Genomic DNA, 230686 nt, shown 5'->3' on the forward strand with positions numbered 1-230686 from the left:
GTTGCGATATTGTCGGCATCAATATCGTTGAACCGACGGAAACCATCGAGCGCGTTACCGCGCTGGGCCGTCGTTTTCTGAGCCTGACCGCCGACCTGCGTAAAATTGATGTTATCCCTGAGCTTATTGAACGCGCGGTAGCGGAGTTCGGCCACGTTGACGTGCTGGTAAATAATGCGGGGCTGATCCGTCGTGACGACGCGATTAACTTCAGCGAGCAGGACTGGGATGATGTGATGAACCTGAACATCAAGAGCGTCTTCTTTATGTCCCAGACCGTGGCGAAGCAGTTTATTGCCCAGGGTAACGGCGGCAAAATCATTAATATCGCCTCCATGCTCTCTTTCCAGGGCGGCATCCGCGTGCCTTCTTACACCGCCTCGAAAAGCGGCGTCATGGGCATTACTCGCCTGATGGCGAACGAATGGGCGAAGCACAACATCAACGTTAACGCCATCGCGCCGGGTTATATGGCGACGAACAATACCCAGCAGTTGCGTGCTGATGAACAGCGCAGCGCCGAGATTCTCGACCGTATCCCGGCGGGCCGCTGGGGTCTGCCGAGCGATCTGATGGGGCCGGTGGTGTTCCTTGCCTCCAGCGCTTCCGACTACATCAACGGCTACACCGTGGCGGTAGATGGCGGCTGGCTGGCGCGCTAAGCGCGAGCGATGTGTAAAAAAGCCTCCCTGTACGGAGGCTTTTTTATTGCCAGTCTATGAAAGAAACGGCGGGCGGCGCTGCGGCTTTCAGCCGGCATTGAGGGGGAAGGTAAACCCGGGCGAGCGTGTTTCGCCCTTCACTCTGGCCCTTTCTCCACAAAGAGAAAGGGGGCGCGGGCGGCCAAAAGCCTGCTCGCTTTTCTCCTGTCAGGGTGAGGGCGCGTCAACTTGTCGCATGAGCTACTATGCCAACACAGCGCCGCTGCGAGCGCTGCGTAAGCGTGAACAGTGCGAAGCGCTCGCCTCACGCCTCTCCCGGAAAGGCAAAAAAATACCCCGCCGTAAACGGCAGGGCAGGGATACGCTACCAACACGCTTAACGCGCGGCGCGGCGCAAGATACGCTCCGCCTGGCGCTGGAACTCGGCGGCGGTCTCTTCCACCGATTTCTGGCCGTAGTCGATATACTGCAGCGCGGTGCCGAACTGCGAAACGATCTGTGGGTCATCAAAGTAAGGCGAAACCGCAAGCGTCGTCGGCAGCGACTGCGCCAGCTTCAGGCCCGCGACAGACGGATCTTCATCTTTGATAACGCCCTCTTTAGTCAGCTGTTCTACCGCCGCTTTGCTCAGCGGCACGCCGCGTTCAAGGCCAAGCGCCGCCACCCCTTCCTTGCTGTTCAGCAGGAAGTTAATCAACTGCGCGGCTTCTTTCGGGTGTTTAGTCGATTTGCCAATCGACAGCATCTGCGCCGGTTTAAAGAACAGGCCTGCGTCTTTGGCTTCCGGCAGCATCGGGTAGGCGCCGAGCTCCAGCTTCGCCGGCGGCTTCAGGTTGTCGGAGTATTTCGTGATGGTGGAGTTCCACATATAAGTGCCAGCCCACTCGCCCTGGATCCACGGCTTCATCTCATACATGTTGCTCTTGCCAAACGAGGCGTAGTACTTGGTATCCGGCATCACGTGGCTGTCGATTAGCTTTTTGTACATGCCGAAAAACTCAACCCACTGCTCCTTGCTGTAGGCGAATTTTTTGGTTTTCTCGTCAACGGCCGCCAGGTTGTATTTCTGCACCATGTAAGAGTTGAGCAGCGCGAGCACGTCCTGATGCTCCAGCACGACCGGGTAATACTGCTTGCCGAGCTTGCTTTCAAAGGCTTTCCCCGCCGCCATCAGCGCATCCCAGGTTTTCGGGTATTCCACGCCCGCTTTTTTCCAGGTTTCATTGTTGTAATAGAACACGCGGGCGGTAACGGAAATCGGAATGCCGTTGAGCTTGCCGTTAACGGTGGTGGACTGCAGCTCTTTCGCGTCGAACTGGCTTAGGTCGATAATCTCTTTAACCTGGTTGAGATCGTAAAAGCCGTCGCCGTTTTTCGAGAAAATGGGCAACCAGTTCCAGTTAGTCTGCATTACGTCCGGCTCGGTGCCGCCCGCAATCTGAGTGGTGAGGCGCGAGAGGTGCCCGTCCCAGCCGGTATATTCTGGCTTCACGCTGATGTCCGGGTGCTGCTTGTGAAACTCCTCCAGCGCTTTCAGCGTCACCTGGTGACGGCCGTTGCCGCCCCACCAGGACATACGCAGGTCGACGTTTTCCGCCGCCAGAGAAGGGAAAGCGCAGAGGGTGAGGGTAGAGGAAATTGCTGCGCCCAGTAGTAATTTTTTCATTATTGGACTCCTGTCAAAGAGAGATGTTCTGTTCTGTTTTAGCGTCAAAAATATGACATTTATTCATGTCGAACTTAAAGTACACCTTACGATTAAGACCCTTAGCAATCATGGGCTTAGCTTCATCGGAAGGAATGCGGCAGGTGAGTTCGAAGTCCGCCACCTTCAGGTAGACGAAGAACTCATGCCCCATATTCTCTACGCGCACCAGCTCCCCGGCGCCGCACGCTTCGGCGTAAGGCGCGTCGCTGACGCAAACATATTCCGGACGCACGCCGAAGAAGACATCCTGGCCGACGTAACCTGCGAGCTTCTCCTGCTGACGCTCAGTGAGCGCCAGCGTATCGTTGCCTACCGTTACAAACAGGCGTCCTGCTTTTTCCACCACCTTGCCAGGCTTGATGTTCATCTCCGGCGCGCCGATAAAACCCGCCACGAACATGTTTTTCGGAAAGTGATAGAGGTTGTCCGGCGTATCGACCTGCATGATGTGGCCAAGCTTCATCACGCAGATGCGGTCGCCCATGGTCATCGCTTCGGTCTGGTCGTGGGTAACATAAACCGTGGTGGCAGGCTTGCCGCTCTGCTTAAGCTGCTTGTGCAAATCGGAAATACGGATGCGCATCGAGGCGCGCAGCTTGGCGTCGAGGTTGGAGAGCGGCTCGTCAAACAGGAAGACGTCCGGTTTTTTCACGATGGCGCGGCCTACCGCCACGCGCTGCGCCTGGCCGCCGGAGAGCTGACGCGGCAGGCGGTCGAGCAGTTCGTCAAGCTCAAGGATTTTCGCCGCTTCGTCAACCTGGCGGGCGATCTGCTCTTTCGGCAGCTTGCTGAGCTTCAGGCCGAAGGCGAGGTTTTCGCGCACCGTCATGTGCGGATAAAGCGCGTAGTTCTGGAACACCATCGCGATGCCGCGCTCTTTCGGCGCCAGGTTGTTTACCACCTTCTCGCCGATTTTTACTTCGCCGCCGCTGATGGTTTCAAGGCCCGCCAGCATGCGAAGCGTAGTGGATTTAGCGCAGCCCGACGGGCCGACAATCACCATAAACTCGCCGTCCGCGATCTTCAGGTCGATACCATGAACCGCTTTAAAACCGTTGGAATAGACTTTTTCTAACTTATTGAAAATGACCTCAGCCATGATATTCCCTCGTTAACCTTTAATTCCGCTGCTGGCCACGCCCTGCACGAAGTAACGCTGGGCCAGGAAGAAGACGATGATGGACGGCAGAATGGAGATGCTCGCCATTGCCAGAATTTCGTTCCACGGCGCCCCTTCGGTGACGTCGATGGACATTTTGAGCGCCAGCGCGATGGGGTATTTATCCACGCTGTAGACGTAGATCAGCGGCCCGATAAAGTCGTTCATCGACCACATAAACTGGAACAGCGCGACCGAAATCATGGCGGGTTTGAGGATCGGCACAACCACATACCACAGCACCTGGAACGAGTTGCAGCCGTCGATTTGCGCCGCCTCCTCCATGTCGCGCGGTACGCCGCGCAAAAACTGGATCAGCATGAAAACAAAGAAACCCTGGGTGGCGAAAGCCATCGGCAGCCAGAGCGGCAGATAGCTGTTGAGCATGCCCATTTCGCGGAACATCAGATACTGCGGAATCAGCAGCACGGTGCTCGGCAGCAGCATGGTGGCGATAAGCGTGGCGAACCAGAACTTCTTCCACGGGATCTCAAAGCGCGCGAAGCCGTACGCCACAACGGTGGAGGAGATAACGGTCAGCACCACTTTTGGGATCACATACTTAAATGTGTTCAGCATGTAGTGGCCGAAGTTGTACTCGGTGCCGGTTTTCCAGCCGTTAATAAAGCCATCCCAGGTGGCATGGGTCGGCCACAGACCGAGCGTTGTGAAAATCTCATGGTTCGGCTTAAACGACGCTGAAAACATCCAGGCCAGCGGGTAGAGCATCAGCAGGCCGACAAACAGCAAAATCACGTAGCGGATGGCGCGGCTCACTTTTTCGCGTCGCAGGGTGCGCGCCACTTCGCGGTCGGCGTTGCTTATGGCAGGCCGCGGCGAGAGTTGTTCCTGTTGAATATCAGCCATTTTTGCCTCCCTTATCGGCGGAGTAGAAGACCCAGTATTTTGAAGACTTGAAGGCTATGGAGGCGAACAGCGCCACCACCAGAAACAGCACCCACGCCAGCGCCGCGCCGTAACCCATGTCGAAGTACTTGAACGCCGTGTCGTAGATATAGAGCGAGAAGAGATAGGTGTAGTAGGTCGGGCCGCCACCGGTAATGACGTAGGGACCGGTAAACTCCTGGAACGCCTGGGTGGTTTGCATGATGAAGTTGAAGAAAATGACCGGTGTAATCAGCGGCACGGTCACTTTCATAAACATCTGCCATTTCGACGCGCCATCGATCATCGCCGCTTCATACTGCGACTGCGGAACGTTTTGCAGCGCCGCAAGGAAAATCACCATCGCGGAGCCAAACTGCCAGACGCGCAGCAGCGTGACTGACATCAGCGCAAGCGAAGGTTCGCCCAGCCAGTTCACCGGGTCTACGCCAAACACGCCGATAAAACTGTTCAGCAAGCCGTCGATGGCGAACAGCGCACGCCACAGCACGGCGATGGCGACGGAGCTGCCGAGAATCGAGGGAATGTAATACGCGGTGCGGAAAAAACCGATGCCGCGCAGTTTAAAATTGAGCACAAACGCGATGCCCAGCGCGAAGGCGAGCTTCAGCGGGATAGTCAGAAATACATAGGCAAACGTGACGCCCATTGATTTCCAGAACAGATCATCTTCCGTCAGCATATAGCGGTAATTTTCAATACCGTTAAATACCGGCGGGTTCATCAAATCGTACTCGGTAAAGCTGAGTAAGAAAGAAGAAACAAAGGGAAAGGCCGTAAAGACTATCAGCCCTATTATGTAGGGCGATATCCAGGCCAGCCCCAGCAGCTTGTTTTCATTCATACATACCTACCTGGCAATCGAGGGGTTAGAAATCAGATGCGTATCACCGCGACAGCAAAAGCGCCTGTGGGAATCAGGGGACGCATAGGTTTGCTATCTATTTGTATTTATTGCTTTGTTAAGCAAGATGCTGCGGTGTGGCGTACCACCACAAATCCATCATCCCGCATTTATGAACCGACATTTCTTTTTTGTAAAACGGTGTTTTAATTTATTTTATTGCTATTTATTTTGTCGTCATTCGATAAATGGCGGAAATGTGATCGGAGTCGAAACGGCGTTTCGAAAACTTGAAGCAGGCGGGATTTTGCAAAAAAAATGCGAGTACTATATTTGGTAGGTTATCGGATTTATGATTGATTCAAGCTGTTTGTATTCGCAATAATAATGAATCAGCTGATTTTCCAGTGATCGAAACAGGGAATAGTTTCGTTCTTGTTACCTGATTTAATTAGGCTTGTCAAAGGGATGTCCCTCCTGGCTATACATTGTGCGCATAACGATGAAGCTTGATATAAGCGCAATCATTACAGGCAATATAGTTTCATTATTAATAATTTTTACTTGACTATTCATACGCAACTACTTATTCGCTCATTATGTCTTCTATTGAAATCAAAAATGATTCACCGGCTCAACCTGGCGGCCTTTCTTTTCAACGCACCCGGCATGAAGAAATAGATTTACTTTCTATACTGCAAGTGCTTTTCCATTCAGCTAAAACGGTGATTTTCGTTACCGCTGTGTTTGCTGTACTCGGCGCGACGCTGGCTTTGCTCATGCCGCAGAAATGGACCAGCGAGGCGGTAATCTCTACGGCTGAAACGCCACAGCTTATCGAATTGCAACGTATGTTTATTCAGTTGCAGGTGCTGGATGTTGATACACAAATTGATGCCAAATATCTCGAAAGCCTGTTTCTGAAAAAGTTTGATTCCCGAAGCGTGCAGGAAGCTTTTCTGCGCTCTTCGCCATGGGTTCAGGTGCAGTTAAGCAAAGCGCAGGGGGATACGGCAAGCCTGCAGCGCGCCATCGCAAATGTGGCGCAGAGGTTCAAAATGCAGTCTAACGATAACCCTAAAATAGCCTCGCCTTACAACTCCTGGACGCTTAGCTTCACCGCGCCGAAAGCGCAGGATGCACAGCGAGTGCTGTCTGATTACATTAATTACGTTTCGCTTGCGGTACAGAAAGAGGTGATTGCAAACCTGCGCTCAGCCGTAGATTTAAAAAGCCGTGTGGAAGAGAGCCGCCTGGCGCTTGAGCGTAATAATCTCGTCAATCAGCATAATATCGCCATTCAGCGCCTGCACTACTCGCTGGAAGTGGCTAACGCGGCGGGCATTAAAAAACCCGTTTACAGCAATGGCCAGGCGGTAAAAGATGACCCGGATTATTCCATCGCGCTGGGCGCAGACGGGCTGGCGCAAAAGCTTGAGATTGAACGCTCCATTAAAGATGTCTCAGAGCTGAACGCGGCGATTCAGAATCGCGAATATCGCCTGGCGGAGCTGAAAAAGCTCAATGTGGAAGAGACGGATTTTACGCCGGTTAACTTCCAGATGTCCGCTTCCCTGCCGATGAAAAACGACGGTCCTGGTAAATTAATCGTACTGGTGATGGCGACACTCGCAGGTCTGATAGTTGCCTGCGGCATAGTGCTTCTTCGTCACGCCATGGCGCAACGTGTTATGCGTGAACCCGCTATTTTGCCGTAAGCTATAGCGCTTCTTAAAGCCGCCTGTGGGCGGCTTTTTTATTTGTTTATTTCAGGAAATCTTCGCGTACTGGCGTGAACGTATCGAGCAGCGTCCCGGGTTTCAGGCAGACGCAGCCGTGCATGACATACGGTTTTTTATAGAGCGTATCCCCCGCGCTGACACGGTGCGTCTCTTCACCGATGGTGAATTCGAACTCGCCGGAGAGCACATAGGTGAGCTGCTCATGGGGATGGTTGTGCATCGGGCCAACGGCGCCCGCCTCAAAATGCACCTCTACCGCCATCATTTTGCCGTCGTGGGCAAGAATACGGCGCGACACGCCATTGCCAAGATCGTCAAGCCGGGTCTCTTTATGGAAGATAAACATGTAGCCGCCTCTTAATAAATAAAACAATGTTTCAAATAATCTATCTCAGCCTGTTGATAAAAGAAACGGGAGCGGCGCGAAGTGGAAAGCCGATCACATTTAGCGCCGCTGTCTGGTATAAATCCTTTAAAGTGTATTCACGGAGGCGATATGAAAACCATTGGCTTACTGGGCGGCATGAGTTGGGAATCCACCGTACCTTACTATCGGTTGATTAACGAAGGGGTAAAAGCGCGGCTGGGCGGGCTGCATTCAGCGAAAATCGTGCTGCATAGCGTCGATTTTCACGAAATAGAAGCCTGCCAGTCGAGCGGCGAATGGGACCGGGCGGGGGAGATGCTGGCGCAGGCCGCGCTGGGTCTGCAAAAAGCGGGCGCTGAGGGCATAGTGCTGTGCACAAACACCATGCACAAGGTGGCGCACCATATTGAATCCCGCTGCGAATTGCCGTTTTTGCATATCGCTGGCGCCACCGGGCGAGCTATTCATGAAGCAGGTCTGCAAACCGTGGCGCTGCTTGGCACGCGCTATACCATGGAGCAGGATTTCTACAGCGGTCGGCTCGAGAGCGATTATGGCATCCGCTCGTTAACGCCTGACGAAGCGGCAAGAGCACGCATCAACCAGATCATTTTCGACGAGCTTTGCTGCGGCCAGTTCACCCCAGCGTCAAAAGCGTTTTATCAGCAGGAGATAGCAAAGCTGGTGGCGCAAGGGGCGCAGGGCGTGATTTTCGGCTGCACGGAAATTGGCCTGTTGCTAAGTCAGGACGATTGCCCGGTGCCGGTGTTTGATACCGCCGCCATTCACGCCGCTGAGGCGGTGAATTTTATGTTGGGCGAAGCATAATCAGCCCGCCAGCAGCGCTTCAAGCGGCGCGGTGAAGCGGCTCATCTGCTGTTGAAGATGAGCGCTGAAGGCTTCCACCAGCGCCGAGGCGGGGCGGTGCAGGGGGCGGATAAGGCTCACGGTAAAAGGCACCGCCACGCTGAAACGCCGCACTACCACGCCGCTTGCGGCGTAATCCAGCGCGGTAAGCGGGTTTACCACAGAGATGCCTACGCCTGCGCGCACCATCGCGCAGACCGACGCGGCGCTGTGCGTCTCCAGCACCATACGCCGCTTGACCTCATGCTCCTGAAACAGCGAATCCAGCAGCTGACGGTAACTGTCGGTGCGCGAAAGGCTAATGTAATTTTCCCCTTCGAAATCCTGCGGCGTCAGCGCCGCGTTTTTCGCGAGCCGGTGGCCTGCCGGGAGCACGCACACTTCGTTTAAGGTCAGCAGCGTCAGGCGTTCAGTGCCGGCGGGGGTGGTGATGTTTTCCGTTAGCCCCAGATCATGACGCTGGGCGGAGAGCCATTCTTCCAGCAGCGGCGACTCCTGCGGCACGATATTCAGGCTTACCTGCGGATAACGGGCAAGGAACGGCTCCAGCAGCAGCGGTAAAAAAGATTGCGAGAAAACCGGCAGGCAGGCGATGGACAGCTCGCCCTGGCGAAACTCGCGCAGGCTTTCGGCGGCGCTGACAATCCGGTCCAGCCCATACCAGGAACGCTGCACCTCTTCAAACAGCCGCAGCCCTTGCACGGTGGGGTGTAACCGCCCGCGGCTGCGGGTAAACAGCTGCAGGCCAATCAGCTTTTCAAAGCGCGCCAGTTCCCGGCTGACGGTGGGTTGCGAGGTATGCAGCAGGTTAGCCGCCTCGGTCACATTACCGGCGGTCATCACCGCATGAAAAATTTCGATATGACGCAGCGTAACGCCGGGCATGGCTGGCTCCTTTTACCGGGCGGGGAAGGCAATCTGCAATTCCATATCATTTTTGCATAGACTCACGAGAAAACGATATTTTTTCTTCACTCCCGCCTGTGGCGTAATGAGGCAAAGCGAATAAGGAGCCTGCTATGCCACGTCCGTTAAACAATACTGATACCGCCCTGAATGCGGCCAACCTCATTACCCTTCCCGCGCAGTTTGGCTGCCCGGTCTGGGTTTATGACGCGCAGATTATTCGCGATCGCATCGCGCAGCTGCAGCAGTTCGACGTGGTGCGTTTCGCTCAGAAAGCCTGTTCTAATATTCATATCCTGCGCCTGATGCGCGAGCAGGGCGTGAAAGTGGATTCCGTCTCGCTCGGTGAAATCGAGCGCGCGCTGGCGGCGGGATACGATCCGCAGAGCAACCCGGACGATGTAGTCTTTACCGCCGACGTGATAGACGACGCGACGCTTGCGCGCGTAAGCGAACTGCGCGTGCCGGTAAATGCCGGTTCGGTGGATATGCTTGAACAGCTCGGCGCCGTCTCGCCAGGCCATCGCGTCTGGCTGCGCGTCAACCCGGGCTTCGGCCACGGTCACAGCCAGAAAACCAATACCGGCGGCGAAAACAGCAAGCACGGCATCTGGTACAGCGATCTGCCGCAGGCGCTGGCCGTGATGCAACGCTATCAACTGAAGTTAGTAGGTATTCACATGCATATCGGCTCCGGCGTGGACTACGGTCATCTGGAGCAGGTGTGCGGCGCGATGGTGCGCCAGGTGGTGGAGTTCGGCCAGGATCTGGAAGCCATCTCCGCAGGCGGCGGGCTTTCCATCCCGTATCGTTACGGTGAAGAAGCTATCGATACTGCGCACTATTTCGGTCTCTGGAACGGTGCGCGCGAGAAAATCGCCGATCATCTTGGCCACCCGGTAAAGCTTGAAATCGAACCTGGCCGTTTTCTGGTGGCGGAGTCCGGGGTGCTGATCTCGCAGGTGCGCAGCGTCAAGCAGATGGGATCGCGCCATTTTGTGTTGATCGACGCGGGCTTTAACGATCTGATGCGGCCTGCCATGTACGGCAGCTATCATCACATTTCCGCGCTGGCGGCGGACGGGCGGGATCTTAGCAAAAACCCGCTCATCGACACGGTAGTAGCCGGGCCGCTGTGCGAGTCAGGAGACGTGTTTACCCAGCAGGAAGGCGGCAAGGTGGAAACCCGCGCATTGCCGGAAGTGAAGCCTGGCGACTATCTGGTGCTGCACGATACCGGCGCGTATGGCGCATCGATGTCTTCTAACTACAACAGCCGTCCGCTGTTGCCGGAAGTGCTGTTTGATAACGGCGAATCGCGTTTAATTCGCCGTCGTCAGACCATCGAAGAGTTGCTGGCGCTGGAGTTACTCTGAATCTTGCGGGCCGTCATAGTGCGGCCCTTTTGTTACGGAGTCGCGCAGCACCAGTGTGCCGGTAAACGGCGGAATGGGTTCCAGCGGCTCGTCGTTAGCAAGGCGGATAGCCTGGTCGATGGCGGTAGTAATCATGTTGTCGATGGGCAAGTAGACGGTGGAAAGCCCCGGCTCCAGCCATGCGGCGCTGGGGGCGTCGTCAAAACCAAACAGCGAGATATCTTCCGGTATGCGCAGCCCCGCCTGGTGCAGCGCTTTCGACGCGCCAAGCGCCATGTCGTCGTTTCCGGCGAACAGCGCGGTAAATTTCACGCCGCTTTCCAGCAGTTCCTGACAGCGCTCATAGCCGCTTTGCATTTTTGAGTCGCCGTTTTTCACCCGCCGCTCGTCCCAGGCAATCCCATGTTGTTCAAGCGCTTTGCGGTAGCCCTCCAGCCGCGCTTTGCCGGTTGGCGTGTTAATCGGCACTGTAATGCAGCCAATCTCCCGGTGTCCCTGGGCAATCAGATAATCCACCGCCTGAAAGGCGGCGTCCTGCTGTTCGAAGAAAACGCAGCGCTCGCGCGCCTGGCTGACGTCGCGGTTAATCACCACCAGCGGCACGCCGATAGAATGGATGAGCGACATTATCTCTTTTTCGCTCATGTGGCGGGTGTAGAGCACGATGGCGTCGCACTGGCGGTCGGCCAGCATCTGCACCGCTTCCAGCTCGCGGGCGGGCGCGTCGTGCCCGTCGGTGACAATCAGCTGTTTGCCGTGGGTTTCCGTCTGGCGCGACGCCTGTTGCAACAGGCGGCCAAAGTAAAAGCCGTCGAAGGTGGAGAGCACCAGACCAATGCTGTTGCTGGTGCGGTGAGCCAGCGATCGGGCGAGAAAATTGGGCCGATAGCCCAGCTCTTCCATCGCCCGGAACACCTGCTTACGGGTGCTCTCTTTCACCTGCCCGGTGCCGTTCAGCACGCGCGAGACGGTAGCCTTTGAAACGCCCGCACGCAGTGAAACATCCAGCATCGTCGCCATTCATTACTCTCCTGTCACTTATTGCTGTGCAGTTTATCACAGCGCGCCGCTTGTTGAGCGCGGCGGGGCGTGCTTACGCCAATAGCTCCGGCGCGATCACGCTTTCAGAAGGCAATTTTAACGGCAGGTAAATGCCCTGCTAATAAAAAGGGAATGTGGTATGCCAAATTGGCAGTGAAACGTGATTGCGGAATACCAATCTCCCGGAGTGCGAGATCAGTCACAGATAATTACCGCAGCGGGTTCTATGTTTTGGCATACCAAAAAACGGAAGTACGCGGTCTCCGTCCATCATAACAACAGCCCCCAACTGAGGTCATACCCTATGGCACTACAGGAAAAGCTGATCGATTCGCTGGGCAGTTTCGCCACGAAATTCAACAGCTACCGCTACATTATGGCGATCAAAGCCTCGTTCATTACCCTGATGCCGGTCATCATCGTCGGCGCGTTTTCCGTGCTTATCTCCAACATGGTGCTGGACCCGAAAAACGGTCTGGCCAGCTTCCAGGCGCTGTCGTTTCTCGCTGCGCTGAAGCCCATCACCAGCGCGATTAACTACGCCACGCTTAACTTTTTAAATATCGGCGCGGTCTTTTTGATTGGTATCGAGCTTGGCCGCATCAATGGCATCAAAACGCTATTTCCCGGCCTGCTGGCGGTTATCTGTTTCATCTGCGTCACGCCGACCACGCTTGAGATGATGATCGACGGCCAGATGCACGTGGTGAAAGATGTGCTGGCGCGCCAGTTCTCCGATACCCGCAGCCTGTTCCTCGGCATGTTTATCGCCATCCTTTCGGTGGAAATTTACTGCTGGCTGGAGAGCCGCCCGGGGTTGCGCATCAAAATGCCGGACACCGTGCCGCCTAATGTTTCCGCCTCGTTTTCCGCATTGATCCCGGCCATTATCACCACGACCGTTATCGCGACGTTCGGCTTTGTCTTCCATCAGCTGACCGGCATGTACCTTTACGATGCGGTTTATCAGGTGGTGCAGCAGCCGCTGGAGCGCGTGGTGCAAAGCCTGCCCGGGATCCTGCTGTTGATGTTTGTCGCGCAGCTTTTCTGGGTGATCGGCATTCACGGCAATCAGATGATTAAGCCCATTCGCGAACCGCTGCTGCTTGGCGCGATAACCGTCAACATGAGCGCTTTCGAGCAGGGCAAAGAGGTGCCGAACATCATCACCATGCCGTTCTGGGATGTGTATATGAGCATCGGCGGCTCCGGGCTGACCATCGGCCTGCTGATTGCGGTGATGATCGCCACCAAACGTAAAGAGATGAAAGAGATAGCCAAACTCTCGTTCGGCCCGGGCATCTTTAACATCAACGAGCCGGTCATTTTTGGTATGCCGATCATGCTCAACCCCATCCTCGCCATTCCTTTCATTATCACGCCGCTGGTCACCGGCACGATTGGCTATTTCGCCACCGTAACGGGCTTTGCCGGTAAAGCGGTGGTTATGGTGCCCTGGACCACGCCGCCGCTTATCAACGCCTGGCTCTCCACGGCGGGGTCGATGGGCGCGGTAGTGACCCAACTGGTCTGCATTCTGGTTTCAATTCTGATTTACCTGCCGTTTGTGAAAGTGGCTTCTCGTCGCGCCGAGCAGGCGCAGTTGCAGGCCGCCAACCCGGAAATGGCGAAAAACGCGTGAGGACATCATGAGTCAAAAAAGCATTACCATTCCGCAGGATTTCATTCTGGGCGCGGCTTCGTCCGCCTGGCAGACCGAAGGCTGGAGCGGCAAGAAAGAGGGCCAGGATTCGTATATGGATATCTGGTACAAGAATGACCGCCACGTCTGGCACGAGGGCTACGGCCCGGCGCTGGCGACCGACCTCTACAACCGCTACCGGGAAGAGGTGGCGCTAATGAAGCAGGCGGGGCTGACGCATTACCGCACCTCCATTAACTGGTCGCGCTTTTTTACCGATTACGAAAAGGGCGTGGTGGACGAAGAGTACGCCCGCTATTACGACAACTTTATCGACGAGATGCTGGCGGCCGGCATTGAGCCGATGATCTGTCTTGAGCACTATGAGCTGCCAGCTTATCTGTTTGAAAACTACGGCGGCTGGGCGTCGAAGAAGGTGGTTGAGCTGTTTGCGCTGTACGCCGAAAAGGTGTTTGAGCGTTATCACCACAAAGTGTCGCGCTGGTTTACTTTCAACGAACCGATTGTGGTGCAAACGCGGGTATATCTGGACGCGCTGCGCTGGCCGTATGAGCAGAACACCTCCACCTGGATGCAGTGGAATCACCATAAAAACCTCGCCACGGCGAAAGTGGTGAAGCTGTTTCGCGAGAAGGGCTATACCGGCAGCGTGGGGGCTATCCTGAACCCGGAAGTGACCTATCCGCGTTCCAGCGCGCCGCACGATGTGAAAGCGGCGGAAATGTACGATCTCTTTTATAACCGCGTATTTCTCGACCCGATGGTCCACGGCCGCTATCCGCAGGCGCTGGTGGCGCTGCTGGAGCAACATGGCGTGCAGTGGGACTACAGCGCCGACGAGCTGGCGCTCATTCGCGACAACACCGTCGATGAGCTTGGCATCAACCTTTATTACCCGCACCGGGTGAAAGCGCCGTCGCGCGCCTGGAACCCGCAAACGCCGTTCCATCCGGCTTATTACTATGAGCCTTTCGAGCTGCCGGGACGACGGATGAATAAATCCCGCGGCTGGGAAATTTACCCGCGCATTATTTATGACATGGCGATGCGCATCAAAAACGACTACCGCAACATCCCGTGGTTTATCGCTGAAAGCGGCATGGGCATTGAGAACGAAGGGCAGTTTCGCAACGCCGAAGGGGTCATTCAGGATGACTACCGCATTGGTTTTATCAGCGAGCACCTCTACCAGACGCTGCTTGCCCGCGAAGCCGGGGCGAACTGCCAGGGCTACATGCTCTGGGCCTTCACCGACAACGTCTCGCCGATGAACGCGTTCAAAAACCGCTATGGGCTGATTGAAATAGATCTGCAAAACAACCGGGCGAGACGGGCTAAGAAATCGGCGGGCTGGTACCGGGCGCTTCGAGAAACCCGCACGCTGACCCTGAACATTGATGATGACAGGAAATAAGGAGCGACCATGAAACGTATCGTACTGTGCTGTTCCGCAGGCATGTCCACCTCGCTGGTGGTGACCAAAATGGAAAAGGCGGCGGCGGAGCGGGGGCTGGAGTACCGCATCTACGCTATCCCGGAGCAAAACCTGCGCGATGAACTGCAAAGCCACGCCGCCGAAATCCAGGCGGTGCTGCTCGGCCCGCAGGTGCGCTTCAAGCTTGCCGAAAATAAAAAGCTGACCGACGAGCACCACATCCCTATCGACGTTATCGATACGGTAGCCTATGGCACCTTAAACGGCGCGAAAGTTCTCGATCAGGCGCTGAGTCTGGTAATCTAGTGCGCGTTTTTTCCGCATTTAAGGCGGGGAAGCTTCTCAGGCTCAATTCAGTACACAGGTGATATCGTGGATAAGGTGGTTGTTCCGCCCGAAAAAAAGCAGTACCAGGAGATTGGTGAGGACCTCAGGGAGCAGATAATCCAGGGCCACTATCCTGTCGGTTCGAGGCTGCCACCGGAGCGTAATATTGCGGAAAAGTACGGCGTCAGCCGCACCATCGTGCGCGAGGCGCTGTTGATGCTGGAGCTGCAGGGCACGGTGGATATCCGCCAGGGCTCCGGCGTCTACGTTATGCGTATTCCTACGGAAAATGAAACTGAGGAAGAGCGTTTTTTCAACAGCGACATCGGTCCGTTTGAAATGCTCCAGGCGCGCCAGCTGCTGGAAAGCAATATCGCCGCCTTCGCGGCGAAAATGGCCACCAAAGCCGATATCGATAACCTTAAGCGCATTCTGGAGCAGGAGCAGCGCGCCATCGCGATGAGCGACAGCAGCCAGGATAATTACAAGCTGTTTCATCTGGTGCTGGCGGGCGCTTCGCAAAACCAGATGCTGCTCGCCACGGTGGAGAGCATCTGGCGCCATATGGACAGCAGCCCGCTCTGGCAGCAGTTGCACGCCCATCTTGAAAGCCGCAGCTACCGCCTGAAGTGGCTTGGCGAACACCAGACCATTCTTGCCGCTCTGCGCCGTCGCGATGTCATGGGCGCCTGGCAGGCGATGTGGCAGCATCTTGAAAACACCAAAAACAGCCTGCTGGAGCTTTCAGACGCCGATGCGCCCGATTTCGACGGCTATTTGTTTGAATCCGTACCTATTTTTCAGGGCAAAATGCAGTGATTATTCAGCCGCTTTATGACGCGCCGCAGCATGCGGAGCAGGTGACCGACTGGCTCTGGCAGGCTTTCGGCCCCACGCAGCCGCGCGACTTTTTCGCCAGCATCGTTAACCACAGCCAGAAACCCGGCGCGCTGCCGCTGACGTTTATCGCCACCGAGGGCGAAAAGCTGCTGGGCACGGTCGGGTTATGGCGCTGCGATTTAATCAGCCGCCAGGATCTCTTCCCGTGGCTCGCCGCGCTTTATATTGATGAATCGCAGCGCGGCAAGGGGCTGGGGGGAATGTTGCAGGAGACGGTGACAGGATTTGCCCGAAGCCTTGGCTTTACCGAACTTTATCTCTATTCCGCCTGCAAAAATTATTACGAACGTTCAGGCTGGCAATACATCGGCGACGCCCTGGAATATCCCGATAAATCTGTTCACCTCTACCGCTACGGGCTTTGATTCTCCAGCGGCGCGCCGACGGAGTGGCGGCGCACCAGCGTAGGGCTGAAAAGGTGGGTGACTTCCGGCGGCGTGCGGTTATCGGCGAGCGCCAGCGCGAGTTCCGCCGCCTGGGTCGCCATCGTCACGATGGGGTAGCGAATTGTGGTGAGCCTTGGACGAACGTAGCGTGAAACCAGCACGTCATCGAAGCCGATAAGCGAAATCTCTTTCGGCACGTCAATGCCGTTGTCGTTCAGCACCCCCATCGCGCCCGCCGCCATGGAGTCGTTATAGCAGGCCACGGCGGTAAACTGTTTTCCTCGCCCCAGCAGTTCGGTCATCGCCTGTTCGCCGCCGCTCTCATCCGGTTCGCCGAAGCTCACCAGCCTTTCGTTGCAGGGCAAACCGTGCTCTTTCAGGGCGTCGTAATAGCCCTGTAGCCGGTCTTCGGCATCCGAAATAGCGTGGTTGGAGCACAGATAGCCGATGCGGGTGTGGCCTTGTTGAATCAGGTGGCGGGTGGCGAGCCACGCGCCGTAGCGGTCATCCAGCGCCACGCAGCGACGCTCGAAACCTGGCAAAATGCGGTTAATCAGCACCATGCCGGGAATTTGCTTCATCAGCGGCGCCAGTTCTTCATCCGGGATCATCTTGGCGTGCACCACCAGCGCGGCGCAGCGGTGGCGAATGAGTTGCTCTATCGCCTGCCGCTCTTTCAGCTCATTGTGGTAGCCATTGCCGATAAGCAAAAAATTGTTGGTGTTATAGGCGACCTGTTCCACCGCTTTCGCCATGGCGCCGAAAAAGGGATCGGACACATCGCTGACCACCAGGCCCACGGTTTCAGTGGTTTGCTGTGCGAGCGCGCGGGCGTTGGCGTTGGGGTGATAATTCAGCGTTTCCATGGCCTCCAGCACCGCCTGGCGGGAAGCATCGCTGGCTTTTGGCGAGTCGTTAATGACGCGAGACACGGTGGCGACAGAGACTCCAGCAAGCCGCGCAACATCCTTTATAGTCGCCATAAAATACCTTCTGCATGGGTAAACGTTTACACATGGTTAAGTGTTACGGAAAAACCGCGCCACTTCAAGCAACTGGCCATAAACATGGGCGCGTTTTGTGGAGCATATCCAAAAGCGGGGTGTAATTGTTACATCTGACAGCGCTCTGTCATCTGTAACGGAAAAAGGGGGAATAATGTCAAACAAAACCTTTGGTTACACTTTGCGATGGGCTGTTGCGATTGGCCTGTAGCGGCAGAGAAATCGTCGCTGGTAGAGTTGAGATCCCAGAGGTATTGATAGGTGGTGTCAGTTAACTACTGACCACAAGCATTACACCAACCTGCGCGGATGCGCAGGTTTTTTTTTGCCTGTCATTCAGGTTTATCTGCGGGTGCCAATAACCAGCGATATTGCCAGGTAGCGTCAGTTAACTACTGACCACAAGCATTACCCAAGCCTTCGCGGATGCGCAGGTTTTTTTTTGCCTGTCATTCAGGTTTATCTGCGGGTGCCAATAACCAGCGATATTGCCAGGTGGTGTCAGTTAACTGCTGACCACAAGCATTACCCAAGCCTTCGCGGATGCGCAGGTTTTTTTTGCCTGTCATTCAGGTTTATTGCCGGCATGTTTATCTGCGGGTGCCAATAACCAGCGATAGTGCCAGGTAGCGTCAGTTAACTACTGACCACAAGCATTACCCAGGCCTTCGCGGATGCGCAGGTTTTGACGCTCGTTCATGCCCTCTGTAATCCGCCTCGCGTTATTCCGAATTGTGTCACTGTAGCCAATCCCCGCGTCCTTTCCCGGCTTTCAACTGTCGCTCATCCCCGACAACTCGTGTAATCTGCCGCGACTATACTTCATCCTTGATAACTGAAGACAAAGGGAGTTGAGATGCTATTTGGATTTTTCCGCAACCTCTTTCGCATACTGTTCCGCGTACAGCTTCACGGCGATATTCGGGCGCTGAGTCAGCCGCGCGTTTTAATCACGCCCAATCATGTCTCGTTTATGGATGGGATCCTGCTGGCGCTCTTTTTACCGGTGCGTCCTGTATTTGCCGTCTATACCTCTATCAGCAGCCAGTGGTATATGCGCGCGCTGACCTCGTTTATCGATTTCGTGCCGCTGGACCCGACAAAACCGATGTCCATCAAGCAACTGGTGCGCTTAATCGGCCAGGGCAGACCGGTGGTGATTTTCCCGGAGGGACGTATTTCGGTCAGCGGCTCGCTGATGAAAATTTATGACGGGGCCGGGTTCGTCGCCGCGAAATCGGGCGCGACGGTTGTACCGATGCGTATTGAAGGCGCAGAACTCACCTTTACCAGCCGCCTGAAGGGTCTGGTGAAACGTCGCCTCTTCCCGGCTATCGACCTGCATATTCTGCCGCCCACCACCATTGCGATGCCGGATGCGCCGCGCGCGCGCGATCGCCGCCGTCTGGCCGGGGAAATGCTGCACCAGATTATGATGGAAGCGCGGATGGCGGTGCGTCCGCGTGAAACGCTGTTCGAGGCGCTGCTTTCAGCGGCGCACCGCTACGGCGAAGGCAAAAACTGCCTGGAAGATATCAACTTTAAACCGGACAACTACCGCAGCTTGCTGAAAAAGACGCTGTTTGTCGGCCGGATTCTCGATAAATACAGCAAGCCTGGCGAAACTATCGGCCTGATGCTGCCGAACGCCGCCATCAGCGCCGCCGTGATTTTCGGCGCGTCTATGCGCGCGCGCGTTCCGGCGATGATGAACTACACCGCCGGGGTGAAAGGGCTTAACAGCGCCATCACCGCCGCGCAGATCAAAACCATCTTTACCTCCCGTCAGTTTATTGAGAAAGGCAAGCTCGGCCATCTGATTGAGCAAATCACCTCGGTTCGCTGGGTCTTTCTTGAAGATCTGCGCGGCGAAATCACCACGGCCGATAAGCTGTGGATTTTCGGCCACCTGCTGGCGCCCCGCCTGGCGCAGGTCGCGCAGCAGCCGGAAGACGCCGCGATGGTGCTTTTCACCTCAGGCTCGGAAGGCAACCCGAAAGGGGTGGTGCACAGCCATAAAAGCCTGCTCGCAAACGTTGAGCAGATCCGCACCATCGCCGATTTTACCGCCCGCGACCGCTTTATGTCGGCGCTGCCGCTGTTCCACTCTTTTGGCTTAACGGTAGGGCTGTTCACGCCGCTCTTCACCGGCGCGGAAGTCTTTCTTTACCCAAGCCCGCTGCATTACCGCGTGGTGCCGGAGCTGGTCTATGACCGCAACTGCACCGTGCTGTTCGGCACCTCAACGTTCCTCGGCCATTACGCCCGCTTTGCTCATCCTTATGATTTCTACCGCGTTCGCTATGTGGTCGCTGGCGCGGAAAAACTGCAGGAGAGCACAAAGCAAATCTGGCAGGACAAATTCGGCCTGCGCATTCTTGAAGGCTATGGCGTAACGGAATGCGCCCCGGTGGTTTCCATTAACGTGCCGATGGCGGCAAAGCCTGGCACTGTCGGGCGCATTCTTCCTTCTATGGACGCGCGCCTGCTGGCCGTGCCGGGCATTGAGCAGGGCGGGCGTTTACAGCTGAAAGGCCCGAACGTGATGAAGGGCTATCTGCGGGTGGAGAAACCGGGCGTACTGGAGGAGCCGACGGCGGAGAACGCCAACGGCGAGAGCGAGAAAGGCTGGTACGACACCGGCGATATCGTCACCTTTGACGAACAGGGGTACGTGATTATTCAGGGACGCGCCAAACGCTTTGCGAAAATCGCCGGCGAAATGGTTTCGCTGGAAATGGTGGAGCAGCTGGCGCTGGCGGTTTCGCCGGAGAAAATGCACGCCACGGCTATCAAGAGCGATGCCGCCAAGGGCGAAGCGCTGGTGCTGTTTACCACCGACAGCGAACTGACGCGTGAAAAACTCCAGCAGCAGGCGCGAACCCACGGCGTGCCGGAGCTGGCGGTGCCGCGCGATATCCGCTACCTCAAGCAGTTGCCGGTGCTGGGCAGCGGTAAGCCCGATTTTGTTACTCTCAAATCGATGGTCGACCAGGACGAACAGACGCATGCATGATGCCAACCATTCTACGTCGCTCTTTTCCCGCGGCATGCTGGCGGTTATCGCCGCGCAGTTTTTATCCGCCTTTGGCGATAACGCGCTGCTCTTCGCCACGCTGGCGGTGCTGAAAGCGCAGTTTTACCCGGACTGGAGCCAGCCGGTGCTGCAAATGGTATTCGTCGCCGCCTATATCCTTTTCGCGCCGTTTGTCGGTCAGGTGGCGGACAGTTTCGCCAAAGGCCGGGTGATGATGGTGGCGAACAGCCTGAAGCTGCTTGGCGCGGCGGCCATCGGCCTTGGCTTTAATCCGTTCATCGGCTATACGCTGGTGGGGATTGGCGCGGCGGCTTACTCGCCCGCGAAGTATGGCATTCTCGGCGAGCTGACCACCGGCGACCGGTTAGTAAAAGCCAACGGCCTGATGGAGTCGTCCACCATCGCCGCCATCCTTGTCGGCTCGGTGGCGGGCGGGGTATTGGCGGACTGGCACATCGGCGCGGCGCTGGCGGTTTGCGCGCTGGTCTACGCCGGCGCGGTAGTGGCGAACCTGTTTATTCCGAAGCTCGCCCCGGCGCGTCCGGGGCAGTCATGGCGCTTTACGCCGATGACCCGCAGCTTCTTTAACGCCTGCCGGGTGCTGTGGCGAAACGACGAAACGCGATTTTCGCTGGTCGGCACCAGCCTGTTCTGGGGCGCGGGGGTGACGCTGCGTTTCCTGCTGGTGCTGTGGGTGCCGGTGGCGCTCGGCATTACCGATAACGCCACGCCGACCTACCTTAACGCGATGGTGGCGATCGGCATCGTGCTTGGCGCGGGCGCGGCGGCGAAGCTGGTGACGCTTGAAACCGTATCGCGCTGCATGCCGGCGGGCATCCTGATTGGCGTGGCGGTTATCGTGTTCGCGCTCCAGCAGGCGCTGCTGCCTGCTTATCTGCTGCTGATGCTGATTGGCATTTTCGGCGGCTTTTTCGTGGTGCCGCTCAATGCGCTATTGCAGGAGCGCGGCAAGCGCTCGGTAGGCGCAGGGAATGCGATAGCGGTGCAAAACCTTGGTGAAAACACCGCCATGCTGCTGATGCTGGGGCTCTATTCCCTGGCGGTAAAAGCAGGGGCCCCGGTGGTGGGCATTGGCGTCGGCTTCGGCGCTATTTTTGCGCTGGCCATCGCCGGGCTCTGGTTCTGGCGACGCAAGCAGTAATAAAAAAACCCGCTCCGGCGGGTTTTTTTACAGACCAGACCCAGGTTTACGGCGCCGGGTAGGTATAAACCTGATGCACCGCTTCCAGCTCCGCCAGGACCTCTTCGCTTAATTCCAGATGCAGGCTTTCCACATTGGTTCTCAGCTGCTCAAGCGTGGTGGCGCCAAGCAGGGTGCTGGCGACAAACGGTTGGCGACGCACAAAAGCCAGCGCCATTTGCGCCGGATCCAGCCCGTGGCGCTTGGCAACCTCTACATAGGCCGCCACCGCTTTTTGCGACTGCTCGCTGCTGTAGCGCGTAAAGCGGCTGAACAGCGTATTGCGGGCGCCCGCAGGCTTCGCGCCGTTCAGATATTTGCCGGTCAGCGTGCCGAAGGCGAGACAGGAGTAGGCCAGCAGTTCAACGCCTTCAAACTGGCTGACTTCCGCAAGGCCGACTTCGAAGCTGCGGTTAAGCAGGCTGTAGGGGTTCTGGATAGTCACGATACGCGGCAGATCGTGCTTTTCCGCCAGGTGCAGATAGCGCATCACGCCCCAGGCGGTTTCGTTCGAGACGCCGATATAGCGGATTTTCCCGGCGCGCTGGTATTCGGCCAGCGCTTCCAGCGTTTCGAGGATCGTTACGGCAGGCGCACCCTCCGTCCAGCTGTAGCCCAGTTTGCCAAAGCAGTTCGTCGGGCGCTGTGGCCAGTGCACCTGATAAAGGTCGAGATAGTCGGTTTGCAGACGCTTAAGGCTTTCATCCAGAGCAATACGGATATTCTTGCGATCCAGCGCCTGGTTCGGGCGTATGCCGCTGTCATTGTTGCGGCTCGGCCCGCTTACTTTGGAGGCGATGATCAGCTTTTCGCGATTGCCACGCTTTTTCAGCCAGTTGCCGACATAGGTTTCGGTCAGCCCTTGCGTTTCCGGTCGTGGCGGGACGGGGTACATTTCCGCCACGTCAATGAGGTTTATCCCCTGACTTACCGCGTAATCAAGCTGCTCATGCGCATCGGCTTCGCTGTTTTGCTCACCAAAGGTCATGGTGCCCAGTCCCAGTGTACTTATCTCAAGTGAGCTATGAGGGATACGGTGATAATGCATAGCCGGCTTCCTTATTTTTAGACTGCGTCAGGCACTTCCCGACAAAGGAATATAAACATGGCAGAGGGGGACCAAAAGGGGAAGGGGAGGCCGCACAAAAAACGAAAAGGCCAGCGGAAAAACTGGCCTTTTATACGTTAGCGTTCAATGATTTGTGACACCTGGTCGCGGTTGATTTGCTGTTCGTTGCCCTGCGGATCGCGGTAGCTTACCAGACCCGTATCATCGTCCACTTCCGGCTTGCCGTCGGTGAGGATCATACGGCCGTCTTTGGTCGCCATAACGTAGTCGCTGCTGCAGCCGGAAACAGCAAAAGCCAGACCCACAGCGGAAATTACTACAGCCCATTTATTCATCGTTATTCGCCTCATAGGGATATGGAATGGATTAACCTGGTTATTCTAGTAAAAACCAGCGAAGCGCGACGAAAAAGCAGGCAATTCTTAAAGGGAAATAAAAAGCGCTCCCGAAGGAGCGCCTGAGATTAAAGGGGATTTTTCTTGTTACGTATCAAATTAAGGCTTTCAACTGCGATAGAGAAGAACATCGCAAAATAGATATAGCCTTTAGGTACGTGAATATCGAAGCTTTCCAGCATCAGCGTAAAGCCCACCAGAATCAAAAACGAAAGGGCCAACATTTTGACAGAAGGGTGACGCTCGACAAATTCGCCAATCGGGCGCGCTGCGAACATCATCACGCCTACGGCAATCACGACCGCCGCCATCATGATAAACAGATGATCGGAAAGGCCGACTGCGGTTATCACAGAATCCAGGCTGAAGATAATATCGAGCAGCATGATCTGGAAAATCGCGCCGAAGAAAGAGTGGACGTTAGTTTTAAGCCCCTCTTCTTCGCCTTCAATAGATTCATGGATCTCCTTGCTCGCCTTCCAGATAAGGAACAGGCCGCCGAGCAGCAGAATTAAATCGCGCGCGGAGATCTCTTGCCCTAACACGGTAAACAGCGGTTGGGTAAGTTTGATAACCCAGGCGATAGAAGCCAGCAGCGCCAGGCGCATAATCATCGCGCCGGCAAGCCCCAGTTTTCGGGCTTTGCCTTGCTGTGATTTGGGGAGTTTCGCCACAACCAGAGAGAGAAAAATAATATTATCGATCCCAAGCACAATCTCCAGCAGCGTCAGCGTACCGAGCGCCAGCCAGGCATTGGGATCCGTTACCCATGCAAATAACATCTAAAAGTCCTGCTTATAAAGAAAACGCTAATTATATGCATCCAACACCGCAGGGTAAAAATTTAATCTCTTTATAACAAAAAATGTCGCGCCAGCAGCGCGCCGGTGAAGTTCTTCTTCAGGTAAAAGCCGCGCGGCAACGTAAGAATAGGTTCGCCGTTAGCGCCAATCGCTTCCGTCAGGGCTTTGCTGTTCGCGGCTTTGGGACGCAGCTGTAACACTTCGCCGTGGCGAGCGGTGATTCGCTCAACGTGTCCAAGCACGATTAAATCCATTAACTCTTCCCAGTCCTGGCGAAGCTGCGCCTCTTCATGCGCCGAAGGACTCCAGAGCAGCGGCGAACCTACGCGCCTTTCGGCGAGGGGGATCGCGCGTTCGCCTTCCACCGGGATCCACAGCACGCGCTTTAGCTTGTGACGCACATGGCTGGTTTCCCATACCACGCCTGAATTGCCGGTAAGCGGCGCAACGCAGACGAAAGTGGTCTCCAGCGGGCGTCCCTGACGGTCAATGGGAATGGTTTTCAACTCTACGCCGAGCGCGGCGAAATCCTGCTCCGGTTTGCTGCCCGCGCTGGCGCCAAGCCATAACTCCAGCAATATCCCTGTCCAGCCCTTGTCGCGCTTCAAATCGGGTGGAATGGGCAACCCTGCGAGGGCGGCGAGTTCGCCCAGCGTCATGCCTGCCAGCAGGCCAGCCTGCGCGAGCAGCTGCGCTTCATCTGCGGGCGGTTGGCGAAGGGGAGAGAGTGACAACATGGTGCTTTTCCGTTAGGTTAAAAAATGAACAGCAAAAAGAGCGCTTGTGGACAGAGTTTACCGCGCTGTGAGCAACATATGCAGCCTGTTGATTGTAATAGTTATTTTAAATAAAAAAACCAATTCCGGCCTGACAAAAAACGGGTTTTCCCAATCTGGTCACTGACAATGAACAGGATCTTACACCAGGTTATCCACAGAAAAATGGGATAACTGTGAAAAGAAGCCACTACTGGTTCGATTTACAGCCTTGACGCGAACCGTTTTTGCACTTTTTCGCCAGCCTGTGACTAACTTATTGGCACAATCTGTGGATAAAAACGGCTCTGTTCGATCTTTCATCACCGCCAGGATCTTAAGCGTGATGCTCGTCACGTTTTGTAGGCGTAAAGGGTGGATTATTTATTTAATTAACTGAAAACAAAGATTATATTTATAAGGCTGTTTTGAGCCGGGACAGAATTGCCCTGGGTTTTCCCTGGGAAATTAGCTACTTCTACACAGTGATATCCACAGAAAAAGTGAATAAAACGCTGACTTGCGCCTCGTCTCTGTTTATAAGTCGGCATATTTTTGTGAGTTATTCAAGGTTTATTCCTTGAAGTCGCGCCCAACAGAGTGGTTTACCGTCACAAAGGAGTATGAAACAATCGTTACTATCCAGGTTTATTTTGAGGTAGTCCGGTGATCGATGATGATGGCTACCGCCCGAATGTTGGTATCGTGATCTGTAATCGTCAGGGGCAGGTAATGTGGGCCAGGCGTTTTGGCCAACACTCCTGGCAATTTCCGCAAGGTGGCATCAACCCTGGCGAATCGGCGGAACAGGCGATGTATCGCGAGCTTTTCGAAGAGGTAGGTTTACAACGAAAAGATGTCCGCATCCTCGCCACTACCCGCAACTGGTTGCGTTATAAATTACCAAAACGTTTGGTGCGTTGGGACACAAAGCCGGTTTGTATCGGCCAGAAGCAAAAATGGTTTCTTCTGCAGTTGGTGAGCAACGACACCGATATCAATATGCAGACCAGCAGCACACCTGAGTTCGACGGCTGGCGCTGGGTCAGTTACTGGTATCCGGTACGTCAGGTTGTCTCCTTTAAGCGCGATGTCTATCGTCGGGTGATGAAAGAGTTCGCAAGCGTAGTGATGCCCTTGCAGGAAGCGGCGCCGCCGAGAAACGCTTCTCCTGCCTGGCGACGTAAAAGAGGTTAAGCCACGCAAATTATGCTCACCCGGTTGCGAGAAATAGTCGAGAAGGTTGCCAGCGCCCCGCGCCTTAGCGAGGCGCTGAACATCCTGGTTAATGATATCTGTCTTGCGATGGACACCGAGGTGTGCTCGGTTTATTTAGCCGATCACGACAGGCGCTGTTACTACCTGATGGCGACGCGCGGCCTTAAAAAACCGCGCGGCCGCACCGTTGCGCTTGCCTTTGATGAAGGGATTGTCGGCCTGGTGGGACGTCTTGCGGAGCCCATCAACCTGGCGGACGCCCAGAAACATCCCAGCTTCAAATATATTCCTGCCGTTAAAGAAGAGCGTTATCGCGCTTTTCTCGGCGTGCCTATTATTCAGCGTCGTCAGCTGTTAGGCGTGCTGGTGGTGCAGCAACGCGAACTGCGCCAGTATGATGAAAGCGAGGAGTCCTTCCTCGTTACGCTCGCCACGCAAATGGCGGCGATCCTCTCCCAATCTCAGCTTACCGCGCTGTTTGGCCAATATCGCCAGACCCGCATTCGCGCGCTGCCCGCCTCGCCAGGGGTAGCGATAGCACAGGGGTGGATGGACACCACGCTGCCTTTGATGGAGCAGGTCTACGAAGCGTCCACGCTTGATACCTCTCTGGAGCGCGAGCGCCTCACGGCGGCGCTGGAAGAGGCCTCCGCCGAGTTTCGCCGCTACAGCAAACGTTTTGCCGCAGGCGCGCAGAAAGAGACGGCGGCTATTTTCGATCTTTACTCGCATCTTCTCTCCGACGCCCGACTTCGTCGGGAACTTTATAGCGAAATCGACAAAGGCTCGGTCGCGGAGTGGGCGGTTAAAAAGGTCATTGAAAAATTTGCCGAGCAATTCGCCGCCCTGACCGATGGCTATCTTAAAGAGCGGGCCGGTGATTTGCGAACGCTCGGACAGCGCCTGCTGTTTCATCTTGATGACAACATTCAGGGGCCGAACACCTGGCCTGAGCGTTTCGTTCTGGTCGCTGATGAACTCTCCGCCACTACGCTTGCCGAATTGCCGCAGGACAGGCTGGTCGGCGTAGTGGTTCGCGACGGTGCGGCCAACTCGCATGCCGCTATTATGGTGCGCGCGCTTGGCATTCCAACCGTCATGGGCGCCGATATTCAGCCCTCAGTTTTGCATCATCGCATGCTGGTTGTGGATGGCTACCGCGGCGAACTGCTGGTGGACCCGGAACCCGTTCTGCTGCAGGAATATCAGCGGCTGGTCACCGAAGAGAACGAGCTGAGCCGCCTTGCGGAAGGGGATGTCGAACAGCCCGGCGAGCTGAAAAGCGGCGAGCGGGTACAGGTAATGCTCAATGCGGGCCTCAGCCCGGAGCACGAAGAGAAGCTCGGCAGCCGTATCGACGGCATCGGTCTTTACCGCACTGAGATTCCTTTCATGCTGCAAAGCGGTTTTCCCTCCGAGGAAGAACAGGTCGCGCAGTATCAAGGGATGCTGCAGATGTTTAATGACAAACCCGTCACGCTGCGCACGCTTGATGTCGGCGCCGATAAACAATTGCCTTATATGCCGATTAGCGAAGAGAACCCTTGCCTCGGCTGGCGCGGCATTCGCATCACGCTCGATCAGCCAGAGATCTTTTTGATCCAGGTGCGCGCTATGTTGCGAGCCAACGCGGCGACCGGCAATCTCAGCATTCTGCTACCGATGATCACCAGTATTGACGAGGTAGACGAAGCGCGTCGTTTGATCGACCGCGCCGGGCGGGAAGTGGAAGAGATGCTCGGGTACGCCATCCCTAAACCGCGCGTCGGCGTCATGGTGGAAGTGCCGTCCATGATCTTCATGCTGCCGCAGCTGGCGAGCCGCGTAGATTTTATCTCCGTCGGCACCAACGATTTAACCCAATATTTACTGGCGGTGGATCGAAACAACACCCGGGTCGCCAGCCTTTATGACAGCCTGCATCCGGCTATGCTGCGGGCGCTCAATCTGATAGCCGCCGAGGCGCGGCGTAATAACATCGATCTCTGCCTGTGCGGCGAGATGGCGGGTGACCCCATGTGCGTGGCGCTGTTAGTGGGAATGGGATTCCACCATCTGTCGATGAACGGTCGTTCCGTGGCGCGTGTAAAATATCTGCTGCGTCATATTACGCTTGAGGAGGCGCAGAAGCTGGCGCAACGCAGCCTTGAGGCGCAACTGGCGGCCGAAGTGCGCCATCAGGTAGCGGCCTTTATGGAGCGTCGCGGTATGGGCGGCCTGATCCGCGGCGGCCTGTAACCCTTTTACTCTTACACATCTTTTACAACTTCCCACCGTCTCAAGGCGGGCTTTATGCTATGATTCGGCACTTTGGGAGCGCCCGGAATCAGGCGCGCAGCATATTACCGCTGTCCACTTTCAGCGGAATAACAACGACTTGTGGTGACAGATGAAGAGTGGCTATCTGCATTTTCCCGATTTTGATCCGGTAATTTTTTCCATCGGACCGATCTCGTTGCACTGGTACGGCTTGATGTACCTGGTAGGTTTTGTTTTTGCGATGTGGCTCGCTGTCCGTCGCGCCAATCGTCCGGGCAGCGGCTGGACGAAAAACGAAGTAGAGAACCTGCTTTACGCAGGTTTCCTGGGCGTGTTTCTCGGCGGCCGTATTGGTTATGTCCTCTTCTATAACCTGCCTCTGTTCCTCGACGACCCGCTTTATCTTTTCCGCGTCTGGGACGGCGGCATGTCCTTCCACGGCGGCCTTATCGGCGTCATCGTGGTGATGATTATCTTCGCGAAACGCACTAAGCGCACTTTCTTCCAGGTTTCCGATTTTATCGCGCCGCTGATCCCCTTCGGCCTCGGCGCCGGGCGTCTTGGCAACTTTATCAATGGCGAACTGTGGGGCCGGGTCGATCCGGGGTTCCCATTCGCGATGCTTTTTCCCGGCTCCCGCGGCGAGGATATGGCGCTGCTGCCGGCGCACCCGGAATGGCAGTCGCTTTTCGATACTTACGGCGTACTGCCGCGTCATCCGTCCCAGCTTTACGAGCTGGCGCTGGAAGGCGTAGTGCTGTTTATTATTCTGAATCTCTTTATTCGTAAACCTCGCCCGACCGGCGCCGTTTCGGGATTGTTCCTGATTGGCTACGGCGCGTTTCGCATTATCGTGGAGTTCTTCCGCCAGCCTGACGCGCAGTTTACCGGCGAGTGGGTGCAATACATCAGCATGGGGCAGATTCTTTCCATCCCGATGATTATCGCCGGCATTATCATGATGGTCTGGGCTTACCGCCGCCCGCCGCAGCAGCAAATTTCGTGAGACGTAATGAAACAGTATCTTGAATTGATGAATAAGGTGCTCCACGAGGGCACCCCGAAAAACGATCGTACCGGCACCGGCACGCTCTCTATTTTTGGTCACCAGATGCGCTTTAACCTGCAGGAGGGTTTCCCGCTGGTGACGACGAAACGTTGCCATTTGCGCTCCATCATTCATGAGTTGCTCTGGTTCTTAAAAGGCGACACGAACATCGCTTACCTCCACGAAAATAACGTCACTATCTGGGACGAGTGGGCGGATGAGAACGGCGATCTGGGGCCGGTTTATGGCAAACAGTGGCGCGCCTGGGCAACGCCGGATGGTCGTCACGTCGACCAGCTCGCCACTGTGCTGAACCAGCTGAAAAACGATCCGGACTCTCGCCGCATTATCGTTTCCGCCTGGAACGTGGGTGAGCTGGATAAAATGGCGCTGGCGCCCTGCCACGCGTTTTTCCAGTTCTATGTGGCGGACGGCAAGCTCTCCTGCCAGCTCTATCAACGCTCCTGCGACGTGTTCCTCGGCCTGCCGTTTAATATCGCCAGCTACGCTCTGCTGGTGCATATGATGGCGCAGCAGTGCGATCTTGAGCCGGGCGATTTTGTCTGGACCGGCGGCGATACGCACCTGTACAGCAACCATCTGGAGCAGGCGCGTTTGCAGCTTACCCGCGAGCCGCGCCCGCTGCCGAAGCTCATCATTAAGCGCAAGCCGGAATCGCTTTTCGATTACCGCTTTGACGATTTTGAGATAGAAGGTTACGACCCGCATCCCGCTATCAAAGCGCCTGTCGCGATTTAAACAGGCTGCCATAACCGGCGCATTTGCGCGCCGGTTTTTCTTCCTCTCGTTTCATTCTCCCGAGCTGTCTTCCACGTTACATGCAATAACCTGCAACAGGCTGAATTTCTTCCGGGACGCCTTCTGAAAAAGAAAAACGGCGCTCGTGATTTTTTCATCTGCTGGCAGACTGCCGTCATGAACAGAAACGAGCAGGGCTATAGCCTGATTGAAATGATGCTGGTGATAACGATTGTCGTGATAGTGAGCGCAGGCGGCCTTTATGGCTGGCAGCGCTGGCAGGAACAGCAGCGCCTTTGGCAAACGGCAGGTCAGCTAAGGAACTTTCTTGAGCAATTACGCGAAGACGCCAACTGGCATAACCGCGACCATAAACTCTGGCTTAAGCGAGAGGGGCAGACATGGTGCATCGGCAGCGAAGCCGCAGAGGAGAGAAGCTGCCGGGCAGGCATAAAGGGGCTGTTTATACCACGCTGGGCCGAAGTGGAGGCTGTCGAAGTGACGCCTGAGCTGGCTTTTTACGGCCTGCGTAATACCGCCTGGCCGGGCCATATTTTACTGCGCAGCCCGGCGGGGGAGTGGCGCGTCATTATCTCCGTCTGGGGGCGCATACGGCTTTGTCCGGCAGGCGGGAGCCCGTCATGTCAGTAAAAATAAAAGGCTTCTCGCTGCTGGAAACTCTGATCGCGCTCGGCATCAGCAGCGCTCTGCTGCTGGGAGCGGTGCGGATGCTGCCAGCCTTGCACCTTGGCGTTTTGCGCCAGACGCAGCAGGCGGCGATGCAGGAGGAGCTATGGCAACTCGCTTTCGCTCTAGGCAAACAGCTTCAGCGTGCAGGCTATTGCCATGGCGACTGTGCTGGAGAGCCGCTGAAAATTGCCGCCAACGGACAATGCGTCATCCTCCAGTGGGATGCCAACAGCAACGGCAGATGGGAATCCTCTTCCGCTGACCCGGAGCAGACAGGTTACCGCTTGCGGGATAAAAGTCTGGAAACTCAGCGCGGCGCCACTCAGTGTGACGGTAAAGGTTGGGAGAAAATGACCGACCCGCAAAAAATGCGTTTTGATGCGTTCACCGTACAGAAGCAGGCGCGCAGCGGCTTGCCGCCGCTGTTAATTATTCGTTTTGCGGTCACGCCGCCTGACCAGGGCGGTTCGCTGGTCAACATTGAGCATAGCGTTGTCGGGTACAACTTATGACCAGTCAACAGAGAGGCGTCTCGTCGCTTTCGGCTGTTTTGCTGCTGCTATTACTGGGTTCCTTTATGCTGAGCGGCCTGCAACAGCAGCTCAGCGCCCGGTTTGCTTCTGTCGCCAGCGAAAGTCTGGCGCTGAAGCAGTTTTCCACCGCTGTCTCAACGCTCGCCTGGGCGGAAAAACAGCGCTGGGGGCTTAATCAGGAGTGGCAGTGCCAGGCCTTTTCGGCGTATAAGGGGCGCGCTTGCGCGAAGCGGACAGTAAAAGGCGAAGCCATCGTGGCGGCGCAGGCGGCAGTTGATAGCCACTCGCTCACGTTGTGGCGCTGGGCCGAGCCCGTAACCGCTGGAATAAAATACCGTGCTCGCGGCTGGATCGATTTTTGTCCGCTGGAGGCTTCGCAATGTCAGCTTCCCGTCGCGCCGTAAGCCAGGCGGGTTTTAGCCTGCCGGAAGTGCTGGTCGCTATGGTGCTTTTCATCATGGTTACCGTTTCTTTAAGTGGATTTTACCGGTCGTTGGCGATGGGGTTTCAGTCGCAGTGGCAAGCCCGCCAGCTGTGGCGTTTTGCGAGTCAGCAAACAGAAATCGCACCGCCAGCGCTACCGCAGGGATGGAAAGCAACGAGGTTGCAGACATCATCGGCGGGATGTGTCAGCATTTCGGTTATTGTTACCAGCCCAACAGGCAGGCAAGGGCAATTGGCCCGCTTACACTGCCCATCTGGTCAGTAGTCAGGAGATTTTATGTTACGGGTTTATCACTCCAACCGGCTGGATGTGCTGGAAGCGATCATGGAGTTCATTGTTGAACGCCAGCCGCTTGACGATCCCTTCGAGCCAGAAGTCGTACTGGTGCAAAGCACCGGTATGGCGCAGTGGTTGCAGATGACCCTCGCGCAGAAGTTCGGTATTGCCGCCAACATTACCTTTCCTCTGCCGGCAAGCTTTATCTGGGATATGTTTGTGCGCGTGCTGCGCGATATTCCGGAAGAGAGCGCTTTTACCAAACAAAACATGAGCTGGAAGTTAATGACGCTGCTTCCGGCGATGCTGTCGCGCCCCGAGTTTTCGATGCTGCGGCATTACCTCAATGATGACGACGATAAACGCAAGCTCTTCCAGCTCGCTTCCCGCGTGGCGGATCTCTACGATCAGTATCTGGTTTACCGCCCGGAATGGCTGACACGCTGGGAGGCGGGACAGGAGATCGAAGGCCTTGGTGATGCGCAGCAGTGGCAGGCGCCGCTGTGGAAAGCGTTGGTAGAACATACCGCACAGCTGGGCCAGCCGCAGTGGCACCGCGCCAACCTCTATCAGCGCTTTATCGAAACGCTGGAAAACGCCCAGCAATGTCCGCCGGGGCTACCTGCACGCGTCTTTATTTGCGGAATTTCCGCCCTCCCGCCTGTTTATCTGCAGGCGTTGCAGGCGCTTGGCAGACACATCGACGTGCATTTGTTGTTCACTAACCCCTGCCGCTATTACTGGGGCGACATTAAAGATCCGGCATTTCTGGCGAGGCTGATGAGCCGCCAGCGGCAGCGTCACGCACAGAGCGGCACCTCACCGCTCTTTAAGGATAACGAAACCGCCTTTTCGCTCTTCAACGAAGAGGGCGAGCAGGAAGTGGGAAATCCGCTGCTTGCCTCCTGGGGCAAGCTGGGCCGCGACTATACCTATCTGCTTTCGGGCCTGGAGCACTTTGAAGAGCTGGATGTGTTCGTTGACGTCACGCCGGATAATTTGCTGCACAGCCTGCAATACGACCTGCTTGAACTGCGAAACAACGCGTTGGCGGGCGTGACGCTGGAGGAGTTTGAGCGCAGCGAAAATAAACGACCGTTAGATCCCGACGATCGCAGCGTGACCGTGCACGTTTGCCACAGCCCGCAGCGTGAAGTGGAAGTATTGCACGATCAACTGCTGCAGATGCTGGAGGCAGACCCGGAACTTACCCCGCGCGATATTATCGTGATGGTGGCGGATATCGATAGCTACAGCCCGTTCATCCAGGCGGTTTTCGGCAGCGCCAGTAACGAGCGCTGGCTACCCTGGGCTATTTCTGACCGTAAAGCGCGTCAGGCGCACCCGGCGTTGCAGGCTTTCATTACCTTGCTTTCCCTGCCGGACAGCCGCTTTGTTTCTGAAGATGTGCTTGCGCTGCTGGAAGTGCCGGCGCTGGCCGCCCGTTTTTCTATCAATGAAGAAGGTTTGCTATACCTGCGCCAGTGGGTCAATGAGTCGGGCGTGCGCTGGGGCATCGACGATGACAATGTCCGTGAACTGGCGCTGCCGGCAACAGGCCAGCACACGTGGCAATTTGGTCTGACGCGCATGTTGCTTGGCTACGCCATGGAAAGTCACGTCGGCGAATGGCAGGAAGTGTTGCCTTATGATGAGTCCAGCGGGTTGATAGCCGAGCTGGTCGGGCATCTCGCCGAATTGCTGATGCAGCTTAACCTCTGGCGTAAAGGGCTTTCTCAGCCGAGGCCGCTGGCCGAGTGGCTGCCCGTTTGCCGCGATATGCTGGAAAGCTTTTTCGCGCCGGATGAAGAGACGGAAGCCGCGCTGGCGCTTATTGAGCAGCAGTGGCAGGAGATGATAGAGCAGGGCATCGCAGGGCATTACGACGCCAGCGTGCCGCTGAACCTGTTGCGCGATGAACTGGCGCAGCGGCTTGACCAGGAGCGTATCAGCCAGCGTTTTCTGGCCGGGCCCGTTAACTTCTGTACGCTGATGCCAATGCGCTCTATTCCTTTCAAGGTGGTTTGTCTGCTGGGAATGAACGATGGCGTCTATCCTCGCACGCTTTCGCCGCTCGGGTTTGACCTGATGAGCCAGAAGCCGCTGCGCGGCGATCGCAGCCGCCGCGATGATGACCGCTATCTTTTTCTGGAGGCGCTCATTTCAGCGCAGCAGCGTCTTTATATCAGCTATATCGGTCGCTCTATTCAGGACAACAGCGAAAAATACCCTTCGGTACTGGTTCAGGAGCTTATCGACTACCTGGCGCAGAGCCATTATCTGCCCGGTGACGAGGCGCTTAACTGCGACGAGAGCGCCCGGCGGGTCAAAGCGCACCTGACGCGGCTGCATCCTCGCACGCCTTTCGATGCGGAGAATTTCCTGCCCGCCCGCGAGCTGCAAAGCTATGCGCGCGAGTGGCTGCCAGCAGCAAGCGATCAGGGCGAGGCGCACCCGGAATTTATCCAGGCGCTGGAGCCGGAGCCGGTTGAAGAGCTGCCTTTCGAGCAGTTGCAGCGCTTCTGGCGCCATCCGGTAAGGGCTTTTTTCCAGATGCGGCTTAAGGTGAACTTCCGTACTGAAGAGAGTGAACTGCCGGATGCCGAACCCTTCACGCTCGACAGCCTGGGACGTTATCAGCTTAACCAGCAGCTATTGAATACGCTGGTTGAGAAAGAAGACCCCGATTTGCTCTACCGTCGCTACCGGGCTGCAGGCGAATTGCCATACGGCGCGTTTGGCGAACTCTTCTGGGAAAGCCAGCTCATGGAGATGCAGACGCTGGCGGACAGGGTGACCGCCGAGCGCAGCAACAGCGAAAACCTTGAGATCGATCTTACGCTGAACAACGTGCAGCTTACCGGCTGGTTGCAGCATGTGCAGGAGGATGGGCTGCTGCGCTGGCGGCCGTCCCTGTTAAGGGTTGAGCACGGCATGCAACTTTGGCTTGAGCATCTGGTCTACTGTGCGAGCGGCGGTACGGGAACCAGCCGCCTCTATGGACGAAAGGACAGTCAGTGGCGCTTTCCTCCGCTGGCGGCGGAGGAGGCGCGAGGTTATCTCGGCGAGCTGATTGAAGGGTATAAACAGGGAATGAGCAGTCCGCTGGTTCTGCTTTCTCAGAGCGGCGGCGAATGGCTTAAGGCCTGTTACGACCCGGACAGCAATACCATCGCATGGGATGAAGAGACGCAGCAGAAAGCGCGCAACAAGCTATTGCAGGCCTGGGCTGGCAACCAGATGGTGGAAGGCGAAGGGGCGGATATCTGGTACCAGCGCCTCTGGCGCAACCTGGAGCCGGAATATTACGAGGCCATCATTCGTGAAGCGCAGCGCTATCTGCTGCCACTTTTCAGATTCAATCAAAAATAACGTTGCTGTATAAAAATTGCGCAACAGGATCCGTTTCCTTTATCATGCGCATCTTGCTCAGGGCTGATGCAAAAATACAAAACCATCCCGTAACGGGAAAGCTGTCGTTAATGATGAAAAGCTCAGGAGTTTTTGTGATTAAGAGGTTCGTAAATGCCTGATTGCCAGACCTGGTTTAAAGCGCTCTGTTTATCCGTCGCCCTTTGGGCTCCTCTCACTCAGGCAGATACAGGTTGGCAACCCATCAAGGAAACCATCCGTAAAAGCGAAAAAGATAACCGCCAGTATCAGGCCATTCGCCTGGATAACGGTATGGTGGTCTTGCTGGTCTCCGATCCGCAAGCGGTTAAATCTTTGTCGGCGCTCGTGTTGCCCGTAGGCTCGCTGGAAGATCCAGATGCCCATCTCGGCCTTGCCCACTACCTTGAGCATATGACGCTGATGGGTTCGAAAAAGTATCCGCAGCCCGAAAGCCTTGCGGAATACCTCAAAATGCATGGCGGCAGTCACAATGCCAGCACCGCCCCTTATCGCACCGCATTTTATCTGGAAGTGGAAAACGACGCGCTCGATGGGGCAGTGGACAGACTGGCGGATGCGATTGCTGAACCCACGCTTGCGAAAATCTATGCTGAACGCGAGCGTAACGCAGTAAATGCTGAGCTGACGATGGCTCGCGCTCGCGACGGTATGCGCATGGCGCAGGTCAGCGCTGAAACGCTTAATCCGGCCCATCCCGGTTCGCGCTTCTCCGGCGGTAACCTTGAGACGCTGCGTGATAAGCCGGGCAGCCCGTTGCAGCAAGCGCTGGTGGCCTTTCGCGATAAATATTACTCCGCCAATCTGATGAAAGCGGTGATCTACAGTAACCGGCCCTTGCCGGAACTGGCGAAGCTTGCGGCAGAAACTTACGGACGCGTGCCGAACAAAAATATTGAAAAGCCCGCCATAAACGTACCTGTGGTGACCGAGGCGCAGAAGGGCCTCATTATTCATTATGTGCCGGTCATGCCGCGTAAGGTTGTGCGCGTAGAGTTTCGCATTGATAACAATAGCGACCAGTTTCGCAGTAAAACCGATGAGCTTATCGGTTATCTCATTGGCAACCGCAGCCCTGACACCCTCTCCGACTGGCTGCAAAACGAGGGGCTTGCCGAAGGCGTACGCGCCGACTCCGATCCGGTGGTTAACGGCAACAGCGGCGTGCTCGCTATCTCTGTTACTCTCACGGACAAAGGGCTGGCTCAGCGCGACCGGGTTGTCGCCGCTGTCTTCAGCTATTTGAATAAGTTGCGTGAAAAAGGCATCGACAAACGCTATTTCGACGAACTGGCGAACGTGCTTGATCTCGATTTCCGCTATCCCTCAATCACCCGGGATATGGATTATGTGGAGTGGCTGGCGGACACCATGATCCGCGTGCCGGTTGAGCACACGCTGGATGTGGTCAATATTGCTGATCGCTACGATCCGCAGGCGATTAACGCGCGGCTGGCAATGATGACGCCGGAGAACGCCCGCGTCTGGTATATCAGCCCTGACGAACCGCATAACAAAATGGCCTATTTTGTCGATGCGCCTTACCAGGTGGACAAAATTCCTGCCGCCACGCTGAAAAGCTGGCGCGAGCAGGCGGGTAATATTTCCCTTAAATTACCCGAGTTGAACCCGTACATTCCGGATGATTTCACGCTTATCAAGCCGGAGAAAGCTTTCGCTCATCCAGAGTTGCTGGTGAATGAGCCAGGCCTGCGCGTGGTTTACAGCCCAAGCCAGTATTTCAGCAGCGAGCCGAGAGCGGACATCACGATGGTGCTGCGTAATCCCCAGGCGATGGACAGCGCTAAAAATCAGGTGCTGTTCGCGCTTAATGATTATCTGGCTGGGGTGGCGCTGGACGAATTAAGCAATCAGGCGGCGGTCGGCGGCATCAGCTTTTCCACCAACGCCAACAATGGGCTGATGCTTAACGCTAACGGTTACACGCAGCGGTTGCCGCAGCTTTTCCAGGCATTGTTGAACGGTTATTTCTCCTACAGCGCAACGGAAGAACAGCTGGCGCAGGCGAAATCCTGGTATAGCCGAATGCTGGAATCGGCAGATAAAGGCAAAGCCTACGAGCAGGCTATTATGCCCGTGCAGATGGTTTCTCAGGTGCCTTATTTTCAGCGCGAAGCGCGTCGGGCGCTGCTGGATAAGATAACCTTGCAGGAGGTCATGCGTTATCGCGACAACCTCAAAACTCAGGGGCGCCCGGAATTCCTGATGCTTGGCAATATAACGCCGGAGCAGGCCAGCAAGCTCGCCCATGATGTAAAGACATCGCTTGGCGCGAATGGCAACGAGTGGTGCCGTAATAAAGACGTGGTGGTGGACAAAAAGCGGCAGGTTATTTTTAACAAAGCGGGCAGCAGCACTGATTCGGCATTAGCGGCGGTGTTCGTACCGAAAGGGTATAACGAAACCGTCAGCTCCGCTTACAGCGCGCTGCTTGGCCAGATTATTCAGCCATGGTTCTATACCCAACTGCGCACTCAGGAACAGCTAGGATATGCCGTTTTCGCTTTCCCGATGGGCATTGGCCGCCAGTGGGGGCTGGGTTTCCTGCTGCAAAGCAGCGATAAGCAGCCCGCTTTCCTGTGGGAGCGGTATAAAGCCTTCTTCGCCACGGCGGAAGAGCGCCTGCGTAAGCTCGACCCGCAGGAGTTCGCCCAAACGCAGCAGGGCGTTATCAACCAGATGCTCCAGGCTCCCCAGACGCTTTCGGAAGAAGCCTCTCGGGTAAGTAAAGATTTTGACCGGGGGAATATGGCTTTTGATTCACGTGATAAAGTAATCGCGGAAATTAAAACGCTGACGCCGCAAAAACTGGCCGATTTCTTCCATCAGGCTGTGATTGATCCTACCGGCATGGCCGTTTTGTCTCAGGTCTCCGGTATTCATAACGGCAAGGCAGAATACGCCGCGCCGCAAGGCTGGGAAGTGCAGGAGAGCGTCAGCGGTTTGCAACAATCTTTACCCCTGATGAGTGACAAAGAATGACCGATGAACGCGCAGAGTCCCTTGATCCCCTTCGCTTGCCGTTGTTGGGTGAACGGCTGATTGAAGCCTCTGCCGGGACCGGAAAAACCTTTACCATCGCCGCGCTTTATCTGCGGCTCTTGCTGGGGCTGGGCGGCGAGAACGCCCATCCCCGTCCGCTATCTGTTGAAGAGTTGTTGGTCGTTACCTTTACCGAGGCCGCGACGGAAGAACTACGCGGGCGTATCCGCAGCAATATCCACGAGCTGCGTGTCGCCTGCCTGCGCGAACGCACCGACGACCCGCTTTATCAGCGGCTGCTGGATGAAATCCCGGATAAGCGTCACGCGGCGCAAACGCTGCTGCTGGCGGAGCGGCAGATGGACGAAGCGGCTATCTTTACCATTCACGGCTTTTGTCAGCGCATGCTGAGCCTGAATGCTTTTGAGTCCGGTATGCCATTTGAACAGCAGCTGATTGAAGATGAATCTCTGCTGCGCTACCAGGCGTGCGCCGATTTCTGGCGGCGCCACTGTTACCCGCTGCCTAAAGCAGTCGCCCGCGCCATCAGCGAACTGTGGGACGGGCCGGAGTCGCTGCTGCGCGATATCAGCGGCTTTTTGCATGGCGAAGCGCCGCAAATTAAAGCGCCGCCGCAGGATGCGGAAACCCTGGAGGCGCGGCATCAACAAATTATCGACCGTATCGATCAGATTAAAAGCCAGTGGCGTTCGCTTGCGGATGAGATTGGCGCCATGATCGCCGGTTCTGGCGTCGATAAGCGAAGCTTCAGCAGTAAAAACCTGCCTGCCTGGCTCGATAAGGTCAACGCCTGGGCGCAGGAAGAAACGCAGTCTTACCAGTTGCCGGACGCGCTGGGCAAATTCGCCCAGTCCAACCTGATTGAAAAAACGAAAAAGGGCGAGCCGCCTCGCCATCCGCTATTTGAAGCGATCGACGAGCTATTGCTGGAGCCATTAACCATCCGCGACCTGGTAATGGCGCGGGCGATGGCGGAGATCCGCGCGACCGTCGCCCAGGAAAAACGCCGTCGCGGCGAGCTTGGCTTCGACGACATGTTAAGCCGGCTGGATGAAGCGCTGAATCAGTCAGGAGGCGACGCGCTGGCGCTGGCTATCCGTACCCGTTATCCGGCGGCGATGATCGATGAATTTCAGGATACGGACCCGCAACAATACCGTATCTTCCGTCGCATCTGGCTTGGCCAGCCTGATACCGCGCTGCTGCTGATTGGTGACCCGAAACAGGCGATTTACGCGTTTCGCGGCGCAGATATCTTTACTTATATGAAGGCGCGTAGCGAAGTTAGCGCTCACTATACTCTTGATACCAACTGGCGTTCCGCGCCGGGAATGGTGGAAAGCGTTAACCGACTTTTCAGCCTGCTCGATAATCCTTTTCTGTTTCAGGATATTCCTTTCCAGCCGGTAAAATCCGCGCCGCGCAATCAGTCGCTGCGTTTTACTATGCACGGCCAGACCCAGCCTTCCATGAGGTTCTGGTTAATGGAGGGCGAAGGCGCCGGAGTAAGCGATTACCAACAATATATGGCGCAGGTTTGCGCCCACCAGATCCGCGACTGGCTGGCGGCAGGGCTGCGCGGCGAAGCGCTGCTTTGCAAAGGCGATGAAGCAAGGCCGGTGCAGGCTTCCGATATTACCGTGCTGGTGCGCAACCGTATTGAAGCTTCGGTCGTGCGCGAGGCGCTGAATGCGCTGAATATTCCTTCGGTTTATCTCTCGAATCGCGACAGCGTCTTCGCCACTCAGGAGGCGCTGGAACTGCTCTGGCTGCTGCAGGCCGTACTGGCGCCGGAGGTGGAAACCCGCCTGCGCAGCGCAATGGCGGCCAGCATGCTCGGGCTGGACGCGCGGGCCATCGAAGCGCTTAACCGCGATGAAAGCGCCTGGGATGAACTGGTCGAAGAGTTTGACGGCTACCGACAAATCTGGCTTAAGCGCGGCGTAATGCCTATGCTGCGCGTGCTGATGACAAAGCGTCAGGTTGCGGAAAACCTGCTGGCGACGCCAGGTGGCGAGCGGCGGTTAACGGACATTCTGCACCTGAGTGAATTATTGCAGGAGGCTTCCGCGCAAGCGGACAGCGAGTACGCGCTGGTGCGCTGGCTGGCGCAGCATATCGCCGAGCCGGATGCGAACGCCGCCAGCCAGCAACTGCGCCTTGAGAGCGATAAGCATCTGGTGCAGATAGTCACTATCCATAAATCCAAAGGGCTGGAATATCCGCTGGTCTGGCTGCCTTTTATCGCCGACTTCCGCGAACAAAAAATGGGTTTTTACCATGACCGCGAAACCTTTGCGGCAGTGCTGGATTTGAGCAACGACGCGAGCAGCGTGGAGCTTGCCGAGGCGGAGCGGCTGGCGGAGGATTTACGTCTGCTTTATGTCGCCTTAACCCGCTCGGTCTGGCATTGCAGTCTGGGCATTGCGCCTCTTTTTCGCAGCCGCGGAGCGAAGAATGGTGAAACCGATCTGCACCGTAGCGCGCTTGGGCGTCTTATTCAGCGAGGCGAGGCGCTGGATGCGAACGGCCTCAAACGCTGCCTGGAGGCTCTCTGCGATGATGCTATCGCCTTAAACGAGCCGGCAGAGCCGGACAACAGCCCCTGGACGCCGCCGCCCGGCGAAGCGTTGAGCCTCGCTGCGCGTGAGTTGCAGCGTCGTATCGTTGATGAATGGCGCGTCACCAGCTATTCCGGGTTACAGCAGCACGGCCCTACTTTTGCCCAGGATTGGGTACCGAAGCTTGATATCGACGCGGCAGGCGATCGCGAGACGCAAAGCGCGCCGGCGATGACGCCGCACACCTTTCCTCGCGGGGCTTCGCCAGGCACTTTCCTGCACGGCCTGTTTGAAAACCTGGACTTCACCCAGCCTGTGCGGGAGGAGTGGGTCAGCGAGCAGCTTTTGCTGGGTGGTTTTGACGAAAGCTGGCAGCCTGTTATGACGCAGTGGATAGAAAGCGTACTGCGCGCGCCGCTAAATGATAGCGGCGTATCGTTAAATCAGCTCGCTGCGAAGGACAAACAGGTGGAGCTGGAGTTTTATGTGCCGATTAACGCCACGCTCGCCCCGCAGGCGTTGGACGCGCTGATTCGCCGTCACGATCCGCTTTCCGCTGGCTGTCCGCCACTCGATTTCCGTCAGGTTCGCGGCATGCTGAAAGGCTTTATCGACCTGGTGTTTCGCTGGCAGGGGCGTTACTACCTGCTCGATTATAAATCGAACTGGCTTGGCGACAGCCCGGCGGCTTATACCCGCGACGCGATGGCGCAGGCGATGCAGTCGCACCGTTACGATCTGCAATATCAGCTTTATACGCTGGCGCTGCACCGCTATTTGCGCCACCGGCTGGCGGATTATGACTATGAGCGCCATTTTGGCGGCGTAATTTATCTTTTTCTGCGCGGGGTCACGGGTGATGACGCTTCGCAGGGCATTTTCACCACCCGCCCGGCGCTTGAGCTGGTAGAAGGTATGGATGCGTTGTTTGCCGGTGAGCAGGAGGTAGCGTCATGAAGATGCAGGAACTTATTCAACAGGCGGTCCGGCACAAGCTGCTGCGTCCGCTGGATGCGCAGTTCGCCATGATGGTAGCGAGCAATGAAGAGCCCGCGATGATGCTGGCCGCAGCGCTGGTCAGCCGCGACGCAGGTGAAGGGCATGTTTGCCTGCCTGTAAGCCGGCTTTGCGTTGAGCACTGCTTCCCCGGCAGGCAGCAGGAGCCGCTCGCGCAGGCGTTATTCGACGCCGCAGGCAATCCGCAAAACTGGCGCGAGGTGCTGCTGGCTTCAAGAGCGGTCAGCGAAGACGGCGCGCCAACGCCGCTTAAGCTGATTGGCGAACGGCTTTATCTCAACCGCATGTGGCGACATGAACAGGCGGTCGCCGCCTTCTTCCGCCAGCAAAATCTGGTCATCACGACGGATGAGGCGAAGCTAAACCAGGTGCTTAATGAACTTTTTGCGCCAACTGACGAGGTTGACTGGCAGAAAGTCGCGGCGGCGGTGGCGTTAACCCGCCGTATCTCGGTGATATCCGGCGGTCCCGGCACCGGCAAAACCACCACCGTGGCAAAACTGCTGGCGGCGATAGTGCGGCTGGCGGGCGACAAACCTCCACGCATTCGCCTCGCCGCGCCGACCGGCAAAGCGGCAGCGCGCCTGACTGAGTCGCTCGGCGCTGCGCTGCGCCGTCTGCCGCTGGAGAAAACGCAAAAAGAGGCGCTGCCGGACGACGCAAGCACCCTGCATCGCCTGCTGGGCGCGCAGCCTGGCAGCCAGCGGCTGCGTTATCATGAGGGTAATCCGCTGCATCTGGATGTACTGGTGGTGGATGAAGCCTCAATGATCGATTTGCCGATGATGGCGCGCCTTATCGCGGCGCTGCCTTCTCATGCGCGAGTGATCTTCCTGGGCGATCGCGACCAGCTCGCCTCAGTCGAAGCCGGCGCCGTGCTGGGTGACATTTGTCACTACGTCAGCCATGGCTTTACCGCCGCCAGGGCGCAGGAGTTAAGCCGTATTACGGGCTGCCAGATAGCCGCAGGAGAGAGCGAACAGGCCGCCCAACTGCGAGATTGCCTTTGCCTGCTGCAAAAAAGCTATCGCTTCGGCAGCCATTCCGGTATCGGACGGCTGGCTTTTGCGGTCAACGGCAGCGACCACCGGGCGGCGCGCAGCGCCTTTTCCCAAAATTTTGACGATATCGCCAAAAAGCCGCTGCAAAGCGGCGAAGATTACACGCGCATGATTGCCGAGTCGCTGGAGGGCTATCAGCGTTTTCTCGCGTCGTTGCAGGAAGGCGCCGAACCTCAAACGGTTTTGCAGGCATTCGGCGAATTTCAGCTGCTTTGCGCGCTGCGCGAAGGGCCTTTCGGCGTTGCCGGATTAAACGAACGGCTGGAGCAGGCGCTGGCGCAGCGGCGGGTTATTACACGCGCGCCGCTTTCTCGCTGGTATGAAGGCAGGCCGGTAATGATTAGCCGTAACGACAGCGCGCTGGGGTTGTTTAATGGCGATATCGGCATTGCGCTCGACCGGGGGCAGGGGCTGCGCGTCTGGTTCCCTATGCCGGATGGCACCGTGAAGGCCGTGCAGCCGAGCCGTCTTCCGGCGCACGATACCGCCTGGGCGATGACGGTACATAAATCACAGGGGTCGGAGTTTGATCACGCGGCGTTGATCCTGCCCGGTCAGTTTGTGCCGGTCGTGACGCGGGAGCTGGTTTATACCGCCATTACTCGCGCCCGCAGCCGGCTTTCGCTTTATACCGATGACCGGGTATTTGAGCAGGCTATCGCCACCCGTACCGAGCGACGCAGCGGGTTGATGGCGCATTTTCAGGAATAGAAGGCCGCTTACGCGCGGCCTGAGCGCTAGGTAAGGTCCGCCATCAGCACTTTGGAGCGCCGCTGGTAATTGTACATCTGCTTTTTGCTCTCGGGCAGCGAGTCGATGTCCACGGGCGTAAAGCCCCGCTCCTGGAACCAGTGGATGCTGCGGGTGGTGAGCACAAAAAGTTTGCTCAGCCCCATCTGCTTCGCCTGGCTTGCCACGCGCTGCAACAGCGCCTCGCCGCGCGACGAGCTGCGGTAGTCCGGATGCACCGCCACGCAGGCCATTTCACCAATCTTCTCTTCCGGGAAAGGATAGAGCGCGGCGCAGGCGATAGTCAGGTTGTCGCGCTGAATAATCGTGAACTTGTCTATCTCCATCTCTAGCTGTTCGCGGGAGCGGCGTACCAGAATGCCCTGCTGCTCCAGCGGGCGGATCAGCTCCAGAATGCCGCCGATGTCGTTAATCGTGGCGCGACGGATCTGCTCGGCGCTCTCCATCACTATCTGCGTGCCAATCCCTTCGCGTGAGAAAAGCTCCTGCAGCAACGCGCCATCTTCCTGATAGCTGATTAAATGGCTGCGGCGCACGCCGCTGCGGCAGGCTTTCACTGCGCCGCGCAAAAAGCGCACGGTGCCGGAGTGATAGTCTCCAGCCGCTTCCAGCGCTTCCACCCGCGCCTGGGCTTCGTTCGGGAAAAGTTCGGAGACGATAGCGCCGGTTTCGTCCATCACCCCCTGCGAAGAGCAGAAGCCGATCATCTTTTCTGCTTTCAGTTTGATGGCCAGCTGCGTCGCAATCTCTTCCGATGTCAGGTTAAAACTTTCACCGGTAACGGAAACCGCCACCGGCCCCATCAGCACAATCGCGCCGCTGTCGAGCTGACGATGGATCGCCTCTTCATCAATGCGGCGAATACGCCCGCTATGGCAGTAGTCCACGCCGTCATCCACGCCGAGCGGTTGGGCGATAATAAAATTGCCGCTTACCACGTTGATATGCGCGCCCTGCAGCGGCGTATTATTCAGGCTCATGGAGAGGCGCGCAGTAATGTCGAGTTGTAGAAGGCCAGCCGCCTGTTTTACCAGGTCGAGCGTGCGGGCGTCCGTCACGCGGGTATGTTTGTGATAAATCGGTTCGTGATGATGGGCCGCAAGGTTAGCGTCTATTTGCGGGCGAGCGCCATAGACGACCACCAGCCGGATGCCAAGACTATGCAGTAAGCCGATGTCATTGACGATATTAGAGAAATTCTCATGCTCAATGGCTTCGCCGCCAAGCATAATGACAAACGTTTTTCCCCGATGCGCGTTAATATAGGGAACAGAATGACGGAATCCCTGGACCAGCTCGGTTCGACGCTCCTTCACCACGGCTAAACCTCTCAATGCATGATTATTCGTAATTTATGTATTTTTATTCTTTTCCTGCCCGCCATGCAAGCAACAATTTCGCGCAATGCAAGCGCTGAACATCGGGCAAAAGCCGCCCAACGTGATTGTTTACCCTTTTATAGATGACAGCTAAAGCACCATTCGCTAAAGTTTTCCGCCTGTTTTTACGATGTTATGTCAGGGTTTGGTTTTTATTCTGCTCGGGAGAGGCATGTCTGGTTCCAGTAAATCTTTAAGCCGTCGTCAGCTGTTGCAGGGGACGGGCGCCATGTGGTTATTAAGCGTCAGCCAGATTGGTTTCGCCGCGTCAAGCCAGGTGGTGGCGGTGCGCGTCTGGCCCGCCTCCGCTTATACCCGCGTTACGCTCGAATCTAACCGTGTACTGAAGTATCGCCAGTTTGCGCTGAGCAACCCTGAGCGGGTGGTGGTCGATATCGAAGGCGTACACCTCAACTCCGTGCTGAAAGGGCTTGGCAACCACATAAGCGACAACGATCCCTTTATCAAATCCGCGCGCGTCGGGCAGTTCGACCCGAAAACGGTGCGCATGGTATTTGAACTGAAAAAGAACGTTACGCCGCACCTTTTCGCCCTTGCTCCGGTGGCGGAGTTTAAAGAGCGCCTGGTGATAGATCTCTACCCGGCGGACAGCGCCAGCGAGCAGGATCCGCTGCTGGCGTTGCTGGAAGATTACAATAAAGGCGAACTCGACCAAAAAACGCCGCAGGGTGGACCGCAGCCGGGTAAAGCGGGGCGCGACCGACCTATTGTCATCATGATTGACCCCGGGCACGGTGGGGAAGACCCCGGCGCCATCGGTAAATATAAAACGCGTGAAAAAGATGTGGTGCTGCAAATCGCAAGGCGGCTCAAGGCGCTGATTGAAAAAGAGATCAACATGAAAGCCTATATGACGCGCAACGAGGATATCTTTATCCCGCTCAAAGTGCGTGTGGCGAAGGCGCAGAAGCAGCGCGCCGACCTGTTTGTCTCCATTCACGCCGATGCTTTTACCAGCCGGGCGGCGCGCGGCTCGTCCGTTTTTGCGCTCTCGACAAAAGGGGCCACCAGCGCCGCGGCGAAATATCTGGCGCAGACGCAGAATGCCGCCGACCTTGTGGGCGGCGTCAGCAAGAGCGGGGATGTTTATCTCGACCACACCATGTTCGATATGGTGCAGTCGCTGACCATTTCCGACAGCCTGAAGTTTGGCAAAGAGGTATTAAACCGCCTGGGCGGCGTGAATAAGCTGCATAAAAACAGCGTGGATCAGGCGGGCTTTGCGGTGCTGAAGGCGCCCGATATCCCTTCCATTCTGGTGGAAACCGCGTTTATTAGTAACGTGGAAGAAGAGAAAAAGCTGCGCACCGCGGCGTTTCAGCAAGAGGTGGCCGTTTCGATTCTGGCGGGGATTAAAGCCTATTTCGCCGATGGCGGAACGCTGGCAAGGCGCGGTTAACGCGCCTTTTGGCAAATTTCAGGCATAAAAAAACACCCGAAAGGGTGTTCATTTTATTGTTGGTTGCGGGGGCCGGATTTGAACCGACGACCTTCGGGTTATGAGCCCGACGAGCTACCAGGCTGCTCCACCCCGCGTCCGTCATACTTCTTCACATTGTCGCGCACGGCGCGTTATTGGTTGCGGGGGCCGGATTTGAACCGACGACCTTCGGGTTATGAGCCCGACGAGCTACCAGGCTGCTCCACCCCGCGTCCGTGGAAGCGCACTATACTCTGCTGACATCTTGATGCAACCTTTTTTTAAAACAAACCGCTATTCCTCTGCCCTGTTGCTGAAATATCCCGCCATCTGTTTATTTTTTATCCTTATTTGATTCTACTTAAGGCGAATCCGTTTCATTGACCCCGCGTGTTTGCTATCTTCGCCTGCGGAAAGCGGTAACCTGGAGAGAGTAATGAAAGGGCGTCTGGCAAGATATCTGGCGACAGGAGCGATGGTGGCTATCCTCGCGGCCTGTTCCTCTAAACCGACCGATCGCGGTCAACAATATAAAGATGGCAAATTTCATCAGCCGTTCTCGCTGGTAAACCAGCCGGATGCCGTGGGCGCGCCCATCAACGCGGGCGATTTTTCCCAGCAGGTCAGCGAAATTCGTAACGCCTCGCCGCGCTTATACGGCAGTCAGAGCAGCGTTTATAACGCCGTGCAAGAGTGGCTGCGCTCAGGCGGCGACACCCGCACGCTGCGCCAGTTCGGCATTGACGCCTGGCAGATGGAAGGGGCGGATAATTACGGTAACGTGCAGTTCACGGGCTATTACACCCCGGTCGTGCAGGCGCGCTACACCCGTCAGGGCGAATTCCAGTACCCGATTTACCGCATGCCGCCCAAGCGCGGCCGTCTGCCTTCCCGCGCCGAGATTTACGCGGGGGCGCTGAGTGAAAACTACGTGCTGGCTTACAGCAACTCCCTGATGGATAACTTCATTATGGACGTGCAGGGCAGCGGCTATATCGACTTCGGCGATGGTCGTCCGCTCAACTTCTTCGCCTATGCAGGTAAAAACGGCCACGCCTACCGCAGCATCGGCAAGGTGCTTATCGACCGCGGCGAAGTGAAAAAAGAGGATATGTCGATGCAGGCGATCCGCCAGTGGGGCGAAACCCACAGCGAAGCGGAAGTGCGTGAACTGCTGGAGCAAAACCCCTCTTTCGTCTTCTTTAAACCGCAGTCTTACGCGCCGGTAAAAGGGGCGAGCGCGGTGCCGTTGATAGGCCGCGCTTCGGTCGCTTCCGACCGCTCGATTATCCCGGCGGGCACCACGCTGCTTGCAGAAGTGCCGTTGCTGGACAACAACGGCAAGTTCAACGGACAATATGAGCTGCGCCTGATGGTGGCGCTGGATGTCGGCGGCGCTATTAAAGGTCAGCACTTCGATATTTATCAGGGTATCGGCCCCGACGCGGGACACCGCGCGGGATGGTATAATCACTACGGTCGCGTATGGGTGCTGAAATCGGCGCCTGGTGCGGGCAACGTCTTCAGCGGTTAATCCCTGCCTTTCGCGGGCGGTTCAGCCGCCCGCTCATTCGTATTACCCGAGGTTATCATGGCAGTCGTTCTTACTGATGCCTGGCGAAGCCGTTTTGGCGGCACCGCCCGTTTATATGGCGAAACCGCGCTTGAGCTTTTCGCCAACGCCCATTTCTGCGTCGTCGGTATCGGCGGCGTCGGCTCGTGGGCGGCGGAAGCGCTGGCCCGCACCGGCATTGGCGCCATTACGCTTATCGACATGGATGACGTCTGTATTACCAATACCAACCGGCAAATCCATGCGCTGCGCGACAACGTGGGGCTGGCGAAAGCGGAAGTCATGGCGGAGCGTATCCGGCAGATTAACCCGGAATGTCGGGTCACGGTGGTGGATGATTTCATCACGGCCGACAACGTTGCGCAGCACCTGAACCAGGACTTCACCTACGTTATCGACGCCATCGACAGCGTGCGGCCTAAAGCGGCGCTTATCGCATTCTGCCGGCGTAATAAAATTCCGCTGGTAACCACCGGCGGCGCGGGCGGGCAGATTGACCCGACGCAGATTCAGGTGACGGATCTGGCGAAAACCATTCAGGATCCGCTGGCGGCGAAGCTGCGCGAACGGCTGAAAAGCGACTTTGGCGTGGTGAAAAACAGCAAAGGCAAGCTTGGCGTCGACTGCGTTTTTTCCACCGAAGCGCTGGTCTACCCGCAGGCGGACGGCACGGTGTGCGCCATGAAAAGCACGGCCGAAGGGCCGAAGCGGATGGATTGCGCCTCTGGTTTCGGCGCGGCGACGATGGTAACCGCCACGTTTGGCTTTGTGGCGGTCTCGCATGCGCTGAAAAAAATGATGGCGAAAGCGGCGCGCGAGGCGCGGTAATTACCCTGCGCGAGCCGCCTGCTTCACCGCTTCGGCCAGCGCGGTTAACCCCTGATTGCGCGACGCGCTAAGCTGCGCGCGCAGTCCCAGTTCGTCGAAGAGCGCTAGCGGGTCGTGCGCCAGCAACGCTTGCGGCGCTTTCCCTTCTACCGCCACCAGCAGCACCGCCAGCAGACCGCGCACAATGCGCCCTTCGCTGTCGCCGTAAAAGTGCAGCGTCCCGTCTGGCTGGCGGCTGTGGCCAAGCCAGACGCGGTTTTCGCAGCCTGGTATTTCAATCTCTTCGCGCTTTAGATCTTCCGGCAGGGCAGGCAACTGCTTGCCAAGCAGGATGAGCTGACGATATTTGTCTTCCCACTGCGTGAGCGGGCCAAAAGTTTGCCGCAGCGTGTCGGCGGTAATGGAAACGCCGAACGGATGCCCGGCAAGGTAACCTGTTGTCATCTAGTCCACCAGAATAGTCAGTGCGCGGTCTACCGCGGCAATCAGCGCTTCGACATCGCCCTGGGTGTTATAAGGCGCGAACGAGGCGCGCAGCGTGCCGCTGACCCCCAGCGCCGCCAACAAAGGCTGAGCGCAGTGCTGGCCCGCACGCAGCGCGATGCCATATTCAGCAAGCAGCGTCACCATGTCGCTGTGGTGTACGCCTGCAAAATCGAAGGCGAGCAGGCTCGAATCCTGACAGCGGAAAGAACGAAAACCCGGGCGCTTTGACAGCTCCGCTTCAGCAAGCGTGGCAAGCCCGCGGCTGTAGCTTTCCGCTTTCAACAAGTCTATGTCGCCAAGCCACTCCAGCGCCGCGCTCAGGCCAATCACGCCCGCCACGTTAGGCGTGCCCGCCTCAAAACGGTAAGGCACCGGCTGGGTTTTGAAACCGTCGAACGAGACGTGGGTGATCATTTTGCCGCCGCCGAGCCACGGCGACATCGCCTCCAGCAGCTCGCCTTTGCCGTAAAGCACGCCGATGCCGGTCGGCCCGTATAATTTATGGCCGGAAAAGGCGTAAAAATCGATATCCAGCGCCTGAACGTCCGGCGGGCAGTGCACCACGCCTTGAGCGCCATCCACCACGACCACGGCCCCCGCCTGATGCGCAAGCGTGATGGCGCGCGCAAGGTCCGGGCAACCGCCGGTCACGTTCGACATCTGTCCCAGCGCCAGAATACGGGTTCGCTCGTTGAGTAAGTCAGGAAGCTTTGCGAGATTGGGCAGGCGATCGGCGCCGACAGGCAGCTTCACCACCCGCGCGCCGGTTTGTTCCGCCACCATCAGCCAGGGGACGAGATTGGCGTGATGCTCCGCTTCGCTGACGATGATTTCGTCATCCGCTTTCAGCCGCGGGCGTGCATAGCACTGTGCGACGAGGTTCAGCGCTTCGGTCGCGCCTTTGGTCCAGATGATGTTTTTGCTGTCCGGCGCGTTAAGCCACCGCGCCACCGCTTCGCGGGCTGCTTCATAGCGCGCCGTTAAACGCTGCGCTTCGGCGAACTGACTGCGATGCACGTTGCCTGCGCTCAGGCTGTAAAACTGCTGCGTCGCTTCAATCACCACCTGCGGTTTTAAGGCGGTGGCGGCGCTGTCGAGATAGACTCCCGCGTCGGCCAGCGCCGGGAACTGCCCGCGAAAACGGGCGGGATTAAATGCTGTCATAATGCTCCTCGTGATAGCGCTCGATCGTCGCGCATTTATCGCGTCAGGACAAGGGAGTTCATAACCATCGGATTAGTCTGTTTATTCTGGCAAAACGGGGAGGGAGGGTTATGCTGAATAATGTTAGGTGAACATTTAAGCCTGTCAGCAGAAGAAGTTTACATAGCATTAAACTCTACAAGGAGAAGAATATGAAAAAGACAGCCGCTGTAGTATCTGCTTGTATTATGGCCTTCGCTCTGAGTGCTTGTTCTGGCCCTAACTACGTAATGCACACCAACGATGGCCGCTCTATCGTCTCTGACGGCAAACCGAAGACTGACGATGACACCGGTATGATTAAGTATAAAGACGCCAACGGCAACCAGCAGCAGATCAACCGCTCTGACGTGAAAGAGATGGTGGCGCTGGAGAAATAAGCGAGCAGGCAAAAAAAAGCACCGCAATTCGCGGTGCTACATTAATCACTATGGACAGACAGGGTAAATGTACAGGAAGTGAAATAGGGTAGCTTCGCTACCATGGTCTGAATAGCAGACCAAATGCAAACACAACAACACAACATCACAACCGTAAGCCAAAAGTCCCTCAGAACGCTCATCCCGAAAAACTTTTCGTTCCGGCTCAGGAAGTGGCGCCACTATAGGTATTTGCTGGTGCAACCTCAACGGACAATTTATAATGCCTCAGATAAAAAAAACTAATAGGTGACGTCCTGTCATCCTTTTTGTTAATGAGCGTTAACACGAAACCCGACAACCATGTCCAAGCGATTACCCCCGTTGAACGCATTACGCGTTTTTGACGCCGCCGCGCGCCATTTAAGCTTTACCAAAGCCGCTGATGAACTCTTTGTTACCCAGGCGGCGGTCAGCCATCAGATTAAGTCGCTTGAGGATTTCCTGGGGCTGAAGCTTTTTCGGCGGCGCAACCGCTCGCTGCTGCTTACCGAAGAGGGGCAAAGCTACTTTCTCGATATTAAAGAGATTTTCTCTCAGCTTACCGAAGCGACACGCAAGCTACAGGCCCGCAGCGCCAAAGGCGCGCTGACGGTGAGCCTGCTGCCAAGCTTCGCCATACACTGGCTGGTGCCACGGCTTTCCAGCTTTAACTCCGCTTATCCGGGCATTGATGTGCGTATCCAGGCGGTGGACCGCGAAGAAGATAAGCTGGCGGATGATGTCGACGTGGCGATTTTTTACGGTCGCGGCAACTGGCCTGGGCTGAGGGTAGAAAAGCTCTATGCCGAATATTTGCTGCCGGTCTGTTCTCCGCTGCTGCTCACGGGCGATAAACCTTTGAAAACGCCGCAAGATCTGGAAAAGCACACGCTGCTGCACGACGCCTCTCGTCGCGACTGGCAAACTTATACGCGTCAGCTTGGTCTTAACCATATTAACGTGCAGCAAGGGCCAATTTTCAGCCACAGCGCCATGGTGCTGCAGGCGGCTATTCATGGCCAGGGCATTGCGCTTGCTAATAATGTTATGGCGCAATCAGAGATTGAGGCGGGCCGCCTGGTTTGCCCGTTTAACGATGTGCTGGTCAGTAAGAACGCGTTTTATCTGGTTTGTCATGACAGTCAGGCAGAACTGGGTAAAATAGCGGCCTTTCGTCAGTGGATTCTTTCGAAAGCGGCCAGCGAGCAGGAAAAATTTCGTTTTCGCTACGAGCAATAACAACATATCGCGCGCCCCGGCGCGCCTGACTTTTAGGGTTACATTATGACCAGCCGTTTTATGCTGATTTTCGCCGCGGTAAGTGGCTTTATTTTTGTGGCTCTCGGCGCTTTTGGGGCGCATGTTTTAAGCAAATCTTTAGGCGTTGTGGAGATGGGCTGGATCCAGACTGGTCTGGAATACCAGGCGTTCCACACGCTGGCTATCCTTGGTCTTGCGGTCGCGATGCAGCGCCGCATCAGCATCTGGTTTTACTGGAGCAGCGTTTTTCTCGCGCTCGGCACGGTGCTTTTCAGCGGCAGCCTCTATTGTCTGGCGCTTTCGCACCTGCGGCTTTGGGCGTTTGTCACGCCGGTAGGCGGCGTGAGTTTTCTCGCCGGTTGGGTGTTAATGTTAATTGGCGCGGTGCGTCTGAAGCGTAAAGGTTCGGTTCATGAATAAGGTCATTTTGTACTGCCGCCAGGGTTTTGAGAAAGAGTGCGCGGCGGAGATAACCGACAAAGCGGCGCAGCGTGGCGTCTACGGTTTCGCCCGCGTGAAAGAGCAGTCCGGCTATGTGGTGTTTGAGTGCTACCAGCCGCAAGAAGCGGACAAGCTGGGACGCGAATTGCCGTTCAGCTCGCTGATTTTTGCGCGCCAGATGATAGTGGCGGGCGAGTTGTTAACCGATTTGCCGCCGGAAGACCGCGTCACGCCGATTGTCGGCATGCTGCAGGGCGTGGTGGAAAAGGGCGGTGAACTGCGCGTGGAAGTGGCGGATACCAACGAAAGCAAAGAACTGATGAAGTTCTGCCGCAAGTTCACGGTGCCGCTGCGTGCGGCGCTGCGTGAGGCGAAGATCCTCGCGAGCTATGAAACACCGAAGCGACCAGTTGTGCATGTCTTCTTTATTGCGCCAGGCTGTTGTTATACCGGCTATTCGTATTCAGACAACAACTCGCCTTTCTATATGGGCATTCCGCGGCTGAAGTTTCCGGCTGACGCGCCGAGCCGCTCAACGCTCAAGCTGGAAGAGGCGTTTCACGTTTTCATCCCGGCTGATGAGTGGGACGAACGGCTGGCAAACGGGATGTATGCTGTAGACCTCGGTGCCTGTCCGGGCGGCTGGACCTATCAGCTGGTAAAACGCAACATGTGGGTTTCTTCGGTGGATAACGGTCCGATGGCGCAGAGCCTGATGGATACCGGACAAGTCACCTGGCTGCGCGAAGACGGCTTTAAATATCGCCCGAACCGCAACAACATCTCCTGGATGGTGTGCGATATGGTGGAGAAGCCTGCGAAGGTGGCGGCGCTGATGGCGCAGTGGCTGGTCAACGGCTGGTGCCGTGAAACCATTTTCAACCTGAAGCTGCCGATGAAAAAGCGTTATGAAGAGGTTTCGCAGAATATCGCCTTTATTCGCGAGCAGCTGGAAGCAAACGGCATTAACGCTGAAATTCAGGCGCGCCAGCTCTACCATGACCGTGAAGAAGTTACCGTGCATGTCCGCCGCTGGTGGGCCGCGGTGGGCGGGCGTCGCGACGAGCGGTAAGCCGTTAACCTGCAAAAGTGAAATGTGACGATGAGAGGCGGATAAGCGTAGCGTATCCGCCTTTTTTATACGCCCAGCGTGCGAAGCTGCGTATGCAGAAGTGAGAAGACATTACGTTCACCGACGCGTGAGTGCTTTACGTCACTTTTCTCACGCGAACGCGTTCAGGAGACTCGTCGCCCTCTTAACAACCCCGCCTCTCGGCGGATAATCGCCCCTACGGGGAGACCTTATCTTTTTGCCGCTGGCTTCGGGTCAGGCATGTCCCTTGGGCGCGACCCCGCCACCGTAAAAAAGCTGAGGCGATTTTCGTCTCTCCGTCACCGGTCGTTTCTTTATAAAGTTTATAAGCGTCACGCCGCCCCGAATGGCCGTTTATGGCATTCACAATGCGTGCGGCGAGCGGCGTACCGCTGGCCGCTTTATCTGCCCGCCAGTCTCAACTGCTGCAGGTTGCCGTCCAGCTGTAAATCCGTTTTGAGCCGCGCGACATCGCGGCAGATAAAGGCGCTCTCTTTATGCTCCGCCAGCTTCTTGCGCCATTTCTCCGGTGCGTCGTCGAGCTGTGCATAGAGCGAGTCCAGACTGCCGAACTGCATAATCAACTGCGTCGCGCTTTTGGGGCCAATGCCCGCCACGCCTGGAATTTTGCTGCTGCTGATGCCGGCAAGGCCCCAGAAATCAGGCAACTGCTGCGGCGCTACGCCAAACTCTGCGGCGATAAACGGCGCGTCCAGCCAGCGTTTCTGAAAGTAATCGCGAATGCGGATGGTGGGAGAAAGCAGCTGGCAATAGCCTTTGTCGGTAGAGACAATCGTCGCCTGCTGGCCCGCCGCCGCGACTTTTACCGCCAGCGTCGCCGCAAGGTCGTCGGCTTCGTTGCCTTCGCTTACCCAGCAGGGTACGCCGTGACGGGCGAACGCCTCGCGCAGCGCGCCCATTTCCGCCTGCAGCGCTTCCGGCATCGGCGGACGACCGGCTTTATAGTCAGGCAACAGCTGGTGCCGCCAGCCCTGGCTTCGCGCTTCATCATCAAAAACCGCCACCGCATGCGTGGGCTGGCTGTGCAAAATTAACTGGTCAAGCGCGTGCAGGCACGCTTCAACGCAGGGGGAGCCCTGCACCGCATGAATGCGCCGAATCAGGTTGAGTGCGTCGACAATTAATAAATGAGCCACTGTCTTATCCCACTGTAAAAGATGGGCTAACCCTATCATTTCAGCAGGGTGCGGGCCAGAAAAGGGCGCAAATCAGGAAGGCGTCTCGCAAAATTCCGCCCCGGGCGGGGCGGAAAAGCGTGTGGTTTAATCGCAGGCGACGACTTTCATCGCCAGCCCCCCGCGGGAGGTTTCGCGATACTTGGCGTTCATGTCCTTGCCGGTTTCATACATGGTTTCGATAACCTTATCGAGGCAGACGCGCGGTTCGCTGGTGCGGCGCAGCGCCATACGCGCGGCGTTAACCGCTTTCACCGCCGCGATGGCGTTACGCTCGATACAGGGCACCTGCACCTGGCCTGCTACCGGGTCGCAGGTCAGCCCCAGGTTATGTTCCATGCCGATTTCAGCGGCGATGCAAACCTGCGCAGGGCTTGCGCCGAGCAGCTCAGCCAGCCCCGCCGCCGCCATCGAACAGGCGACGCCCACTTCTCCCTGACAACCCACCTCGGCGCCGGAGATCGAGGCGTTCATTTTATAGAGCGAACCGATAGCGCTCGCCACCAGCAGGTAACGGGTGAGAGAGTTAGCGTTTACTTCGCGGATGAACTTGTCGTAGTAAGCCAGCACCGCCGGTACGATGCCGCACGCGCCGTTAGTCGGCGCGGTAACCACGCGTCCACCCGCGGCATTCTCTTCATTAACGGCCAGCGCGAACATGTTTATCCAGTCCACCACGTTCATCGGGTCAACGGTGGTTTTATCATGGCTGACCAGCATACGGCGCAGCGCGGCGGCGCGGCGCGGCACACGCAGTTTCCCGGGCAACACACCTTCGGTGGTAATGCCGCGCTCAATGCCGCCGCGCATTACCTCCCAGACGCTCGTCAGGTGCGCTTCCAGCTCCGCTTTGCTGTGCAGCGCCAGTTCGTTTTGCATCATCAGGCCTGAGAGTGAAAGCCCGGTCTGCTGGCAGTGACGCTGCAGATCCGCCGCGTTGCTATAAGGATAAGGCACTTCAACCGGCGCGGCGCTGGTCTGGCCGAAGTTCGCTTCATCGACAATAAAGCCGCCGCCGATGGAGTAGTAAGTCTGGCTATAGAGCACGCTCTCACCCGCCAGCGCGGTAATGCGCATGCCGTTCTCGTGCAGCGAAAGGTTGTCGGCGTGAAAATTCATGCACTGGTCTATCGGGAATTCGACTTCATGCTGACCGTTCGCCAGCATAAGGCGACCGTGAGTATTCACGTCCTGAATGAAATGTGGGATAGCGTCTATCTCTACCGTGTCCGGCAGGTTGCCCGCCAGCCCCATAATAATGGCGATGTCGGTATGGTGGCCTTTGCCGGTCAGCGAAAGCGAGCCATAAACATCCACCACCACGCGGGTGACGTTGTGCAGTACTCCCTTCGCGATAAGGTCGTCCGTAAACTGTTTGCCCGCTTTCATCGGCCCTACGGTGTGAGAGCTGGAAGGGCCAATGCCAATTTTAAAGATATCGAAAACACTGATCATGATGCGTCCGTGGCTTGCGCAGAGAAGCGAGGTGCGCCGCCGCAGGGGGCGGCGCAGGAGAGCGATTAGCTAAACAGGGAGTAGAAAATAGCGGAGATAGCGATAAGACCCATCACAACCACAAAAACGTTGCTGATATGGCCGCTGTATTTACGCATCGCCGGCACTTTCTGAATGGCGTACATCGGCATCAGGAACAGGATCATCGCGATAACCGGGCCGCCCATTGTTTCAATCATGCCGAGGATGCTCGGGTTCAGGGTGGCGACAATCCAGGTGGTCACCAGCATGAACAGCGCGGTCATGCGGTTCAGCTTGCTGATTTCGATGGTTTTTCCGCGACCGCGCAGCGATTTAATCACCATGCCGTTAAAGCCTTCGCGCGCCCCCAGATAGTGGCCGAGGAAGGATTTGGTGATGGCGATAATTGCGATGATAGGCGCCATCCAGGCGATAACCGGCGCGTTAAAGTGGTTCGCCAGATAAGAAAGGATGGAGATGTTCTGCGCTTTCGCTTCCGCCAGGTTTTCCGGCGTCAGGCTCAGCACGCAGCTGAAGACGAAGAACATTACGGTCAGCACCATCATGATGTGCGCGCGAGCCAGGATGCTGGAGCACTTCTTCTCGGCCCCTTCGGCATACTCTTCACGTTTCGCCACGGCGAACGAGGAGATGATTGGCGAGTGGTTAAAGGAGAAGACCATAACCGGGATCGCCAGCCACAGCGTCATCCACAAACCGTTGCCGGTCGTTGCGCTGCTCAGGGAGAGGGTTTCCAGCGCAGCACCGTTCCACTGCGGGATCAGATACAGCGCCAGCAGCATCAGCGCGGCGACGAATGGGAAAACCAGCACGCTCATCGCCTTAACAATCATCTGCTCGCCGAAACGCACGATGGTCATCATACCGACAATCAGGATAAGCGAAAGGATGGCGCGCGGCGGAGCCGTCATCTGCAACTGGTGCGTCATGAAGCTCTCAACGGTGTTAGTGATAGCCACGCTGTAAACCAGCAGAATCGGGTAGATAGCGAAGAAGTAGAGCAGGGTGATGAGCTTGCCTGCGCCCACGCCGAAATGTTCTTCCACCACTTCCGTAATATCTTCGCCCGGGTTTTTACCGGAGAGCACGAAGCGAGTCAGACCGCGGTGCGCGAAGAAAGTCATGGGAAAAGCGATGATTGCCATAATGATAAGTGGGATCAGGCCGCCTACGCCTGCGTTGATGGGCAGGAAAAGTACGCCTGCGCCAATAGCGGTGCCGTAAAGACCCAGCATCCACATGGTGTCGGTTTTGCGCCAGGCGCTTCGTGCTTCAACCGAAGCAACGGTGCTGGTTTGAGTGGTTTCCATCTGTATCTCCTGAAGAACGCATAAAAAGCCGGTTATTAGTCATATCCAACGAAAAATAGCCTGACTGTAAAATGAAACGCTGTTGATGACGGGTTTTTTATAATTTTTCCCCGTAACTATTGGCGGGCGGAAAGATACATTCATGTTACGAATGCATCAGTGATCCCGATCGCAATTGCAATAATCCACCTTTATTAAGGGTATTTTTTAGGGCATCTGTCTACTTTCACGGCATCAATTGGCATTAACGCACGCAAAGCCTGCCATTTGTGGATGTTGAGGTAAATATAAGGAAATCGAATAGATCATTTTTTGCTGAAAATATGGCGAGTCACAGCGTTTCACCTTGCTGATAGATAAATTCGAATGATTATTGCTGGTGAAAAATGCGTCGCAATCGTTTTCGCCTTGAGGCGGAAAGGAAATAAAAAAGGCGACCATTCGGCCGCCTTATGAAAGGGGGGTTAATCAGGTGCAAATCTCATAACATGGGATATAGGCCGAGCCTGGCAGCTTCATACGATGCTGGGCGACAAAGCCCTGCAGCAGATCGTCCATTCGCTTCATCATGCGCGGGTCGCCGTGAATTTTATACGGCCCGAATTGCTCAATGGCGCGGATGCCCACCTCTTTCACGTTGCCTGCGACAATGCCTGAGAACGCCCGGCGCAGGTCAGCGGCCAGCAGCTCCGTCGGCTGGTCCGGGTAAAGCTTCAGGTTGGCCATGTTGGCGTGCGACGGTTCGAAAGGCACCTGTAAGTCTGGCGCAATGCGAATCGACCAGTTAAAGCTGTAAGCGTCGCCGGTCTCACGACGGTTTTCTTTCACCATCGGCATCGCTTTTTTCATCTGGCGCGCCACTTCGGCAGCATCGTCGATGATTATCCGATAATGCTCGCGCGCCTGATGTCCAAGCGTATTGACGATAAACTCATCCAGCACGCGGAAGTAATCGGCGCTCTCTCTCGGACCGGTGAGAATAAGCGGCAACACCTGTTCGCGGTTGTGCGGGTTCATCAGGATGCCGAGCAGATAAAGCAACTCTTCCGCCGTGCCGACGCCGCCCGGGAAAATCACAATGCCGTGGGCGATACGCACAAAGGCTTCAAGGCGTTTTTCGATATCCGGCATGATGATAAGTTCGTTGACCAGCGGGTTAGGCGGCTCGGCGGCAATAATAGAAGGCTCGGTCATGCCGATAAAGCGCCCGTCCTTATAGCGCTGCTGGGCATGGCCTACCGCCGCGCCTTTCATTGGCGCTTCCATCGCGCCCGGGCCGCAACCGGTGCAGATATTCAGCTCCCGCAACCCAAGCTGCGTGCCGACACGGCGAGCATACAGGTATTCGGTTTCATTAATGGAGTGACCGCCCCAGCAAACCACCATATTCGGCGCTTCGCCAACGTGCAGCGCCCGGGCGTTGCGCAGAATGGAAAAGACCAGGTTGGTGATGTGGATAGAATCTTCCAGATCCAGATGCTGGAAGCGCCCGGCGTTAGAGATTTGACCATTAACGAACAGGATATCGCGCAGCACGGCAAACAGGTTGGCCTGAATGGAACGGATGATGCGCCCGTCCACAAAAGCCTCTTCCGGCGGGTTGATCAGCTCAAGCTTGACCCCGCGTTCGCGACGCAGCACGTTGATATCAAAATTCTCAAAACGTGACAGCAATTCCTTGCTGTTGTCGGTCTGACTCCCCGAATTAAGCACCGCAAGCGAACAATTGCGAAAAAGTTGATAAAGATCGCTGCTGGCGGTGCGTTTGAGCATGTCCACTTCCAGCTGCGACAATAAATCCATTGAGCCAAGAGGGCTAATATGTGTAATCAAGTGAGCTCCTTACGGGGCGAGAATCGCCGCTCCCTCTGATTACAATAGCCCCGGCCTGTTCGGTTTAACAACCCGCCGGGAGAAAATGTCCCGGCGGGCGGCTTCGTTTACTGGCGCACCAGACGGCCCGTGGCGGGGTGAAAAACGGTATTGGCGCGCCAGGGGTTGATATCCAGGCCGCCGCGGCGGGTGTAGCGGGCGTAGACGCTCAGTTTCTCAGGCCCGCAGAAGCGCTGAATGTCATTAAAAATGCGCTCCACGCACTGCTCGTGAAATTCGTTATGGTGACGGAAAGAGACCAGATAGCGCAGCAGCTTTTCGCGGTCGAGCTGCGGGCCGCGGTAGCTAATCTGCACGGAACCCCAGTCCGGCTGATTGGTGATAAGGCAGTTGGATTTAAGCAGGTGGCTGACCAGCGTCTCTTCCACAATCTTTTCGCCCGCCGCGCCCTTCAGGTAGTTGGCATCGAACTCATAGTTATCAATCGAAATATCCTGCTCGTCGATACACTCGCCGTGGAAGTGCGCAACGGGTTCGCCCTCAAGTTCGCTCAGGCGATAAAGCCGTACTTCAACGTCGCCTTCCGCGCAGGCGGTTAAATCGCGCTGTAGCGTTTCCCGCACGTTTTCCCAGGATGAGAAACGCGTCTGATTGAAGCTATTAAGATAAAGCTTGAAGCTTTTTGACTCGACCAGGTTCCGGCTGCGGGCATCCAGGGAGACTTCGCCCACGGCGACCTGCGGCAGGCCGTTTTGGTTAAGCCAGGAGAGTTCATAGAGCGTCCAGATATCTGCGCCGTGGAACGGCAGGCTTTCGGCGCTCAGGCCGAGCGGGTCGCGGTTCAGGCTGCGCGGAACCGGTTGCAGCAGGGCGGCGTCATATTCGTCGCGGTAATCCGTGGTTTTACCCAGCGTCAGGCCGCTCAGCGCCTGGTGGTTTTCGTAAGACATGCGTCACCATCAATAATACGGGTACAATATGACGTTAAGTGTACCGTACCTGGTAGAGAGAGAGAATCTGGTGGATAACGAAGTACAACTGGCGCTCGCCGCTTTTACCGACCTTTATTGTGAAGCCTGGCGGCAAAAAGCGGGCACCGGCCCGCAAAGTGAAGCGCTTTATGGCGTACCGTCGCCCTGTGTTGTCGCCACGCGGGGCGAAACCGTAGAGTGGCAGCCGCAGCGTTTTTCCTCGTCGGCCACGCTGGAAGCGGTAGAGCGGGCGCTGGAGATTCAGATTCAACCAGCGGCGCATGCGTTTTATGCCTCGCAGCTTGCAGGCGACATGCCGGCGCGGTTCAACGATATGACGTTAACCCTGCTGCAGGCCTGGAGCGAAGATGATTTTCAACGCGTTCAGGAAAATTTAATTGGCCATCTGGTTATGCAAAAGCGCCTGAAGCTGTCGCCGACGGTTTTTCTCGCCACGCTGGAAGATGAAATGGAAGTGGTTTCGCTCTGTAATCTCACCGGCGAAGTGGTGCGTGAAAGAGTGGGCACGAAGCAGCGAAGCGTGCTGTCGCCGGGTCTCGCCGCATTTTTGCAAGCGTTGAGGCCTGAGGTGTAAGACAATTTTGCTCCTCAATTTGTAAGAGATGTCTCACAAGTCTGTAAGACATCAGCGTCATATTTCGGGATTTCCTTAAAAGCCAGTATTTACATTTCCTTAATTATTAACGGCTTATAAAGCGATCTCATACTTACGAATGAAACTAAAGTGAAATCATAATCAAACAGTGCCTTGTAAGACTTCGGTGAATAGGCGATTCTATCTGCGTCGACAAGGAGTCGCACAGTGAAGCAGCTGTCAGGATGATGGGGCTTCACAACAGGACACGCCGGAGTGCGTTGCAAGGAAGGCTTCAGGAATGAAGCGAAAGGAGAGCGCAGGAGCGCTAAGGGACACCTCCAGGAAGGAGAATGAGAGCCGATCAGGATGAACGGTGGGTCAGGATGACTAAGGACGATGCGTCAGGGGGGCGCAAAGTAAACGTCAGGATGATGTGCTGCAGGATGCATTAAAAAGGATGACAGGTCGAAAGGCCGCTGGAAAAGTTGTCACGGACGAGCAGGGAGCATTAAGAAGTAGCCGGACTGCTGCGAAACGAACCGGGAGCACTGTTTTTACAGTGCTCCCTTTTTTTTATGCTTTTTTCCTCCGCCCCGCACAATGCTATGCTTCGCCCCCACGCTTTTACCCAGTCGAGGTCTTCATGAAACGCGAAGAACAACTCCGTGAGCAGCTATTGCGCGTTGAAGCAGCGCTCCGCCAGCATCAGCTCTGGCAAAGCACGCCACCGGATGCTGCTGCATTCAGCAGCACGCAGCCTTTTTGTATGGATACGCTGGAGCCTTACGAATGGCTGCAGTGGGTTTTGATCCCGCGTATGCACGCTTTGCTGGATGCGGGCGGCGAACTGCCGGGCGCCTTTGCGGTGGCGCCTTATTATGAGATAGCTCTGGAGGCGCAGCACCCGGGCCGTGAGGCCGTGCTGGCTGAGTTACTGGAGCTTGATGCGCTGTTCACGGGTGACGACGCGTGAGCCTTGAGATTATCTACCAGGACGAGTGGCTGGTGGCGGTGAATAAGCCCTCCGGCTGGCTGGTGCATCGCAGTTGGCTGGATCGCGATGAGAAAGTCGTGGTGATGCAGACGGTGCGCGACCAGATAGGCCAGCACGTTTTTACCGCCCATCGCCTCGACAGACCCACTTCCGGCGTACTGCTGATGGGGCTTTCCAGCGAGACGGGGCGCCTGCTGGCGCAGCAGTTTGAGCAGCACCAAATCCAGAAACGTTATCACGCCATTGTGCGGGGCTGGTTGCAGGCTGAAGGCGAACTGGACTACGCGCTTACCGAAGAGCTGGATAAAATCGGCGATAAATATTCCCGCGCCGATAAAGCGCCGCAACCCGCCGTCACCCACTACCGTGGACTTGCCGTTACCGAAATGCCGGTCGCAGTGGGGCGTTATGCTACGGCGCGCTACAGTCTTGTGGAGATGTTGCCGAAGACCGGACGCAAGCACCAGTTACGTCGTCATATGGCGCATCTTCGCCACCCGATTATTGGCGATTCAAAGCACGGAGACTTGCGCCAGAATCGCGCGGCGGCGGCGCAGTTTGGCTGCGACAGGCTGATGCTGCACGCAAGCGAACTGTCGCTCGCGCATCCGGTTACCGGCGAGCCGTTAACGCTGCGGGCGCGCTTTGACGCCACCTGGATGCAAGCACTGTCACATTTCGGCTGGCGGGGAATTCTCCCGATGAATGAAGACCTTGAGTTTAACGCGCCTGACGTCCAGGATGAGCTAAACGAGCCTGACACTTAAGAGGTACAACGATGGCGAAAGTAGGGATTTTTGTCGGCACCATGTATGGAAACTCGCTGCTGGTGGCGGAAGAGGCGGAGGCTATCCTTAAAGGCCACGGCCATGACGCCGCCGTCTACGAAGACCCGGAACTGGCGGACTGGGAGAACTATCGCAACGCGTATGTTCTTGTCGTCACCTCCACCACCGGGCAGGGCGATCTTCCGGACAGCATCGTGCCGCTGTATGAAGGAATTAAAGATAAAATCGGCTACCAGCCGGAACTACGCTATGGGCTGATTGCGCTCGGCGACAGCACTTACGCTAACTTCTGCGGCGGCGGTAAAAAATTCGACGCGCTGTTGCAGGAGCAGGGCGCGACCCGCACAGGCGAAGTGCTGACTATCGACGCAAGCGAGTACCCGGAGCCGGAAACGCTCTCCAATCCCTGGGTTGAGAACTGGAGCGCCTTGCTCAAGTAACCCTTTGCTGCCCGGTTCGCCGGGCAGTTTTCCCTCTATCACCCTCTCTTATTTCGCCGCCGCTGCGGCGTCAAGCGACACACCTCACACTCCTTCAACCAGCCTTGCCTCTCTCTGCAAATAAGCCACTTTCATTTACGGTTGTGTGAAATATCTCCCATTCGCCTGGGCGAATGCCAAAAATAGACAGTTAATCGTGCCTGTAATGTTAGGGCGCTGCACGATGAGAGCCTGAAAACCCGCCGATATACTCAGACCGTCAGATAAAAAAGCAGCAGCAAAGGGGCGATTTCCCGGCGCCAGAACTGCGACAACCCTTACCCCGTCATTCTGATTACCCTACAGGTTGTGCTGTTCAGAATGAATGTAGCCAACCGCTATGATTCAGGAGTGCAACAATGAATACATTAAGCCAGGCGGCGAGCGTGGCGGAAAAACGCACAAACGCCCGCTATTGGATTGTGGTGATGTTGTTTATCGTCACCTCGTTTAACTACGGTGACCGCGCCACCTTATCCATCGCCGGTTCGGAAATGGCGAAAGAGATCGGGCTTGACCCGGTGGGTATGGGCTACGTCTTCTCCGCGTTCTCCTGGGCCTATGTCATCGGCCAGATCCCGGGCGGCTGGCTGCTCGACCGCTTCGGCTCTAAACGCGTCTACTTCTGGTCTATCTTTATCTGGTCGCTCTTTACTCTGCTGCAGGGCTTCGTCGATATCTTCAGCGGTTTCGGCATTATCGTTGCGCTCTTTACGCTGCGCTTCCTGGTCGGGCTTGCCGAAGCGCCTTCCTTCCCCGGCAACAGCCGCATCGTCGCGGCCTGGTTCCCGGCCCAGGAGAGGGGCACGGCGGTCGCGATTTTTAACTCCGCGCAATACTTCGCGACCGTTATCTTCGCGCCCATCATGGGCTGGCTGACGCACGAGGTGGGCTGGTCGCACGTCTTCTTCTTCATGGGCGGCCTTGGCATCGTTATCAGCTTTATCTGGCTGAAAGTCATTCATGAACCGAACCAGCATCCGGGCGTGAATAAACGTGAGCTGGAATACATCGAGCAGGGCGGCGGCCTGATCAACATGGATCAGAAAAAGGCGCAGACCACAGTGCCGATGCGCCAGAAATGGGGGCAGATTAAACAACTGCTGGGTTCGCGCATGATGATTGGCGTTTATATCGGCCAGTACTGCATCAACGCGTTGACCTACTTTTTCATCACCTGGTTCCCGGTTTACTTAGTGCAGGCGCGCGGCATGTCGATTCTGAAAGCGGGGTTTGTGGCCTCTGTTCCCGCCGTCTGCGGTTTCATCGGCGGCGTGCTGGGCGGCGTGATTTCCGACTGGCTGATGCGCCGCACCGGCTCGCTCAACATCGCCCGTAAAACGCCCATCGTGCTGGGCATGCTGCTCTCCATGACCATGGTTTTTTGTAACTATGTCGATGTGGAATGGATGATTATCGGTTTTATGGCGATGGCTTTCTTCGGCAAAGGCATCGGCGCGCTGGGCTGGGCGGTCATGGCGGACACGGCGCCGAAAGAGATAAGCGGTCTCTCCGGCGGCCTGTTCAACATGTTCGGCAACATCTCCGGCATCGTCACGCCTATCGCCATCGGCTATATCGTCGGTGTCTCCGGCTCCTTTAACGGCGCGCTGATTTACGTTGGCGTCCATGCGCTGGTGGCGGTGCTGAGCTACCTCTTCCTGGTGGGCGATATCAAACGTATCGAACTCAAACCGGTTGCGGAGACGAAATAATGACAACGCAAGCAAGCCCGATTATTACTGACATGAAGGTTATTCCGGTGGCGGGCCGCGACAGCATGCTGCTGAATATCGGCGGCGCGCACAGCGCCTGGTTTACCCGCAACATCGTCGTACTCACCGATAACGCCGGGCATACCGGCGTGGGCGAGGCGCCTGGCGGCGAAACCATTCTGAAAACCTTGCGGGACGCGATCCCTCAGGTGGTAGGGCAGGAGGTCGCGCGCCTGAACAAGGTGGTGCAGAACGTTCATAAAGGGAACCAGGCCGCCGATTTCGATACGTTCGGCAAAGGGGCCTGGACATTTGAACTGCGTGTGAATGCGGTAGCGGCGCTGGAAGCGGCGCTGCTCGATCTCCTCGGCCAGACGCTTGGCGTGCCGGTTTGCGAGCTGCTCGGTCCGGGCAAGCAGCGCGACGCGGTGACCGTGCTGGGTTATCTCTTTTACATTGGCGACAGACGCAAAACCGATCTGCCCTACCTCACGGGCGAGCAGGCAACGCACCCGTGGTATGCGCTGCGTCATCAGGAAGCGCTCAGCAGCGAGGCGGTGGTAAAGCTTGCCGAGGCGGCGCAGGATAAATATGGCTTCAAAGATTTTAAGCTGAAGGGCGGCGTGCTGCCGGGCGAGCAGGAGATTGAGACGGCGCAGGCGTTGAAAAAGCGCTTCCCGGACGCCCGCATTACCGTAGACCCGAACGGCGCCTGGCTGCTGGATGAAGCCATTGCGCTCTGTAAAGGCATGCAGGACGTGCTGACCTACGCCGAAGACCCGTGCGGCGCGGAGCAGGGCTATTCCGGGCGTGAGGTGATGGCGGAGTTTCGCCGCGCCACCGGCCTGCCGGTCGCTACCAATATGATAGCCACCAACTGGCGCGAGATGGGCCACGCCGTCATGCTGAACGCGGTGGATATTCCGCTGGCGGACCCGCACTTCTGGACGCTTTCCGGCGCGGTGCGCGTGGCGCAGCTGTGCGACGACTGGGGATTAACCTGGGGCTGCCACTCCAACAACCATTTTGATATTTCGCTCGCCATGTTTACCCATGTGGGCGCCGCGGCGCCTGGCAACCCTACCGCCATCGACACCCACTGGATCTGGCAGGAAGGCGATGCGCGGCTCACGCGTGAACCGCTGCGTATCGAAGGCGGCAAAATCGCCGTGCCGGATGCGCCGGGGCTTGGCATCGCGCTGGACTGGGACCGCGTGCAGCAGGCGCACGAGGCCTACAAATCATTGCCGGGCGGCGCGCGCAACGACGCGACTGCGATGCAGTATCTGGCGCCTGGCTGGACATTCGACCGCAAGCGACCCGCTTTTGGCCGTCATTGATTGACCGAAGAAAAGGATTGAGATCATGAGTACACAACAGACCCCCATCGTGACTTCCATGCAAGTGATCCCGGTTGCCGGGCACGACAGCATGCTGATGAACCTGAGCGGAGCGCACGCGCCTTTCTTCACCCGTAACATCGTCATTATTAAAGACAACGCGGGAAACACGGGCGTGGGTGAGATCCCAGGCGGCGAAAAAATCCGCCAGACGTTAGAAGATGCTGCGGCGCTTGTGACGGGCAAAACCCTCGGCGAATACAAAAACGTGCTGACGGCTGTTCGCAACCAGTTCGCTGACCGCGACGCGGGCGGGCGCGGCCTGCAAACGTTCGACCTGCGCACCACCATTCACGTGGTCACCGGCATTGAAGCGGCGCTGCTCGATCTGCTCGGCAAACATCTTGGCGTTAACGTCGCCAGCCTGCTTGGCGACGGCCAGCAGCGCGATGAAGTCGAGATGCTCGGCTATCTTTTCTTCGTCGGCAATCGCAACCTCACTAACCTGCCTTACCAGAGCCAGCCGGATGAGCGCTGCGACTGGTACCGCATTCGCCACGAAGAGGCGATGACGCCGGATGCCGTGGTGCGCCTCGCCGAAGCGGCGTATGAAAAATATGGCTTCAACGACTTCAAACTCAAAGGCGGCGTGCTGGCGGGCGAAGAAGAGGCCGAGGCGATTACGGCGCTGGCGAAGCGCTTCCCGCAGGCGCGCGTGACGCTCGACCCGAACGGCGCCTGGTCGCTGGAAGAGGCTATCCGTATCGGCAAGCAGTTGAAGGGCGTGCTGGCTTATGCGGAAGATCCGTGCGGCGCCGAACAGGGTTACTCCGGTCGCGAAGTGATGGCGGAGTTCCGACGCGCCACCGGCCTGCCGACCGCCACTAACATGATAGCCACCGACTGGCGGCAAATGGGGCACACCCTGTCGCTGCAATCTGTCGATATTCCGCTGGCGGACCCCCATTTCTGGACCATGCAAGGCTCGGTGCGCGTGGCGCAAATGTGCCATGAGTTCGGCCTTACCTGGGGCTCGCATTCCAATAACCACTTTGATATTTCGCTCGCCATGTTCACCCATGTGGCTGCCGCCGCGCCGGGCGACATTACCGCCATCGACACCCACTGGATCTGGCAGGAAGGAAACCAGCGCCTGACCAAAGATCCGTTGCAGATCACGGGCGGCAAGGTGCAGGTGCCGAAGACACCGGGCCTTGGCGTTGAACTGGACATGGACCAGGTGATGAAAGCGCACGAGCTTTATCAAAAACATGGCCTTGGCGCGCGCGACGATGCGTTGGCGATGCAGTCGCTGATCCCGGGCTGGACATTCGATAACAAGCGCCCTTGCATGGTGCGTTAAGGTTTTTCAGCAGGTTCGAAGCGGCGCCCTCAGGCGCCGTTTCTTTTTTAAAACGTCGGGATGGTTTTGAAAGCGTTCGCATGACTGAAGCTTTTTGTGCGCATGCTGCCGCCTGAAGGGGAACTTAAACGCTAGCCGAGAATGCGCCGCGCCTCCCGCGCCACGTTATCCATCTCGTCCAGCAATTCCAGAAACTCAGGCTCCAGCGCTTGCGCCGCCACGCCGCTGCGCATCTGCTGCTCAATCAACAGGCAGAGATTCTTCAGACGCGGCACGCCGCTGTAGCCGCAGCTGCCGTGCAGCTTGTGAATAATCTCCAGCAGGCCTTCCGGGTTTTCTCCTACCAGCTGCTCTTCCACGGTATTTCGCACCTGCGGCAAAAACTCAAGCAGCATGTTCAGCATGTCGCGCGCGAGGTCGGTTTTATTGGCTGCCTGGCGCAGCGCCAGCGGCCAGTCAAGCGTCACGTCGTGGCGGACTTCAGGCGTGACGGGGGAAACCGGCGTGGAAAGCGCGCCAGGAACGAGGGGCATCCCCTGCTGATAACGTAAGAGCAGGGAATGCAGCTTCTCTTCTTCAATCGGCTTGGCGAGGTAATCGTTCATGCCGGCCGCGAGCAGTTTTTCTTTCTGCCCGGCCAGCGCATGCGCGGTCACCGCGATAACCGGCGTCTGCTGATGGTGTGGAAGCAGACGGATAAGCTCGCAGGCGCGAATGCCGTCCATCTCCGGCATCTGAATATCCATGAGGATAATGTCGAGCTGCTGTTGCTTCGCGCAGTCCACCGCCTGCTGGCCGCTTTCGCACAGCACCACGCTCTGCACCTGGTCTTCCAGCAGCGCGCCGATAAGCTTGAGGTTGGCCGGGTTGTCGTCCACCGCCATCACCTTCATCGGCAGCCTGCCGCGCGCGTCGGCAAGACGGTGGGGCGCTTGCTGCATCTGGCAATGCTCAATCAGCAGCGGCAGCAAGCGCGCCGAGGTAACGGGTTTGAGCAGGCAAGCCGCCGCCCCCTCTTTCTTCAGCGCTTCGGCATCCACCTGCGCGTGGCAGGGCAGCGCCAGCAGCAGGCAGTCGGTAAGCGTCGCCGCCTTCGCCAGCATGTCATGCTGCATGGAGAGCGGCTCGTGCTGGTTCACCGGCACCGCCAGCAGCAACATGTCGTAATGCTCATCGGGGAGGGTGGCGAACGTGGCGCTGTAGATAACTTTCAGCGGCGTGCCGGCCAGCAGGTCGAGCGTGCTTTGCGCCGCCGCCGCGTTCGCTTCCACATAGGCGAGGCGTTTCCCCGCCAGGCTGTCGGTCGCGTGGCCATCGACCATGGCGTTCGGGTTCAGATCCAGACTGATATGGAACCAGAAGGTCGAGCCGCGGTTCGGCTGGCTGTGGAAGGAGATATCGCCGCCCATTTCGTGAACCAGTTTCTGCGTAATGACCAGCCCAAGCCCGGTGCCGCCGTGGCGGCGCGAAATGCTGGCGTCCGCCTGGCGAAACGCCTGGAAGAGCCGCGACTGGTCGCGTTCCGGAATGCCGATGCCGGTATCGCGGATCTGCACTTCAACCTGCACCTTGTTGTTGCTGATGGAGCGCTTTTCCACAAAGAGATCGATATTGCCGCTTTCAGTAAACTTAATGGCGTTGCCCACGAGATTCGTGATGACCTGCTGAAAGCGCAGCGGGTCGCCTATCACGCTGTCCGGGACATCGTTTTTAATGTTCAGCGTCAGTTCAAGCCCTTTGTCGTGAGCCGAATGCGCCAGCAGCGTCACCACTTCGTCAAGCGTGGTGCGCAGCGGGAAGGGGATGCTCTCCAGCATCAGCTTGCCGGCTTCCAGCTTGGAGAAGTCCAGCACGTCGTTAATGATGGAAAGCAGGTTGTTCGCCGAGCGCTCAATGGTGGTTAAATGGTCGCGCTGGGTCGGGGTCAGCCCCGTTTTCAGCGTCAGGCGAGTAAAGCCGATGACGCCGTTAAGCGGCGTACGCAGCTCGTGAGACATGTTCGCCAGAAATTCCGATTTGATGCGCGCCGCCTCCTGGGCCCGCTTTTTGGCCAGATCCAGCTCAACGTTCTGGATCTCCATCTGCTCCAGCGTTTCCCGCAGGTCGGAGGTCGCCTGATCGATATTGTGCTGCATCTCTTCGTGATAGGCGGCAAGCGACATCGCCATTGAGTTGATGCCGTTTTTCAGCATATCCAGCTCGCCGAGCATAAAACCTTCCACGCGGCTGTCGAGCTGGCCGCGGCGGATGCGGTCGACCGTGTTGACCATATTGCGGATAGGACCGGTTACGTCGCGCATTAGCCGCCAGGCGAAAAGCAGGGCGCAGGCGATGCAGATCATTATCAACATCACCGAGATAAACATCTCTTTATACTGCTGCAAACGGACGGATTTGAGATCCAGCTCCAGCGCCACGTAGCCAAGCATATTGCCTTCCGGCTTGGCGTCGGTCACTTCTGATTCATCCGGCGAATAGCTTTCAGCGATTATCGGCGTGCGCAGGATCATCTGCTCGCCGTCCCGGGCGACGCTCATTCCCCGCGGCAGCGGCTTGCCCGACGGGAGCTGCAATTCATCAGGGCTCAGATGAAAGTTAGAGGTGACAAACAGCCGGTTCTGGTCGTCGTAAATAGAAATGGCGCGCACGATATCGGAGTGGCGACGGTGAAGGACGCTGATGAGCTGGCGGATAGACTCGCGATTTTGCTGGCTCATGCCATATTCGCTCGCCACCGCCAGCGGTTCGATAATGCTCGCGCCTGCGTCTTCCAGCTGACGCTGGAGGTCATGGTAGCGGTGAACCACAAAGAAAATACTGAGCAGCAGGCCAATAAGAACGGTGGGGGCCAGTATGAGGATCATCATGCGTGCCCGCAGGCTGTAGTTGGTCATGGGGTTCCGTTATGGGACAATCAGCGTCAATATGGTTGATTGAGAAAAATCTCGGCGATGGCGCAATTCTACTCTGCAAAGCGACGCGTGACGACGCGTCAGATCATAACCGTTAACGTAACCGATCTCGATCCTTTCGGGCAGGGGGTGGCGCGTCACGAAGGCAAAGCGCTGTTCGTGCCGGGCCTGCTGCCGGGCGAAACGGGCGAAGTGACGCTGACGGAAGAAAAACGGCAGTTCGCCCGCGGCGCGGTGAAAAAACGGCTTTCCGACAGCCCGGAGCGGGTGCCTCCGCGCTGCCCGCATTTTGGCGTGTGCGGTGGCTGCCAGCAGCAGCACGCCAGCGTCAGCCTGCAACAGCAGAGCAAATCCCAGGCGTTAAGCCGCCTGATGAAGCGCGATGTGGACGAGGTGATTGCCGGGCCAGAGTGGGGTTATCGCCGCCGCGCCCGGCTGAGCCTTGCGTTTTCCCCTCGCGACCAGACGTTGCAGATGGGCTTTCGCAAAGCCAGTTCGAATGAGCTGGTGGATATTCACCAGTGCCCCATTCTGGCGCCCCGCCTTGAGGCGTTGCTGGCGCCGCTGCGCGCCTGCCTGAGCGAACTGGAAACTATCCGCAACCCGGGTCATGTCGAACTGGTGCTGGCGGATAACGGGCCGCTGCTGGTGCTTCGTCATCTCGCTCCGCTCAGCGCCGCAGACCGACAAAAACTGGAACGCTTTTCGCATTCCGAAGGCGTTGCGCTGTACCTTGCCGCCCAAAGCGATACCCTTGAACAGGTAAGCGGCGAAGCGCCCTGGTATACCTCGGACCAGCTACGCTTAAGCTTCAGCCCGCGCGATTTTATCCAGGTGAACGACGCGGTAAACCAGCAGATGGTGGCGCGCGCGCTGACGTGGCTTTCGGTTGAGCCCGGCGAGCGGGTGCTCGATCTTTTCTGCGGCATGGGCAATTTCACGCTGCCGCTGGCAAAACGGGCGCAGAGCGTGGTCGGCGTGGAAGGCGTAGCTGCGCTGGTGGCGAAAGGCGACTATAATGCCCGCCTTAACTCGCTGAAAAACGTCACTTTCTTTCACGAGAACCTGGAAGAGGACGTCACCCGTCAGCCCTGGGCGAAAGCGGGGTTTGACAAGGTGCTGCTCGACCCGGCGCGAGCGGGCGCGGCTGGCGTCATGCATCATATTGTGAAATTACTGCCCAAACGTGTGGTCTATGTATCCTGTAACCCCACCACGCTGGCGCGCGACAGCGACGCGCTGCTGGCGGCGGGTTACCAGATCAGACGGCTGGCAATGCTGGATATGTTCCCGCACACTGGCCACCTGGAATCGATGGTGCTGTTTGTTCGAGAGTAATGGCCGCTCGCCTGCGGGCGCGGCGGCTGGTCCCTTAAGGAGAGGACGATGGTTGCGGTAAGAAGTGCGCATCTCAATAAAGCTGGCGAATTCGACCATGAAAAATGGGTGGCGAGCCTTGGCATCGCCAGTCAGCAGTCTTGTGAACGCTTAACCGAGACCTGGCGTTATTGTGAACAGCAAACCAGCGGTCATCCGCAGGCGGAAGCGGTGCTGTGGCGCGGCGTCGAGATGGTCGAAATCCTCTCGATGCTCAGCATGGATATCGATACCCTGCGCGCCGCGCTGCTTTTCCCGCTGGTGGACAGCGGAGTCGTCAGCGAAGAGGTGCTGACGGAAAGCGTGGGCAAACCGGTCGTCACGCTGATTCATGGCGTGCGCGACATGGCGGCCATTCGCCAGTTGAAAGCCACGCATACCGACGCCGTCTCTTCCGAACAGGTCGATAACGTGCGCCGCATGCTGTTGGCGATGGTCGACGACTTCCGCTGCGTGGTCATTAAGCTTGCCGAACGTATTGCGCATCTGCGCGAGGTAAAAGACGCGCCGGAAGATGAACGCGTGCTGGCGGCGAAAGAGTGTACGAACATTTACGCGCCGCTCGCCAACCGCCTCGGCATCGGCCAGCTCAAATGGGAGCTGGAAGATTACTGCTTCCGCTATCTGCACCCGGCGGAGTACAAGCGCATCGCTAAACTGCTGCACGAGCGGCGTATCGATCGCGAGCATTACATCGATGAGTTCGTCGCGCACCTGCGCAAGGCGATGAAAGAAGAGGGCGTGAAGGCGGAAGTCTACGGGCGCCCCAAACATATCTACAGTATCTGGCGCAAGATGCAGAAAAAGCATCTCGCCTTTGACGAGCTGTTTGACGTGCGCGCCGTGCGTATCGTCGCCGAGCGCTTGCAGGATTGCTACGCCGCGCTGGGGATAGTACATACGCATTATCGCCATTTACCCGATGAGTTCGACGACTATGTCGCCAACCCGAAGCCGAACGGCTACCAGTCTATTCACACCGTGGTGCTGGGCCCTGGCGGCAAAACGGTAGAGATTCAAATTCGCACCAAACAGATGCACGAGGACGCCGAGCTTGGCGTGGCGGCGCACTGGAAATATAAAGAGGGCGCCACCAGCGGCGGTCGCACTGGGCATGAAGACCGTATTGCCTGGCTGCGTAAGCTTATCGCCTGGCAGGAAGAGATGTCCGACTCCGGCGAAATGCTCGACGAACTGCGCAGCCAGGTCTTCGACGACCGGGTTTACGTCTTTACGCCCAAAGGCGATGTGGTGGATCTGCCTGCGGGCTCCACGCCGCTCGATTTCGCCTATCACATCCACAGCGATGTGGGGCACCGCTGCATCGGCGCGAAAATAGGCGGACGCATTGTGCCGTTTACCTACCAGCTGCAGATGGGCGACCAGATAGAAATCATCACCCAGAAACAGCCAAACCCGAGCCGCGACTGGTTAAACCCGAACCTTGGTTACGTCACCACCAGCCGCGGGCGCTCGAAGATCCACGCCTGGTTCCGTAAGCAGGACAGGGATAAAAACATTCTCGCCGGACGGCAGATTCTGGATGATGAACTGGCGCATCTGGGCATCAGCCTGAAAGAGGCGGAAAAACACCTGCTGCCGCGCTATAACTTCAATGAAATCGACGAGCTGCTGGCGGCGATTGGCGGCGGCGATATTCGCCTCAACCAGATGGTGAATTTCCTGCAGGCGCAGTTCAACAAGCCGAGTGCGGAAGAGCAGGATGCGGCGGCGCTGCGCCAGCTCACGCAGAAAAGCTATACGCCGCAGGGGCGCAGCAAAGACAACGGCCGCGTGGTGGTAGAGGGAGTCGGCAACCTGATGCACCATATCGCCCGTTGCTGCCAGCCGATTCCGGGCGACGATATTGTCGGCTTTATCACCCAGGGACGCGGCATCTCCATCCACCGCGCCGACTGCGACCAGTTGGCGGAACTGCAATCGCATGCGCCGGAGCGCATTGTCGACGCGGTATGGGGCGAGAGCTATTCCGCGGGCTACTCATTGATTGTGCGCGTAACTGCCAACGACCGCAGCGGCCTGCTGCGCGATATCACCACGATCCTCGCCAACGAGAAGGTGAACGTGCTTGGCGTCACCAGCCGCAGCGACACGCGCCAGCAGCTCGCCACCATCGATATGGAAATTGAGATATACAACCTGCAGGTGCTGGGCCGCGTGCTCGGCAAACTCAACCAGGTGCCGGATGTAATCGACGCCCGGCGGCTGCACGGTTAACCGCGACGGCCAGGGGCGCTGTGGGCGCCCCTGCGCTTTCGTGGGAGGCCGCCTCCCTTGACATCCAAAGCCGCAGAGCGGACCTTACCTCTCTTTTCTCCTTCTCGCAGGAGAAGAAATCCCCGAATTTGCAAGGATTAACCATGAATCAGATCGACCGCCTGCTTGGCATTATGCAGCGCCTGCGTGACCCGCAAAACGGCTGCCCGTGGGACAAAGAACAGACTTTCGCCACCATTGCGCCCTATACGCTGGAAGAGACCTATGAAGTGCTGGACGCTATCGCGCGCGAGGATTTTGACGACCTGCGCGGCGAGCTGGGCGACCTGCTTTTCCAGGTGGTGTTTTACGCCCAGATGGCGCAGGAAGAGGGGCGCTTTAACTTTGACGATATTTGCTGTGCCATCAGCGACAAGCTGGAGCGTCGTCACCCGCACATCTTCGGCGAAGCGAATTTCAGCGACAGCGCACAAGTGCTGGCTAACTGGGAAAAGACCAAGAGCGCCGAACGCGCCGAAAAAGCGCAGCACTCCGCGCTGGACGATATCCCGGAGAGTCTGCCTGCGCTGATGCGCGCGCATAAAATACAGAAACGCTGCTCGGCGGTGGGGTTTGACTGGACCTCTCTTGGCCCTGTTGTGGAAAAGGTGCATGAAGAAATCGATGAGGTGATGCATGAAGCGCAGCAGGCTGTCGTGGATGAGGCGAAGCTTGAGGAAGAGATTGGCGATTTGCTGTTCGCCACGGTGAATCTTTCTCGTCATCTGGGCAGCAAAGCGGAGATCGCGCTGCAAAAAGCGAACCGGAAATTTGAACGCCGTTTTCGCCAGGTTGAGTCAATCATCCACGCGCAGGGCGTGAAAATGGAGCACGCCACGCTCGAGCAAATGGAAGCGGCCTGGCAGGAAGTAAAACGCCAGGAAACTGATCGCTAAGGCTTTTTTCTTATTAAGCGCTTGTTGTGGGAAAACTTAATTAACAAGCGCTTGATTTGCGTCAAAAACATTTCGCGCAAAGCCGCTATTTTCTCACGGCTTGAGATTGGCAAGACCTGGCGCTGAACGCACAGAATGAAAGTTTGTGAGCCCTGTCGTGTTCGGGTATACTACTTTCCCGTCCTGGTTATTCCATCGTCTTTAAACCTAACTTCTCAGGTTCAGCATGACAACGAACTATATTTTTGTGACCGGCGGGGTCGTTTCCTCTCTGGGTAAAGGCATTGCCGCAGCCTCCCTCGCAGCCATTCTCGAAGCCCGTGGCCTCAACGTAACTATCATGAAACTGGATCCGTACATTAACGTCGATCCGGGCACCATGAGCCCTATTCAACACGGGGAAGTGTTCGTTACTGAAGACGGCGCTGAAACCGACCTGGACCTGGGTCACTACGAGCGTTTCATCCGTACCAAGATGACCCGTCGCAACAACTTCACCACGGGTCGTATCTATTCTGACGTATTGCGTAAAGAACGCCGTGGCGATTATCTGGGCGCGACCGTACAGGTTATTCCGCACATCACCAACGCCATTAAAGAACGCATCATTGAAGGCGGCGAAGGCCACGATGTGGTGCTGGTTGAAATCGGCGGCACCGTGGGCGATATCGAATCCCTGCCGTTCCTCGAAGCGATTCGTCAGCTGGCGGTTGATATTGGTCGTGAACACGCGCTGTTTATGCACCTTACGCTGGTGCCTTACATGGCGGCGGCGGGCGAAGTCAAAACCAAGCCGACTCAGCATTCCGTAAAAGAACTGCTCTCTATCGGCATTCAGCCGGACGTGCTGATTTGCCGCTCCGATCGCGCCGTGCCGGCGAACGAACGCGCCAAGATTGCGTTGTTCTGTAACGTACCGGAAAAAGCGGTTATTTCTCTGAAAGATGTCGATTCCATCTATAAAATTCCGGGCCTGTTGAAATCGCAGGGGCTCGACGATTATATTTGTAAACGATTCAGCCTCAGCTGCGCGGAAGCGAACCTGTCAGAATGGGAACAGGTGATTTATGAAGAAGCTAACCCGGCAGGCGAAGTGACGATTGGTATGGTCGGCAAGTACATTGAACTGCCGGACGCCTACAAATCCGTTATTGAAGCGCTGAAACACGGCGGGCTTAAGAACCGCGTGACCGTCAACATTAAGCTTATCGATTCGCAGGATGTGGAAACGCGCGGCGAAGAGGTGCTTAAGGGACTGGACGCTATCCTTATCCCTGGCGGCTTTGGCTATCGCGGCGTGGAAGGCAAAATCGCCACCGCGCGTTACGCTCGCGAGAACAATATTCCTTACCTCGGCATTTGCCTCGGTATGCAGGTTGCGCTGATTGAATATGCCCGTCACGTTGCGGGAATGGACAACGCCAACTCCACTGAATTTGTGCCAGACTGTAAGTATCCAGTCGTTGCGTTGATCACTGAATGGCGCGACGAAAATGGCAACGTTGAGACGCGTACGGAAAAAAGCGATCTCGGTGGGACGATGCGCCTTGGCGCGCAGCAGTGTCAGCTCAGCGACGATAGCCTGGTGCGCCAGCTGTATGGCGAGCCGACCATTGTCGAGCGTCACCGCCACCGTTACGAAGTCAACAATATGTTGTTGAAACAAATTGAAGCAGCAGGTCTGCGAGTTGCGGGCCGTTCCGGCGATGATCAGTTGGTCGAGATCATCGAAGTGCCGAATCACCCGTGGTTTGTCGCTTGTCAGTTCCACCCGGAATTTACTTCCACCCCGCGCGATGGTCATCCGCTGTTCGCAGGCTTTGTGAAAGCCGCGAGCGATTACCAGAAGCGTCAGGCGAAGTAAGCAGAGTTAGAACGGCAACGCGCGAATTTTTCGCGCGTTGTTTGTCTGGAGTTTTAGTTTAACTTGTACTGAGGAAAACCTAATGTCCAAAATCGTTAAAGTCATCGGTCGTGAAATCATCGACTCCCGTGGTAACCCGACTGTTGAAGCCGAAGTTCACCTGGAAGGCGGTTTCGTAGGTATGGCCGCTGCACCGTCAGGTGCTTCTACGGGTTCCCGCGAAGCGCTGGAACTGCGCGATGGCGACAAATCCCGTTTCCTGGGTAAAGGCGTAACCAAAGCTGTTGCTGCGGTAAACGGCCCAATCGCTCAGGCTGTAGTAGGTAAAGACGCTAAAGACCAGGCTGCCATCGACAAAATCATGATCGACCTCGATGGTACTGAAAACAAATCCAACTTCGGTGCAAACGCCATTCTGGCTGTTTCTCTGGCTGCCGCTAAAGCTGCCGCTGCCGCTAAAGGCATGCCGCTGTACGAGCACATTGCTGAGCTGAACGGCACCCCGGGCAAATTCTCTATGCCGGTTCCGATGATGAACATCATCAACGGCGGCGAGCACGCTGACAACAACGTTGATATCCAGGAATTCATGATTCAGCCGGTTGGCGCGAAGACCGTTAAAGAAGCCATCCGTATGGGTTCTGAAGTCTTCCATCACCTGGCGAAAGTTCTGAAAGCCAAAGGCATGAACACCGCTGTTGGCGACGAAGGCGGCTACGCGCCGAACCTGGGTTCTAACGCTGAAGCGCTGGCGGTTATCGCAGAAGCGGTTAAAGCGGCTGGCTATGAGCTGGGCAAAGACATCACTCTGGCGATGGACTGCGCGGCTTCTGAATTCTACAAAGACGGTAAATACGTTCTGGCTGGCGAAGGCAACAAAGCTTTCACCTCTGAAGAATTCACCCACTTCCTGGAAGATCTGACCAAACAGTATCCGATCGTTTCTATCGAAGACGGTCTGGACGAGTCTGACTGGGACGGTTTTGCTTACCAGACCAAAGTGCTGGGCGACAAAATCCAGCTGGTTGGCGACGACCTGTTCGTAACCAACACCAAAATCCTGAAAGAAGGCATCGAGAAAGGCATTGCTAACTCCATCCTGATCAAATTCAACCAGATCGGTTCTCTGACCGAAACGCTGGCTGCTATCAAGATGGCGAAAGATGCAGGCTACACTGCCGTTATCTCTCACCGTTCTGGCGAAACTGAAGACGCGACCATTGCCGACCTGGCAGTAGGTACCGCTGCAGGCCAGATCAAAACCGGCTCCATGAGCCGTTCTGACCGCGTTGCTAAATACAACCAGCTGATTCGTATCGAAGAAGCGCTGGGTGAAAAAGCGCCGTACAACGGTCGTAAAGAGATCAAAGGCCAGGCGTAATGCTGACCCTGTAAAGTAATTGAAACCCGCTTCGGCGGGTTTTTTTATGGGCGCTTTTTGCGCTCATTTGTGCTTCCTCCATACTTAACGGCGAGATGTAACGCTTGATGCTTAAAAGCAATAAATAACAAAGTCCTGTCCATGCTATGAGGAGAGACTATGAAAGCCGCCGTTGTCAGCAAAGACCATTCGGTTGAAATCATCGATAAAACCCTGCGCCCGCTGGAACATGGCGAAGCCTTGCTCGCCATGGAGTGTTGCGGCGTTTGCCACACCGATCTGCATGTAAAAAATGGCGACTTTGGCGATGTCACCGGCAGGACGCTGGGACATGAAGGTATCGGGGTCGTCAAAGCCATCGGCCCGGGCGTCACTTCGCTTAAGCCTGGCGATCGCGCGAGCGTCGCCTGGTTTTTCCAGGGATGCGGGCATTGCGAATATTGTTCCAGCGGCAATGAAACGCTCTGTCGTAATGTGAAAAACGCCGGCTACAGCGTGGATGGCGGTATGGCGGAAGAGTGCATCGTGGTGGCGGATTACGCGGTTAAAGTGCCGGATGGCCTGGATTCCGCCGCAGCCAGCAGCATCACCTGCGCAGGCGTCACGACTTACAAAGCGGTGAAAAGCTCGAATATCCGTCCCGGTCAGTGGATTGTGATTTATGGCCTTGGCGGGCTTGGCAACCTGGCGTTGCAATACGCTAAAAATGTGTTCAATGCGAAAGTCATCGCCGTGGACGTAAATGATATGCAGCTTGAATTTGCTAAAGAGAGCGGCGCTGAGCTGACTATCAACTCCCGTAACGACGACGCGGCTAAAATTATTCAGGAAAAGACAGGCGGGGCGCACGCGGCAGTGGTGACGGCGGTGGCGAAAGCGGCGTTCAACTCAGCGGTGGATGCGGTTCGCGCCGGCGCGCGCATTGTGGCGGTAGGCTTGCCGTCGGAATCGATGAGCCTCAATATTCCTCGCCTGGTGCTGGACGGTATCGAGGTGGTCGGTTCGTTGGTCGGCACGCGTCAGGATCTGGCGGAGGCGTTCCAGTTCGCCGCCGAGGGCAAGGTGGTGCCGAATGTCACCCTGCGTCCTCTGGAAGATATCAACGTTATCTTCCATGAAATGGAAGAAGGGAAGATCAAAGGCCGAATGGTGATTGATTTCAAGCGTAAAACCGCCTTGTAAGCCAGCCTGAGCATCGCTACCGGCGCCTGTGTTCACCGCGCAGGCGCCGCAACACATGACCCCGACCGTAACTTCTGCGATAATTACGGTTTACACCATTTGCAGAGAGTATCATGCAGTACCCGATTAATGAGATGTTCCAGACCCTGCAGGGCGAGGGTTACTTTACCGGCGTTCCCGCCATTTTTATTCGATTGCAGGGATGCCCGGTTGGCTGTGCCTGGTGCGACACCAAACACACGTGGGATAAGCTCGCCGATCGGGAAGTGTCGCTTTACAGCGTGATCGCCAAAACCAAAGAGAGCGATAAATGGGGCGCAGCCAGCAGTGAAGATCTGCTGGCGGTCATTAGCCGCCAGGGGTATACCGCGCGCCATGTCGTTATCACTGGCGGCGAGCCGTGCATTCACGATCTGCTGCCGCTCACTCACATGCTGGAGAAAAACGGCTTTAGCTGCCAGATTGAAACCAGCGGCACGCATGAAGTGCGCTGTACGCCCACCACCTGGGTAACGGTGTCGCCAAAAGTGAATATGCGCGGCGGCTATGAGGTGCTGGACCAGGCGTTGCAGCGCGCCGATGAGGTGAAACACCCGGTGGGGCGCATGCGTGATATAGAAGCGCTGGATGAATTGCTGGCAAGGCTGCATGACGATAAGCAGCGCGTGATTGCGCTCCAGCCTATCAGCCAGAAAGAGGATGCCACCCGTTTGTGCATTGAAACCTGTATCGCCCGCAACTGGCGGCTTTCCATGCAAACGCATAAATACCTGAACATTGCATGAAAAAAGGGGCGTAAGCCCCTTTTTTATTTCTCGCTGACGCCGCGCTTATTCGCCGCGGTATACGCAGCCCGCCGTGCAGGTCTCTTTAATCATTACCGCGCTCAGCAACGGCATCTTCGGCTTCATCTGGTCCCAAATCCATTTCGCCAGCACTTCGCTGGTCGGATTCTCAAGCCCCGGAATATCGTTGAGATAATAGTGATCCAACTGGTCGTAAACAGGCTTGAAGGCCGCCTTCAGTTCGGCAAAATCGATGATCCAACCGGTATGCGGATCCACCTCGCCCGTTACTTCCAGGCGCACCATAAAGGAATGCCCATGCAGACGTCCGCATTTATGGCCTTCCGGTACATGTGGCAGGCGGTGGGCGGCTTCGAACATGAAATCTTTAAACAGGGTGGTAGGCATAACGCAGTCTCAGTCTGGCAAAAAACCGCCGCATAGTACCGGAATTGACCGTTTTTAGCATTAACTAAAACCGTCGTTAACGATAAGCGGCAGGATGGCGTTTCGCTGGTGAAATTAATCCTTTGTAATCAAAAAGATGATTAACCACTTTTGCCGCTTAGCCTTAGTGATAAAAGCGGTTAGTGCTTTTGGTTATTTATTATTTCCATCCCTTCTTTAATTGTTACTATGCCGCCCGTTAACCTTACTTTCTCTTCTGTTTTTACAATAAAAAACAGCTTTGCTACTGGAACATAACGACGCATGACGACGCAGGCCCCACCAAGCGCTTTGCTCCCGCTGAGCCCGGAGCAGCTGGCTCGCCTTCAGACGGCGACCCACGATTTAACGCCCACCCAGCTCGCCTGGCTTTCAGGCTATTTCTGGGGGATCTCCAACCAGCCGGGCGCCACGGCGCAAGCTGCCGCCCCTGTCGCCGAAGCGCCAGCCATTACGCTTATCTCGGCTTCTCAGACCGGCAATGCGCGCCGGGTGGCGGAGGCGCTGCGCGACGATCTGCTCGCGGCGAAGCTGAACGTTAAGCTGGTTAACGCCGGTGACTATAAGTTTAAGCAAATCGCTTCTGAAAAGCTGTTGGTGATCGTCACCTCTACCCAGGGGGAAGGGGAGCCGCCGGAAGAGGCCGTCGCGCTGCACAAATTCCTGTTCTCGAAAAAGGCGCCGAAACTCAATGGCGCCGCTTTCGCCGTTTTTGGTCTGGGCGATACCTCTTATGAGTTCTTCAGCCAGGCGGGGAAAGATTTCGACAGCAAGCTGGCGGAGCTGGGCGCTGAGCGTCTGCTCGACCGCGTGGATGCAGATGTGGAATACCAGGCGGCTGCGCAAGAGTGGCGCGCGCGCGTGGTAGAAGTGCTGAAAGCCCGCGCGCCGGCTGCGCCTGCGCAGGCAAGCATTGCCGCCCAGGGCGCTGTCAACCTGGTAGACTCCACGCCTTACACCAAAGAAGCGCCGCTGACGGCGACGCTTGCCGTTAACCAGAAAATCACCGGCCGCGACTCCGGGAAAGACGTTCGTCATCTGGAGATCGATCTGGGCGATTCCGGCTTGCGCTATCAGCCGGGCGACGCGCTGGGCGTCTGGTATCAGAACGACCCGGCTCTGGTGCAAGAACTGGTGGAGTTGCTGTGGCTGAAAGGCGATGAGCCTGTTGAGGTGGAAGGGAAAACCCTGCCGCTTAGCGAAGCCCTGCAGTGGCACTTTGAGCTGACCGTGAATACCGCCAACATCGTGGAAAACTATGCGACGTTGACCCGCAACGAACAACTGCTGGCGCTGGTGGGCGATAAAGCGAAGCTTCAGCACTATGCCGCTACGGTGCCGATTGTGGATATGGTGCGTTTCGCGCCTGCGCAGCTGGACGCCGATAAACTTCTCGGCCTGCTGCGTCCGCTGACGCCGCGTCTTTACTCCATCGCCTCTTCACAGGCGGAAGTGGAGAGTGAAGTGCACATCACCGTAGGCGTGGTGCGCTACGATATCGAAGGCCGTCCGCGCGCGGGTGGGGCGTCAAGCTTCCTCGCGGACCGTCTGGAGGAAGATGGCGAAGTGCGCGTATTTATCGAGCATAACGACAACTTCCGTCTGCCAGCCAACCCGGATACGCCAGTGATTATGATTGGCCCCGGCACCGGCATCGCGCCGTTCCGCGCCTTTATGCAGCAGCGTGCGGCAGATGGCGCGCAGGGCAAAAACTGGCTCTTCTTCGGCAACCCGCACTTTACTGAAGATTTCCTCTACCAGGTGGAGTGGCAGCGCTACGTTAAAGAGGGCGTGCTGAGCCGCATCGATCTTGCCTGGTCGCGGGATCAAAAAGAAAAAATTTACGTACAAGATAAACTGCGCCAGCAGGGCGCGGAGCTGTGGCGCTGGATTAACGACGGCGCGCACATTTATGTCTGCGGCGACGCGACTCGCATGGCGCGAGATGTCGACCAGGCTTTACTGGAAGTGATTGCCGAACACGGCGCGATGGACGCCGAGGCGGCAGACGAATATTTAAGTGAGCTGCGCGTAGAGCGCCGTTACCAGCGAGACGTCTATTAATGAGCGAAAAACACCCAGGGCCTCTGGTGGTCGAAGGAAAACTTACCGACGCGGAACGCATGAAACGCGAAAGTAACTTCCTGCGCGGCACCATCGCCGAAGATTTAAATGACGGCCTGACCGGCGGCTTTAATGGCGACAACTTCCTGCTGATCCGCTTTCACGGCATGTATCAGCAGGATGACCGCGATATCCGCGCCGAGCGCGCCGAGCAGAAGCTTGAGCCGCGCCACGCGATGATGCTGCGCTGCCGTCTGCCTGGCGGGATCATGACCCCGAAGCAGTGGCTGGCGATTGATAAGTTCGCGGGCGAAAACACTATCTACGGCAGCATTCGCCTGACCAACCGTCAGACGTTCCAGTATCACGGTCTGCTGAAGAAAAACGTCAAGCCGGCGCACCAGATGCTGCACTCTGTCGGGCTGGACGCGCTGGCGACCGCCAACGACATGAACCGCAACGTGCTCTGCACCTCTAACCCGGTGGAATCGCAGCTGCACGCCGAAGCATATGAGTGGGCGAAAAAGCTCTCTGAGCATCTGCTGCCGCGCACCCGCGCTTATGCGGAAATCTGGCTCGACCAGGAGAAAGTGGCGACCACCGATGAAGAGCCGATCCTCGGGCCGACGTACCTGCCGCGTAAGTTCAAAACCACGGTCGTGGTGCCGCCGCAGAACGATGTCGACCTGCACGCTAATGACATGAACTTCGTGGCGATTGCCGAAAACGGCAAGCTGGTGGGCTTCAACCTGCTGGTGGGCGGCGGGCTGTCTATCGAACACGGCAATAAGAAAACCTACGCGCGCACCGCGACGGAGTTTGGCTACATTCCGCTGGAGCATACCCTTGCCGTGGCGGAAGCGGTGGTGACGACCCAGCGCGACTGGGGTAACCGCACCGACCGTAAAAACGCTAAAACCAAATATACGCTGGAGCGTGTCGGGCCGGACGTGTTCAAAGCGGAAGTGGAGCGTCGCGCGGGCATTAAGTTTGAACCGATCCGTCCTTACGAATTTACCGGTCGCGGCGACCGCATCGGCTGGGTAAAAGGCATCGATAATAAATGGCATCTGACGCTGTTTATTGAAAACGGCCGTATCCTGGACTTCCCCGGCCGTCCGCTGAAAACCGGCCTGCTGGAAATTGCGAAGATCCACAAAGGCGATTTCCGCCTCACCGCCAACCAGAACCTTATCGTGGCGGGCGTGCCGGAAAGCGATAAGGCGAAGATTGAACAACTGGCGCGGGCGCATGGCCTGATGGACGCCGTTACGCCGCAGCGTGAAAACTCCATGGCCTGCGTGTCGTTCCCGACCTGCCCGCTGGCGATGGCGGAAGCCGAGCGTTTCCTGCCAACGTTTATCGATAAAGTGGACGCCCTGATGGCGAAGCACGGCGTGGCGGATGAGCATATCGTCCTGCGCGTTACCGGCTGCCCGAACGGCTGTGGCCGCGCGATGCTGGCGGAGCTGGGTCTCGTGGGTAAAGCGCCGGGGCGCTATAACCTGCATCTTGGCGGCAACCGTATCGGCACGCGTATTCCGCGGATGTATCGCGAGAACATCACCGAGCCGGAGATCCTGGAAACGATAGATGAGCTGGTGGGCCGCTGGGCGAAAGAGCGCGAAGCGGGCGAAGGCTTCGGCGACTTCACCGTGCGCACCGGGATAATCCGTCCGGTTCTCGATCCGGCGCGGGATTTCTGGGAATAAGCAGGCCTGGCGGGTGGCGCTGCGCTTACCCGCTTCCCCCGGCTGAAAGCGAACTCAAACAAGCGAGGTCAACATGTCTCAACTCGATCTGCACGCGCTTAATGGTCAGACGAAAGAAGAACGCGCGGCGGCGCTCGCCGAAACCAACGCCCGGCTTGAAACGCTGAGCGCCGAAGAGCGGGTGCGCTGGGCGCTGGAGCATTTGCCCGGCGAGTTTGTGCTCTCTTCAAGCTTCGGCATCCAGGCGGCGGTCTGCCTGCATCTGGTCACGCGCGAGCGCCCGGATATCCCGGTTATCCTCACCGATACGGGCTATCTTTTTCCAGAAACGTACCGCTTTATTGATGAGCTGACGGAAAAGCTCAACCTGAACCTGAAAATCTACCGCGCCGAGCAAAGCCCGGCCTGGCAGGAAGCGCGCTACGGCAAGCTGTGGGAACAGGGCGTGGAAGGGATTGAGAAGTACAACGAGATCAATAAAGTCGAGCCGATGAACCGCGCGCTCAACGCGCTTAATGCGCAAACCTGGTTCGCAGGCCTGCGCCGCGAGCAGTCCGGCAGCCGCGCCAGCCTGCCGGTATTAGGCGTTCAGCGCGGCGTATTTAAAATCCTGCCGATTATCGACTGGGACAACCGCACCGTTTATCAGTACCTGCAAAAGCATGGGCTGAAATATCACCCGCTGTGGGACGAGGGTTATCTTTCCGTCGGCGACACCCACACCACCCGCAAATGGGAGCCGGGCATGGCGGAAGAAGAAACCCGCTTCTTCGGCCTCAAGCGCGAATGTGGATTGCACGAAGGTTAAAAGAGAAAACGCGACGAAATGTCGCGTTTTTTATTTCCCCGCCTTCGCCAGCTCTTTCACCAATGGCAGCATGACGCGCATTACATCACGGCTGCGTTTTTCAATGCGGCCCGGCAGTGCTTCATCAAGGTATTGCTGGTTATCGAGGCGCACGTTATGCCAGCTGTTGCCATCCGGAAACGCTTTGCTTTTCGCGCGCTGCTGGTAGCCATCTTTTTTGCCCAACGACCAGTTTGTCGCTTCAACCGAAAGCACCGGAATACCCGCTTTATCAAACACCTCAGCGTCGTTGCAGCAGCCCGTACCCTGCGGGTAGCGCGGGTTCAGGCCAGGGTTGGTGGCGGCGGGAATGCCATGCTGATGCGCGATAGCCAGCGCACGGTCGCGGGTGAGCTTACGCACGGCGGCGGGGGTGCTCTGACCGCTGTTGAAATAAAGCCGGTCGCCCACGACCAGATTGTCCAGGTTAATCACCAGCAACGTATTTTTCTTCTCTTTTTCGCTCATGCGCTTGAGAACATTTTCCGCGCCAAGCTTGCCCTCTTCTTCACCGCTGGTGGCGATAAAGCGAATGCCGTAGCGCGTGGGCACCGCTTTCAGGCGCTGCGCGAGTTCCAGCAGCACGCCGAGCCCTGCGGCATTGTCATCCACGCCCTGCAGGGTCAGCCCGCCCAGATTGTTATCGACATCGTTATCGCTTTGCGGCGCGTAAGTGTCGAGGTGCGCCATGATGATTATCTGCTGCGGCTCTTTTCCTTCATGCGCGGCGATAACCGTGCTGCCGGTGACGTTATGCCAGTTGGCGTGTTTATTCTCGGTGGTATAGACGTAACGGCTGTGAAAAGCGCGAATATCGCTCTGGTAGCCCCACTGCGCGAACTGCTGGCGCAGGTAATCCGCCGAGAGCATTTCAGCAGGCGAGCCGGTCATCCGGCCGGGAAAATAAGTGGCGATATAGCGAGTCTGTTGATTGGCGGTCTCCCCCAGCACAGGGGCGCGCGCCGCGGCAGGCAGAGTAAAGCATACGCTCAGCGCCAGGCTCAGGGTTAAGCGGCGCACTGCGGAAAGCATAGATAATCCTTAATCGAAAAAGAGCGGAAAAATTTTTCCGCTTAGTATGAAACTGTGACCGGGCTTACACAATTTCATTTCATCCCAAACGCCCGAAAAACCACGTCTTAAGCACTTTTTGGTATTTGTTTTGCCAGCGACTTATTCCTTTGTGGAACTACTCATGCCAATTCGTAATTTCATTCGTTATCAAGCGCCCCCTATAGTCCCCCGTAGTCCCTGTTACTTGCGAGCTTTGCCGTTGTGGATTATCTCCCCCTGTTTGCCGCGTTAAAAAATCGCCCCGTGCTGGTTGTCGGCGGCGGTGAGGTAGCGGCGCGTAAAATCGCTTTATTGACTCGCGCGGGCGCGCAGGTGCGGGTGGTGGCGCGAGCGCTGCACCCGGAACTGGCGGCGCTCGCTGAAGCGAAAGCTATCGACTGGTTCGCGCAGGCGTTTGACGAAGCGCAGCTGGATACGGTTTTTCTGGTCATTGCCGCCACGAACGACAGCGAACTGAATCGCCGGGTTTTTGACGCGGCGAATGCCCGCCAGCGGCTGGTCAACGTGGTGGACGATCAGCCGCTCTGCTCGTTTATCTTTCCCTCTATTGTCGACCGCTCGCCGCTGGTGGTGGCTATCTCCTCCGGCGGCAACGCGCCGGTGCTGGCCCGCTTGTTGCGGGAGAAGATTGAGGCGCTGCTGCCCGCGAATCTCGGGCGCATGGCGGAAGTGGCGGGAAGCTGGCGCGAGAAGATTAAAGCGCGGTTGACCACCACCGATGCGCGTCGTCGCTTCTGGGAACGTGCTTTCCGCGGCCGTTTCGCAAGCCAGATGGCGGCGGGCAATGAGCAGGCGGCGCAGGAGACCCTGGCGCAGACGCTGGCGGAGCCTGAGAGCGAGCAGGGCGAAATTATTCTCGTCGGCGCCGGGCCGGGCGACGCGGGGCTGCTGACGCTTCGCGGATTGCAGGTCATGCAGCAGGCGGATGTGGTGCTGTATGACCACCTGGTCAGCGACGGGGTGCTCGATCTTGTGCGCCGCGATGCCGAGCGTATCTGCGTAGGCAAACGCGCGGGCTCGCATGCCGTCGCGCAGCACGAAACTAACCAAATGCTTATCGATTTCGCGCGGGAAGGGAAAACCGTGGTGCGCCTGAAGGGCGGCGACCCGTTTATCTTCGGGCGCGGCGGCGAGGAGCTTCAGGCGGCGAAGGCCGCGGGGGTGCCTTTTCAGGTGGTGCCTGGCGTCACGGCGGCTTCAGGTGCGACGGCCTACGCCGGCATCCCGCTGACGCACCGTGATTATGCCCAGAGCGCGGTCTTCGTCACCGGACATTATAAGCCCGACAGCGCGCCGTTCGACTGGGCCTTGCTGGCGAAAAGCCGCCAGACGCTCGCCATCTATATGGGCACCATGAAAGCCGCTGAGATAAGCGAACAACTTATTCAACACGGCCGCGACGCCGATACGCCGGTGGCGGTTATCAGCCGCGGCACGCGGGAAGATCAGCAGATCTTCACCGGCACGCTACAACAACTCGATGCGCTTGCGAAACAGGCGCCGATGCCAGCTCTGCTGGTGATTGGGGAAGTGGTGACGCTTCACCCGCAACTGGCCTGGTATCAACAATCCAACCCGGCGGAAGAGTTCCGCTCTTCCGTGGTTAATTTGGCTTAGTCCTGGCGCAACAGGCTAGTTTATTTGCCCTTTTTGTTCCGGGCTGTGCTCGCCATCCTCACGTACTTGTGTACGCTGCGGTTGCTGCGCGCAGGCCGTAATAAAACTGGCTGCAACAATAACGCCTGCTGCACCAGGCCTTATAAGGAAAGGTTATGGACCAAAAACGACTCACTCACCTGCGGCAACTGGAGGCGGAAAGCATCCATATCATTCGTGAAGTGGCTGCAGAATTTTCTAACCCGGTGATGATGTATTCCATCGGTAAAGATTCCAGCGTAATGCTGCACCTGGCGCGTAAAGCTTTTTATCCGGGCACGCTGCCGTTCCCGCTGCTGCACGTCGATACCGGCTGGAAATTCCGTGAGATGTACGAGTTCCGCGACCGTACCGCCAAAGCCTACGGCTGTGAACTGCTGGTGCATAAAAACCCGGAAGGGGTGGCGATGGGCATCAACCCGTTCGTGCACGGCAGCGCCAAACACACCGATATCATGAAAACCGAAGGGTTGAAGCAGGCGCTTAACAAATATGGTTTTGACGCCGCCTTCGGCGGAGCGCGGCGCGACGAGGAAAAATCTCGCGCTAAAGAGCGTATCTACTCCTTCCGCGACCGCTTCCACCGCTGGGACCCGAAAAACCAGCGCCCGGAGCTGTGGCATAACTATAACGGCCAGATCAACAAAGGCGAGAGCATTCGCGTCTTCCCGCTTTCCAACTGGACCGAGCTGGACATCTGGCAGTACATCTATCTGGAAAATATCGAAATCGTTCCGCTTTACCTGGCGGCAGAGCGCCCGGTGCTGGAGCGTGACGGCATGCTGATGATGATCGACGACGATCGCATCGACCTGCAGCCGGGCGAAGAGATCAAGCAGCGGATGGTGCGTTTCCGCACGCTGGGCTGCTGGCCGCTGACCGGCGCGGTGGAATCCGGCGCGCAGACGCTGCCGGAAATCATTGAAGAGATGCTGGTATCGACCACCAGCGAACGACAGGGTCGCGTGATTGACCGCGACCAGGCAGGCTCGATGGAGCTGAAAAAACGCCAGGGTTATTTCTAAGGAGCCGTCATGAACACGACCATCGCACAACAAATCGCTAAAGAGGGCGGCGTGGAGGCGTACCTGCATGCCCAGCAGCACAAAAGCCTGCTGCGCTTTCTGACCTGCGGCAGCGTGGATGACGGGAAAAGCACCCTGATAGGCCGCCTGCTGCACGATACGCGCCAGATTTATGAAGACCAGCTTTCCTCGCTGCATAACGACAGCAAGCGTCACGGCACCCAGGGCGAAAAGCTCGACCTGGCGCTGCTGGTGGACGGCCTGCAGGCGGAGCGCGAGCAGGGCATCACCATTGACGTGGCTTACCGCTACTTCTCCACCGAAAAGCGCAAATTTATTATCGCCGATACCCCCGGGCACGAGCAGTACACCCGCAACATGGCGACCGGCGCCTCCACCTGCGATCTCGCGATTCTGCTGATCGACGCCCGTAAAGGGGTGCTGGACCAGACGCGTCGCCACAGCTTTATCTCTACGCTGCTGGGGATTAAGCACCTGGTGGTCGCGGTGAACAAAATGGACCTGGTGGAGTTCAGCGAAGAGCGTTTCGAGCAGATCAAACAGGATTACCTTAACTTCGCCGCGCAGCTGCCAGGCAACCTGGACATCCGTTTCGTGCCGCTTTCCGCGCTGGAAGGAGACAACGTCGCTCTCTCCAGCCTGAACATGACCTGGTATACCGGCCCGACGCTGCTGGAAGTGCTGGAAACCGTCGAGATAAATCGCGGCGTCGATGCGCAGCCGCTGCGTTTCCCGGTGCAGTATGTTAATCGCCCGAATCTCGATTTTCGCGGCTATGCGGGTACGGTGGCTTCCGGCGCCGTGAAAGTCGGCCAGCGCGTGAAAGTGCTGCCTTCCGGCGTGGAATCCGCCGTTGCCCGTATTGTGACCTTTGATGGCGATTTAGACGAGGCGGGCGCAGGCGAGGCGATTACGCTGGTGCTGAAAGATGAAATCGACATCAGCCGCGGTGACCTGCTGGTGGACGCCGCCCAGAACGTGCCTGCGGTGCAGAGCGCGTCGGTAGACGTGGTATGGATGGCGGAGCAGCCACTGACGCCTGGCCAGAGCTACGACATTAAAATCGCCGGTAAGAAAACCCGCGCCCGTGTCGACAACATTCAGTATCAGGTGGATATCAATAACCTGACCCAGCGCGTAGTGGAAAACCTGCCGCTGAACGGCATCGGGCTGGTAGACCTTACTTTCGACGAGCCGCTGAGTCTGGATAAATATCAGGAGAACCCGGTGACCGGCGGGCTAATTTTCATCGATCGCCTGAGCAACGTTACCGTGGGCGCCGGCATGGTGCGCGAGCCGCAAACCGAGGTCTACCAGGAGCCTTCCGCTTACAGCGCTTTTGAGCTGGAGCTGAACGCGCTGGTGCGTCGCCACTTCCCGCACTGGGGCGCGCGCGACCTGCTGGGAGGCAAATAATGGCGCAGCATGACGAGAACGTCGTCTGGCACGCCCATCCCGTGACCGCCGAACAGCGCGAACACCTCCACGGCCACCGTGGCGTTGTGCTCTGGTTTACCGGGCTTTCGGGCTCGGGTAAATCGACGGTGGCCGGCGCGCTGGAAGAGGCGCTGCACCAGCTTGGCGTCAGCACCTACCTGCTGGATGGCGATAATGTGCGTCACGGGCTGTGCAGCGATTTAGGCTTTAGCGACGCTGACCGTAAGGAGAATATCCGCCGCGTCGGCGAAGTGGCGAACCTGATGGTCGACGCAGGTCTGGTGGTGCTGACGGCCTTTATTTCGCCGCATCGCGCCGAGCGCGCTATGGTGCGCGAGCGCGTAGGGGCGGGGCGGTTCATTGAAGTGTTTGTGGATACGCCGCTTGAGGTGTGCGAAGCGCGCGACCCGAAAGGGCTTTATAAAAAAGCCCGCGCCGGCGAGCTGCGCAATTTTACCGGCATCGACTCGGTTTACGAAGCGCCGGAGAAGCCGGAAATTCACCTCGATGGCCAACAATTAGTAACAAATTTGATTGCGCAATTGTTAGATCTGTTGCGCCGGGACGATATCATCAAATCCTGAGACGGCGCCGGGAAGCCGCTTCCCGGCATGTCAGGTCACAGGATAAGTTATGCGCAACGGCACCAATATCATCATCTCACAGGCTCAGACGCCACCCGCTGAAGAAACGACCTGGTCGTGGCCTGGCGCCGTGCTGGGATTTATCTCGTGGCTCATCGCGCTGGGCCCGCCCTTTCTGGTCTACGGCTCCAACACGCTTTTTTTCTTTCTGTATACCTGGCCTTTCTTTCTGGCGTTAATGCCCGTAGCGGTCGTGGTGGGCATCGCGCTCTATTCTCTGCTTAACGGCAAGCTTCTTTACAGCAGCATTGCAACACTGTTAACGGTGGTCCTGATGTTCGGGCTGCTGTTTTTCTGGCTGATGGGCTAAGACAAGCCTGCGCCTGTCGTTTTATCATGAATATGTTACAAATATGTGCAGTACGCATCGCGCCGCGTTCTGTGGTACATTCTGCCGCTGTTTTGGCAGCGCTGCTGCGCCTGGGGACTGTATCGGGTGTAGAGCCTGGCAGGAAGTTATGGGATGATAAGGCCGTTTTTCAGGGGGCGGAATGGGTAAACTAACGCTGCTGTTGCTGGCTTTACTGGTCTGGCTACAGTATTCGCTGTGGTTCGGCAAAAATGGCGTTCACGATTACTCCCGCGTCGCCGACGACGTCGCCGTACAGCAGGCTACTAACGCCAAACTTAAGGCGCGCAACGATCAGCTTTTCGCCGAAATTGACGATCTCAATGGCGGACAAGAAGCTATCGAAGAGCGCGCACGCAATGAATTAAGCATGACCAAACCTGGCGAAACCTTTTATCGTCTGGTGCCGGACGCCTCAAAGCGTCCTAACGGGTCAGGGCAAAACAATCGCTAACCAGACTCGGGTTAACTCATGGCGCCTTCCTTTGCGGACGTGATAGCCGTGGTGCCGGCTGCCGGAATTGGCAGCCGCATGCAAACGGAATGTCCGAAACAATATCTCACCATTGGTGAAAAAACGATCCTCGAACACGCGCTGGCGCCGCTGCTGGCGCATCCTCGCATCAGCCGGGTGATTATCGCCATCAGTCCTGGCGATGCGCGCTTTATGGCGTTGCCGCTGGCCTCCCATCCCCGCGTTCAGGTGGTGCAGGGCGGCGCGCAGCGGGCCGACTCGGTGCTGGCAGGGCTAAAGCAGGCGGACGACTGCATCTGGGCGTTGGTGCATGACGCTGCCCGCCCCTGTCTGCATCAGGACGATCTTGAGCGTCTGCTCACTCTTACCGAAACCAGCGCTGTCGGCGGCATTCTCGCCGCCCCCGTGCGCGACACCATGAAGCGCGGCGAGCCGGGTAAACCCGCTATCGCCCATACGGTCGACAGAGAAGATCTCTGGCACGCGCTCACGCCCCAGCTTTTTCCTCGCGAACTGCTGCTTGACTGTCTGACGCGCGCGCTCAACGAAGGGGCCACCATTACTGATGAAGCCTCGGCGCTCGAATATTGTGGTTTTCATCCTGAACTGATTGCTGGCCGCGCGGATAATATTAAAGTGACGCGCCCTGAAGACCTGGCGCTGGCGGCGTTTTATCTTACCCGGTTAACCCATATGGAGAATGCATAATGCGCATCGGACATGGTTTTGACGTACACGCTTTTGGCGGCGTTGGGCCGATTATTATTGGCGGCGTTCGTATTCCTTACGAGCAGGGGCTGCTGGCGCATTCCGACGGCGATGTCGCGCTACATGCCTTGACCGATGCGCTGCTGGGCGCGGCGGCGCTGGGCGATATCGGCAAACTCTTCCCGGATACCGACCCGGCCTTTAAAGGCGCGGATAGCCGCGAACTTCTGCGTGAAGCCTGGCGCCGCGTACAGGCCAAAGGTTACGCGCTTGGCAATGTTGACGTCACGATTATCGCCCAGGCGCCGAAAATGGCGCCGCACATCCCGCAGATGCGCGTTTTTATCGCCGAAGACCTGGGCTGCCATATGGAGCAGGTCAACGTGAAGGCTACCACCACCGAGAAGCTCGGCTTTACCGGACGTGGCGAAGGCATCGCCTGCGAGGCGGTGGCGCTGCTGCTTAAGGCTGGCGTATGATCGACGTGCATCAACTGACTTACCAGCATGGCAAGCCTCAGGGCAGCGGCGTGCTTAAAGCCAACCCGGAAGATTTTGTCGTAACGGAAGATTTAGGCTTCGAGCCGGATGGCGAGGGCGAACATCTGCTGGTGCGCATCGTCAAAACTGGCTGCAATACGCGCTTTGTGGCGGACGCGCTGGCTAAGTTCCTTAAAGTGCACGCCAGGGAAGTCAGCTTTGCCGGGCAAAAAGATAAGCACGCCGTCACGGAACAGTGGTTCTGCGTCCGTCTGCCGGGTAAAGAGATGCCTGATCTAAGCGCCTTTTCCCTGGAAGGGTGCCAGGTGCTGGAGTATGCCCGCCACAAGCGCAAGCTGCGTTTAGGGGCGCTGAAAGGCAACCACTTCAGGCTGGTGCTGCGTGAGGTGACGAACCGGGAGGAGATGGAAACCCGGCTGCAGGCGGCGCGTGACGAAGGCGTGCCGAACTATTTCGGCCCGCAGCGTTTTGGCATCGGCGGCAGCAACCTGTTGCAGGCGCAGCGCTGGGGCGAGACGGCTACGCCGCCCCGCGAGCGCAACAAACGCAGTTTTGCTTTGTCTGCGGCGCGCAGCGCGCTGTTTAATCAGATAGTCAGCCAACGTCTGAAAAAACCAGAATTTAATCAAGTTGTTGATGGCGATGCGCTACAATTAGCGGGCCGCGGCAGCTGGTTTGTCGCAGCCGCAGAAGAGCTGCCGGAGCTGCAGGCTCGTGTAGACGCGAAGGCTTTGCTTATCACCGCCGCGCTGCCTGGCAGCGGAGAGTGGGGTACCCAGCGTGAAGCGCTGGCGAACGAACAGCAGGCCATTGCTGAAGAAACAACGTTGCAGACGCTGCTGGCGCGTGAAAAAGTGGAAGCGGCGCGCCGGGCGATGCGGCTCTTTCCCCACGATTTTCGCTGGGAGTGGTGGGACGATATGACTGTCGAACTGTGCTTCTGGCTGCCGGCGGGCAGTTTTGCCACCAGCGTCGTGCGGGAATTAATGAACACAGCGGGTGATTATGCGGATATTGCTGAGTAACGATGACGGGATCCATGCGCCGGGCATTCAGACCCTGGCGAGAGCGCTTCGCGAATTTGCCGAAGTGCAGGTCGTTGCTCCCGATCGTAACCGCAGCGGCGCGTCCAACTCTCTGACGCTGGAATCCTCCCTTCGCACTTTCACCTTTGAAAATGGCGATATCGCCGTGCAGATGGGCACGCCGACCGATTGCGTGTTCCTTGGCGTCAACGCGCTGATGCGTCCTCGTCCTGACGTGGTGGTTTCCGGCATTAACGCCGGGCCTAATCTGGGCGATGACGTCATTTATTCCGGCACCGTCGCCGCTGCGATGGAAGGGCGTCATCTGGGCTTTCCGGCGCTGGCGGTGTCGCTTAACGGCTACCAGCATTACGATACGGCGGCGGCGGTCACCTGTACGATTTTGCGGGCGCTCATGCGTGAACCTTTGCGTACCGGCCGCATACTGAACGTTAATGTGCCGGATCTGCCGCTGGCGGAGATCAAAGGCATCCGCGTCACGCGCTGCGGCAGCCGCCATCCGGCGGATAAAGTTATTCCGCAGGAGGATCCGCGCGGTAATACGCTTTACTGGATAGGCCCTCCGGGCGAAAAATGCGATGCCGGGCCGGATACAGACTTCGCCGCGGTGGAGGAAGGTTATGTCTCCGTCACGCCGCTGCATGTGGATTTAACAGCGCACAGTGCGCATGATGTTGTCTCAACCTGGTTAGACCGCGCCGGAGTGAACGGGCAATGGTAAGCAATCGCGTTCAAACTCTTCTCAATCAATTGCGTGCTCAGGGCATTCGCGACGAGCACGTGCTCGAAGCGCTCGCCCGCGTGCCACGCGAAAAATTTATCGATGAAGCGCTTGAGCACAAAGCCTGGGAGAACGTGGCGCTGCCTATCGGCTCCGGGCAGACCATTTCTCAGCCTTATATGGTGGCGCTAATGACCGAGCTGCTGGAGCTCACGCCCGAATCACGGGTGCTGGAGATAGGCACCGGCTCGGGCTACCAGACGGCGATTCTGGCGCATCTCGTCCACCACGTTTGTTCCGTTGAGCGCATCAAAAGTTTGCAGTGGCACGCTCGTCGTCGCCTGAAGCAGCTTGATTTACACAATATTTCTACCCGTCACGGTGATGGCTGGCAGGGGTGGCAGGCGCGTGCCCCGTTTGACGCTATTATTGTGACGGCCGCGCCGCCGGAGATCCCGCCTGCGTTGATGTCGCAGCTGGATGACGGCGGCATTCTTGTGCTTCCCGTTGGAGATGAGCATCAGCTATTAAAGCGGGTTCGTCGGCGGGGAGATGAATTTATTATCGACACCGTGGAAGCCGTGCGTTTCGTTCCTCTGGTGAAAGGGGATCTGGCGTAATCCAGGAGTTTTTCCTGTTACTTTCAGGCGTTATCCGCGTATGGTGGGCTCATTTTGAGCCTGCCGGACGTGCAGAGCCACGGTCGTCGTAAGTAGTCACTGACAGATAACAATCCTGGGGGATAAATGAGCGCGGGAAGCCCAAAATTCACAGCACGCCGGGTAGCAACAGCAACATTCATTTCACTTTGGCTGGCGGGATGTTCATCCAATGACGCCTCTCAGGCGCCGATAAGTTCTGTAGAGGGAAACAGCGGCGCAGCCGCCAGCAGCACGAGCAGCAGCGGTATGATGATTACGCCGCCACCCAAAATGGGCGCCTCTACTGCCGCACCGGTTTCCGCCCCCGTTTCTGCGCCGCAAATTCAGCCCGCGCAGCCTCCCGTTTCGCAGCCTCCCGTTTCGCAGCCTCGTCAGGTTCAGCCTGTGGTCGAGCAGCCGGTGCAGACCGAAAATGGCCGCATCGTATACAACCGTCAGTATGGGAACATTCCGAAAGGCAGCTATACCGGCGGCAGCACTTATACCGTTAAGCGCGGCGATACGCTCTTTTATATCGCCTGGATTACCGGGAACGATTTCCGTGATTTGGCACAGCGCAATAACATTCCAGCCCCGTATGGCCTGAATGTTGGGCAAACGCTGCAGGTAGGCAATGCTTCCGGTACACCGATCACAGGAGGCAATGCAATTACACAGGCAGATGCAAATGCTCAAGGAATTGTCTCAAAACCTGCACAAAATTCCAGCACGGTGGTTGCGTCGAAACCCACAATTATTTATTCTGAGGACTCAGGTGAACAAAGTGATAACAAAATGTTGCCTGGTAACAGAAATAGCGGTGCTGTCGTAACGGCACCCGTTACCGCGCCAACCGTTAACACTACAGCCGAACCGACAGTCAGCAGTACGTCCACTAGCGCGCCGATAGCAGCATGGCGCTGGCCGACTGAGGGCAATGTTATCGAGAACTTTTCTGCTTCCGAAGGGGGCAATAAAGGGGTCGATATCGCAGGAAGTAAAGGCCAGGCTATCGTCGCTACCGCTGACGGTCGCGTCGTTTACGCCGGTAATGCTCTGCGCGGTTACGGTAATCTTATCATCATAAAACACAACGATGATTACCTGAGTGCCTACGCCCATAACGACACAATGCTGGTCCGGGAACAACAAGAAGTTAAGGCGGGGCAGAAAATCGCTACCATGGGTAGCACCGGAACCAGTTCTACACGCTTGCATTTTGAAATTCGTTACAAGGGGAAATCCGTAAACCCGCTGCGTTATTTGCCGCAGCGATAAATCGGCAAAGCATGCTTCTGTCAGGTGCTTTGCTCAGGGATCACGGGTAGGAGCCACCTTTATGAGTCAGAATACGCTGAAAGTTCATGATTTAAATGAAGACGCGGAATTTGATGAGAACGGAGTAGAGGCTTTTGATGAAAAAGCCTTGATAGAAGAGGAACCCAGTGATAACGACCTGGCAGAAGAGGAGTTGTTGTCGCAGGGTGCCACACAGCGTGTGTTGGATGCGACTCAGCTGTATCTGGGAGAAATCGGTTACTCTCCTCTGCTAACAGCAGAAGAAGAAGTCTACTTCGCACGCCGCGCGCTGCGTGGTGATATCGCCTCACGCCGCCGCATGATCGAAAGTAACCTGCGTCTGGTGGTGAAAATTGCCCGTCGTTACAGCAACCGCGGTCTTGCGCTGCTGGATCTGATCGAAGAAGGCAACCTGGGCCTTATCCGCGCAGTTGAGAAGTTCGATCCGGAGCGCGGTTTCCGTTTTTCAACGTACGCAACCTGGTGGATTCGCCAGACCATCGAACGGGCTATCATGAACCAAACCCGTACGATTCGTCTGCCGATTCATATTGTTAAAGAGCTGAACGTTTATCTGCGTACCGCACGCGAGCTTTCTCACAAGCTGGATCATGAGCCGAGCGCGGAAGAGATTGCAGAGCAGCTGGATAAACCGGTTGATGACGTAAGCCGTATGCTGCGCCTGAACGAGCGCATTACCTCTGTTGATACCCCGCTGGGTGGTGATTCAGAGAAAGCGCTGCTGGATATTCTGGCCGATGAAAAAGAAAACGGTCCGGAAGATACCACGCAGGACGATGACATGAAACAGAGCATCGTTAAGTGGTTGTTCGAACTGAACGCCAAGCAGCGTGAAGTGCTGGCTCGTCGTTTCGGCCTGCTCGGCTATGAAGCGGCAACGCTTGAAGATGTGGGCCGGGAAATCGGTCTGACTCGTGAGCGTGTTCGTCAGATTCAGGTTGAGGGTCTGCGTCGCCTGCGCGAAATCCTGCAGGGGCAAGGGCTGAATATCGAAGCGCTGTTCCGCGAATAAGCTACGAATTGTTGTTTTCAGCCAAAAAGGCCGGTCATTTGACCGGCCTTTTTCTTTTATTTCAGTGGGTTACGGCCTTTGCAAAACAGAGAGGATAAGCCCTATTGCTTGTCCATCATCTTTCCAATTAGCTGTGTAAAAAGCGCTCGCTCATGCGCTTCCAGTTTACCCAGAAACCGTTCATCCACCGCGTTGCCTACAGGGATAATGGCATTCAGCAGAGATTCGCCTTCCGGTGTCAGATAGATAAAACGTCGCCGCTTATCGGCCGGATCGTTTTCACGTCGAACCAGTCCGCGGCTTTCCATACGACTTAGCATTTCCGCCAGCGTCGCTTTAGTGCTGACGGCCGCGTCGGTCAGCGCGACTTGTTCAATGCCCGGCTGCTCCTGAATCGCACGCATTACGGCATACTGCGGCTTGGTCAGTTCCGGCAGTTCTCTCTGCCAGTGCGACGTATGTTGTTGAAAAAGCTGGCGTAGCAGGTGAAAAGCCTCTTCACGAAGATACATGGCGGCTCCTGTTTTATCGTCCATCCCGCCATCATAGCCGCTTACGGCAGCCTTTATAACCTTTATAAAAATAAGCGATTCGTGCGGTTTTGCTCCTGTGGGCTTGTTCATCCCGCTGGCTGGCGATAGGCTTGGTTAAAACGTTCGTATACGAACAATATTGTGAGGTAAGGATGAGATTAATAGTGGGCATGACGGGCGCCACTGGCGCGCCGCTTGGAGTAGCACTGTTAAAAACGCTGCAGAAGATGCCGGAAGTGGAAACGCACCTGGTGATGTCGAAGTGGGCCAAAACCACTATTGAACTGGAAACGCCTTATAACGCCCGGGAAGTCGCAGCGCTGGCGGATGTTATACATAGCCCCGCCGATCAGGCGGCGACGATTTCTTCGGGGTCGTTTCACACTGACGGCATGATTGTTATTCCATGCAGCATGAAAACGCTGGCGGGCATTCGCGCTGGCTACGCCGAAGGGCTGGTTGGGCGCGCCGCCGATGTGGTGTTGAAAGAGGGGCGCAAGCTGGTGCTGGTGCCGCGTGAAATGCCGCTTAGTACTATTCATCTGGAAAATATGCTGGCGCTATCCCGTATGGGCGTGGCAATGGTGCCGCCCATGCCCGCTTTTTATAACCATCCGAAAACCATCGAAGACATTACCCGCCATATTGTCGCGCGCGTGCTGGATCAGTTTGGGCTTAACGATCCGCAGGCACGGCGTTGGGGAGGCCTGCACAGTACAGGCTCAGCGAATTCACATCATGCATAACAGGAGATTCACGCATGGCTTTTGATGATTTGCGCGGCTTTCTGCGCGCGCTGGACGAGCAGAAACAACTGCTGAAAATAAGCGAGGAAGTGCAGGCGGAGCCAGATCTGGCCGCCGCGGCCAACGCGACCGGACGTATTGGCGAAGGCGCGCCGGCGCTCTGGTTCGATAATATCCGTGGTTTTACTGACGCGCGAGTGGTGATGAACACTATCGGCTCCTGGCAGAACCACGCTATTTCGCTTGGTCTTCCGCCCGCTACGCCGGTAAAACAGCAGATTGCGGAATTTATTCGCCGTTGGGATAAATTTCCGGTGACGCCGGAGCGTCGCGACAATCCGCCCTGGGCGGAAAACAGCGTAGACGGCGAAGCCATCAATCTGTTCGACATTTTACCGCTGTTTCGTCTGAACGACGGCGATGGCGGTTTTTACCTCGATAAAGCCTGCGTGGTTTCGCGCGATCCACTCGATCCTGAACATTTCGGCAAGCAGAATGTCGGCATTTACCGGATGGAAGTCAAAGGCAAACGTAAGCTCGGCCTGCAACCTGTGCCGATGCATGATATCGCCCTGCATCTGCACAAAGCCGAAGAGCGCGGCGAAGATTTGCCTGTCGCTATTACGCTTGGCAACGATCCGATTATTACGCTGATGGGCGCCACGCCGCTGAAATACGATCAATCTGAATATGAAATGGCGGGGGCGCTGCGTGAAAGCCCGTATCCGATCGCTACCGCACCGCTGACCGGCTTTGATGTGCCGTGGGGCTCAGAGGTGATCCTGGAAGGGGTGATCGAAGGCCGCAAGCGTGAAATAGAAGGGCCGTTTGGTGAATTTACCGGACACTATTCTGGCGGCCGCAATATGACGGTGGTGCGTATCGATAAGGTTTCATATCGCACGAAGCCGATTTTCGAATCGCTCTATCTGGGCATGCCCTGGACTGAAATCGACTACCTGATGGGGCCCGCCACCTGCGTGCCGCTCTATCAGCAACTGAAAGCAGAGTTCCCGGAAGTGCAGGCGGTTAACGCCATGTATACCCACGGGTTGCTTGCCATTATTTCCACGAAAAAACGCTATGGCGGTTTTGCCCGCGCCGTGGGGCTTCGCGCCATGACCACGCCGCACGGTCTTGGCTATGTGAAGATGGTTATCATGGTCGATGAAGATGTCGATCCGTTCGATCTGCCGCAGGTGATGTGGGCGCTCTCTTCCAAAGTTAACCCGGCAGGGGATCTGGTGCAGTTGCCAAATATGTCCGTGCTGGAGCTTGATCCAGGCTCAAGCCCGGCGGGAATTACCGACAAGCTGATTATCGACGCCACCACACCCGTCGCGCCGGATAACCGCGGGCATTACAGCCAACCGGTGAAAGATCTGCCGGAAACCGCGCAGTGGGTTGAAAAGCTCACCGCTATGCTCGCCAACCGTAAATAAGGAGGGAGAAATGATTTGCCCACGTTGCGCTGATGAACAAATTGAAGTGATGGCGACATCACCTGTAAAAGGCGTCTGGACAGTATTTCAGTGCCAGCATTGTCTTTACACCTGGCGAGATACCGAGCCGCTGCGTCGGACCAGCCGCGAGCATTATCCCGAAGCGTTTCGCATGACGCAGAAAGATATTGATGAGGCGCCAGAGGTACCGACGATACCGCCGCTACTGGCGGAATCAAAGCGGTAAAAAAGCGTTGGCGGATAATCAAAAGGACGGGAGAGGCGCCCTCTACCCGTCTTTTTACTTTCGCCTGCGCGAAATCTGCCGTGCTTAATATGAGATAACTGTAAGGCAGATAAGCGAAGCATTTTTACCATGCTTAAAACTGTCGCAAGGCGGGTAGCGAAGCGCCACCCGCTATTTTTCCAGCGTTACACCAGGTTTTTCAGGCGATAGATCCACTCCAGCGCCTGACGGGGCGTAAGCGAGTCCGGGTCAAGATTTTCCAGCGCTTCCACCGCAGGTGAGGTTTCTTCCGCGGGCGTTAGCAGCGACATCTGCGTGCCGTCTATCTGCGTGGCGGCGGCATTCCCTGTGAGGCTTTCCAGTTCGCGCAGTTTCTGGCGCGCCCGCTTAATCACCTCTTTTGGCACCCCAGCCAGCGCGGCAACCGCGAGACCGTAGCTTTTACTGGCGGCGCCGTCCTGCACGCTGTGCATAAAGGCGATGGTGTCGCCGTGCTCAATCGCGTCCAGATGCACATTCGCCACCCCTTCCATTTTTTCTGGCAATTGGGTGAGTTCGAAATAGTGGGTCGCGAACAGCGTCATCGCCTTAATGCGGTTCGCCAGGCTTTCCGCACAGGCCCAGGCGAGCGAAAGCCCGTCATAGGTGGAGGTGCCGCGGCCTATTTCATCCATCAACACCAGGCTGTGCTCGGTGGCGTTATGCAGAATATTCGCCGTTTCGGTCATCTCCACCATGAAAGTGGAACGTCCGGAGGCGAGATCGTCCGCCGCGCCGACGCGAGTGAAGATGCGGTCAATCGGGCCTATCTCCGCCCGCTGCGCCGGAACGAAACTGCCGATATAGGCCATCAGCACGATCAGCGCAGTCTGGCGCATATAGGTGCTTTTACCGCCCATATTCGGGCCGGTGATGATAAGCATCCGTCTCTGCGGTGAAAGATTCAGCGGGTTAGCGATAAACGGCTCGTTCAAGACGCGTTCCACCACTGGATGACGCCCTTCCACCAGGCGAATGCCAGGTTTATCGGTCAGCGTCGGGCAGGTGTAGTTCAGCGTTTCGGCACGTTCGGCGAGGTTAGCTAATACGTCCAGTTCCGCCAGCGCCGCGGCGCTCTTTTGCAGCGCCGGCAAGTGGGGAAGCAGCAGGTCGAAAAGCTCATCATAAAGCTGCTTCTCCAGCCCCAGCGCTTTGCCTTTTGAGGTAAGTACTTTGTCTTCGTACTCTTTAAGCTCTGGAATGATATAGCGCTCGGCGTTTTTCAGGGTCTGGCGGCGGACATAATGGATAGGCACCAGGTGGCTCTGCCCGCGGCTTACCTGAATGTAATAACCGTGTACGGCGTTGAAGCCGACTTTTAGCGTATCCAGCCCCAGCTTCTCGCGCTCGCGGATTTCCAGCCTGTCGAGGTAATCGGTCGCGCCGTCCGCCAGCGCGCGCCATTCGTCGAGCTCTTCGTTATAACCCGGCGCAATGACACCGCCGTCGCGCACCAGCACGGGCGGCGCCTCAATAATCGCCCGCTCCAGCAGTTCGCGAAGCTCGGTAAACTCGCCCATGTTTTCACGCAGAGTCTGTACGTAACTGGCGTCGCTTTGGGCCAGCATTTCCCGTAGCGCAGGCAACTGCTGGAAGGCGTGCCGCATACGCGCCAGGTCGCGCGGGCGAGCGGTGCGTAGCGCAAGACGCGCGAGAATACGCTCCAGATCGCCAACCTGACGCAATACCGGCTGCACTTCTCCCGCCAGGTCCATTAATGCGCTGATGGCCTGCTGACGATGCGACAGCACGGCTATGTCACGTACCGGCATATGCAGCCAGCGCTTGAGCATACGACTGCCCATTGGCGTTACGGTGCAGTCAAGCACCGAGGCGAGGGTGTTTTCGATGCCCCCCGCCAGGTTTTGGGTTATCTCAAGGTTACGACGCGTGGCGGCATCCATGATGATGCCATCCTGCTGGCGCTCCATAGTGATAGAGCGAATGTGAGGCAGGGAGGTGCGCTGCGTATCTTTCACATACTGAAGCAGGCAGCCCGCCGCGCAGAGACCGCGTACTGCATTCTCCACACCGAAACCCACCAGGTCGCGCGTGCCGAATTGCAGGTTTAACTGCTGGCGCGCCGTTTCGATTTCAAACTCCCACAACGGACGGCGACGCAGGCCGCGGCGGCCTTCAATCAACGCCATTTCCGCAAAATCTTCGGCATACAGCAGTTCTGCCGGGTTGGTGCGCTGTAATTCCGCCGCCATGGTTTCACGGTCTTCCGGCTCCGTTAAGCGAAAGCGACCGGAACTGATATCAAGCGTAGCGTAGCCAAAGCCGCGGCTGTCCTGCCAGATAGCCGCCAGCAGGTTATCCTGACGCTCCTGCAGCAGCGCTTCGTCGCTGATGGTGCCGGGCGTTACGATACGCACCACCTTGCGTTCCACGGGGCCTTTCGTGGTCGCCGGGTCGCCAATCTGTTCGCAAATCGCCACCGACTCGCCAAGGCTCACCAGCTTCGCCAGATAGTTTTCCACCGCGTGATGCGGCACGCCCGCCATGGGAATTGGCTCCCCCGCCGAAGCGCCGCGTTTCGTCAGCGAAATATCCATAAGCTGAGAGGCGCGTTTCGCGTCGTCATAAAACAGCTCGTAGAAATCGCCCATGCGGTAGAACAGCAAGATATCGGGGTGCTGCGCCTTGAGCTTCAGATACTGCTGCATCATAGGGGTATGGTCGGAAAAGTCCTTATCGATAGACTCAGTCATTTGATTTTGCTCATTTCTTGAAGCGAGGTACGGCGTGTGATGCCCTGTAGAAACGGCCATCTTATCATTGATAATCCCCTGCTTTCATCCGCAGAGCGCGCAATCCTGTTTGCCTTAAACGTCGGTGACAGTAGCAGCGTAAAAAGCAACAGGGGAGGGGAGAAGGCGAAGCTTGCGGCTTGTTTCGCAAGCTTTAGCGCGTTTAGCACTTCAGATTCAGGCGAATTGCGAGCGGCGGCGCATTCGTCCCGTATCGTGAGGAAAAGATAAAACCTGCGATATCAATCAGCTTTTTCAGGCTTATCATCCCGCAATAAATAAAGCCGTCTGAAGGACGCTTGCGGCGCTTTCTCGGCTGGCTTGAGATGATCTACCATTAGTGCCACTTGTCTTCGAATGCCATAGGGATATTTCATGCTTAAGCGTCGCTACACCGCCTTATTATCGACACTTGTTCTTCTTTCCGCTTGCAGCAGCAAGCCAAAAACGGAAGCGGCCGCCGCCACAGCCGGCGCGCCTGCTTCCGCACCTTCAGGAGGCTTTCTGCTGCAGCCTCAGCACGACATGCTCATGCCCAGCGGCGATTTCGCGAATAACGCCGCCGCCCAGCAGTTCATCGACAAGATGGTGAGCAAGCATGGTTTTGATCGTCAACAACTGCATGAAATCCTCTCACAGGCGAAACGGCTGGATTACGTGCTTCGCCTGATGAATCAGCAGGCGCCGACTACGCAGCCGCCAACGGGGCCGAACGGCGCATGGCTGCGCTATCGCAGCAAGTTCATCACGCCGGATAACGTGCAAAACGGCGTGGTGTTCTGGAACCAATATCAGGACGCGCTTAATCGCGCCTGGCAGGTTTACGGCGTGCCGCCGGAAATTATCGTTGGCATCATCGGCGTGGAAACCCGCTGGGGACGCGTAATGGGGAAAACCCGCATTCTCGATGCGCTTGCCACGCTTGCTTTTGAATACCCTCGCCGCGCAGATTACTTCGCCAGCGAACTGGAAACCTTCTTGTTAATGGCGCGCGATGAAGGGGACGATCCGCTGGCGCTGAAAGGCTCTTTTGCGGGCGCAATGGGATATGGTCAGTTTATGCCCTCTTCTTACAAAGAGTATGCGGTGGATTTCAATGGCGATGGCCATATCAATCTCTGGGATCCGGTCGATGCCATTGGCAGCGTAGCGAACTACTTTAAAGAACATGGCTGGGTGAAGGGCGATGCGGTGGCCGTACCGGCAAACGGTCAGGCGCCAGGCCTTGAGAATGGCTTTAAAACGAAATACAGCATCAGCCAGCTTGCCGTGGCGGGCTTAACGCCGCAGCAACCGATCGGTAATCATCAGGAGGCCAGCCTGCTGCGTCTGGATATCGGCACGGGTTACCAGTACTGGTACGGGCTGCCGAATTTTTATGCAATCACCCGCTATAACCACAGCACGCATTATGCGATGGCGGTCTGGCAACTGGGCCAGGCGGTTGCGCTGGCTCGCATTCAGTGATCTTCTTCCCGCGTCCCGGCGCGGGATCTCCTTTTTTGCCTGCGCTAACCTTGAATTTAGCCCGAAAAACGCAATGTAATCCTCTGCAACAAAGGGGAAGTGCTATTGTCAAACAGGGGATCTGCTTACAATCGGAGCTGTCATGAATGACCGCGAAATGATGCAATTAAGTCAGCAACTTGGCGAGGCGTTGCGCCAACTCGGCGCAACGGTGACGACGGCTGAATCCTGCACTGGCGGGTGGGTGGCTAAGATGATTACCGATATCGCCGGTAGTTCCGCCTGGTTTGAACGCGGATTTGTTACCTACAGTAATGAAGCCAAGCAGCAGATGATTGGCGTCGACGGCGCCACGCTTGAGGCGCATGGCGCAGTGAGCGAGCCGGTTGTGCGTCAGATGGCGCTGGGGGCGTTGAATGCCGCCGCCGCAACCTGGGCGGTCTCTGTCAGCGGCATTGCAGGGCCGGATGGCGGCAGCACGCAAAAGCCTGTCGGCACCGTCTGGTTCGGCATCGCGAATGACCAGGGTGAGGTGCGAACTTACCTGCAAAATTTTCCTGGCGATCGTGAAGCGGTGCGGCGTCAGGCCACGGTTTTCGCCCTACAGACGCTGTGGCAAAACATTCGACAAAAAGCTTGATACTGTATAGCCATACAGTATAATGGCTGCAACAGAAACAAAGGCAGCGTGGCGCATAGTGCTTCACCCTGCATGACAGGAGTAAAAATGGCTATCGACGAAAACAAGCAAAAGGCGTTAGCGGCAGCACTTGGCCAGATTGAGAAGCAATTCGGCAAAGGCTCCATCATGCGCCTGGGTGAAGACCGCACTATGGATGTGGAAACCATCTCTACCGGTTCACTCTCTCTGGATATTGCGCTGGGTGCCGGTGGTTTGCCGATGGGCCGTATCGTGGAAATCTACGGTCCGGAATCGTCTGGTAAAACCACGCTGACGCTGCAGGTTATCGCCGCGGCACAGCGTGCTGGCAAGACATGCGCCTTTATCGATGCGGAACATGCGCTCGATCCGGTGTATGCGCGTAAGCTGGGCGTAGATATCGACAATCTGCTCTGCTCTCAGCCGGATACCGGCGAGCAGGCGCTGGAAATTTGTGACGCGCTGGCGCGCTCCGGCGCTGTAGACGTGCTCGTTGTCGACTCCGTTGCGGCGCTGACGCCGAAAGCGGAAATCGAAGGCGAAATCGGCGACTCTCACATGGGCCTTGCGGCGCGTATGATGAGCCAGGCGATGCGTAAGCTGGCGGGTAACCTGAAAAACTCTAACACCCTGCTTATCTTCATCAACCAGATCCGTATGAAGATTGGCGTGATGTTCGGTAACCCGGAAACCACCACTGGCGGTAACGCGCTGAAGTTCTACGCTTCCGTTCGTCTGGATATTCGCCGCATAGGTGCGGTGAAAGAGGGCGATGATGTTATCGGCAGCGAAACCCGCGTTAAAGTGGTCAAAAACAAAGTGGCTGCGCCGTTTAAACAAGCTGAATTCCAGATCCTTTACGGTGAAGGCATCAACTTCTACGGCGAGCTGGTTGACCTGGGCGTGAAGCACAAGCTGATTGAAAAAGCGGGTGCATGGTACAGCTACAACGGCGAGAAAATCGGTCAGGGTAAAGCTAACGCGACCAACTTCCTCAAAGAGAACAAACCGATGGCGGAAGAGATTGAGAAAAAGCTGCGCGAGCTGCTGCTCAATAACCACGACGCTATCCCGGCCTTCGCCGCTGAAGACGGTGACAACGCCGAAGAGACAAACGAAGAGTTTTAATGCTATAAGGGCTGCGAATGCAGCCCTTTTTTTGTTTCCCTGATTGCTTATGACTGACGCTACTTCCCGCCGCACTGCCTACGCCCGCCTTCTCGATCGCGCTACGCGCATTCTCGCGATGCGTGACCACAGCGAGCAGGAGTTGCGCCGCAAGCTGACAACGCCTTCGCCAGTTAAACCGCGTCAACAACAGTCCCGCCAGGTCGCCGAAACAGACCCCGAACCTACCGCTGAAGAGATCGATCAGGTCATTGCCTGGTGCTATGAGCACCGCTGGCTTGATGACGAACGCTTCGCCGCGCAGTTTATCGCCAGCCGCAGCCGTAAGGGTTACGGCCCGCAGCGTATTCGCCAGGAGCTACAGCAGAAGGGCATTTCACGTGCGCAGTGTGAATCTGCGCTGGCGGAGTGTGATATCGACTGGGGCACGTTGGCGCGCGAGCAGGCGGAGCGAAAATTCGGTTCGCCTTTACCAAAACAGTACCCGGAAAAAGCCAAAGTGCAGCGTTTTTTGCTATATCGTGGCTACTATATGGAAGACATTCAGGACTTATACCGAAATTTTGCTTCCTGAAGCCATACGGGATTTTACTTCCCTGTGAAGAAAACTTATCTTATTCCCACTTTTTTCCGTTAAGCCCGGTAATGTTTGCGTACTCCGTACGTTAGCCGGGCGACGACATTTCGTTAGCTTGATTTCAGGATAATTATGAGCAAGAGCACCGCTGAGATCCGTCAGGCGTTTCTCGATTTTTTCCATAGTAAAGGCCATCAGGTAGTTGCGAGCAGCTCCCTTGTACCTAACAACGACCCGACTTTGCTGTTTACCAACGCAGGGATGAACCAGTTCAAGGATGTATTCCTTGGTCTCGACAAGCGTAATTATTCCCGCGCCACCACTGCGCAGCGCTGCGTTCGCGCAGGTGGTAAGCACAACGATCTGGAAAATGTCGGTTACACCGCGCGTCACCACACCTTTTTCGAAATGCTGGGTAACTTCAGCTTTGGCGACTACTTCAAACATGACGCCATTCAGTACGCCTGGGAACTGTTGACCGGCGAGCAGTGGTTTAACCTGCCGAAAGAACGTCTGTGGGTGACCGTCTATGAGACGGACGACGAAGCTTACGAAATCTGGGAAAAAGAAGTCGGTATTCCGCGCGAGCGCATTATCCGCATCGGCGATAACAAGGGTGGTCCGTACGCATCCGACAACTTCTGGCAGATGGGCGATACCGGCCCCTGCGGCCCATGCACCGAAATTTTCTACGATCACGGCGATCATATCTGGGGTGGCCCTCCGGGGAGCCCGGAAGAAGATGGCGATCGTTATATCGAGATCTGGAACATCGTATTTATGCAGTTCAACCGCCAGGCTGATGGCACCATGGAACCGCTGCCGAAGCCGTCCGTGGATACCGGCATGGGTCTTGAGCGTATCGCTGCGGTGCTGCAACACGTTAACTCCAACTATGAAATCGACCTCTTCCGCACGCTGATTGAGGCCGTGGCGAAAGTAACTGGCGCAACCGACCTCTCCAATAAATCGCTGCGCGTTATCGCTGACCATATTCGCTCGTGCGCATTCCTTATCGCAGACGGCGTGATCCCCTCTAACGAGAACCGCGGTTATGTGCTGCGCCGCATCATTCGTCGTGCGGTCCGTCATGGCAACATGCTGGGCGCTAAAGACACGTTCTTCTATAAGCTGGTCGCTCCGCTTATCGAAGTTATGGGTCCTGCCGGTGAAGACCTGAAACGCCAGCAGGCGCAGGTTGAACAGGTTCTGAAAACCGAAGAAGAGCAGTTTGCCCGTACGCTTGAGCGCGGCCTGGCGCTGCTGGACGAAGAGCTGGCGAACCTTAAAGGCGATACGCTGGACGGGGAAACCGCCTTCCGCCTGTACGATACCTATGGCTTCCCGGTCGATCTGACTGCAGACGTTTGCCGTGAGCGTAACATCAAAGTGGATGAAAAAGGCTTTGAAGCGGCAATGGAAGAGCAACGCCGTCGCGCACGCGAGTCCAGCGGCTTCGGTGCAGACTACAACGCCATGATCCGCGTTGATTCCGCTTCCGAGTTCAAGGGCTACGACCATACCGAGCTGACTGCAAAAGTCACCGCGCTGTTTGTTGATGGCAAAGCGGTTGAGCAGATTAGCGCGGGCCAGGATGCAGTCGTGGTGCTGGACGAAACGCCTTTCTATGGCGAATCCGGCGGCCAGGTCGGCGATAAAGGCGAGCTGAAAGGCAACGGCTTTGTCTTCACCGTGAGCGATACGCAGAAATATGGTCAGGCTATCGGCCATATCGGCAAACTGGCGCAAGGCGCGCTGAAGGTTGGCGATGGCGTGAAAGCGGAAGTTGACGAGGCGCGCCGCGAGCGCATTCGCCTTAACCACTCCGCTACTCACCTTATGCATGCGGCACTGCGTCAGGTGCTGGGCACCCACGTAGCGCAGAAGGGCTCGCTGGTTAACGATAAAGGCTTGCGCTTCGACTTCTCGCATTTTGAAGCGATGAAGCCGGAAGAGATTCGTGCGGTGGAAGATATCGTCAACGCCCAGATCCGCCGTAATTTGCCAGTCGAGACCAACATCATGGAGCTCGAAGCGGCGAAAGCGAAAGGCGCGATGGCGCTCTTTGGCGAGAAATATGACGAGCGCGTACGCGTGCTCAGCATGGGCGATTTCTCTACTGAGCTGTGCGGCGGCACGCACGCCAGCCGTACTGGCGATATCGGTCTTTTCCGCATTGTATCTGAATCCGGCACTGCTGCAGGCGTTCGCCGTATTGAAGCGGTCACCGGGGAAGGCGCGCTGGCGATGGTACATGCGCAGAATGAGCAACTGCACGACATCGCACAACTGCTGAAAGGCGATAGCCAGAACCTGAATGACAAAGTGCGCGCGATGCTGGACCGCACCCGTCAGCTGGAAAAAGAGCTGCAGCAGTTGAAAGCGCAGCAGGCGGCTCAGGAAAGCGCCTCTCTGACCAGCAAAGCGCAGGAAATTAAAGGCGTTAAACTGCTGGTAAGCGAACTCAGCGGCGTTGAACCGAAAATGCTTCGCACTATGGTTGACGACCTGAAAAATCAGCTGGGCACTGCAGTTATCGTGCTGGCTACCGTGTCTGAAGGTAAGGTTTCTCTTATCGCAGGCGTGTCGAAAGATGTGACGGATCGCGTTAAGGCTGGCGAGCTGGTGGGCATGGTCGCCCAGCAGGTCGGCGGGAAAGGCGGCGGACGTCCTGATATGGCGCAAGCTGGCGGTACCGATGCGCAGGCTCTGCCTGCGGCGCTGGCAAGTGTCGAAAATTGGGTAACAGCTAAGCTGTAATAACAGTGAAGCGTGAGCGGAGCGCCATAACGGATTTGCCGTTATGGCGTTTTCGTCGCTACGCTATCTATAACGATAAAGTCGGGTTGAATTTTTCTGGATCGGCTAAACTTAGGTTTAACAGAATGTAATGCCGTGACTGCTTACACTCCATGTGTTTGTCATCGCTTACTTTTTGGCGTTATATGATGGATAATGCCGGGATACAGAGAGACCCGACTCTTTTAATCTTTCAAGGAGCAAAGAATGCTGATTCTGACTCGTCGAGTTGGTGAGACACTCATGATTGGGGATGAGGTGACCGTGACTGTGCTTGGGGTAAAAGGAAACCAGGTACGTATCGGTGTTAACGCCCCGAAAGAAGTTTCTGTACACCGTGAAGAGATCTACCAGCGTATCCAGGCTGAAAAATCGCAACAGTCCAGTTACTGAGTTATCGCGTCTCGCTGAGAGCTGGCGAGGCGCCCCCTTTTTCTTGCCTTAATTTTCCCTTCTGCCGTCTCTTCGCTATTTCCTTTTCCTTGCCCAGATCCTTCCCGGTACGCTTTTCTATGTTGATAAAACACTCGTTTTGTTGGCAAAGCAGGCGGATTGTTTGTGAAATGTGCAAACGATTAAGGGGTGGGAAAAATTGTTTGACTTATAAGTCTCAGAAAGTAATATGTGCGCCACGCAGCGACGATGAGCAGAAACAAGTTCTTCGAAGCACTCGTAAGAGGCGTGTGGTGAGGTGGCCGAGAGGCTGAAGGCGCTCCCCTGCTAAGGGAGTATGCGGTCAAAAGCTGCATCGGGGGTTCGAATCCCCCCCTCACCGCCATTTTGCATCCGTAGCTCAGCTGGATAGAGTACTCGGCTACGAACCGAGCGGTCGGAGGTTCGAATCCTCCCGGATGCACCATCTTCTTCATACTGTCAGCAAAGACAGTGTGGCATGGCAAGCGGTATAGCCGTAAGCCAGAAGCAAAGCAGTAAATCCCGATGCATCCGTAGCTCAGCTGGATAGAGTACTCGGCTACGAACCGAGCGGTCGGAGGTTCGAATCCTCCCGGATGCACCATACTTCTCCATGTTGTCAGTAAAGACAGTATGGCCTGGTAAGCGGTGATAACCGCGAGCGCCAGGGAGGATAACGCTGCTTCAGCAGCGGCCCGTAAGGGTGAGGCGAAGCCGAATAATCCTCCCGGATGCACCATCTTCTTCATGCTGTCAGCAAAGGCAGTAAGCAAAGCAGTAAATCCCGATGCATCCGTAGCTCAGCTGGATAGAGTACTCGGCTACGAACCGAGCGGTCGGAGGTTCGAATCCTCCCGGATGCACCATACTTCTCCATGTTGTCAGTAAAGACAGTGTGGCCTGGTAAGCGGTGATAACCGCGAGCGCCAGGGAGGATAACGCTGCTTCAGCAGCGGCCCGTAAGGGTGAAACGAAGCCGAATAATCCTCCTGGATGCACCCTTTCCCCAGAGCGTCAGTAAAAGCAGCTGACATGATAAGCGACCTGCCGCAATCATCTACTCCCTCATGTTATTAATAAAACTCCTGTTCTCTTTTCGCGTCCTCTTTCTCAGACAGCTTCTACGCCTTTAAGCCTCCTCCTAAAAAGCGACAATCTTTCCTGTTTACGTTAAAGTAACATCCTTACCTTTAGTGAATGAGGGCATGATGTACGATCGTTACGACGGGCTGATTTTCGATATGGATGGCACCATCCTCGATACCGAACCGACTCACCGTAAAGCCTGGCGCGACGTGCTGGGACGCTACGGCATGCATTACGACGAAGAAGCGCTGGTGATGCTTAACGGTTCGCCGACCTGGCGTATCGCTCAGACTATCATTGAGCTTAATCAAGCCGATCTTGACCCTCACGCGCTGGCGCAGGAAAAAACAGCAGCGGTGCGCTCCATGTTGCTGGATACCGTGCAGCCGCTGCCGCTGGTCGACGTGGTGAAAGCCTGGTATGGCCGCCGTCCGCTTTCTGTCGGCACCGGCAGCGAAAGCGATATCGCGGAAGCCTTGCTCAATCACCTGGGGCTGCGAAAGTATTTCACTGCCGTTGTCGCGGCCGATCATGTTGAAAACCATAAACCCGCCCCCGATACCTTTCTGCTCTGCGCGAAATTAATGGGCGTGGCGCCGGAAAAATGCGTGGTCTTTGAAGACGCCGATTTCGGCCTCCAGGCCGCGCGCCTTGCCGGGATGGATGCGGTGGACGTTCGCTTATTGTGAGCGACGTACTGTCGCTCGCTTCCCTGTTCGCGAGTAGCTTTCTCAGCGCCACGCTTCTGCCGGGCAGTTCAGAAGTGGTACTGGCGGCATTGCTGCTCGCCGAAAAGAGTCAGCCCTGGCTGTTAATTTTAATAGCAACAATCGGTAATAGCCTCGGAGGGCTGACTAACGTTATTCTTGGGCGGCTTTTGCCGCAGCGCGAATCATCGCGCTGGCAGCGAAAAGCGCTCGCCTGGCTGCAACGATTTGGCCCGGCGGCGCTGCTGCTAAGCTGGTTACCTGCAATAGGCGATCTGCTCTGCCTGCTGGCAGGGTGGCTGCGTCTTTCATGGGGACCGGTTATCTTCTTTTTGTGCCTTGGCAAGGCGCTACGCTATCTGGTGGTGGCCGTGGCGGCGTTACAAGGGATAACGTGGTGGCACAATTGAATTGCTTGAGTGACCTTTAATCGTCAACCATTACAATTATGCTTAATAAAAATGATTTCGACAGGCGGGAGGTCAAATTGATCCCGGACGTATCACAGGCGCTGGCCTGGCTGGAAAAACATCCTCAGGCATTGCAAGGCATTCGCCGCGGTCTGGAGCGTGAGACGCTGCGCGTTACGCCCGAAGGCCAGCTGGCGACCACCGGCCATCCGGAAAGCCTGGGCTCAGCGCTAACCCATAAGTGGATCACGACGGACTTCGCCGAAGCCCTTCTTGAATTTATCACGCCGGTTGATGGCGATATCGACCATATGCTAACCGTCATGCGTGACATTCATCGCGCCACGGCGCGGGCGTTGGGCGATGAGCGCATGTGGCCGCTTAGTATGCCTTGCTATGTTAAAGACGGGCAGAACATTGAGCTCGCCCAGTACGGCACCTCTAATATCGGGCGCTTTAAAACGCTGTATCGCGAAGGGTTGAAAAACCGCTACGGCGCGCTGATGCAGACCATTTCCGGGGTGCATTATAACTTCTCGCTGCCGATGGCCTTCTGGCAGGCGAAATGTGGCGTCCAGGATGCGCAAAGCGGCAAAGAAGCGATCTCCGCAGGCTACTTCCGCCTTATTCGCAACTATTACCGTTTTGGCTGGGTGATCCCGTATCTGTTTGGCGCGTCGCCTGCGATTTGTCCTTCGTTTTTGCAAGGTAAACCTACAACGCTGCCGTTCGAAAAGACCGAAAGCGGCATGTACTATCTGCCTTACGCTACCTCACTGCGCCTGAGCGATCTCGGCTATACCAATAAGTCGCAAAGCAATCTCGGAATTACGTTTAACGATTTGCAGACCTATGTGGCAGGATTGAAGCGCGCGATCAAAACCCCTTCCGAGGAGTATGCGCGTATGGGGTTAGTGAAGGATGGCAAGCATCTGCAAATCAACACCAATATTTTGCAGATTGAGAACGAGCTTTATGCGCCAATCCGTCCGAAACGCGTGACCCGCGAAGGCGAATCGCCGTCCGATGCGCTGCTGCGCGGCGGTATCGAATACATTGAAGTGCGTTCGCTCGACATTAATCCTTTCTCGCCGATTGGCGTGGACGAGCAGCAGGTGCGCTTCCTGGATCTCTTTATGGTCTGGTGCGTGCTGGCCGATGCGCCGGAAATGAGCAGCGACGAGTTGCTCTGTACGCGTAAAAACTGGAACCGTGTGATTCTGGAAGGGCGTAAGCCAGGCCTGACGCTCGGAATGGGCTGCGAAACCGCACAGCATCCGCTGAGCGAAGTCGGCAAGGATCTCTTTAAGGATTTGCGACGCGTCGCCGTCACGCTCGATAACATCGCCGGCAATCATGAATACCAGCAGGTCTGCGACCAGCTTGTCGCCTGCTTTGACGACCCGGAATTGACCTATTCGGCGCGTATTTTGCGTTCTATGATTGATAATGGCATCGGCGGCACCGGCCTTGCGCTGGCGGAACAGTACCGCGCCATGCTGCGCGAAGAGCCGCTGGAAGTGCTTTCAGAGGACGATTTCGCGAAAGAGCACGACGCCTCCTGGCAGCGCCAGCGCGAAATTGAAGAAAATGACCGCGAGCCGTTTGAAGCATGGCTGGCGAAGCAGGCTTAAAAAAGAAAAAGGCCACATCACTGTGGCCGAATTTTCATCTCTGTGAACAGGGATGATGATAACAAATGCGCGTCTTTCATATGTTCAGACTCGCCCCGGAACCAAGAGTTCAGTTTAATTTAAAAAAAATCACTTATCGGAGGTGACCAGATGCCGTTATTGGATAGCTTCACTGTCGACCATACCCGTATGGAAGCGCCTGCTGTTCGCGTAGCCAAAACGATGCATACGCCGCACGGGGATACCATTACCGTTTTTGACCTGCGTTTTTGCGTGCCGAACAAGGAAGTCATGCCGGAGAAAGGCATCCATACTCTGGAGCACCTGTTCGCAGGTTTCATGCGCGATCACCTGAACGGCAACGGCGTTGAGATTATCGATATCTCTCCGATGGGCTGCCGCACCGGCTTCTATATGAGCCTTATCGGCGAGCCGGATGAGCAGCGCGTAGCGGATTCCTGGAAAGCCGCGATGGAGGACGTGCTGAAAGTGAAGGATCAGAACCAGATCCCAGAGCTGAATGTGTATCAGTGCGGTACTTATCAGATGCACTCGCTGCAGGAAGCGCAGGACATTGCGCGTCACATTCTGGAGCGTGATGTTCGCGTGAACAGCAACGAAGAGCTGGCGCTGCCAAAAGAAAAGCTGCAGGAACTGCATATCTAGTTCAGCGCCCGCAATGTGAAAAAGGAGACCTTCGCGTCTCCTTTTTTATTTTCAGCAGAATGTTTTGTTACTGATAATCATTTATAAAAAAATAACCATCAGATGATTATCTAAAAACGGAACGGCTAAAAACCAGGCATAACCTGTGAAGCGGGAATTAACATTTTTTCAAGCAAGGTTATTCTTAAGTCGTTATTCTCACCGGAAGTAAAATGGCTTAGCTTTATTTTTCCTCAGAGCCGGCTATTTCTGTTTCGCTTTTTTCAGAAGCCACTTATTCTGTCTGGCCGCCAGGCGCATGGCCTTATCAGCCGCCGCCTGACGAGCCTGAAGTACTGTCAAAGCATCTTATTCTCTGTTCCTGCCGCATAATTTTTTCGCCGGGCGAAAAGTGAAGCGGGGAGCAATAATAATAAGATGCATTACGCCGGAAATACGGATAATCGATGATGAGATGGCTGGCAATAAAAGAGAATACTCCACTATTTACCTCTTCCGCAGGCAGCACCACCTCGGTGGTAAAGCGTTCGCTGATGTTTATGCTTTCCCTGTTAGGCACTTTTTTTCTGATAGCTATTCTGGCGCTGCTGCATATTGCCTGCGACATCAATAACCGCGCCGACGATCAGAGCCGCAACCTGTTGCAAAAAGCGCTGCAAAATCAGGAAGCGACCATGAAAGTTCACACGCAGGATTATGCCGAGTGGGGCGAATCTTATACGCATCTGCATAAGACGCTGGATACCGACTGGGCCTGGCAAAAGCAGAATCTTGGCGCCTCGCTTTTCGAGGACTTTCATTATGAAGCCATTTTTGTCCTCGGCCCGGGCGGCGATACGCGCTACGCCGTGGTTAACGGCAAGCGAGTCCGTCTTACGCTTGAGCAGTGGGCTGGCACGCATCCGCAGGCGGCTTTACGAACGGCGCTTGCTAAGAATCCTGATGAACCTGCCGCGCTCTCGCTTGCCGTTAACGGCCAACCGGCGCTGGTGGCTGCTGCCTGGATAACCACGGGCGGCGATGAGGATGTGCAGCCGCTGCCCGGCCCGCCTTCCATGCTGGTGTTCATAGACCAACTGCGACCGGCTGAGTTACGCGAACTGGGCGAAGAGTACGGCATTCACGAGCTGCATGTGCAGACGGGCTCATCCGGTAAAGCAGACTACCGGCAGGTCGTTTTACCGCTCACATTTTATAACGCACCGATCGCTCTGGCGTGGCGCAGCGAAAACCCTGGCCGCAACCTGCTGCTGGTCGTGCTGCCGTTGCTGCTGTCCATTTTGCTGTTGACCGCGCTGCTGGCCGCCTGGTTGATGCGTAACGCGCTTAATAAAGCCCGGCTAAACGACGAAAACCATTTTCTGCTGGAGCAGAGCCGTCAGGCGCTGGCGGCGAGCGAAAGGCGCTTTCGCGACGTGGTGGAAGCGACCACCGACTGGATCTGGGAGACTGACGACCAGCTGCGTTTTACCTGGATCTCAGAGCGTTTCCCGGTCATTACCGGCCACCGTATTGACGACTGGCTGGGGCGCCCCATAACGCAGTTTATTGAATGCGAGCAGATTGAACTTGCCGACTGGCTCTTGCAACCGGGCCAGACCGCGCACCGTGGGTTGACGCACTGCCGCTATTTTTCCGCGCAGGGCCATCAGCGCTACTGCAACCTGGTGGCAAAACCAACCACCACGGCTGAAGGCGAGCTGAGCTATCGCGGCACCGCCACCGACGTCACGCTGGAGGTGGAAGCGCAGGCAAGGGTGCAATACCTTTCGCGACACGATGAGCTGACTGGCCTGCCGAACCGGGTGCGGATGAAGGAGTTTCTGGAAGGGAAGCTGCAATCTATGCCGACCCGCGACCATCCGCTGGCGATGATTAGCCTCGATCTCGACAAATTTAAGCCGGTTAACGATCTCTTCGGCCATGGGGTAGGGGACGAGGTGCTGCATCAGGTTTCTGAGAGGCTACGCGCCTGCCTGCGGGAGTTCGACCTGGTGGCGCGTCAGGGCGGCGATGAGTTTATCCTTATTATTCCGGATATCGAACAGAAGCAGGATCTCGACCAGCTGTGCGAGCGTATCATCCGCGAAATCCGCCGCCCGCTCTATATTCAGGAGCATGAGATTTTTATCGGCGCCAGCATGGGTATCGCCCTGGCGCCGCAGGATGCGGTAAACGCTACCGATTTGCTGCGCTACTCCGACATCGCCCTGTACAAAGCGAAAAGCGCCGGGCGTAACGGCTGGGTTTTCTACAGCGCCGATATGGAAGAGCAGATTGTTCAGCGGCGCGAAATGGAAAAAAGCCTGCGCGAAGCGCTGAAAGAGGATCAGTTCCGCCTGGTTTATCAGCCGCGTTACGACATGAAAGCGGGCCGCGTGGTGGCGGTAGAAGCGCTGCTGCGCTGGCATCATCCCCTCCACGGCTTGTTGATGCCGGATCAGTTTATTCCGCTGGCGGAAGAGACCGGGATTATCATTTCGCTCAGCGACTGGGTGCTGAACACCGCCTGTCGCGATGCGCAGCATGAACTGCAGGGAATGTCGGTCTCAGTCAACATTTCCGCCGTGGAGTTTCAGACCAGCGGGCTGGTGGGCCGCGTGCGCGACGCGTTGCGGACGTCGAAGCTAGACCCGGCGCGTCTGGAGCTTGAAGTCACCGAAAACGCTACGCTCTGGAACCCGCAGAGCAGCCTTGAGATCATGAACGGCCTGAAGGCGCTGGGGGTGCGGCTGTTAATCGACGACTTCGGCACCGGCTATTCGTCGCTAAGCTATCTACGTAACTTCCCGTTTGACGGCATCAAGCTCGATAAATCTTTCGTGGCGGGTATGCCGCATTCAGAGAACGCGAATAATATCGTTGAGAATATGATTGGGCTTGGCAAAGCGTTTTCGCTCAGCATCACCGCCGAAGGGGTGGAGACGCCAGAGCAACTGGAGCAATTGAAGATGTATCAGTGCGACGAAACGCAGGGTTACCTGATTAGCCGCCCGATGCCGCTTGAGGAACTGAAAGCGCAAATAGAGAAGCGCTAAAAGAAAAACCCGCCCGGCCAGGCCGTAAGCGGGTTTTTTCGTTAGTGAGCGCCGCCGCCCCCTCCGCCTGCGCCAAACGGCGGACGGGCGAACCAGATAAGCCCCAGCAGCACCACAAACATACCGGCAGAGACCCAGAAGATTTCGTTAGCGGAGATAATCAACCCCTGGTTGGTTATCTGCTGGGCGATATACCCGGAAGCCTGCTGCTGCGTCATGCCCATGCCCTGCAGCTGGTCGTACATCTGCTGGGCGTTCGGGTTATAAGGCGTGACCGATTCGGTAAACTGCGCGTGGTGCAGCGACTCGCGGTTCGTCCAGAGCGTCGTGGTAATGGAGGTGCCGATAGAGCCCGCCAGCGTACGCACGAAGTTCGACAGGCTCGACGCCGCCGCCAGCCGCTCCGGCGGCAGGCCGGAAAGGGTGATGGTGGTGAGCGGCATAAAGAAGCAGGCCACCGCAAAACCCTGAATAAACTGCGGCCACGCCGAAGCGCCAAAATCCATGCCCGGCTCAAACGTGTAAGCGCGCCAGTAGAAGCAGACCGCGTACATGATAAAGCTGAAGGTCACAAGCTTACGCATGTCGAGCTTATGGGCGAAGCGGCCGATAATCGGCGAGAGGATGACCGGAATAACCCCCACCGGCGCCGAGGCGAGCCCCGCCCAGGTGGCGGTATAGCCATAGACCTCCTGCAACAGCTGCGGCAACAGCACTATCGAGCCGAAGTAGAGCATATAGGCGAGGCTGATGCAGAGCACGCCGATGGTAAAGTTTCGCGACTTAAACAGCGAAAGGTCGACTATCGGGTGTTCGTCGGTGAGCTCCCAGACAATCAGGAAGCAAATCGACACCACCGCCACGACCGCCAGCACTACCACTTCCGTGGAGTTAAACCAGTCGAGCTCTTTACCGCGGTCGAGCATCATCTGCAAACAGCCAATGCCCGCGACCAGCAGCGCCAGGCCCACGGCGTCGATGCGTCGCTGCTCGGTAGGCGTCTCGCGATCGCGCAGGGTTTGCAGCGTCATCAACACCACGGCGACGCCAATCGGCACGTTGATGAAGAAGATCCAGCCCCAGTGATAGTTATCGCTGATCCAGCCGCCGAGAATCGGCCCGCAGATAGGCGCAACGATAACCGTCATCGACCAGAGCGCCAGCGCAACGGAGCGTTTGGCGGGCGGGTAGTTGCTCAGCAACAGGCTCTGCGAAAGCGGGATCAACGGCCCGGCGACAATCCCCTGGATCACGCGGAAGAAAATCAGCATGGTCAGGCTGCTGGAGACGCCGCACGCCCAGGAGGCGATGGCGAAGGCGATGGTTGACCAGACGAAGAGCTTTACCTCGCCGACCCGTTTGGCAAGCCAGCCGGTTATGGGGATAGAGATAGCGTTCGCCACCCCAAAAGAGGTAATAACCCAGGTGCCCTGGCTCAGCGAAGAGCCAAGGTTACCGGCGATGGTCGGGATAGCCACGTTGGCGATGGTGGAATCCAGCACCTGCATGAAAGTCGCCAGCGACAGGGCGATGGTCATAATGACCAGTTTCGCCCCTTCAAGCGGTTTACGTTGTTGCATACCACCTCCGCGGATTAGCCCGCGTTCGCCTGCACAATGTCGTTGATCAGTTTGTTAACCGGCTCAAGGCTGATTTCACGCGCGTTGCTTTCATACGCGGGCTGCTTGCGGCTCTGGGTGGCGAGGACAGCGCCGTCGCGGTTGGTGGTGTCCACCTTCACCAGCGTGGAAAGGCCGATGCGCAGCGGATGTTGCTCCAGCTGTTTGGCGTCGATTTCCACGCGTACGGGCAGACGCTGTACCACTTTGATCCAGTTGCCGGTGGCGTTCTGCGCAGGCAGCAGCGAGAAGGCGCTGCCGGTGCCCATATCCAGACCGACGACTTTGCCGTTGTAGGTCACTTCGTCGCCGTAGACATCGCTCACCACGGTAGCAGGCTGGCCGATGCGCATATGCGCAAGCTGCGTCTCTTTGAAGTTCGCATCCACCCACAGGTTAGTGGCGGGAACAATCGCCATCAGCGGCGTGCTGGAGCTAATCTGCGCGCCTACCTGAACGGCGCGGCGGGAGACGTAGCCGCTCATCGGGCTGACGATTTTGGTGCGCTGCAGCGCAAGCCAGGCGTTGCGCACTTCGGTCGCCGCCTGCTGCACCGCAGGCTGATCTTCAAGCTTCGTGCCGAGGATCATCGCCTGGTTGGCGTTATATTGCTGCACTGCCACATCAAGCTGCGCCTGCGCGCTCGCTACCGCGTCGCGGGCATGCTGCAACTCTTCACGGCCAATCAGGTTGGCGCTGCCGAGCGGCACGCGACGGTTAAGGTCGCTCTGCGCCTGGGCGAGCTGGGTTTTTTGCAGCTCGATATTGGCCTGGTACTGTTTGCTGTTGATCATCAACTGGCGGGTCTGGCGCACGCTTGAAGCAAGCTGCGTCTGCGCGCGCTCAAAGGCCTGTTGGGCGTCGGTCGGGTCGAGGGTGACCAGCACGTCGCCTTTATTAACAAAATCGGTGTCTTCCACCCAGACTTTGGTCACGCTGCCGGTCACCTGGGACATAATCTGCACCTGGTTGCCCGCCACGTAAGCGTCGTCGGTTTCCTCGTAATGACGCAGCACTAAAAACCAATAGATCCCATATGCCACGGCAATAATAACAAAGAGCAAAGTCAGTAAGAGCAGGGCGCCCTTGCGTTTCCCTTTCTTTTTGACTGGTTGCTGCGGGGTCTGGCTCTCCGCATTTGCGCTCATGTTTCTCTCCACGTTCTTCTTATTTTCTTTTGTTATCGGCTGTGCCGACCGGTTTTAGCCAGACAGGCCAGCAGTATCCTGCTGGCCTGTCGTGTCAGTCTTTTTGAAATAATGCCAAACGCGCTGATGGGAAATTAGCGCACCGCTTCAAGCACGCTTTCGTCTTCATCCATCTGGTCGAGACGAGTCAGCAGCTTACGCGTGATCTGCTCAAGCTGCTCTTTCTCGCTTGCGCTTAACGAAGACCAGAGCTGGTGCAGGCAGTTATGCTGCGGCGGCAGCACCTGGCTTAAAAACTCCTGGCCTTTGGCGGTCAGGTGCAGGTGCAGACAACGGCGGTCGTTGTCGCTTTCGCGGCGTTCAATCCAGCCGCGCTTTTCCAGTTCATCGGCGATGCGGGTGGCGTTGGTGCGGGAGGAACCCAGCGCGCAACTCAGCTCGCTTGGCTGAATGCTGTGGTTTTCCTGCGACTCAAGCGTAATCAACGCCATAAACAACGTCTCGTTAATCCCTTGAGCTTTTAGCATCTTATTGCGATTTTCCAGCAGCTTGCCCTGCATATGCATACACAGGCGGGTGAGCAGAATTTCCTGATAAGGAAAATCCTCGTAGCGGCTGGCGCGGAATTTCAGCATTTGTTCAATGGGCGTAAACGAACTATCCATTTGGGCATAACCTCATTAATTACAGCCGATATAATAACTATTGTGACAAATAAAGCAAACATATTAATCACGGTTATTCATCAGCAAAATCTATAAAAACATCAGGAGCTTCCAGGCAACTCCATAGCCCAGAGCACTCAACAGCGTGGGAAAAATAATGCTGCGAGTCTTGTAGTAACTCACTCCCAAAACCGCAAAGCCAACAAGCGTCGGGAGCAAACGGCGAGTATCGTGAAAGATTTCCGGTACGCTGGAGACCACCAGCAGCGCACAGATAGACGCGATACCAATTGTGTCGAGCAACACGCGGGTCGCTCCACGTTTTGCCGGGGACGCCGCGCTGGCACGCAGGCGCAATGGCAAATAGCGAAAAAGATAGTTAACGCACCCGACCAGCAGGCCGAGCAGCAGCACGTCAGTGCGCATTGTCGGCCTCCTTGCGAAGGTGTTCCACCAGCGCCGTGAGGCAACCGCAGACGATGCCCGCGAGAATCGCGGCGGGAATAGAAAAGAGGGTAACGCCAGACAACGCGCCTGCCAGCGAAGCCGCGACGCTCAGGCTCTGTTTGCGCTGAAAAGAGGCGAGCAAAAAGCTCATAAACAGCGCAGGCAGCATAAAACCGAGCGCCGCCTCAACGGCGGGATACCCCTCCAGCAGCCCGTTGCCGGAGTAAGCGCCAATAAGCGTGCCGAGAACCCAGGAGAACCACGAGCAAAAGGCGATGCCGAGCATCCAGTTTTCTGTCCAGCGGCGGTTATCGCGCACCAGTTTGGCGGTGGCGGCGGCAAACACTTCGTCCGTCAGGCCAAAGGCCCAGACCGCCGTTTTCTTTTTATTTAACGTTTGATGTATACGGGTGCGCAGCGAAGGGCCGTAAAGCACGTGCCGCACATCCATCGCCATGACGGTTAACGCGGCGACCCACAGCGAGCTGCCCGCCGCCAGCATGGCGGTAATCACAAACTGGCTGGCGCCTGCGTAAATAATGCAGGAGAAGAAAAGGCTTTCGAGTGGTGAGAACCCCAGGCGGGTGGCGTTCAGCCCAAAAGCGAACGCAACGGGGAGATAGCTGATAACCACCGGCAGGCTGTCTCTGACCCCTTCCCGCAGCGTCGCTTCGCTGCCGGTGTGGGTCACGCTAAGGGGTGCAGGGCTTTCCATATTAGTTATTGATAAATCACCGGCGTTAAAATCACTCGAATGAATAAGTCTACATAACCTTAACAGACTGTTAGCGCCCTTAACACCCTCAATTGCCCGTGGTGCGCCTTAAGGCGACGATTAATGCAGGTCATCCCCGCTCTGACGGTGATAGCCTAATCCCCATACCACCAGATTTAGTAGGCCCACCGTCGCGCCCGCAAGGCAGACGCCGTTCCACCCGCCGTGCTGCCATGCCCAGGCCGACAGCAGCGAGCCTGCCGCGCCGCCGATGAAATAGCTGGTCATATACCCGGCGGTAAGGCGGTTACGGGCGTCCGGGTAGAGCCGGTAGATAACGCTCTGGTTAGTGATATGCACGCCCTGCACGGTGAGGTCCAGCACCAGAATGCCGACTATCAGCGCGATAACGCTGAACTGGCCGAGCGCCACCGCTGCCCACGAGAGCAGCAGCAGAATAAGACCGATGGTCGTGGTCAGGTGCGCTTTGCCTTTATCGGCAAGCCCGCCTGCCGGACGCGCGCCCAGCGCGCCCGCCGCGCCGGCAAGGCCAAACAGGCCGATGGTCCCTTCAGAGAAGTTAAACGGCGGCGCGGCGAGCAAAAAGGCCATCGAGGTCCAGAGAATGCTGAAGTTAGCAAAGGTGAAACAGCCGAGCAGGGCGCGGGTGCGCAGCAGCTTGTCGCGGGTGAACAGCGAGAAAACGGAAGCCAGCAGCTGCGGGTAATTAAGGTGCGTGTTCTGCTTCACGGCAGGCAGACCGCGCCAGAGGGCGAGGGCCATAATAACCATCAGCGCCGTCGCCACCCAGTAAACGGTGCGCCAGCCGCCAAGGCTTGCAAGCAGCCCCGCCACCGTGCGCGCCAGCAGGATGCCGAGCAGCAGGCCGCTCATGATAGTGCCTACCACTTTGCCGCGTTTTTCCGGGGCGGCAAGGGTGGCGGCAAGCGGCACGAGAATCTGCGCCACGACCGAGAAGAGGCCGGTCAGGGCGGTGCCAAGGATCATCATCGAGAGCGACTGGCTGCTGGCGGTGATAAGCATCCCGGCGGCGGCGAGCAGCGTCATCGACACAATCATCTTGCGGCGCTCGAACATATCGCCGAGCGGTACGAGGAACAGCAACCCGGCGGCGTAACCCAATTGCGCCGCGGTAACGATAAACCCGGCCTGGCCTGCGGTAAGCGAAAAGGCGCGGGCGATGGTATCCAGCAGCGGCTGCGCATAATAGTTGCTGGCGACGGTCAGGCCGGTGGCGACAGACATCAGCGCGATAAGCGCCGGGCTAAGTCCTTGAGATTTTGTAGTCATTGGTCTTTTTGTTGGGGGTAAATGCGTGGGCGATGCGCCCTTGCCATGGGGTAATATCATAACGAAACAACACGATAGCGCCATATTGTTGAGAAGTTGTTACGTGTCGGATTGTGCCTTTTGGCGCAGGCGCAGCGCCATTTGCACCGCGTAACGGCATAAGTGGGATAAGCGCAGCGCTATCCATCAGCAATGGGCAGCAGGAATGTTTATCGCCGCCCTGAAACAAAACACCCGCCATAAAGGCGGGTGTTTTTCAAAAGGCGTAAGCCATTATTTCTGCGCGGCCAGCGCTTCTTTGATCCAGCTGTCGAACTGCTGCTGGTGGGCTTTGATCCAGCCGTCGACGTGACCCTGGATATCCGCCTCTGAAGATTTGCCGCTATGCATCATCGCGTTCTCGGCGTTGATATCGGTAATCGGCAGCTTCATCACCGCGAACAGCTTCGCGGCCGCCGGGTTTTTCTGTGCCCAGGCTTTATTGGCGACGATGTGCATGGTGTTCACCGGGAAACCATAGTTCGCGCCGTTCGGCAGTTTGGTGTCGATATCTTTCTGCTCGCCCGGCAGTGAGGAGAACGGCACCTGCAGCCACACCACATCTTTGCCCGGCTTGAGGACGTCGCTCACCCAGTACGGCGTCCAGGTGTAATAAAGCACCGGCTTGCCTTCTTTGAAGCGGGCGATGGTGTCGGCCATCATCGCTGCGTAGTTGCCGTGGTTCACGGTGACGGTTTTCGCCAGGTCGAACGCTTCATTCTGATGGTTAATCACCGCTTCGCAGCCCCAGCCCGGCGTGCAACCCATCATGTCCGCTTTGCCGTCGCCGTTGCTGTCAAACAGCTTCGCAATCTTCGGGTCTTTCAGCTGCGCGATGTTGGTGATGTGATACTGTTCGGCGGTTTTTTTATCAATAAGGTAACCCTGCGCCGCGCCGGTGACATAAACCCCTTCGCGGTAAAACTTTTTGTCGCCGCCTGCCGCCGTGTACATATCGTCATGCAGCGGCTGCCAGTTCACGGCGGTAAAGGTCGCGTCCCCAGAGGCGATAGAGGTGTAACCCACGTTGTAATCCACTTCGCTCGGCTTGTTAACGGTGTAGCCGAGTTTCTCCAGCGCACGGCTCACAATCAGCGTCTGGAACGACTCTTCAGAGATAGTGCTCTGTATCGGCTGTACGGTAATGCCTTTGCCCGGCAGGTCGGCGGCGAAAGCGGTGGTGCTAACGAGTGTGGAAAAAGCTGTGGCGCAAAGAACAGAATGTCGCATCGTTATTCCTTTTATCGGTATGAATGGCGGCAGCACGAACTGCCTTCAGGAAAGGGACCCGGCGAACGGCGTCGCCGGGCAAACTGCATTAACGGGTGAACGGGCGGGTCAGCAGCCCCAGCGGCCCGGTGGCGTACCAGCGGCGGTTGCCTTTACTGCGCGCATCGCGGCCGACCGCCTGGGTCAGACGGTCCAGGATAATCGCAAGGATAACAATCCCCACGCCGCCCACGGTGGCGAGGCCCATGTCGAGACGGCCGATGCCGCGCAGCACCATCTGACCAAGCCCGCCGACGGCGATCATCGAGGCGATCACCACCATCGAGAGCGCCAGCATCAGCGTCTGGTTAATGCCCGCCATGATGGTTGGCATCGCCAGCGGCAGCTGCACCTTAAACAGCATCTGGCGCGGGCTTGAGCCGAACGATCGCGCCGCTTCGATCAAATCCTCCGGCACCTGGTTGATGCCAAGGATAGTCAGGCGCACCACCGGCGGCAGGGCGAAGATAATCGTCACCACCACGCCCGGCACGTTGCCGATGCCGAACAGCATGACGATCGGCACCAGATAAACAAACGCGGGGGTGGTCTGCATCGCATCCAGCAGCGGGCGAATAATTTTCGACGCTTTCGGGCTGCGGGCGAGCCAGATGCCCAGCGGCAGGCCTATCACCACGCAGAAGAGCAGGGCGGTCAGCACCAGCGCCAGCGTCACCATCGCCTGCGACCAGGCGCCAATCGCGCCGATGAGGACGAGCGAGATAAGCGTTGCCACGCCCATGCCGAGGCTTGAAATCTGCCAGGCGAGCAGCGCGAAGATAATGATCGCCACCGGCGCCGGCATGCCCAGCAGCAGTTGCTGGAAAGCGCTCAGGATATAATCCACCGGCACGCGAATGCCCTGGAACAGCGGGCGAAAGTGCATCACCACCCAGTCGATCCCCTGCGTTACCCAGCTGTCGAGCGGGATCAGCGTCTTGTGGAACGGATCGAGAATATTGAAATGCTCCGGCTGCGGCGCAGGCGCGCTGTTCAGCCAGTCGGCGCTGCCGCTTTCGGGCGCAGGCGTCGGGCTGCCCCACGCGTCGGCGCTGTTAGCGGCGGAGCTGCTCTGCGCCGCGCTGGTCGCGCCGGTATCCCACGGATTGTTTTGATCAGCCATTGTTTGCCCCCTCGCGATCTAAAGCCTGCAGCAGCATCCCCTTGGAGATAATGCCGATGTACTGTTGCGCTTCGCCGACCACCGGCACGGCGCAGGGCGCCATCCCGACTGGCGAGAGCAGTTCGCTAAGCGGCGTTTCGGCGCTCACCGCCGCAGGCGCGTCGAGCAGGGCGTTATCCAGCCCCTGGCCTGCCGCCAGCGCCGCTTTGAGGGAATCAATCGACACGGTGCCGACAAATTTATTGCCGCGTTCAATCACATAGCCAAATTCCCGGTCCTCATCCTGCAATAATTTAATTGCCGAACGCGGGCCGAAACCTGGCGTTTTGCGCAGCAACCCCACCGGGGTGCGGCGGGCAATATCTTTGGCACTGAAGACCTGGCTAATATCCACGCCGCGAAAGAACGTGCGCACGTAATCATTTGCCGGGTTATTCAGAATTTCATCCGGCGTGCCGACCTGCACCACTTCGCCGTTTTGCATAATGGCGATGCGGTCGCCAATACGCATGGCTTCATCAAGATCGTGAGAAATAAAGACAATGGTGCGCTGATGTTTCGCCTGTAATTTAATTAATTCGTCCTGCATTTCATTACGAATTAATGGGTCGAGCGCCGAGAAAGCTTCATCCATTAATAAGATATCGGGATTAATGGCGAGCGCGCGGGCGAGACCGACGCGCTGGCGCATGCCGCCGGAGAGTTCATCCGGATAAGCGTGCGCGTAATTTTCAAGGCCGACCTGGCGCAGCGCGTCCAGCGCTTTTTCCTGGCGCGCTTTCGCCGCCACACCCGCAAGCTCCATGCCAAAGGCGGTATTATCCAGCACCGTCATGTGCGGCATCAGGGCAAATGACTGGAAGACCATCGCAATCTTTTTCTTGCGCACCTCGCGAAGCTCGGCGTCTGAAATTTTGGCGATATCGACGCCATCAATCAGCACCTGCCCACGGGTGGGTTCAATCAGGCGATTGAGAAGGCGAACCAGGGTGGATTTTCCGGAGCCGGACAATCCCATGATCACGAATATCTCGCCTTCTTCAATGGCCAGAGTGGCGTCTTTTACGCCAACAGACAGCCCGGTCTTTTCCAGAATTTCTGCTTTCGATAAACCTTTATCTATATATTTAAAGGCGCGATGAGGATGTTCCCCAAATATTTTATACAGGTTTCTAATTTCTAATTTAATTGCCATGCAATATCAGTGTTCCCGTTATTTTATGCGCTAAACAATTCCTGATGGAAATAATTTCTGGGCCATACCCTAGCATACTCAGATTCTGAGACAACCCTTAATGTGGGATGCTTCCCATCCTATTGTTGTTATGGTTTGCCGTAACGCCCCATGATATAAGGGCTGAGAGAGAACTGCCGGGCAGGATAATTTTTTGGCAATCGTCTTGAAATGCCAACGGAAACCACAATATCGCGCCAAAAAAATGGCGGCGATATTAATACAAAGCGGCCAGGGGATATTAAGAGAGGAATGGCTGTTGCAGGAAATAATCGGCACGGAAATCAGGGGAATTATTTCCGTGCCGCAGCGCCTTAAAAATCCCAGTCTTCGTCGGTGGTTTCCACGGCTTTTCCGATGACGTAGGAAGAGCCGGAGCCGGAGAAAAAGTCATGGTTTTCATCGGCATTAGGCGAAAGCGCGGCGAGAATAGCCGGGTTGACCTCCGCCATTTCCGGCGGGAAGAGCGCGTCGTAACCCAGATTCATCAGCGCTTTGTTGGCGTTGTAGCAGAGGAAAGCGTTAACCTCGTTCGTCCAGCCCACCTCGCCGTAAAGCGCCTCCGTATAGGCCAGCTCGTTGTCGTAGAGATCCATCAGCATATCCAGCGCAAAGCTTTTCAGCGCGTCGCGGCGCGCGGCGTCCACTTTCAACAGCCCCTGCTGGTATTTGTAGCCGATGTAATAGCCATGCACCGCCTCGTCGCGGATGATAAGGCGAATGAGATCGGCGGTGTTGGTAAGTCGCCCGCGGCTCGACCAGTACATCGGCAGATAAAAGCCTGAATAAAAAAGAAAAGACTCCAGAAAAACGCTGGCGATTTTCTTCTTCAGCGGATCTTCGCTGCGGTAGTGCTCAAGGATAATCTGCGCCTTGCGCTGCAGCGGGGCGTTCTCTTCACTCCAGGCGTAGGCGGCGTCCACATCCTTCGTCTGGCACAGCGTGGAGAAGATAGAGCTGTAGGAGCGGGCGTGCACCGCCTCCATAAAGCTGACGTTCGAGAGCACGGCCTCCTCGTGCGGCGTGAGCGCATCCGCCATCAGCGTCGGCGCGCCGACGGTGTTCTGGATGGTGTCGAGCAGCGTCAGGCCGGTAAAGACGCGGATAGTTAACTGCTGCTCCTGCGGCGTTAAGGTCTGCCACGCTGGAATGTCGTTAGAGAGCGGCACCTTCTCCGGCAGCCAGAAGTTGCTGGTCAGGCGGTTCCACACCTCTAAATCTTTCTCATCCTGGATTTTGTTCCAGTTAATGGCGGAAATACGGCTTAAACGGGTCATGTTAATTCCTCACAGGGCGCACGAAACGCAGCCTTCGATTTCGGTTCCTTCCAGCGCCATCTGGCGCAAACGAATGTAGTAAAGCGTCTTGATGCCTTTCTTCCAGGCGTAAATCTGCGCCCTGTTGATATCGCGCGTGGTGGCGGTATCCGGGAAGAAAAGCGTCAGCGACAGCCCCTGGTCGACGTGGCGCGTCGCCTCGGCGTAGGTGTCGATAATTTTCTCCGGGCCAATCTCGTAGGCGTCCTGATAGAGCGCCAGGTTTTCGTTGGTCATAAAGGGCGCCGGGTAGTAAACGCGTCCAGTCTTGCCCTCTTTGCGAATTTCAATCTTCGAGACAATCGGGTGAATGCTCGACGTCGCATGGTTGATGTAAGAGATGGAGCCGGTCGGCGGCACCGCCTGCAGGTTCTGGTTGTAAAGACCAAACTGCATCACCTCGTCGCGCAGTCGTCGCCACATCTCCTGCGTCGGAATGGCGATGCCGGCGCGGTCGAACAGCGCCTGCACTTTGGCGGTTTTCGGCATCCACGTCTGCTCAAGATACTTATCGAAGTACTCGCCGCTGGCGTAGCGCGATTGCTCAAAACCCTCGAAGCGCTGCCCGCGCTCGCGCGCCAGCATCATTGAGGTGTGCAGCGCGTGCCAGGTGATGGTGTAAAAATAGATATTGGTGAAATCGAGCCCTTCCGGCGAGCCGTACGCGATACCTTCCCGCGCCAGATAGCCGTGCAGGTTCATCTGCCCAAGCCCGATGGCGTGCGACTTCGCGTTGCCCGCTTCAATCGACGGCACGCTGCGGATGTGGCTCATATCAGAGACCGCCGTCAGTGCGCGCACCGCCACTTCCACGGTGCGGCCAAAGTCGGGCGAATCCATGGTGTGGGCGATATTCAGGGAGCCGAGGTTGCAGGAAATATCTTTACCCACCTGCGCATAGTCGAGGTTTTCGTCGTACGTCGACGGGCTGTTGACCTGCAAAATCTCCGAGCAGAGGTTGCTCATGTTGATTCGCCCGGCAATCGGGTTGGCGCGGTTGACGGTGTCTTCAAACATGATGTACGGATAACCCGACTCGAACTGGATTTCCGCCAGCGTCTGGAAGAAATCGCGCGCGTTGATCCAGCTTTTACGCACCCGCTCATCCGTCACCAGTTGGTCATACATCTCCGTAACGGCGATATCGCCAAACGCTTTGCCGTAGAGGCGCTCTACGTCATAGGGGGAGAAGAGCGCCATCTGCGCGTTGGCCCTGGCGAGGTGGAACGTGACATCCGGGATGACCACGCCAAGCGAGAGCGTTTTGATACGGATTTTCTCATCGGCGTTTTCGCGCCGGGTATCCAGAAAGCGCAGGATGTCCGGGTGGTGGGCGTTAAGGTAGACCGCCCCCGCCCCCTGACGCGCGCCGAGCTGGTTGGCGTAAGAAAAGGCGTCTTCCAGCATTTTCATCACCGGGATCACGCCTGAAGACTGGTTCTCGATGCGCTTGATAGGCGCGCCCGCTTCCCGCAGGTTGGAAAGCGATAAGGCCACGCCGCCGCCGCGTTTGGAGAGCTGCAGCGCGGCGTTCACCGCGCGGCCTATCGACTCCATATTGTCTTCAATACGCAGCAGAAAGCAGGAGACCAGTTCGCCGCGCTGCATTTTGCCGCAGTTAAGGAAGGTGGGCGTGGCAGGCTGGAAGCGGCCGCTTAACATCTCCTGAAGCAGGCGGCTGGCGAGCGTTTCGTCGCCCTGGCCCAGCGTGAGCGCCACCATGCAGGCGCGGTCTTCGAAATGCTCCAGGTAGCGTTTGCCGTCGAAAGTCTTCAGCGTGTAGCTGGTGTAAAACTTCCACGCGCCGAGGAAGGTCTGGAACCGGAAGCCGCTCTCGTGCGCCTGCGCAAAAAGCGCGTCGACAAAGGCCGGGTTATAACGCTGCAACACCGTTTTGTCGTAATAGCCCTCCGCCAGCAGATAGTCGAGACGCGCCTGAGGGCTGGCGAACGCGACGCTGTTCGGCGCTACATGCTGCGCCATAAACGCCGCCACCGCGTCTTTATCTTTCTCAAACTGAATGCGGCCTGCTTTATCGTAAAGATTCAGCATGGCGTTCAGCGCATGATAGTCCGGCGCGCTCTGCGTTACGCGGGTGATTTCTGTCGTTGCCAAAATTCGCTTACTCCCTTACGCACGTTGTCGATATCGGCCTGCGTGCCCATCAGTTCAAAGCGGTAAAGGTAAGGCACGTGACATTTATGGGCGATGACATCCCCGGCGCGGCAGAAACCCTCGCCGAAGTTACGGTTGCCGGCGGCAATCACGCCTCGTAACAGCGATCGGTTATGTTCATCGTTAAGAAACTGGATAACCTGGCGCGGCACGGCGCCTGCCGTACCGCCGCCCCCGTAGCTGGGAACCACCAGGATGTAAGGCTCGTCTACCTGTAACCGGCTGTGCATATCGCGCGGGATACGCACCGCCGGCAACCCCAGACGCGTGATAAAACGGTGTGTGTTTTCCGACGCGCTGGAGAAGTAGACCAGCGTGCTCATGCGCTGGCCGCAAGACCGCCCGCCGGGCGCAGACGGTTGATCATGTCGGGGCGAAAGCCGCTCCAGCTGGTTTCATCCGTCACCACCACCGGCAACTGACGAAAGCCCTGAGCGCGCAGTTCATCAGCGGCCTGCGGCTGTTCGTCAATGTTGATCAGCTCAAAGCGCAAACCGCGGCTCTCCATGGCTCGTTTGGTCGCGTGGCACTGTACACAGTCATTGCGGGTGTAAATGAGTATACGCATGATTCGTATTTCCCTTGTGAATAGAAACCTGCCGCGCTACTGCGTGGAAGGATAGTGGTCGTTGTTAAAGAAGATACTAGATATAGTTGCTATAACTTTCAACCACGCAATATATGGGATTTTCCAATTGAAGAAAGTGGAATGATCAACGCGATGGCAAACCGCGCTGGCGGGCAAAAAGCCTGTAATAAGGGACTACAGCGGGTATGGTCCGGCGCGTTAAACGGGCTAAAATCGCTTTTTCGGGCAGGCCAGTCTCCTGTAATGGCCTGCAACTATTCACGAAAGTTATCCAGGTGAACAGACCATGAGGCAGGAGAAGGATTCATCCGGGCACGCGCTGCCGCGCTATCAGCAAATCGCCCGTCAGCTCACCCAGGCTATTCTCAGCGGCGAGCTGGCGCCCGGCAGTCGTCTGCCTTCCAGCAGGACCATGGCGCTGGAGATGGGCGTTGCCCGCGCTACTATCGAAAACGCCTATGGCGAGCTGGTGGCGCAGGGGTGGCTGGAGCGGCGCGGGCAGGCGGGCACGTTCGTCAGCCAGACGCTTTCTCCGGCGCAGCCTGGCTTTACTGCCAGCGTCGCGCCGGCTGGCAATGGCGAGCCGCTGCCGTTTCAGATGGGGCTGCCCGCGCTGGACGCGTTTCCCCGTGCGCTCTGGTCACGGCTGATGGGGCGCAGGCTGCGGCTGCAAACCCGTTTCGATCTCGCCGCGCCGCAAAGCGAAGGGGAAACCGCGCTGCGTCAGGCCATCGTCGATTATGTGCGTTTTTCACGCAGCATCGACTGCCAGCCGGAGCAAGTCTTCATCACCGCCGGGTACGGGATGGCGATGACGCTTACCATGCGCGCGTTGGCGCAGCCAGGCGACGGTATCTGGCTGGAAGACCCGGGGTTTCCGTTTATTCGTCCGGTGCTGGCGCAGGCGGGGCTGCGCTTCTGTCCGGTGCCGGTGGATGGCGACGGCATGAATGTTCGTGAAGGGATAAGACAACACCCGGACGCCCGCTTCGTGCTTATCACCCCGGCGCACCAGAGCCCGCTCGGGGTGGCGCTTTCACTCCCTCGTCGCCGCGAACTGCTCGACTGGGCGGCGCTTAACGCACGCTGGATTATTGAAGACGACTATGACAGCGAATTTCGCTACCAGGGCAGGCCGCTGCCGCCGGTGAAAAGCCTCGACGCCCCGCAACGGGTTATTTACGCAGGCTCTTTCAGCAAATCGCTTTTTCCTGCGCTTCGCACCGCCTGGCTGGTGGTGCCGCCCCAGTGCGTGGCGGCGTTTCAGGCGGCGGCAAAACAGCTCCCCTGCACGGTGCCGCCGCTTTACCAGCAGACCATCGCCGATTTTATCCGTGAAGGGCATTTCTGGCGGCATCTCAGGAAAATGCGTCACTGCTATGGGCAACGTCGCCAGTGGCTGGAAAGCGCGCTGGCGGAACAGGGGTTCAGCGTCACGCCGCAGCAGGGCGGCATTCAGCTTGTGGTGCCGGTCGAGCGTGAAGACAGCGAACTGGCGGGCAAGGCGGTCGCCGCCGGGCTGGCGGTGCAGGCGTTGAGCGACTGGCGTATCGCGCACCCAGGCGAGAAAGGATTAATCATGAGCTTTACAAACATCGCAACGCCCGAGCAGGCGAGGAAACAGGCCCGTGCGTTACGCGAGGCCTTAAAATAAAACTCCCCGGCAGGGCCGGGGAGCGAAAGCGATTAACGGCGGCAGGAGGAACCCGCCAGCAGGGCGCCGAGGAACAGGCCGACAGCCGCGCCAATCCCTACGCTTGACCAGGGTTTTTCACGCACGAACGTATCCGCGCAGCTTACGGCATCGCACGCGGCCTGCGACACGCGGTTGCGGCCCTGCATGCGGGCGCGGGTTTCGCGCAACAGCGATTCAGCTTTACGGCGAGCGTTATCCGCTTCGTCTTTGGCATCACTGCCCCAGGACTTCAGGAGTTCCTCAAGGGAATCTGCCAGACGGCTCACATCGTCGTTAATTTCTTGTACGCCTTCTTGGGCATCTGTACGGGTAAATTTGTTAGCCATTTTGAATCCTCCTTTTCAGTCATGTAGTTAACAGTGTAGACCACATTTTTGCCGCTTGAAGCCCGTCACGCCTTGTTCGGGCGTTTATGGACTTTTCCGAAAGCCCTGCTAATGCTGCTTATTGTAAGGTTGCGATGCAGTAAGAAAATGACGAGGAAAAGGTATGTATTTACGACCCGACGAGGTGGCGCGCGTCCTGGAAAAAGCTGGCTTTACAATGGATGTGGTGACGCCCAAAACCTATGGTTACCGCCGCGGTGATAATTATGTGTATGTGAACCGCGAAGCGCGTATGGGCCGCACTGCGCTTATCATTCATCCGACGCTTAAAGAGCGCAGCTCATCGCTTGCGGAACCGGCTTCGGAAATGAAAACCTGCGATCACTATCAGCAGTTTCCTCTGTACCTGGGCGGCGAAGCGCAGGAGCATTACGGTATTCCGCATGGGTTTAGTTCACGCATGGCGCTGGAGCGCTATCTCTCCGGTCTCTTTGGCGACCAGTAAAAAACGCGACAGGCTTTACCCTGTCGCGCTGCTTTTCTTCATCACGCTTGCGCGCTAACCGGCGCAGCGCTCACCCGGAACAGGCGACGGCAAAACTCCAGGAAATAGCCATAGGCTGCGCCCATCAGCATCGACACCACCATATTGGAACTGACGGCGGTGACAATCTGCTGCCAGTCCGCGCCAACAAACAACAGAATGGCGGCGTAAACCGGCGACTGGAATGTCACATAGGCCAGCATATCCGCCAGGCTTCTGACCGTTCGCGCCGGGCTCAGCCGCTGCGCCTGTCGCATCATGACGTCACGATAAATGCCGTACGGAAAAGCGATCACGATATTCACCGGAATGGACACTAAGCGTGAAGAGAGCGATTGCTGGAAGCTCATCCCGGAGATAAAAATTTCAATCATCATCCCCACAATGAAGCAATACACTACCATGGCGACCGTGTCGGCAACGGCGTGACGCAGGCGAGAATGCGGCGAAAACATCTTTATTACTCCTCAGGGAAAGCAGCGTGATAACCCAGCAGAATGGCGGGTGATTAGTATTATGCAAAGGGGTTTGCGTATGATGTCAGGTTATATGACTACATATAAACAGACAATTAGCGGTTTATTTTTATTTAAAGCCGTTTGGTTAACAAAATGCTTTTAACAAATCGTTTTGGCCCTCCGATCGTGATTTTTTGTTGCTAACCTAAATTATTTATTTAAAAACAAGAGTTTAAATTTTTTTATTGTGGTTATTCATCTTTGGGTGAACGCCAGGCGTATCGCTTTACAGAGTGGAATCTGCTGAATGAAACGATTCAGGCGCGCTGTCGTCTTTTAATTTTACAAGTCAGCTTTTTACAGGATTTTGTTCTGTTAAATGGCGTGGGTAATTATTCATTTTTATGACTATTTATGCGGTTTTGCTCGGGCTATTGCTCTGCGCTTCACTCGTGCGCAGACCTATTCACGCTGGTTATTTAATAAGCCCGTTGCAAAAGAGAGTTTAACCAAAGTAACCCCACCGCCCGCGGCGCGGCGCTATGCTGAGCGCCATGTTAAGTACTCAGGATAAAACTATGCTTAGTGTTTACGCTCAGGGACTGGCGGAGCTTGAAGAGGCGCTGATTGCGCTTTGTGGTGAGGGGGAGCCGAAACAGCGCCTGCTGCGCTTCTGGCTGGTGTGGCTAACGGCGACGTCGGCTCAGCAAATTCCCCCGCCTTTACGCCAGATGTTTGTCGATATTAAAACGCACTTCTGCGATGAAGAACGCGGCGCCATCACCCTTCACAGCGAAGCGGCGCTGGCGGAATTACGCAGAAAAATCGTGACGTTTTACCGGGAGTGGGGCGCTTATATGGCGCTGGCATGCCCCCAGGAAAATGCAGGAGAAAAAAGCGAGCTGGCTGAAAAAAACTAACCCCCTCGCCGGAGGGGGCCCACGGCTTAGCAAACGCCAAAGTCGCCTTCTTCGTTGTAAAGCGCAACATCCGCCGCTTTCAGCGTAAATTTCTCGCCGTTTTCGTCATCGGCGCGCACGGCGACAACCTGGTCGCTGTGCACTTCCAGAACTTTAAGCTTCGGGCCGCCGAGACGCGGCTGCACCAGATCGCCTGGCTGGAACATATTCACCTCCTGAATTGTTTAAGTCGTTCAGCAACATTAGCGCAGGCCAGCGCGTGCCGACAAGCGGATTAGTAACGCGCTCGTTATTAGCATGATAAGAAAATGTTGTAGTGGCGAATTTTTCCGTTTGCAACCCGCTAACCTGCAACGTTTACAAAAACGATGCGAGGCGTCCCGCAGTGCTGAATCACGCTGATCAGTAATCAGAATTTGGCTCGGGCCCGGCGCCCGCTTCCGGCAGTACACTTTCGTTACTATAAAGAGTGCGGCGCGCCCCGGCTGCGCAGACAGATAACGTTGTTACAGGAAGCGGCAAACTATGCAAACAGAACAACCAAAATGTCATCCCGTAATGGAAAACCGGACGCCTTCTCTGTTTCAGGGGAATCAACCGTTCTGCGAAACAGAGCAGCAGTGCAGGGTTAACGAGTCGGAAATCTTCGCCCCGCCTTATCAGCCGTTGAGTTTTAAAAGCCTGGCGAAACGGGGTTATGCAGACCGCCGCATGTCAGGCACGCCCGATGAAGACGCGCCTGAAGAGACGGTTTCTTTATTGAACCGTGTGCAGGCGCTTCGCTCGCAGGGGGAGCATTGTAAAAGCTATGCGTTGTTAACAAACGCCGCGGAAGGGAATGACCCTTTCATCCTGACAGAGCTGGCTATCGCCAGCGCTTACTGGGGCGACGTCGATACGCTTAATCATGTGGTTTCGCTTATAAACACCCTGTCGCTGCCTCATCATCAGGAGCGCGAGCAAGCTGTGCGCTTGTCTGCGTTCCTTCTTTCTCAAGGCGACAGCGTAGCGGATTTAAAGCGCATCGCTTTTCTTATGATGAACATTGCAGATAAACACCGCTTGCCCCTTGGCGGTGCCTGCATTGACTGTTTTGAGGAAGGAACCCTGACGCTCTCGGTAACGGTGGAAACCACAGATCCCGACCAGCTTTCTGTGCTTAATAACGAAATGATAAGCGGCTTAATCGCGCATAGTCTGCAAATGAGCCCATGTTTCGGCTACTTTGTGGCGTAGGGGAAACCATGGCAGTTGAACACACCTGTTTTTTCCATCTGGCGCAAGCGGCGCTGGAGAAAAACGGCGAAGCGTGGACGCGAAGCGCCATCAGCCGCGCTTACTATGGGATGTATCACTCCGCAATGCGCGTCACCGGCAATCGGATCCCTGTTAAAACGCTCTCTGGAGAAAGCTTACCCGGAGGCGTTCACCAGCGGCTGTATACCTTCTTATGCAGCGGAGAGGCCGCGCAGGTCAGCGGCTACGATGTGGCAAGCATGCAGGAGATCGGTTTGAAGCTAAAGCAGTATCACGAGCAAAGAATCAAAGCGGATTACCGGCTGTATGAAAAGCTCAACCGGATCACCGCCATTACTGCGCTCAGGGAAGCGGAAAAGGTTGATGATATGGTTAATCAGTTATTAAAGCCGCGCAGGTAAACCATCACCTTCCATTTTTAACCCGCATTCCGGCGGGTTTTCTTTGTGTGCTCAACGTTCAGGGCATTCCTTTCCCCTTGTTTTTACACTATGCCTGGACGTAATACGCTGCGTGGCCGCGCGGCACCAATACGCTGGTAGCGATCCTGTTCGTCGAAATAGCGAGCTGGCCAGATTTCAGCGGCGGGAACGCCGAGCGCGTCGGCGATCGGCTGTTCACCTTTCGGCCACGGGTGCGAGTGAGGGCGTTGGCAAGCGTGGATGAACTCAGACCGTGCGCACGTGAAAGGGCCGCGAGGCGGGTCTTGCGCTTTTTAAGGGCGGAGACGGTATCAGCAGAATTTTTTTAATCCCAAACAGGGATAATCGCATCGTTTTATTCTCTGTATACCCGCGTTAGTAACCGTAAAGTCCTGTATGGCAGGTAGCGATTTGCGCCACAGCAGCTAGACTTAATAAAAATTGATGTTTTTACAAGAACCTGCAAAAAACAATACAGGAGTAACTATGGGATTCTGGAGAGTCATTATTACTATTATTCTGCCGCCGCTGGGCGTGTTGATTGGCAAAGGGTTCGGCTGGGCGTTTATCCTGAACATCATCCTGACGCTGCTGGGCTACATCCCTGGCCTCATTCACGCCTTCTGGGTGCAGACGCGTAATTAAGCCCGCCCAACGCCGCATAACATAAACAGAAAAGCCCGCTTCAGCGGGCTTTTTGTCAGGCAGGGGGCAGACGGCACAGTCTCTTAAGGCGCAATTCGCAACATCATAGCCATTGAAAACGCACGGAGAGCGTCAACAGGAGACCCGCGGCAGCCAGACAGTTAAGGAGAATGACAGTTTTGCTGGAGACGTTCATTTTGCGAACCTGTAACAAATAAAGGTGAATGTAAAAATGCGATAAAAGATAAACGATCAAAAAGTCAGCCAATAACTACCACCAAAGGTAGTTGAAACCGCACAAGATGCAAAAAAATTAGCAGGATAATTAACTGACATCATTAATATTGTAAAAAAGCTAATTTTTACAGCAGGTTATTTCGATTCCTCCCCGCCAGGATGTTTCCCGCTTTTTCTCTCCCGCAGTGATGGCGATCACAGATGTACTATGCTGAAAACGTACCGCTTTACTGTCTTTCCACTGTCTGAAGGACAACGGATTACTTTTGTCACCAGGGAACCCGTCACACGTGAAAAATAAAACCTATCGATCCCCCGCCAGAGAAGACGGCTACGCTGAGCTTGGCGATTACGCCGCGATTGGCGAGGGCCGCTCGGTCGCCTTAATCGCCCCGGATGGCGCCATCGACTGGTGGTGCGTGCCTGACCTGGATTCACCGCCGCTGTTTGACCGTATCCTGGATGCAAACCTGGGCGGTTTTTTTAAGCTGGCGCCGGAAGAGGAGTGGGAGATGTCCCGCAGCTACCGCGACGACAGCAACGTGCTGGAGACGCGCTATACCACTGCCTCCGGCGAAGTGCTGATCACCGAGTCGATTAACAGCACCTTCGCCGGGCGTTTACCGTGGAGCGAGCTGGCGCGTCGGGTTGAAGGAATAAAAGGCGAAGTGCGGCTGCGCCTTGAGATGAAACTCGGCACCCAGGCGGAGAAACTCTCGCCGTGGCTCGACAGGGTGCAAAAGAAGCCTGTTTTTCACGCAGGCGACCTGATGGTGATGCCGCGCTTTTCCGATGAGGTAGTTATCGACCGCAGCGACGATGAAGGCCTTGTCGCTACGCTCACCACGTCGCCCGGATCGCGCGCCGTGGTGGGGCTGGTGGCGACGGAAAAAGAGCCGCTGGCGGTACCGCCCGTCGGGAAAATCGACCAGCGCATCGAGACCAGCCACGCCGCCTGGTGCGACTGGGTCAACAACCTCACCTGGGAAGGGCCGTTTCCAGAACATATTAAGCGCTCTGCGCTGGCGCTGAAGTTTCTCTGGTACGCGCCGACCGGGGCGCTGGCCGCCTCCGCCACCTGTTCGCTGCCGGAAGGCCTCGGTAAGGAAAAAAACTACGACTACCGCTACGCCTGGGTGCGCGACGCCTGCTTAATCATTAAATCGTTCGTTTATCTCGGCGCGCTGGAGGACTGTAAAGCCGCGTTCTCGTGGCTCACCTCCACCATCATCCGCCACGACGCCGAACTGCGCGCCTGCTACACATTGCAGGGCGATTTTGTGCCCGCAGAGCGCTACCCGGAGCTGGAGGGATACCGGGGCTCGAAGCCGGTGCGGGTCGGCAACAACGCCCGCACCCAGCAGCAGCTCAGCATGTATGGCGATCTCCTCGCCACCGCCCGGCTCTTTATTGAGGTCGGCCACGTGCTGGATCTTGCCACATCGCGCCTGCTGGGCCACCTGGCGAACCGCTGCGCGGACTCCTGGCGCCAGCGCGATTCCGGCATCTGGGAACTGCCCGAAGAGCAGCACTACACCCATTCGAAAATGGCCTGCTGGCTGGCGCTTGACCAGGCGGTGGCGCTGGCGGAAGGCGGGCACATCGAGCCGACGTGGAAAGGGCGCTGGGAGCGCGAGCGCGACCGCATCCGCGACTGGGTAGAGGAGCACTGCTGGAGCGAGTCCCGCCAGGCTTACACTTTTTACCCGGGCAGCGAGCGGCTCGACGCGGCCATTACGCTCACGCATTACTATGGCAGCCGGGTCAACCGCAAGCGCATGCTCGCCACGCTGGAGGCGATTTATCAGGAGCTGGGCCACAACAGCCCGATGCTCTACCGCTATTCCGGTGTGGAAGTGGAAGAGAGCACCTTCGTCGCCTGCGCTTTCTGGCGCGTCGAGGCGCTGGCGGAGCTGAAAAAAACCGGGCAGGCGCAGAAAGATATGCAGGAAATCCTGGATACCCTTTGTAACACCGGCAATATCCAGATCTTCAACGAGATGTACGACACCCGCACGCAGAGCTGGCGCGGCAACATGCCGCTTGGGCTGAGCCACCTGGCGTTTATCTGCGCGGCCAATGCGCTTTCAGATAACAACCCCGGCCACCGCGTATAAAAAAAAGAGGCCCGCGGGCCTCTTTTTTTCAGGGTGCGTCAGGTGCCGATGATGCCGCCGTCAGCTTTAGTGATAACCACGGTTGAGGAGCGCGGACGACCCGCCTTATCGCCATCCGGCCAGCTGGAGACCGCCGTCGGGTTCGCCGGGTCGGTGAGATCGTCCCCGCCTTCGCCCGGGTGCTGGATGTTAATAAACAGCGTGCGGTTATCCGGCGTAAAGGCGATGCCGGTGATTTCGCAGCCGCGCGGGCCGGTCAGGAAGCGGCGGTACTCGTTGGTGCCGGGAATGGTCGCTACCATCTGGTTGTTGCCCATCCCTTCGTACGCTTTTTTGTTGATAGTGCTGGAGGAGACGTCGGTCTGGATCCAGAGCACGCCGCGCGGGTCGAAGGAGAGGCCGTCAGGGCTGCCGAACGCCGCGCCTTTCATCGAGCCTTTCGCTTTTTCGTCCTCGCCGTCGGTGCGGCCCGCCATCACCAGAATGTCCCACGTAAAGCGCGGCGCGGCCGGGTCACTGTTCTCTTCCACCCAGTGCATGATGTGGCCGAAGACGTTGTTGGCGCGCGGGTTGGCGGCATCGACCGGCGCTTTGCCCTCTTTGCCGCGGTCGCTGTTGTTGGTCAATGTGCAGTAGACGCTGCCTGCGGCGTGCGGGTCCACGGCTATCCACTCCGGGCGGTCCATCTTCGTGGCGCCCACCACGTCCGCCGCCATGCGGGTTTTGATAAGCAGGTCGCCCTGGTTTACGAAGCCGTTACTGCTGTCGAGGCCGCCCTCGCCGTGCACCAGCGGCAGCCATACGCCGCTGCCGTCGTCGTTAAACTTCGCCACATACAGCGTGCCGGACTCCAGCAGCGACAGGTTTGCTTCGCGGTTCGCCGGGTCATATTTTTTGTCCGACACGAACTTATAAATGTATTCGAACTTCTGGTCGTCGCCCATATAGACCACCACGCGGTTATCCGGCGCGATGGTTACCGCCGCGCCTTCATGCTTGATGCGGCCCAGCGCGGTGTGCTTGCGCGGCGTCGAGTTCGGGTTATACGGGTCTATCTCCACTACCCAGCCGAAGCGGTTCGGCTCGTTCGGCGTTTTGTCGACGCTGAAGCGCTCGTCCACTTCGTTCCAGCGGTATGAGTCGTCGCTGTCGCTGATGCCGTAGCGTTTTTCCAGCGCGTTCATCTCGCCTTTTTTCACAAATATATCGGACCAGTTCTCCTCACAGGTGAGGTAGGTGCCCCACGGCGTGTGGCCGTTGGCGCAGTTCTGCATGGTGCCGAGCACCACTTCGCCTTTGCTGTCGGCGGCGGTTTTCATCAGGTCGTTGTGGCGGGCCGGGCCGCTTAGCTGCATCGGGGTGTTGACGGTAATACGGCGGGCGAACGAGGAGGGGCGCACCACTTCCCACTGCTGGCCGTTTTTCTTCACTTCGATAACCGACACGCCCATGGCGTTCTGGCCTTTGCGCGCTTTGTCGGCGCTCCAGTTCGCTACGCCGTCTTTGAACAGCATGCCGTTGTCGATGTATTCATGGTTCATCGCCAGCAGGCCGTGTTCGGCGCTTTCACCGCCCTGCGGCAGGCTGAACCACGCCATGCCGTCGTGATGCATGCCCGCCTGCGCGGCCTGCTCTTCGGTGGTGTTGCTGCCATCTTTTTTAAACGCAGGCAGGTTGCCTTTAAGGCCCACCGCGTCGCCCCAGCGGTAGAACGGACGCGCGATGTACCCTTCCGGGACGATAACGGTGTCTTCTGAAGAGACCGGAATGCTGGTAAAGCCCAGCGATACTGCTTTCGCGATTTTAGACGGGCTGGCGCCGCTGGCGGCCAGGGCGTTTTCAGACTTCAGCAACAGAGGGAAGGAGACGGCGGCGCCCGCCGCCACGCCGAGCTGTAAAAAGCGGCGGCGGGAAAGAAAGGCGTCGGCAACGTCCGAGAACACCGGGTTGCTGCTGCGGTTGCTGATCTCTTCACTGTGTTCTTTTTTGATTAATGGTCTGCTCATAGTGGCTTCCTGTCATGTGCTGCCAGAGGGGCATTCGAAGAACGCAAGCCAGTGTAGGGATGGATTGTTACACTTTTATAACAAGTGGGGGCTGTGGAGCTAAGGATGAGCTGAAAGCCGTATCGCCTGTTTAAACATTATGAAGCCAGCAAAATAAGGGGTATAAAGACAGACGTGAATATTGACCTTATTTAATGCGATATGATCGTTAAAGGAACAGTGAATTACTTAAGGGAGCAGAGAATGACAGGCAGCAAATTATTCCGTAACGCGTTAATGTTTATATTACCTTTTGCGCTTACCGGTTGCCCTGGTTACGGCGATATTATGGTGCCTTCTGAATCGACCAGCGTGAGTATGAAAGGTGAAAAGGTGTGCTTTTTTGTAGCGAACCCGAAAAATTATCAACCTGTTTTTATCGCTATTAACCCAAGAGAAACGCCGATGAAAGAGCGGGTTTTTTTAGTGATAAGCCCCCGCTAAAAGTCACAGATGGCCAGTTATGTGTGCCTCCCTCTTTTTATAAGTTCGAGAACGGCAGGCAGTATATTGCGGATTATGTCCTGTCGCCGAATGGGCTGGATGGGGGTGACAAGTTTACCAATCGCAGCGTGACGGTAGGTTTTGAAATCGCCAATGGTCGCGCATATTTCATCAAGCTAAATAACAACGAGTATTAACTGCCAGAATCAGGGGGGCCTTATTTTGCCGTTCATGCTTAGAATTGTCTTTTTCAGCGCCACGGATGAAAATTATGTCACTGACTATTAGCCACGTCACGCTTGATGAAATTGTTAGCCTCCATCATCACATCCCGGAATTCACGCTGCCCGTAGATAACGCGGCGCTGCAACAGCGCATTGGTGCTTCTGCTGCCTGCGCGCTGATTGCTTATGTTGGCGAAAAACCAGCAGGTTTTAAGCTCGGCTATGCACTGGATAAAGACACTTTCTATAGCTGGCTCGGCGGCGTGCTGCCGGCGTACCGACGAGACGGGGTCGCGCAGGCATTGCTGGAAGCACAGGAAACGTGGGCGAAAGAGAAAGTTTATAAAAGCATATCGGTAAAGACGCGCAATAGCTTTCCGGCCATGCTGATGATGCTGGTAAAGAATGGGTATCAGGTGGTTGAGCTGGAGAAGAAAGGCGAGGTGGTGGATTACCGGTTGGTGTTGAGGAAGGGATTAAATATCTGACTGCCAACGAGTAGAAGCCAGTGCTAGTATTATATTCTGACTGTCCTGTCAGCAATGTAAGAGTCATGTTAAGATATATACATAAAATTAAATTATTCGAGAGGTGGAAATGGATATTTATATTGGGAATAAGCCTTTTTTAAACTATTTTCTGACAATGGCTATGGCTGAAACCAATAGCCTAATGAATACGGCAATGAGTGTATCAGCTTTTCATCTTGGTGATGCTCTCACGCGCATAAGGTTTCAGGATGAAGTCAAAGACTTTGCGCGGCGACAGATTGCTGCTATTAAAAATAGCGTTAATGATGAAGATTGCCATAGGTATATTAAAAATATTCGTGACGAGAACGACAATTTAAAAATACAGGACCGGATGCTAAGAACCGGAGAGTCTGTAGTTGCTGCATCGGTGAAAATATATCAAGAGAATGGTAAGATAGTTGGTTATATTATTGACGGGATAGGCGTCGTGTTATCCGGGTTGCAAATGGTTGCAGGCGTCGGTGTTTTTGCAAGTTCTCTTCCTGACGGGAACATAATTGGTATCGCTGCCGGTGCAACGTTATTTCTTAATGGTGCTTCATCTGCGGCGGAGAATATTCAAAAATTAGTTGGTGCTGAAAACCCATCCAATATTATAAGGGATGCTTATGAAAATTCAGCGCGATTTCTGGGGTTTGATCGTCGTATAGGGTTACTTGCATATCAACTTGTTGATTTATCTACCTCGTATTATGGCTTATTCAAGCTTACACTTAAGCCCGACGTATGGCGCCTGTATCGTTATACAACACCAGACTTCTATAGAAAAGTGTCAACGATGAATCGCACTGCGCTTGCGATTAAAGGTACCGGTGCCGGTTGGAAAGGGCTGCAAATCGGTAATAATTTGTATGAAATCAAACACAGCAAAAATTAGCTTGTGTTTACTTTAAACCTTTCATGAGTCTGTAAGCTTTCCATGAAAGGTTTAAAGGAATTAAATAATAAATAGCAATTACGCCGAACACAATAACTGGTATATAACTCAGTATCACCGACGCAGGGTAAAAAACAAAAGCAAATAAAAACAAAGCTAATAGCAATAGTATGCAGATGACTCCAGCATAGAATCGCTTGCTCAAATCAACAATAAGTGTAGTAAAAGATTGGTTTTGGTTTTCCTCGCGTGACAGAATCTCTTTCAAGCGTGAAATATTTTTTTCTGTAAAACCGTAGTCGCGAAGATTTTTCTCACTGATTTCTTTTTTCATCTTATCCAATCTCAGGCCTGGCCCTATGTCCTAAAAGAGTTTACCTGCTCAGTGCGACGTTTGAAACACTTTTGTTAGATTCATGTCGTAGCGACTGCGTGAGCGAGGCAGATATCGTACGCATAAGGCTGTACGCCGCTACGTAATATATTATTAGTCATGTCCTGTTAAGGGATGCAGGGCTTCTGTATGAAAGGAAAGAATAAGCATTGGTTAATCAAAAGCCATACTGTTAGCTGTTACCACTCCAGACATTGCGGCAATTATATAAGCAGATAATAAAACTATACTTAGAAGGGCGTTATGCTTGCCTTTTTTATGCTCTGACAGGGGCATGAAGGTGTACTGGACAAAAAGCCCGCCAAGGGCTTTCACTTTGCGGGCTTTAAATAGCTTCATGTGTGGCTCTGTTAAACAACAATCAGACGAAGAAACGTGAAGTAAATTTATAAAGGATTAAAAAATAAGTAATCATCAAATTTCATTGGTATATCTGAACGTATACCAATGGCTTTGTTTAACCTTTATCATCACATCTCGTTCATGTGCATTTATCCATTTCAGCGCAGAGCTTGTCAATTTCATCCTGAATATACTTTCGGCGCTGTTTTAACAGGAAGCGGGTGGGGACGACTCGCTCAATGATTGTTGGTTTTTTATTTACGTACTGAGTTACCAGACGTTTGATTTCCTCTTCTGACCAACCCTCCATCACTGGCGTAGGGTTATACAAGAGGTTGGCCTGTAAGGCTGGAGCGACTTCGTGATCCAGTATGTTGAAAATTTCCTCACGACTTTTACCGGACTCTTTAAGCATCTGCGCTATCCACTTGTAATCGTAGTCCTGTAATTCTCGACCGGTAAAAAGCTCTGACAGTGCGTACCAGACAGGAACGCGGCTGGCCAGTTCTGCCTCAGTAAGGTGCATTAGTTTCTCCCCTGCGGTGATACATACATTGTTCCAAACAGAAGATCTGTCCCTACAGAAGCAAGAATGCCCCCAATTAAAGCCGCAACACCAATACAAACTGGTGCTGTTGCGGCACATACACCTGTGGCTGTAAATAGACCCGTTTTAGTTCCAAGCATTTTTGAGATCCCGGCCAAATAATGGTGCTGCCGGTATTCCTTCGGTGTCATATTGTTCAGTGATTCATACGGACGTTCACTGTTATATTCTGACAACCATTTCCCCGTGATTTCCCGCACTTCGTTCAGCGGGATACTTACACATTGAAGACTAGTCGCGATGTGCCCTCAAGAATGAGGGCCGCCTCGGAGATTGTCAGGCTGATTGCGTCAATTGCCGCTGCAGAACCTGCAGGCTAGTTCCCGCGCCAGCCCATGCAGCAGCCGAACCGACCACATACAGGTTTTGCTTGGCGCGTGAGACGGCTACATTGATAATGTTTGGCGGGCTCGCTGCCCACTGACGCGCCCTTTGCTGGCTAGCTTTCGGCGCACCCAGCAACAGGATGACCGTGTCCGCCTCTCGGCCCTGGAACGTGTGGATCGTGCCTACACGATCACGGCACCACTCATCCAAATTTACGCCGAACGCCCGCAGCAGATCAGTTTCACTGTCGAGACGCCGACGCATGTTCTGCTCTACGATCTTGAATGGTGTGATGATAAATACGTCCGGATTTGTAATACCCGATGCCGCCAGCTCTTTGAGCATTCGTACAACCGCTTCGCCCTCGTCGGGGCACCACTTCGTCTCAGCATCGCCATTGATATCCACCCAGTGAGATCTCCCCAACGCCGAGCCGATAGAGCCAGGTCTTTTAGGCCCGACTGCATGGACCATCTGTCCGGCATAGGCGATGGAGTTAGAGACATCGAACATAGGGTTCTGGCAGCGCCTGTGAACGAGGAGTGGCAGCCCGACCTCTCGATTACCTATGTCCGTGAAGAAAGTGGATTTGAAGCGCGATGCCTGATCTGCAAGGGTCTGCGTAGATGCAGCGGGGGCAGACCATTCGATTTGGTCAATATTGAAGAACTTGCAGATTTCGGCATTCAGTTTCTCGGGAAGCGAAACTACAGGTGGGATCTGCAACGGGTCGCCCACTACAATGGAGCGCTTTGACCGCATGATTGCTCCAACTGCCGCCTGAGGAACAGCCTGGCCCGCTTCATCGACCAGAAGCCAGCCAATACTCTCCGGTGGCAGATCCCCGAACATCGTCCGTACTGAGGCAAACGTCGTGGACACAGTTGGCACCACCATGAAAAGGCTCGACCAAAGATCGGGGAGAAGTCCACAGTGAGCGGGAGATCGGAAGGCGCCAGCCACCATGCCCGACATTAATAGCCCAAGATTGTGTTGCAAGCGGCTGGCCGAAGCATCGATGAACGCTTTATGCACCGCCAAAGCGGCGGCGAACAAATCCTCACGCAGGCGATGAACCTCATCGGGAAGCCATGGCGCCGTAAGGTGGATAGCCGCGTGCTCGCGCTCGAAGAAAATTTCGTCAACGACTCTGTCGCCCATGCGGTTTCGTGCCTGAGCCGCGGTCGCCTTCAATTTCGAGACAGCCTGACATTTGCTGGAAATTTCCTGGTCGAGTTGCTGTAACTGGGACTCAGTCTTGCTCCACTCAGCCCTTGCAAGCTCCAGGGCACCGTCCGTCCCCTGCGCCCGTAAGACTGATTGCTGCAAAGTCGCCGAGAGCTTCTGCAGTGTCGATCTCCACGACTTCCAGGCCGCAGTCGCGAACAAACGGGAGAAGAAACCTGGACGGCAAGCAAGATGGCTGTCGAGCATGATCTTGTCCTGCTCGATCTGCGATTTTGCCTTCTCATGCTCCCGTTGGCAGGATTCAGCAATCTGGTGTGCCTCTTCGATGGCTTCATTCAGGCTCGGACGACGTTGTTTCAACATTTGAAGTTCGTTGGTTGCCTCCTTAAGCGCCCGGATATCACGGCGCATCACTTCGATGCTTGCGATTTCGGTGTCTATGGTCTCCTTGAGTTTAAGGAATGCGGTTCGCGCTTTCCGCCAGGCCGCAGCAGCGTCCGCTTCGTTAGTGCTGGGCCGCTCATTGACGACCACGCTGGGCATCACGCGATCAATGATTGCGCCAGTTCGTTCGTCTTTGATCTCGCGCATGACATTCAGGCCGCGAGCTGCTTTCAGGTAGGTAAGGAAACCGCCGTCCTCATTCCACCAGAAACTCTGCTGGAACGCGCCGCGGTTACTGCTCTTGCCGAGCGCGGCGGCGATCAGTCCCCAGGTTTCGATAGGATCGGAGGGAGTGTCGCCCTCGGCTTCGAAATAGCCGGCGCGTTTGGGGTTCGCAATCAGGTCGCTGATGGACCGGAAGTAGGCAATCTGTTCATGGCGACCATTGGCTTCCTTGAGGGGCAGCTCTTTGCTGACGTTTTCGACCGCTTTGTTATTGGAGGAGGCTACGACGATCTCATGGCCCTTCAAGGATGCATGTAACTTGTAGAAGTGCAGGAAGGCATTGGAACCGAATGCCAGCTTCTCGCCTGTTGTAGAAAAGGCATCCTGCGGTTTGTTGAAGCCGGACATCGCCGTGGCCCGATCGAGAACGCACCCAACGACGATGTCCCGTAAAAGAGTGGTCTTTCCGGTACCCGGTGGCCCATTGACGCCGATGATACCTGGTGCATCAATCAGCTCAGCACGCGCCGCATTCACGGCAGCCTGTTGAAGCAGCACCAATGGATGACCACCTTTCGAAGGCCAACGAGCCTGCGGCATGAGCGACGGTGCGACGAACGGCTCCACTGAGGAAATGGGCGATAGCACGTCGATTTTTTGGTCAGGCCTGCCAATTCCCATGTAGCGCCGCAAACCGGTTCCAGCTTCGCCCGTCTCGAGCAATTTGGCTGCTTCACCGAGATCTTCAAGATAGAAGGAATTCAGTAACGAAGGCTCAGGCGGCGCCTTGGCCTTAAAATGATGAAATACCTTAATCGCGAATGTGGGTGGCTCAACCAAATGCTCGGGTACACCGAACTGCGACACAAGCCATTTATAAGCGTTAAGAACGACATCCAAATCGATCGGTATGGGTTCTCCATCCTTGTTGTGGCGGCGAACCATTCGATCCAGATGCTCGATAATGCGCGGCTCAACATTCGGCCAATTCCCTAAGCTCCCGAGCTTCATATCGAGAGCTGGCTTGAGCGCCCAGGCAAAACTGGAAACGGCGACGCCTTTGTCCTCAAGCACATAACCTTCCTTGTCGATCAAGATCGAGCCGATGGCCGCTTTCTTACCGTCCGGGCGTGAACGCTCCTCGTCCTCGCCAAAGACCTTAACCAGTTCGTCTGTCGCCTTGTCGAGAGCGATGGCGCCGAGGACGACCTCGAAATAAAGCCTATGGTTGGGTTTGCTGCGGGCATTTGGTCCCCATGGAACGCCTCGCTCCAATAGAGCAACCCTGGAGCGGTCGCCGGTTGCCATATCTTCCGGGCGTTTATAGCTTTGAGGCGACAGTGCTTCGATGACTGTCCATGCTGCCAGTATCGCGCGCGCATCATTTGCCTTAACTGACGGAGAGAAAGATGGAAGCGGACCGAGATCGATCTGGTCCTTGCCGAATTGCTGTTGCATTAAAGGATCTGGAGTAGCCTTCGTTCGCAGTTGCACTACCGTTGCAGGCGCATCGCTGGGCACTACTTGGGGAGATTGTGTGGGCGCCGAACCAAGATGACTTGCTGATGGACTAGAGCCTGGCATGGAGGCCACTCTGCGACTGCTAAGTGCTGTTAGGGTTTGTTCGATTTTAGTCGTTAGCGTCCGCGACTTGGAAGTGTTGCGAAAGGCCAGCTCGTTTAACAGACATTCAAGTTCACTAGCGTTGTTGCGCGACCGCTCGAAAATTGCTTCCAGATCGAAAATTGATTTTTGCGCATACTGCCTTTTCATCATTTATCTCTGCTGCCCCGTATCCTCTCAGTGGAGAGATTTTATGCTAATTAGCTTGCCTTCTATAACTGTTAACTTCCGCTCTTGGCACTTATCGGGCTGAAATATAAAGTCTCATTCGGCGCAGTACTAAAGTGGGAATTCGTCACCCCGCTAACCGCATTCCTTTCATACCTCCTTCAATCACATTTCCTTGATCACCTGCCATAACGAAGTCAGCCCACCACTGCATCATCGGATGACGCTATTCAAGGTAATCACTGCGGTTATAGGCACGTCGCATTTCATTCTTTTCCACATGAGCAAGTGCGGCCTCAATAACATCAGGCGGAAAGCCTTGTTCATTAAGGGCCGTACTGGCAATAGATCGCAGTCCATGTGAAACGAGCACCCCACCAAAACCTGCGCGTTTTAGCGATGCGTTAACGGTCTGGTTGTTCATCGGCTGGTTTGGCTTGATGCGGCTGGGAAAGATAAACTCTCGGTTTCCACTCAACGGCTTCATCATCTCCAATATCGCAATTGCTTAATCTGACAATGGAACAGTGTGGTCGCGGTTCATTTTCATGCGTGCTGCAGGGATCTTCCACTCTCGCGCTTCCATGTCTACCTCTTCCCAGCGAGCCTCAGCCGCTTCAGCAGGGCGGGTAATAGTAAGAAGCTGCCACATGAACAGGCATCGTGTTGACTGACTGATGCTCGCTGTTCGCATCATCTGCATTAGTTGAGGCAGTTGATTAGGGCGGATGCTCGGCATGTTCTTTTTCTGAGGCTTCTCGAAGGCTTTACCGATATTAACGCTGGGAACAGCATCAATCAGCCCTGTGTTTTGGGCATAGATCATGACCTCATTAATGCGCTGGCAAAGGCGACGAACGGTTTCCAGCGCTCCTCTGGTCTGAACCGGTTGGACGGTCTGAACCAGTGTATGAGCTTTAATATCTGTAACGCTGACGTCGCCAATTGCAGGAAAGACATCTCTCTCAAGAGAGCGCCAGATATCTTGGCGTAGTCTTCTGTCACACTGGCTTTCTGCAAATTCCACCAAGGTTCAGCAACGAGCTGGAAAGTGTTGGTTTTGGCTTCCAACGAACTGCGAAGTTGTTCTTGCTGATGTTCCTGTGGATCGATTTGTTTCGCCAGGAGAGAGCGTGACTCTGCCCGGTAGTTTCTGGCATCGGCAAGCGTAACTGACGGGTAGGGGCCTATGCTCTTCTTCACTCGTTTCTTGGTGACAGGGCGAATGTAGCGAAACTGCCAGATTTTGCTCCCGCTGGATTTGATCAATAGCTCAAGGTCATCGCCATCATAGAGAACGTAGTCCGCTTCTTTGGGTTTGGCGGATTCGATTTCCTTCACGGATAGAGGTTTAGTTTGTTTTGCCATTGCCGAGGTTCCATAGTTTTAGGCACCTCATAAAGCATTATTGTTTTTGAGGTGCCTAAAAGGTTCGGATTTAATTAGTTCCTTCAGACTTCGCGGGACAAATTGAAGGCACAAAAAAGCCCGCAGGGCTTGCGCCGTGCGGGCTCTTAGGACTTCATCGGATGACTCTGGTAATCACCGATGGAGAATTTTGGTGGAGCTGGCGGGAGTTGAACCCGTGTCCGTTTTAATTTAATTGACTGAAATTTAATGTAAAAATCATCGGCAAATTTTCTGCGGCTCCTTCGCGGCTCCTTTGGCTTCCCACTGCTGTCCGATAAGAACTTAGCTAGCAGGTAGGCTTGTAGATTCGGGCGTCGAAACTACAGATGGTTCCATATCAATTAGTGGCCTACCAGCAATCATACGTTCAATAATTTCATTAGAAGGATAGGGTACACCCAGCTCGGTTGTGTTGGGGTTGGCTCTATGTGTCTCTACAAAAGACGAACCGTTCCATTTTTTAGACAGCTCAATAATGCCTTCAAAAGCAAGACGATCTTGTTTTTGAGATTCAATAATCATATGAAAACCTCTCCTCTCGATCCCTTTGAGAAAACTAGAGAAGCATTCTTTCAACAATTTATCATCTAGATCTCTAAACTTAATTCCCTGAGCCAAAAACTCAAAATAATTAAGGATGTATAGCAAGCCGTTTATCGCATCACGATATTCGTCCGGCACAAGCATATTTTTATATTCTTCTTTATCAGGATTACAACGCCACTCAGACAGTTCTTGTGGCACATAGCGCATACCACGATAAAATTTAGTACTATTACGGAGCTGTTTTTGATACTCAGGACTAGTACGGGTATTAATGACCATATTAAGGGTATGTGAACGGCGAGAGTTTGCAGCAGAAGTAATACATTGTATCCACCACCCCATACCAACGAGCATTCCAGTTACCATAATTGATAGCGACGTTTGGTAAGCAGGATAGTACCTGAGAATCGCATAGCCAGCTAAGATGATGCCGTAGCAAACGCTGCTGAAAATGGGGAGAAACTCTACAGTATCTGGATATCTTTTACTGATGAAGCAAAAGATTGAAGAAACCAAGCTTCCAGCTCCGGAAGCAACAATCAGAAAATCAATAATGTCCATACTGAAAGGGATTGTGCCGGGAAAAACAAAGGTATAAAGCCCTCTCACTAACAACATAATTACAAACAGGGTGCAAGTAATTATAACCATTCTAGACGCCACGTTTTCTTTCTCCCAAAGCAAAAGACCCCCTTGATGGAGGTCTTTTTGCACAACGATTATAGACGGATGGTTAGCCTTCGCCGAAACCTACGCTAAGGATGTGAGCCATGTATGATTCCTCCAGTTTACTATCCACTTGAAAATAAATGAATTTCGATAAGTCCATTGCTTTATGGAGCCAAGCATAACAGGTTATGACACATTTTTTCAAGCATAAGTTGAGTACCTTAAAGGTGAAAACCAATAAAAATAACCTTTAAAAACAGATGCATATGTAATGTCAATATATTTATTTTGCACTTAACTATTGCTATCCACAATTCCCTTTTAATATCAGTCGCTTATGCGTAAAAAAGTTGCGCTTGATATCCTTTTGTACCTTAAAGAGTAGCAGCTATTTTGCAACTTAGGAGGGCATCCTTGCTCTACTATTCATGGGGATAGCTGCTTTACCATCGTATTCCTTCAAGTAAGCGCCGTAGTGCCTAAAAAGCATCTCTGGCCCCTTATGACCCATCTGTCCGGCTAGCCAGAAAAGGTTAGCGCCCTGGCTGATGTGGCGAGTCGCAAAAGTATGTCGAGTCTGATAAGGGTTGCGGTAACGAATACCCGCTTTTCTTAATGTTGGCACCCAAGCTTTTTTGCGTATCGCGTCAGCACTGGCCCACGGCTGATTTGTTTTCGGGTCCTCAAATATCGTCGCGTCTTTCATGAAGGTGAATGTTTTCTGAGAAGCCAGCACTGCCATTGCTTGCTCGTTGAGCTCCACCTTACGAGTTCCGGCCTTGGTCTTAGTGCCTTTTATTACGCCGACTACGCTCGCGTTCTGAACGTGAGCAGTCTTTCCAATAAAGTCGATATCGCACCAGCGCAGCGCGCAAAGCTCCGAGCTACGCAAGCCTGTCTGTATGGCGAACATGAACAGGTTTTCCCACTGCTTATTACCTGCTGAAGATAAAAGGGCGCTAACCTCAGCTGGTGACAGCGGATCGACAATATAATCACTGTCAGCGCTCGATTTATCCCTCTGGTATCGTGAAGCGGTAACCAGCGACACCGGGTTTATTTGCAGCACGCCATCAGTTACTGCTTCATCAAGAGCAGAGCGCAGGAAAGAAAGCTGATTACGAATCGTCTTCAAGGTTGTGGTTCGGCTCTGTATCCAGGCTTTCACCGCTGCTGGCGTAAGTTCGCTGGCCGGAAATGAATGAAGCGAAGCCAGCGCGCTACGGCACTTTTTATAACCTCCAATTGTTGAAGGCGATAATTTTCGTGTTTCGCAAATGACAATATACTCGTCCAGGTACATCTTAACGGTTTTACCAGCAGCAGCATTGCCGAATATTTTCAGTCGAGCTGAGCGCGGGAAGTAATCTCCATATACAAATGTCCCACGCTCAATTTTATTATGAATTTCGCCGAGGGTTCGCTCGGCGTATTTCAGGTTTTTACTATTCACTTCCAGATTAGAGAGTGGCTCTCGGCATTTAACCCCCTTATAGGTGAAAGTAAGATTTATCGTCTCTCCCTGGCCGTGCTTCCTTACGGTCACGCCGCGCGGGAGTTTTGGCAGCTCTGTCTTGCCCATTTAGCAACCTCATTAAGATCAATCCATCTTTCCTTAACGCCTTCCACCTTCAGAACTTGAACGCCTTCACGCCAAACGCCACGTTGCACACGTTTGCTGATGGCATCCGGTGTCTCGCCAGTTTCTTTGCAATAAGTCGAGATCGGAACACAATCGAGGTTCAGCATAATTCCTCCACTAAGACCGGCTGCACCCGGCTATTCCTGGTTAAACACACACGAAGAGCACCCTCCACGGGCACCTTCAACACATACCTCACATCTTGCTGCTGGTTGCCACTGGCTGGTGGTCTTATCAGCCGCGACGCCGCGTTCAATTGCCAGCTGCCGCCGCAGGTCCGCCAGTTCGTTTGCCTGCTCCATCACCCTGGCGTGTAGATCGCCAGCTTCAGCGCGCCACCATGCGATATCTGCTTTAAGTCGGCGTTGCCGCCGCTTTTTCAGCTTGCTTGGCATCATCCCTCCTTACCCGGCGCTGCGTCACGGCGCACCACGAATGAATGTCCTTCGTCACACTCATACCACCCGTTTTCCTGCAAAAAGGCATCGTGGCCGCACATGTCGCACGCCAGTATTCCCCGCACCGGCTGAACTACTGTTCCTGCGGATCTTTTTACGAAAATAATCCAATGAGTCTTGTCCGCTTTGCCGGTACGCTGCCAGATAACAGGCTTCACATCTGTCAGTGCGATAACCTGGCTAACCGGGATCTGCGTTTCGTTCCATTTGAAAATCAGCACGCCGTGTGGTCTTAGTACGCGGAAGGCCTCTCTGAACCCAGCGCGTAGGTCGTCGCGCCAGGTGTCCCGGTTCAGCTTTCCATACTTCTTCCCTTGCCAGCCGTTAGGGCCAACTCGATTAAGATGTGGAGGATCAAAAACGACAACAGGGAAGGTGGCATCTGTGAACGGTAGTGCGCGGAAGTCGCCGATTACGTCCGGATTAATAACGAGGTGGCGACCATCGCATAGCGTATGTTCTTCGGTCCGAATGTCGATGAACACAGCGCGCTCGTCCTGCTTGTCGAACCAGAACATGCGGCTTCCGCAGCACATATCGAGAATGGGGGTGATATCTGTCATGCTGCACCGCCTTTGCGCAGCTCTGCGGCGAACCCATTCGCAGCCCTGGCCGAATAACTCAACGCTGCGTCATTTTTACTGGGTGTGCCGATTAATGCGCGTTGAGTCTCGGCGAACTTCTCCACACCTTTTGCCTGCAGCTCGCGCTGCGATGCCTCAGTGGTGGGACAATGAGCCCTGATAGCGTCTTCCGTTTGCTTACGTGTTAAGAAACCGCTTTTACCGTCATAGCAGACCATCTGGCTATCGAACCATGGCTGAAGGCCTGCGACAGTGATGCTGTCCGGCAGCTCGGCAACAGCTTCGTCAGTAGTGCCTTCAAGCCAGTCGCGCGCGGATTTGATATCTCCCTGAGCAACGCATACCAATGCCGCCTGCGCGCCGAGCATGGTTTTATGAAACATCCATGAGGTGCTGAGCTCTCTTGCTGCCATGTTCATCAGGAAGGTGTTTTCGGCTACCAGTGCGTCGCTGCGCTTTGTTTTCTCACGCAGCACTGCGGCTAAGACTTCGAGCTGTCCGGCCATGCGCTGGACAAGGGATGCTGCATCCAGTTGGCAGTGCTGCTGAGTACCCAGCAGCACCGCCAACTGGTGGCCTGATTTAGCCAGTTCCTTAGTAATTTCGTAATTCACTGCATGTTCCTCCACTTAATATTTCGCGCTGCACCGCGCTGGATTTTGGTTGCAACAACCCAACCCATGCGAGATAGGTTAAATCGCTTCAACGGGATTTATTCAGGCCTCCCGGAGGAGGGGGGGCGGCCACCTGCACAGGCCGCCCGGTAGTTTCTCCACACAACATGTGAGAGCACCTGCACGCGCTTACCTACTATCACTGTGCCCGGCACGGATTAGGTTATGAGCCGTCCCGCCGGTGGTGCGCTCACATGTTGCGTAAAAAATTGGCGGTAGCAGGAAAATCAGGGAAACCTGTACCGCCGAAAGACACCAAACGTCATTCCTCAGGGTTCTGACACCAGGTCGTAGGGAGCCAGAATGCTGAGCCCTGAAAAAGCTGGCAGCTGTATTTGCACGTAACAGGGCGAACTACCAAAACAGGATTTACTACCTACAGTTTTTGCTAGCTTAAATAATTGTTAGTTCCGCTGTATGATCCAGTAGTTGCTTTAACTATAAGGATTTAGTTTCTCCTTCTGCATATAAAGGTTTTCACATGGCTATTAAGAATCGCACCTCTGTCTTTCCGGTTACCGATTGGAAGGCTGGACCTTTACCCGGTTACCAGGCGCTTGCTCTCAAACTCACTTACCTGACTTACTCCGCAGACGGCACTAACACTGAACACCGGTCTCAATTTTTCGCGTTTCCTCCAGAAATGGTTGAAACGTTGATTTCAGAGCTGCAAAGGCATCTTCGGAATTTGCAGAAATCCGATCAAAGTGACTCTCAACAAGAGAAGCACTGAAAACGTCTGGCCTGATCCGATTCTTTAGTAAGGCGCTGAGTTGTAATGGCGCTTTTATGTCTCCCGCCAACATTCCTTAAATTTGTCTCAGCGAATCATCCGGTCATTCATGCGCCACCGGCGGCTACTTCGTGGGCGTCCTGCCTGTTCGCTTTCGATAAATTGAAAATATACTCTAATTGCGAGTAACGCAAGTATTAATTGCGCAATTCGCAATTTCCAAATCCAAAAAAAGGCCGCACTAGCGACCTGTTTTTTTATTGCGTGTTAACCATGCCGTTTGAAGGCTTGCGATTGGCTAATCAAAACCTTGCCATAGATGTAAAAACGATGCTCATTGCTCTTATCTATGCTCCATTCCCGATACTTAGGATTGTCGGAAATTACAAGAAGCTGGTCAGGTATCATTTGGAGTCTTTTGGCGTAAATCTTTCCATCAAACCCGAAAGTGTAGATGCCATCACCGTCAAACTCGTTAACCGAGACATCAACGAAAACCAAGTCGCCAGGCTCAATGGTGGGGGACATGCTATCGCCACGAACATTAATTACTTTAACGTTTCCAGCGGATCTGCCGCCAAACATCGCTAAAGCTTTTTCATGGCTATATTCAATGGCCTGTATGACATCAATCACATCACTTCCTTGTATATAACCAATCCCAGCGCTTGCACTGGCATCAAGAACTTCGACTCTAAACACATCGGTACCCTCTCCGACTGCGGAATCTGTTTTACTGTTTTTACATACAGTAGTCGCATTATCGGTCGAGGTAAAGAGGTCTGCGACATTAACGCCTAAAGCTTGCGCTAAACGGTTAAGTGTCTGTTCTGTAAATTGCTTTTGTTTACCGGTCTCAAGACGAGAGATATTTGCTGCATCCACCTCTACGGCGTCAGCTAATTCAGCAATTTTCATATTCTTCGCCAAGCGAAGCTGTCTTACTCGATTTCCTATGTTCATGCGCACATTACATGTCCTTTTTGCGTGTCATGCAAAGCAACTTGCGCAAGTTGATAACATGCAATAACATGCGTAATACGCAAATACAGGAGGCGTTATGCAATCACCATTAAGAAAGTTGCGTAATTCGCACGGCTATACGTTATCGCATGTAGCTGGCGGTGTTCAGGTTGACCCAGCCACCCTCAGTCGCATCGAACGTTGTGAACAAGTTCCTTCCGTTGAGTTAGCTGAAAGGCTGGTGAAGTTCTACGAAGGGGAAATCGACGAGTTACAGATTCTTTATCCCAGTCGTTACCAGTCAGCCGAACCTGAAGCAGCTAAACCAGGCAACGCCAATTTAGCGGCAAATTAATTAACCAGTAACTACCAAAGGAAAAACAAGATGGTAGACAGCATCAAAGCAGCAATCAGCGCCATGTGTAAAGCGCACCCGGCAGGCCGTCTTGGTATGGCTGCCGATCTTGGCATGTCCATCGACACCTTTCACAACCACATGTACCAGAAGTGCGGCAGTCGCTTCTTTACCCTGGCAGAACTAGAGCGCATGGAAGACCTGTCCGGCGTTTCGATGCTGGCGGAATACGCCGCGGCGCGTGTCGGCAAACTGCTGGTGGATGTACCGAAGCCGGAATCAATCGACAACGTGGACCTGTTTTCACTCGATATGCAGGCGAACGCGGCGAAAGGCCAGCTGGCGCAGGCGCAGATTGAAGCAGCAGGGGATGGGGTGATTGACCGTCACGAACGGAAAAAGCTTTCCGACCTGTTTCGCAAAACCATTCGACACCAGTTTCACGGCTTCATGGGATTTATGGCGCTGTATGGGGTTTCAGACCAGGCAGTAGAAGTGTTTATGAGCACCAGAAAAGGTGACGCCCCGAGTGTGCAGCTCGAGGCGTCGGGCGCGTCTTTTCAATAGTGGAGAAACTACGCATGAACAGTTTAACAACACAGTACCGCAGGTCGCAACTTATTGCGCTGCCGGTACCGGGTGGAGCCGGTCCGGCGCAGTACCGGTATGCAGTGAGAATACCTGGCGGGCGTGAATGTGTCAGCTACCAGTTCGCTGAATGGGTGGTAGGCGATTTCAACAGCCAGGCGGAGGCGTTTCTGTGCAAGAACTCGACAGACGATACCGCGACTGGCGCGGCGTTGAAGTCCACGTCGTTGGTTACGACCGTGAAAAACGAAAGGTTATCTTCCGGCGCGCCGGCTATCCGCACGACTGCATGCAGCCTGTTGAGCGGTTCCGTGAGAAGTTCAGAAGGGTTGATGCATGAGCACTAAGTTAACCGGCTACGTGTGGGATGGCTGCGCAGCGTCGGGCATGAAATTATCCAGCGTCGCTATCATGGCGCGCCTGGCTGACTTCAGCAGCGATGAAGGCGTTTGCTGGCCTTCTATCGAAACTATTGCGCGTCAACTTGGCGCAGGCCCGAGCACTATCAGAACGGCGATCGCGAAGCTGGAGAAAGAGGGCTGGCTTACCCGTACGCAGCGCCGCAACGGCAACCGCAACGCGTCGAACGTGTACCGTCTGAACGTGGCCAGGCTGCAGGCTGCTGCGCTTTCTCATCTGTCAAAATCTGACGCATCAGAATCTGACCCGTCAAAATTTGAGGCATCAAAATCCGGTCTTGCTGGCGGTTTTGACCCGTCAGAATCTGGCGGGGATCCGTCAGTAAATTCAAAACCAGATCCATCAGATAAAAAACCTTCTTGTCCGGGCGCTTCGCTACCGGACCCTGAACAGGAAATTACCGATCAGGCTATCGAGGTTCTGAAACATCTGAACCTGGTAACGGGTGCCCGCTACCAGAACTCTAAATCCTCTCTCGAAAACATCCGCGCCCGGCTGCGCGAAGGCCACACAGTGGCAGACCTCCAGTTGGTTGTCGACTACAAGCAGGAGCAATGGCGCGACACGGAATGGTACGACTACATGCGCCCGCAAACGCTTTTCATCCCGAGCAAGTTCGAAGGCTATCTGCTCAATGCTACGCGCTGGAATGACCGTAAACGCCCGCCACGTGAGCAGTGGGGCCATAGCCGTGAAAGAGACGTAAACGCAGTTAGCCAGGTAGACACAACAATTCCAGCGGGGTTCAGAGGATGAAATTACAGGATCAGGTTCTTTCAACAATCATCTCGCAGCCGGGCATCGCGTTCGCTGACCTGATGAAGGTTTTTGAAGGCGAAGCGAAGACAAACCTCACCACTTCAGTGAGTCGCCTGCACCTTTCCGGAAAGGTTACTCGCCGCTTCGAAGACGGCCGTTATGTGTATACCACAGCCGCTGAAGATGCACCGGGTGCGCTGTGCGCCTCCGACAAAATCCAGATGCTGGAAGCCGAGCTGAAGCGACTGCTGAGCCAGGGTTATTACCGCCGCGCTGGCGATAAGTGCCTTGACCTGATGGCAGCGTCAAAGACAGACCAGCAGCGGGAGCATTACGCAACCCGCCGCCGTCAGTGTCTCGCACTGGTGAGCAGCCATAAAGAGCGCTCCTGGTATCTGGCCGGAAACTACGTAGGAGATGAGAAGTGATGGCACATAACCTCTATTGCCAGGCGCTTGCCGAACTGCGCAGCCGCGGGGCACACGAGCTTAAGGAAGTCGGCGACCAGTGGCGCACGCCTGACAACATCTTCTGGGGCATCAACGCCATGTTCGGCCCGCTGGTGCTGGACCTTTTTTCAGATGGCGAGAATTCAAAATGCGAGGCGTATTACACCGCTGAAGATAACGCGCTGACGCAGGACTGGTCCGCGCGCCTCGCTGAACTCAACGGCGCCGCATATGGCAACCCGCCATACAGCCGCGCTTCGCAGCACGAAGGCGAATACATCACTGGTATGCGCTACATCATGCAGCACGCCTGCGCGATGCGGGAAAAGGGCGGTCGTTACGTATTCCTGATCAAGGCAGCCACCAGCGAGGTGTGGTGGCCGGAGGATGCGGATCACGTTGCCTTTATCCGTGGACGTATCGGTTTCGACCTGCCGAAGTGGTTTATCCCGAAAAATGAAAAGCAGGTACCGACCGGTGCGTTCTTCGCTGGTGCGGTGGTGGTATTCGATAAGACCTGGCGCGGTCCGGCGATGAGCTACATCAGCAGGAACGAGCTGGAAGCACGCGGCGACGCGTTTCTTGCTCAGATTCGACGTGAGGCAGAGCGCATGCTGGCGAGCACGGCGCCACGTGTGGTTGAAAACGTTACGCCGGCAGTTGAAGAAGATCCGCAGCCTGAGGAAAAGGCAGAGCAGGTTGAACCGCCCTCTGAACCTGAATTTCCTCTCAGCTCTGCGGGCATTCTGGCGCAAAGCGGCGTTGAGGTTTGGGCCTGCGCTCAGGCGGCCTTTGGTGCGAAAGAGCAATATGCCTTCCATGAATCCCGCTTCGCGCACAGCTGGGCCGCTGATTCGGTAGAGCAACCATCACTGGTTACGGTGACAACGGATGTGATTAACCGTGCGCTGGGGCTTATCAGAAAGCACAACAACAAAGTGAAGCTCGAGGCCTTTATGGCGCTGAATGATTTCGCCTTTGAAGATGATGCCGCCCGGCACGATACGCAGGAGCGCCTGGCGATTGTCGCTGATGAGGCAGAGCAGGAGTACAGCCTTGCGATTGAAGATTTCCTGCGGGTGGCCGGTTCGATTGAACCCAAAAGCTGGAACAACATCCGGGTGCTGCGCGCCTGCGTTCGGGCCGCAGTAGAGACACGGGAGCAGGTGGCATGACAAATACCCAACGCTTAACGGCTCGCCAGCAGGAGGTGCTGGCGCTGCTCAAAGGGTTTATTAGAGAGCACGGCTACCCGCCGACACAGAAAGAAGTGGCTTCCCTTATGGGGGCCACCTCGCCGAACGCGGCAGGTAACATGCTGCGCTCACTCCAGCAGCGCGGCGCCATCACATTGGTTAAAGGTGTGTCGCGTGGCATCACCATCAACAGCCAGGCAGAAAAACGCCTGGTTAAAGTGAACCTCAACACGATAGCCCGGTTGAAGCTTAACGATGCCGCGATAGCCGAGTTTAATCATCAGTACGAACAGCTGCGCGCTCAGCATCCCTTTACAGCCCGGCACATCAAAACACCGGAGCCGGACAGCGACGGCTTCTATTCAATGGAGCTTTGGTCCGTCATGAACCTGTTTGGGCATCTTTGCTTTAACGGTGCCGACATCCCTTTCGAGTTGAACCTTGAGCTGGAGGGAGAATGAAACTGACTCTGCCTTTTCCGCCCAGCGTTAACAGCTACTGGCGCGCCCCGAGCAAGGGGCCGTTACAGGGCCGACACCTTGTCAGCGCCGACGGGCGCAAATATCAGAGCAAAGCTGCGGCTGCTGTTATTGAGCAGTTGCGGCGCATTCCCAAACCGACCACCAGCCTGGTGGCGGTGGAAGTGGTGCTTTACCCACCTGACCGTAAACGCCGTGATCTGGATAACTACCTTAAAGCGCTTTTCGACGCGCTGACGCTCGCCCACGTATGGGAGGACGACAGCCAGGTGAAAAAGATGTTGGTGGAGTGGGGACCGGTGACCAGCAAAGGGAAGGTGGAAATCACTATCAGTAACTTTGTGGCGGGTGCAGCCGCCTGATAATGGAGAAACGTATGAACCAGACAAACCTAATTCCTGTTTGCCCGACTCATCACGCGGCGTTAGCCAGCCCGGAACTTTCTATGTCCAGCCGTGAGATAGCCTCGCTTGTCAGTTCGCGTCATACCGACGTGTGTACGACTATCGAGCGGTTAATGAAGAAAGGCGTCATCGAGGGGTATACGGCATTGCCGTACACCCATCCGCAGAACGGCCAGGAGTATCACCACTACCAGGTGAATAAGCGTGACAGCTACGTGATTGTTGCGCAGCTTTGCCCGGAGTTTACCGCGCGCCTCGTGGACCGCTGGCAGGAACTTGAGAGCGTCCAGCAGACGATCGTTCCTCAGTCGCTGCCGGAGGCGCTGCGCCTTGCTGCTGACCTTGCTGAGCAGAAAGAGCGACTGGCGCTGAAGCTGGCCGCCGCGGCGCCGAAAGTTGAATTTGTCGATCGCTACTGTACCGCCAGCGGCTCGCTGTCGTTCCGCCAGGTGGCAAAGCTGTTAAAAGCCAAAGAAACGGATTTTCGCCTGTTCCTGATAGACAACGAGATTATGTACCGTCTCGGCGGCGTGCTGACGCCGCGCCACCAGCATATCGATGCCGGACGGTTCGAAGTGAAAACGGGGACCTCCACGACATCCAACCACGCTTTCAGCCAGGCGCGTTTTACCCCGAAGGGCGTTAAGTGGATCGGCGGCCTGTGGGCTGAGCATGTGGCAAAGGGGAATGTAGCGTGAGAGCACTGTTAACACCGGAAATTGCCCGCGGCATGGGGATCGTGCTGCTGCGCCCGGGCGCTGACCTGATGCCTATCTTCACCTCTGGCCGCGTGCTGGTGGAGCTTCCGCCCGCCAGCATGGCGCACCTGGCCACCGGGGCGCTGCCGCCCGCACGGCAGCCGCTGGCGGAAGATACCGCACTGAGTGGCTTTTTCAGTAACGAACACGTGATCCGCGTGGCGGGTGGTATGCCTTCGCTTGAGCGCTGGCTGATGAACAATGAGGGCGGCTGCCAGTACCCGCACAGCGATTACCACCATCACGAACTTAAGACGTTTCGCCATGCGCCCGGCGCGATCCGAGTGTGCTGGCACTGCGATAACGTGCTGAGCGGCCAGCATACGCAACGGCTTGCAGAAATGGCCCGGGTTAATGTGGTAGCCTGGGTTATAGCGATGGCACGCGGCGCGCTGGGGTTCGATGATTCCCATGAGCTTACGCTGCCGGAACTCTGCTGGTGGGCGCTACGCGAGGAAGTAACCCATGCGCTTCCCGACAGCATCACCCGCCGCGCGCTGCGGCTGCCGGCGGAGCCAATTCATTCAGTAACACGCGAAAGCGATATCGTGCCGTCGGTACCGGTCACGGAAATTCTCAGAGCAAAAGCCGGTCGTGCTGGCGCCGCGGCGAAATGCAGGAGCAGTGAAGAAGTGCTGGCGGAGCAGAACGAACAGCCGCAGCTGCTGGCGCTGAAAGTTGACCCTGAGTCGCCGGAAAGCTTCATGCTCCGGCCCAAGCGCAAGCGCTGGGAAAACGAGAAGTACACACGCTGGGTTAAGCAGCAGCCGTGCGCGTGCTGCAACCAGCACGCAGACGACCCCCACCACCTGATCGGCCACGGGCAGGGTGGAATGGGTACCAAAGCCCATGACCTCTTTGTGTTGCCTTTGTGCAGAAAGCATCACGACGAGCTTCACCGGGACCCCGTGGCATTCGAAGAGAAATACGGCTCGCAGCTTGAGCTGATTTTTCGTTTTTTAGACAGGGCGCTGGCAATCGGCGTTCTGGCGTAGTGGAGTGGAGACCACAGCATGAACCTTGAAGCCTTACCGAAATTCTATTCCCCGAAATCCCCGAAACTCAACGATGCGACGCCAGCCACCGGCGGCGACGCGCTGACGATTACCGATGTGATGGCCGCGCAGGGGTTTGTTCAGAGCCAGGCCTCGTTTGGGTTCAGCCTCTTCCTGTCCAAGATGGGTATTCAGGATCCGCAGCCTGCTATTGATGCGCTGTTTAATTACGCGCTGGCGCTGAAGAACCCGGTACTGAATAAGCTGAGCGAGAAAACGCGCCTTGAGGTCATTGGCTGCCTGGTTAGATTCGCTTATGCAGATTACTCCCGTTCGGCAGCCAGCAAGTCCGCATGCCCGCAATGCGAAGGTGAGGGGCAGGTATCTGTTGAAAAGGTTACGCGTAAAGTTACATACCCATGGGGAAAAGCGCCTTATTGGGCAAGCAAATCCCGGGCAGTCAGACCGTCTGACTGGGAGCGCTGGACAGAGGTGAAAAGCATCGAGAGAGTTAAATGCGACTGCTGCAACGGGAAAGGTGAGTTAAGTACCGCATGTCGTGGCTGTAAAGGTAAAGGCACCGTGCTCGATGAGAAACGCACCAGGCTGCTGGGTGTACCGGTGCAGAAGGTATGCGGTCGCTGTAATGGCAATCGCTTTAGCCGCATTCCCACCAGCCTTGCTCGTAGCGTTGTAGAGCAACTGGTGCCGGATCTGACTAAACACCAGTGGTACAGCGGCTATGCAGATGTCATCGATAAACTGGTAACGAAGTGCTGGCAGGAAGAAGCTTACGCAGAGAAGCTTTTGCGCGAAGTCACAAGATAGAGGCATTTTTATAGATTATGGCAACACAATGCTTGCAAAATTCGGAAAACTTGGTTAGGGTTTTCCCAACGATGGGCATTGTGTATCCAGCGTTAATAAACCCGCTTCCGAGCGGGTTTTTTCATTTCTGGAGGGTTTGAAAATGCAGATCTAAACGGGCAGACCGCAGCCGCAAGGCAGAGCAGCAGTCATGATGCTGCCCCGAGTCGCCATCGAGCGAGCCTGTGTAGTGATGGGTTAGGGTCATAGATTAAAACAAGCTCCGGTAAAGCAGCGCGAATGCCAGACGTGTACCGGTTATAAGCGGCGATGAAGCGACAGCACCTCAAGGGCATGAGCGTGACCACTCCGGTGATGTGGCAAAGAATTTACTGAGGCTCGCATACGCGGGCCTTTTTCATACCCGCGCCACGCTCGGCGCAATTCAACCACAGAGCCTTTCAGAGGTGAGCCAGAGTGATGGTCGGTGTGACCGTCTCTGTGGGCTGACCATCCTGAGCGCTGGCTCACCCCCTAAAAGGAAAGTCACTATGTTCGGTTTCGGTAAAAAAGCCCGTAAAGCAGTAAGCGACATCAAAAAGTTCGAAAAGCGCGATCTGGCGCAGGCAGTGGTAAACGCCGCGTACCTGGTAGCGTATGCCGATGGTGAATGTGAAGCCTCAGAGAAGGCGAAGATTGAGCAGGTACTGCGTAACCAGCCTGCGCTGGCGGCGTTCACCTCTGAAATCAACTCCATCAGCGCGACCATCGTCGGCCAGCTCGATACCAATTTCAAGATTGGTCGCCGTGCTGCGCTGCGCGAGATTGAAGACGTTAAGCACGATACCCGCGAAGCAGAAGACGTGCTCGATGTGGCGGTTGCCATTGCTGAAGCTGACGGTGAAGTTGAGCCGGAAGAGCGCAAGGTGCTGGAAGAGATTGCTAACGCGCTGGGCCTGCGTCTGGAAAACCACCTCTGATGAAAAAACTCCGCTTCGCCGCCGCCGGGGTGCTGCTCTTTCTGGTTGTCGCTATCGACTTCACCAGCAAAGTGATGTCTGTCCTGGCGGATGGCGTGCTGGTGGCCGGGGTAGTTCTTCTGCTCCTGCCGATGCTTAAAACAACTAAATAACTCTCTGCAAAAGGCGTCTGCGGGCGCCTTTGACAGCGCGTTATTTATTCCCGGTAAACATCGTGTGAGTTTGGCAGCAGAATTGAGCAAGTCTTATCGCACCGCTATAAGCCCACTCTATAATTCCACCGTCTGGCTGTTTAGTTTAACAATCACAGGGGGCAGGGATGGAAGAGGGCTTTTACTGGGTGCTTTACGCTGGCGAAAAGCTGGTGGCGTATTATTCGCAGGAAGAAACGCGGCACCATGAAACAGGTGAACTGGTTAACGGCGTCTGGCACTTTGCCGGAACCAGCGGCTGGGTAGCGATGAAAGAAGAGGCTTCGGTTCTTGATGGTCCGTTACAGCCACCAGCATGAATAAAGATTTACTCGCTCTGTGAGCGGAGTCACACCTTCGCTTATCCGGGCATCTATATTTTAACCGTGGCGGCAACATCTCCCCGGCATAACTCCGGCGCCACGCCATAATTAGCTTACTTGAGTGAATCCTGATACTCGGCCAGTTCTCTGTGAACTGGCCTTTTTTTATAAACAAAGATGCAACTGCTTACAGTTTCGCAGCAGTTCATTATTGACGTTGATAGTGGGCGGTTAATACTTCCCGTGTCTGGTTAAAATCCCGCGCCGGAGCGCTCTGTGAATAAACCCGACAGCGGTAATCAGGCGCGGACCACTTAAGCCAGATGTGGTTTGCCAAGGCTACCGGCGCGAAATAAAACTGTTGTGTGTGTTGCCAGTCCTCTCCGGACTGGCTTTTTTTGTGCCCCTTTTTGCCTGGCATGCCCGGGCTTTACTTTGGCCGCAGGCAATCAGCAACCAAATGCCTTTTAACCGCGTGCCTCGCGGCCATTCCCCACTTCGCACAGCACTTCCGAACCCTTAACGGAGGTGAGAGAAATGCTACGTATGAATACCCAAAACGGATTCTGGTCTTATTTCTGGTCAGCCATAACAGGATTCTTCGCCATGTTGACTCTTCAGGATGTGCTTTTCGCCCTGGGGGCAATTGTCACCGCGTTATTTACCTGGCTGACGTATCGCTCCAACAACAAGCGCAACCTGGCGGTTATTGAGGAGGAGCGCAAGCGCACCGACATACTCAAAACCGCTTATGCCCGGGGCGATGTAAACAGCATTCCGGAAGCCGCGAAGATAGTTCAGGACATCAACGCGGTAATGCAGCCGCAGGAGAAATAGCATGGCAATGTCTCCCACGCTGAGAAACCGCATTATCGGCGCGATTGCTGGTGGCGGTGGCGCTGTTGCAATCGCCACGGTAATGGTGTCCGGCAAAGACGGTCTGGAAGGGCGTGAGTATCTGCCTTACCGGGATGTCGTTGGCGTTCTCACCGTATGTGACGGACACACCGGCAGCGACATCATTACCGGCAAACGCTACACGGACAAAGAGTGTGATGCGTTGACCCGCGCTGATATGGCGCGAATCGCCAGGCAGGTTGATCCGCATATCAGGGTTAAAACCACCGATACGCAGCGCGCGGCAATTTACTCATTCGCCTATAACGTCGGCGCTACGGCGGCAATCAACTCAACTCTGATGAAGAAGCTTAACGCCCGCGATTATGCCGGGGCATGCAACGAGCTGAAGCGCTGGGTATTCGCTGGTGGCAAAAAGTGGAAAGGTCTAATGAACCGTCGCGACGCGGAATATGAGGTCTGCAACTGGAGTCAGAAATGAAGCTTCGCTATGTGCTTATGCTCTGCGCCTCACTTTGCGCGGTTACCTGCTTGCTCTCCTGGCGTTCCGGCTGGAACGCGCATGCTGACTACATCAACGCGCTTGCGGCCAAAAAGAAAGACAAGGCGGCTAAGGCAGTCCAGTCGGGCGAGAAAAAAGCGGCGCAGGCCACCAGTGAAGGCAAAGTCATTTACAGAACCATAACCCGCGACGTGGTGAAATATGTTCAGAACCCGAATCGTACCCGCTGTGATTTTGATGATGAGTCTGTCCGGCTGCGCCAGCGAGCTATCGACGCTGCCAACTCCATCAGCGGATTTGATGCAGGAGCCGTGCAAGGCAAGTGATGCTGGCAGGAACAGCGACGAAGACCTGCAGGCTGATGTTGAGACGGCAGAATGTCTGCGCCAGCTTCGGCTTGATAAGTATCGCTGGCAGGTCTGGTATAACGCGGTGAAGTAATTGCAGAAAAACAGCCCTTCTGGTGAAACCTCTGTTGAAACACCAGAAGGGGGCCAATGGCCACACATAGTCTAACGTTATAACTATTCGCTATCTTTTGAAGTGTTTCCAGAGGGATAAATTTGTTTTATGTATAAGCATTATCAACGGCTTCAGCTAATTCTCAGATAAGGACTATTAGATAATTCGTTGACTAACAGTAAGGGCCTTATGCACTAACTGAGAATAATGAATTCAAAATTACTGATAAAAAACAGGCAAAAAAAAGCCTCCGGTGCGGAGGCAATTATGAGTCAATCTTTTTTATGTGCTTCTTGCTTTAACAGCGGGGCAACAATAACAGCTCTCTGATAAATTACAAATCAAATGCATCTTTAGTGTTGGCATTCCGTGCTTTTGTTAGTTTACGACTTCTTATTAATTGGCTTGGCTTATAGCTAGCACCGCCAGTTGCGTTTTCAAACGTACCGATGCTGATTATACCGACATATTTTGGCATGGCTCCTGAATTGACTAGACTTAAGATCCTTTAAGTGAAAAGAGAGGTTCATATGACTGACCGTCCAGTTAATGGTGACCATCCTGACTTTAGCCCCATCCCGGACAATGTAGATGACGATAAGCCGGAGCAGTCAGAAACAACCAAAAAAGATGATCCTGGCTCAGCACCAGAATCTGGTGATAAAGAGCCAGAATGAACAGAAGCCGCCTCCGGGCGGTTTTTTGTGAGTATCACAAGGTGCTTTCACAGCAGAGCGCCTGATGATGTTCTCTCCGCTGCACAACAACACGGTTAGCCACGCTGTGAAGCGCCGCTACTCCGGCCCACTGCTCTCCCTGAGCAACGAGACAATCAATTACTCTGGTAAAACGTGATGAGAAAGACGCTTCTCTGCCTGGCGGTGCTGGTGCTTGCTGCCTGCGATATTAATGATGCCGATGTAGCCAGCCGTAACGTAAGCAAGGCCGCTGATAACTTCGAGGCGCAACGGCGCTTTGTTTTTTATAACGGGATTACCGGCGAGTTCATGCTGGAAATTACCGGGCTTTGCTCAAAGGACAGTACCAGCACCGAGCGAACGCTGGGCGTTATCTGCAAGACCGGGCCGGACACGTACAAAAAGCACATACTGGGCCTGTCGGATAACGTGACCTGGTTTATGGAAGACCTGAGTGGCACGAACGCCAGCGTTAATCATTACCGCGTCACCTTCAAGCCGTCGGCGATCATCCCTGATATTGATGTTCGTTAATTGACGTCATTTAAAGCGCATCGCAGCGCACCATTAACGCATAAGGTAAAGCAATGAGCGAAGCAAAACCGCAGGACGGCAGCACCGTTAAGGGCTACCGCACGTTGGGACCGAAAGAAATCGAAGACATGAACGACCTGAAGAAAGTAAGCCGTGAATTCTGTCAGTTGCTGAAAAAGCAGAAGGCCTGGGTACAGGACGAATTGTCTGTGACAGGCAACCATTCAGCTGAAGCGCATGAAGCTGGTCGCTGCATATCTATCGCTCGGACCAAAATGCAGGAAGCCTGCATGTGGGCCTGCCGCGCTGTTGCCCGGCCTGACGCCGAATGCTAAGGGATTACGTAGCTCTTTTAAAAAAAAAGGGCTTGATAGCCAAGCCCTGAATTATCTTTATTCTTCGTCAAAACCTAGCTCATTACGAGCATTGCGAATGTCCCGGCGACCTTGGCGAATTTCGTTAATTACGCGAGGATCACCTTCACGAAATTGCTCTGCACCAATTTCATTGAAACGGTCAATACCTCGCTCAAAACCGTTAATGTGCTCCCTGGCTGCGTCAAGAGCAGAGTCAGCTAACGGGTTGGGTTTTTGCTGTCTTCTGGCCATTATGTTTTGCCTCCGAAATTTTATTGATAATAAAACCAGTGTAATCAATAGGTTGATGCTTTTCTGAACAGATGCACTGTTCCACTGTCCAGCCTTCAACCCCTTTGCCTGTCATCGGCTTAGATACAAACGCAAATATGAGCCTCTCTTCAGGGAAGATGACGACAGCTTTCTTATCAAAGCCCGTCAGATCACATGAAGGAAAGCTCACCCGATAACTAATACCTCTTAACTTAAGTTGTTTCTTTACAATTCCAACCAATGACTTGGGCTTCACATGCTTTTCAGTAAACTTTTTAACTACCTCAAGCTGGTCGAGGTTGGAATCTATTTGCTGCTGTTTAACTTTTAAGAAGCTTACAACATTGTCTTCAGTCATGGCATTTTCCTAATTGAGGAGTGAGCCAAGATCAACTTGGCAATGCATGCTAATAACAATTTTTACTTAACTTATTGAATTTAAATAAAAATCAGCCTTCACTGCCTAACGGCTCGCAGTTTTACTAAGCCGCCTTCTATATATGGGGCATACATGGAGAAAATACTAGTGCCTAAAGCAGTTCCTCGGGCCTGCCGAAAGCGCGGCTGCCCAGGCACTACTACGGACCGCTCGGGTTATTGCAAGGCGCACCGCAATGAAGGCTGGCAGCAGCACCAGCGAGGGCTGAACCGCCACCAGCGCGGCTACGGCAACAAGTGGGAAATCATCCGCGCCCGCATCCTAAAACGTGATCGGCACATCTGCCAGGCGTGCCTTCGCAACGGCAGGCCGCGTCCTGCTGAGACGGTCGACCACATTATTCCGAAAGCTCACGGCGGCACTGACGACTACAGCAACCTCGAAGCGCTGTGCTGGCCATGTCATAAGCGCAAGACCGCAACGGAGAGATACAGATGAAACAGAAGAAAGTGCAGCTGGCTCACATCTATCGGGGGCTGTGCTTCATGGGATATGGCGTCGCGGTCGATGGCATGCTGCTCAGCCAACAACTGAGTACGTCGATAAATACCGAGCCGGGAACTGTGCCAGGCATCACAGCCGTCTTTGAGCTGGACGCCGAGACGAATGAAAATCCGGTCAGAATAAACCTAAGTGAGAATGATTCGTGAATGGACGTATGAAATGATTTCAAATGCAATCATTTCATCTGGAGCGATATCACTTCTCATCGCTGGGGGAGGGCGGGTCGAAAGTTCAGGGTCTTTCCTGCTAAGGACCGCCGCCTAACCCTTTTTCACACCGCCGCAGGTTAGAAAACTTTTTTATGGGTAACCCAATCATCTATTAATAGGAGTTTTCGATTATGCCTGGACCACCGAAAACCCCGACGCATCTGGCTTTGGTGAAGGGGAACCCATCTAAAAGAGCCGTTAACAAAGCAGAGCCAAAGCCCGCTTCTGGGGTACCCCCAGTTCCGAAGCATTTCGACAAGATGGGTAAATACTGGTTCAAGCGGATTGGTGAAGAGCTTGATGCCGTCGGAGTGATGACCACTCTGGACGGTAAAGCGCTTGAACTGCTGATCGAGGCTTACACCGAGTACCGGAATCACTGCGATACGTTAGAGCGGGAAGGGTACACCTATGCCGTCTACAGCGAGGAAGAACCAGACGAAGGGAAGGAGCGGGAAATCAGGATGATCAAGCCGCATCCGGCGGCAGTGATGAAAGCTGATGCGTGGAAGCGCATAAGAGCAATGCTCGCTGAATTTGGCATGACCCCGGCCAGCCGGTCAAAGGTTGGCGCAAAAGGCCCGGCTGAGGCCGACCCTCTGGAAGAATTTCTTAAAAAGCGCAAATGATGAATGGCAACGGTTTCGGAAGGTATTCAGTACGCCGAGCGCGTGCTGTCTGGCGAGATTGTTGCTGGCGAACTGGTGCGCCTGGCGTGCCAGCGATTCCTTAATGACTTAGAGCATGGGCCTGAGCGCGGCATCTACTTCAGCGAGGAACGCGCGCAGCACATACTCGACTTTTATAATTTCATTCCCCATGTGAAAGGGGCTCTGGCAGGCAAGCCGATCAAACTGATGGCTTGGCATGTTTTCATCCTCATCAACATCTTTGGCTTTGTTGTTCCGCTAATCGATGAAATGACAGGGGAGCAGGTGCTTGATGAAGATGGCGATACCGTTATGGTGCGCCGCTTTCGCACGGCTTATGACGAGGTGGCACGTAAAAATGCCAAATCGACGCTTTCTTCTGGTATCGGTCTTTATATGACCGGAGCAGACGGCGAGGGGGGCGCTGAAGTTTACTCAGCAGCAACCACCCGCGACCAGGCTCGCATCGTCTTTGATGACGCCAAAAACATGATCAAGAAAGCGCCCCGCACGCTGGGGCGGCTTTTCGGTCACGTCAAACTAAACATTCACCAGGAAAGAACGGCATCAAAGTTTGAGCCACTTTCCAGTGATGCCAATAACCTCGACGGCCTGAACATTCACTGCGGCATAGTCGATGAGCTACATGCTCACCGCACCCGTGATGTGTGGGACGTTCTGGAAACAGCAACCGGCGCCCGCCTTCAGTCTTTGCTTTTTGCCATCACAACGGCAGGCACTAACAAAGAAGGCATCTGCTTTGAGCAGCGCGACTACGCCATCAAAGTGCTGCGCGGCGTGGTGGAGGACGATACTTACTTTGCACTGATCTACACCCTGGACGAGGGTGATGATCCATTTGACGAGACCAACTGGCCGAAAGCTAACCCTGGTCTTGGCATCTGCAAGCGCTGGGATGACATGCGCCGCCTTGCCAAAAAGGCGAAAGAGCAGGTCGCGGCGCGGCCGAACTTCTTTACCAAGCACCTGAACATCTGGGTCACAGCTGAAAGCGCCTGGATGGACATGGATCGCTGGTCGAAAATGCCGGGAATAGCTTCAGAAGAGGAAAGAAAAGCGTGGCCGCTGTGGGTCGGCGTGGACCTCGCTAACAAAATCGATATCTGCGCCGCAGTAAAGGCCTGGCGCGATCCGAAAGGTGAAACTCACATGCAGCCCCGCTTCTGGATACCTGAAGGTCGCCTGGAAACAGCGCCCGCCCACATTGCTGAGCTTTACAGAAAATGGTCTGACGCTGGCTATCTTGAGCTGACCGACGGTGATGTTATCGATCACGCCCTGATTAAGGCCGACATTGTTAAGTGGGTTCAGGGAGAAAACATCAAAGAAATCGCGTTCGATCCCTGGAGTGCCGTTCAGTTCAGTCTGTCGCTGGCGGAAGAGGGTCTGCCGCTGGTAGAAGTCGCTCAGACAGTGAAAAACCTGTCTGAGTCGATGAAGTCAGTACAGGCAGAAATTTACGGCAACAAGTTCCACCATGACGATAACCCTGTGATGCGGTGGATGATGTCAAACGTCACGGTTAAGCCGGACAAAAACGACAACATCTTCCCGAACAAATCCACGCCCGAAAACAAAATTGACGGACCGGTTGCGCTGTTTACGGCCAAAAGCCGGATGCTGGTTAATGGTGGAAACGATGCCGAAGACCTGAGCGGCTTCTTTGAAAATCCAATAATGATAGGTGTCTGATGAAAGCGAACAAACAGCCCGGCAGGGTGAAAAGCGCCTTGCTCAACTGGCTGGGCGTCCCCATCAGCCTGACTACCGGGACGTTCTGGCAGGAGTGGTACGGCACAAGCAGCAGCGGGAAGGTGGTGACGGCAGATAAGGCTATACAGCTTTCAGCGGTCTGGGCATGCGTCCGGCTGCTGAGTGAGTCGGTATCCACGCTGCCGATTAAGATTTACACCCGGCAAGCAGACGGCTCTCGCAAGCTGGCGCAGAATCACCCTGTTTATCAGGTACTGTGCCGCCGCCCCAACCTCGAAATGACGCCATCCCGGTTCATGCTGATGGTGGTGGCGAGCATTTGCTTACGTGGTAATGCGTTCGTCGAGAAGCTCTTTATCGGCAATAAGTTGGTGTCGCTGGTGCCGCTGCTGCCCCAGAACATGGTGGTGAAGCGGCTGGATACCGGACGGCTGGAGTACACCTATACCGAAGACGGTAAAAAGCGCGTTATCCCTGAAAAAAACCTGATGCACATTCGGGGATTTGGGCTTGATGGTGTGTGCGGCATGATGCCGATGATGGCCGGGCGCGACGTAATTGGCGCGGCGATGGCGGTAGAAGAATCGGCAGCCAAGATTTTTGAAAATGGTCTTCAGAGTTCAGGCTTTTTGTCCTCAGATAAAGCGCTTGATGCCGAGCAGCGGGAGCGTTTACGCGGCTACATGCAGGCATTTACCGGTTCAAGAAATGCCGGGAAGATCATGGTGCTTGAAGGCGGTCTTGAGTACCAGAACGTCACGATGAACCCCGAGGCTGCGCAGATGCTTGAGTCACGCTCCTTCAGTATTGAGGAAATCTGCCGCTGGTTCCGTGTGCCGCCGTTTATGGTCGGGCATACATCAAAGCAAAGCAGCTGGGCGTCGAGCCTCGAGGGAATGAACCTCCAGTTCCTGACGCATACGCTGCGCCCGCTGCTGGTGAATATCGAGCAGGAGATTTCCCGCTGCCTGCTGAACGGCGAGGAAGACATCTTTGCAGAGTTTTCAGTGGAAGGGCTGCTGCGCGCCGACAGCGCTGGCCGCGCGGCGTACTACACCAGTGCGCTGCAGAACGGCTGGATGTCACGTAACGATGTGCGCCGCCTGGAGAACATGCCGCCGATTGAAGGTGGTGATATTTATACCGTGCAGCTCAACCTTACGCCGCTTGAAGATCTGAAGCAGAACAGTCTTGCGGCGCAGGCCGCCGCGCTGCGCCAGATCCACAGCTACGTATTCCCCGATATCCCCTTCGAACAGTCACCGCTGAAACAGGCGGCTTAGGAGCATCCATGACAATCAAAAGCCTTCCGGCGGCGCCGGAGGGGCGACCTTTTGCGCGCGAAAAACCGGACCTGCCGGCAGCGGCAATGGAGCGCTGGAACGGCGGCATCCGTGCCGCCCGTGACGGTGACAACAGCATATCAATCTTTGACGTGATCGGCGCGGACTACTGGGGCGACGGTGTGACCGCCAGCCGCATCGCCGGGGCGCTTCGTTCGCTTAACGGCGCTGACGTCACGGTCAACATCAACAGCCCGGGCGGCGATATGTTCGAAGGCCTGGCGATTTATAACCTGCTGCGCGAGTACGAAGGCAAAGTCACTGTAAAGGTATTGGGGCTGGCGGCGTCGGCCGCATCGATTATCGCAATGGCGGGTGACGACGTGCAGATTGGCCGCGGCGCTTTCCTGATGATCCATAACTGCTGGGTTTACGCGATGGGCAACCGTCACGATCTGGCGCAGATTGCCGCTGACATGGCGCCGTTTGATAAAGCCATGAGCGATATCTATCAGGCGCGCAGCGGTCTCGACGCGGAAACCGTCGACAGGATGATGGACGGTGAAACTTATATCGGCGGCAGCGAAGCCGTGGAAAAGGGCTTTGCTGACAGTCTGCTTTCTGCCGACGAAATCGCTGACGACGATGAAAGCCCCGCCGCGGCGCTGCGTAAACTCGATGCGCTGCTGGCGAAAGCGAATACGCCACGCTCTGAACGGCGAAAACTTCTTAAAGCCTTATCAGGCAGCACGCCGGGCGCTGCTGCCAAACCTGACGGTACGCCGAGCGCTGCCACCATCCATAAAGAAACCATTGACCGTCTGGAAGCCGCGCTGAGCGGATTGACAGCGGCTGCCCAGTAAATACGGAGATGTTATGTCTGAAGTAAACGAGATTCTGAAAAAGGTTAGCGCCAGCATTGAAGAAGCGACCGGCAAATTCAACGCAAAAGCAGAAGAGGCGCTGAAAGAAGCCCAGAAAACCGGCAAATTGTCGGCGGAAACCAAAGAAACCGTCGACAAAATGGCGTCGGAATTCAACGCCCTGAAAGAGGCCGAAAAGACGCTTAAGGCGGCGCTCGGTGAGCTCGAACAGCAGGTCGCCCAAATGCCGCTGGCAAACGCCGCAAAAGTGGTGGAAACCGTCGGCCAGACCGTCATCAACAGCGAAGCACTGAAAGCATTTGCGGCAAGTGTTGAAGGTGGTAAGCGCGTCAGCGTGCCGGTGAACGCTGCGCTGATTTCAACTGACGTGGCAACAGGCGTGGTGGAGCCGCAGCGTCTGCCGGGCATCGACACCGCCCCGAAACAGCGCCTGTTCATTCGCGACCTGATTGCGCCCGGCCGCACCTCCGCACCGGCTATCTTCTGGGTGCAGCAGACCGGATTCACCAATGCGGCGAAAGTCGTGCCGGAAGGTACCGCCAAGCCGTACAGCGATATCCAGTTCGCCACGCAGATCACGCCGGTCACCACCATCGCGCACATGTTCAAAGCGTCCAAGCAAATCCTGGACGACTTCGCGCAGCTGCAGTCCACGATTGACGCAGAAATGCGTTACGGTCTGAAGTACGTGGAAGAACAGGAGATCCTGTTCGGTGATGGTACCGGCGCGCATCTGAAAGGTATCGTGCCGCAGGCTTCCGCTTTCGCCGCTGCTTTCACCGTTGAGCAGCAGAACGGTATTGATGATCTGCGTCTCGCGATGCTTCAGGCGCAGCTTGCTCGCTTCCCGGCTTCAGGCCACGTGCTGCACTTCATCGACTGGGCGAAGATTGAACTCACCAAAGACACTCTGGGACGCTACATCCTGGCGAACCCGGCGGCGCTGACCGGCCCGACACTCTGGGGTCTTCCGGTGGTCGCGACCGAGGCCGCGGCATTCCAGGGCAAGTTCCTGACCGGTGCGTTCAACGCTGCGGCGCAGTTGTTCGACCGTGAAGACGCCAACGTGGTGATCTCCACCGAGAACGCTGACGACTTCGAGAAGAACATGATCTCGATTCGCTGCGAAGAGCGCCTGGCGCTGGCCGTGAAACGTCCGGAAGCGTTTATCTACGGTTCCTTCACCGCGCCTGCTGCTGGCGGCGGTGCGTAAACCTTAATGGCGGCCTGCGGGCCGCTTTTCTTTTTTCCGTTAAGGAGACAGCCATGAAGCTGATCGCTATCAAGCCTATCTACTTTGAAGGCAACGTGCTGACCGAAGGCACGGAGTTCGAGACGCTGGAGCAACACGGTCGTGATCTTGTTGCGCGCGGTTATGCTCAGGAGCCTGGCGAGAAAAAGCCGGATCCGGATAAAGAGCAAAAGCCGAAAGGGAATGGCAAGGCCAAATAAGGAGCGGGCATGCTGACCAAAGAGCAGGTTAAGCGCCACTGCAACATTGAGCAGGATTTCACGGAAGACGATATCTGGATCGATACCAGTATCAAAGCTGCGGCGCGGTACGTCGAAACATGGACCCGCCGGCGGCTTTATGACGCTGTTGACGATCCGGCGTATCTGGCTGACCCTGACCGGTTGCTCTATGGCGCAGATATCGAAATGGCGATGCTCATGCTCATCGGCCATTGGTACTCCAACCGTGAAGCCGTCAACGTGGGTAACGTTACTTCTGCGCTGGCATTCTCCACCGAGGCACTTCTTCAACCTTACCGGGTATACGGCGTATGAGAGCGGGACGACTACGACACCGGGTTACGTTACAAAAGCCAGCATCAGGGCGATTACCTTCCGGGCAGCCTGCCACTGGCTGGGTAGATGTTTTCTCTGTCCGCGCTGAGGTGGCGGACGTGTCCGGGCGAGAGCTGATAGATGGCGGCGCTGAGATAAGCAGCACCACTACACGGATCTGGATGCGTCGCTACCCTGGTATTCAAGTATCAACGGGATGGCGCGCCGTTCACCTGCCGCCAACCGGAAATGGCGAGATATACGACATTAAGTCTGCTATCTCTGCCGAGAAAGGAACTCGCCTGGAATTGCTTTGTGAGAAGGGGGTGAAGCAGTGATCTCAACGAGTCTTGATTTCTCCGGCCTGGCCGACATCGCGAAGGATCTGGAAACACTGAGCAGGGCAGAAAACAACAAGGTCCTGCGGGATGCGACACGGGCGGGCGCCGAAGTCCTGAAAGAAGAGGTGGAAAAGCGCGCACCGGTGCGAACTGGCAAGCTGAAAAAAAATGTGGTGGTAGTGACACAGAAAGGCCGTCGCCGCGGTGAAATCACGTCCGGTGTACATATTCGTGGGGTGAACTCTGCCACTGGTAACAGCGATAACAAAATGAAAGCCAGTAACCCGCGTAACGCCTTTTACTGGCGCTTCGTTGAACTTGGCACTTCGAAAATGCCCGCGCATCCATTCGTAAGACCCGCTTTTGACAACCGTCAGGAAGAAGCAACACGGGTTGCCATGGCGCGAATGAATCACGCCATTGACGAGGTACTGGCGAAATGACTGAAGCCGATATTTATCTACGCCTCATCGCTCTGGCGGGTGGCAAGGTTTTTCCCTATGTTGCGCCGCAGGGCACCGCGGCTCCATGGGTTATCTACCTGCTGCCCTCGTCTTCCAGCGAGGATGTTTTCTGCGGCCCGGCAGAAACGGCGCAAACCATTCAGATTGATGCCTGGGCTACTTCGATTGATGAAGCCCGCGCGCTGCGCGAGCAGGTCAAAGAAGCTCTTTTCGATCTTCATCCTGTCGGGCTGAACGAGCTCAACAACTATGAATCTGATACCGCACTCTATCGGGCCACGCTGGAAGTCCAGATCTGGCAATAACCTCAACTACGCCGCCCCCGGGCGGCTTTTTTATACGCGGAGATCTTATGACTTCGAAGTACGAAAAAACGCAGGGCACGAAAATCAACATTTCGGCAGATCCTGCAACCGAACCAAACCCTACTGGTGCCACCTGGCAATCCATCAACTGCTCCACCAAAGAACTCAGCTATACCGGCGGGCAAAAATCGGATATCGACACAACCACGCTTTGCTCTACTGAACAGGAGATGACGAACGGCCTAGCTGCGCCTGGCGAAATGACGGTTTCCGGAAACTGGTCCGCTGAAGAAGAGGGGCAGAACACTCTGCGCACTGCCTACGACACCGACGCGCTTCATGCATTTCAGGTGATCTTCCCTTCCGGCAACGGTTATGCGTTCCTGGCAGAAGTACGTCAGAACAGTTGGAGTCTGGGCACCGCCGGGGTGGTTACCGCATCGTTTACGCTGCGTATAAAGGGCAAGCCCATCCCGATCGTTCCGGCACCTTCTGCGGGCTAATCACAGCGGCGAAAGCCGCTTTTCCTGACGACAAATCGAGAATAATGAAATGGCAAAGCAGGTTTCACAGAGTACACTTCGCTCGCTGGCGCTGGCGCCGATGGCGGGTTTCCGCACCAAAATCGTTACCGTTCCGGAATGGGAAAACGCCACCGTTAAGCTGCGTGAACCTTCCGCCCAGGCGTGGCTGGAATGGCAGCAGGTGCTTAACCCGAAGCAGGGAGAAGGTGAGCCAGAAGAGCTGACGGCAGCAGAACGCGCACTGCGTAACAAGAGCGCTGATGTGGTGCTGTTTATCGATGTGCTCCTTGAAGAAGACGGTTCACAGGTCTTTACCGAAGAAGATAAAGCGCAGGTTGAACAGTTCTACGGCCCGGTGCATGCCCGCCTTCTTAAGCAGGCGCTGGACCTGACTACCTCGGCGGCCGATGTGGAAAAGCCGTAAGCCAGCCCGGCACGTTCTTCCTGATGACGCTGGCGCTCCGCCTGGGGCGCACGCTTCATGAACTGAAGCGGACCCTGACCGCCAGCGAGCTTCACATGTGGATCGAGTTTGACCGCATCAATCCTATCGGAGACCGGCGCGGCGATATTCAGGCGGCGCAGATTTCTGCAGCAGTGCTTAATTCACAGGGCGCGAAAGTCAGCATGGATGATTTGATTCTTCAGTGGCGCGCTTCAGAACAGGAAGAGGACAGTGCCGGTCTGGAGGGATTCTTTGCCGGACTGGCTGGCTGATCAGCATTAAGTGACATTTCATATCGATAACATTAGGATTAAGTCTGTCGGTTAAAGATAAGGAATGTGTTATGGAATTTTTTCTTGTTGCTGCTGTGTTAGGGATTATTCCCGCTCTGATTGCCCACAGTAAAGGGCGCTCTTTTATTGCGTGGTGGTTGTACGGTTTTCTTTTATTTATCATAGCGTTAGTTCATTCTCTGGTCATTAAAAATGATACTAAAGTAATTGAGCAGAAAATGATTGATGATGGAATGAAGAAATGTCCTTTTTGTGCAGAATTAGTGCGCAAGGAAGCCGTAAAATGTAAGCACTGTGGCAGCGATATCAGCGGTAATAATCATTCAGCAATGAATGAGAAAACCGATGAAGAATATTTAGAGGAGGCAAGGAAAAAAGCCGGGCTCCTTTAAAAATATATTAACCTCTACAAACCTCGCTTCGGCGGGGTTTTTTATTAGGTGAGCTATGGCGACGCTGCGTGAATTGATTATTAAAATCTCCGCAAATTCCCAGTCCTTCCAGTCTGAGATTGCCCGCGCCTCTCGTATGGGGTCGGACTATTACAAAACGATGGAGCAAGGCGGGCGAAAGGCGGCGGCGGCTACGCGAGAGACTCAGCGATCTTTAAGCGAGCTGAATGCGGAACTGGCGTCCGTACGCTCCACGGCGACAGGGATGGCAGGAGCATTTGCCGGAGCGTTTGCCACAAGTCAGCTTATTCACTATGCGGATACATGGAACCAACTGAACGGGCGATTACGCCTGGCTTCATCTTCTGCTGATGATTTTGCTACAGCTCAGCAAACGCTGATGTCCATTAGCCAGCGAACTGGCACTTCGTTTGAGGCTAACGCTAACCTTTATAGCCGTATCGCTCAATCTCTTCGCGATGCAGGATATGCATCCTCTGACGTGGCTAAGGTGACGGAAACTGTTGCAACCTCGCTGAAGCTATCTGGCGCCAGTACCGAAGAAGCGAGTTCGGTAATTACGCAACTTAGCCAGGCGCTGGGGTCCGGTGTGCTCCGCGGTGAGGAGTTTAACGCCATCATGGAGAGCGGCGGCCGGTTAGCGAAGTTTCTTGCGGACGGACTGAATACCTCTATCGGCGGCCTGCGTAATATGGCCAATAATGGTGAGCTTACTACAGATAAAATCGTTCCGCTGCTCACGAATGTTACTCAGTTACGTAAAGAATTTGATTCACTGCCCGCCAGCATCAGCGGTTCAGCGCAAAAGGTTGAAAACGCTTTTATGGCATGGGTAGGCGGCGCAAACCAGGCTGTCGGCGCGTCATCGACACTTTCTGGCGTGCTGGATGGACTGGCGGGCAATATCGATACTGTTGCTAATGTAACGGGTGCTCTGGTAGGCCTTGGTGTTGCTCGTTACTTTGGGAACATGGTCTCCAGCGTGACCACGGCAACCGCTTCTGTTGTGGCAAACACTACCGCAGAGGTGGCACTGGCTGAAGCGCAATTACGTGGCACACAAGTAAGCGTAGCTACAGCCAGACAGACCGTTTATCGTGCTCAGCAGGCGCGAGCCGCTGCTGCAAGCATTGAAGCTCAAATAGTTGCAGAACGGCAGTTAACAGCCGCCCAGGCGCAACTGAATACGGCCATTGCTGCAAGGTCTTCTGCTTCCGAAAGATTAACCGACACGGCTTCTGTAATGTCTCGACTGGGTGGTGGGGTATTAAGTTTACTTGGCGGTTGGCCCGGGGTAATTCTCGCTTCTGGCGCAGCTATGTATGGCCTTTATCAGCATACTGAGCAGGTGCATAAGGAAGCGGTGGGGTTCGCCAATAACCTTGATGAAATTAACTCCCGACTGAAAGAAATGTCGTCGCTAGGGTTGCGTACCACAGCAGCTGATGCCCGGACATCTATTGATGCTCAGAAAAAAGACATTGCAGATCTAGATGGACAGATAGAGAAAGCAAAAAACAGCTTGGCCGGACTTTCTCAGATTCAGCAGAATTACAACGCAAACCCCACCATGACGTGGCTCAACACGTTTATGGATCAGGCCGATATTACTGAAAAGAATATTTCCCTAACTGACCAGTTGAATAAACTTGAGTTTCAGCGAGAGCAGGCTGTATCAAAGCTTCAGCAAACTCAAAAGCTTTTTAATGATGCAAGTGAGCAGGCGACAGAGAAGGCTATTCAGGAAGCAGGTGCTATTGCCACTCTTAAGGGGGCTTATGATCTCCTGAATCGGAGCATGGGAGTAACGCCTACAAACAGACCCGCATCTTATGCCGGACCTGTCGTATCAACTGCGAATGCCACACCCCAGCAAGCGTCCGCTATCGAAAAAGCACGCCGTGAAAACGAGCTTTCCAGTCTGTCTGGTTTGCAAAAGCTTCATCAGCAGCATGTTTATGAGGCTGAGGATTTGAAGCTCACTGGGGCGCTATATACCCAGTACATATACAACAAAGACCAGGCAGCTCAGAAAGATGAGGCATCTGCTCAGGCCAAAAAGGATGAAACGGCAGCAACTAACGCTCAAAACAAAGCGGCGCGGGAGGCTGCCCAAACGGCCGAGCAGTACAGTCGTAAAATTGCTGATCTTAGCGTTGCCACCGAGGTTCAAAAGGTTAGAGCTTCCCAAGGAGAAAAAGCTGCTGAGCTGTATGCTGCCTCTCATGAGAATGGCGTGAAGTGGAGCGAAGAGCAGCGCAAATCGATCGAGGCTGGCGCCGTGGCGCTGGCGCAATGGACACAAAAAGCCGATGAAGCTGTCCGTAAACAGCGTGAAATGGCCGATGCGCTGAAAGACCTCAAGGACGCAGCGCGCCGCTACCAGGATGAGGCAGGCCTCACGGCAGCGACGTCGGGAATGGGAAGCCGCCAGCGCGATCAGTACCGTGAACGTCAGGAAGTTGAGCGTGTTTTTGATAAGTCAGATAAGGGAGCGGAAGCCATTGCCGCCCGCCAGGCCGCACTGGATGCGCTGGCCGCAAAATACCGTGAAACCAGCGCAGCAGAAGCTGACTGGCAGGCGGGCCTGAGTTCTGGCCTGGCTGACTGGGTTGATAACGCCTCCAATTATGCCGGGCAGGCAGCTAATTTTGTCGGCTCTTCCATGACTGGCATGGTGGATACTATTTCAGATGCGCTATCCAACAACAAAGCCAGCTGGTCTGACTGGTCGATGAGCGTTCTGCAGTCCCTGCAAAAAATCCTCCTTAATGCAACGCTGGTAAACGGTATTCAGGCTCTTTCGGGTTCCAGCTTCATGAGCATTTTCGGTGTGGGCTCAGCTGGCGCCGCAGCAAGTGCCGGTGGTTATACGCCATCTGGCGCTTATGCCTCCGCTGCATCAGGTGTTCAGTTCAATGCTAAAGGTGGCGTTTATGCCTCAGAGAATTTAAGCGCCTACAGCAATTCCATTGTCAGCACCCCGACATATTTCGCCTTTGCGAAAGGGGCCGGGCTAATGGGCGAGGCCGGGCCGGAAGCCATAATGCCACTGACGCGAGCGGGGAATGGCTCGCTTGCTGTGCGTGCGGTATTACCTACACAGCAAGGCGGTGGTAATTCTTCACCCGTGATACATCAGACCATCCATGTGTCTGGTAACGGTGATGCAGCGCTTATCCGCGCCATGGAGGAAGCAGCCCGAAAAGGCGCCGAAGAAGGCAGAAAAGGCGCCCGGCAGGACATGCTGAACGACTTTTCTAACCGGGGACAGGGACGCCGCCTGCTTGGTGTCTAACTTCCCGTACCTTATTTTCAATGAGCCGAAAGGCAGGAGAAAATTATGAAAGAAAAAAAGGCCACAAAATAGCAGCCTTTGATGTTCCAATGTTACTTGGTGCGGAAGTTAAGAAATCTTCACTTTGTTTACCAATGTGGAAACGATTTCTTTCTCTTTGGCGATAATTGCTGGGTTAACGTCCGGCGCATTAAATTTGGCGTCCCTAATCAGCTCTAAAACGCCTTCTCTTTTTAAGCCCCCAGCGCCAATAATCGCAGAAATAATATACATCGTTAATTCAGAGCGCACCTGCAGGTGTTTCGCCACTCCTTCCAGTTGCTGAATTCTGGATTCAAAACTTTCAATTCGTTGTTCGTTTGACATGTTAATTCCTTAACCAGAGGTAATCAGCCATCCCTCATTTTCGTGTGCGTCCATGACCTAAACATGGACGGGCTGAATACCTAACATAACCAGGGGTTTAAATAAGCAACATCCTGATATTCGAACAGTAGCGCCAGCGTGCGCGTTATTTTGCAGGAGTATTTATGGCCGACGTGTACGACTGGCCTGATGATATCTGCCCCTCGTCCCTGACCTGGCGGCTTGAAAGCAGTACCCGCACTTTCCGCTCTCCCTTCAATGGCACCTCCCAGACCGTCCGCACGCCCGGCTCCCGCTGGGTGTGTTCGCTGACGTTCAGCAACCAGAGCGACGCGCAGGCCCGGCGCATTGAAGCGCTGCTGGCGGCGCTTGATGGTGAGTACGGGCGCGTCAGGCTGCGCGACGGGGGCAGGGAGGGGCGCAATCCTGCGGGCGCGCCGGTGGTGTCTGACCCGAACCAGTCGGGCGTGCTGCTTTTCTCCCGCGGCTGGGCGGCGTCCAGACTGGTTCTGCGTGCCGGGGATTACATCACGGTGAATGACGAACTGAAAATGGTAACAGCAGATATCACCAGCGCCGCCGACGGCACCGCCACCATTCAGATTGCGCCGATGCTGCGCAACCCGCCGCCGACAAACGCTGTGATAGAGGTGGCTGCGCCGTACGGCATCTTCAAGCTGAAGGATAACAGCCAGGGCAACGCCTCCCGCGTGCCGGGCGTGTTTACCAGCTTTACTCTGGAATTTGAGGAGGCTTTCTGATGCTGTACTCCCCCTTTTCCGGGCAGATGGTGGATTACCTTTCCCGCGACCGCGTGACGGCAGTCATTGCCGCGCAGGTCCAGTTCGAGTCAGGTACCGCTTACGTGCATTCCGGTACCGGCACGCTGGTGCTGGGTGGCTACGTCTATTACGGCGTTGGCGCACTGGGTGCGGTGGATGATGTCCAGGAGTCCGGCACGACAAGCCCCACGCAGCTCAAACTGACGCTTTCCGGGCTCGACCTGTCGCTGTTCGCGAAGACACTGAACGAGCGATGCGTGGGCCGCCAGGCGGAAATCTACCTTGTGGCAATGGACGATTCCGGCGTTGCGCGGGTGGCAGACCTGATTTTCAAGGGCAAAGTATCTTCCACCGGTGCGACCGCTGGCGAAACCAACGCCCTGCAGTACACCGTTTCTAACGTGTTTGAAGACTGGCAGCGCCCTTTCCCGGATCGTTATACAGATGAGTCGCACCAGGCCGCGCAGCCCGGCGATCGGCTGTTCCGCTACGTGGCGCAGATGGCGGAGCGCCCTATTTACTGGGGCAGCAAAAAAGACGCGCCGGGCTTTACCTATTCGTGAGGACACATGAAACACCCGGACTGGCATAACAGATTAACCGCCGTGATGAAGGCCGCTGAGAAGCGGCCTTTTTTATGGGGCGAGCACGACTGCTGCCTGTTCGCGGCAGACTGCGCGCAGGCAATGTGCGGCGAGGATTTCGCCGCTGAGTGGCGCGGCACCTACAGCAATAAAACCGGCGCAAAGAAGGCGATCCTGCGCGGTGGCGGCACGCTTGAAAAGGTGCTGGCGCGTTATCTCGATGAGGTGCCGGTGAAGCTGGCGCAGCGCGGCGATATTGCCGTGGTGGAAAACGCCGGTACCCGTTGCGCCGGTGTGATATACGGCGGCGCCGTATGGGTGCCGGGTGAAAACGGTCTGGTCTGCCTGCGGGTGAAACCGCTGAGCGCGTGGAGGGTTCGCTGATGCCTGCTGCCATTCCGATTGTTGCCACAGTCGCTGCGGGTGTGGCGGCCGTTAATGGCGCCACGGGTATTGCCCTTGCTATCACCATCGCCGCGCAGGTGGCGACCATGGCGCTGACCAAAAAGCCCTCGCTTGATGCTTACCGCGATAACTCCGAACGCAAGCAGGTACTGCGCGCGGCGGCCAGTCCGAAAACGGTGGTTTACGGCCGCACGCTTTCCGCCGGCACACTATTTTTTGCTGAGGAGCAGGCGGGCACCCAGACCGACGGCGAAATGCTGCACCTGGCGATCACGCTGGCCGGGCATCCGCTCAGCAGCACCGGTAAGGTTCTGCTCGGCGATGATGAGATAGGCATTTACGGCGATTACGCCACGTATGAGGTGCACAACGACCGCCAGACGGCAGACCCCTATATGCTGGCGAACTGTGCATCGTGGAAGCCCGACATGATCGGGCGCGGTATCGCCTGGCTGCGACTGTCGCTGAAATTCAACGCAGAGAAATTCCCGTCCGGCATCCCTAACGTGCGCGTGGAGAAGTTCGGTCGTCTGGTTTATGACCCGCGCACCGGGCTGAAGGGTTACAGCAACAATGCTGCGCTGTGCATCCTGGACTATTACCGCACCTACCTGAAAGTGCCGGACAGCGAAATCAACTTCGATCAGTTTCAGGAAGCGGCCAATATCAGCGACGAGCTGGTAAGCCGCGCCGACGGCACTATGGAGCGGCGGTATACGCTGAACGGCGAGTTCGACCTCTCCGAGAATAAGGCAAGCATTCTTGATGCGATGCTGGCCGCCTGCGCCGGCGAACCGACCTATGTCGGCGGAAAACACGGGATACTGGTCGGCGCCTATTATGGTCCCGCCACGGAAGTTATTACTGAAAGCCAGATCGCCGGTGATATCGAAATTATGCCGGAGGTGTCGCAGTCCGAACGTGTGAACACCATCAACGGCACCTTTATCGATCCGCAGCAGAACGACTCCGAAGTGGACTTCCCGGCGGTTTCCGTTTCTGAGTGGGTTGCCGAAGACGGCGTGGAAATCAGCCAGGATCTGAAGCTTCGTTTTGTGACCAGCGAGTTTCAGGCGCAGCGCCTGGCGGATATCAGGCTCAAGCGCACCCGTATTTCCCGCACCATGAACGTGCCACTGAACCTCAGCGGGTACCGCTACCGTCCGGGCATGTACGTAAAGGTGCATTTCCCCTCGCTCGGTATCGTGGACGTGGAAATGCGCGTCACCGACTGGAAATTCGGCGTGCAGAACGGCGTGCAGCTGACGCTGAAGCAGGAAACGGCGGATGTGTGGGGCGACGCCATCGGCAAACCCATCACCCGCCCGGACTTCACCCAGCTTTCACCGGGCGGTGCCGCGCAGCCGCAGAACCTGCGCTATACGGTCGAGGAAATCGGCCAGGTGGTGCAGGGCGTGCTGTCGTGGCAGAACGTCGGGCAGGTTGCCTATAACCAGGTAATTATCCGCCGCGACGGTGTGCCGGTGCTGTCCATTCAGGTGCCTGGTTCGTTCACGCGTCTGACCGGACTGTTGCGGGATACCTATACCGCGCATGTGGTGGCAGTGAGCTATACGGGCGGCCACTCGCCGGAGGCATATCTCGAATTCAGCATCGAGGCGCCCCCGCCACCGAACAAAGTGGACGTGGAGCAGGGCTATTTTGCCATCACGCTGATCCCGCGCCTGGCAGAAATCACTAATGTCTCCACGCAGTTCGATTTCTGGACCAGCGGCGAAACCCGACTCGCTGACGCCTCCACCGCAACCGTTGAGGCAAATGCCAGCCGCGCCGGCATGGGTGCAATGTGGACCAGTAACGAGTTGCAGATCGACCACACCTATTACTGGTACATCCGCACCATAAACGCTTTTGGCGCGTCAGCGTTCGTTGAAGTGGCCGCAGTCTGCACCACGGATACCGGCGATTTACTGGATCAGATAGCGAAGGAAATAAGCGGCTCTGAGGCTTTCCGGAACCTTGAGCGGATAATTGATACCAGCACGGACGCTATTATCGAAAACGCCCTTGCAAACGACGCTGATGTGCAGCGCCGCCGCAAACAGGACGGCAAGGTTTCGGCTGAAATTCTGCGCATTGATACGCTGATCCTGACCAACGATTCTGCCTATGCCGAGAAATTTGAGCAGCTGACGGCGGTAGCAGATGAAAACAGCGCTGCTGTGCAGCAGGTATCCAGCGCCTACGCCGATCTCAACGGCAAGCTTTCTGCACAGTGGGGGGCAAAGGTACAGGTGGACAGCAACGGCCAGGCCTATGTGGCGGGCATGCAGCTCGGGGTTGAAGGGAACGGCGGAAACGTGCAGAGCTATTTCCTGGTCAGCGCCAATACCATGGGCTTCTATAACCCGTACAACGGCAGCATGAAGCTGGCGATGGCGATTAAAAACGGCCAGGTATTCCTGAACGAGGCTCTGATTGACTATGCCTCCATCACGCTCGCAAAAATCGGCAGCTGGTATTCAGCCAACTATGTTCCCCGACAGACCGGAACGATGATGTCTGCCGACGGGTCGTTTGAGGTTAACGGGTCCATTTCAGGCAGCGGGCGCCTGATGATCACCAATAACCTGATCGCCTGTTACGACGGGGCAGGCAATATCAAAATCAAACTGGGGTACCTGAAATGAGTGATTTCGGCCTGCAGGTGTTCTCCTCGTCGGGCAAGGCGATAAACGTTGGTGATGCCGCGCCGCTGCAGTTCGTCCGGCGGATTGACCGCAGCGAGGTAAACCTGAACAGTGGCGCATCCAGCACGTTTGACTTCCGGGGTGCTGTGCCTGCCGGGGTACAACTCGTTGTGTGGACTGACGTCTGCGCCGCCGTCCTCGAGTCTGCAACCGTGATCGGCTACAACGTGCAGCCGATCAACATCGATGTTAATGACCGGGTTGTCACTATCTCCCTGCCGGGATTCGGCACTGGTAACTGGGTATGGCCTGCCAGCAGACAGCCCACGGCGTTCTGGGTGCTGGCGATATACCAGCAGCCGGTGACGAACGATGGCTGGGGCCTTTATGTGGCGCAGGGCGGCGCATTCCCGGCGGTGGTTAACTCCGCGGCCAGTCTGTTTCTGACCCAGACGTACAGCGGCCCCTTTACCGGCACGCTGCAGCTGAACTGTTCCGGGAACGCGATGGTGTTCTGTAACTGCCCGGCGGAAAGCATCGGCCTTTACTTTGACCGCAACTCGCGCCAGCTCATCGGCTACAGCAACTGGGGTGTGGTGGGCGGATTCAGTGTGCAGCTGAACGTCTGCGTTTTCGATATTAAAACCCCGACAATTCCCGACTGGGGGCTGATGATTTACGGCGCCGATGGGGGTGTCAGCTTTACCTCAGCAGAAACGCCGTTGGTGGTGCGCCAGTGGGCCTCGCTTCCCATGTACTACGGCAACTGGAGCGCTTTCAGCGCGCCTGGCAACATGCCCATGATCCAGCCTGCCAGCATGGGCGCGAAAACCACAAACAAGTCCGATACATGGCAGGTCAACCTTGCCATGAATAACAATTCTCTCGGCTATGGCCCCGGTCTGCGTTATCTGCATGTCGGCACAAACATGCTTCCTGATGTGGAGGCTATCCCCTACACAGGTAAAGCGGTACCTGTTATCTGGGGTTCCGATTACTTCTGACCACGCCCTGCCACGCAGGGCTTTTTTATGGAGTGAATATGTCTGCATGGTACAGAAGCGGCACCATTGCTGTTGCCGGGAAAACCGTAACCGGTACTGGCACGAACTGGACCGATAACAAAATGGGTATCGGCCCGGGGCAGGCGCTGCTTATCCCCGGCGCCGGTACCGTTAAGGTTTATGAAATCGCGCGCGTGGACAGCGCCACGCAAATCACCCTCAATGATGACGCTGGAACCGTGGCTGCAGGCCAGGCCTACGCCATCATGAGTTTTTACGGTGACAGCGTGCCGGATTTTGCCCGCCGCCTGTCTGCGCAGCTCAGTTATTACCAGAGCCAGATGGATGGCTGGCAGGAAATCATGACTGGCACGGGTAGCATCACGCTGGAAGCGCCTGACGGTACGCAGGTCACTGTCAGTAGCTTTAAAAAGCTCACTGATGATATGGCGGGCAAAGCCGACAAGGTTGATGGCGCCGTTCCTGTGTCTGAGGGCGGAACCGGGTCCACTACTGCCGCCGGTGCGCTGGCTAATCTTGGCGGTGTGGCGAGTACAGATTCGCGCCTCAAATCTGTAGACGGAAAGTCAGGCGGGAGCATTTCCTCTCCGGTAAGCGTCTCCGGCGGTATTTCAATAGTCACACAGTCGAGCAGCTACGCTGATTTTAACTTTATCTATCCCACCACGCTGAAAAAGATGGCTTACGCCTTCTGTGAAAATTACGGTGACATGGTTTTCGTCACAACCGCCGCGACGGTAGTGGGTACTGAAAAATACTTCTCAATGCGCCAGAACGGTAATTTTAATACCCAGGGAAATATCAGTTGCGTCTCGCTGACCCAGACATCTGATGCAGACAAAAAAGACCAGATAGAAACGATACCGGATGCCAGAGCGAAAACCAGAGAATTGCGTGGAGTGACTTACGTTCTTAAAGAATCAGGCATGCCAGCGGCAGGTGTCATCGCCCAGGAATTAATGCCGGTGCTTCCTGAAGCAATCGGCGCCGTGTTCGATGATTATGACCAGTATGAAGAGGTCGAGGAGCAATACGAGGTCGAAACCACAGGCGAGAACGGCGAGCCAGTCACCGTCACAGAAACGAGGATGGTCACCCGGCTGAAAAAACCTCGCGATGAAAGCAAACGCAGCTATACAGTGGACTACGCAGCGGTCACTGGTCTGGTGCTCCAGACTGCGGTAGAACTCGATCAGGCTGTGCTGGTCATGGAACAGAAGCAGGCAAATATGGAGGCATTCTTGAAGACGCTGGGATACGAACCGGATACAAATTATACAAGCAGTAGCTCCAGCGAAGAAAATCAATAGGCTGCTATAGCTTGATCCTCCTCTCTTTTAAAACTACTGTAAATATAAACAGTGTTTTATCAGGGGAGGATAACAATGCACGCAGCAGTACCAAAACTCAAATTAGAAGAAATTTGCGGCGTTAACCGCAGCTCATGTCTTGTAGAAACGCAATCCGGCTACGCAATCATTCAGCCCGATATGATGCCGAAGGAAGGCGCGCGCGTGTTGGTGGCCGCGCTCGGTCAGTTGCAGTTCGCTGTGGTAATGGGCGGTGTGCTGATAACTGAAGATGGCGAGAGTATTGAAGGCGACGCGCTAGAAGATGTGAATGTTGTGGGAGTGGTGACGTTTTTCGTGAACGGCGCCATCGCGTTTACTGATGAAAATCCGGTGCTGTGATGTTTGCGCTGGTGGACGTGAACAGCTTCTATGCAAGCTGTGAGACAGCGTGGCGCCCGGATCTGAGACATAAGCCGGTAGTGGTTCTGAGCAATAACGACGGCTGTGTTATCGCGCTTTCTGCCGAAGCGAAAGCTATAGGGATTAAGCGGGGCGCACCGTATTTCGAACAGCGTGAGCTGTTTCGCCGGCACGGCGTTGTGGTGTTCAGCAGCAACTACGCTCTTTATGGCGATATGTCGCAACGGGTGATGACGACGCTTGAGGCGATGTGCCCCCGGGTTGAAATTTACAGCATCGACGAGGCCTTCTGCGATCTGATCGGGGTAAGAAACTGTCGAGACCTGGACGAGTTCGGGCGGGAGATACGTGCCACTATTCGTCAGCATACGCTGCTGACTGTCGGCGTAGGAATTGCCCAGACAAAGACACTGGCGAAACTTGCGAACCATGCGGCGAAGAAATGGACCAAAACCGGTGGAGTGGTTGACCTGTCGAACCAGATACGACAGCGAAAGCTGATGGCGCTGGTTCCTGTCGAGAATGTATGGGGCATTGGCCGGCGCATCAGCAAAAAACTTGAAGCGATGGGCATTAAAACTGCTCTTGAGCTGTGCGATACCGATATTCGTTTTATCCGCAAACACTTCAGCGTGGTGCTGGAAAGAACGGTGCGGGAGCTTCGCGGCGAAAGCTGCCTCGGGCTGGAAGAATTCGCGCCAGCCAAACAGGAAATCGTCTGTTCCCGCTCGTTCGGCGAGCGCATCAGCGATTACCAGCGCATGCGCGAGGCGGTCTGTTCGTATGCGGCGCGCGCGGCGGAGAAGCTGCGCAGTGAGCATCAGTATTGCCGCTACATTTCCACCTTCATTAAAACCTCACCGTACGCCGCCGATCCCTTTTACGGGAATAGCGTTGGCCAGCGGCTGCTTACACCCACCCAGGACACCCGCGACATTATCAATGCTGCCGTTCGCTGCCTCGATCACATCTGGCGCGACGGTTTCCGGTACCAGAAAGCTGGGGTGATGCTGGGCGACTTTTTCAGCCAGGGCGTCGCGCAGCTTAATCTGTTCGACGATAACGCACCGAAGCCAAATAGTGCCGCGCTGATGTCAGTAATGGACACGCTGAATATGAAAGACGGAAAGGGCACGCTCTATTTTGCCGGTCAGGGGATTACGCAGTCCTGGCAGATGCGGAGGGAAATGTTGTCGCCGTGCTACACGACGCGCCTTGCTGATGTGCCGATTGCGCGTGCGAATTAAACAGGAAAAAGGCCCGTCACACTACGGCGGGCAACAAATTTCTAAAGACGCTTCAATCATCTCGCCTGCCTGTACGTGTGGCAACTAAGCAAATTCTAAAAACGGGGCGTTCAGGAAGAAATGACAGAGGTTTTACCATCATTTTGCCATCATTTTACCATTGCCAAATCGCAGGCATAAAAAAACCAACCGCAACGGGTTGGTTTTTTTGGGATTTTTTGGTCGGCACGAGAGGATTTGAACCTCCGACCCCTGACACCCCATGACAGAAGGCTGATCCTGTCAAAAATTAATCTGTAGCAATAGTGTTAAATTGGCCTAAAGAAATAGCACCTTTTTCAATAACTTCCAAGTACCTGATTTTTATGCTTGTATTATTGGATAAAGCATCAGTGAGCGCTGTTAATTCACCTTGAGTTATCACGTCAGCTGAAGCTTTGATAGTGAAGACATCCGCATTCGAAACTCTCACAACGTTAATATTTATATCTTGGTTCGTTGGTCCAGTTCTGGTAACGCCTTTCACAAAGAAAGTATCCGTTTTTTCTAAGCGTTCTCTATCTACAGCCTGACGACCATTAAATTTATTAAGCTCCTCGCGCGAGAGTTGCTCATTACCGAGAGTTACTGATTCAACGGTGGGATCAGCTGCGAGTTGCTTAACTAAGGCGCTTTTGCCAGCCTGACCATGATTGATTACTTCCTCACTGGTCGCTGATCTGCCGTTTATTTTGTAATCTAATGTTGCAGTGATTGCTTTATTAATACCATCAGAAGTGGTTTGAGCAATTTCCACCTGCCTATCGGTTGCATGTTTTTCAGTCTCGGCATTTTCAGAAATGTAGTGATATCCACAAGTGCTGGCTGCGCCAACAATTGCAATTACAACCAACATCTTTTGCCAACCAGTCATGCCATTCATAGAATCCCGTAGAAAACTAGTCACCGCGTTTATGATCTTATCAGTAACACCTTCAGCGTCACTTGAACCTTCGCTAATATTGAAAACAATATCAAGCCTTTGCTTATCTTCATTGGTCAATCTTTGAAGATTTTGAGAGCCATACCTTATGGTAGCGAACGCGCGCTGAATTTCCTCATTGAGCATCGACATCCCAAACAGCATGGCTGAAGTTATAGAGGAATGGTAACGCTCACCTTTTACATTGATATCAAGAACAGGCCAGCCTTCAAATTTAACATTTGGGAAGATAAATTCTTTAGTTTCCAGCCCTTCCCAACTTTTAACGTTCTCAAGAAAGCTTAAGAAATCTTCTTCGCTACGAATCAAAAAGTCCGCAGTTGCGTCCATATGCATACCCTTATCAAGTGTTTAGCCAGGCTCAATTCGATGAAAGATAAGCAGTTAAATTTGAGACTGGAAATGAAAAAAAGCCCGCATTAGCGGGCTTTTTCTTAGCATTGGAGCCGCGGCTCCTTTGCGTATCCTTTTTTGTCCCTTCTGCGTCTGGTCGCTGTCCGGGTAAAGTGGCTAACTCTATGTTTTTAAAGCCTCTGTCCTGCCACTGTCCATGTTTATTTGGTGGAGCTGGCGGGAGTTGAACCCGCGTCCGAAATTCCTACATCCTCGGTACTACATGCTTAGTCTGGTCTTTACATTCGCCTGGCAGCTGCGGACAGACACGCCACTACCAGACTAGCCTGATTAGTTTTAACGCTTCAACCCCAGGCAGGGCATCCGCGCGATCTCTTTTGGGTTTGACCTCTCTTGATCCCCGTCCTAAGAGCGGAGGCTAGGGAGAGAGGGCTCTGAGCAGGTTATTAAGCTGCTAAAGCGTAGTTTTCGTCGTTTGCGACTATGTTTTTGCGGTTTTTTTACGAGGCCTACCGCACCTCGGCATGCACCTTGGGTTTCGCGAATCCCGTCGAATCCAGAATCAGCCCCAGAAGTGTAACGCTAAGTATAGCAGAAACCGCAGGCGCCACGCCAGTCCATATCGCTACGACTTTCAGGCGACAAAAAGGCGTTCTTTTGAACCATGACTTGCGCACTTAAAAAACAATCAATTATCTCGGAATTATCTTAATAATAACGCAGCGGCAAAATATATTGTATTTTTGATAACCCTGAAATAACTGGTATTAATTATTTCTACAGTGGTAATCGATATATTTTTACGTTTCTTTAAGTTTCGGTGATTTTATTCAAACGGTGATGATTCCAGAATGAATTAATTAACCCTATATAAATTATTAAGCCTCTCTGAAACAGATAAGCGGAGCGACGATTCAGCGCACGGTTTTTTGCTTTTTATTCGAAAAAAACGCGTCGTAACGTTGATGAAATCTGAAACGTTGATTATACATTTCAATATGTAACTTTTTTACCGTTTCGCTTAAGTAAACTTTAATCATATATAAAACAATAATTTATACATTTTCGTCTCCCGCCAGGAATGACCCGTATGTGTAGTGCCTCTTAAGAGGTACCGCAGGTTCGCTGACGTGATTTTTTCGCGTCATAGTCGCGCGCAGTAATGTTTTTACAGCGAGAGGAAATAAGTAATGGCCGTGCAAAATAGCCTTCCCGGCACCGTAGATGTCCTTAACCAGCAAACAGGGGATGTGGTCATTCATTATTCCCAAAGCGCTGACCGAATTGTAAATTTAACCCAGACCAGCGTAGTAAGAATTAATGCCTCGCCGGAGTCCGTTAATTCTTATGAGCGGCAAGGCAACGACCTGATTGTCCATATGCGGGATGGCACTACCGTTCGATATCAAAACTTTTTCCGCCTGGATGCGGAAGGCTTGCACAGCGAACTTGTCTTCCAGGATGAGCAGGGCGTGCATCACGCGCTGTTTCCTTTCGCAACCGATGCGGGCCCGGCGACTGCCGAGGCTATTGTTCCCACGTTCGCAGATACCACAACGGAGGCGCTGATTGGCTCAGAAGGCGTCTCTACCGCTGCGGTGCTGGGCGGCGTGGCCGCCGTGGCGGGGATTGCGGGCATCGCGATTGCCGCAGGAGGTAGCGGTGGCGGTGGCGGCGACAACGATAACAACACGGGCGGCGGCGACAATGGAACTGGCGGCGGCAATAACGGCGGGACTGGCGGCGACAATGGAACTGGCGGCGGTGATAACGGCGGGACAGGCGGCGACAGCGGAAATGGCGACGGCACCGGCGGCGGCGACAACGGCAACGGCGGCAACGGCGGCAACGGCGGTACCGAAAACCCGCTGCCGACAGACGATCCGCCGCTTCCTTCAACGCTTATCGTTAACCCGATTACTGACGATAACATCATCAACGCTCAGGAACGCACGCAGGATATCGTCGTTTCGGGCCGTACCGAGGCGGATAACGCCGGTCTGACGGTGGTCATCACGCTCGGCGGCGTGACTTACAGCGCCGTGGTCAACAGCGACGGCACCTGGAGCGCAACCCTGCCCGCCGCGGCGTTGCAGGCATTGGCCGATGGCAGCAACCCTCTCACGGTCACGCTGGTAGACGCTAACGGCTTGCCGACCACCCAGACCATCGACCTGACGGTGGACGCCACCGCGCCGACGCTGGAGCTGACCGATTTCACGCCAGCGGGCGTGCTGGATGCCAGCCAGGCCGCCAGCGATAAGCTGGTGCGCGGCTACACCTCGGCGCAGGACGCCGGGCAAACCGTTACGCTGACGCTAAACGATCAAACCTACACCGCGGTAGTCAACGCCGACGGCAGCTGGCAGACTACGATTCCTGCCGCCGCGCTTCAGGGCCTGACCGAAGGCCAGCAGTACACGCTTGGCGTCAGCCTTACCGATGCGGCGGGCAACACCACCACCGCAGAGCAATCCTTCACGGTTAACTTCACCGTACCGGTCGTCACCATTGACCCGGTGGGCGGCGACAACGCGCTGAACAATGCCGATCTGCAACTCTCGCAAATCGTCACTGGCGACACGCAGAATATTCCGGTGGAATCGCTGATTACCCTGACGCTGGGCGCGCGGGTTTACTACGCCCGTGTGCTGGGCGACGGCAGCTGGAGCGCCATTATTCCGGCGGCGGATTTCCAGGCGCTGCAGGATGGCACTGTCACGCTGACCGCCACCGCGCTGCTGCCCAATAACACCACCGTGGATATCACCTCCAGCATCACCATCGACCGCGCCCAGACGGGCATCGCCATCGCCATTCTCTCAACGGACGACAACCTCAACGCGGCGGAGTCGACCCAGCCGCTGGAAGTGCGCGGTCTAACCACCGTAAGCGGTCCGGGCGTTGTCGTGCAGGTGAGCCTGAACGGCAAAGTGTATAACGCGGTGGTCGATAACGCAGGCAACTGGAGCGCCACCATTCCGCCGGAGGATCTGGCGCTGTTGCAGGACGGCCCGCGCGATATTACGGCAACCGTGGTGCTGAATGACCAGAGCGCCCAGGATGTGCGCACGCTGAATGTCGCCATCAACCATCTGCCGCAGCCGGTGGTGAACACGCCGTTTGGCGACGGGCTGCTGAGCGCGGGTGAAATCCAGCAGGATCAGACCATCAGCGGCAACACCGGCGTGACCGGCAGCGGCCAGAGCGTAGCGGTGCAGGTAGGCGGCCAGAATTACACCGCGCCGGTGGATAACGAAGGCAACTGGACGATTATCGTACCCGCAAGCCAGCTGCAAACCCTGCCGCAGGGCGAGGTGCCGGTGACAGTGGTCGTCACGGATAGCGCAGGCAACATCGGCAACACGACGGTTACCGCCACGCTGGACACCACGCCGCCGCTGCTGAGCGTGCTGCCGCTGACCAGCGACGGCAAGCTGAACGCCGAGGAGTTGACCACCACCCAGACCCTGAGCGGCATCAGCACCGAGCCGGGCCAGACGGTGACAGTGACGCTCAACAACCAGACCTACACTGCGGTTGTGGGCGACGATGGCCGCTGGCAGATTGACCTGCCCGCAGAGGCGCTGGTCGTGCTTGGCACCGGCGACTATCCGCTGGTGGCGAGCATCAGCGATGCCGCGGGCAACGTGACCGCCGTCACCCAGACCATTAGCGTGAAAGCCACGCAGCCGGTCGTTAACGTTAACCCGCTCACCGACGACAACGTGCTGGATGGCGCAGAGATCAAAACCGCGCAAACCCTGACCGGCAGCGTAACCGACGCGGCGCCAGGCAGCACCGTTACCGTCTCTTTCGGCGGCTGGTTGCAGAGCGTAACGGTAGACGCCAGCAACAACTGGCGCGTTGACGTGCCGGTGACCGTCTTGCAGGCGCTGAGCGAAGGGGTGAACACGCTCCAGGTGAGCGTGACCGACACCTTCAACCAGTCTGTCACCATTCCTTATCCGGTGACGGTAGACACCACCACCGACGCGGTGGCGATCAGCATTATCTCTGCCGATGATTATCTGAACCGCGTAGAGGCGGGTTCGCCGCTGATTATCCAGGGCACCAGCGCCGGCCTGCCGGTCGGCACCGCGGTGACGGTGACTTTCAATAACGCCACCTATAACGCGACCGTTGACGCCAGTGGCAACTGGCAGACGGAAATCCCGTCCGCAGCCCTGCTGGCTATCACCACCGATGGCGCTTATACCGTGCAGGCGACGGCGCAGCTCCCGGACGGCACGGTTACCGATCTCCACACCCTGAATGTCTTAATCAACAACCTGCCGGAGGCGACTTCAGCGCCGCTCTTCGGCGACGGCGTGCTTAGCGCTGGCGAAGCCGGACAGGATCAGGTCATCACCGGCACAACCGGCAACGCGGGGGCAGGGCAGAGCGTGAGCGTCACGCTGGGCGGCCAGGTTTACCAGGGCACGGTAGACAGCGAAGGCAACTGGAGCGTAACGGTGCCATCGGGCGCGCTGAGCGGCCTGACCGAAGCGCAGTCGCCGGTGCCGGTGCTGGTTTCCGTCACCGATGCGGCAGGCAACGCCGATACGCTGGATACCCAGTTCACCGTTGACGTTACGCCGCCGCAGGTTAGCGTCAGCGCGTTTGCCGGTGACGATTTCCTGAACATCGCCGAAGCGGGGGTTGAGCAGACGCTGACAGGCGTTGCGGCAGGGGCAGAAGTCGGTTCGCCTGTGGTGGTGACTATTAACGGCGCAACCCTGAACGGAACGGTGACGGGCGCAGGCGGTGAATGGACAGTGACGGTGCCAGCGGAAGTGTTGCAGTCGCTGCCGAACGGTCAGGCGGTCTTTAACGTGACCGCGAGCGACGCCGCAGGCAACAGCGCCACCACCACGCATACCATCAGCGTGGCGGCGGATGCGACTCGTCCGCCGCTCCTTACCATTAACCCGGTGACCAACAACAATATCATCGACGCCGCTGAGCGCGACGCGGGCGTGACGCTGACCGGCACCACGCTTAACGTACAGGCGGGCCAGCAGGTTACCGTCACGCTTGGGCCGCTGCTGTCCTGGAGCGGCGTGGTCGACGCCGACGGCAACTGGGCGGTCACTGTTCCGGCGAGCGCGCTGGCGGGGCTTAATAATGGCAGCTATACGCTGGCCGCTTCCGTTACCGACGCGGCGGGCAACCCGGCAACCGACAGCCGTGATTTCACCGTCAACACCGATCTCAGCGCTATCGTTGTCACACCGCTGACCGGCGACGACAGCGTAGGGCTTGGCGATATCGCCAGCGGCCTGACTATCAGCGGCGTGACGGTAAACGTTGAGCCGCAAAGCCAGATTATCGTCACGCTGAACGGCAAACAGTACACCGCCACGGTACAGGAGGGCGGCGCCTGGAGCGTTATCGTGCCGCAGACGGACGCCGCGCTTATCAGCGACGGCACCATCACCCTCAGCGCGTCAACCGTGGATGCGGCAGGCAATGCGGTCTCCACCACCCATGATTTCACGCTGATCACCACCGCGCTGCCGGTTGTCACGTTGAACACGCCGTTTACCGATGGGGTGCTGAGCGCTGCGGAAGCGAACGCAGGCGGTACGCTTGGCGGCTCTACCGGCGTGACAGGGGCAGGCCAGACGGTCACTGTGCTTATCGGTCAGACAGAATACCCGGCGACGGTGGACGCCAGCGGCAACTGGTCGCTGACGCTTGCGCCGCAAGTGCTTCAGGCACTCGGCGACGGCACGCTGCCGCTGACCATCACCGCGACCGACGTCGCAGGCAACCAGAACGTGCTGCAAAGTTCGCTGGTGGTCGATAAAACCGCGCCGGCGCTCACCATCAACGACCTGACCGATGACAACATCGTTAACGGCATTGAAGTGACGCAGCCGCTGCAAATCACCGGCACGGCGACCTATGACCCGGCGAACCCGCAGCAGGTGGTCGTGCAGGTCAACGGCCAGACCTATACCGGGCTGGTGCTGAGCGACAACACCTGGAGCGTCACGCTGCCTGCGGGCGCGCTGAGCGGGGCGATTGACGGGCCGGTCGCGGTGACCGCGACGGTCACCGATTTCGCCGGCAACAGCACGACCGAGACCGTCAGCTTTACGCTCGACGCTTCGCCGCTGAACGCCCCTGTGCTGCAAATCGACCCTGTCACTGGCGACGATTTCCTGAACGCCGCTGAAGTGGGCGTGGCCTTCACCCTTACCGGCACCACCGAGCGGGTGGAAGCCGGGCAGATCGTTCGCGTTACGATCAACGGCCAGACCTACGAAGGCGCGGTGCAGGAAGGCGGGGCGTGGAGCGTAGAAATTCCGGCCTCCGCCACCACCGGCATTCCTGACGGTTCGCTGCCGATAAGCGTGACGGTGACCGACCTTGCCGGCAACCCGATCACCGTCGATCGTCCGGTGAACGTCGTAGCGCAGCCAGGATCGCTGCCGCAACTGACGGTGGATGTTGTCGCGCAGGACGATGTGATCAACGCCGCCGAGCGCGGCGCGGATCTCACCCTCACTGGCACCTCGCAGAACCTCGCGGCCGGTACGCCGGTTACCGTCACCTTCAACGACGTTACCTATAACACCACTACCGACGCAAACGGGCTGTGGAGCGTGCTCATTCCCGCCTCTGCGCTGGCGGGGCTTACCGACGGCGTAACCTACACCATCACCGTCACGGCCACTGACGCGGCGCAGAATCCGGCGGTGACAACCCAGGATGTGCTGGCCGATTTCAGCGGCCCGGCTATCGCTATCACCCCGGGCAACGTCTTTGACGATGGCCTGCTGAACGTGGCCGAATCGGCGGTGGATCAACTGCTGACCGGCACCACCGCGCCGGGCGCGAACGTCGTGCTGCTGGTGGACGGCCAGCCGATTACCACTGCGGTTGTGGCGAACGAAGAGGGCAACTGGACGCTGGTCATCCCGGCGGCGCAGTTGCAGGCGCTATCAGGCGACGGCGTGGTATTAACCGTGCAGGCGACGGATGCCCAGGGCAACGTCAGCACGTCGCCGATAACGGTGAATGTAGGCAACGATGTGCTGCCGACGCTGACCTTTAACCCCATTTCCGGCGACAACGTGGTTAACACCCCTGAAGCGTCCGATGTCTTCCTGATTACGGGCACCTCGACCGGCCTGGCGGTAGGGACCGCCGTCACGCTGACTATCGGCGGCCAGACCTATACCGGAGCGGTGACCGCCGGGAATACCTGGAGCGTGAACGTGGGCGCGGACGGCAGCGCGCTGCTTTCGGCGCTTGGCAGCGGGCAGTTTACCGCGACGGTCTCCGCCGCTGACGCCTACGCTAACCCGGCCACCAGCAGCGTGACGCTGGAACTGGTGCTGGAAACGCCGACGGCCACGCTGCCGGAAACGCTCTTTACGGATGATTTCCTGAACGCCGCCGAAGCGGGGACAGGCCAGACGCTGACCGGCTTGACCGGCCTTGCCGGGCCGGGGCAGACGGTGTCGGTTTCCATTGACGGCGGCGCGCCGATTGTCGGCACGGTCGACAATACCGGCTTCTGGTCAGTGGCGCTGACGCCAGAGGTGCTGGCGGCGCTTGCCGACGGCGACCATTCGCTGACCGTGACCGTCACCGACCGCGCAGGCAACACCGACACCAGCGAGCCGCAGGGCTTTACCAGCTTCGTAACCGCGCTGCCGCAGCCTGCGCTGACGGCGCCGCTCTTTGGCGACGATGTGCTGACCGTGGCGGAAGCGACGGGCGACTATACCTTTACCATCAATACCGGCGTGACGGACCCGAACCGTCCGCTGACCGTGACGGCGACGCTCAACAACGGCGCGCCGGTTACCGCCACCTCAAATGGCGACGGCATCTGGAGCGTCACTATTCCGGCGGCGCAGCTTGCGGCACTGCCGGACGGCGAAATTCCGCTGAATATTGTAGTGACCGACGCCGCAGGCAACAGCGTCAGCCTGCCGGAGAGCTTTACTGCCGTAATCAACAACGTGCCGGATGTCACCGTTAACCCGGTGTTTGGCGACCAGGTGCTGACTAACGCGGAAGCCAGTGCGGCGGCGGGGCAAACTATTACCGGCAATACCGGGGCGACAGGCGCCGGGCAGACTGTCACCGTCACGCTCACGGTGAATGCGATTACCTGGACGGGCACCGCGCAGGCCGGGGCTAACGGCGACTGGGCCGTCACCATACCCTCTGAAGTGCTGGCGTCTCTGCCTTCCGGCACCACACCGACCATTACCGTGACGGCGCAGGATGCGGCAGGTAACAGCGACACCGCTGAGCCCGTCACCTTCGCCGTTGAAACCACGCTGCCGACGCCGACCATTGACCCGCTCTTTGGCGGCGACAATATCCTTAACATCGCGGAAGCGGCGAGCGACACGGTCATTAGCGGAACGACGGGCGTAACAGGGCCAAACCAGTACGTGACTGTCACCCTGAACGTTAACGGCACAACCTATGTGGCGAGCGTGGACGCCAGCGGCGCCTGGCGCGTGCCGCTGCCTGCCGGTTCGCTGCAGGGCCTTGAGAACGGCGCGCAGGTGCCAGTGATTGTGACGGCGCAGGATCAGTACGGCAACAGCACCACCCTTGAGCCCACGCCGTCGTTCCTGGTGGCCTTTACGCCGCCGACCGTGACGCTGGACCCGGCGCTGACGCCAGCGCTGGCGGACGGCTATCTCAACATTGCCGAAGTGGACAGCGCGCTGACGCTTACCGGGGCTTACACCACGCCAGTCAATACGCAAACGCCGGTTATCACCGTCACCATTGGCGGGCGGGATTTCCCGGCAACCGTCGTCAATGGCACCTGGAGCGTAACGCTTGCGCCTGGCGCGCTGGACGGTATCCCGAACGGCCCGCAGAACATTACCGTCAACATAACCGATGCGGCGGCTAATACCGGCGTGAGCATTACGCCTGTCACCGTCGCCCTGGCTGAGCCTGCCATTACGGTCAACGCGCCGTTTGGCGACGGCGAGCTGGACTGGGTGGAAAGCCAGCAGGGGCAGACCATTACCGGCTCCACCACGAGTGTGGATGTGGGCCAGACGGTAACGGTGACGCTCTCCGGCCAGACCTTTACCACCACGGTGCAGCCGGGCGGAACCTGGGCGGTGGCGCTGACCCCGGCGCAGCTCGCCACGCTGCTTAACAGCCCGGAAAGCGGTTCGCTGGTCGCGACCGTTACGGACGCGGCGGGCAACCCGGCCGCCAGCGCGCCGGTCGCCGTCACCTATGATCCTGTGCGTCCTGATTTCAGCGTGAGCATCGACCCCATCACCGGCGACGGCTTCATTAACGCAGGCGAACTTGGCGCCGGGATTATTACGGTTACCGGCAGAAGCACCGGCTTTGAAGGAGGGACGCTGGCGGTATCGCTGAACGGCGCACTGCTGGACAACGTCACGGTTAACGCCGACGGCACCTGGGCTATCGACGTAGCAGCCAGCAGTTTCCCGACGGAGGGCGCTTACACCCTGACCGCGACGGGCATCGATCCTTCTGAGGCGGAAATTACCGGTACGACCGCCGTCACCGTCGATGTTACCGCGCCGCAGGGGTTAGGCATCAACGTGGTGGCGGGGGACGATCTCCTCACTCCCGCAGAAACCGGCGAGCCGCTGGTGATAAGCGGTCAGGTGAACGCGGCTGAAGCGGGCCGTCTGGTTACCGTCAACCTTAACGGCGTGAACTACTACACCACGGTGAACGGCGACGGCACCTGGAGTGCGACGGTGCCGCAGAGCGCGGTGGACGCGCTGGCAAGCGGCAATTACGTGGTGACGGCAACCGTAACCGATGCCGCAGGCAACGTATCAACGGCGGAGCGTCCGCTGACGGTGGATGTGGACGCGCCGCTGCTGACGGTGGATGCGCTTGGCGTTCCGGCGGTGCTGAACACGGTGAACGCCGCGGGCGGCCTGCTGCTCTCTGGTACGGGCGAGCCGGGCGAGACGGTCAACATCGTCCTCGGACCGCTCTCCACCACCGCGACCGTGGATGAGTTCGGCAACTGGACCTACACCTTCCCGCAGCTCGATCTCACGACGCTGACCGACGGCGCGCAGGTCATTCAAATCTCCTCCACCGATGCGGCGGGCAACACCTCCACCAACCGGGTGGCGCTTAACGTGGCGCTCAACCAGGGGCTGGGCGTGCTGGTCGACGATCTGTTCGGCGGCGACGGCATTCTGAACGTGGCCGAGTCGCTGGTGACTCAGGTGCTGACGGGCCGGGTGGATGGCGACTATCGCGGCGCGACGGTTACCGCGTCCATTATCGGCACTGACGTGAATATTCCGCTCGCGCCGGTACTGGCCGGGGACGGCTCTTTCACCATCGACCTGCCGCCGAGCCTCTGGCAGGGGCTGATTGACCAGACGCTGCAACTGAACATCGGCGTAACGGATGCTTTCGGCAATACCAGAAATGAGATTGTCGACTTCAACCTGGCGCTGAGCGACCTGCCGGTGGTGGGCAGTGTGCTGGTCGGCCTCGATAACATTATTAATATCAACGACCTCGCCAGCGGCACGGGCCAGGTGATAAGCGGCACGCTCAGCAATGCGGCTGACGTGACGTCGGTGGTGGTTCACGTCGCGGGCCAGACGCTGAATGCGGTGGTGGACGCGGCGACCGGCGCCTGGACCGCTACGCTGCCGACGACGCTGCTAAACGCGCTGCCGGCGGGCGACACCGCGTTGCAGGTGCAGGTGACGGATACGGCGGGCAACGTGCTGAATACCGGCGCGAGCTTCACGCTTGCCAACGTGGCGCCGACGATCGCGCTCGCCCCGCTGTTTGGCAACGGCGTGCTCAGCGTGCCGGAGCTATTGAATGGCGTGATTAGCGGTACTTCTACCGGCCTGAACGGTCAGAGCCTGACCGTGCGCATCGGTGACACCGAGGCGATCAATGTGGTGGTCGGGCCGGACGGCGCCTGGTCCGCTAACCTCCCGGCGGCGGTGCAGAATGCGCTCCAGGCGCTGGGCAGCGGCAACGTGGCGGTGAGCGTGACGGCGGCGGACGCCTATGGCAACGGGGCAACAGCGGGCACCAGCCTGACGCTCAGCCTGATTGAACCGGTGCTGAACACCGTCTCGGTCTTTACTGACAACCTGCTCAACGCCGCCGACGCGCTGGTCAGCCAGACCATCACCGGCTCCGTGGGCCAGGCGGCGGCAGGCTCGCTTGTCGCAGTGCAGATAGGCAACCAGACCTTCAACGGGACGGTAGGCAGCAATGGGCTCTTCTCGATTCAGGTTTCGCCGTCGCAACTGGCCAACCTGACGGACGGCAGCCTCGCAAGTCTTATCACCATCACTACGCCGGAAGGCAACAGCTCGACCACGGAAGGCCCGCTGGTGAATATCGGCATCGGCACGCTGCCGACGGTGGCTATCACTTCGCTGCTGGGCGGCGCAGATGGCTTCCTGAACGCGGCGGAAGCCGCGGCGGGGCAGGTTATCAGCGGGACAACGAACCTTGCCAGCGGCACGGTACAGGTGCTGGTCAACGGCACTGAACTGCTGGCGCCGGTGGTGAATGGCGTCTGGTCGGTCGCCGTGCCTGCCTCGCTGTTGCAGAACCTGACTAACGGCGCAGTGACCGTCACGGCGCAGGCGGTCGACGCAGTCGGCAACGTGGCGAGCAGCGGCACGCAGGTGGTGAACGCCATTATTCAGAACCTGCCGCAAATCGCGCTCAACCCGGTGTTTGGCGACAACAACCTGAGCCTTGCCGATCTGCTGAATCCGCAGGTGCTGAGCGGTACCGCCACTAACCTCGCGGCGGGAACGCAAATCAACGTGGCGCTGGGGCCGTTAAACCTCACCACGACGGTGGCGGTGGACGGCACCTGGCGCGTGCCGGTCGGCGCCAGCCTGCTCCAGACGCTGACCGATGGTCTGCTGAACGTCTCGGTAACGGCGGTTGACCCGGCGGGCAACCCGGCAAGGGCCACCGGCGGGGTGAGCGTGAATATCGGCGCGCTGCCGACGCTCGCTATCACGTCGCTGTTTGGCGATAACGGGCTGAACGCCAGCGATATTCTCAACGCGCAGGTGATCACCGGCACCAGCACCAACGCAGTCGGCTCGCTGGTGAACGTCTCGCTTGGCGGCAAGAACTACACCGCCACGGTGGGCAGCGACGGCAACTGGCAGGTTACTGTGCCGAAAACGGACCTCAGCGGCCTGCTCGACGGCACGCTGACGGTCAACGCGTCGGTGGTGAACCCGGCGGGCAACAGCTCCACGACCAGCGGGCTGCTGAACGTGATTACCCACTCGCTGCCGTCGATTTCGCTGACCTCGCTGTTTGGTAACGACAAATACCTGAACGTCAGCGAAGCGACCTCAGGCCAGGTACTGAGCGGGAAAATCAGCGGCGCGGCGGACGGCGCTTCCGTGGTAGTGAACCTTGGCGGCGCTAACTACAACGCGACCGTAAACAGCGACGGCACCTGGTCGCTGCCGGTGGCCAGTTCAGTGCTTCAGGGGCTGACCAACGGCGCGCTGAAAGTGGGTGTGACGGTCACCGATAAAGTGGGCAACACCAATACCACCAGCTCCGACGTGACGGTGAAACTGACCACCCCGACGCTGACCTTTAACCCGCTTTCTTCGCTGAACCTGGTTTCGCTGCTGACCAATGGACTGACGCTGCGCGGCGGCTCCACCAACCTCGCGCAGGGCTCGGTGGTGCATCTGTCGCTGCTCAACGGCACGGTCAACACCACGGCTATCACCGATGCTAACGGCAACTGGAGCACCACACTGGGGCTTGGGCTGAACATCCTGCAACTGCTGTCGCTCTCCAGCGTACTGAACATCTACGCCACGGACGTGGCGGGCAACACCGGCTACCTGAATGTCGGGCTTGGCGGCAACATCATCTCCACTACGCCGCCTGCGGGCGTAAGCACGCTCTCGGCAGAGTCGGACGCGGCCGCCTTCTCACTGCTTAGCGCGAGCGATGAAAACAGCAGCCTGGCGGGCGACGACAGCCAGCAGACCGGAAACGAGAACCTGCTTGCCAGCGCCAGTGCGGTGCGCGATGACGTGCAAAGCGCTGCGGTGACGACGGAAAGCGCGACGGTCGCCACAACGGAGGCGGACGGCGCTTACACCATCGGCGGCCTCAGCATCGACCTTGCGGACGGCACGTCGGTAAGCGGCGAGACTGTGCAGGGCAGCGCGGGCAACGACACCATCCACCTCGCCTCGCTGGGCTTTACCCAGATAGACGGCGGCGCGGGCACCGATACCCTGGTGCTGGATGGCGTCAACCTGCTGCTCAACCTGACGGAACTGGCGGGCAAAGTGCAGCACGTTGAGATAGTCGACCTTGGCAAATCGGGCACCAACGGCCTGACGCTGGATGTGCATCAGGCGCTTACGGTTACCGACAAGCCGGAAGACGATCTGGTGGTGAAAGGCAGCGCGGGCGATCAGGTGAACCTGATCAACGGCGCCGGGGATGTCTGGGAGGTGAGCGGGCAGCGGGAAGTGGACGGCGTGCAGTTCGACGTTTACCACAACAGCTCGCAGACCACGACGCTTGGCGATGTGCTTATCCAGCAAGGGATCCACGTTAATCACGTGTAATGCAACAGGGCCTCAGGGAGGAGGCCTTCATCTTTATTTTAACAATATCACCACGACGCCCAGGCGGGCATAACTAAGGTGGAACCATGAAGCAAACCGAAGCGCGCCACAGGCGGCTGGGGCTTTCCGTGTGCCTTGCGGCGGCCCTGATGGGAGTAAACCTGAACGTTTATGGAGAGGAGGCGTTTCAGTGGCAGACAGCGCCAGGCGAACAGCTCCAGGCGCAGCTATCTATAAAGGAGGCGATACTGCGCGCCTTCGCCCGCAACCCGAAAATCGCCCAGGCGGCGGCGCAAATCCGCGTTGGCAAGGCCAACCTTGAAGAAGCCGAAAGCGCCTGGTTTCCACAAATCTCTTTGCAGGGAAACGTCGGGCGCAGCCATCGCACCGACTCGGCAGGCTCGCTCAACAGCAACGCGGCGGGCGGCGTTAACCTCAAACAGCTTCTCTACGATTTTGGCAAAACCGGCGGCAGCATCGATGAGCAGGAAAACCTCACCGAAGCTTACCGCTACGGCCTTTACGACACCCTCAACCAGGTCGGCATGCAAACCCTGCAGGCCTATTTACAGGTAAAACGCTATCAGGCGCTGGCGCAGGCGGCGCAGCGCAACCTTGATTCGCTTCAGAGCGTGCAGGAGATGGCGAACCTGCGCTCGGAGGCGGGCTTAAGCACCCAGTCGGACGTGTTGCAGGCGCAAACCCGCATCGCCGGCATGAACGCAAGCCTTGAGCAATACCGCGCGCAGACCCGCTCCGCACAGGCGGCGCTGAGCGTGCTGACTGGCGTGGTCTCCGACAATCTGCCGGACCTGCCGGAAGATCTCATGCGCCAGAACATTTCGCTGAAATCCCTTCCATACGAGCAGAACAACGCGGTGCGCGCCGCCCAGGCGAAACAGCTCGCCGCCGAGCAGCGCATTCGTCAGGCGCAGGCCCAGCACTGGCCGACGGTCTCCGTGCAGGCGGGACGCACCCGTTACCAGAACGACAACGGCGACTACTGGGACGACGAAGTGCAGCTGGTGTTGGATGCGCCCATTTATCAGGGCGGGGCGGTCAGCGCCCGCGTCGACGCCGCCGAAGGTGACCGCGCCAGCGCCCGCGCCGACGTGGAGGCGAGCAAGCTCGACATTAACCAGCGCGCCGCCACCGCCTGGGCGGATCTCACCGGCGCGCAGCAGCGCCAGCAGGCGGGCGAGCAGCAGCTTAACAGCGCCGAACGGGCGCGGGGCGTTTATCGCGACGAATATCGTCTGAGCAAGCGCAGCCTTAACGACCTGCTGAGCATTGAACAGGATGTGTTTCAGGCCGACACCTCGTCGATTACCGCCCGCTACGATGCGTGGGATGCGGCGGTGCGCTACGCCGGCGCCGTGGACAACCTGCTCGACATGCTCGGCATTGAACGCACCCGGATGACCGGCGATACCCTGCCGACGCTCTGAGCGCTGGCTACACAAGGAGTTTTTGATGTCCCAGACCCCGGATACAGAAAGCTGGACCCGCGCCATGGCGCGCGCGGCGGGCCGTTTCGGCCTTCCCGCCGATGCCCCGGCGGCGCGCCAGCAGATGCGCTGGTTTGAAAATCTGCCGCTGGCCTCGCGGCTTGACCGGCTGGCGGGCCTGATGGGCCTGCAGGTGAAACTCACCGACCTTGATAATATGCGCTGGAACAGCCAGACCCTGCCCGTGATAGTCCAGCTGGAAGCGGGCGGGCTGATGCTGATTGAAGATATCGACGCCGACGGCCTCGCCAGCTACTGGTTGAGCGAAGGGGGCGACCTGGTGCGCGAGGAGCCGCTGGAGGCGCTGCTTACGCGCATTAAGCCGGAAATCGTGCTGCTCGGCATCGCCGCCCGCGGGCGCGATTCCCGTATTGATGACTTTGCCCGCCCCTGGGAGCCGCACTGGTTCTGGCGCCACTTTCGCCATGCCGGGCGCAAGCTTGCGGAAATCTCGCTGGCTTCGGTTATCGGCAACGTGCTGGCGCTGGCGGGCATTCTCTTCTCAATGCAGGTTTATGACCGCGTTATTCCGGCGCAGTCTTTCCCCACGCTGTGGGTGCTCTTTTTCGGCGTGCTGCTGGCGGCGCTGCTGGAGTTTTTTATCCGTCTCGCTCGCACGCATGTTTCCGACATCATGGGCAAGCATATCGACCTTAACGTCTCCTCGCTCTTTTTCGCCCGGGCGCTGGCGATTAAAAACGACGCGCGGCCAAAATCCACCGGATCGTTTATTTCGCAGCTTCGCGAGATAGACCAGGTGCGCGAGTTGCTCACCTCCACCACCGTGGGTGCGGCGATGGATATCCCTTTCGTGCTGCTGTTCCTCGGCATTATGGCGCTGGTGGGCGGGCCGCTGGTGGCGATTCCGCTTATCGCCATTCCGCTTATCGTCATTCCCGGCATTCTGGTGCAGTGGCCGATGGCGAAGCTCGCCAAAGAGGGGATGCGCGAAAGCGCGATTCGCAACGCGGTGCTGGTGGAGTCTATCGAAGGGGTGGAGGACATCAAGGCGCTGCAGGCGGAGCCCTATTTTCAGCGCCAGTGGGAGCACACCCACAGCGTGGGCGCGAACATTGGCATGAAACAGCGCGTCTGGGGCGCTCGCCTGAGCGGCTGGGCCTCCACGGTGCAGCAGATAACCTACGCCGGGATGCTGGTGTTCGGCAGCTATCTGGTGCTCGACGGGCAGATAACCACCGGTACGCTGGTGGCCTGCAGCCTGCTCTCTTCCCGCACCCTTGCGCCGCTAATGCAGCTCACCATGGTTTTCTCTCGCTGGCAGCACGCCAAAACCGCGATGGAAGGGCTTAACGAGCTGCTGAAAAAGCCGCTCGATCGCGATGCGCAAAGAAAAATGGCGCACTGCCCGGTGCTGGCCGGGCACTATCAGTTTCAGGATGTGCAGTACAGCTACGATGCAGAGAAGGGGGATCAGGCGCTCTGGATCCCAAACCTTGAGATCAAACCCGGCGAGCGGGTGGCGATCCTCGGCAAAGTCGGCGCTGGCAAATCAACCCTGCTGAAAGTGCTTTCCGGGCAGGCGCAGGCGAGCAAAGGCAAAGTGATTATCGATGGCGTCGATCTGGCGCATATCGACCCCACCGACGTGCGCCGCCAGGTGGGTTTTTTATCGCAAGAGTCGCGGCTCTTTTTCGGCACGCTGCGTCAGAACCTGATGCTCGGCCACCCGAACGCTACGGAGAGCGAGCTGCTGCAGGCGCTGCGCATCAGCGGTGCGCTCTCGATGGTGCAGAAAGACGCGGCCAGCCTCGACAGGCTTATCAACGAAGGCGGGCGCGGCCTTTCCGGCGGCCAGCGGCAGATGGTGCTGCTAAGCCGCCTGATTGTGCGTAATCCGCAAATTGTCCTGCTGGATGAACCCACGGCCTCGATGGACGAACAGCTGGAGGCGTATGTTATTCGCCAGCTTCATCAGTGGTTGACGGGCCGCACGCTGGTGCTGGTGACGCACCGTCCGGCGCTGCTTTCGCTGGTGGACCGCATTGTGGTGGTGGAGAACGGCAAAGTGGTGGCTGACGGCCCGCGCGACGCCATTCTTAACCAGGCAAAACGCAACAGCAACGTAGCCTCGGTGGCGTAAGGAGGAACGATGAGCCAACTGACCATTCAGGAAGAGCTGGCGCGCCAGAGCCGCTTTTACTCTTCCGTTATCTGGCTGACGCTGCTGGGGCTGGCGCTCTTCGTCGTCTGGGCGTGGTTCGCCACGCTGGACGAGGTGACGGTGGGCTCCGGCAAGGTGACGCCGTCGAGCCGCGCGCAGGTTATCGAGAGCCTGGACGGCGGCATCGTCAACGCACTGCTGGTGCATGAGGGCGATATCGTCGAGCGCGGGCAGATGCTGGCGCGGCTTGACCCGACGCGCTTTCAGTCGAACTTTGGCGAAGCGTCGGCGCGGGTGCGGGCGCTGCGGGCTTCCAGCGAGCGGCTGCGCTCGGAGCTGACCGGCGAGCCGCTGAAATTCAGCGCCGAGTCGATGAAGGAGCCGGAACTGGTGGCGCGTGAGCGTCAGCTTTACGAGTCGCGCCGACGCAATCTCAACGAGACGCTGGCTAACCTGAACAAAACCTATGGCCTGGTGATGGATGAACTGCGCATGACCCAGCCGCTGGTGGCGAAAGGGGCGGCAAGCCAGGTGGAGGTGATCCGCCTGCAGCGCCAGGCGGCGGAGCTGAAAGGAAAGATGGACGATGCCCGCAACGAGTTTGCGGTGCGGGCGCGGGAGGAGCAGGTGAAAACCAACGCCGACCTTGACGCGCAGCTCCAGGTGCTGGCGGGTAAAGAGGATCAGGTAACCCGGGCGACAATTTTCTCCCCGGTGCGCGGGGTGGTGAAAGATATTCAGGTCACGACCGTAGGCGGCGTATTGCAGCCCGGCGGCAAGCTGATGGAGATCGTGCCGCTGGAAGATAAGCTGCTTATCGAAACGCGCATTAACCCGCGGGATATTGCCTACATTCGCCCGGGCCTGCCCGCAACGGTGAAGGTGTCGGCCTATGACTCCTCTATTTACGGCACGCTGGACGGCACCGTGGAGATGGTATCGCCGGACACCATTCAGGATGAGGTTAAGCGCGACCAGTTTTACTACCGGGTTTACATTCGTACTAAAAGCGCGGAGCTGCGCAACCGCAACGGTAAGGCATTCCCGATCCTCCCCGGCATGGTGGCGGATGTGGATATCAAAACCGGGCAGAAAACCGTGCTGGATTACCTGATAAAACCGCTGAACAAAGTGAAAGAAGCATTGCGGGAGCGGTAAGTTTTGCGTCACCCTTCTCCTAAAGGGGAGTGGGACCGCCTACGGTTGGGGCGGGGGTGTGGCGGGCCTTATGGCGAGAGGGCCGGTTTGCTCTGCCAGCGCTCGGGTTTTCTCTTTCACTCCCTTGTGTAGGGGACCGGGGAGGGGCTGGTGGTGTATCTCACTTGCTCAATTTAGGGTCAGGCGGGGCTTGCCTGCGGCTTCCTGCAAGCAGGATTCATCTGCGACACGCCTTATAACACGCCCATAAAAAAACCGGCTTTCGCCGGTTTTTTACTGCCAGAAGCGCAGGCTTACCGCCCGGCGTTTTTCATTATGCGCGCTTTATCCAGCTGCCATTCGCGCTCTTTCAGGTCCGAGCGTTTGTCGTGCTGTTTCTTCCCTTTCGCCACGCCAATCTTCACTTTGCACCAGGCGTTCTTCCAGTAGAGGGAGAGCGCGACGATGGTGTAGCCTTCGCGGTTGATTTGGCCGTACAGGGTATCCAGCTCGCGCTGGTTCAGCAGCAGTTTACGGGTGCGCGTTGGGTCGCAAACCACGTGGGAGGAGGCGACGCTGAGCGGCGTAAAGTTGGCGCCGAACAGGTAGGCTTCGCCATCTCTCATGATGACATAGCTGTCGCCGATGTTCGCTTTGCCAGCGCGCAGGGATTTAACTTCCCACCCCTGAAGGGCGAGACCCGCTTCGTATTCGTCTTCGATGAAATATTCATGGCGGGCGCGCTTATTGAGCGCAATCGTGGCTGAGCCGGGTTTGTGTGCTTTTTTCTTCGTCATAGTGCTGCTCAGTATAGGTAATTCGGTAAAAAAAGGCACCCCATCCGGTGGGGGCGGCAAACGGCTATCTTAGCATGCCTGACGGCGAGTTTTTGTTTAACCGGTGATAAATGTTATTATTTGTAGGTTGTATGACTTACGGGAATCGCTATGCCACAAATTAGTCGTACTGCTCTGGTGCCTTACAGCGCTGCGCAGATGTATCAGTTAGTGAACGACGTGAAATCCTACCCGGAGTTTCTCCCCGGATGCGTGGGAAGTCGCGTGCTGGAAGCCACGCCTGGCCAGATGACGGCGGCGGTGGATGTCTCTAAAGCGGGCATCAGCAAAACGTTCACCACCCGCAATACGCTGACCAGTAACCAGAGCATTCTGATGCAGCTGGTGGACGGCCCATTCAAGAAGCTGATGGGTGGCTGGAAGTTCACCGAGCTGACCGAAAGCGCCTGCCAGATAGAGTTTCATCTCGACTTCGAGTTTACCAATAAGCTCATCGAGCTTGCCTTCGGCCGCGTCTTCAAAGAACTCGCTTCTAACATGGTGCAAGCGTTCACTAACCGCGCCAAAGAGGTTTACCGTGCCGGCTGAGATCCGCGTTGAGGTCGTTTATGCGCTGCCGGAAAAACAGTATCTGCGTAAGCTGACGCTGGAAGAGGGGGCGACCATCGAACAGGCTATTCAGGCTTCCGGCCTGCTGGAGCTGCGAGAGGATATCGATCTCAAAAAGAACAAAGTAGGGATCTACAGCCGCCCGGCGAAGCTAACCGACACGCTGAACGATGGCGATCGGGTGGAGATTTACCGGCCGCTGATTGCGGACCCGAAAGAGCTGCGCCGCAAGCGCGCAGAAAAGTCGGCGCAAAATAAACCTGATTAAGCCTTACGCCGCTGATTAGCGCTTTCCCGACGGGTTCGCCAGTCGCGAGAAAGCCGGGCTGGCACGCCAGGTCGGAAATACGCTTCAGGCTAAAGGTGAGTAAAAGAAAAGGTGCCCTCAGGCACCTTTTTTGTTTTCCGGCGAGAAGGCGCTTAGCGCTGCCCGTCCAGCTTCGGCTTATTGTCGATATTGGTCAGTACGCCGTTGCTGTTGAAGGTCAGCGTCAGGGTCTGCTGAGTGACGGTTTCATGCCCTGGCTGCTGGCGGAAAATGTAGTACCAGGTGTTGCTGCCGAACGGGTCGCTCATCATCGGCGTGCCCAGAGCATAAGCAACCTGCTGTTGCGTCATACCGATACGGACTTTAGAAACGTCGGTTGGGGTCAGATAGTTCCCCTGGTTGATATCGGGGCGGTAAACCACTCGCTCCAGAGTGGAACAGCCTGCGGTCAACATCAGAAGGACCGCTGCGGCAGCAGTCAGCGTTTTACAGCGCATAGTGAGTAGATTCCTTTTCGGGCCCGAGCAGCACGCGGCTCATACATAATTTGCCGATGATAATAAACCTTCCGTCAGTTTAAAACCTTAAGGCGCTTCACTATGACCCTGACGGTGAAAAAAAGTTGAGGTAATTTCGCCGTAAACGCGGTCTGAAGAGACGGTTTGCTCTTTTTTTAAGCGAAACCCGGCAGGTTGCTGCCGGGTTTATGGTTCAGAAAGGGCGTTTTTATCAGAAAGTGATTAGGCCGCCAGCAACTCTTTGGCGTTCGCCAGCGTGTTGCGGGTTACTTCGCTGCCGCCGAGCAGTCGAGCCAGCTCCTGCAGACGCGCGCGTTTGTCGAGCGGCTGCATATGGGTTTCGGTCATGGCGCCATCGGTCTCTTTGCTGACAAAGAAGTGATGGTGGCCACAGCCCGCAACCTGCGGCAGGTGGGTCACGCACATTACCTGCGTCGATTCACCGAGCTGGCGCAGCAGCTTGCCGACGACCGCTGCGGTCGGCCCGCTGATGCCGACATCCACTTCATCGAAAATCAGCGCCGGGGTTTCCATCTTACGCGCCGTGATCACCTGAATGGCCAACGCGATACGGGAAAGCTCACCGCCCGAGGCAACTTTCGCCAGCGGCTGCAGCGGCTGGCCGGGATTGGTGGAGACGCGGAAATCGATGCGATCCGCCCCTTCCGCCGTCAGGTGGTTTTCTTCAAAAGCCACGTCGATAGTCAGCTTGCCGTGCGGCATAGAAAGTGAGTGCATACTTTCGGTAATCAGCCCGCTCAGTTCGCGCGCGTAGGCGACGCGGCTTTCGTGAAGCTGACGCGCCACCTTCATCGCCTGCTGATGATGGTTGTTTACGGCAAGCGTTAACGTCTCCAGACAATCCGCCTGGTCATCCAGCTGTTGCTGCTCATCCAGCAGCTTCTGGTGGAAGGCTGGCAGCTCTTCCGGCGCAATGTGGTGTTTGCGCGCCAGGTTAATCTGACGTGAAATGCGCTGCTCCAGCTCGTACAGACGGTTAGGGTCGAGATCCAGACGGTCGCAGTAATGGCGCAGCTCGTCGCTTGCTTCCGTTATCTGGATCGCCGCTTCTTCCAGCATGTCGAGCACGCCGGAAAGCTTCTCGTCCATACCAATAAGCTCGGTAACCAGATTACGCACGCTGTAAAGCTGGCTTTGCAGATTGGCGTCTTCGCCATCGGCAAGCAAGTGCAACGCCTGCTGGCTGGTGGAAAGCAGCTGGCCGCTGTTGGCGAGGCGTTTATACTCTTCGTCGATCTGCTCGAACTCCCCCGCCTGCGGGTTAAAGTCGTTCAGCTCTTTCAACTGATAATGCAGCAGTTCCGCACGGGCGGCGCGCTCCTGGCTCAGCTGTTGATGCAGCGCTAAATCGCGGCAGCTCTGGTGCCACTGACGATAGGCGGCGGACATCTGCTGCGTCAGCGCCATCTCGCCGGCGTAGCCGTCCAGCAGGGTTTTCTGATGCTCAGGTTTAAGCAGGAGCTGGTGGGCATGCTGGCCGTGAATCTGGATAAGCAGTTGGCCGAGTTCGCGCAGCTGCGACAGCGGCACGGCGGTGCCGTTAATAAAGCCGCGGGAGCGGCCGTCGCTGCTGATCGCACGGCGAAGCAAACACTCACTACCATCTTCCAGCTGGTTCTCTTCCAGCCAGCGCAGCGCGGCAGGCGTATCCTTCAGCGAGAAGCGCGCGCACAAATCGGCGCGGCTGGCGCCCTGACGCACCATGTCCGCTTCCGCACGACCGCCAAGGCACAGCCCGAGCGCGTCAATCGCGATGGATTTCCCTGCGCCGGTTTCGCCGGTGATCGCCGTCATGCCAGACTGAAAATCGATTTCCAGTTCGCGTACGATTGCGAAATTACTGATGGTAAGTTGAGCCAGCATAGCCACCTTCCTGTATAAAACAACAGAGCTGTATTTGCGTACAGTATAAACTGGTTTTATATACAGTAAAGTGGCTCGGGCTCGTTTCAGAATAATTTTTTTGACCAGCCGAGCTTAGAACTTAACGTATTGAAATAGCTGTAGTCTTTTGGATGAATTAAATTCAGGTGGTAGTCGCAACGCCGGATAAAAACATCTTCGCCTTCCTGTATGGGCAAGGCTATCTGGCTGTCGCAGCTGATTTCAAGGTCGCTGCGCATATTGGAAAAGCGCAGGCGGATAGTGCTGCTGCTGTTGATGACCAGCGGGCGCGCAGAGAGCGTATGCGGAAACATTGGCACCAGCGTAATGGCATCCAGCGAGGGCGTGAGGATAGGACCGCCCGCTGAGAGCGAATAGGCGGTTGAACCGGTTGGCGTAGAGATTATCAGGCCGTCGGAGCGCTGGGAGAAGGCAAACTTTTCATCAATGTAGACTTCAAACTCGATCATGTGCGCCACTTTACCCGGGTGCAGCACCACTTCATTAATGGCGGTGCTAATGCGTTTCGGACAGTGTTGCTGGCACACCTGCGCTTCCAGCAAAAACCGTTTTTCGCTGATATAGCGCCCTTCAAGCACGTCCGCCAGCTGCTGCTGAGCGTTGTCCGGGTCTAAGTCGGTAAGAAAACCCAGGTTGCCGCGGTTGATGCCGATAACTTTGATGTCGTAGCGCGCCAGCACGCGGGCCGCGCCTAACATATTGCCGTCGCCGCCCACCACAACCGCAAGGTCCGCCAGCAGCCCGATTTCCGCCAGCGTGCCGGTTTTCACATTATGCAGGTTGAGTTCCTGTGCGATTTGCTGTTCAACGATAACGTCATACCCTTTTTCACAAAGCCAGCGCCAGAGCATCTCATGCGTGGTGAGCGCGGTGGGGTGACGCGGATGTCCGACAATACCTATGCATTTAAAAGGGGTATTCATTATCGTGAAGGTCCTTAGTGACGGAGGGCATGACAATCTGTCGTGTTCCCTTGAAACCGGCAAACTGATCCCCATAATAAGCGAAGTTAGCGATATGAATGCAAAAAAACGCGGAGAATTTCATGAGTAGTAAAGAACAGAAAACGCCTGACGGGCAAGCCCCGGAAGAAATCATCACGGAACAGCATGACGAGGTGGAGACGGTGGAATCCGCTGAAGCGGCTGAGCAGGTGGATCCGCGCGATGAACAGATTGCTAATCTGGAGGCCCAGTTAGCAGAAGTTCAGAATCGCGAGCGCGAGAACGTACTGCGCGCAAAAGCTGAGATGGAAAACCTGCGTCGTCGTACCGAGCAGGACATCGAGAAAGCGCATAAATTCGCGCTGGAGAAGTTCGTGAACGAGCTGCTGCCGGTTATCGACAGCCTCGACCGCGCGCTGGAAGTGGCGGATAAAAACAATACCGATATGGCCGCTATGGTCGAAGGTATTGAGCTGACCATGAAATCCATGCTCGACGTGGTGCGTAAGTTCGGCGTGGAAGTAATTGCCGAAACTAACGTGCCGCTGGATCCGAACGTTCACCAGGCTATCGCCATGGTGGACGCGGAAGGCGTTGCGCCAAACCATGTCGCTGCCGTTATGCAAAAAGGCTATACCCTGAACGGCCGTACCATTCGCGCTGCAATGGTGACGGTGGCGAAGGCATAACCTTCATGCAAAAAAAGGCCAGTCTGCGGACTGGCCTTTTGCATTTCTGCGCTTTACTTCTCTTCCACGCTTTCCCGCAGCGGCTTCACCGGCGTGACGCGCACCTGCTTAATCATGTTTTCCTGCACGTCGAGAATATCGATATCGTACTTTTTGATGCGCACCCGCGTATCGACGGCAGGGATCTCTTCCAGCGCTTCGAGCAGCATGCCGTTCATGGTGCGCGCCTCTTCTTCCGGCAGATGCCAGTTAAAGGCTTTATTGATTTCACGAATATTGGCGCTGCCTTCGATAATCACTGAACCGTCATTTTGCGGCGTAACTTCTTCAGCGAGGGTAGGCGACATTGACGTCGTGAAGTCGCCGACAATCTCTTCAAGAATATCCTCTACCGTCACCAGCCCCTGAATATCGCCATACTCGTCTACGACCAGACCCACTTTCTTTTTGTTGCGCTGGAATTTTACCAGCTGGATGCTGAGCGGCGTGCCGGACGGCACGTAGTAAATTTCATCGGCGGCGCGCAGGATTATCTCTTTGGAAAACGCCTTTTTCTCGTTTCTCAGGCGCCAGGCTTCGCGCACGCGCAGCATGCCGATGGCGTCGTCCAGCGAATCGCGATAAAGCACGATACGCCCGTGAGGCGAGTGGGTGAGCTGGCGGACTATCGACTTCCAGTCGTCGTTGATATCAATGCCGACGATTTCATTGCGCGGCACCATGATGTCGTCCACGCTCACTTTTTCCAGATCCAGCACCGACAGCAGCATGTCCTGATTACGACGCGAGATTTGCGAGCGCGACTCGTTAACGATGGTGCGCAGCTCTTCTTTACTGAGCGCTGCGCTTACCACGTTATCGGTTTTGATGCCGACCATACGCATTAATAAGCGCGTAATGACGTTAAACAGCCAGACCAGCGGCATCATCAGAACCTGCAGCGGGGCAAGCAGGAAGCTGCTTGGAAAGGCTACTTTCTCGGGGTAGAGCGCTGCGATGGTCTTCGGCAGCACTTCGGCGAAAATCAGCACAACGAAAGTGAGCACCCCGGTGGCGATGGCGACGCCGGCGTCGCCATACAGACGCATGCCGACGATGGTCGCCAGCGACGAGGCGAGGATATTTACCAGGTTATTGCCAATAAGCACGAGGCTGATTAAGCGATCCGGTTTACGCAGCAGTTTCTCAACCCGTTTCGCCGCGCGATTGCCCTGTTTGGCAAGGTGGCGCAGGCGGTAACGGTTGAGGGTCATCATGCCGGTTTCAGAACCGGAAAAATAAGCGGAGACCACTACCATCACGATAAGCGTGACAATGAGCGTAGTGGTTGAGATGTGTTCCAAAAGGCCTTCCCTTTAACGGTTTAAAACTCAGCCAGCGAATTGCTGCAACACACGGCTGCCAAAATAGGAGAGCGTCAACAGAGCGGCGCCCGCGACGTTGAACCACACGACCCGGCGACCGCGCCACCCTTCATGATAGTGCCCCCACAGCAGGATGATATAGACAAACCAGGCGAGGATAGACAGCACCGCCTTATCAATATTTTCTACGCTAAACAGATTATGCAGATAGAAAAGACCGGTGCAGAGCGTCAGCGTCAGCAGCACCACGCCGACCTGAGTGATGTGAAACATTTTGCGCTCAATGGTCATCAGCGGCGGCATATCAGCGCTGAACGCGAGCCTTTTATTCTTTAGTTGGTAATCTATCCAGGCCAACTGGAAGGCATAGAGCGCGGCGATAATCAGCGTGGCGTAAGAGAACAACGACAGGCCGATATGCACCATCATGCCTGGCGTGGTTTCCAGATGAGTGATGTACTCATTAGGAACAAAGGTGGCGAACGCCAGGTTTATCAGCGCGAAGGCGTAGACAATCGGCAGCAGCAGCCAGCCGCGGTTTCGCGAGGCGACGATGGTCATCACCGTACAGATCATCAGGCTGACCAGCGAACCAACGTTAAGCAGGCTTAAATTTTGGCCGCCGTCGTGGGTGGAAAAAATCCGCGCCTCAAGCGCCAGCGCATGGCTGATAAGCGCAATGACGGCGGAAAGGATGGCGAGCCGACGCCATGCGCTGTTTTTCCGCAACAGACCGGGAATAATCAGCGCCAGGCTGACGGAGTAGGCTACAAGCGCCAGCAGTGCAAAGACAGGCATATAAGGTTCGTCATTCGAAGACAAAGAAAGAAAAGCAGTATAGCGTTACGTGACGCGCGCTCCAACCGTTGCATCACATGCAGGGCTGCTTCATGTTATACTCCGCCACAATCTGAATCAGTGTCGCTGCGGCGGCCTTAAGCTATCCCTTAGGCAAAAGAGAATGTTTGATAATTTAACTGACCGTTTGTCGCGCACGCTGCGCAATATCAGCGGCCGCGGACGCCTGACTGAAGACAACATCAAAGAGACCCTGCGTGAAGTGCGCATGGCGCTGCTGGAGGCGGATGTCGCGCTGCCGGTCGTGCGCGACTTCATCAACCGCGTTAAAGAAAAAGCGGTGGGCCATGAAGTTAACAAGAGCCTGACCCCGGGTCAGGAATTCGTCAAAATCGTGCGCAGCGAACTCGTTTCGGCGATGGGCGAAGAGAACCAGAGCCTGAACCTGGCCGCGCAGCCGCCCGCCGTGGTGCTGATGGCGGGCCTGCAAGGCGCCGGTAAAACCACAAGCGTCGGCAAGCTCGGCAAGTTCCTGCGCGAAAAGCAGAAGAAAAAGGTGATGGTAGTCTCCGCCGACGTTTATCGCCCGGCGGCGATCAAACAGCTGGAAACCCTGGCGCAGCAGGTGGGCGTGGATTTCTTCCCCTCCGACGTGGCGCAAAAGCCGGTGGATATCGTTAACGCGGCGCTGAAAGAGGCGAAGCTTAAGTTCTATGACGTGCTGCTGGTGGATACCGCCGGTCGTCTGCACGTAGACGAAGCGATGATGGACGAAATCAAGCAGGTTCACGCCGCCATTAAACCGGTAGAGACTCTGTTTGTCGTCGACGCCATGACCGGCCAGGACGCCGCTAACACCGCGAAAGCCTTTAACGAAGCGCTGCCGCTGACCGGCGTGGTGCTGACCAAAGTGGACGGCGACGCCCGCGGCGGCGCGGCGCTCTCCATTCGCCACATCACCGGCAAGCCGATTAAGTTCCTCGGCGTGGGCGAGAAAACCGAAGCGCTGGAGCCGTTCCACCCCGATCGCATCGCCTCGCGTATCCTTGGTATGGGCGACGTGCTGTCGCTTATCGAAGATATCGAAAGCAAAGTAGACCGCGCGCAGGCGGAGAAGCTCGCCAATAAGCTGAAGAAAGGCGACGGTTTTGACCTGAACGACTTCCTTGAGCAGCTCAAGCAGATGAAAAACATGGGCGGCATGGCGAGCCTGATGGGCAAGCTGCCGGGCATGGGACAGATTCCGGATAACGTGAAGTCGCAGATGGATGACAAAGTGCTGGTGCGTATGGAAGCCATCATTAGTTCCATGACGCTCAAAGAGCGCGCCAACCCGGACATCATCAAAGGCTCCCGCAAGCGCCGCATCGCCGCTGGCTGCGGTATGCAGGTGCAGGATGTGAACCGCCTTCTTAAGCAGTTCGACGACATGCAGCGCATGATGAAGAAAATGAAGAAAGGCGGAATGGCGAAAATGATGCGCGGGATGAAAGGCATGATGCCCCCAGGATTCCCGGGGCGCTAACGGCCTGGCTTGTTTGCCATTCTGACGTCGGGGCGTGCTCGCCATCCTCACGTAATGCGTGTACGCTCCGGTGGCTGCGCGCACGCCGTCGCCAGACTGCCTGCACCGCCGACGGCCTTCAGCGCCGTTAAAACACGCGCCACATAAGTAGATTGCTTTTTCCGCAGAAATCAGTAAAATTTTCGGGCTTTTAATATGACGCCGGGCTCCGTTCCTCGATGGGGCCCGGTGTTTTATTCACACAAGAGGATGTTATGGTAACTATTCGTTTAGCACGTCACGGCGCTAAAAAGCGTCCGTTCTACCAGGTTGTCGTTACTGATAGCCGCAATGCACGCAACGGCCGCTTCATTGAGCGCGTTGGTTTCTTCAACCCGATCGCTAACGAGAAAGAAGAAGGCACCCGCCTGAACCTGGATCGTATCGAGCACTGGGTTGGCCAGGGCGCTACCCTTTCCGATCGCGTTGCCGCGCTGATCAAAGAAGCAAAAAAAGCAGCTTAATCTGTCACGGTGGTCATGATGAGCAAGCAAGAGACCGCGAAAGCGCCTGTTGAACCGGTAGTGCTGGGGAAAATGGGTTCTACTTACGGTATCCGTGGTTGGCTCAGAGTGTTTTCCTCCACCGAAGACGCCGAAAGCATTTTTGACTATCAGCCCTGGTTTATCCAGAAGGCGGGTCAGTGGCAGCAAGTCGAGCTGGAAAGCTGGCGGCACCACAATCAGGATCTCATCATCAAGCTGAAAGGCGTTGACGATAGGGATGCCGCGAATCTACTGACCAATTGCGAAATTGTCGTGGATTCCTCGCAGTTGCCGGAGCTTGAAGAGGGTGATTACTACTGGAAAGACCTTATGGGTTGCCAGGTTATCACCACGGAAGGCTACGACCTTGGTAAAGTCGTCGATATGATGGAAACCGGGTCGAATGACGTCCTCGTCATCAAGGCAAACCTGAAAGATGCGTTTGGTATCAAGGAGCGGCTTCTTCCGTTCCTCGATGGGCAGGTTATCAAGAAAGTCGATCTCGCTACTCGTACTATCGAAGTAGATTGGGATCCTGGTTTTTGAACCTCCGGACAATACGGTAATAAGACGGCGCTATGTGGATTGGCATAATTAGCCTGTTTCCTGAGATGTTCCGCGCGATTACCGATTACGGGGTAACTGGCCGGGCAGTAAAAAATGGCCTGCTGAGCATCGACAGCTGGAGTCCTCGCGACTTCACGCATGACCGGCACCGTACCGTGGACGATCGTCCTTACGGCGGCGGACCGGGGATGCTGATGATGGTGCAACCCTTGCGGGACGCCATCCATGCAGCGAAAGCCGCGGCGGGCGAAGGCGCGAAGGTGATTTATCTTTCACCTCAGGGACGCAAGCTTGATCAAGCTGGCGTCAGCGAACTGGCGACAAACGAGAAGTTAATTCTGGTTTGCGGCCGGTACGAAGGGATAGATGAGCGCGTGATCCAGACCGAAATTGACGAAGAATGGTCAATCGGTGATTACGTACTCAGCGGTGGCGAGCTGCCAGCAATGACGCTGATTGACTCGGTCGCCCGTTTTATACCGGGAGTGCTGGGACATGAGGCTTCGGCGACGGAAGATTCCTTTGCCGACGGGTTGCTGGATTGCCCGCACTATACCCGACCTGAAGTGTTGGAAGGGATGGAAGTTCCGGCGGTATTACTGTCGGGCAACCATGCCGAGATACGTCGCTGGCGTCTGAAGCAGTCGCTGGGCCGCACCTGGCTTAGAAGACCTGAACTTCTGGAAAACCTGGCTCTGACTGAAGAGCAAGCAAGGTTGCTGGCGGAGTTCCAGCGGGAACATACGCAACAGCAACATAAACATGATGGGCAAGGCGAAGCGTAATCGCCGCCTCCCAAAACATCAGTTTACCCAGGATAAGAGATTAAATTATGAGCAACATTATTAAGCAACTTGAACAAGAGCAGATGAAGCAGGACGTACCTTCCTTCCGTCCGGGTGATACCGTGGAAGTGAAAGTATGGGTTGTTGAAGGTTCCAAAAAACGTCTGCAGGCATTCGAGGGCGTGGTTATCGCTATTCGTAACCGCGGTCTGCACTCTGCATTCACTGTTCGTAAGATTTCCAACGGCGAAGGCGTTGAGCGTGTCTTCCAGACTCACTCTCCGGTTGTTGACAGCATCGCTGTTAAACGTCGTGGTGCCGTTCGTAAAGCTAAACTGTACTACCTGCGTGAGCGTACCGGTAAGTCTGCTCGTATCAAAGAGCGTCTTAACTAAGATTCGCTTTCGCGACATCCCAGTTAAAAAGGCCTGGCATCTGCCAGGCCTTTTTTATTATCCGTATGCTGTTCATGCTCAGTCTCTTCACGCTTAACCTTTGAGTTATAAATCCGTTACACTAGCGCCCTGTTTTTCGGGAGACGACAGACGCGTGCATTCTCTTTCACCCACAACATCGCTTCGTGCAGCATGGCTGGCCTTATTCGCCATGGCGCTGATTGTTGTTGCGCCGCTTATCTCCGTCACCTTGCAAAAGAATGCCGCTAACAACATGCCTGGCATGATGCATCATGAGGTGCCTGAAATGTCGGGCATGATGATGCACCACGACCTGTCGCAGATGCCATTGCACGCCATGAATAGTGATGGCCCGCTAACATCGCATATTGACCACGCCGAAGCGTGCGGTTACTGCGTACTGCTGACGCATGTGCCGGGGCTTATTCTGCTTGCCATGCTGCTGGTTTTCGGCTGGCTGCGCCAGCGCGTTATCCGGCGTGTCATCAGGGCTGAGCCGCTCTGGCTGTTTACGCCCTGGTCCCGTCCCCATACCCGCGCGCCGCCGCGGCTGCCTGCTTTTTCCTGATCCCTTACGACACTTTTTGCGCCGCTGGTGCGAAAAGGCGAGGCTTCATTTTACCTAAGGAAAAGTATGACAACCTCATCTGCACGCGCGGCCTGGCTTACCCTGCTGCGCCGGTTCCATTTCTATATTGGGCTGTTCATCGGCCCGTTTATCTTTGTCGCCGCGCTTTCGGGCACGCTCTATGTGGCAACCCCGCAACTGGAAAACGCGGTTTACGCTTCCGCTTTATACAGCGATGCGCAGGGAGAGGCGCAGCCGCTTGCCCGGCAGGTGGCTGCGGCTCAAGAGGCTACCGGCGAAACGCTGCGCCTTTATGCTATTCGTCCTGCTTCTGAGCCTGGCGAAACCACGCGCGTAATGTTTGCCGACCCCACGCTCGGTGCTTCCGAAACGCGGGGAATTTTCATCGATCCGGTAACGCTTGCGGTGAAAGGCGACATGACGGTCTACGGCACCAGCGGCATTTTGCCGCTGCGTCAGCGAATTGATTATCTGCATCGTTCGTTACTGCTGGGTGATGCGGGGCGAGTCTACAGCGAGCTTGCCGCATCCTGGATGTGGGTGGCGGCGTCTGGCGGCATCGCCCTGTGGTGGCTGACGCGTCCGAAACGGCCACAGCGTGCTGCAAAAGCAAACGCCTTTGTTAAGACCCGACGCCTGCACATTACGCTCGGCTGGCTTCTGCTGGCGGGGTTGCTGCTCTTCTCAGCGACCGGGCTGACATGGTCGCAGTGGGCAGGCGCAAACGTGGACAAGCTTCGCGCCGCTATGGGCTGGCTGACGCCGCAGGTAAGCACTGCGCTTGCAGCAGGAGAGACGGCGCTCGCCGATCCGCATGCTGAACATCATATGCACCATACTTCTGCGATGATGTCGCCGAAGACAGACGCCTCGCGGATAGATGCGGTGCTGGAAGCGGCGCGTCGTGCGGGAATCGATGCTGCGAAAGTGGAAATCCGGCCGCCTCGCGAAGCGCAGCAGGCGTGGACGGTAACAGAAGTGGATCGCCGCTGGCCAACGCAGGTGGATGCCGTCGCCATCGATGCCGCGCATTTACAGGTGGTGGATGAAGCCCGGTTCGCAGATTTCCCGTTAATGGCGAAGCTCACCCGCTGGGGCGTCGATTTTCATATGGGTGTGCTGTTTGGTTTGCCGAACCAACTGGCGCTAATCGCATTCGGTATCGGGCTGTGTTTCGCCATCGTCATGGGATACCGCCTGTGGTGGCTGCGTCGCCCCGCAGGGGCGCAGGTTAGCCCGGCGGCGACGCTGAGCGAAGCATGGCTTTCGCTTGGCGGCGCGGGCAGAGCAACGACGCTGCTTATTGCGCTGCTGCTCGGTTTTGCGCTGCCGGTGATGGGCGTAAGCCTGCTGTTGTTCTTTATCGTAGATATCGTGCGCTGGCAGGGGCAAAAACGCCGTCTTGCCAGCTCAAACGGCTAATCAATAACGCCCTGTTGCCTGGCAGGGCGTAATTAATTAAGCCGCGACGCGCTCACGCCTTCATCCATCCCTTTTTGCCACTGCTGGCGCAACTGCGGCGCCGTATCTACGTCGTCGCACCCCGTCGGGAAAATTTTCCCGGCGAGGCCCCAGGCATAAAGCAGATCGGGCTGACAGATTTTTTCCTGACCACTGGCATAACCTCGCAGGTAGGCTTGGCGATCGACTTTCTTATCGTTGAAGTTAGCGGCAAGGGTCTCGTCGTTTTTCTTCTGTGCGCCTGCCGTGGCGTCTTCAAAACCAGCCTGATACCAGTCGGTGGCGCCGCGCGCCGGGGCGTGCGTGTAAGGATCGACCTGACAGCCGGTAAGCAATACCAGAAGCAATGCGGGTAAAATACGCAGCACGGGAATGTATCCTTATTTCATATTGTTACTTTCAGCATAGCTTGCCGCTGCGTTTCTCGCCGGATCTTACGGCCCGGCCTCGTACCTGATGATATTCGCCTGGTTGCTGTAATATTATCTTTCCATATTTAGCCAGATATTTTCGTTTATAATCGGCTTGTGTAACGATTAATTTACGAATTACGTGTTGAAATCTTTACTCTGTATGATATGGTGTTTTCACCCGTTAGGGTAACGACTATCGCAACGAGCAAACTAAGGATCGCCATCATGCAAAAAGACGCGCTGAATAACGTACATATCGCCGATGAACAGGTGTTAATCACTCCCGATCAACTGAAAGCCGAATTCCCGCTCTCCGCCGATCAGGAAGCGCAGATAGCCCGGTCTCGTCAGACGATCTCCGATATCATCGCCGGTCGCGATCCGCGTCTGCTGGTGGTTTGTGGACCTTGCTCGATCCACGATCCTGAAGCTGCGATTGATTATGCTCGTCGTTTTAAAGCCCTCTCGGAAGAGGTCAGCGATACGCTTTACCTGGTTATGCGCGTCTATTTTGAAAAACCCCGTACTACCGTGGGCTGGAAAGGGCTGATTAACGATCCGCACATGGATGGCTCGTTTGATGTAGAAGGCGGGCTGAAAATCGCCCGTCGTTTGCTGGTCGAACTGGTAAGCCTCGGTCTGCCGCTGGCGACCGAAGCGCTTGACCCGAATAGCCCGCAATACCTGGGCGACCTGTTTAGCTGGTCGGCGATTGGCGCACGCACTACGGAGTCTCAGACCCACCGTGAAATGGCGTCCGGTCTCTCTATGCCGGTCGGCTTTAAGAACGGCACTGACGGCAGCCTTGCGACAGCCATCAACGCCATGCGCGCCGCCGCTATGCCGCACCGTTTTGTCGGCATTAACCAGGCAGGCCAGGTTTGTCTGCTGCAAACCCAGGGTAACCCGGACGGTCATGTGATTCTGCGCGGCGGCAAAGCGCCTAACTACAGCCCGGCGGATGTCGCTCAGTGCGAAAAAGAGATGGAGCAGGCGGGACTGCGTCCGGCGCTGATGATAGATTGCAGTCATGGCAACTCCAATAAAGACTATCGTCGCCAGCCAGGCGTGGCGGAATCCGCCGTGGCGCAGATTAAAGACGGCAACCGCTCTATTATCGGCCTGATGATTGAAAGTCATCTGCATGAAGGCAATCAGTCTTCTGAGCAGCCGCGCAGCGAGATGAAATACGGCGTATCGGTAACGGATGCCTGTATCAGTTGGGAAACCACCGAAGCGCTGCTACGCGAAATTCATCAGGATCTGGACGGCTCGCTGGCGGCGCGTCTCGTATAAGAGGTTAGTTATGGTGGCTGAATTGACCGCCCTGCGCGATCAAATTGATGAAGTGGACAAGGCGCTGCTGGGGTTACTGGCGCGCCGGCTGGAACTGGTAGCGGAAGTCGGCGAAGTGAAAAGCCGTTATGGGCTGCCGATTTATGTGCCGGAGCGCGAGGCCTCTATGCTCGCCTCGCGTCGTCATGAAGCGGAAGCCCTTGGCGTACCGCCTGACCTTATTGAAGATGTGCTCAGGCGCGTAATGCGCGAGTCATACTCCAGCGAAAATGATAAAGGTTTTAAAACTCTCTGTCCGACGTTGCGCCCGGTGGTAATCGTTGGCGGCGGCGGCCAGATGGGGCGTCTGTTTGAAAAGATGCTGACGCTTTCAGGTTATGAAGTACGCATTCTGGAGCAAGAAGACTGGCCGCGCGCCGAAGCGTTGCTGGCGGATGCCGGCATGGTTATCGTCAGCGTGCCGATTCATGTAACGGAACAGGTTATCGCTAAGCTGCCTGCGCTGCCGGAAGACTGTATTCTGGTCGACCTCGCATCGGTGAAAAATGGCCCGCTGCAGGCGATGCTCGCTTCCCACCAGGGACCGGTGCTCGGCTTGCATCCGATGTTTGGCCCGGACAGCGGCAGCCTCGCTAAACAGGTCGTGGTTTACTGCGATGGCCGTCAGCCGGAAGCGTACCAGTGGTTCCTTGAGCAAATTCAGGTCTGGGGGGCGCGGCTGCATCGCATCAGCGCCGTTGAACATGATCAGAACATGGCGTTCATTCAGGCGCTTCGTCATTTCGCTACGTTTGCTTACGGCCTGCATCTGGCGGAAGAAAATGTACAACTGGAACAATTGCTGTCGCTCTCTTCGCCTATTTACCGGCTGGAGCTGGCGATGGTGGGTCGACTGTTTGCGCAGGATCCGCAGCTATACGCCGATATTATTATGTCGTCGCCCACTAATCTCGCGCTTATCAAGCGTTACTATCAGCGTTTTGGCGAGGCCATCGGCCTGCTAGAACAGGGCGACAAACAGGCCTTTATCGATAGCTTCCGTAAAGTTGAGCACTGGTTCGGTGATTACGCGAAGCGGTTCCAGAGTGAAAGCCGCACGCTGTTGCGCCAGGCCAACGACAGCCGCCAGTAAGCCAAAAGCGACTTATACTCAAAAGCCAGTGAGAAAACTCACTGGCTTTTTTCATGGCGACAAAAGGATGGCTGACATGACAGAACCGAAACCGTTATTTGACTACACCGGCGAGCTGCCGGAGGGTCCAACCTGGGATGCGGAAGAACAGGCGCTTTACTGGACCGATATCAATTCGAAAGAGATCCATCGCTATCATCTGCAAAGCGCAGAGCACCGTGTCTGGAAGTTTCCTGAAGAGGTGGGCTGTTTTGCGCTGCGTGAAAAGGGCGGCTTTATTGTCGCGCTGCGCAACGCCATCTGGCTTACCGATGAACATGGCGCGCTGGCCCATAAAGTTTGTGACAACCCCAGTAACCCGGCGCTGGCGCGCTTTAACGACGGCGGCACCGACCGCGCAGGGCGTTTCTACGCGGGCACTTTCTGGGCCCCGGGCGATTATAACGGCGCGCTGCTGGTGCGGGTGGATCACAATCTTAAGCCCCGTGTCATTCATAGCGACATTCTGGGAGCGAATGGCCTGGCCTTCACGGAAGAGGGAGACTGGATGTATACCTCGGATACGCCAAACGCAGTCATTTATCGCACACCGCTGGATGAGCAGGGCGAGCCGGGCAAGCGCGAAATATTTAAGCGCTTTGCTGAAGGAGAAGGGGGCCCCGACGGCGCCGCAATAGATAAAGAGGGGTGCTACTGGACGGCGCTTTATGACGGCTGGCGTATCGCCCGCTTTTCACCACAGGGTGAACAACTGGCGGAATATCGGCTGCCGGTGCGCTGCCCGACAATGGTCTGCTTTGGCGGCCCGGACATGAAAACGCTGTTTATCACCACTTCCCGTGAAAACATGGAGCCGCAGGAGCTGGCGGAGCGTCCGCTTTCTGGCGCTATTTTTACGCTTGAGGTCGAGGTGGCAGGCATTGAGAAGCCGAAGTTTAAAGAAACGGCTTCTCAAGCGATATAACCGTCGCCAGGCCTGTCAGGCCGGGTCGACCGGCACCACATTCTCGCTCGGATAACAGCCGAGCACCTTCATGGAGCGGGTGATTTCCGCCAGTTCGCGGAGCGCCTGCTGCATGGCGGCTTCTTTCACGTTGGCCTGAATGTCCAGGTAGAACATCTCTTCCCATGGATTACCGTGGATCGGGCGCGACTCCAGACGCGTCATAATCAGGTTATGGTTGCGCAGCACCAGCAACGCTTCAACAAGCGCGCCCGCCTGTTGACCTGTCGCCATCAGCAGGGTCGTTTTCGCCGGAACCTGTTCCGAGACGTTGATCGCCTTGCGGGCCAGTATCACAAAGCGGGTGATATTCTGCGTCTGGTTTGCCAGGTTGCGCTCCAGTACCTGTAAACCGTATAGCGCGCCGCCTGCTTCGCTGCCCAGCGCTGCAACGCGAGGCGATTTAGCTTGTGCGACTTTTTCCATCGCCGCCGCGGTACTTTCGCAATATTCAATTTTCCAGTGCGGATAGCGGTTAATAAACTGGCTGCACTGCTGGAACGGTTGCGGATGGCTGTAAACCGTGTCGATTTGCGCAAGGTCCGTTGAGGTTGCGACCAGCACGCAATGGTCGACCGGTACCGTCATCTCGCCAACAATAGAGAGCGTGGTGTGCTGGAGCAAATCGTAAACATCATTAATGGCTCCCGAGCTGGTGTTCTCCAGCGGCACGACGGCGTAGTCTGCCTGGCCTGTTTCCACCTGATTGAAAATCTCCTGGAATTTGGCGCAGCCGCTTTCGATGAAGTGATCGAAATGGCGGGCGGCGT

Annotated in this window: 212 protein-coding genes, 6 tRNA genes, 1 other RNA gene and 4 pseudogenes (2 of these 223 cut by a window edge); 152 read left to right on the plus strand and 71 right to left on the minus strand. The window is 56.3% G+C overall.

Features of this window, described 5'->3' with window-relative positions:
* A protein-coding gene (gene kduD / locus MT962_RS11600; protein WP_024560351.1) for a 2-dehydro-3-deoxy-D-gluconate 5-dehydrogenase KduD crosses the window boundary here: on the plus strand, positions 1-662 show its 3' portion. The gene continues 100 nt to the left of window position 1, outside the view; 662 of the gene's 762 nt are visible here — the last part of the coding sequence; its start codon lies beyond the left edge, outside the window; its stop codon occupies positions 660-662.
* Positions 663-1038: 376 nt separating this feature from the next.
* Here kduD and MT962_RS11605 read toward each other — a convergent pair whose 3' ends face one another.
* The 4 genes from MT962_RS11605 to MT962_RS11620 are packed head-to-tail and all read right to left on the minus strand — an operon-like array spanning position 1039 to position 5279.
* Positions 1039-2328: an ABC transporter substrate-binding protein gene (locus MT962_RS11605; RefSeq protein WP_024555510.1), complete on the minus strand. Its 1290-nt coding sequence runs from the start codon at positions 2326-2328 to the stop codon at positions 1039-1041.
* Positions 2329-2341: 13 nt separating this feature from the next.
* Positions 2342-3469 carry an ABC transporter ATP-binding protein gene (locus tag MT962_RS11610; RefSeq protein ID WP_247365640.1) on the minus strand — a complete coding sequence of 376 codons (1128 nt, stop codon included), beginning with the start codon at positions 3467-3469 and terminating at the stop codon, positions 2342-2344.
* 12 nt (positions 3470-3481) lie between these two features.
* A complete protein-coding gene (locus MT962_RS11615; protein ID WP_024555508.1) occupies positions 3482-4396 on the minus strand; it encodes a carbohydrate ABC transporter permease in 915 nt (304 codons plus the stop codon).
* Positions 4389-5279: a sugar ABC transporter permease gene (locus tag MT962_RS11620; RefSeq protein WP_024555507.1), complete on the minus strand. Its 891-nt coding sequence runs from the start codon at positions 5277-5279 to the stop codon at positions 4389-4391. The genes MT962_RS11615 and MT962_RS11620 overlap by 8 nt, the downstream gene beginning before the upstream one ends.
* A gap of 599 nt (positions 5280-5878) precedes the next feature.
* Here MT962_RS11620 and wzz(fepE) point away from each other — a divergent pair.
* Positions 5879-6997: an LPS O-antigen length regulator Wzz(fepE) gene (gene wzz(fepE), locus MT962_RS11625; RefSeq protein WP_247365642.1), complete on the plus strand. Its 1119-nt coding sequence runs from the start codon at positions 5879-5881 to the stop codon at positions 6995-6997.
* Between the two features lie 46 nt (positions 6998-7043).
* Here the strand turns inward: wzz(fepE) and MT962_RS11630 are convergent, their stop codons facing one another.
* Entirely contained in the window at positions 7044-7367 is a 324-nt protein-coding gene (locus MT962_RS11630) for a cupin domain-containing protein (RefSeq protein ID WP_024555505.1), read from the minus strand.
* A gap of 150 nt (positions 7368-7517) precedes the next feature.
* Here MT962_RS11630 and MT962_RS11635 point away from each other — a divergent pair, with 150 nt between their 5' ends.
* Positions 7518-8216 (plus strand): aspartate/glutamate racemase, encoded by a 699-nt coding sequence (locus MT962_RS11635; protein WP_247365644.1) that lies wholly within the window; start codon positions 7518-7520, stop codon positions 8214-8216.
* Here the strand turns inward: MT962_RS11635 and MT962_RS11640 are convergent, their stop codons facing one another.
* Positions 8217-9140, minus strand: coding sequence for a LysR family transcriptional regulator (locus MT962_RS11640; RefSeq protein ID WP_024560348.1), 924 nt, complete (start codon positions 9138-9140; stop codon positions 8217-8219).
* Positions 9141-9274: 134 nt separating this feature from the next.
* Here MT962_RS11640 and lysA point away from each other — a divergent pair, with 134 nt between their 5' ends.
* Positions 9275-10537, plus strand: a complete 1263-nt coding sequence (lysA, locus tag MT962_RS11645; protein ID WP_247365645.1) for a diaminopimelate decarboxylase — start codon at positions 9275-9277, stop codon at positions 10535-10537.
* Here the strand turns inward: lysA and MT962_RS11650 are convergent.
* Positions 10529-11557, minus strand: a complete 1029-nt coding sequence (locus MT962_RS11650; RefSeq protein ID WP_247365646.1) for a LacI family DNA-binding transcriptional regulator — start codon at positions 11555-11557, stop codon at positions 10529-10531. The genes lysA and MT962_RS11650 overlap by 9 nt on opposite strands.
* Before the next feature lie 325 nt (positions 11558-11882).
* Here MT962_RS11650 and MT962_RS11655 point away from each other — a divergent pair, with 325 nt between their 5' ends.
* The 5 genes from MT962_RS11655 (at position 11883) to MT962_RS11675 (ending at position 16268) form a co-directional block, all read left to right on the plus strand.
* The gene (locus MT962_RS11655; protein WP_024559251.1) at positions 11883-13220 is read left to right on the plus strand and encodes a PTS transporter subunit EIIC; all 1338 of its coding nucleotides are present in this window, start codon (positions 11883-11885) and stop codon (positions 13218-13220) included.
* Positions 13221-13227: 7 nt separating this feature from the next.
* A complete protein-coding gene (locus MT962_RS11660) occupies positions 13228-14655 on the plus strand; it encodes a glycoside hydrolase family 1 protein (RefSeq protein ID WP_247365647.1) in 1428 nt (475 codons plus the stop codon).
* Positions 14656-14664: 9 nt separating this feature from the next.
* Entirely contained in the window at positions 14665-14982 is a 318-nt protein-coding gene (locus tag MT962_RS11665; protein ID WP_024559249.1) for a PTS sugar transporter subunit IIB, read from the plus strand.
* A gap of 66 nt (positions 14983-15048) precedes the next feature.
* The gene (locus tag MT962_RS11670) at positions 15049-15822 is read left to right on the plus strand and encodes an FCD domain-containing protein (RefSeq protein ID WP_024559248.1); all 774 of its coding nucleotides are present in this window, start codon (positions 15049-15051) and stop codon (positions 15820-15822) included.
* Positions 15819-16268 (plus strand): GNAT family N-acetyltransferase, encoded by a 450-nt coding sequence (locus MT962_RS11675; RefSeq protein WP_188723869.1) that lies wholly within the window; start codon positions 15819-15821, stop codon positions 16266-16268. The genes MT962_RS11670 and MT962_RS11675 overlap by 4 nt, the downstream gene beginning before the upstream one ends.
* Here MT962_RS11675 and galR read toward each other — a convergent pair.
* Positions 16256-17272: an HTH-type transcriptional regulator GalR gene (gene galR, locus MT962_RS11680; protein WP_024559246.1), complete on the minus strand. Its 1017-nt coding sequence runs from the start codon at positions 17270-17272 to the stop codon at positions 16256-16258. The two genes, MT962_RS11675 and galR, sit on opposite strands and share 13 nt — an antisense overlap.
* Positions 17273-18149: 877 nt before the next feature.
* Here galR and aas point away from each other — a divergent pair.
* On the plus strand, positions 18150-20309 hold the full coding sequence (gene aas, locus MT962_RS11685) for a bifunctional acyl-ACP--phospholipid O-acyltransferase/long-chain-fatty-acid--ACP ligase (protein ID WP_247365648.1): 2160 nt from the start codon (positions 18150-18152) through the stop codon (positions 20307-20309).
* Positions 20302-21492 (plus strand): lysophospholipid transporter LplT, encoded by a 1191-nt coding sequence (gene lplT, locus MT962_RS11690; protein WP_024556459.1) that lies wholly within the window; start codon positions 20302-20304, stop codon positions 21490-21492. The genes aas and lplT overlap by 8 nt, the downstream gene beginning before the upstream one ends.
* A gap of 46 nt (positions 21493-21538) precedes the next feature.
* Here lplT and MT962_RS11695 read toward each other — a convergent pair whose 3' ends face one another.
* The 4 genes from MT962_RS11695 to mutH form a co-directional block, all read right to left on the minus strand.
* Entirely contained in the window at positions 21539-22579 is a 1041-nt protein-coding gene (locus tag MT962_RS11695; RefSeq protein ID WP_024556458.1) for an NADP(H)-dependent aldo-keto reductase, read from the minus strand.
* A gap of 137 nt (positions 22580-22716) precedes the next feature.
* Entirely contained in the window at positions 22717-22935 is a 219-nt protein-coding gene (locus MT962_RS11700) for a YgdI/YgdR family lipoprotein (RefSeq protein WP_024556457.1), read from the minus strand.
* Positions 22936-23063: 128 nt separating this feature from the next.
* Positions 23064-23777, minus strand: a complete 714-nt coding sequence (locus tag MT962_RS11705; RefSeq protein ID WP_024556456.1) for a TerC family protein — start codon at positions 23775-23777, stop codon at positions 23064-23066.
* Between the two features lie 71 nt (positions 23778-23848).
* Entirely contained in the window at positions 23849-24535 is a 687-nt protein-coding gene (gene mutH / locus MT962_RS11710) for a DNA mismatch repair endonuclease MutH (RefSeq protein ID WP_247365649.1), read from the minus strand.
* A 684-nt stretch (positions 24536-25219) separates the two neighbouring features.
* Between mutH and rppH the strand changes: the two genes are divergently transcribed.
* From rppH to recD, 12 genes are all read left to right on the plus strand, one after another.
* Complete coding sequence (gene rppH / locus MT962_RS11715; protein WP_024556454.1) at positions 25220-25750, plus strand: RNA pyrophosphohydrolase; 531 nt, start codon at positions 25220-25222, stop codon at positions 25748-25750.
* A gap of 12 nt (positions 25751-25762) precedes the next feature.
* Positions 25763-28009 carry a phosphoenolpyruvate--protein phosphotransferase gene (gene ptsP, locus MT962_RS11720; protein WP_024556453.1) on the plus strand — a complete coding sequence of 749 codons (2247 nt, stop codon included), beginning with the start codon at positions 25763-25765 and terminating at the stop codon, positions 28007-28009.
* Between the two features lie 151 nt (positions 28010-28160).
* Positions 28161-29036, plus strand: a complete 876-nt coding sequence (gene lgt / locus MT962_RS11725; RefSeq protein WP_024556452.1) for a prolipoprotein diacylglyceryl transferase — start codon at positions 28161-28163, stop codon at positions 29034-29036.
* A gap of 6 nt (positions 29037-29042) precedes the next feature.
* Positions 29043-29837, plus strand: a complete 795-nt coding sequence (gene thyA / locus MT962_RS11730) for a thymidylate synthase (RefSeq protein WP_024556451.1) — start codon at positions 29043-29045, stop codon at positions 29835-29837.
* A gap of 177 nt (positions 29838-30014) precedes the next feature.
* Positions 30015-30488, plus strand: coding sequence for a prepilin peptidase-dependent protein (locus MT962_RS11735; protein ID WP_247365650.1), 474 nt, complete (start codon positions 30015-30017; stop codon positions 30486-30488).
* Positions 30479-31039: a prepilin peptidase-dependent protein gene (locus MT962_RS11740; RefSeq protein ID WP_247365651.1), complete on the plus strand. Its 561-nt coding sequence runs from the start codon at positions 30479-30481 to the stop codon at positions 31037-31039. Before MT962_RS11735 ends, MT962_RS11740 begins: the two co-directional genes overlap by 10 nt.
* The gene (locus tag MT962_RS11745) at positions 31036-31464 is read left to right on the plus strand and encodes a DUF2509 family protein (protein ID WP_188723874.1); all 429 of its coding nucleotides are present in this window, start codon (positions 31036-31038) and stop codon (positions 31462-31464) included. The genes MT962_RS11740 and MT962_RS11745 overlap by 4 nt, the downstream gene beginning before the upstream one ends.
* On the plus strand, positions 31440-31769 hold the full coding sequence (locus MT962_RS11750; RefSeq protein ID WP_071788445.1) for a prepilin-type N-terminal cleavage/methylation domain-containing protein: 330 nt from the start codon (positions 31440-31442) through the stop codon (positions 31767-31769). The genes MT962_RS11745 and MT962_RS11750 overlap by 25 nt, the downstream gene beginning before the upstream one ends.
* Before the next feature lie 12 nt (positions 31770-31781).
* Positions 31782-35153, plus strand: a complete 3372-nt coding sequence (gene recC / locus MT962_RS11755) for an exodeoxyribonuclease V subunit gamma (RefSeq protein ID WP_247365652.1) — start codon at positions 31782-31784, stop codon at positions 35151-35153.
* Positions 35154-35306: 153 nt separating this feature from the next.
* The gene (ptrA, locus tag MT962_RS11760) at positions 35307-38195 is read left to right on the plus strand and encodes a pitrilysin (protein WP_247365654.1); all 2889 of its coding nucleotides are present in this window, start codon (positions 35307-35309) and stop codon (positions 38193-38195) included.
* Positions 38192-41734 (plus strand): exodeoxyribonuclease V subunit beta, encoded by a 3543-nt coding sequence (gene recB / locus MT962_RS11765; protein WP_247365656.1) that lies wholly within the window; start codon positions 38192-38194, stop codon positions 41732-41734. The genes ptrA and recB overlap by 4 nt, the downstream gene beginning before the upstream one ends.
* Positions 41731-43566, plus strand: a complete 1836-nt coding sequence (gene recD / locus MT962_RS11770) for an exodeoxyribonuclease V subunit alpha (protein WP_247365658.1) — start codon at positions 41731-41733, stop codon at positions 43564-43566. Before recB ends, recD begins: the two co-directional genes overlap by 4 nt.
* A gap of 26 nt (positions 43567-43592) precedes the next feature.
* Here the strand turns inward: recD and argA are convergent, their stop codons facing one another.
* The gene (gene argA / locus MT962_RS11775) at positions 43593-44924 is read right to left on the minus strand and encodes an amino-acid N-acetyltransferase (RefSeq protein WP_024561575.1); all 1332 of its coding nucleotides are present in this window, start codon (positions 44922-44924) and stop codon (positions 43593-43595) included.
* 232 nt (positions 44925-45156) lie between these two features.
* Between argA and amiC the strand changes: the two genes are divergently transcribed.
* Positions 45157-46404 (plus strand): N-acetylmuramoyl-L-alanine amidase AmiC, encoded by a 1248-nt coding sequence (amiC, locus tag MT962_RS11780; RefSeq protein WP_024561574.1) that lies wholly within the window; start codon positions 45157-45159, stop codon positions 46402-46404.
* Between the two features lie 60 nt (positions 46405-46464).
* Here the strand turns inward: amiC and MT962_RS11785 are convergent.
* A tRNA-Met gene (locus tag MT962_RS11785) sits at positions 46465-46541 on the minus strand.
* Positions 46542-46581: 40 nt separating this feature from the next.
* A tRNA-Met gene (locus MT962_RS11790) sits at positions 46582-46658 on the minus strand.
* A 203-nt stretch (positions 46659-46861) separates the two neighbouring features.
* Here MT962_RS11790 and mltA point away from each other — a divergent pair.
* Positions 46862-47959, plus strand: coding sequence for a murein transglycosylase A (gene mltA, locus MT962_RS11795; RefSeq protein ID WP_024556441.1), 1098 nt, complete (start codon positions 46862-46864; stop codon positions 47957-47959).
* 57 nt (positions 47960-48016) lie between these two features.
* Positions 48017-48826, plus strand: coding sequence for a tRNA cyclic N6-threonylcarbamoyladenosine(37) synthase TcdA (gene tcdA / locus MT962_RS11800; RefSeq protein ID WP_024561573.1), 810 nt, complete (start codon positions 48017-48019; stop codon positions 48824-48826).
* Here the strand turns inward: tcdA and csdE are convergent, their stop codons facing one another.
* Both csdE and csdA read right to left on the minus strand, forming a co-directional pair.
* Positions 48827-49270: a cysteine desulfurase sulfur acceptor subunit CsdE gene (gene csdE, locus MT962_RS11805; protein ID WP_024561572.1), complete on the minus strand. Its 444-nt coding sequence runs from the start codon at positions 49268-49270 to the stop codon at positions 48827-48829. It abuts the gene before it with no gap.
* Entirely contained in the window at positions 49271-50476 is a 1206-nt protein-coding gene (gene csdA, locus MT962_RS11810) for a cysteine desulfurase CsdA (protein ID WP_024561571.1), read from the minus strand.
* Between the two features lie 191 nt (positions 50477-50667).
* Between csdA and MT962_RS11815 the strand changes: the two genes are divergently transcribed.
* From MT962_RS11815 to rlmM, 4 genes are all read left to right on the plus strand, one after another.
* Entirely contained in the window at positions 50668-50895 is a 228-nt protein-coding gene (locus MT962_RS11815; RefSeq protein WP_024556437.1) for a YgdI/YgdR family lipoprotein, read from the plus strand.
* Between the two features lie 342 nt (positions 50896-51237).
* Positions 51238-52155: a glycine cleavage system transcriptional regulator GcvA gene (gene gcvA / locus MT962_RS11820; protein WP_024556436.1), complete on the plus strand. Its 918-nt coding sequence runs from the start codon at positions 51238-51240 to the stop codon at positions 52153-52155.
* A 45-nt stretch (positions 52156-52200) separates the two neighbouring features.
* A complete protein-coding gene (locus tag MT962_RS11825; RefSeq protein WP_024556435.1) occupies positions 52201-52596 on the plus strand; it encodes a DUF423 domain-containing protein in 396 nt (131 codons plus the stop codon).
* Entirely contained in the window at positions 52589-53689 is a 1101-nt protein-coding gene (rlmM, locus tag MT962_RS11830) for a 23S rRNA (cytidine(2498)-2'-O)-methyltransferase RlmM (protein WP_024561570.1), read from the plus strand. The genes MT962_RS11825 and rlmM overlap by 8 nt, the downstream gene beginning before the upstream one ends.
* Before the next feature lie 422 nt (positions 53690-54111).
* Here rlmM and xni read toward each other — a convergent pair whose 3' ends face one another.
* From xni to queF, 5 genes are all read right to left on the minus strand, one after another.
* Positions 54112-54867 (minus strand): flap endonuclease Xni, encoded by a 756-nt coding sequence (gene xni, locus MT962_RS11835; protein ID WP_247365661.1) that lies wholly within the window; start codon positions 54865-54867, stop codon positions 54112-54114.
* A 126-nt stretch (positions 54868-54993) separates the two neighbouring features.
* Positions 54994-56361, minus strand: coding sequence for an L-serine ammonia-lyase (locus tag MT962_RS11840; RefSeq protein WP_024561568.1), 1368 nt, complete (start codon positions 56359-56361; stop codon positions 54994-54996).
* A 65-nt stretch (positions 56362-56426) separates the two neighbouring features.
* Positions 56427-57713 (minus strand): HAAAP family serine/threonine permease, encoded by a 1287-nt coding sequence (locus tag MT962_RS11845; protein WP_024556431.1) that lies wholly within the window; start codon positions 57711-57713, stop codon positions 56427-56429.
* A gap of 468 nt (positions 57714-58181) precedes the next feature.
* Complete coding sequence (gene ppnN, locus MT962_RS11850; protein ID WP_247365663.1) at positions 58182-59546, minus strand: nucleotide 5'-monophosphate nucleosidase PpnN; 1365 nt, start codon at positions 59544-59546, stop codon at positions 58182-58184.
* A gap of 107 nt (positions 59547-59653) precedes the next feature.
* The gene (gene queF, locus MT962_RS11855) at positions 59654-60496 is read right to left on the minus strand and encodes an NADPH-dependent 7-cyano-7-deazaguanine reductase QueF (protein ID WP_024556428.1); all 843 of its coding nucleotides are present in this window, start codon (positions 60494-60496) and stop codon (positions 59654-59656) included.
* A gap of 70 nt (positions 60497-60566) precedes the next feature.
* On the opposite strand from queF, the gene syd reads away from it, so the two are divergent.
* From syd to gudD, 7 genes are all read left to right on the plus strand, one after another.
* Positions 60567-61112 carry a SecY-interacting protein gene (gene syd / locus MT962_RS11860; protein WP_048887900.1) on the plus strand — a complete coding sequence of 182 codons (546 nt, stop codon included), beginning with the start codon at positions 60567-60569 and terminating at the stop codon, positions 61110-61112.
* 646 nt (positions 61113-61758) lie between these two features.
* Positions 61759-62088, plus strand: coding sequence for a YqcC family protein (locus tag MT962_RS11865; RefSeq protein WP_024556426.1), 330 nt, complete (start codon positions 61759-61761; stop codon positions 62086-62088).
* Complete coding sequence (truC, locus tag MT962_RS11870) at positions 62085-62876, plus strand: tRNA pseudouridine(65) synthase TruC (protein WP_024556425.1); 792 nt, start codon at positions 62085-62087, stop codon at positions 62874-62876. Before MT962_RS11865 ends, truC begins: the two co-directional genes overlap by 4 nt.
* Positions 62877-62887: 11 nt before the next feature.
* Positions 62888-63337, plus strand: coding sequence for a flavodoxin (locus tag MT962_RS11875; RefSeq protein WP_024556424.1), 450 nt, complete (start codon positions 62888-62890; stop codon positions 63335-63337).
* A 398-nt stretch (positions 63338-63735) separates the two neighbouring features.
* Entirely contained in the window at positions 63736-65091 is a 1356-nt protein-coding gene (locus MT962_RS11880) for an MFS transporter (protein WP_024556423.1), read from the plus strand.
* Positions 65091-66431, plus strand: a complete 1341-nt coding sequence (locus tag MT962_RS11885) for an enolase C-terminal domain-like protein (protein ID WP_029590981.1) — start codon at positions 65091-65093, stop codon at positions 66429-66431. The genes MT962_RS11880 and MT962_RS11885 overlap by 1 nt, the downstream gene beginning before the upstream one ends.
* 25 nt (positions 66432-66456) lie before the next feature.
* Complete coding sequence (gene gudD, locus MT962_RS11890) at positions 66457-67794, plus strand: glucarate dehydratase (RefSeq protein ID WP_024556421.1); 1338 nt, start codon at positions 66457-66459, stop codon at positions 67792-67794.
* A gap of 131 nt (positions 67795-67925) precedes the next feature.
* Here gudD and barA read toward each other — a convergent pair whose 3' ends face one another.
* Complete coding sequence (barA, locus tag MT962_RS11895; RefSeq protein WP_247365665.1) at positions 67926-70688, minus strand: two-component sensor histidine kinase BarA; 2763 nt, start codon at positions 70686-70688, stop codon at positions 67926-67928.
* Positions 70689-70745: 57 nt separating this feature from the next.
* Here barA and rlmD point away from each other — a divergent pair, with 57 nt between their 5' ends.
* From rlmD to queE, 7 genes are all read left to right on the plus strand, one after another.
* Positions 70746-72044: a 23S rRNA (uracil(1939)-C(5))-methyltransferase RlmD gene (gene rlmD, locus MT962_RS11900; RefSeq protein ID WP_247365667.1), complete on the plus strand. Its 1299-nt coding sequence runs from the start codon at positions 70746-70748 to the stop codon at positions 72042-72044.
* A gap of 48 nt (positions 72045-72092) precedes the next feature.
* Positions 72093-74321, plus strand: coding sequence for a GTP diphosphokinase (relA, locus tag MT962_RS11905; RefSeq protein WP_024556418.1), 2229 nt, complete (start codon positions 72093-72095; stop codon positions 74319-74321).
* A gap of 143 nt (positions 74322-74464) precedes the next feature.
* Positions 74465-75256, plus strand: a complete 792-nt coding sequence (mazG, locus tag MT962_RS11910; RefSeq protein WP_024560154.1) for a nucleoside triphosphate pyrophosphohydrolase — start codon at positions 74465-74467, stop codon at positions 75254-75256.
* Between the two features lie 226 nt (positions 75257-75482).
* Entirely contained in the window at positions 75483-77120 is a 1638-nt protein-coding gene (pyrG, locus tag MT962_RS11915) for a glutamine hydrolyzing CTP synthase (RefSeq protein WP_024556416.1), read from the plus strand.
* A gap of 82 nt (positions 77121-77202) precedes the next feature.
* Positions 77203-78501, plus strand: a complete 1299-nt coding sequence (gene eno / locus MT962_RS11920) for a phosphopyruvate hydratase (protein WP_024556415.1) — start codon at positions 77203-77205, stop codon at positions 78499-78501.
* A 159-nt stretch (positions 78502-78660) separates the two neighbouring features.
* Positions 78661-79683 carry an alcohol dehydrogenase AdhP gene (gene adhP, locus MT962_RS11925; RefSeq protein ID WP_247365669.1) on the plus strand — a complete coding sequence of 341 codons (1023 nt, stop codon included), beginning with the start codon at positions 78661-78663 and terminating at the stop codon, positions 79681-79683.
* A 113-nt stretch (positions 79684-79796) separates the two neighbouring features.
* Entirely contained in the window at positions 79797-80468 is a 672-nt protein-coding gene (queE, locus tag MT962_RS11930) for a 7-carboxy-7-deazaguanine synthase QueE (protein ID WP_247365672.1), read from the plus strand.
* Positions 80469-80513: 45 nt separating this feature from the next.
* Here queE and queD read toward each other — a convergent pair whose 3' ends face one another.
* Positions 80514-80876 carry a 6-carboxytetrahydropterin synthase QueD gene (gene queD / locus MT962_RS11935; protein WP_024557181.1) on the minus strand — a complete coding sequence of 121 codons (363 nt, stop codon included), beginning with the start codon at positions 80874-80876 and terminating at the stop codon, positions 80514-80516.
* 303 nt (positions 80877-81179) lie between these two features.
* Here queD and cysJ point away from each other — a divergent pair, with 303 nt between their 5' ends.
* The 3 genes from cysJ to MT962_RS11950 all read left to right on the plus strand — a co-directional run bounded on the left by cysJ (position 81180) and on the right by MT962_RS11950 (position 85499).
* Positions 81180-82979 (plus strand): NADPH-dependent assimilatory sulfite reductase flavoprotein subunit, encoded by a 1800-nt coding sequence (gene cysJ / locus MT962_RS11940; RefSeq protein WP_247365674.1) that lies wholly within the window; start codon positions 81180-81182, stop codon positions 82977-82979.
* On the plus strand, positions 82979-84691 hold the full coding sequence (cysI, locus tag MT962_RS11945) for an assimilatory sulfite reductase (NADPH) hemoprotein subunit (protein ID WP_024557183.1): 1713 nt from the start codon (positions 82979-82981) through the stop codon (positions 84689-84691). The genes cysJ and cysI overlap by 1 nt, the downstream gene beginning before the upstream one ends.
* 73 nt (positions 84692-84764) lie before the next feature.
* Positions 84765-85499: a phosphoadenylyl-sulfate reductase gene (locus MT962_RS11950; RefSeq protein WP_024560158.1), complete on the plus strand. Its 735-nt coding sequence runs from the start codon at positions 84765-84767 to the stop codon at positions 85497-85499.
* Positions 85500-85529: 30 nt separating this feature from the next.
* Here MT962_RS11950 and MT962_RS11955 read toward each other — a convergent pair whose 3' ends face one another.
* Complete coding sequence (locus tag MT962_RS11955) at positions 85530-86570, minus strand: aminopeptidase (RefSeq protein WP_048887897.1); 1041 nt, start codon at positions 86568-86570, stop codon at positions 85530-85532.
* 243 nt (positions 86571-86813) lie between these two features.
* Here MT962_RS11955 and cysG point away from each other — a divergent pair, with 243 nt between their 5' ends.
* The 13 genes from cysG to rpoS all read left to right on the plus strand — a co-directional run bounded on the left by cysG (position 86814) and on the right by rpoS (position 98167).
* The gene (gene cysG, locus MT962_RS11960; RefSeq protein WP_024560160.1) at positions 86814-88229 is read left to right on the plus strand and encodes a siroheme synthase CysG; all 1416 of its coding nucleotides are present in this window, start codon (positions 86814-86816) and stop codon (positions 88227-88229) included.
* Between the two features lie 155 nt (positions 88230-88384).
* A complete protein-coding gene (gene cysD / locus MT962_RS11965; RefSeq protein ID WP_024557187.1) occupies positions 88385-89293 on the plus strand; it encodes a sulfate adenylyltransferase subunit CysD in 909 nt (302 codons plus the stop codon).
* 9 nt (positions 89294-89302) lie between these two features.
* Complete coding sequence (gene cysN / locus MT962_RS11970) at positions 89303-90730, plus strand: sulfate adenylyltransferase subunit CysN (protein WP_247365676.1); 1428 nt, start codon at positions 89303-89305, stop codon at positions 90728-90730.
* Positions 90730-91335, plus strand: a complete 606-nt coding sequence (cysC, locus tag MT962_RS11975; protein WP_024557189.1) for an adenylyl-sulfate kinase — start codon at positions 90730-90732, stop codon at positions 91333-91335. Before cysN ends, cysC begins: the two co-directional genes overlap by 1 nt.
* Positions 91336-91384: 49 nt before the next feature.
* Positions 91385-91705 carry a DUF3561 family protein gene (locus MT962_RS11980; RefSeq protein WP_024551663.1) on the plus strand — a complete coding sequence of 107 codons (321 nt, stop codon included), beginning with the start codon at positions 91385-91387 and terminating at the stop codon, positions 91703-91705.
* Positions 91706-91886: 181 nt separating this feature from the next.
* Positions 91887-92198, plus strand: a complete 312-nt coding sequence (ftsB, locus tag MT962_RS11985; RefSeq protein ID WP_024551664.1) for a cell division protein FtsB — start codon at positions 91887-91889, stop codon at positions 92196-92198.
* Positions 92199-92216: 18 nt separating this feature from the next.
* On the plus strand, positions 92217-92927 hold the full coding sequence (gene ispD, locus MT962_RS11990) for a 2-C-methyl-D-erythritol 4-phosphate cytidylyltransferase (RefSeq protein WP_048887895.1): 711 nt from the start codon (positions 92217-92219) through the stop codon (positions 92925-92927).
* Entirely contained in the window at positions 92927-93406 is a 480-nt protein-coding gene (gene ispF, locus MT962_RS11995; protein WP_024557191.1) for a 2-C-methyl-D-erythritol 2,4-cyclodiphosphate synthase, read from the plus strand. The genes ispD and ispF overlap by 1 nt, the downstream gene beginning before the upstream one ends.
* The gene (gene truD, locus MT962_RS12000; RefSeq protein ID WP_247365679.1) at positions 93403-94452 is read left to right on the plus strand and encodes a tRNA pseudouridine(13) synthase TruD; all 1050 of its coding nucleotides are present in this window, start codon (positions 93403-93405) and stop codon (positions 94450-94452) included. The genes ispF and truD overlap by 4 nt, the downstream gene beginning before the upstream one ends.
* Positions 94433-95194, plus strand: coding sequence for a 5'/3'-nucleotidase SurE (surE, locus tag MT962_RS12005; RefSeq protein WP_024557193.1), 762 nt, complete (start codon positions 94433-94435; stop codon positions 95192-95194). The genes truD and surE overlap by 20 nt, the downstream gene beginning before the upstream one ends.
* Positions 95188-95814 carry a protein-L-isoaspartate(D-aspartate) O-methyltransferase gene (locus tag MT962_RS12010; protein WP_024557194.1) on the plus strand — a complete coding sequence of 209 codons (627 nt, stop codon included), beginning with the start codon at positions 95188-95190 and terminating at the stop codon, positions 95812-95814. The genes surE and MT962_RS12010 overlap by 7 nt, the downstream gene beginning before the upstream one ends.
* 126 nt (positions 95815-95940) lie before the next feature.
* Positions 95941-97113 (plus strand): murein hydrolase activator NlpD, encoded by a 1173-nt coding sequence (nlpD, locus tag MT962_RS12015; RefSeq protein ID WP_247365681.1) that lies wholly within the window; start codon positions 95941-95943, stop codon positions 97111-97113.
* 61 nt (positions 97114-97174) lie between these two features.
* Positions 97175-98167: an RNA polymerase sigma factor RpoS gene (gene rpoS, locus MT962_RS12020; protein WP_024551671.1), complete on the plus strand. Its 993-nt coding sequence runs from the start codon at positions 97175-97177 to the stop codon at positions 98165-98167.
* Positions 98168-98268: 101 nt separating this feature from the next.
* Here rpoS and MT962_RS12025 read toward each other — a convergent pair whose 3' ends face one another.
* A complete protein-coding gene (locus MT962_RS12025) occupies positions 98269-98679 on the minus strand; it encodes a MarR family transcriptional regulator (protein ID WP_247365682.1) in 411 nt (136 codons plus the stop codon).
* Positions 98680-98852: 173 nt separating this feature from the next.
* Here MT962_RS12025 and MT962_RS12030 point away from each other — a divergent pair, with 173 nt between their 5' ends.
* From MT962_RS12030 to MT962_RS12040, 3 genes are read left to right on the plus strand one after another with little or no spacing between them, the layout of a single operon-like run.
* Positions 98853-99446, plus strand: a complete 594-nt coding sequence (locus tag MT962_RS12030) for a non-oxidative hydroxyarylic acid decarboxylases subunit B (RefSeq protein ID WP_024561651.1) — start codon at positions 98853-98855, stop codon at positions 99444-99446.
* Positions 99447-99460: 14 nt separating this feature from the next.
* Positions 99461-100888, plus strand: a complete 1428-nt coding sequence (locus MT962_RS12035; RefSeq protein WP_188723889.1) for a non-oxidative hydroxyarylic acid decarboxylases subunit C — start codon at positions 99461-99463, stop codon at positions 100886-100888.
* A 10-nt stretch (positions 100889-100898) separates the two neighbouring features.
* Complete coding sequence (locus tag MT962_RS12040) at positions 100899-101135, plus strand: non-oxidative hydroxyarylic acid decarboxylases subunit D (RefSeq protein ID WP_024561653.1); 237 nt, start codon at positions 100899-100901, stop codon at positions 101133-101135.
* Between the two features lie 185 nt (positions 101136-101320).
* Here the strand turns inward: MT962_RS12040 and mutS are convergent, their stop codons facing one another.
* On the minus strand, positions 101321-103888 hold the full coding sequence (gene mutS / locus MT962_RS12045) for a DNA mismatch repair protein MutS (protein ID WP_247365683.1): 2568 nt from the start codon (positions 103886-103888) through the stop codon (positions 101321-101323).
* 414 nt (positions 103889-104302) lie between these two features.
* On the opposite strand from mutS, the gene mltB reads away from it, so the two are divergent.
* The 15 genes from mltB (at position 104303) to MT962_RS12120 (ending at position 118514) form a co-directional block, all read left to right on the plus strand.
* On the plus strand, positions 104303-105394 hold the full coding sequence (mltB, locus tag MT962_RS12050) for a lytic murein transglycosylase B (RefSeq protein ID WP_048887890.1): 1092 nt from the start codon (positions 104303-104305) through the stop codon (positions 105392-105394).
* A gap of 142 nt (positions 105395-105536) precedes the next feature.
* The gene (gene pncC / locus MT962_RS12055; RefSeq protein WP_247365684.1) at positions 105537-106034 is read left to right on the plus strand and encodes a nicotinamide-nucleotide amidase; all 498 of its coding nucleotides are present in this window, start codon (positions 105537-105539) and stop codon (positions 106032-106034) included.
* An 87-nt stretch (positions 106035-106121) separates the two neighbouring features.
* Positions 106122-107183 (plus strand): recombinase RecA, encoded by a 1062-nt coding sequence (gene recA, locus MT962_RS12060; RefSeq protein ID WP_024557203.1) that lies wholly within the window; start codon positions 106122-106124, stop codon positions 107181-107183.
* Between the two features lie 49 nt (positions 107184-107232).
* A complete protein-coding gene (gene recX / locus MT962_RS12065) occupies positions 107233-107757 on the plus strand; it encodes a recombination regulator RecX (protein ID WP_247365685.1) in 525 nt (174 codons plus the stop codon).
* Between the two features lie 135 nt (positions 107758-107892).
* The gene (gene alaS, locus MT962_RS12070; RefSeq protein WP_024557205.1) at positions 107893-110520 is read left to right on the plus strand and encodes an alanine--tRNA ligase; all 2628 of its coding nucleotides are present in this window, start codon (positions 107893-107895) and stop codon (positions 110518-110520) included.
* 246 nt (positions 110521-110766) lie between these two features.
* Complete coding sequence (csrA, locus tag MT962_RS12075; RefSeq protein ID WP_000906486.1) at positions 110767-110952, plus strand: carbon storage regulator CsrA; 186 nt, start codon at positions 110767-110769, stop codon at positions 110950-110952.
* Positions 110953-111244: 292 nt separating this feature from the next.
* Positions 111245-111337: transfer RNA gene (locus MT962_RS12080), tRNA-Ser, on the plus strand.
* Between the two features lie 4 nt (positions 111338-111341).
* Positions 111342-111418: transfer RNA gene (locus MT962_RS12085), tRNA-Arg, on the plus strand.
* A gap of 82 nt (positions 111419-111500) precedes the next feature.
* A tRNA-Arg gene (locus MT962_RS12090) sits at positions 111501-111577 on the plus strand.
* A 185-nt stretch (positions 111578-111762) separates the two neighbouring features.
* Positions 111763-111839: transfer RNA gene (locus tag MT962_RS12095), tRNA-Arg, on the plus strand.
* A 342-nt stretch (positions 111840-112181) separates the two neighbouring features.
* The gene (gene yqaB, locus MT962_RS12100; RefSeq protein WP_024560119.1) at positions 112182-112748 is read left to right on the plus strand and encodes a fructose-1-phosphate/6-phosphogluconate phosphatase; all 567 of its coding nucleotides are present in this window, start codon (positions 112182-112184) and stop codon (positions 112746-112748) included.
* The gene (locus MT962_RS12105) at positions 112745-113176 is read left to right on the plus strand and encodes a YqaA family protein (protein ID WP_024558924.1); all 432 of its coding nucleotides are present in this window, start codon (positions 112745-112747) and stop codon (positions 113174-113176) included. The genes yqaB and MT962_RS12105 overlap by 4 nt, the downstream gene beginning before the upstream one ends.
* A gap of 77 nt (positions 113177-113253) precedes the next feature.
* Entirely contained in the window at positions 113254-114810 is a 1557-nt protein-coding gene (gene gshA / locus MT962_RS12110) for a glutamate--cysteine ligase (protein WP_024558923.1), read from the plus strand.
* A gap of 150 nt (positions 114811-114960) precedes the next feature.
* On the plus strand, positions 114961-115476 hold the full coding sequence (luxS, locus tag MT962_RS12115; protein WP_024558922.1) for an S-ribosylhomocysteine lyase: 516 nt from the start codon (positions 114961-114963) through the stop codon (positions 115474-115476).
* A 446-nt stretch (positions 115477-115922) separates the two neighbouring features.
* Positions 115923-118514 (plus strand): EAL domain-containing protein, encoded by a 2592-nt coding sequence (locus tag MT962_RS12120; protein WP_281732692.1) that lies wholly within the window; start codon positions 115923-115925, stop codon positions 118512-118514.
* A 41-nt stretch (positions 118515-118555) separates the two neighbouring features.
* Here the strand turns inward: MT962_RS12120 and emrB are convergent, their stop codons facing one another.
* The 13 genes from emrB to nrdH all read right to left on the minus strand — a co-directional run bounded on the left by emrB (position 118556) and on the right by nrdH (position 132143).
* Entirely contained in the window at positions 118556-120094 is a 1539-nt protein-coding gene (gene emrB / locus MT962_RS12125; protein ID WP_024558920.1) for a multidrug efflux MFS transporter permease subunit EmrB, read from the minus strand.
* A 14-nt stretch (positions 120095-120108) separates the two neighbouring features.
* Complete coding sequence (gene emrA / locus MT962_RS12130) at positions 120109-121281, minus strand: multidrug efflux MFS transporter periplasmic adaptor subunit EmrA (protein WP_024558919.1); 1173 nt, start codon at positions 121279-121281, stop codon at positions 120109-120111.
* Positions 121282-121415: 134 nt separating this feature from the next.
* Complete coding sequence (gene mprA, locus MT962_RS12135; RefSeq protein ID WP_024558918.1) at positions 121416-121946, minus strand: transcriptional repressor MprA; 531 nt, start codon at positions 121944-121946, stop codon at positions 121416-121418.
* A 90-nt stretch (positions 121947-122036) separates the two neighbouring features.
* Positions 122037-122372 carry an L-valine transporter subunit YgaH gene (ygaH, locus tag MT962_RS12140; protein WP_048887647.1) on the minus strand — a complete coding sequence of 112 codons (336 nt, stop codon included), beginning with the start codon at positions 122370-122372 and terminating at the stop codon, positions 122037-122039.
* Positions 122362-123108 (minus strand): AzlC family ABC transporter permease, encoded by a 747-nt coding sequence (locus MT962_RS12145; protein WP_024558916.1) that lies wholly within the window; start codon positions 123106-123108, stop codon positions 122362-122364. The genes ygaH and MT962_RS12145 overlap by 11 nt, the downstream gene beginning before the upstream one ends.
* A 120-nt stretch (positions 123109-123228) precedes the next feature.
* Complete coding sequence (locus tag MT962_RS12150) at positions 123229-124419, minus strand: MFS transporter (protein ID WP_028019997.1); 1191 nt, start codon at positions 124417-124419, stop codon at positions 123229-123231.
* Positions 124420-124692: 273 nt separating this feature from the next.
* The gene (gene proX / locus MT962_RS12155) at positions 124693-125688 is read right to left on the minus strand and encodes a glycine betaine/L-proline ABC transporter substrate-binding protein ProX (RefSeq protein ID WP_247365686.1); all 996 of its coding nucleotides are present in this window, start codon (positions 125686-125688) and stop codon (positions 124693-124695) included.
* Between the two features lie 88 nt (positions 125689-125776).
* The gene (gene proW, locus MT962_RS12160; RefSeq protein ID WP_024561423.1) at positions 125777-126850 is read right to left on the minus strand and encodes a glycine betaine/L-proline ABC transporter permease ProW; all 1074 of its coding nucleotides are present in this window, start codon (positions 126848-126850) and stop codon (positions 125777-125779) included.
* Positions 126843-128045 carry a glycine betaine/L-proline ABC transporter ATP-binding protein ProV gene (gene proV, locus MT962_RS12165; protein WP_024561422.1) on the minus strand — a complete coding sequence of 401 codons (1203 nt, stop codon included), beginning with the start codon at positions 128043-128045 and terminating at the stop codon, positions 126843-126845. Before proV ends, proW begins: the two co-directional genes overlap by 8 nt.
* A 353-nt stretch (positions 128046-128398) precedes the next feature.
* Complete coding sequence (nrdF, locus tag MT962_RS12170) at positions 128399-129361, minus strand: class 1b ribonucleoside-diphosphate reductase subunit beta (RefSeq protein ID WP_247365687.1); 963 nt, start codon at positions 129359-129361, stop codon at positions 128399-128401.
* A gap of 9 nt (positions 129362-129370) precedes the next feature.
* Positions 129371-131515 (minus strand): class 1b ribonucleoside-diphosphate reductase subunit alpha, encoded by a 2145-nt coding sequence (nrdE, locus tag MT962_RS12175; RefSeq protein WP_247365688.1) that lies wholly within the window; start codon positions 131513-131515, stop codon positions 129371-129373.
* Complete coding sequence (gene nrdI, locus MT962_RS12180; protein ID WP_024558441.1) at positions 131488-131898, minus strand: class Ib ribonucleoside-diphosphate reductase assembly flavoprotein NrdI; 411 nt, start codon at positions 131896-131898, stop codon at positions 131488-131490. Before nrdI ends, nrdE begins: the two co-directional genes overlap by 28 nt.
* Positions 131895-132143 carry a glutaredoxin-like protein NrdH gene (gene nrdH / locus MT962_RS12185; RefSeq protein ID WP_024558440.1) on the minus strand — a complete coding sequence of 83 codons (249 nt, stop codon included), beginning with the start codon at positions 132141-132143 and terminating at the stop codon, positions 131895-131897. Before nrdH ends, nrdI begins: the two co-directional genes overlap by 4 nt.
* Before the next feature lie 307 nt (positions 132144-132450).
* On the opposite strand from nrdH, the gene MT962_RS12190 reads away from it, so the two are divergent.
* Complete coding sequence (locus tag MT962_RS12190; protein ID WP_048887651.1) at positions 132451-133818, plus strand: PLP-dependent aminotransferase family protein; 1368 nt, start codon at positions 132451-132453, stop codon at positions 133816-133818.
* 32 nt (positions 133819-133850) lie between these two features.
* Here MT962_RS12190 and MT962_RS12195 read toward each other — a convergent pair whose 3' ends face one another.
* The gene (locus tag MT962_RS12195; RefSeq protein WP_024558438.1) at positions 133851-134186 is read right to left on the minus strand and encodes a DUF883 family protein; all 336 of its coding nucleotides are present in this window, start codon (positions 134184-134186) and stop codon (positions 133851-133853) included.
* A gap of 163 nt (positions 134187-134349) precedes the next feature.
* Here MT962_RS12195 and MT962_RS12200 point away from each other — a divergent pair, with 163 nt between their 5' ends.
* Complete coding sequence (locus MT962_RS12200) at positions 134350-134691, plus strand: DUF2002 family protein (RefSeq protein WP_024558437.1); 342 nt, start codon at positions 134350-134352, stop codon at positions 134689-134691.
* Positions 134692-134732: 41 nt separating this feature from the next.
* Here MT962_RS12200 and MT962_RS12205 read toward each other — a convergent pair whose 3' ends face one another.
* The gene (locus MT962_RS12205) at positions 134733-135185 is read right to left on the minus strand and encodes an L-alanine exporter AlaE (RefSeq protein ID WP_247365690.1); all 453 of its coding nucleotides are present in this window, start codon (positions 135183-135185) and stop codon (positions 134733-134735) included.
* A gap of 382 nt (positions 135186-135567) precedes the next feature.
* On the opposite strand from MT962_RS12205, the gene MT962_RS12210 reads away from it, so the two are divergent.
* Together MT962_RS12210 and MT962_RS12215 are read left to right on the plus strand one after the other, a co-directional pair.
* Entirely contained in the window at positions 135568-135762 is a 195-nt protein-coding gene (locus MT962_RS12210) for a hypothetical protein (RefSeq protein WP_247365692.1), read from the plus strand.
* A 4-nt stretch (positions 135763-135766) separates the two neighbouring features.
* Positions 135767-136108: a hypothetical protein gene (locus tag MT962_RS12215; RefSeq protein WP_024558435.1), complete on the plus strand. Its 342-nt coding sequence runs from the start codon at positions 135767-135769 to the stop codon at positions 136106-136108.
* Between the two features lie 26 nt (positions 136109-136134).
* Here the strand turns inward: MT962_RS12215 and MT962_RS12220 are convergent, their stop codons facing one another.
* Positions 136135-136314: a hypothetical protein gene (locus tag MT962_RS12220; protein ID WP_024558434.1), complete on the minus strand. Its 180-nt coding sequence runs from the start codon at positions 136312-136314 to the stop codon at positions 136135-136137.
* Between the two features lie 319 nt (positions 136315-136633).
* Between MT962_RS12220 and MT962_RS12225 the strand changes: the two genes are divergently transcribed.
* Positions 136634-137344, plus strand: a complete 711-nt coding sequence (locus tag MT962_RS12225) for a hypothetical protein (RefSeq protein ID WP_247365694.1) — start codon at positions 136634-136636, stop codon at positions 137342-137344.
* An 8-nt stretch (positions 137345-137352) separates the two neighbouring features.
* A complete protein-coding gene (locus MT962_RS12230; RefSeq protein WP_247365696.1) occupies positions 137353-137766 on the plus strand; it encodes a hypothetical protein in 414 nt (137 codons plus the stop codon).
* A gap of 83 nt (positions 137767-137849) precedes the next feature.
* Here MT962_RS12230 and MT962_RS12235 read toward each other — a convergent pair.
* A pseudogene (locus MT962_RS12235) lies at positions 137850-138109 on the minus strand (helix-turn-helix transcriptional regulator); the annotation flags it as partial.
* A 164-nt stretch (positions 138110-138273) separates the two neighbouring features.
* Here MT962_RS12235 and MT962_RS12240 point away from each other — a divergent pair.
* On the plus strand, positions 138274-138432 hold the full coding sequence (locus MT962_RS12240; RefSeq protein WP_034882227.1) for a YqaE/Pmp3 family membrane protein: 159 nt from the start codon (positions 138274-138276) through the stop codon (positions 138430-138432).
* Between the two features lie 103 nt (positions 138433-138535).
* Here MT962_RS12240 and yncL read toward each other — a convergent pair whose 3' ends face one another.
* A complete protein-coding gene (gene yncL / locus MT962_RS12245) occupies positions 138536-138628 on the minus strand; it encodes a stress response membrane protein YncL (RefSeq protein WP_071788503.1) in 93 nt (30 codons plus the stop codon).
* A 331-nt stretch (positions 138629-138959) separates the two neighbouring features.
* On the opposite strand from yncL, the gene MT962_RS12250 reads away from it, so the two are divergent.
* The gene (locus MT962_RS12250) at positions 138960-140786 is read left to right on the plus strand and encodes a glycoside hydrolase family 15 protein (protein WP_247365698.1); all 1827 of its coding nucleotides are present in this window, start codon (positions 138960-138962) and stop codon (positions 140784-140786) included.
* A 38-nt stretch (positions 140787-140824) separates the two neighbouring features.
* Here MT962_RS12250 and MT962_RS12255 read toward each other — a convergent pair whose 3' ends face one another.
* Positions 140825-142792: a PhoX family phosphatase gene (locus tag MT962_RS12255; protein ID WP_247365700.1), complete on the minus strand. Its 1968-nt coding sequence runs from the start codon at positions 142790-142792 to the stop codon at positions 140825-140827.
* Positions 142793-143035: 243 nt separating this feature from the next.
* On the opposite strand from MT962_RS12255, the gene MT962_RS12260 reads away from it, so the two are divergent.
* From MT962_RS12260 to MT962_RS12270, 3 genes are all read left to right on the plus strand, one after another.
* Positions 143036-143275, plus strand: coding sequence for a putative T6SS immunity periplasmic lipoprotein (locus MT962_RS12260; RefSeq protein ID WP_247365702.1), 240 nt, complete (start codon positions 143036-143038; stop codon positions 143273-143275).
* A 271-nt stretch (positions 143276-143546) separates the two neighbouring features.
* Entirely contained in the window at positions 143547-143987 is a 441-nt protein-coding gene (locus MT962_RS12265) for a GNAT family N-acetyltransferase (protein ID WP_247365705.1), read from the plus strand.
* Between the two features lie 109 nt (positions 143988-144096).
* Positions 144097-144909, plus strand: a complete 813-nt coding sequence (locus MT962_RS12270; RefSeq protein ID WP_247365707.1) for a DUF4225 domain-containing protein — start codon at positions 144097-144099, stop codon at positions 144907-144909.
* Positions 144910-144916: 7 nt separating this feature from the next.
* Here MT962_RS12270 and MT962_RS12275 read toward each other — a convergent pair whose 3' ends face one another.
* The 11 genes and pseudogenes from MT962_RS12275 to MT962_RS12325 all read right to left on the minus strand — a co-directional run bounded on the left by MT962_RS12275 (position 144917) and on the right by MT962_RS12325 (position 156090).
* Positions 144917-145243 carry a hypothetical protein gene (locus MT962_RS12275; RefSeq protein ID WP_247365709.1) on the minus strand — a complete coding sequence of 109 codons (327 nt, stop codon included), beginning with the start codon at positions 145241-145243 and terminating at the stop codon, positions 144917-144919.
* A gap of 213 nt (positions 145244-145456) precedes the next feature.
* Positions 145457-145642 carry a hypothetical protein gene (locus MT962_RS12280; protein WP_247365711.1) on the minus strand — a complete coding sequence of 62 codons (186 nt, stop codon included), beginning with the start codon at positions 145640-145642 and terminating at the stop codon, positions 145457-145459.
* A 142-nt stretch (positions 145643-145784) separates the two neighbouring features.
* Positions 145785-146171: a hypothetical protein gene (locus MT962_RS12285; RefSeq protein ID WP_247365713.1), complete on the minus strand. Its 387-nt coding sequence runs from the start codon at positions 146169-146171 to the stop codon at positions 145785-145787.
* A gap of 191 nt (positions 146172-146362) precedes the next feature.
* Positions 146363-146461, minus strand: a pseudogene (locus MT962_RS12290) (integrase core domain-containing protein); the annotation flags it as partial.
* Between the two features lie 67 nt (positions 146462-146528).
* Positions 146529-150152, minus strand: coding sequence for an AAA domain-containing protein (locus MT962_RS12295; protein ID WP_348773184.1), 3624 nt, complete (start codon positions 150150-150152; stop codon positions 146529-146531).
* A gap of 142 nt (positions 150153-150294) precedes the next feature.
* Positions 150295-151535 (minus strand): annotated as a pseudogene (locus tag MT962_RS12300) (integrase domain-containing protein).
* A gap of 324 nt (positions 151536-151859) precedes the next feature.
* Positions 151860-152774 carry a DUF4760 domain-containing protein gene (locus tag MT962_RS12305; RefSeq protein WP_247365717.1) on the minus strand — a complete coding sequence of 305 codons (915 nt, stop codon included), beginning with the start codon at positions 152772-152774 and terminating at the stop codon, positions 151860-151862.
* 418 nt (positions 152775-153192) lie between these two features.
* A complete protein-coding gene (locus MT962_RS12310; RefSeq protein WP_247365719.1) occupies positions 153193-154374 on the minus strand; it encodes a site-specific integrase in 1182 nt (393 codons plus the stop codon).
* The gene (locus MT962_RS12315) at positions 154335-154541 is read right to left on the minus strand and encodes an excisionase (RefSeq protein WP_247365721.1); all 207 of its coding nucleotides are present in this window, start codon (positions 154539-154541) and stop codon (positions 154335-154337) included. The genes MT962_RS12310 and MT962_RS12315 overlap by 40 nt, the downstream gene beginning before the upstream one ends.
* Positions 154542-154984: 443 nt before the next feature.
* Positions 154985-155455 (minus strand): annotated as a pseudogene (locus MT962_RS12320) (class I SAM-dependent methyltransferase); the annotation flags it as partial.
* Positions 155452-156090, minus strand: coding sequence for a hypothetical protein (locus MT962_RS12325; RefSeq protein ID WP_247365722.1), 639 nt, complete (start codon positions 156088-156090; stop codon positions 155452-155454). The pseudogene MT962_RS12320 and the gene MT962_RS12325, both read right to left, overlap by 4 nt.
* Positions 156091-156631: 541 nt before the next feature.
* Between MT962_RS12325 and MT962_RS12330 the strand changes: the two genes are divergently transcribed.
* Positions 156632-156883 carry a bssS family protein gene (locus MT962_RS12330; RefSeq protein WP_188723315.1) on the plus strand — a complete coding sequence of 84 codons (252 nt, stop codon included), beginning with the start codon at positions 156632-156634 and terminating at the stop codon, positions 156881-156883.
* 267 nt (positions 156884-157150) lie between these two features.
* Here the strand turns inward: MT962_RS12330 and MT962_RS12335 are convergent, their stop codons facing one another.
* Positions 157151-157846 carry a helix-turn-helix transcriptional regulator gene (locus MT962_RS12335; RefSeq protein WP_188723725.1) on the minus strand — a complete coding sequence of 232 codons (696 nt, stop codon included), beginning with the start codon at positions 157844-157846 and terminating at the stop codon, positions 157151-157153.
* 97 nt (positions 157847-157943) lie between these two features.
* Between MT962_RS12335 and MT962_RS12340 the strand changes: the two genes are divergently transcribed.
* The 20 genes from MT962_RS12340 to MT962_RS12435 all read left to right on the plus strand — a co-directional run bounded on the left by MT962_RS12340 (position 157944) and on the right by MT962_RS12435 (position 169939).
* Positions 157944-158201: a helix-turn-helix transcriptional regulator gene (locus MT962_RS12340; protein WP_110877009.1), complete on the plus strand. Its 258-nt coding sequence runs from the start codon at positions 157944-157946 to the stop codon at positions 158199-158201.
* Between the two features lie 30 nt (positions 158202-158231).
* Entirely contained in the window at positions 158232-158768 is a 537-nt protein-coding gene (locus MT962_RS12345; RefSeq protein WP_188723316.1) for a YmfL family putative regulatory protein, read from the plus strand.
* Positions 158769-158961: 193 nt separating this feature from the next.
* Entirely contained in the window at positions 158962-159129 is a 168-nt protein-coding gene (locus tag MT962_RS12350; RefSeq protein WP_188723317.1) for a DUF4222 domain-containing protein, read from the plus strand.
* The gene (locus MT962_RS12355; protein WP_247365723.1) at positions 159126-159965 is read left to right on the plus strand and encodes a conserved phage C-terminal domain-containing protein; all 840 of its coding nucleotides are present in this window, start codon (positions 159126-159128) and stop codon (positions 159963-159965) included. The genes MT962_RS12350 and MT962_RS12355 overlap by 4 nt, the downstream gene beginning before the upstream one ends.
* Complete coding sequence (locus tag MT962_RS12360) at positions 159962-160396, plus strand: PerC family transcriptional regulator (protein WP_247365724.1); 435 nt, start codon at positions 159962-159964, stop codon at positions 160394-160396. The genes MT962_RS12355 and MT962_RS12360 overlap by 4 nt, the downstream gene beginning before the upstream one ends.
* The gene (locus MT962_RS12365; RefSeq protein ID WP_247365774.1) at positions 160396-161592 is read left to right on the plus strand and encodes a phage N-6-adenine-methyltransferase; all 1197 of its coding nucleotides are present in this window, start codon (positions 160396-160398) and stop codon (positions 161590-161592) included. The genes MT962_RS12360 and MT962_RS12365 overlap by 1 nt, the downstream gene beginning before the upstream one ends.
* Positions 161589-162074 (plus strand): SOS-response repressor and protease LexA, encoded by a 486-nt coding sequence (locus tag MT962_RS22305; RefSeq protein ID WP_348773185.1) that lies wholly within the window; start codon positions 161589-161591, stop codon positions 162072-162074. Before MT962_RS12365 ends, MT962_RS22305 begins: the two co-directional genes overlap by 4 nt.
* Positions 162071-162454, plus strand: a complete 384-nt coding sequence (locus MT962_RS12375; protein WP_247365725.1) for a RusA family crossover junction endodeoxyribonuclease — start codon at positions 162071-162073, stop codon at positions 162452-162454. The genes MT962_RS22305 and MT962_RS12375 overlap by 4 nt, the downstream gene beginning before the upstream one ends.
* A gap of 14 nt (positions 162455-162468) precedes the next feature.
* A complete protein-coding gene (locus MT962_RS12380; RefSeq protein ID WP_247365726.1) occupies positions 162469-163194 on the plus strand; it encodes a DNA-binding protein in 726 nt (241 codons plus the stop codon).
* Positions 163191-164249, plus strand: a complete 1059-nt coding sequence (locus MT962_RS12385; protein ID WP_247365727.1) for a DUF968 domain-containing protein — start codon at positions 163191-163193, stop codon at positions 164247-164249. The genes MT962_RS12380 and MT962_RS12385 overlap by 4 nt, the downstream gene beginning before the upstream one ends.
* 18 nt (positions 164250-164267) lie before the next feature.
* Complete coding sequence (locus tag MT962_RS12390) at positions 164268-165077, plus strand: antitermination protein (protein ID WP_024559551.1); 810 nt, start codon at positions 164268-164270, stop codon at positions 165075-165077.
* 530 nt (positions 165078-165607) lie between these two features.
* The gene (locus MT962_RS12395; RefSeq protein WP_024559530.1) at positions 165608-166036 is read left to right on the plus strand and encodes a tellurite resistance TerB family protein; all 429 of its coding nucleotides are present in this window, start codon (positions 165608-165610) and stop codon (positions 166034-166036) included.
* Positions 166033-166188, plus strand: a complete 156-nt coding sequence (locus MT962_RS12400; RefSeq protein WP_024559552.1) for a DUF3927 family protein — start codon at positions 166033-166035, stop codon at positions 166186-166188. The genes MT962_RS12395 and MT962_RS12400 overlap by 4 nt, the downstream gene beginning before the upstream one ends.
* Positions 166189-166355: 167 nt before the next feature.
* Positions 166356-166547 (plus strand): hypothetical protein, encoded by a 192-nt coding sequence (locus MT962_RS12405; RefSeq protein ID WP_024558469.1) that lies wholly within the window; start codon positions 166356-166358, stop codon positions 166545-166547.
* A gap of 609 nt (positions 166548-167156) precedes the next feature.
* The gene (locus MT962_RS12410) at positions 167157-167387 is read left to right on the plus strand and encodes a hypothetical protein (RefSeq protein WP_051373948.1); all 231 of its coding nucleotides are present in this window, start codon (positions 167157-167159) and stop codon (positions 167385-167387) included.
* A gap of 7 nt (positions 167388-167394) precedes the next feature.
* A complete protein-coding gene (locus tag MT962_RS12415; RefSeq protein WP_247365775.1) occupies positions 167395-167889 on the plus strand; it encodes a lysozyme in 495 nt (164 codons plus the stop codon).
* Positions 167886-168236 (plus strand): hypothetical protein, encoded by a 351-nt coding sequence (locus MT962_RS12420; protein ID WP_247365729.1) that lies wholly within the window; start codon positions 167886-167888, stop codon positions 168234-168236. Before MT962_RS12415 ends, MT962_RS12420 begins: the two co-directional genes overlap by 4 nt.
* 666 nt (positions 168237-168902) lie before the next feature.
* Entirely contained in the window at positions 168903-169049 is a 147-nt protein-coding gene (locus tag MT962_RS12425; RefSeq protein ID WP_167541497.1) for a hypothetical protein, read from the plus strand.
* A gap of 177 nt (positions 169050-169226) precedes the next feature.
* Positions 169227-169604, plus strand: a complete 378-nt coding sequence (locus tag MT962_RS12430) for a hypothetical protein (RefSeq protein WP_247365730.1) — start codon at positions 169227-169229, stop codon at positions 169602-169604.
* Positions 169605-169657: 53 nt separating this feature from the next.
* A complete protein-coding gene (locus MT962_RS12435; protein WP_029592004.1) occupies positions 169658-169939 on the plus strand; it encodes a hypothetical protein in 282 nt (93 codons plus the stop codon).
* Positions 169940-169996: 57 nt separating this feature from the next.
* Here MT962_RS12435 and MT962_RS12440 read toward each other — a convergent pair whose 3' ends face one another.
* Together MT962_RS12440 and MT962_RS12445 are read right to left on the minus strand one after the other, a co-directional pair.
* Positions 169997-170212, minus strand: coding sequence for a hypothetical protein (locus MT962_RS12440; protein WP_152977119.1), 216 nt, complete (start codon positions 170210-170212; stop codon positions 169997-169999).
* The gene (locus tag MT962_RS12445) at positions 170175-170591 is read right to left on the minus strand and encodes a hypothetical protein (protein WP_029592003.1); all 417 of its coding nucleotides are present in this window, start codon (positions 170589-170591) and stop codon (positions 170175-170177) included. The genes MT962_RS12440 and MT962_RS12445 overlap by 38 nt, the downstream gene beginning before the upstream one ends.
* Positions 170592-170759: 168 nt before the next feature.
* Here MT962_RS12445 and MT962_RS12450 point away from each other — a divergent pair, with 168 nt between their 5' ends.
* From MT962_RS12450 to MT962_RS12530, 17 genes are all read left to right on the plus strand, one after another.
* Positions 170760-171110, plus strand: coding sequence for an HNH endonuclease signature motif containing protein (locus MT962_RS12450; protein WP_029592002.1), 351 nt, complete (start codon positions 170760-170762; stop codon positions 171108-171110).
* Entirely contained in the window at positions 171107-171322 is a 216-nt protein-coding gene (locus MT962_RS12455; protein WP_029592001.1) for a hypothetical protein, read from the plus strand. The genes MT962_RS12450 and MT962_RS12455 overlap by 4 nt, the downstream gene beginning before the upstream one ends.
* Before the next feature lie 194 nt (positions 171323-171516).
* Complete coding sequence (locus tag MT962_RS12460) at positions 171517-172014, plus strand: phage terminase small subunit P27 family (RefSeq protein ID WP_014728452.1); 498 nt, start codon at positions 171517-171519, stop codon at positions 172012-172014.
* 3 nt (positions 172015-172017) lie between these two features.
* Complete coding sequence (locus MT962_RS12465; RefSeq protein WP_014728453.1) at positions 172018-173748, plus strand: terminase TerL endonuclease subunit; 1731 nt, start codon at positions 172018-172020, stop codon at positions 173746-173748.
* Positions 173748-175052: a phage portal protein gene (locus MT962_RS12470; protein WP_247365731.1), complete on the plus strand. Its 1305-nt coding sequence runs from the start codon at positions 173748-173750 to the stop codon at positions 175050-175052. Before MT962_RS12465 ends, MT962_RS12470 begins: the two co-directional genes overlap by 1 nt.
* Positions 175053-175060: 8 nt before the next feature.
* Positions 175061-175915 carry a head maturation protease, ClpP-related gene (locus MT962_RS12475; RefSeq protein ID WP_247365732.1) on the plus strand — a complete coding sequence of 285 codons (855 nt, stop codon included), beginning with the start codon at positions 175061-175063 and terminating at the stop codon, positions 175913-175915.
* Positions 175916-175928: 13 nt separating this feature from the next.
* A complete protein-coding gene (locus MT962_RS12480) occupies positions 175929-177149 on the plus strand; it encodes a phage major capsid protein (RefSeq protein ID WP_029591997.1) in 1221 nt (406 codons plus the stop codon).
* Between the two features lie 53 nt (positions 177150-177202).
* Positions 177203-177388, plus strand: a complete 186-nt coding sequence (locus tag MT962_RS12485; protein ID WP_247365733.1) for a hypothetical protein — start codon at positions 177203-177205, stop codon at positions 177386-177388.
* Between the two features lie 9 nt (positions 177389-177397).
* The gene (locus tag MT962_RS12490; protein WP_247365734.1) at positions 177398-177724 is read left to right on the plus strand and encodes a head-tail connector protein; all 327 of its coding nucleotides are present in this window, start codon (positions 177398-177400) and stop codon (positions 177722-177724) included.
* Positions 177721-178062: a phage head closure protein gene (locus MT962_RS12495; RefSeq protein ID WP_247365735.1), complete on the plus strand. Its 342-nt coding sequence runs from the start codon at positions 177721-177723 to the stop codon at positions 178060-178062. The genes MT962_RS12490 and MT962_RS12495 overlap by 4 nt, the downstream gene beginning before the upstream one ends.
* A complete protein-coding gene (locus tag MT962_RS12500; protein ID WP_247365736.1) occupies positions 178059-178508 on the plus strand; it encodes an HK97-gp10 family putative phage morphogenesis protein in 450 nt (149 codons plus the stop codon). Before MT962_RS12495 ends, MT962_RS12500 begins: the two co-directional genes overlap by 4 nt.
* Positions 178505-178834, plus strand: coding sequence for a DUF3168 domain-containing protein (locus MT962_RS12505; protein ID WP_247365738.1), 330 nt, complete (start codon positions 178505-178507; stop codon positions 178832-178834). The genes MT962_RS12500 and MT962_RS12505 overlap by 4 nt, the downstream gene beginning before the upstream one ends.
* 47 nt (positions 178835-178881) lie before the next feature.
* Positions 178882-179337, plus strand: a complete 456-nt coding sequence (locus tag MT962_RS12510; protein ID WP_247365741.1) for a phage tail tube protein — start codon at positions 178882-178884, stop codon at positions 179335-179337.
* A gap of 49 nt (positions 179338-179386) precedes the next feature.
* Positions 179387-179782 carry a phage tail assembly chaperone gene (locus MT962_RS12515; RefSeq protein WP_247365743.1) on the plus strand — a complete coding sequence of 132 codons (396 nt, stop codon included), beginning with the start codon at positions 179387-179389 and terminating at the stop codon, positions 179780-179782.
* 23 nt (positions 179783-179805) lie between these two features.
* The gene (locus MT962_RS12520) at positions 179806-180075 is read left to right on the plus strand and encodes a DUF4035 domain-containing protein (RefSeq protein ID WP_247365744.1); all 270 of its coding nucleotides are present in this window, start codon (positions 179806-179808) and stop codon (positions 180073-180075) included.
* A 71-nt stretch (positions 180076-180146) separates the two neighbouring features.
* Positions 180147-180488, plus strand: coding sequence for a zinc ribbon domain-containing protein (locus tag MT962_RS12525; protein ID WP_247365745.1), 342 nt, complete (start codon positions 180147-180149; stop codon positions 180486-180488).
* 55 nt (positions 180489-180543) lie between these two features.
* The gene (locus MT962_RS12530) at positions 180544-183807 is read left to right on the plus strand and encodes a phage tail tape measure protein (protein ID WP_247365746.1); all 3264 of its coding nucleotides are present in this window, start codon (positions 180544-180546) and stop codon (positions 183805-183807) included.
* Between the two features lie 108 nt (positions 183808-183915).
* On the opposite strand, the gene MT962_RS12535 is transcribed toward MT962_RS12530, so the two are convergent.
* Positions 183916-184173 (minus strand): hypothetical protein, encoded by a 258-nt coding sequence (locus tag MT962_RS12535; protein ID WP_048888261.1) that lies wholly within the window; start codon positions 184171-184173, stop codon positions 183916-183918.
* A gap of 164 nt (positions 184174-184337) precedes the next feature.
* Here MT962_RS12535 and MT962_RS12540 point away from each other — a divergent pair, with 164 nt between their 5' ends.
* The 8 genes from MT962_RS12540 to MT962_RS12575 all read left to right on the plus strand — a co-directional run bounded on the left by MT962_RS12540 (position 184338) and on the right by MT962_RS12575 (position 192579).
* Positions 184338-184934, plus strand: coding sequence for a hypothetical protein (locus tag MT962_RS12540; protein ID WP_247365747.1), 597 nt, complete (start codon positions 184338-184340; stop codon positions 184932-184934).
* On the plus strand, positions 184934-185518 hold the full coding sequence (locus tag MT962_RS12545; RefSeq protein WP_024559089.1) for a hypothetical protein: 585 nt from the start codon (positions 184934-184936) through the stop codon (positions 185516-185518). The genes MT962_RS12540 and MT962_RS12545 overlap by 1 nt, the downstream gene beginning before the upstream one ends.
* Positions 185519-185524: 6 nt before the next feature.
* Positions 185525-185923: a hypothetical protein gene (locus MT962_RS12550; protein WP_247365748.1), complete on the plus strand. Its 399-nt coding sequence runs from the start codon at positions 185525-185527 to the stop codon at positions 185921-185923.
* Positions 185923-188595 (plus strand): DUF1983 domain-containing protein, encoded by a 2673-nt coding sequence (locus MT962_RS12555; protein ID WP_247365749.1) that lies wholly within the window; start codon positions 185923-185925, stop codon positions 188593-188595. The genes MT962_RS12550 and MT962_RS12555 overlap by 1 nt, the downstream gene beginning before the upstream one ends.
* Entirely contained in the window at positions 188592-189599 is a 1008-nt protein-coding gene (locus MT962_RS12560; protein WP_247365750.1) for a DUF6453 family protein, read from the plus strand. Before MT962_RS12555 ends, MT962_RS12560 begins: the two co-directional genes overlap by 4 nt.
* 38 nt (positions 189600-189637) lie before the next feature.
* Entirely contained in the window at positions 189638-190930 is a 1293-nt protein-coding gene (locus MT962_RS12565) for a tail fiber domain-containing protein (protein ID WP_247365751.1), read from the plus strand.
* A 75-nt stretch (positions 190931-191005) separates the two neighbouring features.
* Positions 191006-191311 (plus strand): hypothetical protein, encoded by a 306-nt coding sequence (locus tag MT962_RS12570; protein WP_247365753.1) that lies wholly within the window; start codon positions 191006-191008, stop codon positions 191309-191311.
* On the plus strand, positions 191311-192579 hold the full coding sequence (locus MT962_RS12575) for a Y-family DNA polymerase (RefSeq protein WP_247365755.1): 1269 nt from the start codon (positions 191311-191313) through the stop codon (positions 192577-192579). Before MT962_RS12570 ends, MT962_RS12575 begins: the two co-directional genes overlap by 1 nt.
* A gap of 289 nt (positions 192580-192868) precedes the next feature.
* On the opposite strand, the gene MT962_RS12580 is transcribed toward MT962_RS12575, so the two are convergent.
* The gene (locus MT962_RS12580; protein WP_247365757.1) at positions 192869-193891 is read right to left on the minus strand and encodes a hypothetical protein; all 1023 of its coding nucleotides are present in this window, start codon (positions 193889-193891) and stop codon (positions 192869-192871) included.
* A 229-nt stretch (positions 193892-194120) separates the two neighbouring features.
* Positions 194121-194485, minus strand: a transfer-messenger RNA (tmRNA) gene (ssrA, locus tag MT962_RS12585).
* 620 nt (positions 194486-195105) lie between these two features.
* Here ssrA and MT962_RS12590 point away from each other — a divergent pair.
* From MT962_RS12590 to MT962_RS12605, 4 genes are all read left to right on the plus strand, one after another.
* Positions 195106-207525: an Ig-like domain-containing protein gene (locus tag MT962_RS12590; RefSeq protein WP_247365758.1), complete on the plus strand. Its 12420-nt coding sequence runs from the start codon at positions 195106-195108 to the stop codon at positions 207523-207525.
* 149 nt (positions 207526-207674) lie between these two features.
* Positions 207675-208973 (plus strand): TolC family outer membrane protein, encoded by a 1299-nt coding sequence (locus MT962_RS12595; RefSeq protein WP_247365777.1) that lies wholly within the window; start codon positions 207675-207677, stop codon positions 208971-208973.
* A gap of 25 nt (positions 208974-208998) precedes the next feature.
* Positions 208999-211134: a type I secretion system permease/ATPase gene (locus MT962_RS12600; RefSeq protein ID WP_028019800.1), complete on the plus strand. Its 2136-nt coding sequence runs from the start codon at positions 208999-209001 to the stop codon at positions 211132-211134.
* A 9-nt stretch (positions 211135-211143) separates the two neighbouring features.
* Entirely contained in the window at positions 211144-212313 is a 1170-nt protein-coding gene (locus MT962_RS12605; RefSeq protein WP_247365759.1) for an HlyD family type I secretion periplasmic adaptor subunit, read from the plus strand.
* 293 nt (positions 212314-212606) lie between these two features.
* Here MT962_RS12605 and smpB read toward each other — a convergent pair whose 3' ends face one another.
* Positions 212607-213089, minus strand: a complete 483-nt coding sequence (gene smpB / locus MT962_RS12610) for an SsrA-binding protein SmpB (RefSeq protein WP_024559497.1) — start codon at positions 213087-213089, stop codon at positions 212607-212609.
* Between the two features lie 150 nt (positions 213090-213239).
* Between smpB and MT962_RS12615 the strand changes: the two genes are divergently transcribed.
* On the plus strand, positions 213240-213677 hold the full coding sequence (locus MT962_RS12615) for a type II toxin-antitoxin system RatA family toxin (RefSeq protein ID WP_024559496.1): 438 nt from the start codon (positions 213240-213242) through the stop codon (positions 213675-213677).
* Entirely contained in the window at positions 213667-213966 is a 300-nt protein-coding gene (locus MT962_RS12620) for an RnfH family protein (protein WP_024559495.1), read from the plus strand. The genes MT962_RS12615 and MT962_RS12620 overlap by 11 nt, the downstream gene beginning before the upstream one ends.
* 152 nt (positions 213967-214118) lie before the next feature.
* Here MT962_RS12620 and bamE read toward each other — a convergent pair whose 3' ends face one another.
* The 3 genes from bamE to nadK form a co-directional block, all read right to left on the minus strand.
* Positions 214119-214463, minus strand: a complete 345-nt coding sequence (gene bamE / locus MT962_RS12625) for an outer membrane protein assembly factor BamE (protein ID WP_024554293.1) — start codon at positions 214461-214463, stop codon at positions 214119-214121.
* A gap of 243 nt (positions 214464-214706) precedes the next feature.
* Complete coding sequence (recN, locus tag MT962_RS12630) at positions 214707-216368, minus strand: DNA repair protein RecN (RefSeq protein ID WP_247365760.1); 1662 nt, start codon at positions 216366-216368, stop codon at positions 214707-214709.
* A gap of 86 nt (positions 216369-216454) precedes the next feature.
* A complete protein-coding gene (gene nadK / locus MT962_RS12635; protein ID WP_024559493.1) occupies positions 216455-217333 on the minus strand; it encodes an NAD(+) kinase in 879 nt (292 codons plus the stop codon).
* Between the two features lie 122 nt (positions 217334-217455).
* Between nadK and grpE the strand changes: the two genes are divergently transcribed.
* Positions 217456-218043: a nucleotide exchange factor GrpE gene (grpE, locus tag MT962_RS12640; protein WP_024559492.1), complete on the plus strand. Its 588-nt coding sequence runs from the start codon at positions 217456-217458 to the stop codon at positions 218041-218043.
* Positions 218044-218096: 53 nt separating this feature from the next.
* On the opposite strand, the gene MT962_RS12645 is transcribed toward grpE, so the two are convergent.
* Both MT962_RS12645 and MT962_RS12650 read right to left on the minus strand, forming a co-directional pair.
* The gene (locus MT962_RS12645) at positions 218097-219386 is read right to left on the minus strand and encodes an HlyC/CorC family transporter (RefSeq protein WP_024560045.1); all 1290 of its coding nucleotides are present in this window, start codon (positions 219384-219386) and stop codon (positions 218097-218099) included.
* A gap of 27 nt (positions 219387-219413) precedes the next feature.
* The gene (locus MT962_RS12650; RefSeq protein ID WP_024560046.1) at positions 219414-220205 is read right to left on the minus strand and encodes an inner membrane protein YpjD; all 792 of its coding nucleotides are present in this window, start codon (positions 220203-220205) and stop codon (positions 219414-219416) included.
* A 163-nt stretch (positions 220206-220368) separates the two neighbouring features.
* Here MT962_RS12650 and ffh point away from each other — a divergent pair, with 163 nt between their 5' ends.
* From ffh to MT962_RS12685, 7 genes are all read left to right on the plus strand, one after another.
* The gene (gene ffh, locus MT962_RS12655) at positions 220369-221730 is read left to right on the plus strand and encodes a signal recognition particle protein (RefSeq protein WP_024554765.1); all 1362 of its coding nucleotides are present in this window, start codon (positions 220369-220371) and stop codon (positions 221728-221730) included.
* Between the two features lie 254 nt (positions 221731-221984).
* On the plus strand, positions 221985-222233 hold the full coding sequence (gene rpsP, locus MT962_RS12660) for a 30S ribosomal protein S16 (RefSeq protein WP_024556461.1): 249 nt from the start codon (positions 221985-221987) through the stop codon (positions 222231-222233).
* 18 nt (positions 222234-222251) lie between these two features.
* Entirely contained in the window at positions 222252-222800 is a 549-nt protein-coding gene (gene rimM / locus MT962_RS12665) for a ribosome maturation factor RimM (protein ID WP_024556462.1), read from the plus strand.
* Positions 222801-222832: 32 nt separating this feature from the next.
* On the plus strand, positions 222833-223606 hold the full coding sequence (trmD, locus tag MT962_RS12670; protein ID WP_024556463.1) for a tRNA (guanosine(37)-N1)-methyltransferase TrmD: 774 nt from the start codon (positions 222833-222835) through the stop codon (positions 223604-223606).
* 47 nt (positions 223607-223653) lie between these two features.
* The gene (gene rplS / locus MT962_RS12675) at positions 223654-224001 is read left to right on the plus strand and encodes a 50S ribosomal protein L19 (protein WP_002914145.1); all 348 of its coding nucleotides are present in this window, start codon (positions 223654-223656) and stop codon (positions 223999-224001) included.
* Between the two features lie 154 nt (positions 224002-224155).
* The gene (locus tag MT962_RS12680) at positions 224156-224590 is read left to right on the plus strand and encodes a DUF2946 domain-containing protein (RefSeq protein WP_348773186.1); all 435 of its coding nucleotides are present in this window, start codon (positions 224156-224158) and stop codon (positions 224588-224590) included.
* A 66-nt stretch (positions 224591-224656) separates the two neighbouring features.
* Positions 224657-226033, plus strand: a complete 1377-nt coding sequence (locus tag MT962_RS12685; protein ID WP_247365761.1) for a PepSY-associated TM helix domain-containing protein — start codon at positions 224657-224659, stop codon at positions 226031-226033.
* Positions 226034-226065: 32 nt separating this feature from the next.
* On the opposite strand, the gene MT962_RS12690 is transcribed toward MT962_RS12685, so the two are convergent.
* On the minus strand, positions 226066-226440 hold the full coding sequence (locus tag MT962_RS12690) for a DUF2799 domain-containing protein (protein ID WP_048887670.1): 375 nt from the start codon (positions 226438-226440) through the stop codon (positions 226066-226068).
* A 270-nt stretch (positions 226441-226710) separates the two neighbouring features.
* On the opposite strand from MT962_RS12690, the gene aroF reads away from it, so the two are divergent.
* The 3 genes from aroF (at position 226711) to MT962_RS12705 (ending at position 229877) form a co-directional block, all read left to right on the plus strand.
* Positions 226711-227781, plus strand: a complete 1071-nt coding sequence (gene aroF, locus MT962_RS12695) for a 3-deoxy-7-phosphoheptulonate synthase AroF (protein WP_024556467.1) — start codon at positions 226711-226713, stop codon at positions 227779-227781.
* Positions 227782-227791: 10 nt separating this feature from the next.
* A complete protein-coding gene (gene tyrA / locus MT962_RS12700) occupies positions 227792-228913 on the plus strand; it encodes a bifunctional chorismate mutase/prephenate dehydrogenase (protein WP_024556468.1) in 1122 nt (373 codons plus the stop codon).
* A 76-nt stretch (positions 228914-228989) separates the two neighbouring features.
* A complete protein-coding gene (locus MT962_RS12705; protein ID WP_247365762.1) occupies positions 228990-229877 on the plus strand; it encodes an SMP-30/gluconolactonase/LRE family protein in 888 nt (295 codons plus the stop codon).
* Positions 229878-229892: 15 nt separating this feature from the next.
* Here the strand turns inward: MT962_RS12705 and pheA are convergent, their stop codons facing one another.
* Positions 229893-230686, minus strand: the 3' portion of a protein-coding gene (pheA, locus tag MT962_RS12710) for a bifunctional chorismate mutase/prephenate dehydratase (protein ID WP_024556470.1). It continues 367 nt past the right edge of the window; the window shows 794 of its 1161 coding nt (coding positions 368-1161); the start codon falls outside the window, past its right edge; its stop codon occupies positions 229893-229895.

The sequence above is a fragment of the Franconibacter sp. IITDAS19 genome, from assembly GCF_023079515.1.
Classification (GTDB): Bacteria; Pseudomonadota; Gammaproteobacteria; order Enterobacterales; family Enterobacteriaceae; genus Franconibacter; species Franconibacter pulveris.

Bases quoted from the DNA above. Each gene is read 5' to 3' on its own strand.
- MT962_RS12465 (WP_014728453.1), top strand. From the start codon at position 172,018: ATGGCAACGGTTTCGGAAGGTATTCAGTACGCCGAGCGCGTGCTGTCT.
- MT962_RS12380 (WP_247365726.1), top strand. From the start codon at position 162,469: ATGAACCAGACAAACCTAATTCCTGTTTGCCCGACTCATCACGCGGCG.
- queD (WP_024557181.1), bottom strand. From the start codon at position 80,876: ATGCCTACCACCCTGTTTAAAGATTTCATGTTCGAAGCCGCCCACCGC.
- MT962_RS12275 (WP_247365709.1), bottom strand. From the start codon at position 145,243: ATGAAAAAAGAAATCAGTGAGAAAAATCTTCGCGACTACGGTTTTACA.
- rplS (WP_002914145.1), top strand. From the start codon at position 223,654: ATGAGCAACATTATTAAGCAACTTGAACAAGAGCAGATGAAGCAGGAC.
- MT962_RS12460 (WP_014728452.1), top strand. From the start codon at position 171,517: ATGCCTGGACCACCGAAAACCCCGACGCATCTGGCTTTGGTGAAGGGG.
- MT962_RS12530 (WP_247365746.1), top strand. From the start codon at position 180,544: ATGGCGACGCTGCGTGAATTGATTATTAAAATCTCCGCAAATTCCCAG.
- MT962_RS12355 (WP_247365723.1), top strand. From the start codon at position 159,126: ATGAGCACTAAGTTAACCGGCTACGTGTGGGATGGCTGCGCAGCGTCG.
- eno (WP_024556415.1), top strand. From the start codon at position 77,203: ATGTCCAAAATCGTTAAAGTCATCGGTCGTGAAATCATCGACTCCCGT.
- rpoS (WP_024551671.1), top strand. From the start codon at position 97,175: ATGAGTCAGAATACGCTGAAAGTTCATGATTTAAATGAAGACGCGGAA.
- MT962_RS12120 (WP_281732692.1), top strand. From the start codon at position 115,923: ATGATGAGATGGCTGGCAATAAAAGAGAATACTCCACTATTTACCTCT.
- MT962_RS11635 (WP_247365644.1), top strand. From the start codon at position 7,518: ATGAAAACCATTGGCTTACTGGGCGGCATGAGTTGGGAATCCACCGTA.
- grpE (WP_024559492.1), top strand. From the start codon at position 217,456: ATGAGTAGTAAAGAACAGAAAACGCCTGACGGGCAAGCCCCGGAAGAA.
- MT962_RS12540 (WP_247365747.1), top strand. From the start codon at position 184,338: ATGGCCGACGTGTACGACTGGCCTGATGATATCTGCCCCTCGTCCCTG.
- relA (WP_024556418.1), top strand. From the start codon at position 72,093: ATGGTTGCGGTAAGAAGTGCGCATCTCAATAAAGCTGGCGAATTCGAC.
- MT962_RS12565 (WP_247365751.1), top strand. From the start codon at position 189,638: ATGTCTGCATGGTACAGAAGCGGCACCATTGCTGTTGCCGGGAAAACC.
- MT962_RS12615 (WP_024559496.1), top strand. From the start codon at position 213,240: ATGCCACAAATTAGTCGTACTGCTCTGGTGCCTTACAGCGCTGCGCAG.
- proV (WP_024561422.1), bottom strand. From the start codon at position 128,045: ATGGCAATTAAATTAGAAATTAGAAACCTGTATAAAATATTTGGGGAA.
- MT962_RS12195 (WP_024558438.1), bottom strand. From the start codon at position 134,186: ATGGCTAACAAATTTACCCGTACAGATGCCCAAGAAGGCGTACAAGAA.
- MT962_RS12590 (WP_247365758.1), top strand. From the start codon at position 195,106: ATGGCCGTGCAAAATAGCCTTCCCGGCACCGTAGATGTCCTTAACCAG.
- MT962_RS11640 (WP_024560348.1), bottom strand. From the start codon at position 9,140: ATGCCCGGCGTTACGCTGCGTCATATCGAAATTTTTCATGCGGTGATG.
- MT962_RS12425 (WP_167541497.1), top strand. From the start codon at position 168,903: ATGACTGACCGTCCAGTTAATGGTGACCATCCTGACTTTAGCCCCATC.
- yncL (WP_071788503.1), bottom strand. From the start codon at position 138,628: ATGAACGTCTCCAGCAAAACTGTCATTCTCCTTAACTGTCTGGCTGCC.
- MT962_RS12390 (WP_024559551.1), top strand. From the start codon at position 164,268: ATGAACCTTGAAGCCTTACCGAAATTCTATTCCCCGAAATCCCCGAAA.
- lplT (WP_024556459.1), top strand. From the start codon at position 20,302: ATGCATGATGCCAACCATTCTACGTCGCTCTTTTCCCGCGGCATGCTG.
- tyrA (WP_024556468.1), top strand. From the start codon at position 227,792: ATGGTGGCTGAATTGACCGCCCTGCGCGATCAAATTGATGAAGTGGAC.
- MT962_RS12040 (WP_024561653.1), top strand. From the start codon at position 100,899: ATGATTTGCCCACGTTGCGCTGATGAACAAATTGAAGTGATGGCGACA.
- alaS (WP_024557205.1), top strand. From the start codon at position 107,893: ATGAGCAAGAGCACCGCTGAGATCCGTCAGGCGTTTCTCGATTTTTTC.
- cysC (WP_024557189.1), top strand. From the start codon at position 90,730: ATGGCGCAGCATGACGAGAACGTCGTCTGGCACGCCCATCCCGTGACC.
- MT962_RS12415 (WP_247365775.1), top strand. From the start codon at position 167,395: ATGTCTCCCACGCTGAGAAACCGCATTATCGGCGCGATTGCTGGTGGC.
- MT962_RS11610 (WP_247365640.1), bottom strand. From the start codon at position 3,469: ATGGCTGAGGTCATTTTCAATAAGTTAGAAAAAGTCTATTCCAACGGT.
- nlpD (WP_247365681.1), top strand. From the start codon at position 95,941: ATGAGCGCGGGAAGCCCAAAATTCACAGCACGCCGGGTAGCAACAGCA.
- pncC (WP_247365684.1), top strand. From the start codon at position 105,537: ATGAATGACCGCGAAATGATGCAATTAAGTCAGCAACTTGGCGAGGCG.
- MT962_RS12575 (WP_247365755.1), top strand. From the start codon at position 191,311: ATGTTTGCGCTGGTGGACGTGAACAGCTTCTATGCAAGCTGTGAGACA.
- MT962_RS12215 (WP_024558435.1), top strand. From the start codon at position 135,767: ATGCTTAGTGTTTACGCTCAGGGACTGGCGGAGCTTGAAGAGGCGCTG.
- mazG (WP_024560154.1), top strand. From the start codon at position 74,465: ATGAATCAGATCGACCGCCTGCTTGGCATTATGCAGCGCCTGCGTGAC.
- nadK (WP_024559493.1), bottom strand. From the start codon at position 217,333: ATGAATACCCCTTTTAAATGCATAGGTATTGTCGGACATCCGCGTCAC.
- ffh (WP_024554765.1), top strand. From the start codon at position 220,369: ATGTTTGATAATTTAACTGACCGTTTGTCGCGCACGCTGCGCAATATC.
- MT962_RS12550 (WP_247365748.1), top strand. From the start codon at position 185,525: ATGAAACACCCGGACTGGCATAACAGATTAACCGCCGTGATGAAGGCC.
- luxS (WP_024558922.1), top strand. From the start codon at position 114,961: ATGCCGTTATTGGATAGCTTCACTGTCGACCATACCCGTATGGAAGCG.
- MT962_RS11660 (WP_247365647.1), top strand. From the start codon at position 13,228: ATGAGTCAAAAAAGCATTACCATTCCGCAGGATTTCATTCTGGGCGCG.
- MT962_RS12440 (WP_152977119.1), bottom strand. From the start codon at position 170,212: ATGGCCAGAAGACAGCAAAAACCCAACCCGTTAGCTGACTCTGCTCTT.
- MT962_RS11665 (WP_024559249.1), top strand. From the start codon at position 14,665: ATGAAACGTATCGTACTGTGCTGTTCCGCAGGCATGTCCACCTCGCTG.
- MT962_RS12205 (WP_247365690.1), bottom strand. From the start codon at position 135,185: ATGTTTTCGCCGCATTCTCGCCTGCGTCACGCCGTTGCCGACACGGTC.
- MT962_RS12445 (WP_029592003.1), bottom strand. From the start codon at position 170,591: ATGACTGAAGACAATGTTGTAAGCTTCTTAAAAGTTAAACAGCAGCAA.
- MT962_RS12515 (WP_247365743.1), top strand. From the start codon at position 179,387: ATGGCAAAGCAGGTTTCACAGAGTACACTTCGCTCGCTGGCGCTGGCG.
- MT962_RS12145 (WP_024558916.1), bottom strand. From the start codon at position 123,108: ATGGAAAGCCCTGCACCCCTTAGCGTGACCCACACCGGCAGCGAAGCG.
- trmD (WP_024556463.1), top strand. From the start codon at position 222,833: ATGTGGATTGGCATAATTAGCCTGTTTCCTGAGATGTTCCGCGCGATT.
- MT962_RS12555 (WP_247365749.1), top strand. From the start codon at position 185,923: ATGCCTGCTGCCATTCCGATTGTTGCCACAGTCGCTGCGGGTGTGGCG.
- MT962_RS12560 (WP_247365750.1), top strand. From the start codon at position 188,592: ATGAGTGATTTCGGCCTGCAGGTGTTCTCCTCGTCGGGCAAGGCGATA.
- MT962_RS11740 (WP_247365651.1), top strand. From the start codon at position 30,479: ATGTCAGTAAAAATAAAAGGCTTCTCGCTGCTGGAAACTCTGATCGCG.
- MT962_RS11840 (WP_024561568.1), bottom strand. From the start codon at position 56,361: ATGATCAGTGTTTTCGATATCTTTAAAATTGGCATTGGCCCTTCCAGC.
- MT962_RS11885 (WP_029590981.1), top strand. From the start codon at position 65,091: ATGACAACGCAAGCAAGCCCGATTATTACTGACATGAAGGTTATTCCG.
- MT962_RS12685 (WP_247365761.1), top strand. From the start codon at position 224,657: ATGACAACCTCATCTGCACGCGCGGCCTGGCTTACCCTGCTGCGCCGG.
- ptrA (WP_247365654.1), top strand. From the start codon at position 35,307: ATGCCTGATTGCCAGACCTGGTTTAAAGCGCTCTGTTTATCCGTCGCC.
- MT962_RS11650 (WP_247365646.1), bottom strand. From the start codon at position 11,557: ATGGCGACGATGCTGGATGTTTCACTGCGTGCGGGCGTTTCAAAGGCT.
- yqaB (WP_024560119.1), top strand. From the start codon at position 112,182: ATGTACGATCGTTACGACGGGCTGATTTTCGATATGGATGGCACCATC.
- nrdF (WP_247365687.1), bottom strand. From the start codon at position 129,361: ATGACCCGTTTAAGCCGTATTTCCGCCATTAACTGGAACAAAATCCAG.
- csdE (WP_024561572.1), bottom strand. From the start codon at position 49,270: ATGACAACAGGTTACCTTGCCGGGCATCCGTTCGGCGTTTCCATTACC.
- MT962_RS11630 (WP_024555505.1), bottom strand. From the start codon at position 7,367: ATGTTTATCTTCCATAAAGAGACCCGGCTTGACGATCTTGGCAATGGC.
- rlmM (WP_024561570.1), top strand. From the start codon at position 52,589: ATGAATAAGGTCATTTTGTACTGCCGCCAGGGTTTTGAGAAAGAGTGC.
- MT962_RS11745 (WP_188723874.1), top strand. From the start codon at position 31,036: ATGACCAGTCAACAGAGAGGCGTCTCGTCGCTTTCGGCTGTTTTGCTG.
- MT962_RS12405 (WP_024558469.1), top strand. From the start codon at position 166,356: ATGGAAGAGGGCTTTTACTGGGTGCTTTACGCTGGCGAAAAGCTGGTG.
- MT962_RS12580 (WP_247365757.1), bottom strand. From the start codon at position 193,891: ATGGACGCAACTGCGGACTTTTTGATTCGTAGCGAAGAAGATTTCTTA.
- recB (WP_247365656.1), top strand. From the start codon at position 38,192: ATGACCGATGAACGCGCAGAGTCCCTTGATCCCCTTCGCTTGCCGTTG.
- MT962_RS11655 (WP_024559251.1), top strand. From the start codon at position 11,883: ATGGCACTACAGGAAAAGCTGATCGATTCGCTGGGCAGTTTCGCCACG.
- MT962_RS12455 (WP_029592001.1), top strand. From the start codon at position 171,107: ATGAAACAGAAGAAAGTGCAGCTGGCTCACATCTATCGGGGGCTGTGC.
- MT962_RS12600 (WP_028019800.1), top strand. From the start codon at position 208,999: ATGTCCCAGACCCCGGATACAGAAAGCTGGACCCGCGCCATGGCGCGC.
- MT962_RS12525 (WP_247365745.1), top strand. From the start codon at position 180,147: ATGGAATTTTTTCTTGTTGCTGCTGTGTTAGGGATTATTCCCGCTCTG.
- nrdH (WP_024558440.1), bottom strand. From the start codon at position 132,143: ATGCGTATACTCATTTACACCCGCAATGACTGTGTACAGTGCCACGCG.
- MT962_RS12310 (WP_247365719.1), bottom strand. From the start codon at position 154,374: ATGGGCAAGACAGAGCTGCCAAAACTCCCGCGCGGCGTGACCGTAAGG.
- csrA (WP_000906486.1), top strand. From the start codon at position 110,767: ATGCTGATTCTGACTCGTCGAGTTGGTGAGACACTCATGATTGGGGAT.
- MT962_RS12190 (WP_048887651.1), top strand. From the start codon at position 132,451: ATGAGGCAGGAGAAGGATTCATCCGGGCACGCGCTGCCGCGCTATCAG.
- MT962_RS12280 (WP_247365711.1), bottom strand. From the start codon at position 145,642: ATGAAGCTATTTAAAGCCCGCAAAGTGAAAGCCCTTGGCGGGCTTTTT.
- cysD (WP_024557187.1), top strand. From the start codon at position 88,385: ATGGACCAAAAACGACTCACTCACCTGCGGCAACTGGAGGCGGAAAGC.
- MT962_RS12535 (WP_048888261.1), bottom strand. From the start codon at position 184,173: ATGTCAAACGAACAACGAATTGAAAGTTTTGAATCCAGAATTCAGCAA.
- aroF (WP_024556467.1), top strand. From the start codon at position 226,711: ATGCAAAAAGACGCGCTGAATAACGTACATATCGCCGATGAACAGGTG.
- amiC (WP_024561574.1), top strand. From the start codon at position 45,157: ATGTCTGGTTCCAGTAAATCTTTAAGCCGTCGTCAGCTGTTGCAGGGG.
- MT962_RS11875 (WP_024556424.1), top strand. From the start codon at position 62,888: ATGGCGAAAGTAGGGATTTTTGTCGGCACCATGTATGGAAACTCGCTG.
- rimM (WP_024556462.1), top strand. From the start codon at position 222,252: ATGAGCAAGCAAGAGACCGCGAAAGCGCCTGTTGAACCGGTAGTGCTG.
- csdA (WP_024561571.1), bottom strand. From the start codon at position 50,476: ATGACAGCATTTAATCCCGCCCGTTTTCGCGGGCAGTTCCCGGCGCTG.
- MT962_RS22305 (WP_348773185.1), top strand. From the start codon at position 161,589: ATGACAAATACCCAACGCTTAACGGCTCGCCAGCAGGAGGTGCTGGCG.
- cysJ (WP_247365674.1), top strand. From the start codon at position 81,180: ATGACGACGCAGGCCCCACCAAGCGCTTTGCTCCCGCTGAGCCCGGAG.
- MT962_RS12650 (WP_024560046.1), bottom strand. From the start codon at position 220,205: ATGCCTGTCTTTGCACTGCTGGCGCTTGTAGCCTACTCCGTCAGCCTG.
- MT962_RS11705 (WP_024556456.1), bottom strand. From the start codon at position 23,777: ATGTTATTTGCATGGGTAACGGATCCCAATGCCTGGCTGGCGCTCGGT.
- truD (WP_247365679.1), top strand. From the start codon at position 93,403: ATGATCGACGTGCATCAACTGACTTACCAGCATGGCAAGCCTCAGGGC.
- MT962_RS12470 (WP_247365731.1), top strand. From the start codon at position 173,748: ATGAAAGCGAACAAACAGCCCGGCAGGGTGAAAAGCGCCTTGCTCAAC.
- MT962_RS12430 (WP_247365730.1), top strand. From the start codon at position 169,227: ATGAGAAAGACGCTTCTCTGCCTGGCGGTGCTGGTGCTTGCTGCCTGC.
- gudD (WP_024556421.1), top strand. From the start codon at position 66,457: ATGAGTACACAACAGACCCCCATCGTGACTTCCATGCAAGTGATCCCG.
- mutS (WP_247365683.1), bottom strand. From the start codon at position 103,888: ATGACTGAGTCTATCGATAAGGACTTTTCCGACCATACCCCTATGATG.
- MT962_RS11615 (WP_024555508.1), bottom strand. From the start codon at position 4,396: ATGGCTGATATTCAACAGGAACAACTCTCGCCGCGGCCTGCCATAAGC.
- MT962_RS12210 (WP_247365692.1), top strand. From the start codon at position 135,568: ATGGCGTGGGTAATTATTCATTTTTATGACTATTTATGCGGTTTTGCT.
- MT962_RS12360 (WP_247365724.1), top strand. From the start codon at position 159,962: ATGAAATTACAGGATCAGGTTCTTTCAACAATCATCTCGCAGCCGGGC.
- MT962_RS12225 (WP_247365694.1), top strand. From the start codon at position 136,634: ATGCAAACAGAACAACCAAAATGTCATCCCGTAATGGAAAACCGGACG.
- MT962_RS12595 (WP_247365777.1), top strand. From the start codon at position 207,675: ATGGGAGTAAACCTGAACGTTTATGGAGAGGAGGCGTTTCAGTGGCAG.
- MT962_RS11950 (WP_024560158.1), top strand. From the start codon at position 84,765: ATGTCTCAACTCGATCTGCACGCGCTTAATGGTCAGACGAAAGAAGAA.
- MT962_RS11605 (WP_024555510.1), bottom strand. From the start codon at position 2,328: ATGAAAAAATTACTACTGGGCGCAGCAATTTCCTCTACCCTCACCCTC.
- MT962_RS12505 (WP_247365738.1), top strand. From the start codon at position 178,505: ATGACTGAAGCCGATATTTATCTACGCCTCATCGCTCTGGCGGGTGGC.
- MT962_RS11695 (WP_024556458.1), bottom strand. From the start codon at position 22,579: ATGCATTATCACCGTATCCCTCATAGCTCACTTGAGATAAGTACACTG.
- smpB (WP_024559497.1), bottom strand. From the start codon at position 213,089: ATGACGAAGAAAAAAGCACACAAACCCGGCTCAGCCACGATTGCGCTC.
- tcdA (WP_024561573.1), top strand. From the start codon at position 48,017: ATGGCAGTCGTTCTTACTGATGCCTGGCGAAGCCGTTTTGGCGGCACC.
- MT962_RS12255 (WP_247365700.1), bottom strand. From the start codon at position 142,792: ATGAGCAGACCATTAATCAAAAAAGAACACAGTGAAGAGATCAGCAAC.
- emrB (WP_024558920.1), bottom strand. From the start codon at position 120,094: ATGCAACAACGTAAACCGCTTGAAGGGGCGAAACTGGTCATTATGACC.
- proW (WP_024561423.1), bottom strand. From the start codon at position 126,850: ATGGCTGATCAAAACAATCCGTGGGATACCGGCGCGACCAGCGCGGCG.
- ispD (WP_048887895.1), top strand. From the start codon at position 92,217: ATGGCGCCTTCCTTTGCGGACGTGATAGCCGTGGTGCCGGCTGCCGGA.
- recC (WP_247365652.1), top strand. From the start codon at position 31,782: ATGTTACGGGTTTATCACTCCAACCGGCTGGATGTGCTGGAAGCGATC.
- MT962_RS12420 (WP_247365729.1), top strand. From the start codon at position 167,886: ATGAAGCTTCGCTATGTGCTTATGCTCTGCGCCTCACTTTGCGCGGTT.
- MT962_RS12520 (WP_247365744.1), top strand. From the start codon at position 179,806: ATGACGCTGGCGCTCCGCCTGGGGCGCACGCTTCATGAACTGAAGCGG.
- MT962_RS11980 (WP_024551663.1), top strand. From the start codon at position 91,385: ATGCGCAACGGCACCAATATCATCATCTCACAGGCTCAGACGCCACCC.
- MT962_RS12570 (WP_247365753.1), top strand. From the start codon at position 191,006: ATGCACGCAGCAGTACCAAAACTCAAATTAGAAGAAATTTGCGGCGTT.
- lysA (WP_247365645.1), top strand. From the start codon at position 9,275: ATGCCACGTCCGTTAAACAATACTGATACCGCCCTGAATGCGGCCAAC.
- mprA (WP_024558918.1), bottom strand. From the start codon at position 121,946: ATGGATAGTTCGTTTACGCCCATTGAACAAATGCTGAAATTCCGCGCC.
- MT962_RS12025 (WP_247365682.1), bottom strand. From the start codon at position 98,679: ATGTATCTTCGTGAAGAGGCTTTTCACCTGCTACGCCAGCTTTTTCAA.
- MT962_RS12705 (WP_247365762.1), top strand. From the start codon at position 228,990: ATGACAGAACCGAAACCGTTATTTGACTACACCGGCGAGCTGCCGGAG.
- MT962_RS12270 (WP_247365707.1), top strand. From the start codon at position 144,097: ATGGATATTTATATTGGGAATAAGCCTTTTTTAAACTATTTTCTGACA.
- MT962_RS11865 (WP_024556426.1), top strand. From the start codon at position 61,759: ATGAAACGCGAAGAACAACTCCGTGAGCAGCTATTGCGCGTTGAAGCA.
- MT962_RS11845 (WP_024556431.1), bottom strand. From the start codon at position 57,713: ATGGAAACCACTCAAACCAGCACCGTTGCTTCGGTTGAAGCACGAAGC.
- MT962_RS12545 (WP_024559089.1), top strand. From the start codon at position 184,934: ATGCTGTACTCCCCCTTTTCCGGGCAGATGGTGGATTACCTTTCCCGC.
- rpsP (WP_024556461.1), top strand. From the start codon at position 221,985: ATGGTAACTATTCGTTTAGCACGTCACGGCGCTAAAAAGCGTCCGTTC.
- barA (WP_247365665.1), bottom strand. From the start codon at position 70,688: ATGACCAACTACAGCCTGCGGGCACGCATGATGATCCTCATACTGGCC.
- lgt (WP_024556452.1), top strand. From the start codon at position 28,161: ATGAAGAGTGGCTATCTGCATTTTCCCGATTTTGATCCGGTAATTTTT.
- surE (WP_024557193.1), top strand. From the start codon at position 94,433: ATGCGGATATTGCTGAGTAACGATGACGGGATCCATGCGCCGGGCATT.
- MT962_RS12200 (WP_024558437.1), top strand. From the start codon at position 134,350: ATGTATTTACGACCCGACGAGGTGGCGCGCGTCCTGGAAAAAGCTGGC.
- MT962_RS12480 (WP_029591997.1), top strand. From the start codon at position 175,929: ATGTCTGAAGTAAACGAGATTCTGAAAAAGGTTAGCGCCAGCATTGAA.
- MT962_RS11880 (WP_024556423.1), top strand. From the start codon at position 63,736: ATGAATACATTAAGCCAGGCGGCGAGCGTGGCGGAAAAACGCACAAAC.
- MT962_RS11750 (WP_071788445.1), top strand. From the start codon at position 31,440: ATGTCAGCTTCCCGTCGCGCCGTAAGCCAGGCGGGTTTTAGCCTGCCG.
- ptsP (WP_024556453.1), top strand. From the start codon at position 25,763: ATGCTCACCCGGTTGCGAGAAATAGTCGAGAAGGTTGCCAGCGCCCCG.
- proX (WP_247365686.1), bottom strand. From the start codon at position 125,688: ATGCGACATTCTGTTCTTTGCGCCACAGCTTTTTCCACACTCGTTAGC.
- queE (WP_247365672.1), top strand. From the start codon at position 79,797: ATGCAGTACCCGATTAATGAGATGTTCCAGACCCTGCAGGGCGAGGGT.
- adhP (WP_247365669.1), top strand. From the start codon at position 78,661: ATGAAAGCCGCCGTTGTCAGCAAAGACCATTCGGTTGAAATCATCGAT.
- nrdI (WP_024558441.1), bottom strand. From the start codon at position 131,898: ATGAGCACGCTGGTCTACTTCTCCAGCGCGTCGGAAAACACACACCGT.
- MT962_RS11815 (WP_024556437.1), top strand. From the start codon at position 50,668: ATGAAAAAGACAGCCGCTGTAGTATCTGCTTGTATTATGGCCTTCGCT.
- mltA (WP_024556441.1), top strand. From the start codon at position 46,862: ATGAAAGGGCGTCTGGCAAGATATCTGGCGACAGGAGCGATGGTGGCT.
- aas (WP_247365648.1), top strand. From the start codon at position 18,150: ATGCTATTTGGATTTTTCCGCAACCTCTTTCGCATACTGTTCCGCGTA.
- MT962_RS12475 (WP_247365732.1), top strand. From the start codon at position 175,061: ATGACAATCAAAAGCCTTCCGGCGGCGCCGGAGGGGCGACCTTTTGCG.
- rlmD (WP_247365667.1), top strand. From the start codon at position 70,746: ATGGCGCAATTCTACTCTGCAAAGCGACGCGTGACGACGCGTCAGATC.
- MT962_RS12410 (WP_051373948.1), top strand. From the start codon at position 167,157: ATGTTGACTCTTCAGGATGTGCTTTTCGCCCTGGGGGCAATTGTCACC.
- MT962_RS12365 (WP_247365774.1), top strand. From the start codon at position 160,396: ATGGCACATAACCTCTATTGCCAGGCGCTTGCCGAACTGCGCAGCCGC.
- MT962_RS12035 (WP_188723889.1), top strand. From the start codon at position 99,461: ATGGCTTTTGATGATTTGCGCGGCTTTCTGCGCGCGCTGGACGAGCAG.
- pyrG (WP_024556416.1), top strand. From the start codon at position 75,483: ATGACAACGAACTATATTTTTGTGACCGGCGGGGTCGTTTCCTCTCTG.
- recD (WP_247365658.1), top strand. From the start codon at position 41,731: ATGAAGATGCAGGAACTTATTCAACAGGCGGTCCGGCACAAGCTGCTG.
- MT962_RS12010 (WP_024557194.1), top strand. From the start codon at position 95,188: ATGGTAAGCAATCGCGTTCAAACTCTTCTCAATCAATTGCGTGCTCAG.
- MT962_RS12510 (WP_247365741.1), top strand. From the start codon at position 178,882: ATGACTTCGAAGTACGAAAAAACGCAGGGCACGAAAATCAACATTTCG.
- recX (WP_247365685.1), top strand. From the start codon at position 107,233: ATGACTGACGCTACTTCCCGCCGCACTGCCTACGCCCGCCTTCTCGAT.
- MT962_RS12315 (WP_247365721.1), bottom strand. From the start codon at position 154,541: ATGCTGAACCTCGATTGTGTTCCGATCTCGACTTATTGCAAAGAAACT.
- MT962_RS11620 (WP_024555507.1), bottom strand. From the start codon at position 5,279: ATGAATGAAAACAAGCTGCTGGGGCTGGCCTGGATATCGCCCTACATA.
- MT962_RS11825 (WP_024556435.1), top strand. From the start codon at position 52,201: ATGACCAGCCGTTTTATGCTGATTTTCGCCGCGGTAAGTGGCTTTATT.
- MT962_RS11955 (WP_048887897.1), bottom strand. From the start codon at position 86,570: ATGCTTTCCGCAGTGCGCCGCTTAACCCTGAGCCTGGCGCTGAGCGTA.
- queF (WP_024556428.1), bottom strand. From the start codon at position 60,496: ATGTCTTACGAAAACCACCAGGCGCTGAGCGGCCTGACGCTGGGTAAA.
- recN (WP_247365760.1), bottom strand. From the start codon at position 216,368: ATGCTGGCTCAACTTACCATCAGTAATTTCGCAATCGTACGCGAACTG.
- MT962_RS12230 (WP_247365696.1), top strand. From the start codon at position 137,353: ATGGCAGTTGAACACACCTGTTTTTTCCATCTGGCGCAAGCGGCGCTG.
- mltB (WP_048887890.1), top strand. From the start codon at position 104,303: ATGCTTAAGCGTCGCTACACCGCCTTATTATCGACACTTGTTCTTCTT.
- MT962_RS12340 (WP_110877009.1), top strand. From the start codon at position 157,944: ATGCAATCACCATTAAGAAAGTTGCGTAATTCGCACGGCTATACGTTA.
- ygaH (WP_048887647.1), bottom strand. From the start codon at position 122,372: ATGCGCACTGACGTGCTGCTGCTCGGCCTGCTGGTCGGGTGCGTTAAC.
- MT962_RS12265 (WP_247365705.1), top strand. From the start codon at position 143,547: ATGTCACTGACTATTAGCCACGTCACGCTTGATGAAATTGTTAGCCTC.
- MT962_RS12260 (WP_247365702.1), top strand. From the start codon at position 143,036: ATGACAGGCAGCAAATTATTCCGTAACGCGTTAATGTTTATATTACCT.
- ispF (WP_024557191.1), top strand. From the start codon at position 92,927: ATGCGCATCGGACATGGTTTTGACGTACACGCTTTTGGCGGCGTTGGG.
- MT962_RS12495 (WP_247365735.1), top strand. From the start codon at position 177,721: ATGAGAGCGGGACGACTACGACACCGGGTTACGTTACAAAAGCCAGCA.
- ftsB (WP_024551664.1), top strand. From the start codon at position 91,887: ATGGGTAAACTAACGCTGCTGTTGCTGGCTTTACTGGTCTGGCTACAG.
- MT962_RS12220 (WP_024558434.1), bottom strand. From the start codon at position 136,314: ATGTTCCAGCCAGGCGATCTGGTGCAGCCGCGTCTCGGCGGCCCGAAG.
- MT962_RS12485 (WP_247365733.1), top strand. From the start codon at position 177,203: ATGAAGCTGATCGCTATCAAGCCTATCTACTTTGAAGGCAACGTGCTG.
- MT962_RS12435 (WP_029592004.1), top strand. From the start codon at position 169,658: ATGAGCGAAGCAAAACCGCAGGACGGCAGCACCGTTAAGGGCTACCGC.
- MT962_RS12490 (WP_247365734.1), top strand. From the start codon at position 177,398: ATGCTGACCAAAGAGCAGGTTAAGCGCCACTGCAACATTGAGCAGGAT.
- MT962_RS12395 (WP_024559530.1), top strand. From the start codon at position 165,608: ATGTTCGGTTTCGGTAAAAAAGCCCGTAAAGCAGTAAGCGACATCAAA.
- cysN (WP_247365676.1), top strand. From the start codon at position 89,303: ATGAACACGACCATCGCACAACAAATCGCTAAAGAGGGCGGCGTGGAG.
- MT962_RS12240 (WP_034882227.1), top strand. From the start codon at position 138,274: ATGGGATTCTGGAGAGTCATTATTACTATTATTCTGCCGCCGCTGGGC.
- emrA (WP_024558919.1), bottom strand. From the start codon at position 121,281: ATGAGCGCAAATGCGGAGAGCCAGACCCCGCAGCAACCAGTCAAAAAG.
- MT962_RS12375 (WP_247365725.1), top strand. From the start codon at position 162,071: ATGAAACTGACTCTGCCTTTTCCGCCCAGCGTTAACAGCTACTGGCGC.
- MT962_RS12330 (WP_188723315.1), top strand. From the start codon at position 156,632: ATGGCTATTAAGAATCGCACCTCTGTCTTTCCGGTTACCGATTGGAAG.
- MT962_RS12150 (WP_028019997.1), bottom strand. From the start codon at position 124,419: ATGACTACAAAATCTCAAGGACTTAGCCCGGCGCTTATCGCGCTGATG.
- bamE (WP_024554293.1), bottom strand. From the start codon at position 214,463: ATGCGCTGTAAAACGCTGACTGCTGCCGCAGCGGTCCTTCTGATGTTG.
- gcvA (WP_024556436.1), top strand. From the start codon at position 51,238: ATGTCCAAGCGATTACCCCCGTTGAACGCATTACGCGTTTTTGACGCC.
- recA (WP_024557203.1), top strand. From the start codon at position 106,122: ATGGCTATCGACGAAAACAAGCAAAAGGCGTTAGCGGCAGCACTTGGC.
- cysI (WP_024557183.1), top strand. From the start codon at position 82,979: ATGAGCGAAAAACACCCAGGGCCTCTGGTGGTCGAAGGAAAACTTACC.
- MT962_RS12030 (WP_024561651.1), top strand. From the start codon at position 98,853: ATGAGATTAATAGTGGGCATGACGGGCGCCACTGGCGCGCCGCTTGGA.
- MT962_RS11700 (WP_024556457.1), bottom strand. From the start codon at position 22,935: ATGAATAAATGGGCTGTAGTAATTTCCGCTGTGGGTCTGGCTTTTGCT.
- MT962_RS11735 (WP_247365650.1), top strand. From the start codon at position 30,015: ATGAACAGAAACGAGCAGGGCTATAGCCTGATTGAAATGATGCTGGTG.
- mutH (WP_247365649.1), bottom strand. From the start codon at position 24,535: ATGTTGTCACTCTCTCCCCTTCGCCAACCGCCCGCAGATGAAGCGCAG.
- MT962_RS12285 (WP_247365713.1), bottom strand. From the start codon at position 146,171: ATGCACCTTACTGAGGCAGAACTGGCCAGCCGCGTTCCTGTCTGGTAC.
- galR (WP_024559246.1), bottom strand. From the start codon at position 17,272: ATGGCGACTATAAAGGATGTTGCGCGGCTTGCTGGAGTCTCTGTCGCC.
- MT962_RS12335 (WP_188723725.1), bottom strand. From the start codon at position 157,846: ATGAACATAGGAAATCGAGTAAGACAGCTTCGCTTGGCGAAGAATATG.
- MT962_RS12345 (WP_188723316.1), top strand. From the start codon at position 158,232: ATGGTAGACAGCATCAAAGCAGCAATCAGCGCCATGTGTAAAGCGCAC.
- MT962_RS12295 (WP_348773184.1), bottom strand. From the start codon at position 150,152: ATGATGAAAAGGCAGTATGCGCAAAAATCAATTTTCGATCTGGAAGCA.
- MT962_RS12305 (WP_247365717.1), bottom strand. From the start codon at position 152,774: ATGGTTATAATTACTTGCACCCTGTTTGTAATTATGTTGTTAGTGAGA.
- thyA (WP_024556451.1), top strand. From the start codon at position 29,043: ATGAAACAGTATCTTGAATTGATGAATAAGGTGCTCCACGAGGGCACC.
- MT962_RS12605 (WP_247365759.1), top strand. From the start codon at position 211,144: ATGAGCCAACTGACCATTCAGGAAGAGCTGGCGCGCCAGAGCCGCTTT.